This window comes from Thermogutta hypogea (assembly GCF_055386265.1).
On sequence record NZ_AP042425.1, the window covers coordinates 807,402 to 1,038,087 of the forward strand.

Sequence of the window (230,686 nt, forward strand, 5' to 3'; positions counted from 1 at the left end):
TCCGCCTCCTTCGCGGCGCGGACCTTCGGTCTGCGACCGCCGCGCGGCTTGTCCTTGTCGAGGCCCGCCAGGCCCGCCTCCAGGAAGCGGGTCCGCCACGTTCCCACCGTGCGACGCGTGCAGCCGAGTTCGGCGGCAATCTCGTCGTTACGCTTGCCCGCCGCCGCGGCCAGGACGATCTTGGCACGCAACACCACGCGTGCCGGCGTGCTCCGACCCCGCGACCATTTCGTCAGCGTCGTTCGTTCCGCGTCACTCAACTCGATGGCTTTCGCAACTCGCATGGCGTCATCCTCCTCGGTCTGAGAGTGAGACGCCGGCGGCCATGGATAAGTTCCCTCAATTACAAGACACTACACTAGCATGACGGGTGAAATCGCGCTCGATTATCGAAGAGGCATCCTGACGGTGAACACACCCCGGTGTCAAAGTTGGGTGGGCTTCTTGAAGGCTGCCGGCGGAAGGGCGCAGCTCGCGGACACCGTCATCGAGTCGCAGAACGAGTACGCGGCAATCACCGTCGTTCCGCTCGATCAACGACCGCTTGCCGCCTCGGAAAAAATCCTGGTACAAGTGGGCACGACGATCCGCCCCACCGGATGGATCGAGAGAGACGCCGAGATGGAATCCGACGGCGTACCCTTGAGGGGAAAGCAGATCGTCGATACGGGCCGCGCTCCCTGGCGCGTCGCCGCTACGAAAGTCCGTTTGACGGTCAAGAATCCGAACATCAAGAAAGCCGTGTTGCTGGATGTGAACGGTTATCCTTCCCGTTCTATTCCCGTTGAAAGTGTGAACGGCGGCGTGGCCGTGGTATTGCCCGCCGACGCCATGTACCTCGTTTTGTCTCCCTTGAAACCGAGTCGAAGGGGAGAATTGCGTCGCGGTCGATCGTTGCGTGGTAGTATGAGCATCCGTTCCCACATATTCGTTGCATCCCAACTGGAGCCGGTTCCCCATGAAAAAAACATCAGCGACTGGGAATCGCATGTCGAAAGAAGGCATGCCGCGTCGTGGTTTTCTAGCAACCAGCCTGGCGATCGCGACGGCCGGTTGCACCATGTCCAAAAGCCCGGACGCTGCGGAACCGACCGGCTCCGCCGCGGAAGGGGAGTGGATTTCCCTCTTCAACGGCACCAATCTTGACGGCTGGCGGGCCTCAGAGAACACCGCAAGCTGGCAGGTCCGCGACGGCGTCCTCTCCGCCGACGGCCCGAGAAGTCATCTGTTCTACGTCGGCAAGGCGGCGCCGACGCCCTTCCGCAATTTCGATTTCATGGTGGACGTCATAACCGAGAAGAATGCCAACTCGGGAATATTCTTTCACACGGACTTCGTGGAAACCGGCTCGCCTCCTAAGGGATACGAGGTACAAATCAACAATTCGTACCCGATGATCGGCGATAATCCCGAATTCCGTCGAACCGGCGGGTTGTTCGCCATTCGCGATATTTACAAGGCTTGGTTGCCGGATGACGTGTGGTTTCGCGTTCGCGTCTGCGTGATCGGCAAACGCATTCGCGTTTGGGTCAACGACATTCCTACCGTGGATTATGTCGAGCCTGAGGATCCGCCGCGGGCCAGGAATCGCGTGCTTCGCCGCGTGTCCGAGGGCACCATTGCGCTACAGGCCCATGACCCGGGAAGCCGCATGCGATTCCGCAATCCTCGCATCCGGCTGCTGCCCGACGATGCCGATCCCCTGGCCGAACCGCGGGCATCCGAGGAAGGCTACGGTTTGAGACCGGGGTTGATCGATCAGATGGCGGCCCTGGGAGTGCCGATTACCGATTTCCACGTTCACATTCGCGGCGGAATGACGGTGGATAAGGCCGTGGTTCGCCAGGCCGTGACCGGCGTCAACTGCGGCGTCTTGGAGAACGTGGGTCGAGGCTGGCCCATCGACGACAATGACAAATTGAGGTCCTTCCTCGACGGGGCTGCCGGACGGCCGGTTTTCGTGGGCGTGCAGGTCAATGATCGCGATTGGGCCGACGTGTTGGCGCCGGACCTTGTCGCCCGATTGGATTACGTCCTGGCCGACACCATGATCATGCCGATGCCGCACGACGACAGTCCGCCGGTCAAGCTGTGGATTACGGACAACTACACGATCGACGACCCCGACGCCTGGATGGAACGGTACGTCCGGCACAACCTGCGGGTGCTTTCGGAGCCGATCTCGATTTTGGCCAATCCGACTTGGCTGCCGCCCGCGTTGGCGTCCCAATACGATCGTCTTTGGACCGAGGAACGGATGACCAAGATCGTCCGTGCGGCGGTGGATCGCGGAGTGGCCTTGGAGATCAATGCCTCCAGCGGATACCCGCCGCTGAAGTTTCTGCAATTGGCCAAGGAAATGGGGGCCAAGTTTTCTCTCGGCACCAACAACTTCGACGACAAGCCCATCGACATGCACCGATGTTTCGAGATGATCGAGGCTTTGGGTCTTCGCTTTGCGGATATGTTTCTTCCCCGCCCGAAGGCGTGACCGGAGAAACGCCGTCGCCTTGTCCCGAGCTTCGAGACCGGCGGACGGTTCGATTGCTGCGGTTGACTTCCGCCTTTCGGTGGCGAAAAATCCAGGAGCAGAAGGCCTGCGTCGTTCGGTCGGCGCGGAATCGGAAAATGAGCATATTTCTGGTTTTTTACTCGCCGATGCCCTCGGCAAAGCTCGGGTGAAACGAACGATGAACAAGGGCAATGTTCAAGTTTCCCATGCGTGCAGCGTCGATCGTGGGTCGTCCGTTATGGAGCCGGCTCATGAGGATCTTCCCGCCGAATTGATTGAGAAAAGAGAGCGGCTCTTGCAATTGCTGCGGAGCTTTGGAAGCTGCGCCGTGGCGTTTTCCGGCGGTTTGGACAGCGCCGTCTTGGCCAAGGCGGCTTACACGGCCTTGGGGGAGCGGTCGGTAGCGGTGACCGGGGTCAGCGCGAGTCTGGCCGCCGGTGAGCTGGAGGAGTGCCGCCAACTGGCCGCCCGGATCGGCATCCGCCACGTGATTCTGGAAACGGAAGAGCTGAAGGATCCCCGCTATCAGCAGAACCTTGCCGACCGTTGCTACTTTTGCAAGACGGAGTTATTTACGAAGATGGGCGACTGGGCTCGGAAGCTCGGAGTGGCCGTCGTCGTCGATGGTTCGAACCGCGACGATCGAGGGGATCATCGCCCCGGTATGACGGCTGCTCGCGAACGAGGCGTCCGCAGCCCCCTCTCGGAGTGCGACTTGTCCAAGGACGAGATCCGCCTCTTGGCCAAGCATTGGGGCTTGCCGATTTGGGATAAGCCGGCCTCACCGTGCCTGAGCAGTCGCATCGCCTATGGTGAGCAGGTCACTCCGGAACGGCTCGCCATGGTCGAGCGGGCCGAGCGATTCCTGCGTACACGGGGTTTTCACCTCCTGCGGGTGCGGTACCACAAAGGTGACCTCGCCCGAATCGAGGTGCCGGTCGACCAACTTTCCCGATTGTTGGAGCCGACGTTGCGAGACGCTCTTCTCAAGGAGTTGACCGAGGCCGGGTTCAAGTTCGTAACACTCGACCTGATGGGGTTCCGTTCCGGAAGTCTCAATCAATTGGTTCCGGCCGAGAGCCTTCAGATTCTCGAGAAACGCTAACCGCGGGTGCCGATGCGGCTCTGAATGTCCGGGATGCGATCCTCCCAGGCGGATCACAACCGCGCAATCCGGCATGGAGGGTTTGCCGGTCGGGCCGGCTGCGCATAATTAGCGCGACGGAGTCGGCAGCCTGTTTCCGCCGGTCGGATCCCATTGCCACCAGGCAGCGGGTGCCGCGTTGCTTTGTCTCGTTCCCGACGGTTCCACGATTCCGGGCTGAGGGGTTGGGGAAGTCGGAAAGCTCGGCCCGTTGACCGGATTGGCTTGACGAGGCGGCGGGGCGACTTGCCCTCCGCCTGCATCCGCCGCGATCGGCGTCCCATCGCCGTGAGAGTCGGCCGTCGCGTCGGCGGATTGAGCCTGATCCTGCCTGAAGTTGCCTAGGAAATACACCTCCTCGGTCGCGGAGACCTTTCGTTCAGGACGATCGAAGTTGACGAAAGGAATTTCCAGTTTGTCGCCGGCGAGCTGGGTTCCTGAATAAACATCCCCTCGCTGGATAGGGCCTGCTCCGAGAATCCACACGTCTTGCGCCCAACTCTTGGCAAGCACCTGACCGGACTGCCAGAGGGGTCGTCCACTTTCGCGATGATAGGCAAACAGAAGTATTTTGGTAACGGCCGTCTGCTTGGTTCGCTTCACGAACGGAATCTCGGGGATGTTCGAGGGCGCGCCGACCGCTGCAAGACCCGAGGGAAGGTTCGTTTGGGGTACACCGATCAACAGGCTGTGCATGTCGGTTCCCACCGCGCCCGAGCGAACTTCGAGGACATAGTCCGCCTGGTCCTTTTTCTCGGCCAGAATCGCGCCGCCTGCCAGCAATTGTTGACGCAGGGAACTCACCAAGTAGGTCGAGTCCACCACGTCTTTGAGATAAGTCTCATCAAGAAACACCTTCTTGCTTACCAGAGCGCGAAAGTCAATCTGACTTACCGCCTGATCGATCGATGAGGAAATCAGAAGTTGTTCGGTCGCGGTGCGCCGGGTCTCGGTCCACTTGGTGGTGCCGCATCCGGTGCATGCGGCCGTCGCAACCGCTAGGAATACCGCAGCGAGGCATCCCATCGGCCGACGGAATCGAAAGCCTGATCCCATTCTTCCAACCACTCCGAGCCCTTCTTGCCGGGGGTGATCTTTGCTGTGATTTTTCGGGGTCGGAGAGTATAGCGATCGGTGCGCGGCGGCGGAAGCCGTTTTTTCCTGCGGCGCGGACCGGTCGGAGGGAAAATGCAGGCACAGAAAGGCGGCGTGATTTCGAAGCTCAGTCGTCGTCCGGGTCGGCAACGTCGGACGGGAGGGACTCGTCTTCCGAAAACAGCAAAGATTCTTGGGATTGCTTCGTCGGCGGCAAGACCTGCGTCGGTTCCGCCCCAAATACGTCGATCGCCTTTCGGACCAAGGGGTTTTGCATGATGTCGAAAAGCTGCTGTTGCTGAGAGATCGGGCTTGGATTTCGCTCGTCGATGGGCGAGGCTCCCGACATCAGCACGAAGTCCACGGCAGCGCTGCCGCCGAGGATGCGACGCAGGGCCGCTTCGATGCGGGCTTTGTTTTCCGGCCGACTGCAAAAGCCGTAGCTGAATTGAGCCTGCGGACGGAATAGGACTTGCAATCGTCCGGCTTCCGTCCAAACGACACGATCGAATTGCCGGGCCTGCTCCGCCAATAGAACGGGTAGCGATTCCATCGCTCGGTTCCAGATTTCGAGCGCCCGATCAGGGTCCGGCGGAACCGCCGTTTGATGGGGAGCGGCGGCGTGTTCGGACTGGGAGATATGATTAAGGTCCTTCGCATCGCTTGGCGGAGAGGCACGCAATCCCGACGTGGTATCATCCCCACCGATCTGGTGGGATTGTCGCGCGCCCGTGCCCAAGCGAGGGTCCGTGGGCGAGGTTTCGCCGCGGATCGAATCCGGAGCGGGCTTGGACCCTAATGCCGAGCCGGCTCGCGAAAAAGCGCCGCCCGAAGACTCCCCGGAGCGAAGAGAGGCAGCGGTCGGCGACGCTACCCGGGCCACTTGAGGACTGCCAACAGGCTGGGATCGCAGCTCGGTTAAGATTTGGTGCAGATCCTCCATTTCATCCAGCATTACCAGTCGAACAAGCGCCAGTTCCGCCACGATACGATCGTGAGTCACCACGCGCATGCGACTGAGTGCATAATCCAGAATCTGCATGGAGGCCATCAGGCGAGGCAGACCTAGCGAGCGGCCGATCTCGGCAGCTCGTTCGGTCTGACTCGGTCCCACTGTGAGCAGCACGTCACCGGTGCAGCCCAAGCATGCAACCAGGCAATCCCGGTAAAACGCCAGTAATTGCTCCACCAGAAGGGCCGCGTCCGCACCGGCGGCAAGCACGCGATGCAGTTCGGTGAGCGCCGCTCGCGCATCCCGTGCCGCGACCGCCGATACGATGGCTTCGACGGCGTCGGTGCCGGCCAATCCGAGCAAACGGTTGGCATCTTCGAGGGTGAGACGCTCCGAAGCGAACGACAAAAGCTGCTCCAGGAGAGACTGGGCATCACGCATGGAGCCGGACGCTTTGCGCGCCACCAACTCCAAGACGCCGTCATCCACGAGCACATTCTCGGAGTCTGCGATCGCCCGCAGCCGCTCCACGATCTCGGGCGTACGGATCCCGGCAAAATCAAAGCGCTGGCAGCGCGAGAGGATCGTGATGGGAACCTTGTTCGGCTCCGTAGTGCAGAAGATGAACTTGACGTGCTCAGGCGGCTCCTCCAACGTCTTCAATAGGGCGTTGAAGGCCTCCTTCGTCAACATGTGAACTTCATCGATGATGTAGATCTTGTACCGGCTGCGACTGGGCCGAACCGCAATGCTTTGGCGAAGCTGGCGGATTTCCTCGATGCCGCGGTTGCTGGCACCGTCGATTTCCAGGACATCCACGTCTTCCCCATTGGAGATACTGCCGCAAATTTCGCATTGATTGCACGGCTCGGGCGTCGGTCCCTGCACGCAATTGAGGGCCTTGGCGAAGATACGGGCGGTGGACGTCTTGCCCACACCCCGAGCGCCGGTAAAAAGATAGGCGTGCCCGACGCGACCGTGACGAATGGCGTTGGAAAGGGCCGACGCGACGTGCTCTTGGCCCACGAGATCCTGAAAGGATTGCGGCCGGTAGCGCCGCGCCACGACCAGATAATGCGTTGCCCCCGACGGCTGCGCGACGTCCACCTCCGCCCGCGATTCCCTGGTTTCAGGGTCGGATTTGGCTTTGGCTCGACGTGGACTCATGAACTACGTCCACCCGGGAATCCTGGTTCTCTTTCTCGCGGCCGTTCGTTGCGATCGGTCCAAACCAGAGTGCAATCCCGTCCCGAAAGGACGGCCAAAACTCGGCCCACTCTACTGCTCCCTTCGATTCCGGTCGGCGTCCGGCGAGGAGCCCGCCGCACATGGAGATCACCGCTTATGGCTGCTGACTTTCGTCCCTGACCAGGTTCGCGGCTCCCCATTGCAGGGACCCCTCGCCGGGCGTCGGCTCGGCGAAGGGCCGTCGCGTTCTTTCCCTCTTCGCTTTCAATTGTTTTACGCGATCCGAGATGGGCCGTCAAATGGGGTACGAGAGCGATGCCTGGAACCATCGCCCACCGTTCCCAAGGCCGAACGGCGAGGGATGCATCCGGCCCAGGGCGCCCCATGGCGCCAATCGCCGAATAGTTGCGATGGGCGGCTCTTTCCCCTCTGCCGGACGCGTGTTTTGCGACTCCGACCGAAGGCGCATGGGCTATGATTGAGGGAATGCGTCTTTCGTCCATCAAACCGCGGTGCGATTTCATCTGCCAGGAATTCGGAACATGCCTCGCGTATTCGGATGCGTCGTCGGAGCTCGTCCGAACTTCATGAAGATGGCTCCCTTGCTTCGGGCGCTGGAGAAGTATGATGATGTGCGGACCGTGCTCATCCACACGGGGCAGCACTACGATTCTCAGCTCAGCGACGTATTTTTCGAAGATCTCGAGATGCGACGGCCGGACATCCATTTGGGCGTCGGCTCCGGCACGCACGGGCGGCAGACTGCGCTTGTTTTGGAGGCCGTCGAGAAAGTCCTGCTCGAGGCGCATGCCGCGGGAAGTCCTTTTCATCGTCTGATCGTCGTGGGGGATGTGAACTCCACCATGGCGGCGGCCCTGGCCGCGGCCAAATTGCAGGTCCCGGTCGCTCACGTCGAAGCGGGGCTGCGGAGCTTCGATCGCTCCATGCCCGAGGAAATCAATCGTATCGTTACGGACGTTCTTGCCGACTTGCTTTTTGTCTCCGAGCCGTCGGGCGTGGAAAACCTCCGCCGAGAGGGCCGCTCGCCGGAGCAGATCCACCTTGTAGGGAATGTGATGATCGACACGCTTCGTGCGCTGCTGCCGAAAATTCGGCCGCGGGAGACCCTCCAGCGATTGGGCATGGATTTGGGCGAATTCGGCGTCGTCACCCTGCATCGCCCGTCGAACGTCGACCAGCCCGGCACGCTGGCTCCGCTCCTGGAAGTCCTGGCAGAGGTCGGCAAGACGCTGCCCATCTTGTTCCCGATTCACCCTCGCACGCAAACGCGGATTCGGGAGTTCGGGCTGGAGTCGCTGTTGCGACGCGAAGGCGACGGGAAGAGCGGCCTGATCCCGCTTCCCCCGCTGGGGTATCGCGATTTCCTGGCCCTGACCTCGTCCGCCAAAGTGGTCATTACCGATTCGGGAGGCTTGCAGGAAGAGAGCACGGCGCTGGGAATCCCTTGCCTTACGTTACGGCCGAACACGGAGCGGCCTGTTACAGTCGAAGAGGGCACCAGCACGCTGGTTGGGAACGACGCCGCGGCCTTGCGACGGCTTTTGGGCGATGTCCTGAGCGGACGCTATAAACGCGGTCGATGTCCGGAGCTATGGGACGGACGCGCTGCGGAAAGAATCGCCGCCGTTTTGACGGCTTGATGGCCCCTGCCTTATTAGGCGGCTGTGCCGCGCTGGGGATTCCGCTCCGGCTTGAACGGTTCCGGCATGGGCAAATCCAAGATCTGCACCAACAGCATGAGCACGCCGAGCAAGATCGTCAGAATGGGAATCTCTAGATCAAGCTCGAGGTAGCCGGTTTGCCGCAGAACCGAGCAGATCGAAGCCGCGAGGAAAAAAGGCCCTAGCACGACGGAAAGTTTATTAACCCCTCCCACGACGATGGCCAAGATGCCGACGGTCGCCAGACCGAGTGTCCAAATCCAGTCCACGCCCGGGATGATTTCCAAGACGTTCAGAAGCCACGTTACGCCCAAGACGACCACGAGAATCGGTACCACGAATCGCTTTGTCGATGCCACGATCATGAGTCCCCTGCTTCGCAGCCCGGCCGCGTCGCCCGGCAGACTCCCCGATCGGCCGGCCGGACAATGCCGCAACACCTTTCGGAGTCTGGTGGCTTCCGTCAGCGAATAGATGTCTGCCGCCAGCCAAACAAAAAGATATCGCCCTGCGGGGCAAAACGCAACACGCGAGCTTGGATGGGAAGGCCGCGGTTTGATGGAGGCTTCTTCGAGTTGCCGCGGAGCGTCGATTTTCCTATACTTCGATTGTGAAAATAGAGGCCATCGGCAATCCATAAAAGCGGTTTGTTTCCGAGGAGGTCCTGTCCTGTGACGGCGATTCGCGAAATCTTGATGAAAAAAGGGACGCATGTGTACACGGTGGCTCCTGAAGCCACCCTTCAAGATGTTGTGGACGAGCTGGTTCAGCACAACATTGGGGCTGTGCTAGTCTGCCACCGCGATCCCGCAGCCGGCGAAACGCTACTCGGTATCGTGTCGGAGCGCGACGTCTTGCGGCGCTGTGCGCTTTCGGATCGGCCCCTGCGAGAATGGAAGGCCGAAGAGGTCATGAGTCGGAATTTGGTGACCGCTTGCCCGGATGATTGCGTGGGCGACGTACTCAAGGCCATGACGGTCCATCGTATTCGCCACTTGCCCGTTCTTCAGGATGGCAAGCTGGTGGGAATCGTCTCCATCGGCGACTTGGTTAAGTCGCAGTTGGACGAATTGGCGGTGGAGAACCGCTTCATGAAGGACTACATCCAAAGCTGACAGTGAGCGCCATTTTTGTGCGCTGCTCGTACCCCGCGCAGGCATCCGGCGTTAGTGACGGCCCCCTGAATCGCCGCGTTGCCGTCCGCCCTCTGTAGGAGTCACTGTTCCTGCCGGGAGTAGTGCTTGTCGGCAAAGTCCAAATAGCACCGCCAGTCGTATTCCGTAAGATCGTGTTTCCCGGTGCGCACATGGTATCCGATCGTTCCCATAGCGGGGTGATCGGGAGGCGGCATCTCATCGGCAGGCAAACCCTCTTTTCCGAAGAGTTGATAGACCGGAGAGGCGGCTTTGGCAGCCAAGAATTCACCCTTGGGGTCCGCCCATAGGTCCTCGGAAGCGCTGGCCACATACACGGGCCGAGGCGCTATCAGGGCGATCAGCTCATGCTGATCGAAGGGGAGTTCATCCTCGCGGTCCCCGTACTTCTTGAAGTTTTCGCAAAACCAATGAGGAAACACCGTGTTGATGCGTGCCACGGTCTCGCCGAAGCGACGCCGACTGAGGGCCGCGCCGCCGCAACCCGAGTCGTTGGAAATGACGATGGCGAACCTCTCATCCTGCGCACCGGCCCACAAAGCGGTCTTGCCGAGCCGGGAATGCCCCAAAACGGCGACCTTTTGAGCGTCGATATCCGGGTCGGTCTCGAAGTAATCCATAGCTCGGCTCAATCCCCAGGCCCAGGCTCCGATGGAACCCCACTCGTCCGGTGCGGGCCGGGTTTGTCCCGCTTTGTAAAAGAGCGGATGCACTCCGTTTTGAAAACCGTCGTCAAAGTCGGGGTCGATGTCGCCGTAATAGATCGTGGCAAGACCGTAGCCGCGGCTGAGTATCAACTCGACGGGCCAGCGACTGGCGGAGGTGCCGCGCGAAGCCTCCGTGGCCTGGTTGTTCACGACGCCCTTTTCCGGATTATTACGCATCCAACTTTTGGAAAGGGTAATTCCTGGGTCTGTGTGAATCGTATGGTTTCCGAAGAAATTCAATCCCAAAAAGATCGGCACGGGCCGCCGGACCTGTTTGGGCAGGTAGATCAAAACGTCCATTTTCGGGCCGGCTTCCTTCGTCGCGGAGAAATACACGACGACTTCTTTTCGCACGGCCGTCCCGCCCAGCGCGTTTTCATCTGTGGCGCGCACGTGGAACGACAAATCGGCCGGACGCCTGGGGGACCTACCGTACATTTCCCTTTCGAAGAGGGCGAGAAGCTCCGGACGCCGTTTGTTCCTCCAGGTGTCGGCGTCCCGGACGATCGTTCCGTCTTGGCACAGCAAGGGGTCCGGCAGAGTATAGGCGGGAACTCGGCTTTCGTCGTAGTTCACGTCGCTCGGTTCGGCGGATGCCCCCGGCCGTGCCGCGGAGGCGAGGACCGCGATTCCGACCAAAGTCCACAGCAACCCACGTGACTGATCCCGCTTCATGGCAGCATCTCCCTGGACAGGTTTGTGTGCGGATCGCCGCATCAGCGACGGCCGTTGCGCAAGGCGTCGCCGGATTGAACGGCCCTCGTTCTACCCCCCAAGCCGACTTCGGCGCATCGCATCATCCATCGCATCATCAAAACGGCCAAATGCGAGGCGCCAGTGTGACGGTGACCACGGTGTTCAGGATATTCATGGGGATGCCCGCTCGCAAGTAATCCGCGAATCGGTAGTTGCCCGGCCCGTAAACCATCAGATTCGTTTGATACCCCAGCGGCGTGGCGAACGAGGCCGAGGCGGCCATCATGATACTGATAACGAAGGGGATTGGGTTGACGCCGAGGGAGCCGGCCGTGGCCAAGGCAAAGGGGAACATCAGGGCGGCTGCGGCGTTATTGGTGACCATCTCCGTGAGTACCGACGTGATCACGTGGACAAACAGCAGCGAAACCCAAGGATTTCCCCCGGCCAAATCGATGATGGAACCGGCGATCACGGAAGCGGCTCCCGTCTTTTCCAACGCTTGACCGACGCCCAGGGCCGCGCCGATCGTCACCAGAAGTTGCCAATCGATGGCTCGGCGGGCTTCCGTCATGGTGCAGCAACGCAGCAGGATCATCGCCGCGGCGGCCAGCAGGGCGCCCTTGAGCATGGTGATCCGTCCGAGTGCGGCCGTCACGGGTCCGATCTGAATCGTCACGTCGCCCAGGGATTCGCTGAGGGAGACCACCAACACCATGACCGCCAGGACGATCAGCGCGGTAGCGGCCTTCTCGAAGCGAGGCGGGCGAGAATCCTCCAATCGGCTGAGCAGGTAAAAATCCCGGCTGTGCCGGTGCGTTTCCATGAAAGACGGGTGAGCCTCCAAGAGCACGGTATCGCCGCGACGCAGAACGATATCCCCAATTTTTCCGGGCAAACGCTCCCCTTCCCGCGCGACGGCAATCACCACGGCGTTGTACACGGAGCGAAAGCGGCCGTCACGGATAGTCTTGCCAATCAGGGGACAGCGATCGCTGATTACGGCCTCGATCAGGCAGCGTTGCGAGCGAGGGGCATCCAGCTTGAAGACTTGGTTTGTCGCGGGGACCAGCCCGCGAATCTTTTGGAGATCGCGGACCGATTCCACGACGCCGACGAAGACAAGCCTGTCGTTCGCCCGCAGCTTTTCTTTGGGAGACACGGCCGGCAAGACGTTACCGTCCCTATTGATTTCGGCCAGATAAAGCCCCGGCAGGTGGCGCAAGCCCGCCTCTTCGATCGTCTTTCCCACCAGTTGACTACCGGTCTCGACTTCCATTTCGGTAATGTACCGTCTGGGGTCCTCGCGAACGGGGGCGGCCGACTGCCGGTTCGGCAGCAACCAACGATGACTCAACACCACAAAAAGAATCCCGATAACGACGAGGGGAATGCCGACCCAACTGACATCCCAAAGCCCCAAGCCGCGGGGCAGGGGGGCTCCGCCGGTCGCCTGGGCATGATCCGCTGCCCGGATCAAGAGACCGTTCACCACCAAATTGGTACTCGTTCCGATAATGGTGCAAGTACCGCCCAAAATGGCGGCATAACTGAGCGGCAAGAGCACCTTGGAAGGCGTGATCCGGTTCTGCCGCGCCCAGTCGCTGACGGCCGGGATCAGCATGGCCACGACCGGCGTGTTATTGACGAAGGCGCTCAATGTGGCAGTGGGGGCCATGACCCGCAGGATCGCACCGGCGGTGGTCCTTGCTCGACCGAAAATCCGCTCGGCAAGCGCGGCAATCGCTCCGGTTTCCGTCAATCCCGCACCGACCACGAACAACACTGCGATGGTGATCATTCCCTCGTTCGAGAATCCCGATAGGGCCTCGCTGCTGGTGAGCACGCCCGAAAACAGGAGTATGGCCAAGGCGCCCACCAGGACTGCGTCCGGCGGAATCCTCGTCAATGCGAGGACCAAGAAGACTGCCACTAATACGGAAAGAGCGACGATGGCGGCGAAGGTCATTCGGCAAAGTGTCCCGTCAATATCGGCCAGGTTTTCGCGGGTGGGTACTGATTATCAACGTTGTCCGCAGCCGTAGCCGGGGACGAATCGCGGCCGGCGCCCAACGTATTCACAGTGTATTCGTTAGGTAGTTGGATGCACAGCCGAGCGGTCGCGCGGCGAGCGTGGAAAGCCCTCCGCGCTATCATGCGGAGAGCAGCCTTCCACCGCTGGTGTGTGCCGCAGGGGAGCTGTTGTTGTCAAGCTCGCCCTTCCCTGTTGCGGCGACGCACGGTTTGGAGGTCGTGTGCGCAGATGAAAACTATATCATGATGATAAGATTACTTATATTCTAGGCTGCATGCGGTGTCAAGACATGTCCAGTGAAGACTTTCTCTGTGGCGTGTCGAAAAAGTAGCCGGATACGTGGTGCGATGGAACATGCCCGGCATGCCTCCGAACGGCTAAACGTTACAATGGAACTTGCATTGCAGCAATTCTTGGGCCGTGCGGGATGGGATCACATGCATGGGAGACCCGGTCCCGATCGGCACCTGGTTTTTCAGTTCGAACAACACGGGCCTTTCTAGTCGAGATTTGCGAGGATGAACGACAACGCTAAGCCGGTCCCCCCATCGTCGCTGGAGCACCCAGGCAGACTGACCTTTTCCGAAATCTCCGAAATCACGGAAGAGCCGCTGGAATCGCGTCGGGCGGCGGAGGCGGTCGCAAATCCGCCTGAGCCGTTCGAAACCCCGGTCGATATGAAGGCGATTGAAGAGGCCGTGCGAACGATTCTCCGGGCCGTGGGAGAGGACCCCGACCGCGAGGGTCTCCGAGAGACGCCGGCCCGGGTAGCCCGGATGTACGCGGAATTGTTCAAGGGGCTTCGTTCCGATCCGCGCCGCCATTTGCAAAAGGTGTTCACGGAACGCTACGATGAGGTGGTCTTAGTCAAGGACATCAGCTTCGAGAGCACGTGCGAACACCATTTGATGCCCTTCATGGGCAAGGCGCACATCGCTTATCTGCCGGGCGGCAAGGTCGTGGGGTTGAGCAAGCTTGCGCGCGTCGTCGAGGATATCTCACGTCGACCGCAGGTGCAGGAAAGAATGACGGAATCCATAGCCGACCTTTTGGTAGAAGAGCTTCAGGTTCGCGGGGTTGCGGTCGTGGTGGAGGCCGTCCATACCTGCATGACCGTGCGCGGTGTACGAAAGCCCGGCAGCATTTGCGTGACCTCGGCCATGCGAGGCGCATTTCGCAACAATCCTTCCACCCGGGCCGAAGTGATGACCCTGATCTTCGGCAATCACAAATAGGACCGGTTGTCACAAGGGTCGGCGGCGACCGGAATGAGCACCAGTTATTCGGACCAGCAAAGGGCACGCGTGCACGAGGACCTATCCGGTCTCGTGCGGGGTGAGGTCCTGTCCGATCCGGTACAGCTTCATGTCTACGCCGGGGATGGGAGCATCTTCGAAATGCGCCCCCTCTGCGTCGTCCGTCCGCGGTCCGTCGGCGATGTGACGGCCTGTGTGCGATACTGTTACGAGCATCAATTGCCCGTTCATCCCCGTGGCGCGGGTTCCGGTACGGCGGGTGAATCGCTCGGTCCCGGGGTGATCATCGACTTTTCCGTGCACCTGAGACGCGTCCTCGGCATGGAGCAGGGCGGGGAGTGCGTTCGCGTTCAGCCGGGGGTCGTCCTAGAGAGGTTGAATCTTGTCTTGGCTCGGCATGGGCGGTTCCTCGATTGCGATTCCGCTTCCGCCGTGGTGTCTACTGTGGGCGGTGTTATCAGTCGCGACCCGGCCGCCTCACGCGGGGGCCATCTCGGCCGGTTCGGCCGTCGGTTGCAAGAAATAACCATGGTGCTGGGCGACGGCAGCCGAGTGCGTCTGGGACGAGAGGAGATCGCCAAACATCAGGCCGCCGCCGCAAACTCCCGCAAGAGCCGATTGGTTGCGGACGTCGCGACCATTCTCCGGCGACATCAAGACACGCTAAGTTGTGAAAGGGCAAGGGCGCCGTATTTGGGCGGGTACGCCGTGTGGGACGCGCTTCAGGACGGCCGGCTTGACCTGGCACGGCTTGCGGCGGGCGCCGAGGGCACGCTGGGCGTGATCGTCGAAGCCGTTCTAGAAACCGATCCTCTGCCGAAAAGCGCCGCCGTCGCGCTCCTCCTATTCGATTCCTTGGAACGGGCGGCCATGAGCGGAGGGGAGATTCTCCGCTACCAGCCTGCTGTTTGCGAGCTTCTGGATCGGCGGCATCTCAGTTTGGCACGCCAATCGGATCCACGATTGGAGTCCTTGATTTCGGAGCAGGTGGAGGCCGCGATCGTCGTCGAGATTGCCGGGGAATCGGAACGGTTGGTTCGCAACGAACTCCAGGAGCTGGTCGAAGACGTTCGGGAACGGAAAAAGCTCGCCATCGGTTCGCGGCTGGCGTTCGATGAGGCGGACACGGCGGTCTTGCGGCGGCTTTGCAACCCGCACCAGCCGGCTTTCCGCCGCGGCGGTTCGACGCAGCCGATCCCCGTGCTGGATGATTTTGCCATTCCGCCGGCGAACTTGCCTGCCTTCTTGGCCCTGATTCAGAGCGAATTGCGTCGCCGCGGCGTCACGGCGGCCTTGCGCTGCCGATTAGGTTCGGGAAGCGTGATTCTGCGTCCCTTCCTCGATCTCTCAGACCGCCGGGCCGTCGAGGCTCTGCGGGACCTGGCGGACGTTATCGCGGCTGCCGCCGTTGGGTTGGGGGGCGGGTTCGGAAGTTCGGGCGGACTGGGAATCGTTCGGACGCCGCTCTTGCAGAAACACCTGCCCAAGCTGCATCAGCTTTTCGCGGAAATCAAAGGCGTCTTCGATCCGGCTTCGATTCTTAATCCCGGTAAGGTCGTTCAACGGGAATCGACCTGCGATTGGCCACGCCTTATTCGTTCGCCGATAGCAGAGGAGAGGAGGGGAGGGGAGGTCGAAGCTGCCACGCAAGCCTGTCTGTCACGGCCGCCGGGACAGACAAGATCTCCGGATCGGCCGCCCCTCGGCGATTCCTCCGGCGGCTCCGAAACGCAGGGGGCCGCAACACCGGGCGGAGCGACCGCCGAGACCGAGCGGCGGCCGGCTCTCCGACCCACTTCGCCGGGCGAACCGTCAGCCGCCCAGGACTTGCCGTCGCTCCTGGTGGCCCAATTGGATTGGGAACCGAGGCGGTTGATTGCCGACGTGCAGCAATGCAATTACTGCGGCTTTTGCCGCACGCAATCGTCGCTGGAGCGCATGTGCCCGATCTTTCGGATCATGCCCACCGAGGAAGCCTCTCCCCGGGCTAAAGTGCGTATGCTGCAAGGGGTCTTGTCCCAGGTCTTGCCGCTCGAAACCTTAACGGAGCGGACCGCCAAGGACATTGCCGACTTGTGCGTCCACTGCCACATGTGCCGATTGGAGTGTCCCTCCGAAGTGGACGTGCCGCGACTGATGTCGGAGGCCAAGGCAGCCTACGTCGCCGCGCACGGCATTTCCACGTCCGCATGGTTGATGAATCGGATCGATCGCTGGGCGGCTTGGGCCGCGGCGATTCATCCCGTGGTCAATTGGGCGCTGGGTAATCGCCAGGCCCGATGGTTGCTCGAAAGGTTTTGCGGCGTGGCTCACGGACGGAAGCTTCCCCGCATCTATTCGCCGAGTTTCCTCCGCCGGGCGGCCCGACGTCGGCTCAATCACGCGACGGGTCGCAGCGGTCCCAAGGTGGTTTATTTCGTTGACACGTACGCGAATTGGTTCGACCCGGAATTGGCCGAGATGGCGGTCGCCGTCCTGGAACACAACGGAGTGACGGTCTATGTGCCGTCCGACCAAGGACCGGCGGGTACCTCGGCCGTCGCCGCAGGGGAATTGGATTTGGCGCGGCGGCTGGCCCGGAATAACACCATCATCCTCGCGGAGGCAATTCGACAAGGATACCACGTGGTCACGACGGAGCCTGCCGCCGCGGTAACCCTGACCCGGGAATACCCCCAACTGCTCGAGGACGAGGACAGCCGTTTGGTTGCCCGAAATACGAGCGACCTGGGCGATTATCTCTGGCGTCTCCATCTCTCCGGAAGGCTACAGCTCGATTTCAAACCGATTACGCATGCCCTGGGTTATCATCAGCCGTGCCGCCTGCGGGCGTTGGGAAAGGGTGCGCCGGGCGCGAAGCTGATCCAACTCATTCCGGGCTTGATCGTCGTCCGTACTCACGAGGCGTGCTCCGGAATGGCCGGTACCTACGGACTGATGCGCGAGAACTTCCGAACCAGTCTGCGGGCGGGCTGGGGGCTCATCAACATGCTGAGGGACTCGGCGTTGGAATGCGGTGTTACGGAGTGCAGCACCTGCAAGATTCAGATGGAACAGGGCACCACCAAGCCCACGCTTCACCCCATCAAATTGCTTGCCGCGGCCTACGGCCTATTTCCTGGTGGAACGTCTCGTCTGTTCCGCCCCAGCAGGGAACTGACCTTGACGTAATTGCGGGCGTCCCGCCGTCGGAGACGAAAATACCGCCGTCGCCCCAAATGGCACGACGGTCTCCCGATTTCCCTGCCGGTGGGACACGTTTCGCTGTGCCCGCCGTTCGGGGATGACCGGCCGGAAGCGTCTAGGGTTCGCGGCTCCTTGCCCGACAGCTTGGGGAGAATTTCCCCGTCCGCCGGGTTCCTGCCTCGCCGTGACGTACGGTTCGTGCCGGGCGCGATAATGCCGTCACAACAGACGTTCTCGGACCAATCGTAGCACCATCAAAAGGAGCGTGAAGAGTACGATGCAGACGGCGGCGACGAGCATGAGAATCGGCCCCAAGGCGAAGACGGGCAGGGTCCATGCCCAAATCCGGGACCAAAAGAGGATGGTTGCGCCGGCCGCGAGGCAAAGGAACGGACCGAAAGGTATTTCCGTTCGGCCGTGCAGCAGCCAGATCAACAGTCCGGCTGCCAGCGCGGCGAACGGCGACAAGAAGAAGAGAATAATGCCCGGCTGCCAGCCGAGAAACGCCCCCAGCATGGCCATCAGCGTGACATCTCCAAAGCCCATCGCCTCTCGATCCAGAACCATCGAGCCGACAATGCGAATGAGCCAGACCAAAGCCGCGCTGGCCGCCATTCCCACAAGCGCGGAAAGCAGCGACTGCCAAACGTTGCCGCCCCAAATCCAAGCGAACAAGATGAGTGCGGATCCTACGATTCCAAGCACCAATAGGCCGCCCGTGACCCGAGAGCGGAACAGTCTGACCCAAAAATAAATGAACGCCTTGCGCCACCCTTTGCGGCCGTACCAACGGCGAGGCAGGAGCGCGAATATCCAAAGCCACCAACAGAACAACCCGACCAAGGCTCCCCGGCCGTGCGGCTGGCCTCCGAGCGATTTGGGCCAACCAAACGGGGAGCTTAGCGTGAGGAAATCCCCCGCGGCCCCCTGGTTCCCTTGGGAGTGCGAGGAGTTGAGCGGGGCGACGCTTGCCTCCAAGGGCGGCGGGCCCTCGAGGCGGATCCCGTCGAGCATCAACCAATCCGAAGCGACGGGCGGACCGGCGGGCAGATGGGATGCCGGCAGGATGGCCGCCAGAACCAAACCGATCAGAGTGCCCGGGATCGTCACCGCATCCGGGATGATTTGCTCATCCACGTCGATCAGCGATGCCACGAGCATGAAGGCCATGAGAATCGCATGCTTGAAAAAGACACAGTGCAGCGTCGTTGCATCCGGTACGGAGAGGCTTTCTCCCCAGAGTCCGCGAGACTCCACCTCCCACCAATACAATAGAGGGAGTCCGACCGCGCTGACGATTTCCACGACCATCGGCCGAAGCCAAAAACCACGTCCCAGGGCGGCCTCTTTTCTACGTAGAAACCACCAACCCACGATCGGTAGAAAATCCCTCCGCAGCGACGATCGCCCGGGCGCGGCGATCCAGGGGCTGAGCGGGCGCGGCCTCCAAGCCAAGGCGTAGACGGCCCAATTGACGACGGCTCCCAGAGCGGCCCCCAAGAGGCAAAGCAGCCCCGCCCGAACCGGAAATGGCAGTTCCATGAGCCGATCCACGAGGTTTCAATTCCTTTCATCGCTCGATTCGAGCATGCCGAGCAATTCGTCCGCCAACTGTTCCGGCGACCGGCCTTCCGTGTCGACCACGAAATCCGCGGTCTGCCGGTAGATCGGCTCCCGCTGCGCCAGCAATCGAACGATCTCCTCCAGCCCGCCGGCCGCGGTCAGGGCCGGGCGTCGTGCGGCCGTGGTGGCGTCTCCCTGCATTCGGGCGTGAATCGTTTGCGGGCTTGCCGTCAACCAGACCACCTTGCCGGAGGCTTTCATGGCGCGACGATTCTCCTCTCGCAGGGGAGCACCGCCGCCTGTGGCGATCACGACGGTATCCCGACCGCACCATTCCTGCACCGTTTTCGACTCGAGATCACGGAAGGCGGACTCTCCGTCCTGCTCGAAGATTTGCGCGATGGGCTTCCCCGCCGCAAGCTCGATCTGTTCGTCCAAATCGACCCAGGACCACCCCAGTCTCTCTGCCAACAGACGCGCCAGCGTCGTTTTCCCCGTGGCTCGATATCCGATCAGGATCAGGTTCATGACGGCTCCGCAAGTCATTCGATCAATCGGTCGGGCGGTTTGCGCTCAAAATCATGCGTGCGGATGATTGACGGCGAACCCGGTTCGGCGGCGGCAGGGCGACGGTCCGTTCACGTTCCTCGCGCCGGCATCAGGCGGCGGATCTCTTCGTCGGCTACCATTTCGCCGCGGAGGTGGCCCGTTTCAAGACTTCTCGCATGAGTTCCGCCGGGCCGTCTTTTCCCGTGAACAATTTGAACTGCATGCACGCTTGTCGAACGAACATCTCGACGCCGGTGACGACCTTGCAGTTTCTCGCCCGGGCGTCTTTGATCAGCAACGTGTTCTCCGGATTGTAGACGGCGTCGAAAACGAGCATGGAACCGCGGAGATGCTGAGCCTCGAACGGGGTCTCGTCGACGTTGGGATGCATTCCCACGGGCGTGCAATTGGCGAGAACGTCCGGTTGCACGGAATGGCGTTCCTCCCACGGCACGTGCGCGCAGCTCAGTTTTTCCGCCAAGGAGCGAGCCTTTTCTTCATCCCCGTCGCTGAGAACGACCTCGCCTCCCGCGCGAAGGATGCCGAAGGCCACGGCCTTTCCCGCCCCTCCCGCGCCCAGCACGAGGGCCTTTTTCCCCTTGAGCGGGCTGACACCGCCGACGGGGCCGCCCAAGGCGGCCTCGATCGCTTCCAGGGCGGCCCGGCAATCGGTGTTGTATCCGAGGCGTTCTCGATCTTGAAACACGACGGTGTTGGCCGCCCCGACACCCCTCACCACCGAATCGGCCTTGGTCAACTTGGCGAGAACCGCCTCCTTATGGGGAATGGTAACGCTCAACCCCTTGATGTCCCAGACCGGCGCGTCGTCCAAGAATGCAGAAAGCTCTTCACGCGGGACGCGGATAGGGATGTACACTTTCCTCATGCCGAAATGGCGAAAGGCCGTATTGTGAATCAATGGACTGAGGCTGTGTCCGACCGGGTCGGCGATCACGCCGTAGACCTCGGTGGATCGTTCGATGGCATCGTAGCCGTACACATTCTTCATCTGCTCGAAGCTCAGTTGGCCCGGCGCCAGCGCGCGATCTACGTGGAACGTGGCATAAGTGAACGGCGCGCCGAACTTCCCGGCCAGGATACGCGAGGGTATGCCCATGTCTCCCATGCAGAAGGCCACGGTCGGGACGTTCACCTTCAAAAGCAATCGAAACATGCGGGTATTGTCTTGGGGACGATTGGCCATGGTGCAGATTTTGACCACGTCCGCGTCCAAACTCGCCAACCGCGCATGCAGCGATTCCAAGTCTTCCGGCGTCTGCCGAAAGTCGTGGTAACTGATAATCCGCTTGGTGGTCCCATAGCGCGGAATGGACGCCGCGATATCCTCCTCGAGATCGACGTAATCGGCTCCTTCCGCGATCGCGGTACGGAGCAGCAACTGCCGTTCCGCTTCCGTTCCGGGGAATCGCCCGCCGTCGCGTTCCCGTCGGCACGTCATGACGACGGGACACGGCCGGTCTTGAAGCAGTCGCTTGATGTTGACCGGTCCGCGAATGTAATCCAGCCGAATCTCGACAAGTTGAGCGCCTTGTTCGGACAGGTGTCGATGTTCGGCGATGACATGGCGATGGCGACCGCGGGCGATGCTGACGCAAATCATGGAGATGTCGTCCTCGGGGGTGTCGATGATGCAGGGGAAGTTAACGACCCGCGGCAAGTCGCTGCGCGGGGGCGCGGTTGCGGTCGTTGCTTCCCTCTCTCGCTTCTTCCTATCCTTTACACGCGTTTGAAGTGTTTGTCGAGTTCTTCGCGGCTGAAGATCAGGGCGGTCGGGCGTCCATGGGGGCAGTGATGCGCATCGAGCACGCCGCGGCTTTGCGCGAGCAGCGCCGCGATTTCTTCTTCGCTCAGGCGATCGCCGGCCTTGACCGCCGCCCGGCAAGCCATCGAATGCAATATCTTGTCCATCAATTCGGCGCGTCCCGGTCCGCCGTCCTTCGCCGACATCGGCTCCAGTGCCGTGCGCAGCAACTCTCCGGGCGGAACGCGGCCCAGCATGACGGGCCGGCTCAAAATCAAAACGGTGCTGCCCCCGAAAGGCTCGACACGCAGCCCCAATTCCGCCAGAATCTCCGCCGCGTCCAATGCCGCAGCCGCCTCGGAAGGGCTTAAGTCCACGGGTTCCGGTACCAACAGTTGCTGAGATTCCAGCGGCCCTTCCTCCACGCGGCGTCGCAGTTGCTCGTACAAGATCCGTTCATGCAAAGCATGCTGATCGATGACCACCACGCCCTCGTCGCTCTCCGCGATCAGATATCGGTTATGAACCTGAATGGCCTTCGGTTGCCGAGGCGGCCCCCCATGCCCGTCCTCCAGGAAGTGGGAAGCGGCTTCCATCTCACCGTCCGCCGTTGCGTTCGCCGCGAGGTCGGCGGCCTCGTCGTGCGGGCCTACGCCGCTTTGTTGCGTGCCCCGGTCGCCCGACCCGTTTTCCTCCCCGCCCGATATCGGGCCGTGCATCCAGGCACCTAAATCACCGGTCCCGGCCGTTTGAGCGAGCGGTGTCGCCGCCTGTGCCGACGCCGCCCATCCCGGCGCAAGCCACGGGGCGGCGCCTTTCGCCCAGTCCACGACCCGCCGGCGCATTTCGAGAATCTTGTCGCGGTCGTGGGCCTCATGGGGGTCGGCGACGTCGGGCATGGGAACCCGGGTATTCAGGTCGCTGGTCAAGAACCTCGTCCGAAGCGTGCTCAGCAACTGCCCGTACAGCCTGCCGCCGTCCAGGAATCGCACTTCCTGCTTGGTCGGGTGGACGTTCACATCGACCATGTCGGTCGGCATCTCCAAGTAGAGGAAGGCCACCGGCTGCCGTCCCACCGTGAGCAGGCCGCGATATGCCTCGGACAAAGCGTGCTGAAGACTGCGATCCCGAATCGGTCGCCCGTTGATGAAGAGAAATTGTTGGCGCGTGTTCGACCGGGAAAGCTGGGGATGCCCGACGAAACCGTGAATCTTGACGGGGCCGTCTTCGCTTGCCACCTCGATCAAGTAATCTGCCAACTCGCGACCGTACAGCGACGCGATGCGGTCGATCGCCCGCTCCACCGGCGGCAAGGCCCAGACCGTTTTTTCTCCGTGCCGAAGCGTGAAATGGATGTGCGAGTGGGCGAGCGCGATTTTGGCGACCGTTTCCGCCACATGCGCCGCCTCGGTGGCCGTGGAACGTAGGAATCGTCGCCGCACCGGCGTGTTGAAAAACAGGTCGGCAACCTCGATGGTCGTGCCGACGGGCGCACTGCACGGGACGATCGCGCCGCGGACGCCCCCTTGGACGGTCATTTCGTATCCGACCTCGTCGCCCGGAATACGACTGCGAATCACCAGCCGGCTCACTTCGGCGATCGAGGCCAAGGCCTCGCCGCGAAAACCCAAGGTTTGAACGTGGAATAGGTCGTCGGCGTCGGCGATCTTGCTGGTGGCATGGCTGGTCACGGCGAACTCGAGGTCATCCTCCGCGATACCGCAGCCGTTGTCGGTGACGCGAATCAAGTCGATGCCGCCTCGCTCAACGACCACGTCGATCCGGGACGCCCCCGCGTCGATGGAGTTCTCGATCAACTCCTTGACGGCGCTGGCCGGACGCTCGATCACCTCGCCGGCGGCGATCTTATTCACGACGCTTGGAGGCAGACGATGAATTCGGCCCATGCTCGACGGAAATCCGACTTTCTTGCATTGCCCCGACGGATCGCCTTCCGCTCGTCATTTTACGCGCATCTTGCCGTTCGAAGCAGACGAGAGCGGCGGACGGGGCACCCTCACGACAAAGAAAGGACGAAATACGGCTTCAACAAGCTTTTGCTGAATAGTGCCGAGGTTGCGGCCTCAAAGCTGATACTCCTTGATTTTGCGGTACAACGTACGTTCCCCGATACCCAACAGGCGAGCGGCCTCTTCACGGTTGCCGCCGGTCGCACGGAGCGTTTCGGCAATGAACATCCTCTCCAATTCCTCGAGCGGCTTGCCGACGAGATTGGCCAACGAAACTTGGTTCGTCGCGGCGACGGGGGACGAGCGATCGGCCAATTCCTCCGGCAAATCGTCCACGTCCAAGATGCCGTCGAAATCGACCACCGTCATGCTTTCAATCACGTTGCGAAGCTGTCGCACGTTGCCGGGCCAACGGTACGTTTGCAAGATCCGCCGCGCCGCCGCGGAAACCCCGCGAATTTGTTTCCCGTGCTTCTTGGCGAACATACGGACGAAGTGGTCGGTCAAAACGGGGATGTCCTCGGGCCGCTCCGCCAGGCTGGGCAACCGGATCGTCACGACCTTGAGGCGGTGGTAGAGGTCGGCACGAAATCGCCCCGCCTGAACGCACTCCTCCAAGTTCTGATTGGTCGCGGACAGTACCCGGACGTTCACCTTGATCGGGTCGTTGGATCCGACCCGCGTGATTTCCCCGTTTTCCAGCACGCGAAGCAGTTTGATCTGGGTCGCGATGGGCATGTCGCCCACCTCGTCGAGGAAGAGCGTTCCGCCGTGGGCGTACTCGAACTTGCCCACCCGATCGCTGCATGCATCGGTAAAGGAGCCTTTCACGTGGCCGAACAATTCGCTCTCCAAGATGTTCTCGCTCAGAGCGGCGCAATTCAAGGCCACAAAGGGTTTGTTTTTGCGCGGGCTGTTCTGATGGATGGCCTGCGCAACCAGCTCTTTACCCGTCCCGGTCTCTCCCAATATCAAGACGGTGGCGTTGGTTGGGGCGATCCGTTTGAGTTTTTCGATGACCTCGCGCATTTGCGGGCTGTCGCCGACGACGCCCTCGAATCCGAACTTCTCGTCCAACCGTCGATGCAGTTCCAGATTCGTTCGCCGCAGCGCGACATTTTCGGCGGCCTTTTCCGTGACGGCCCGGAGTTGAGCCAGATCGAGAGGCTTTAACAGGTAATTGAACGCCCCCTCGCGCATGGCGGTCACGGCGGATTGGATCGTTCCGTGGCCGGTGATCAAAATCACTTCGGCCTCGGGCTGCTCTTGCTTCGCGAGATTGAGGATGCCCAAGCCGTCGATGTCGTTCATGACCAAATCGGTAATGATGACGTCGAACTCCTTTTCGCGGACGAGCCGTGCTCCCTCCGGTCCGGAAGCGGCGGTGGTACACGCAAAGCCCGCGCGCTCCAAGACTTCAGCCACGGTTTCGGCATGGGCGCGATCGTTGTCGATGATGAGGACTCGGGATGGCGACGGCCGACCGTTGCCGCGTCCCTTTTCGCTTGCGACCATGGCATACCTCCTCTAAGCGGCCGTCGCCCCGTCTTGCCGCTGCTCCAAATCGGCCGACAGCCGCGGCGGCGTCGGGAGCGTGATGCTGACTTGCGTGCCTTTTCCCGGCTCGCTCTGAATGCGCAAGCTCCCCCCGTGGGCTTCGATGATTTTTCTCGCCGTGGGAAGCCCCAAGCCGGTGCCACCTTGCTTCGTGGTAAAAAAAGCCTCGAACGCCCGTTCGATGGTGTCTTGCGACATGCCGCAGCCCGAGTCGATCAGGTCCACCGTCACCCCGTCCGGGCTGGGAAACGTTCGCACGACCAGTTGCCCGCCGTGGGGCATTGCTTGCTGCGCGTTGATCAAAAGATTTAATAGGGCGGACTGAAACGCGTCGCGGTCCAGCAAGACGCTAGGGATGTCGCCCGTCAAGAACTCGATGACCTCCACGCCCGACTCCTTCGCCTTCGGTGCGAAGAACTGCAAGGCGCGACGAACCTCCTCGTTGAGGCCGGCAGGCTGCAAATGGAGCCGGTCCGCCCGGGCAAAACGCAGGAAGTCGTCGAGGATCATCTGAAGACGATCGCATTCCTGCTGAACCATCTTGACCTTGTTCAGGGTTCGGCGTTCCTTCGGCGTCTGCGGCTCCGCGAAATCCTCGGCCAAAAGCTCCATGTTCAGGCGGATCGTGGAGAGCGGGTTCTTGATCTCGTGCGCCAAGGCGCCGGCCAATCGGGCAATTTCGTGATAGCGGTCAAGCAGCTCCCGTTGGGATTGCCGGTCCGACATGTTGCGACGTCCTTCTCTACCGATTTCAGCCCATCCCCGCTTCGATTACGGCGGTCATCCGCTCGGCGAGGCTACAATCCGTTAGTTTATCGCGTTTTCGCGGCGGCGTCAGAATCCGCTGCCGCAACACGCTATCGATTCCGAGTACGGTCGCCGCACTCCGCGGTCGTATTCCGGCCGAAGATTGCTCCTTCAACAAAAATCGCCGCCAAAAGTGCGGCGATGGGACGACGAGCCGATAGCACGACCGGCGTCGGCCGTGCGGCCGACGCCAGGCGATCGCATGACGCGCTCTAAGCCGTGAATTCCCGCGTGAGCCGTGAACGCTCGCGGGATACGACGATTCGAACCGAAGCCTAACGCCGACGGTGGCTCGGACCTTGGCGGCGATGCTGGTGCGAGGGCGGCGGTGGGGCGGCGGGCTCGTCCTGTTGTTCCCCTCCGCCCTGCTTTTGCGTCAATTCGCGGAGCGCGATCTTGCGGCTCAACTTCACCCGATCTTGATCGTCGATGGCGATCACCTTGACCGGCATGGCGTCGCCCACCTTGCAGATGTCGGAGACGCTCGCCACGTATTCATCGGCCAGTTCGCTGATGTGGCACAAGCCGTCTCGACCGGGAAGGATTTCCACAAAGGCTCCGAAATCCTTGATGCTGGTGACGCGTCCGTCATAAATCTTGCCGATCTCGATCGAGGCCGTCAAAGCCTCGACTTGCCTCATGGCGGCTTGGGCGTCTTCCAGCGACGCCGCGGAGATCGTCACGGTACCGTCGTCTTCCACCTCAATGACCGACCGCGTCTTCTCTTGCAAGGTGCGGATGGTCTTGCCTCCCGGCCCGATCAACGCGCCGATCTTGTCAACGCTGATCTTGGTTCGCAGCAGTCGCGGGGCCCAGGGCGAAATGTCGTTCCGCGGTCGCGGAATCACGGCGAGCATCTTGCGAAGGATTTCGATCCGAGCCTCGCGGGCTTGCTTCAACGTGGCCCGGACGATGGCCTCGTTGATGCTCTTGGCCTTCAAGTCGAGCTGGATGCCGGTGATTCCGTTGGGCGTGCCCGCGACCTTGAAGTCCATGTCGCCGAAGTGATCTTCATCGCCGATAATGTCGGTCAACAGGGACCACTGCTCTTCCGACTCTTTGACCAGACCGATGGAGATGCCGGCCACGGGATTGACGATCGGCACGCCGGCGGCCATCAAGCCCAGGGTCGCCCCGCAGACCGTTGCCATGCTACTGGAACCGTTGGATTCCAGGATGTCCGAAATGATGCGGATGGTATAGGGGAACTCCTCCGGACTAGGCAGGACGGCTTCCACGCTCCGCTCGGCCAAGGCGCCGTGCCCGATTTCGCGCCGTCCGGGGCCGCGGATCGGCCGGCATTCTCCCACGCAGAAAGGCGGGAAATAGTAATCCAGCATGAACTTTTTGCTGTATTCGTCGATGATGCCGTCCACCCGCTGCTCGTCCCGAGGCGTTCCCAGGGTGACCGTAATCATCGCCTGCGTTTCGCCCCGCTGGAAGAGCGCCGAGCCGTGCACCCGCGGCAGAACGTCGACCTTGCAGGTGATGGGGCGAATTTCATTCAAGGCCCGGCCGTCGGGGCGAACGCCGCTCAGCAAAAGGTCTCGCATCACGCGGCGTTCCAGCTCGTGCCAAGCCGAGTCAAACTGTTCGACCGTGAACTCCGGTTCCTGCCCTTCGGCGGGCATCATCTCGGTCAAGGCCTGCTCCTTCAAGGCCTCGACGGCCGCCGCACGCTCCAGTTTTCCCGGCGTCGTCTTCGCAACGCGGAACGCGTCGTAGTAGCGTGAACGCAAGGATTCGTAGAGCGGGGCGGGCTTGACCGGCTCGAACGCGACCTTCTTCGGCTGGACTTGCTCGACCAGTCTCTTTTGCAGGGAGATGACCTGCTTGATGAACTCGAAGGCCGCCATGATCGCGTCGCCGACGACCTCCTCCGGCACTTCGCGGCCGAAGCCCTCAATCATCAGGACGCCGGCTTCCGACCCCGAGACGATCAAGTCGAGATCCGCCCGATCGCACATTTCCTCCGTGGGAAAAGGCACCACCAAACCGTCGATCAAAGCCACGCGGACCGATGCCAGCGGACCCTCAAACGGAATCGGCGAGATCATCAGGGCCGTCGCGGATCCGATCATGGCGAGGACGTCCGGGTCATTCTGCCGATCCGCGGCCATCGTCATGGCCTGGACCTGCACCTCGTCACGATAACCTTCCGGGAAGAGCGGCCGAATCGGCCGATCGATAAGACGCGAGATGAGCACTTCGCGTGTGCTGGGGCGTCCTTCCCGCTTGAGGAACCCGCCGGGAAACTTTCCCGCAGCGGCGTACCTCTCTCGGTAATCGCAGCTCAGAGGAAAGAAATCGATTCCCGGCCTAGGCGGCCCGGCGGTCACGGCACATAAAACGACCGTGTCGCCGTATCCCACCAAACAACATCCTGCCGCTTGTTTCCCCAGCTCTCCCGTTTCGATCCACAGGGTCTGGCCGCCGATCTTTTCTTCTACCCGTGTCTTCAACTTCTCTCACCTTTGCAATCCGCGATGCGACGGCGGAAGCAAGGGCGCTGCGGGGACACCATCCGTTGCCAAAGGTCCCGCTCGACCGACGGTTACTTTCGCGGCGCGATAAGCCGCGGCCTCCGCCGGCTTTGCGGTTGCCGGAGCTACTTGCGCAGTTCCAGTTTCTGCACGATCTCGATGTACCGCTCGGGCGCCGTGCGCTTCAAATAGTCCAGCAAGCGGCGCCGTTGGCCCACCATCATGAGCATGCCTCTTCGCCCGGCGAAATCCTTGCGGTGCATCTTCAGATGCTCGGTCAATGACTTGATTCGCGAGGTCAATACGGCAATCTGAACCTCCGGCGAACCAACGTCGTTCGCAGAACGTCGATACTGCTCAATCAACTCCCGCTTTCGTTCCCTGGTGATCGTCATCTGAAACCCGCAAGTGCTGTCGACCGAAAAATCGTTCCTTTGCAACGGTGTCCCACACGCCGATGCCGGGTCCACCGTACCGCACCAACTCATCCACGAACGTCTAACCAACTCGTACAACCATGTTAATGTACTGCAAGGCCCCCCATCTGAAAAGGGTGGCCCAGACCCGATCGGGGATGGCATCAATCCCGACGCGAGAGGTATACCGTAATCGTTCGGTCAGCCCAGAAGGGACTTGGCCCGCGCCACCTCCCGCGTGTAACGGCCGAATTTGTAAAGAAATGTCTTGCGCTTTGTTGCGCTTTTTGCGACTTTTGCAAGCCGGGCGTATTTCCGCGCTAGGGATTCCTTGACTTCCGCCAATCGTGCCAGTTGCCGTTGTTCTGAGTTCATCGTCTTCTCCATGCCGTTTTTCCGTGCTTAAACCCACCAAATCTCATCGCTGATGGAAATACCTCTTCTCCATCGTTCCAGGATTATTCTTCCGCGTCAAGGATCACAGGCACATCGATACGTTTTCCAGCCCGAATTACCGTGAACACGGCTTTGTCGCCGGGCTGTTTGGCGTCGAGGATGCCGAGCAAGTCGTCCACAGATCGCACGGGCGAGCCATCGACCGCCACGATCAAATCGGCGGCGGATCGGTCGATGCTGGTGGACTCGAAGATCAGCGGTCCTTGCCGCTTGCGCGTGCGAACGACTCGGAACCCTTGAAGGCCGGCGCGTTCGGCGGCCCCGCCCGGACGCAAGACCGCGATCAGCAAACCCTGTTCGGTTTGCAAGACCTTATCGATTCCCGCGTCCGCCCGCACGACGCGCCCGTTGCGGATCAGTTGCTCCACGATGCGCCGCACGTTGTTGACGGGGATGGCGAATCCGACGCCGGCGCTCTCCCCGGTCTTACTGGCGATGGCCGTGTTCATGCCGATCATCATCCCACGGCTGTCGATCAAAGGACCGCCCGAGTTTCCCGGGTTGATGGCGGCGTCGATCTGGATCATTTGTTTCAGGGACCGACCCGTCCGGGGATTGGGCAGCGTTCGATTGAGGCTGGAAATGATTCCGGTGGTCAGCGTGCGTTCCAGGCCGAACGGGTTGCCGATGGCGAATACCCGCTGACCGACCTTGAGGTCGGTGGAATCGCCGAAGGCGACGGGGATCAGCTTATCGGCAGGCGCGTCGATCTGAAGAACGGCGACATCGGACGGCGGATCGACGCCCACCAGGCGTGCCTCGTACGACGTGCCGTCGAAGAGCGTCACCGATATGACCCTGGCGGCTTCAATGACGTGGTGATTCGTGACGATGCGTCCCTGCCGATCGATGACGGCGCCGCTGCCTTCGCCTTCCGTGATTACGTCCAAAAGCGGGAAAGCGCTCTCGCGCACTCCGCGGGTGCGGATGTTCACGACGGCCCGGTTGGTCTTCTCGTAGACCGCGATGTTCACCAGTTCATCCGGCGTGTAGCGGCCCGGCGGAGGCAATACGGCGTCCCACGGCGAGGCTTCCGCGACGAACAGGGAGGCATCTTGCGAGCGGGCGGGCGGCACGGGCGGAGCCACCGGTACCAGCGGCACGCCGGCGCCGGATTCAGCAAACAGCAATACGCAGACTCCCGCTGCCGCGAGCAGAAAGCTCCAAGCGAAAATGATCCAAGTCGTGCCTTGCCGCGACATCGTTTCCGCTCCTAGTCCCCGCGCCGAAAGGCCGAGAAAATGCGTTCGCCGGTCGGGTCTCATCGCGTCCTCGAACTCTCTTGTTGTACGCCTCAAGCCGGTCTTTGAAAAGGCGGCGTTCGGAAACGTATTACGGGCGGAGGCGAGAAGAAGCCGGGTTTTCTCTCGAACCTAACAAGGGAGACGCGAGTGCCGCGCCGGGGCGAATCGGTGCCGTGGGGAGACGCCGTTTTTGAGCACATTGCCCGGCGAGTCATCACGCGGCGTTTACTCTACGCATGTCCATTAGCTGTCACCGATGGCACCACAACCTCTTGGGGCTGCGTCGGCGAAACATCAAGATATTGTCTGTTGTCTTGACCTTTTCCGAGGTTGCCGTACACTGCGACTTATGCTTTGTTCGGACTTCCGAACAAGACGGCCCAGGATCAAGGATCGACGACGATTGCTTCTTGATGGAGCGGGGGATTCTCACGGTCGGCCGCTGCCGCCGCTACATGGACGGTTCCCCAGCTCTTCCCGCACCCAAGGTTTGTCGATCCGATCGATGCTTAGGCGGAAGACCGGCGCTGGGGCGACTTGTCGGTAAGCGTTTTCAAGCGGGATAGCTTGGACAGGTGACCAGGGATGGACGAACCTACCTCTTGCAAGACGGCTCGGCGCCGTTTTCTCGCCCGCCCCTCCTATCTCGGCTGGATCCCGCTCCGGTCTGCTTGGAGCGGCCGGAAAACGGTTTCAACCCATCTTCTTTCTTGTTCGAGCGGCCGTAGGATGCGGCCGAAAGGAGGAAAAGACCATGGCCGTCAAATCGCAGGATCAATGCTGGGATCCGGCTACGCGCAAGATCGACAAGGCCGGCAAGCCGCTGATCGGGCTGAACATGGATTATTGTGCGGCCACTCGACAGCGACCCGCCATCGGCTATCTCACGGCCGGCTACTTCGACTGTTTGATGCGGGCGGGAGCCATTCCCGTCGTCGTTCCGCCTCTCTACCAACGTGCCGACGTCGAGCGGGTCTTGGAGGAATTGGACGGCTTCGTCTTGATCGGAGGCGCTGATCTGGACCCGCGCCGCGATCGTTGCCAGCTCCATTCCACTACCCACCTCATGGATCCCCGACGGGAGGATTTCGACCGCATGCTGGGCCGCGCGATCAGCGAACATCGCAAGCCGGTCCTCGGGATCGGGGCGGGCATGCAGCTTCTCAACGTCGTCATGAACGGCACCCTCTCGCTCCATATCCCGGATGATTTCGAGAACGCCATGCCGCATTTCGACCGCAACGACCCGGAGCACCGCCATACGCTGACGGTAAAACCTTCCTCCTTGATCGATCGCGTCTACGGCGAAGGCGAGATTCGCGTAGCCAGTCGCCACCACATGGCGATCCTGGATCTGGCCGAGCCTTTCACGGCGACCGCCTGGGCGCCGGACGGCATCATCGAGGCCTTCGAAAGCTCGGATCCGGATTGGTTCGCGATCGGTGTTCAGTTCCATCCCGAGTGCGAGGCCGCTTCCGCTCTGGATTTCGGCATCTTCGACGAGTTTGTTGCCGGCGTGCGTAAAGATGCGCGGCAACCGATGCGGCTCGTCGCATGATTCGGTGGCCGATCGATTGTCTCAATAGATCGTCCGGAAGATCCGCGATTTCCGGTATCGCACAGAATAACGCCGTGCCGCTGAAGCCCTGGAAAGAGTAGGGCTTCAGCGGTAGAAACGGGCGGCCGGGAACGTGATTCGACGGTCGGCCTTGGCATACGAAAGCCGCCGAAGCCGAGTGGTTGGACGATCCGGTGTTATTTGCGGATCGGCCGATAAACCACACAGACCGGCGCTCCCACTTGCACGGAGCCTTCGGTGGGTTGAAGTTTTCCGGAATCTTGATCGATCGCAAACACCACCACGTTGTCGGTGTCCTGGTTGGCCGCCAGCAGAAAACGTCCTCCCGGCGCGATGGCGAAGTTGCGCGGCACCCGGCCGCCGCTGGGAAAGCGACCGATCTCGCTGAGCTTGCCCGTGGCGGAATCGATCGCGAAAGCCGCGATGCTGTCGTGACCGCGGTTGGAAGCGTAAACAAAGCGCCCCGACGGGTGTACCTCGATTTCCGCCGTCGTATTGCCCCCGTCGAATTCCGGCGGCAGCGTTGAGATGGTTTGCGTCAATCGGAGCGGGACTTCATCCGTGCATTCGAAGACCGAGACCGTGGACGCCAGCTCATTGACCACGTAGAGGAACTTGCCGGAAGGATGGTACGCGCAGTGGCGCGGCCCGGAGCCGGGAGGCACGGCAACGGAAGGGGGATTCCAGGCGGAAAGCCGGCCCGCCGCTTCATCCAGGCGAAATAGCAGGACTTGATCGATTCCCAAATCGGGTACCAACAGGATTTCGCCGCCGGGCGAGAAGAGCGTTTGATGGGCATGCGGGCCTTTTTGCCGGGCTTCGTTCGGGCCGGAACCTTCGTGTTGCACCACGTGGGAGCGGGGCTGTAAGCGGCCTTCGTCGTCCAGCGGCAAGACGCTGGTACTGCCGCTGCCGTAATTCGCCGTGACCACATATCGGCCGCGGGGTGATACCGCCAGATGGCACGGTCCCGCTCCGCCTACGGCTTCCTGATTCAACTCGCGCAGCTCACCCGTGGCATCGTCGATGGCGAAAGCGGTCACGGCTCCCCGATCCGGGCCGTCCGTTTGCCAAAGCTCGCTGACCGCGTAGAGTCGCGGCAGCACCGGATGAAAGGCTAGGAACGACGGATTCCGCACTTCGGCAACCAATCTGGGAGCGGTCAGCGTTCCCCGGGCCGTATCCATCTCGCACGCATAGATGCCTCGGCTTTCTCCTCGGGTGTAGGTTCCGAGATAGACGCGATAGGGCGCATTCTCTTCGGCGCGGCAATCTTGCGCCGAGAAGCCCGCCGACAACAGCACCGATCCTGCCGAGAGGATCATCAGCAACATCCTCCCACGATCCCGTCGAATCGTCATGCTCATGATACTCATGCTGCGCGCTCCCGTTGTTGGCGGTTGGGAAAGAATTGGAAGCATTTACCGGATGCTACGCCAACGTGAAATCGGGCAAAGAGACGATCCGTCCTCCCTCCATCGCTGATTGGTGGGCACAAATGCCGACGCAAGTCCAGTTCGCGGACTGAACCGCGTTGGGCCACGGATCGCGGTCTTGCACCAACGCCGACACGAATTCGTGCACCAAGTGGGGATGGGATCCGCCATGGCCGGCGCCCTGAATGAACGAGCGGTGCTCGGGGTCGTGAATCGCCTGGGTGAAGGCGCGGATCGGTTCGGGCAAGAGGTGGGCGTAATCCGGCGCCCGAATTTTGCTGGGAATCTCCGGCTCGGGACGCTTGGCGGTGTGTAGGATGTGCGGCTCTCCTTCGACCAAGGTCCATTCGAAGCTTTTCTTGCTGCCGTACACGTCGAAGCTCTCGCGGTACTGTCGGGCCGTATCATACAGGAAGCGCCAAATGTGGGCGGCTACGTCGGAATCCTTGATCTTGATGTGGCAGGACTCGATCGCGAAAGGATTGCCCGACTTCTCGCGGATGTCGTCGCGGACTCTTCCCGAGCCGAAACAGGAGACGTATTCGGCGCGGCTATTCATCAGACCCAAACACGGCCCGACGACATGGGTGGCGTAATGCATGGGAATCATGCGTTCCCAATATTCGGGCCAGCCGTCCATATCCTGGGTATGGGAGGCCTGAAGGTACTGGATTTGCCCCAACTCACCTTTTTCGTACATCTCTTTGATGAACAGGAACTCGCGGGAATAGACAACCGTTTCGGCCATCATGTACTTCAAGCCGGTTTCGCGGACCAGCTCCACGATTTTCCGGCAGTCCTCGATGGTGGTGGCCATCGGCACGGTGCACATGACATGTTTGCCCGCTTTGAGCGCTTCCACGGACATCCACGCGTGATCGGGAATGGGGGAATTAATGTGAACGAAGTCCACGTTCGGATCGGCGAGAACGTCCTCGTAGCGGTGATACCGCACGGGCACGCCGAAGGTATCGCCGATCTTCTGAAGTCGCTCGGTGTTGCGTTGACAGATGGCGTACATCTCGGCTTGAGGATGCCGTTGGTAAATCGGGATGAACTCCGCCCCGAAACCGAGACCGATGATCGCCACGCGCACGCCGCTCTTTGCCATGTGAGGATCTCCCGTTCAAGGAATGCCCGGCCGTCACTCGCCTTCACCGTCGTCCCGCGGGCGATGCCGAAGGATTCCGTCGCGCGGTCCGCGATTGCGTTGCTGGTCGCGCCGCCCGCGCAGCGTGACAACGCCAACGGCAGTCCCCTTCCGAGCAGTCGCCGCTCGACTCGATTTCTACTTCCCTTGGGCTGCCGTGCCTAATAGATTAAAGGTTGCGAAGCCCCGCCGCAACGTTGGGAACGTCGCCGGAGATCCTTTCGGCGTCGTTTCGGCGGAGGGCTGGGTTGTCCATCGTCGGCTGTGGCAGCGAAGCGGCAACAGACGTGGTTGGGGGAAACCAGGGCGTATGACGGGACGAACGCGAGGACGGCACGAGGCCGCCCGCCGAGCCGCGGCGGTGCGGGTTTCCCTGTACTTGATGGGAATGATCTTGGCGCTTGCGACGGCCGATTCATTTGCCGTAGGACAGAACTTTCGGCGTGGTGGACAGGAATTCCCCTATCTTCGGCCGGTCGCGCTGCCGCCCGATGCCTCGGCTCCCATCGTCGTCGTCGAGTTCTATCATCACGGCGCGATTCAGAGCGACGGGAAGAACGTGATCGTCGCCACGGGCAATGAATTGGCGCCGATGCGCGTGCTGCAACTTGGGCCTGGGGATTTCTGCCGCCTGGCCTTTCAGACCCTTTCCACCCGGTCGCCTTACGAGATACTTTACGGCGGGCCGGCCTTTCCGGATGATCGGCGCCCCGCTTGGACGGCTCAGGACGGACTGCTGCTGGAGACCCGAGAATTTCGGGACTGCAATCTGAATCAGCTTGATTCGGTCCGCCAGGCCTTCGACGCCGCCAAAAGCATTGGGGCGGACTACGTGACTGGCGTGCAACACGCCGGAAACCCGTTTACACTCAGCCCGGGGCCGTATTTCAGCAAATACTCGGGTTTCCTGAACATCTCTCGCGCCGGTGTTTACGGTTTTTTCACCTCCAGTCAGGATTGCAGTTTCCTTCTGATTGACGGCAAAGTGGTGGCCGAAGCCCCGGGGCGCCATCCGCCGACGCGCTGGGCCACCCCGGATACGCGGCGAGACGTTCGCCTCGAGGCCGGGAGGCATCTTTTCGAGTACTATCACGCCTCTACGACCGAAGCCGGAGTGGCGGTGGCTGCCTGGGAGGTCGACCCCAAAGCGCCCAAACCGGCGGCTCCCGCGGCGATCCCGCCCGAGGTCTTTCGCGCCGGCGCAATCGTTCGTCCCCAAGTCGGCCCGCCTTCCGCGCCGGACCAACGCTTTCTGCCGGATTTCAATTTCCGGATCGTCAGCGACATTCCCTTGCCGGATAACGACGTCCCTTTGGTGGCCGTGGAGTTCGCCGAGACAGGGCCGAGTGCGTTGGCGGGGTCACCTCGCGTGGTCTGGGACTTCGGGGACGGACAGACCGCGGAGGGCGGCAAGGTTGGCCACGTGTTTTTGCGACCGGGAATCTACCCTGTCAAATTGTCCTTGATCCGCGCGGGCCGGCCGTTCGAGATTACGCACCGCATTCAGGTCGAGCGACCGAGGTTGACGCCGCAGGACAAAGGCTTGACCTTGGATGAGGTGATCCCTGTTTTGGAGAGCTACCGACCCGAGAAACTCGACGCCCCCGGCCTGCTTCAATTGGTTTCGGCCTACCTGGCGAAGGCCGATCAGTATCTTCCTCCTCCTCCGCCCAACACCATTTTCGTGGACGAGGAGCAAGCCGCGGCAGCCAAACCGCAAGACGCAAAAACCCTCGCACAGCAGCGAAACAAGTATCAGAAAGCCGCGCTGGACGCCGTGAAGGCTGCTTTTTCGGGGGCGACGGGGGCAGACCGTGACGAAGCCGTTTGGTTGCGATTGGCATCCCTAGGGGAGACTTTGGCACGGGAAGTCTTTGTGGATGCAGCGACGGCGGTCGCAATTCGGCAGGGGGGAATGGCCCGGGTGAGTTCGCCGAGCGCCAAAGCCGAGTGTCTGGTTGCCTTGGCCGACGTGCTACTCAATGACATGGGCGATGCCACGGGCGCGAAGCCCCATTTGGATGAAGCGGAGCGTCTCTTGGCCGGCAACGGAGGCAACGCGGCGGTCAGCCGCACGTATCATCGCGTTCTGGGCGACTACTACGCGGCGACCGGAAATGCCGAGTCTGCGACGGCCGCATACCGCCGGGCGGAGGAGCTTGCCGGCTCGCGAAGGAATGAAATCGAAAGGACCGCCTGGCGCGGCGCACACAGCCGATCCACCGAAGAGTTCTTGCAAAACGGAGAGTGGGAACGCGCCATCCACGAAATCCGTTTGTGGCAAGAAGAGTTTCCCGCCGATATGATCGAGGGCTATCTGCCGCTGTTGACGGCGAAGTACTGGGCCGGCCGCAAACGCCACGACGTCGTGACGGCTTTGGCGGATCGGCTGCTGGTGGTCAATCCCTATTCGCCTTACATGGAAGAACTACTCCTGCTTTCAGCCCGGAGCGACGTCGCACGGGGACAAACCGACCGGGCCGCCGCGACGCTGGATTCGCTCTTGAAAGACTATCCCGGCAGCCCGTTGGTGGGCGAGGCCCGCCAAATGCTGGAAACGCTGCGTCAAAGGCCCGACCGGCCGCGATAAGGGCACCAAGAATCGTCATTAGAAACCGCGGTGGAGGAAGCGAGATGATGCCATCGATGGAGCAGCGCCGAATCATGAATCGAGGCGTCCCGCTCGCCGCACTTTTTGCGTTGGGGGTCTTCCTGCACTTGCAGGGTTTATCGTGGGAGCAAGGCTTGGCGCGCGGGGCCGATCTTACCGTCCGCGTGAGCGGGGACCTGCCGATCCGCGCTTTGGGGGCCGTGCGACGCTGGGATCAGGACGGTAATCCCACACGAGAAGTGGATGCCAAAGCCAAAATCGATTCCCCGGTCATGGACGCCGTGGCCGAGAGAAAAGGGGAGGACGTTTGGCTGCTGCGGAACCTCAAACCCGGCCGGTACGATCTGATACTCTTCGGCGAGGGACGCGTCCGCATAGACGGCTTCGATTTCGCTCCCGTTTTGGAGTTCGATCCGTTCTTCAGGGGCGACAGTAAGGTTGACGAGGATGCGCGGGCTTGGGTGGAAGAGGACATTCGAGCTTCACGGCATTATGAGAATAAAGTCGAGCCGCTCTATTTCGGCGGCGACGACAAGACGATCCGCGTTTTGGTCATGCTGATTCGAGATTTGCCGACCAGCTACGAGGGAGATTTCCCCGGCGCCGCGACGATCCGGCACGAGATTTGGCAGTATTCTTGGGCCTACGGCGGATGGAAAAAAGAGCGACGTACGCGGGTCCTCGATCGCTGTATCCTGCACCGGGATGAATTGCGACAATGGACATGGCTTTGGGATCCGAGCGTGGGGGGGATCGAAATCGGGAAGGAGGCAGTCGAATTGGACTATCAATTGCCGGACGTGCAAAAGCGGTGTCTGAAGGGGCTCTATCCTTACTAGCAACAGCGGCCGGCTGTTTTGCGGGCCGTTGACGGCGATCCCGGGGACAGGAGTCGGGATCGCCTTCTCGTCGAAAAATTGCCAAAACCTTGCGCGGGGACGGTATAATCTGAAGTAACGACCCTGACGGGGCGGGTTTGGTCGTTCGCCGTGCTCGTCGCCGTTCCGTATGTTGATGACCCGAGATTGCATGGCCATTCACGGGGAAACCAGCTTCGAAATGTGCGCATTGGCCAGTCGGCTGGTCACCCAAGCCCATCTGGATGAGGCGAAGGCTGCGCTCGGGACGGGAGCCGATTTCGTGGCCGGGGCGGCCGTTTACGAGGAACGGTTGGCGCAGAAGTTGGTGGAGTTGGGGCGTCTGAACGCCTGGCAGGCCAAGCAACTCCTGGAAGGCCGCACGAAATTCAACCTCGGACCGTACCGAATCATTGATTCGATCGGGCGAGGGGGCATGGGACAGGTCTTCAAGGGAGAGCACACGGTCCTGCATCGGGTGGTGGCGGTCAAGGTGCTACCCCGCCACAAGTCCAGCCCGGAGGCGGTTCAGAACTTTCTCCGTGAGATTCGCGCCCAAGCCATGTTGGACCATCCCAATTTGGTCCGCGCTCTCGACGCCGGGATGGATGGGAACGTGGTCTATTTGGTGACCGAATACGTGCCGGGCAACGATCTGCGGAAGTTGATCCGTCAGTTCGGTCCCCTGCGGATGCACGCGGCGGCTTCGATCATCTCGCAGGCGGCTGCCGGCCTGCATCATGCCCACCAAAAAGGCCTCGTCCATCGCGACGTCAAACCCGGCAACATTCTGGTCACAGGCCAGGGCTTGGCGAAATTGTCCGATCTCGGCTTGGCCGGCCCCGCGGGCCGCGACGCCGTCCACGATCCGCGCTACGGCAGGATCGTGGGGACCGTCGATTATCTTTCGCCGGACCACATCCGCGACCCGCACAACCCCACGCCGGCATGGGATATCTACTCGCTGGGCTGCACTTTGTATTACGTCGTGACCGGGAAGGTCCCTTTTCCGGGAGGCAGTACGGCGGACAAGGTCCGCGCCCATTGCGAGTTGAAGCCGCTGGACCCCCGGCGGCTCAATCCCGAACTCGATGCCGCCTTCGTGGACGTCATGGCGGATATGATGGCCAAGCATCCGAACGACCGAATCGCTTCCGCGTCGGAGGTCATCGCGAGGCTGACACCCTGGGCGGACATCCCCTATCCTTTGGACGAGTCGGCCTGGCTCCGTTCGGCGGCTGATCGCCCCCGGCGAAGGCGCCTGCGCGTGGCCGTTCCCCTCTCCTGGGATAAACTTCACCTTGCCGAGACCAAGCCGAATCTGCCGGCGATCAGCGGAGTTGTTCCGTTGGAAACGGAGACGAACGCCGAGCCGCACACGACCGGTACGCTCATCGAACCGTCGGCCCTCCCGATCGGGTTGTCGCGCACGCTGCGACCGACGGGGGCGAAGGGGGTCGTCGGTCCGATGATCTTCTTCGTCCTGTTACCGGCTCTGCTGATGGCGTTTGTGTTCGTATTCTGGAAGTTCTTTCTGCATCAGCTCTGACCCCAGGGGCGCGGTCGCCCCAGCGCTCGACGCCCGGCGAGCCCGTGCCTGTGGAACGTTGATCGGCCTGCCGCGTGTGTCACCGGGTGGCGGCTCCTCATGCCGATGCCTCTGCGCGTGCCGTGGACAGAACGCCGGCGACATCTTAAGATGGCATTTCCCCCGGGCTTCCGCGGCGAGCTGCAAAGCGCGTCGAGACTCGCCGCTTCGTATGACCTTCCGAAATGATAGGGTTGTGCCGCGGGGCGTCGTGGGCCGGAGCAGACGCGCGATGCACCGTCACCCCGTTTGACTCGTACTGTGCCGGCATGACTTCGTGAGGATTCACAAGACGGCGAGAAGGGACCGCCGAGCTGATGGGTGAGTTTGCGAAAGACTTCCAGCGTCATCTGATCGGTGTGCTCGGCGTGGTGCTGATCGGAGGTGCGGTCTACTACCTGATCGTTCCGCCCTCCAATGAATTTCATCTCATGTTCGAGGCGGCTTGCCGTCGCATGGGCATCCTGTGCGTAATGCTTTGGCTGGCCTTTCCCGAGCTAAAGAAGCTGCCGGCGTGGTTGGCGCTCTCCGTTCCGTTCCTGACGGCAGTCGTGGTTTTTCGGCCTCGGTATGCGCTGGTGTTGGTACCTCTGGTGCTCTTGATTCTGTTTCTCAGGCCGAGAAGCCGAGGGAAAGCGTCGCACAAGGGGTCGGCGAGGCGGCCGCCCGCCGGCGACCGGTCGTGAGAGGGCCCAGGGAGCTTCTCAGCTAGGTGTGTCCAGATAGGGATCCTGCCCCATCTGTCGTTGCATCTTCTTTCGCTCGCGTTCGAAGTGCATGAGGGCTTGGCGATCACGGAAATGCCGGCGTTCGATTCTTCGTTGAGCTTTTCGGAAAAGGTATGCCAATTCGGGGAACAAACGCCGGGACCGCCGCCCTAACGCCGCATAGCGTGCGGCCCGCTTCGGCCCGAGCCCCTTTTCCAAGAGCTCGTCCTCCAAGGACAAAAATTGGCGGAAGGAGCCGGGGTCGCCTTGACGACCGCAACGTCCGCGCAACTGCCAGTCGATGCGGGCGGCATCGTGCATCTCGGTGCAAATCACGTGCAATCCGCCCAGTTCAGCCACCCCCGGCCCCAGGCGGATATCCGTTCCCCGACCGGCCATATTGGTGGAAACCGTCACGCGGCGCATCTTGCCGGCCTCCGCGACGATGGCGGCTTCCTTTTCCACGTGATGCGCGTTCAAGACGTCGTGCTCGATTCCTCGCTGCTTGAGCAGGCGGGACAGGAATTCCGATTTCTCGATGGACCGCGTTCCGATCAATACGGGGCGTCCCAAGGCGTGCATTTCGCACGTCTCATCGACGACCGCCTTCCATTTTTCCGCTTCGGTGCCGAAGATCAGGTCGGGCAAGCGCTTGCGAATGCTGGGACGATTGGTGGGGATGATGATGACCGGGCACTTGTAGATACGGCGCAACTCTCGGCTGGAGTCTCGGCCGGTGCCCGTCATGCCCGCCAAGTGCCGGTAGCGGAGGAAAAAGTCTTGCACGGTGACTCGGGCGGCCTGCCCCGTCGCAACCGTGACCTCCACGCCTTCTTTGGCCTCCACGGCCTGGTGGATTCCGTCCCGCCACTTTCTCCCCTCGGAAAGCCGTCCCGTAAACTCGTCCACAATGACGATTTCCCCATCGCGAACCACGTACTCGCGATCACGGATGAAGTCTCTCGCCACTTTGATCGCGCGTTCCAAGTATTCGTACACATGGAACATACCTACGGCCGCCATGGCTTCGGGTTTGGGGAGTTGCCGCGCCTTGCGTCGTCCCTCGCGAGTCAGCTCCACCGACTTTTTCTCGTGGTCGTATTCGTAGTCCTCATCCTCGAGGAACTGCTCGGCCACGCTAGCCGCCCATTTGTAACACTCCACCGCGATCTGTTCCTCTTCCGTGGGCAGGGCGCTGATGATGAGAGGCGTTCGGGCCTCGTCGATGAGGATGCTGTCGGCCTCGTCCACGAGGGCGAAGAACGGTTCCCGTTGAACGGGTTGTTCTCCGCTTTCCACCCTCTGATCGGTGAGCATGCTGCCGATAAGATCGGTTTGCCCCTCGCGGATCTTGCGAAGGAGCAGCCTGTCTCGCAAGAAGTCGAAACCGAACTCCTTGGCGGTACCGTAGGTGACGTCGGCCGCATACGCTTTGCGCCGAGCCTCTTGCGACATATCCGTTTGGATGACGCCCACGGTCAGCCCCAAAGCCTGGTAGATCGGTCCCATCCATTCGGCGTCACGTTTGGCGAGGTAGTCGTTCACGGTCGCCAGATGGCAGCCTTGCCCGGCCAAGGCGTACAGATACATGGGCAGCGTTGCGGTGAGCGTTTTGCCTTCCCCGGTCTGCATCTCCACGATGGCGTGGTGGAACAGCGCGATTCCCCCCAAGACTTGGACATCGAAATGCCGCATGTTGAGGCGACGCCGACCTGCCTCGCGGACGAGTGCGTATGCCTCCGGGAGCAGACGCCCGAGCGGCTCTCCACTGCGAGCACGATAGCGTAGGGCCAGGCTCCGCTTGCGCAAGTCGGCGTCCGAGAGCGATTGGCATCGCGGTTCCAGTTCCCCGATCCGCGCCACCAACGGCCTCCAGTGGGATATCCACACGTGGGAGGGAATCGGCAGGACGGCGGCAAGATTCGTTCCGGGTGACGGCATGGCGTAATTTGTTTGTAAGGGAGCTACCTCGGGGGCGGGGATATCGTCCCCGGCAGTGCATTTAGGATTATAGGAGACCGGACGGAAACCGGGGATGCGACTTCGGCGACCAACGACGTCGGCCGGAGATTCGCTCGGATAAGTACCGCCGATCGCTATCCATGATGGCATTATTCCCCAGATTCTTGAGCTACATTTCATTAACCAACCATACCTTTTTTCCGGCTTTGCGGGGGCCTGCTCAGCGTGCCGCCCGCATGCCGTTTCCGTTCGCTCCAAGCTGCGTCTTATGGCCATGGAAAACTCGCGACAATTGCGCCAACGGCTCTTCGTCGATCCGGAGGTCCAGGCTGCACTACTCCTCCGGGTAGTCACGTACTGGGTGCTTTGTTTGGCGGCCGTCGCTTTGATGCTGCTGTGCTGGCGCGTCATCGCCGGTCCTCCGCGACCGGTCTTCGCCCATTTGGAGGAGTTGTGGTTCCGGTTCGGGCCTCCGTTCTTTGCGTCTCTCGTGGTATTACCCTTGATCTTGATGGACATCATCCGGTTGAGCAATCGGTTTTCCGGCCCCCTGATTCGGTTGCGCCGCTCGATGCGGGCACTGGCGCGCGGCGAAAGCGTCAACCCATTGCGTTTCCGGCAGGGTGACTTTTGGAAAGACTTCGCGGACGAATTCAACGCCGTTGCCGAGCGGGTCGAGGAATTGGAACGCATCTTGCGGTCAGCCGAAGCCGGCCGTGAAAACTCATCCCGCAATCTCGCCCCGTCGGCCGAGGGAAGTCCGCCTGCATCAAGTTCCGCACGTTCCGGTTCGGCTCGGCCCATCGTGCTGCCGGACTGCGGAGCCGGTTTTGTGCCTCCGAGCTTCGTCGACCAGGGGTAATTTCCTAATTACTCGGCGAAGTGGCCGTCTCCTGCAAATGCAGAACCTGGTGCCGGGCGTCCCAAGGTGTCTTGAGTGATACAGCGAGAGCGTCGCTAGATTGCTACCGTTTCTCAGCGGCGCTATACTCAAGGCAGTCGGATACGTGGCGCGATGGCCCGGCGCTTGCTCGTTTCCGCGGTTCACGGAGGACGATCGGCACGGAGTAGCAGGTCGCTTTCGCCGCCGGCGGCCACGGTCGTGACGGCGGCAAGTTAGGTCTCGGGCTTCGTAGCTCGGCGCTGCAACCGCGATTTGGAAGTTTTTGGTTCATTGGCTTCACTGAAATATGGGAGATGGCATCATGTTGAGTCGTCGAAGCTTCGTCGGTACCTCCGCTGCCATGATGGGGACCCTGGCGGCGCCGCGTTGGCTGGTGGGCATCGGCTCGGCGCAAGAGGCCAAACTGGCTGACGGCGCCCCGCATGCCGAAAAGTTGGGATGGCGACTGGGCTGCCAAGCGTATAGTTTCAATCGCTTCAGCTTCTTCGAAGCCATCAAGAAGAATGCCCAGGTCGGACTGCGCTATATCGAAGCATATCCGGGCCAACGTTTAGCTCCGGAGGGCGACGCCAAATTCGATGAATCGCTCTCTGCGGAAGGACGACGCGAGGTCAAGGCCCGCTTGGCCGACTCGGGGATCAAGTTGGTGAATTACGGCGTCCGCGGACTGGGAACCAATGCCGACGACAACCGCCGCGTCTTCGATTTCGCCAAGGATATGGGCATCGAAACGATCGTGTCGGAGCCGCCCTTCGACGCCTTCGATGCCATCGAGCCGTTGTGCAACGAGTACGAAATCAACGTCGCCCTTCACAATCATCCCAAGCCCTCGATCTATTGGAACCCGGATACCGTGCTTCAAGTGTGCCAAGGCCGCGGCAAACGCATCGGGGCGTGCGCGGATACCGGCCACTGGATGCGATCGGAGATCGTGCCTCTTGAGGCGATTAAGAAGCTCGAGGGACGGATCATCTCCTTCCATTTCAAGGATCTGAATCAATTCGGAAGCGGGGCGCACGACGTCCCGTGGGGGACGGGCAAGGCGGACGTGCCGGCCCTCTTGCGGGAGATTCACCGGCAGGGACTCAAGGCCGTATTCTCCATCGAATACGAGTACAATTGGGAAAACTCGCTGCCCGAAATCGCCGAATGCGTCAAGTTCTTCGATCGCGTCGCGAAGGAGATTTTGGAGAGCTGAACCCGTCTAGATCCGCGGAAAGGCGACCGATTCGGTTGTAGAAGGGCCGGTCTCGGCCGGAATCTCGGAATGATTCCGATCCCGCCGCGCCGCGTTCGTGCGGCGCGGCGGATTATGCATTGGCCAAATTGCGGATTGCCGCCGGCTATGGGTTCAAGATCAATTCCACTTCGGCAATCGAAGCGAAGGGCCGGTTGCGGATTTCCCGGAGCGCGACGACCCGGATGAATCGGGCTTCCCGCGGGGCGGCGAATGTGATTTCCCTCTCCACGGCGCGAGTGTCCCACGATTGCCGGGCGACCGTTTCCCAGGCCTTGCCGTCGTCACTCAACTGGATTTCGCATTCCGCCAATTGTCCGTTGGGATTTCCGTCTTGCCGGGGCACGAGACGCAGGCCTTTGAGCGCGACGGGCCGCTGCAATTCAAGCGTCCAATGATGGGGAAACGGCGAGGGGCTGGGGGTCCAGGCCGTGTGCCACATGGTCTCGGTGTTGCCGTCGATGGCGCAAGCCGGTTCAAAACCCGGTTCGCTACTGTCGGCGGAGGCTTGCGCCCCGAGTTGCTCCAAAACGCCGGGGGTTCGCCACAACCCCTCCCAGGCTACCCGTTCCAACACGACCTCCGGCGAGAATTCCGGCGACGCGGCGTACCGCAGAAGACCGGACAACAGTTGCCGAGCGACAGGCCGTTGTTCCAGGTCCTTCGTCAGGTCGATACTGCACGCCAGCAATCGACCCTCTCCAACGCGAGCTTCCCAAACCAATCCCAATTTGCGGGCATCGCTCCAATCGTCGATCGGCTGCACGATCGGGCGCAGTTCGCGGGGCAGGCCGTCCAGTAACATCGGTTTGCAATGATCCAGCAGTTCTTGCCACTGCCAATCGGCGTGGAAGGCCGTCGGGAAATCCCGCAAAGCCGGGTGCTCGGGTCGGCAGACGATTCCTACCGTGTGAACCGTTTGTGATGGGAATGTGATACGATTCCAGAAGATGGGCTGGAAAGTTCCCAGGGTCTGTCCGGCGATGCGCCCCGGCGGCGCCAGCAAGACGACACGCTTGCCGCTTTCCGCGGCCTGCCAAGCGGTTTCGGGATCGTCACTGAGCACGACGTCGCGCGGAGTCTCGATCGGCGGATTCTTCGGATAGATCCAAATCTTCCAATCGTTCTCGATCGGCGTACCTTCCAGTGTCGCGGTCAACGTCAATTCGTCGGGAGCCGGCAGATCGGCCGTCGGCAGGCGTAGATCGCCGAGCGTCGTCACCCCGCCCGTCGGTACATCCGAAGCGGTCAACGCGCCTTCTACGAGCACGCGATCCCCCTGGTGCAGTCGCCATTTCAGCACGACCTGGTCGAGCGTGCGCGGCCCGTAATGCGCAATATCGAGCCGGCAGTCGAAGGCCTCATCGGTCGTGAATACCCGTTTTTTCATCCTCGCCAGCAGCACCGTGGAATTGCAGAAGCGGCGGTATTCGTCGGGCGTGCAGTACCCTTTGGATTCCCAGAAGGCGTCGAGGACGCCCACGGGAGCGGTTCCCTGACCGGGAAAGTCGTGCAGATCCAATAGTTGGAATCCTGCCATCCCCGGCGTTCTCAGTGCCGTTTCGATTTCCTGCTTGTACAGCGCGACCTGAAATCGGCCGGATGCCGCGAGGAACTCTTCGGCTTGTTCCCACAGTCCTTTCCGCTTGAGGATTTCACGGAAGACCTCCACATTAGAACCGCGGAAGAAACCCGTGTATTTCTCCGGCTCGGAGACGACGTTCGGATAAGCGCACCACTGGCCGATCTCGTGGCTGACGACGGGGATTCCTTGCTTTTGGATGTGTTCCCGGTAGTCGTCCCAGGTCTGCGGCGTCTTGTTCAACTGGAGCGGTCCCCATGCCTGCAAACGCGGCGCATGTTGCACGTGGTACTGATTGGCCGGGATGGAGGGCCAACCGGAACCGGCGGTGTAGGCGTGCCGCGGGTCGCTGCGACGCTGGGTCTCGACCCAACGCGTCAAAAAGGCATCGCGTGCCCGACCGCCCGGCTCATTAGACGCCGCCATCAAGAGCAGCGACGGATGATTTCCGTAATGCTTGCGGATGCGCGCGGCCTCACTGTAGACAAATGCGTCCACAGGGCTTCCATCCCCGAATGCAGCCCAGCACGAGGCTTCGACTTGGTAGTACATTCCCATTTCGTCGGCAGCCTGAAAAGCCGCTTCGGGCGGGCACCACGAATGGAACCGCAGGTGATTGAGGCCGTAGGATTTGGCCGTCGCCAAAATCCGACGCCACGACTCCACGTCCATCGGAGGGTGCCCCTCGCGGGGAAAAATGCAGCATTCCAGCGTTCCGCGGAGAAAGATCGGGCGTCCATTGACGGTGAATTGCGTGCCTTGGACGGCGAGGTCTCGAAAGCCGAACGTGGTGGTTGCCGTGTCCGTGATTTCCGGCCCCGAGTCGCCGTTCGCGGCGAGTGCGGCGGATAGCTCGTACACCGCCGGATCGAATTCATCCCAAGGTCGGGCCGTTTCGCCCAGACGATAGTTGAGCGTGATTTGACCGCCGTCTTCATCCCACAGAACGGGGTACTCTTGTGCGTGGTGCATAGCGCCGCCCACGTCGCCTTTCAGGTCCGCCTGAAGCGTGATCGTTCCGCGGCCGCGGGAACCCGTGCGGTTTCCCAGCGTGATCTTTACCTCCGCCGACTTCGTGCTCCAACTTGGAAAGACCTGGAGTTCTTCGATCCAGACGGGGGCGCGACTGCGGAGTTCCAACTTTCCCACAATGCCGTTCCAATTGCCTTGCGTTTCGTCCGAAATGCTATGGGCGCTGGTTCCCACGGGTATCAGATAACTGTTATCCACGCGAATGGTGAGTCGGTGCCGACCGGGAGTGAGGTGGTCCGAGAGGTCGTGGATATGCGGCGCGGCCAAGGAGTCGGCAGAACCGATCGATCGATCGTCAACCCAAACGTCGGTGCGCCAGTGAGCGCGCTCGAGAAATAGCGTGATGCGGCGGCCGGCCCAACTGTCCGGAATATCAACGTCGCGCTGGTACCAAGCCGGACCCACGTAGTGTCGCGGCGGCGTGAGGAAAAACGGACAAAGAAAATTGTCATCCGAAAAGAACTCCGCGAAGCGCGGATCGTTTTGCAGCTTGAGACCGATACCCGCCAGCCACTTGCTGCCTCGGCCGGGCCGAGAACCATAGCCTTGTCCTTGCAGCATACCGGGCAGTTCGATGCGATCAGGGAGCGATTGGGAATACCAGGCCCCTTGGATGCCCTCGTCCAGCGGGTCGAGGCGAAATCGCCACGTGCCTTGCAAAGGCAGCACTTCCTCGGCAACGACGAGAGCTTCGCTGAGGAGGGTGAGCGCGGCGCATGTGATCAACGTCCAACCTAAACGCCATCCGCGATGTAACATGGCAAGATCCCCCAGAATGTCCGTCGAAAATCCGCCCTTCAACTTGGGATGCCGCCGAATAGTACTACGCGCGCGGCCGTGACGTAGCCTTGCCCTTCAAGAGTTGACGCTCGATCTCCTCCAAGGTACTTCCTTTGGTTTCGGGGAGGAATCGCAGGATCCCGATGAAGCCCGCGACGCAGATCGCCCCGTAGAGCCAAAAAACTCCGTCCGGCCCCAAGGCTCCCAAGAGTAGGGGGAAGGTCAGCGTCAATGCCGTGCACCCCAGCCACAGCGAGAAAACCGCGATGGAGACGCCCACGCCGCGAACGCGATTCGGAAAAATTTCGGAGATGATTACCCAGGTTACCGGTGCCAAGGACATGGCGTAGCAGGCAATGGCGGAGACGACCAGCACCAGCATGTGTATGCCGGTGCTGTGGAAGTGATACCCCAGGCCGAGGACGAAATAGATTCCCGCTAGACCGCCCGCTCCCATCAGCATCAAGGTCCGGCGTCCCCAGCGATCCACCGTGTAGATGGCGACGAACGTGAAAATGAGATTGGTGACGCCGGTAATGACGATGTTCAGCATAACGGCGCTGACGCCGTAGCCCGCCGCTTGGAATACCTCTTGGGCATAGTTGAAAATCACATTGATGCCGCACCACTGTTGAAAGACCGCGAGAAACACTCCGAGTGCGACGATGCGGAGAATCCCCGGCTGGAGCAGCTCGCTTACACGAACACGATTTCCGTCTTGCGACGCCAACGAGTCGCGAATGTCGCGCAGGGCATGGTCGGCGTACGGCTTTCCTCCCACGCGGGCCAGAATCAGCTCGGCGGCCTTTTCCCGCCCCGCCTTGACCAGCCAACGCGGGCTTTCCGGGACGAAGAACATGAGGATGAAAAATGTGGCCGCGGGGATGGTCTCCGCTCCGAACATCCACCGCCAGCCGAACTGTCCGTTCCAAGTGCCGCGGATGAAATCGGCTAATTGAGCTTCCGCAATGTCGGAAGGGACGGGCTGAGCGATCGCCCAATTCGTAATCTGCGCGGCCAGGATGCCGATCACAATGGTGAGTTGATTGATGGAAACGAAAACGCCGCGAACCTCGGCGGGCGATACCTCGGCGATGTACATGGGCGAAAGGTTGGAGGCCAAGCCGATGCCGATCCCGCCCAAGATTCTCGCCGCGTTGAACGAAACATAGCTCTCGGCCAGGGCCGTCCACACGGCGGAGGCGGTGAAGAGTAGTCCCGCCGCGACGAGAAGACGGCGGCGTCCCCAGCGGTCGGCCAGCATTCCGGAGAGCACGGCCCCGACGAGACACCCCGCCAGGGCGCTGCTTTGAGCGAACCCCTGCCAAAAACTCTTCGGTGCGATATGAAAGTAAGGCTCGTAGAAGGGTTTGGCGCCGCCGATTACAACCCAATCGTAGCCGAATAACAGGCCCCCCATGGCCGCCACAAGGCAGACCGACCAGAGGAAGCCCATATCGTAAGCGGTTGGTTTGGGGGCGGAAGTCTGTTGATGATTCATGGCCCTGAGGGCGGATTTCCGCCGGTTCCGGATCGGATGGAATCGGTCGTGGGGCCGGAGCTGAGGTCAATCGGGGGAGTCGACCGGACCGACGGCGTCAGCGGCCTGGCGTAAACGCTGCACGATCTCCTGATGGACCGCCCCGGCATCCACGGAGACGGCGACTTCGAGGTTATTGTGGCGCCATGCCGGAGCGGCGCGGCGATCGAAGACCGTGGCGCCCATGGTCAGTTCGCCCGCCGTCTCCACGTCGCCCGACATCTCCGTAAAACGAAACAGTTCCGGGCAGGCCACCGCCATCAAAGCCAGAGTGTCGTGCAAGTGGATGGTCTCGCGGCCCAGTTCCAGTCGATAGTTGCGAAATTTCGCCGAGAGCAGTTTCCGAAACAAGGCCCCCACTTTGTTGGTTTCCTCGGGAAGTTCGTTCAGAAACCCCAGCCCCAGTGTTAGTTTGTTGCTGGCATCCAAGGGAATCAGGGTCTTGGCGGCGGCGGAAGAGAACACCACGCGAGCGGCGACGGGATCGCAATAGATGTTGAACTCCGCGGCGGGCGTGATGTTTCCGCCCACCTGTACGGCTCCGCCCGCGATCACGATGCGTCCCACCAAGGAGGAAAACTCCGGGTCCCGTTGAATGGCCCGCGCGATGTTCGTCAAGGGACCGAGCGCGATGATCGTAACGGCATGGGGCGCGCTGCGAACCTCGTCCACGATAACCTTCTCGGAAGGATGCGGTGTCCGCAGCTCGGCGACAGGCAGCGCGGCGACCCTTAGATCGTCGGCGGAGTCGGCGAAGCGCCCCTTCACGGGCAGCCCTTGGTCCGGCTCCGAGGCCGCGCCGATGCGGGGAGATCGTTCCGGATCGAAATAGGCAAGCAAGGCTTGGGTGTTGCGGGTGGCGACGGCCGGCGGTACGTTGCCCCCCACTGCCGTTACCGCAAGGACCTCCCAATTCGGTGCAAAAAGGCTGAGACACAAGGCGAGTGCGTCGTCGATACCCGGATCGATGTCTAAAATAATCTTTCTCGCCATGCGGCACCTGGATTGCTTGGGAGTCCTTCCATTCCCATGAACGCTGTTGACGATTGTAAGAATGCCGGTCGCTTGCCGCAATACCTCGAGATTCCTCCTGAGAGCTTCGCCGGTACAATGCGGGCGGGTAGCGGCGGATCGCTTTTTGTCGGACCGCGCCGCGAGCAGCGGACTCCTCGCCGCAACGGAAGGGGCAAAGCGGGAGATGGAAACGTGATTTTTCGCGAAAGGCCCACGTATGCTTCATGACGCATTGAGGCGACTCGAGCAAGGAATCGACCTCACGTTCGAGCAAGCCGCCGCCGTGATCGAGGTCATGATTTCCGGAGCGTGCGAGGAGGAGCTCGCAAGACGCATCCTGGCGGCGATGCACGTGAAGGGCGAAGCGGTGGAGGAGGTGGCGGGTGCGGCTCAAGCCATGCGGAAGCACATGGTCCCAATTCGACCTGAGGCACCGCTGGTCGTCGATATTGTCGGCACGGGAGGGGATGGAGCCGGCACATTCAACATCAGTACGGCCGCCGCCGTCGTCACCGCCGCCGCGGGGATTCCCGTGGCCAAGCACGGCAACCGGCGCATTACCAGCCGCAGCGGGGCCGCCGATGTGCTGGCGCTGCTGGGGGTGGCTGTCAATGCCCCTCCCGCATTCGCCGAAGAGTGCTTGAACGAACTGGGGATCTGCTTTTGTTTCGCGCCGAATTTCCATCCCGCCATGCGGAATGTCGCCGATATCCGCGCGAAGCTGGGCCACCCGACGATCTTCAATCTTCTGGGACCGTTGACCAATCCGGCCGGGGCGGGTATTCAGCTCTTGGGCGTGGGGCGAGAGCACCTGCATCGGATGATGTCCGAGGCACTGTGTCTCTTGGGCACACGACGCTCCGCCGTGGTCTTCGGCAGCAGCGGCTTGGATGAGATCGATCTCAGCGGGTTGACCCGCGTCATCTTGGTGGAAGACGGCCGCACGCGGAATTTCGGCTGGACTTGGGAAGATTTCGGACTCAGCCCCGTGAGCCTGGAGCAACTGCAAGTTGCCGGCCCCGAGGAAAGCGCCGCGCTGATTCTCGATATCCTGTCGGGGCGACCTTCGCCGGCGGCCGATGTCGTGGCCGCCAACGCCGGCGCGGCTTTGTGGTTGGCGGGGAAGAGCGACAAACTGGACGACTGCGTTGAATTGGCGCAGGGGGCCGTGCGTGGAGGCGCCGCGGCCGATTTGCTCAACCGCTGGATCGCGAAGAGTCGGCTTGTGTCGTGATCGGCCGCCGGTCGAACGGAGACCGTCGAAACATTGCGGCCTCGTCGCGTCATGGCGTTCGCCCCTCCGCTCGGTTTACCCGCGATTACGTACTGCTTCACCGGATATTAGGATCAGCTCCGTGGATCGAAAGACGTTTCGGCTGGTGCTCTTGGTTTCGTGCTGCCACGCCTTGGTTCACGTTTATGAACAATCCTTTTCGAGCGTGGAGCAATTGATTGCCGATGCCTTCGGCGTCAGTCAGGCGACGACCGGTCTCTTGGGGACTTCCTTCCGGCTGCCGTTCGGACTGTGTGCCTTGGCCGCCGGTTGGTTGGCCGATCGCTGGGGGCAAAAGGCCATGTTGGTGGTCTATTTGGTGGGTTGCGGGTTGACCAGTCTGTTCTTGTTCTCGGTGGGGAAGACCGCCGCCTTGACGGGCAACATCGCAATCCTCTTCGTCGCTTTGCCGATCTTGGGACTCTTCGCTTCGATCTATCATCCCGCCGGGCTGGCCCTGATCGCCCAACGTACCACTCCCGAGAATCGTCCGTTATCGCTCGGATATCATGGCATCTTGGGGTCTCTGGGGATCGCGGCGGGGCCGCTTTTCGCATCCTGGGTTTTGTATTCGGGCGGCAGTTGGCAGTCGTTCTACCTCGCGCTTTCCGTGCCGGGAATCGTGCTGGCCCTGGTTGTGTTTTTCGGCCTTCGCGATGACGTGCACGCCGTGGAAGCCCGCACGCCGGCTTCCGAGGGGGCGGGCTCGGCCTTGCCGTTAACGAATTCCCACGCCGGTTTCGAGTTGCAAGTTGATGATCGGCACCGGGCGGCGAGGGGGCCCGCGGACGGCGATTCGCTCGGAGCACAGGAGACCGCCCCTCCCTCGCACGCTTCGCTGTCCGAGGAGAAACCCGCCTGGAGCCATTACTTTCTGCTCATCACGGCGACGACGTTGGCGGGATTTGTCTATTCTGCGGTCATGACGTTCCTGCCCCGTTACTTGGACGATTCGGGGTTGTTTCCCCATTTGACCAGGGAAACGGTACGCAACATCCTCAGCGGGGCCGTACTCTTGCTCGGTATGATCGGGCAATATACGGCGGGGCGTTGGGCCACCCCGCGAACCCTGGAACGGATGCTCGCCGGCGTGTTTTGGGCCAGCCTGCCGCTCTTGATCGTGATGGGTGCCGTATCCGGGATTTGGCGGGTATGGGCGGCGGCGGTGTTCATGCCCGTCTTCTTTATGCACCAGCCTCTCTACAACAGCCTGGTGGCCAAATATGTTCCGCAGCGGCGCCGCAGCATGGCCTACGGCTTGAGTTTCACGCTCAGCTTCGGCGGCGGCAGCATCGGCCCCGCCGTCATCGGTTTCCTTCAGGCCGGGTCGGGGCCTTACGGAAACTTGGTCAGTTACGGCGTGTTGGCCATGACGATCGGAGCGGCGGCGGCCATGGTGCGACTATTGGCGAGAAAAGCCGCCGTGACGCAAGGCCGCGGGCATTGACCGGTCGTCCTGCGAAGACGCCCGGCGCGGCGGATCGGCAACATGAACCGGCCGGTCGGGGCTCGAACGGTCATCGGGCGCGGCGGATGCGTTCACGCGATTACGGAGTCGTAGGGCCTGCCGAGCAAGTCGGCCACTTTGCGAAAGAGTTCCGCGTTTCGACCCACGCTCAACGCCCCGTGGTGCGTCGGAGCCAAGGCGAACCAGGCGTCCATCATCCTCGCAGGCGGGAGCGGGAACCGGACGTGCGACATCGTGTTGCCGATGCGCAGAATCGGGGCCTCGATCGCTTCGCCCTCATTGGCGATCATACGCAGTTGCCCGCGGTCATCTTGCGTCACATTGAGCATGGTGACCGGTCCCTTGCGGACGGTGGCCTCCACGCTGACGCCCGCGCCCCATTTGCCGTGATAAAGCCCCATGCCGCGCAGGATCGGTCGCCCGTCGGCGATTCCGATGTGGAACGGGCCGTCGTGACCCAGGATGATGGTCCCGCGATCGTAATCGGCGGCCACGATTTCGCTGTAGCTGCCGCCCACGCCCAAAATGTCGCTGATCTTCATCGCGACGGCCGTCTTCATGTCTCCCTCGCCGCTGCACGGCACGCCTTGGGCGGTCAATAGGGAGTAGCCGAGGATCGCCGCCTCTTGAAGGCGCTCGTATTCGTTGCCCGGCGCCCCGCGGTAGTAATACGTCAGCGCGTCCAATTCGAATTCCGCGACCAGTTTCTCTTCGGCGACCGCAAGGCGGCAAGCGGCATCCAATTGCTCGGGACGCGGCTTCTTGGCCAGCGGGTCGGAGGGCGAGTCCTCGCTGATTTCGAACATGCCCTCGATTTCGGCCAGTTTGCGGCGTTTCTCGGCCTCGGTCACCGTCTCGGCGAGGCGTGCCAAGTCGCACATCTCCAGCACTTCCACGTGCATGCCGGTCTGCGCCGTGATCATGGTGAAATCGCTGTACATATCCAACATGCCGGGATAGGTGTGGCCCAAGAATCCCATTCTGCCGTCCCGCAGCGTGCGGACGACGCCCGCCGAACGAATCCATTCGGCGATCTCGCGCCAGGCGGCGACGGCCTCCGGCCGGGCGGCCGTATTTTCGTCCGCCACGGAAATCTCCGGCGTCCCATCGAGTCCCAAAAGCCCGCTCACCACGCGGAAAGGAATGCCGCAGCGGCGGAAGGCGTTTGCGATTTCCGGCACGCAGCAACTCACGCATTGGGCCAACCATTCGCCGGTGCCGGTCTTGTCGTAGTTCATGGCGGAGGCGGGTTGCAAGTTGAGCACCACCACCGGCCGGCCGCAATCTTGCGCGATGGTGATGTGGGACGCGCTCATGCCGTAGGTCGCCGCATGACAAAAGACGATGTCCACGTCACGCCGTCGGAATTCCTCGGCCACACGCCGCGCCTTGGCCTCGTGGTCCACCATCCCCGCATAGTACACATCGCCCCAAGACTTCATACGCGTCTCGATGAATCGGCCGTAGCCGAGCAACCGCTCCAAAAGTCCCGGGAACTGCTCCCAATAGCGTTCATGCCCGATCGAGTACAAACCTACCCGGGCGCGCTTGCCCTCGCGCAGCCGTGGTAGCGGACCGTCGGCTTGCAAACTTGTTAGGGCACCCCAACCGGCCGCACCGATGCCGGCCCCCGCCGTTCCCAAAAATCCCCGCCGCGTCATTTCACTCATGGTTCATCTCCGCGTTTTGTGGCAAGCCGTATCTTGGCAACGACCGGGACCTGCGCGTCGACCGCGTTTGCTTCCATTGTGTTTACGAGCCGGCACCCCCGCAAGTGAACCGCGTCATGACGGCAAGACGGGAACAAGAACGGAAACGAGGAGCCGGAAAGTCATCCGACTCCTCGTTCCGGTTTGGCATGCAGGTGGACGCGCGGCAGTGACGCGAGATCCTGCCGCCGCGAGTAACCGCCGAAAACTAAATCGTCAGAAGGGGTTCTCGATCAAGGGGTCGCAGTCGCCGATGTTCCATTGGTTTTGCGACAAATCCCCATCCTGGAGACGCCCCTGATTCATGCCGGCGGCATCCGTGTAGGACGAGTCGGAAGCGCCGTCGACCACGCAATCCGGGACCTGAACGTCCCAAGGATGCGCGATGTAGTAGGATTGGTCCAAGGAAATCACGGCCTCGACCACATCGCCCAATTCCGTGATGACGGCATCGCGGACGGCACTCAGTCCGCCCACAATTCCAATCACCAACACGGTGATCAGGAGAATCCATTCGAACGTCAATACACCCTCGTCCGACTTCCACATATTCTTCAGTACAACCCTCACGATCGGTTCCTCCAATATGAGACACGAGACGTACCGGCACACGCGACAGAGATTTGCTCGCACATTTCATGCCGAAGGCCGATAGGAGCGACGGCGAGCCCCCTGCCGCAATCACAAATCCCAACTGGGCAATGAGTTGAGTCGCAATGCAGTTCCCCTTCGCGGTGAAGTCTCGTCGCTGCAAATGTTCCGAGGTTTTAACAAAACACTCTTGCGGATGCCCGGACTGTTGTCCGGCAATAACATCTAAGGGGTTCTAACAAAACCGCTCTTGCCTAGTCTTTGCAATGCTGCTTAACTCTCGGGCCAGCCTGGTTAGCCAACGGAAGTGTCAAGGAGGACATGATGGCGAAGCCGTTGTTGCCCGACGCGCTGTGGGAACGAATCCAGCCACACCTACCGCCCGAACGCCCCAAGCCGAAAGGAGGCCGGCCGCGTGTTCCCGATCGCGCCGCGCTGACGGGGATTCTTTTCGTGCTGAAGACCGGTTGCCCCTGGGAGTATCTTCCGAAGGAATTGGGTTGCGGAAGCGGCATGACGTGCTGGCGGCGACTCCGCGACTGGCATGCAGCCGGTGTGTGGAAGAAGATCTGGAGGCTGCTGCTGGACGAACTGGGGGCGGCCGGTCGCATCGACTGGTCAACATCGGCCATCGACAGTTGCTCCGTGCGGGCGCTTTTTGGGGGGCAAAGACCGGCCCGAATCCCACGGATCGCGGCAAGAATGGCTCGAAGCGCCATCTGATGGTCGACGGCAGCGGCACGCCTCTGGCGATTGCCCACACCGGCGCGAACTGTCACGACTCGGAGATGGCCGTTGCTCTGGTTGATGCCGTTCCTCCGATCAAACAACCTCGCGGCGCGCCGCGCAAGCGGCCCGACGAGGTGCTCGCGGATCGCGCGTATGACGCCGAGGCCAAGATTCGCAAGCCCTTGCGGAAGCGCGGCATTCGGCCGTTGATTGCCCGTCGCAACACCGAACATGGCAGTGGCCTGGGCAAGTTCCGCTACGTCGTCGAAGCCTGCTTCGATTGGCTGTTCAACTGGCGCCGTCTGCGGGTGCGTTACGAGAAACGACCGGATCTTCACGATGCGTTCCTGTTCATCGGTTGTGCCATGATCTGCTGGAACCGGGTCATGGAGTTTTGTTAGAGCCCCTAAATTCGCCCGCTGATTCGTGTCGCCCCATCTCGGGAATCGGCCGGCGCTCTTCCGCGTCCGTTGTCTCCGCTTGGGTCTGCAAGGAACGAGGCCTCGCTTCGCAAGGTGATCGTGGACGGCATGCACTTTGCGTTCGCGGATCGGGCCGTAATTACCCTTCGCGAAATCAAAGCCCCTCGCGCGTCTGATCTTGAGCTAAGTTTGCATACCGGCGGGCGACGATCGCACTTGTACGGCCACAACCTCGGAGCTTTGTCGGTCGCACTGATGCCCGAGCCGGCGCTGCGCGAGGAGCCGGCGTCGCGCCGGGGAATCGCCCAGACGGGCGAGGCGTCATCCTCGCTCGGACGCAATACCGCGAACCATTCCGAGAGCCAAAGTCATGAGCCACCTCTCGCAACTGCTGCTGGAAAAAGAAATCCTTCTGGAAAGCGGGACCAACGAACTGGAGGTCCTCGTTTTCAACGTCGCGGACTACACGTTCGGCATCAACGTGGCCAAGGTCCGGGAGGTCCTTCCGGCGCCGGAGATCACGCAGCTACCCAAAGCGCACCCGTCCATTCGGGGCGTATTCAAGCTGAGGAATCAAGTCATCCCCTGCGTTTCCCTCATGGATCACCTGGGCATTTACTCCGGCGGTGAGCACTGTGAATCGACGGCAATCCTGACCGATCTCAACCAGCAACAAACGGCTTTTCTGGTGGACCGAGTGGAGCGCATCTACCGCCTGAGCTGGGAAAACGTCCTTGCGGTGCCCGGTTTGACGGCTCTGTCTCGCATGCCGGTTACGGCATTGACCCGGTGCGGCGAGCGGCTGATCCTCATGCTCGATTTCGAGATGATTCTCGATGAAGTGACGAACCAGTATTTCCGCACGCATTGCGTGGAAAACGTCGATCAGGTACCGCGCGATCAAGCCCGCATCGTCTTCGTGGAAGACTCTCCGACGGTTCGCGAGGCGGTCGTAAGCACGCTCCGCGAGAGCGGCTACCGGCAGGTGATTTCGTTCGAGAACGGAAAGGAAGCCTGGTCGTGGCTGGAGTCCGAGGTCCGCGCAGGCGATGCGCGTGAGCCGATTTGCGACTTGGTGATTGCGGATGTGGAGATGCCTCAAGTCGACGGCCACCATCTTACCAAGCGGATCAAGTCGGACCCGCGGCTGCGGCACATCCCCGTCTTGCTATATTCCTCGATTATCACCCCGGAAAACCGCAAGAAAGGCGAGGCGGTGGGAGCCGATGAACAAATCGCCAAACCGGATCTTTGCCGCGTCGTTCAATTGGCGGATGAGTTGATCGGCAAGGCCAAACCCGGAGGCGCCGGTACCCCGGAAAGGGAGTACTCCGCGTCAGTTCGCCAGGCACTTGAAGAAGGGCCTCGCGAGGCGAACCCCGCGTCGATCACGGGCCGATCGGTGCCGGCCGGTTCGGTGGAAGAGCCCACGGAATCGAACCCGGGAGTCGGCGCGGTGGTTTCCGAAGCCTTGGAACCGCCCGCGATGCCCACGACGGACGCCCCCGCCTGCCTAGAATCCGCGGGGAGCCTTGATCCGAGCTGCGACAACACGGCAACCGCTGAGGCTGAGAGCGAGGAATGCCCCGTGCCCCCCGGAAAGAATCGGCGGCTATGGCAGACCTTCATCAAGGAGCTGGATGAGCGATGTCGCGCTTTGAACGACCTCATCCGTCCCTTGGACGTCCGGGCCCCGAGTTTTGATGCCTTGGTCGAAATGGCGAGGATACTGCACACCGTCAAATCGGCCTCGATGGTGGTTCCCGTCGAGGAAGTGACTCGGTGCACGCACCTTATCGAGGAGCAGGTGGTCCGGCTGCAACAAGTCGGCGGAAGTGTGCCGAAACAAGGTCTGGAACGCTACGTCGCATGGCTCGAAATGTTGGTCAGTCCACCCGACGGCGACATCGTGGGAGCCCTGCGATCCGGGAAACCCCTGGCCGAGGACCTTGCTCGGATGCTTGCGGGCGACGGGGTTCCGGAAGCGATGGCGACGGCCTAGCTGGCCCGCTTAGTTCAAGTCGAGCACCGTCTTCAGTCAAGCCGAGTGCGCAAGCCGCATTTCGAGTTCGCCCACCTGATAGACGTTTTTTTCTCCGCCGGGTAGACTGGATTCTTCGCCCTCGGCCCGCCGGTGTGCACTACGGTGCGTCGAGACCCGCGGGGTTCCTGCCGACCTGATCGGATCTCGCGACTCATCCGCCGCCGTAACCGCCGAACAAGGGTATGCCTTCCAACGGAGTTTTCTTGCCATGAACATGGACGCCATCGTGTCGCTTTGCCGCCGACGCGGATTTCTATTTCAGTCGAGCGAGATTTACGGCGGTCTCAACGGGTTTTGGGACTACGGGCCCTTGGGGGTCGAGCTGAAGCGGAATATCCGCGAGGCTTGGTGGCGCGACATGGTGACCTCTCACAATGAGCTGGTCGCTCCGCCGGGCGCGCCCTCGCCCTTTGCGATGGTCGGATTGGATTGCACGATCATCATGCACCCGCAGGTCTGGAAGTGTTCCGGCCACTACGACCTGTTTCACGACTACATGGTCGATTGCCGCGAGTCCAAACGGCGCTACCGACACGACCAAGTGCAAGGCCGATGGGTTTCCAAGGATGACCGGCGTATCTTCGTGGCGACGGAATTGGTGGGAGCCGAGGCCGAAGAGGATGTCTTACACAAGGCCCTGAAGTTTTTCGGCCTGCGTGCGAAGGATGCCGAGTCCCTATGTTGGGAAAGCCCGCTGGTTTGTTTGACCACCGTCGATGATTTCAGCCGGGTCTTGGCGCCGGATGCCAAGACGCTGGGAACCCTCACCCCGCCCCGCGAGTTCAACCTGATGTTCAAAACTTACGTCGGGGCCTTGAGCGGCGAAGAGAACACGGCCTTCCTGCGACCGGAGACGGCCCAGGGAATCTTCGTCAATTTCAAGAACGTGCTGGATAGCACTCGGGTCAAGATTCCTTTCGGCATCGCCCAACTTGGTAAGAGCTTCCGCAACGAGATTACCCCGCGCAATTTTACGTTCCGTTCGCGGGAATTCGAGCAAATGGAAATCGAGTTCTTCTGCCGCCCGGAAAGGTCTCGCCTGTGGTACGAATACTGGCGGAATCGCCGTTACCAATGGTACGTGGACCTGGGATTGAGCCGGGAGCGGTTGCGTCTCCGTGACCACGACGCAAGTGAACTGAGCCATTATTCTTGCGGTACGGCTGATGTGGAATACGCATTTCCATTCTTGGCTCCCGGCGACTTCGGAGAATTGGAGGGAATCGCCCATCGCGGCGATTTCGATCTCCGCAGCCACATGGAAGGCAAGCTGGTTCGACAAGGCGATCAGTTAGTGGTGGAGTTGGGGCCGAACGGGCAACCCAAGCACCGCGGCAGCGGTCGCGATCTGAGCTATTTCGATGACGAGACGCGAGAGAAATTCATCCCGCATGTGATCGAGCCGTCGGCGGGGGCGGATCGCGCAGCCTTGGCCTTCTTGTGTGAAGGCTACCAAGAGGATGAAGCTCCCGACGAACACGGGAAGCCCACCAAACGCGTGGTCCTGCGTCTGCATCCGCGTTTGGCGCCGATCAAGGCGGCCGTGTTTCCTTTGGTCAAGAAAGACGGTATGCCCGAGATCGCCCGAGATATCTACGCCGCCCTCAAACCTCTTTGCAATGTCTTTTACGACGAAAAAGGGGCCGTCGGACGCCGCTACCGCCGCCAGGACGAGATCGGCACGCCGTTTTGTATTACCGTGGACAGCCAAACGCTGTCCGATGGCACGGTGACGCTCCGCGACCGCGACACGCTCAAACAGTGGCGGATTCGAACCGACGATTGCCCCGCCGCAATCCTCGGCCTCATCTCGGGTACGACGCAAATTCCCGAGTGAACGCTGCGGGCTGGGCCGGAACGCTCTGCGTACGTTTCGGATCGAAGTAACGTCGTTCCCGCCCTCGGAACGCCGGTGTCCTCCATTCCGCATGGAATGCAACTCTTGGCCTTGCGAATCGGCCGCTCTTTGGAATTACTTACCCACGCTTTTCCCGGCTCGGTTTTGGCAGCGAAAGTCTGCCGGTAACGTTGACTCGGCCGGATGCGACGATGGTGGCGAATCCGTCTCGCTCGCCTCAAAACCCCGGATGCCTAAACCCGTGGCAAATGCTTGACACCCTTCGGTGCCGGCGCTAGACTGACGGGCGACCTGAACAGAAGTCCCGCCCATGCCGTCCGCCCGAGGCGTCGTTCAAGCGTGTTGCGAGCATCCGTTGAAGAGGTATTCCCCATGCTCCGTCGCGTCTTTGCCAAGCAGCGACTTCGGAGGTACGAATCCAAAGCCGATCGAAAAGCCAAGCCTCTGACAGCGGTTGCTCGCCTTGCCGTGCTCCTGCTGGGAATGTGTGCGGGTTGGCTCCCGTGGGACGACTTTGTAGTCTCTTCGGCAAGTGCTCAGGAGCGGCCGGGCCTGCGCGTCGCCACGTTTTACTGTGATGTGACGCCCGCCGTCGGCGGTCAACCTTTGATCTGGCTCGATACTCCCGAAACCATCGAGGATCCGCTCTGGGCGAAGGGGATTGTGCTCGAATCCGACGGAAAGAGGTATGCCGTTTGTGCGTTGGATTGGTGCGGTCTGTGCAACTCGAGTTACGACCTGTTCCGAAATACGTTGGCCGCGGCGTTGGAGACTTCTCCCGAAAACGTCTTCGTGCATACGGTGCACCAGCACACGGCGCCGTATGTGGATGGGAACGCACAGCGGCACATGGCGGCGTACCCTGAATTACCCCTGTATGTGGATTTCGCCTTCCTGCGTCGCTGCGCGGAGAGTGTCGCGGCTGCGGCCAAGCAGAGCCTGTCCCGATGGGAGCCTTGCGACCGGGTGGGAGTCGGCAAGGCACTTGTGGAACAGGCGGCCTCGAGTCGGCGCATCCGCGACGAAAACGGCAACTTGGTGGTCCGTTTCAGCAGCGCCGGCAAAGACCCCAAAATGCGGGAATTGCCTGAGGGAAGAATTGATCCGTACCTTCGCACCATCACTTTGGCGCAAGGAGATCGCCCCATCGTTCGCTTGCACTTCTATGCAACGCATCCGCAGAGCTTCTACGGAGATCGCCGCGTGTCGGGGGATGTGCCCGCAATGGCGCGGGAGCGACTACAAAAAGAGGAAGGCGTGTTCCAGATCTATTTCACGGGCTGCGCGGGGGATGTGACGTTCGGCAAGTACAACGATGGTTCTCGCGAAGCCCGCGACGCCCTCGCCTCTCGTTTGTACGAGGGAATGAAGAAGGCCGTGGAGACCACGCAATTCTCACCCGCCGACCGCTTCGGTTGGTGCTCGCGTCCCGTCGTCTTTTCGCCGCGGAGCGATGCCGGGCAGACGGCGGAGGATCATCAGCGGGTGCTCGCGGATACGCAGCAAAGCCCGTTGAATCGGACCTTGGCGGCCGTCCGCCTGAGTTTCTTCGATCGCCGGGATCAACCGTTTACCGTACAGGGACTGCGGATCGGCCCGGCGGTGGTCTTGATGCTCCCCGGCGAGTCGTTGCTGGAGTTTCAGGAATATGCGATTGCCCTGGCCGGCGACGCGACTTTTGCGGCTGTGGCGGCCTACGGTGATTTGGGAACCGGTTACATTTGTTACGACGCCGCGTTTCAGGAGGGCGGATACGAGCCGACGGCGAGTCGCGTCGCACCCGGTTCGGAGGGCGTTTTGAAGGAAGCCATTCGCGCCGTTATGGAGGCGCTCCAATAGAGCTCTGATAACGCGATGAGAACGGGACCCGCGAAACCGAGAGCATGAGACGCCGACAATCCGAGGGTAGAGCGGCGCTTCGGCAAGAACCTCGCCGCCCCGGATCGTCGGTGGGACATCGGCTCGGACCGAAGTGGTCTTGTGCATCTTTGAGTAACCGGATTGGAACTCGAATACCGAGATCGGGGAGATGGCTTATGAATCGTCGCGCATTTTTGGCGGCAAGCGGTAGTTTGGCGTTAGCGAGCAGCGTAGCCAGGCGTTCCCGCGCGGCCGCGGTCGACAAGCCGGCCCTGCTGGGGGGCAAACCCGTGCGAACCGAGCCGTTTCCCGGCTGGCCGCCGACTTCCGCACCGATGGAACAAGCCGTCGCCCAGGTCGTCCGTTCCGGAAATTGGTATCGCAGTGGAAACGTTGAGGCTTTCGAAGAGCGTTATGCCGAGATGAACTCGGCCAAGTACTGCGTGGCGACTTCCAGCGGGACGACGGCGCTCTTCACTTCGCTGGGCGCGTTGGGCGTGGGACCGGGGGATGAGGTCATCGTGCCGCCTTTCACCTTCATGGCCACGGTGACGGCCGTGTTGCTTCACCACGCGCTGCCGGTGTTCGTCGATTCCGATCCGGAAACCTTCCTCATGGATTCGACCAAGTTGGAGGCCGCGGTGACGGACCGCACCAAGGCCGTCGTGCCCGTGCATATCGGCGGTAATGTGGCGGACCTCGACCGCATCGGCGCCGTCGCTCAAAACCGCAAAATTCCCATCGTGGGCGACGCCTGTCAGGCCCATTTGGCCGAGTGGAAGGGAAAGTCGGCGGGGAGCTGGGGAACGACCGGGTGCTACAGCTTTCAGCTCAGCAAAAACTTATGTTCCGGCGAGGGTGGAGCCGTCATCACCAACGACGAGGCCGCGGCGGACGCCTGCTTTGCCTTTCACAACTGTCTGCGGCGGCGGAGCGGCGCCCGGGGTGAACTGCAATATCGCGGCGGCCGCAACGGGAACTTCCGCATGACGGAGTTTCAGGCCGCGGTCTTGCTGAGCCAACTGCCCGACATCCTGGCCCGGGGTGCGACGCGATCGGACAACGGCGCGTATCTCACGTCGCTGCTGCAAGAGATTCCCGGCATCCGACCGGCCCGAATGTACGAGGGTTGTACCCGCAATGCCTATCATCTCTACATGTTCCGTTATTCGCCCGAGGCCTTCGCCGGTCTGTCTCGCAACGGTTTCGTGAAAGCAATGCGCGCGGAGGGTATTCCGTGCAGTCCGGGTTACGACCCTTTGAACAAAGCGGAGTTCATTCGCGACGCCCTGTCGTCGCCGGCGTACCGCCGCGTGTACGGCGACGCGGAGTTGGCACGTTGGGCGGAACGCTGCGAATGCCCCGAAAACGACCGACTGTGCGCCGAAAGCGTGTGGCTGTATCAAACGACGTTGCTCGCGGAACGCTCGGCCATGGATCAAATAGCGGAAGCCGTACGGAAGATTCACGCCCACGCCGCGGCCCTCGCGTCGGCGTGATACCCGAAAGGAGTCGTTGTTGTCGGCGGGCAAGACCTCGGGCCAAGCCGGCTCGAATGCGGCGCCGGATTACCAAAAGGTTGTCGAAGAGAGCGAGGGAGTGTCATGTCCAAGTCCCATGTTGTTTCCAGGCGCGGATTCTTGACTTCGACATCGGGTGCCGCCGCGGGCTTGATTCTGGCTCAGGGTACCGGTCGTCGCGTTGCCGCATTCGAGGGTGCGGGGGAGAAATTGGCGCTGGAGGGCGGGCCGAAGGCGGTAACGCTCGTTCCCGAAAGCCGGCCGCGCTGGGGGGAACCGGAGTTGCGGCAATTGGAGGAGATGCTCCGCCAAAGTTCCCTCTTTTATTGGGGAGGACCGCAGACGCAACTGTTGACCGAGCGGTTCCAAGAGATTTGTCCGGTCAAGTACGTTCAGACGTGTTCCTCCGGAACGGCGGCCTTGCACATCGCGGTTTCCGCCGCGGGCATCGGGCCGGGTGATGAGGTGATCACGACGCCCATTACGGACATCGGCACCGTCATCGGGGTGATCTATCAACAGGCCGTGCCGGTGTTCGCGGACTTAGGCGCTGATACGTACAATCTCGATCCCGCGGATGTGGAACGCAGGATCACGCCGAAGACCAAGGCGATCATCGCCGTCCATTTGGCGGGCAATCCCTGCGATCTCGATGCCCTCAAAGCCGTCGCCGACCGGCATAACCTGATCTTGATTGAAGATTGTTGCCAAGCTTGGGGAGCAAAGTACCGCGGCCGACCGATCGGAACGGTGGGCCATTTTGCGTGTTTTTCGTTGCAAAACTCCAAGCATGTGACCTGCGGCGACGGGGGCGTGGTGGGGACCAACGACGAACGCTTCGGCCCGCTACTCCAAAAATTCGGCGACAAGGGGGGCGATCGGCGGAAATGGGGCGGGTTTGACGCCTTCGCGACCAACTATCGCATGAGCGAACCTCAGGCGGCTGTGGCGGCGGCCCAGCTCGCACGCTTGGAATCGATCGTTTCCGCTCGATCGCGGTTGGGCAACCTGCTCACGGAACTCATCTCCGGAGCCCCCGGCATCGTGCCGCACGGGGTGCGCCCCGACGACCGCGCGGTTTATTGGTTCTACATGTTCCGTCTCAAAGAGGGCGCGCTCCGTTGTAATCGCTCCCAATTCATCAAGGCGGCCGCCGCGGAAGGGGCCAACTTGATCGGCGGCTACATCGCACAGCCCCTGTATCGAGAGCCGGTGTTCCTGAACCACGGCTTTTTCGCCGGCCGCTGGCCGATCAAGGAGCTGGGACTCACCGACATGGACTTCAGCAAGCACTCCTGCCCAGAGGCGGAAGCGATCCTCACATCGTGCGTGCGCGTGCTGATTAGCGAGAATATGACCGAGGAGTACATTCGGCAACTGGCGGCGGCCATCCGGAAAGTCGCCCGTTATTACGCGGCCTGAGAACCCCTTGCCCGGCGACGAATGCCGGTCGAAGTTGCGGAGAAGCGGCCGGCTTGTCGGCGCAGTGGGAAGGTGGTGTTCGGTCCTGCGGATTTCAACGAAGCGAGGTGGGATCATGGAAAACCAATCTTCCAATCGGAGGCAGTTCTTGGAGACGATCGGAGCGGCGGGAGCGGCCTCGATGCTCGGGGCGGCGGCCTGGGAACACCGGCCGGCCGCTGCGGCCGAAGCGGAGAAGCTCGCCATTGACGGCGGAACGCCGGTCCGCTCCGACACTCTGTCCGCCTCCCCTTACGGGCCGCAATTCTATGACGAAGCGGAAGAGAGCGAGCTGATCGACGTGTTGCGGTCGCGGTCGCCTTTTCGTTGGTGGCACGGCAATTCCAAGGTCCTGGAATTCGAAGAGGCCTATGCCAAGCACATCGGCGCCAAATTCGCTCTCGGCGTAACGTCCGGAACGACGGCCCTGTTCACGGCCATGGCGGCGATGGAGGTGGGGCCGGGCGACGAAGTCATTCTGCCGGCCTGGACTTGGTACGCGGATTACGACGCGGTCGTCTTGGCCGGAGCCTTGCCGATCTTCGCCGAGATCGACGAATCCTTCAACATCGACCCCGAGGACATCGAGGCCAAGATCACGCCGCGGACCAAGGCGATTATCGCATGCCATCTCCAGGGCACGCCGGCCGATCTCGATCCCATCATGGAGATAGCGAAACGTCACAACATTTATGTTTTGGAGGACTGTGCCCAGTGTTGCGGCGGTAAGTACAAGGGAAAGTACGTCGGCTCGATCGGCCACATCGCGATCAACAGCTTCCAGCTCAGTAAAACGATCACGGCGGGCGAAGGCGGAGCGGTCCTGACCAGCGATCCGGTGCTCTTCGAACGCGCCGTCCGTTTCCACGACGTCGGCTCCATCCGCTCTCCCTATAGCGAGGCCCTCAACGGCGGTTTGCTGGCTGCCTTCGCCTCGTGCAACTTTCGCATGAACGAGTTTACGGGAGCGGTGCTCAAGGCCCAATTGACCAAACTGGAAACCATTTGCGATCGCGTCCGCAAGAACAATCGCGTGGTGCGAGAGGGAATCGCGGATCTGCCCGGCATCAAGCTGCGCAAATGGCCGGACGTGGAAGGTGACATCGGCGTCGGTGTATTCCTGGATCTTGGCAATCGGGAAAGGCGGGATCGGTTTCTGCGTGCGTTGCGGGCCGAGGGCATCGCGGCCGGCGGCCCGGCCGGGTCGGTGATCCTGCCGATCGACGGCCGCATCGAGAAGAAGGTTACCGTCCACCCCGCTTGGCCCTCCTTCAATTCGCCGGAGGGCAAGGCCGTGGAATACGGCGCCAAATGCTGCCCGCGGACCATCGACATCATCGGACGTTTTGGAGGCGTGATCATCGACCCGAATTTCGATGAGGACGACTTGCAGGATATCATCAAGGCCGTTCGCAAGGTCTATCCGCGTATCGCCAAATCGTGATTGCGAGGCGGCCTTCGATTCGGCGTCGGCTGATTCGGACAAAGCGTGTTCAGGCACCGTACCGGCGCGGAGGAGCGGCCGCATGTTGGAGCCGGCGGTTCGAAGAATCCGCGGATTTCAAAACAATCTCAAGTCATGAGGAGAATAAAGTATGCGTCGCGAACAACTTCCGGAGACCGCCGCGCTGAATCGGCGCGGCGCTCTGAAACGGATGGCCGGTACCGCCGCAGCCGTGAGTCTGGCTACTTTAAGCTCGTGTAAGAGGTCGGCTGACAAAGGGGCGGAGGTGCCGGTTCCCGATCTCGTGCCCGGCAGCGCTAAGGGGGCGAACGAGAGGATCGGCGTCGGCATTATCGGCTGCGGTCGCCGGAACGGGCAGTTGGCAATCGGCAAAGGCGGCCAGGGAAAGCCGCCCGAGTACGCGAAAATCGTGGCCGTCGCCGATTTCAATGCCAAGCGAGCGGGCCAATGGGCGGAGAAGTACGGTGCCCAGCCTTTTCAGGACTACCGCAAACTGCTGGAACTGAAGGAGGTGGAGGTCGTCGTCTACGCCACGCCCGAGCATTGGCACTATTTGCCTTGCATTCATGCCTGCCAGGCGGGCAAGGATATTTACGGCGAGCAACCGCTCAGCCATACCGTCCGCGAGGGCCAAGTCATGGTCCAGGCGGTGCGCAAGTACGATCGCGTCTTTCAGACGGGCGAGCAGCAGCGATCGCATCCCAAGACGCGCAAGGCCGTGGAAATGATCCTCAACGGCTTCATCGGCAAGGTGCACACGGTGATCGGGTACAACTATCCCAGCCCGTGGGATTACCGATTTGCAGAGGAACCCGTGCCCGCCGAGCTGAATTGGGATGCCTGGTGCGGCCAAAATGAGGTCGTTCCGTTCAACATCAGTGCTTACGTGCCGCGGGTACCGTACAACCGTGAGAACTATCCGGCTGAACCCGCGGAGAAATCGGCCGTCGGTCCCGGCTGGATGTCCCTCCGCCCCTATTCCGGCGGCGAGCTGCTGAACTGGGGCTGCCATGGGCTGAGCATGGTGATGTGGGGGTTGGGCATGGATGACAGCGGCCCTGTTGAAGTTTGGGTGGAGCCCGAGGAAAAGCTGGCCGCGCTCACGTACGAGCAGCCCGAGAACCGCGAACGCGGTGATCAGCTCATGAGTTCGCCGGTCGTCCACTACCGCTTCGCCGACGACGTGATTCTCAAGCTCGAAAGCACCGAGTCCCGATTGGGCGGAGGCGGCACGTTCATCGGCGACAAAGGCAAAATCACCGTCTTCCGCGACGGCTATGAATGCGATCCCCCCGAACTGGATCAGCAACCCTTGCCGTCGGACGCGGTGCGCGTCTATGAGAGCGACAACCACATGCACAACTTCTACGAGTGCGTGAAGTCGCGCAAGGACCCCATTATGAAGGTGGAATACGGTCATCGCGTGGCGACGCTCTGCCACTTGGGGAACATTGCGCGATGGCTGGGACGCCGCTTGAAATGGGATCCCGAAAAGGAAATCTTCCCGGACGACGAGGAAGCCAACGCGTTGTTGGATTGCCCCAAACGGAAGGACTATGAACTGCCCGAGTCCGTTTGAGGGGCGGTTGTCCCAAAACCGCGAGCGACGGGCCGAGGCAACGGTGGCGAAACAGGTTTGAAGTCCGGAAGGAAAGGCTGTCGGGAATGAGAAATCGCGTCATTTCGGGGCTTGTGATCGGTTTGTTGCTACCCCTTCTCGTGGGCTGTCCCCGGGCGGGGAACTCGACCGGTGAAGGCGATCGAGCGTCCGCGGGTTCGGCCGCTTCCGAAGAGGCTTCCAAAGCGGCTCCCGAAGGAACAGACTCGGTTCGGGCGGGGAAAAGAGAGTGGCAGCCGGGGGTGCATCGGCTGGGCGCGGGGCCGCTTCCCGGTACCTCGTCGGTCGTCGTGGTCCATGAGAGGCCGCTGCTTTTCACGCGAGAATTGTCTCAGCAGGTTGAGGGCGGCGGCTCGGCCGAGGGATTGATCGCCAAGCTCGCCGGTATCCTGGAAGCGGGCGGAACGGACCTTTCGCAGCTAGTACGGTTGAACGTGTACGGCGTGTCCCAGGAGGAAGTGGAGACGTTTGTCTCTCAGCTTCCCAAGTTGTTGCCGGACGGGTGCGCGCCGGTTGTAACCGCCGTGGTGACGCCCCACCCCGATCCCATGGAAAAGGTGGCGATCGACGCTATTGCCGCGGTGGTGGGCGAGGCGGACGCGGTCACGGTGAAATCCATCCCACCGCGGCCGGACCACGTGGGGCCGGCGGACTATTCTCTGGCGCCGACCGGCAGGCTGGTGTTCCTCTCCGGCCGGCCGGAAAAGGGCGAGATGGCCGAAGCCGTCCAGGCCTCGATCCAAGGGCAACTCGCGCTGGCCGCCGAGCTGGGTTGCCAACCCGCGGGCATCGTTCAGATCCGGGTTTTTTTGGCCAAGATGGAAGATGTCCCGACTGCGTTCGAAGCAATTCGGGCGGCCTTTTCGGAGGGACCGATCCCTCCCGTCAGCTTTGCCGTTTGGATCGCCTCCGCTCCCGTCGAGATCGAAATGATCGCCTGTCGCCCTAAAGCCGCGGATAACGACGGCGAGGGCACGGAACCGGTCCGCTTCTACAATTCCCCCGATGTCAAGCCGTCGCCCAATTTCAGCCGTGCGGCGGTGGTGAATAGTCCCACGCTGATTTTCACGGCAGGGTTTCTCGCCCGAGAAGATGGGAACGGGACGCGACAGACGCGAGACGTCTTCTCTCAATTGACCGAGGCGTTGGGATCGGCCGGTAGCGATCTCCGTCACGGAGCAAAGGCCCATTACTTCGTATCCGACGACGACGCATCGAAGGCCGTGGACGTACTGCGTAAGGAATACCTTGATCCGGCGCGACCGCCGGCTGCTTCCAAGGCGATGGTCCACGGCCTGGGCAGATCGGGACGCGGCGTTTGCATCGATTGGATCGGGGTCCCCGGCGATACTTGAGGCTTCGGGTTTGCGTGCCGTCACGAAAAGAGTCAAACGCCGCCGGGCTGAGCATGGCCCCGGCGGCGTGTTGTCGTTTGTGAACATCTCATCCCACACGTTGTCCGGCTGAAACACCTCGTCGCAGTCTTCGCATGTCGGTTTTTTCGAAAAGACCGGTTGAGACAGGTTAGAGAAGCCTGTTTTGCCACGGCGAGGGCTTATTTTTGCCTTTGGAACGGGATGTGCAGCCGTCCTTAGTCCCGTTGCCCCATGCCGGCCGCAGGCTCACTCGATGGCCGCGCCGATCGCGCGGCGGCTGAACTCGGCATGTTCGTCGCGGCCGGCGAGAGCCGCCTGCGGACGAGTACGGGCGGCGCGGGTGTTAGCGAAAAAGGATGGGCTTCGATCGCGGAACGGCCCCAGGCTATTGCGGAGATTGATGACAATGCAGCCGATTCGTTCTCGAAAGTACCGGCGACACAGCCGGCGCGGGATGTTGAGCTTTGAGTGGATCCTCTTGATTTCGATTCTGGTGATCGGCATCATTGGCGGATTGGCGGCGGTGCGTAATGCGTTGCTGAGCGAATTGAACGACTTGGCGCAGGCCGTGGAGGCCATCAATGTTTGCGGCACTTCCGATCCCTCCGCTTGCCCGTCCGACGATCCGTGGTGGACGCCGCCGGGACCGTGAGCGTTCGGTTCGGCTTACTCCGGGAGTCGGGGGCCTACGAGTCGCGTCCGGATGCCCTGTGACGGAGAGGTGACGGTCGATGGCGGGTGACATCCACCGGCACGAATCCCCACGTCCGACCGACGCTCCCCAAAGAGAGCCTCGTACGCCGCCCGAGGAGGGCGGAGTCCTACGGCGTCTCGCGGCCGCCGTCGTGGTGGCGACGGCGCTCGTCCTCTGCGTCATCGCGCATGGTTACTGGCTGCCGCTGGCGGCGGAGCCCCTTCTTGCCCGCCCGATCCCGCCGGGCTTCGCCCCGTCGGCGATTTGGATCCATAGCGGCGACGGCTATTCCCTGCCCGGCCAAGATACGCTGAACCTTCTGGCGGATCTTCAGCAGCGTCATTCGGCGGATATCCTCGTCACCGTGGGGCGCCGCAGCAGGGTCGTAGAGATCGGCGCGTTGCCGCCGATGGATGAACTCATCCGCCGGGCAGCTTCGCGTCGCGGTATTCCGGCGGATCGCGTGGTCGGAGTGCCGTATCAAGGGGCGCAGCTTTGGGACGCCGCCGACTGGATTCAGCGTTATTTGAAACAACATCCGCAGGCCCAAGTGCTGTTTCTGTGTGAGGCTTTCGCCGGCGCTTCGGTGGAGCACGTGTTCGATTCGGCCTTCGATGCCGATTGTCGCGGCCGAGTGGCGGTGTTGGGGGTTCCCGATCGGCGATTCGACGCAGCGCAGTGGTGGCGGACGCGTGCCGGCGTCAAGGCCTTGATGAACGGGTATTTGTTCGGGGTGCACGGCTTGGTGCAGCCGCATCCGCCCGACCCTCCCGAGCTTACGGTGGAACAACTTATGGAGCGCTTCGCTCGACCCGACGGAGGGGTACCGTGATACGGTCGAGAAGGATCGGTTGCGGAATCACCTCGGTGTTGTTGGTGACGTTGCTGTTTCTTGTAATGCAGCCGCCGGTCCTGCGGTCCGCGGCCCGCTTTTTGGATGTGGGCGGCCCGCCGCATCCCGCCGACTATGCCATGGTCTTGGGCGGCGGCATCGAGACCCGGCCTTTCGCGGCCGCCGCGTTGCTGCGTCACGGTTGGGTCCGGGGCATCCTGATTTCCGAGTTGCCGCTCTGGGAAGACCGCGACGATGCGATTGTTCCGCCGGAACACGACGTTACGCGGAAGATTCTGACGATCCTCGGCGTGCCGGACGATGCCGTCATTCTGCTCCGCGGCGACCATGCCTCGACGTTTGACGAGATCGTATCACTGCGGGATTTCCTCCGCGATCACCCCGAGGCTACCGTTCTTGTCGTGACCGACGCCCTTCATACCCGGCGAACGGCGTGGAGCGTGCGCCGAGCCTTGGGGCCCGACGCGAAGCGCGTAGGATTCGTCTCCGCGGTGGGCGACGGATTCGATACCCACGATTGGTGGGTCTATCCGGAGGGGTTTTACTTCGTGTTGAGCGAATACCTCAAACTCGCGTTCTACCTGGTTCGCTACAGGGATCGCTGGACGTTTGCCGCCGCCGGGGCCGTCGTCCTGGGAATCGTCGCCTGGGTTCTAGTCTTAACGGTCCGTCGCCTCCGCCGCTCCTCGGCCTGGAAGACGCACGGCTGAGGATACTCTTGCCCGGACAAACTCAGGCCTTGTGTCCCCCGATCCTTGGCGCCTTGTTACGCCGGCAGGTCTTCTCCGGTCGCCTGCTCGAAAATCAACATGCCAGTGTTTACGGGATCGCCCTCTGTGATAGAATATGGGTGGTGACCGCGTATTAGCATGGAGGGGTTGCTGACTGGTAGGTGATAGCCACCCGAAGCAGGGGTGAAAACAGGCAACGCAGGGAGAAATCGCCATGTCGTCGCAAGTGCATATGTCGCAAGTCGGACGGAGAATTCGGGTCTTGTTGGCGGACGATCATGGTATGGTCCGAGTCGGGCTGAAGGCCATGCTGGTGGGAACGGAGATCGACATCGTGGCCGAGGTCGAGAGCGGCGAGGATGCCGTTCGCTACGCTTTGGAGAACGATATCGACGTCGTGTTGCTGGATGTTCGTATGCCCAACGGTGACGGATTGTACGCCTTGGGACGCATCAAGTTGGAGAGGCAGAGCCTACCCATCCTCATGCTTTCCACGTTCGATAACCCGACCTATGTGGCTCGGTCGGTCGCCTTGGGGGCCAACGGCTACCTTCTGAAGAGCTGTTCGCGCGATGAGCTGGTGAACGCGATTCGCGCCGCGGCGAACGGCGAAAACGTGTGGACCCGAGAGGAGCTGCGCCGCGTCACCGGGGCCTTGGCCACGCCGCGATTGGGCACGGAGGTGGATGTTCCACTGACGCACCGCGAGAGCGAGGTCCTCAAGCAATTGGCCCTGGGGCTGACGAACAAGGAAATCGCCACGCAACTGAACATCAGCTATGAGACCGTCAAGGAACACGTCCAGCACATCTTGCGAAAAATCGGCGTCGCGGATCGCACGCAAGCGGCCGTCTGGGCGGTGCGGAACAAACTGGTTTGACGCCGTCCTCCCGATTCTTCGTAACACCCCGTAAACCCGGAATCTTCCGCATCGACGGCATCTGGTTGGGCTGCCGTCTTCTCGGAGGGACGAGGTCTCCAACCCGGGCCGACTTGTCGGTCCGCTCATCTCCGCGCCCTGTATGCCATACTTGAGTAACCCGCCGGAGGCGAAAGGATATCATCCTTTGCCTTGTTTCCGGAGACGCCGTTCCTGCCCGGAACTCGCGCGGCGTATGGCTCGGCGGCCATGCGGCGGCAACCTCGAATCAAACAGGGCCCACGGTGAGTACCTCTTACGAAGTTTCGAACGACACTACGCTCCAAGCCGCGGTCGGACTGCCGCCGGGGCAAACCACGGCCGAATCCCGGCCGGAAAGCAGCCATCCGAGCCGATCGGAGAAATCGTGGTGCGGAGAGCCTGGTGAGGTGTCCCATCTTCCCGGGCAACGGCAAGACGAGACACGGATCCCTCCCCCCGTTCCCGTCGTCGAAATCTTGGGCCTGCCCATTGCGCGGTTGACGTTTGCAGAAACCGTCGCCATCGTGGAGCAACTGATCGACCTGGGCAGGCCGAGCTACTTTATCACCGCCAATCTGCACTACGCCAGGTTGTGTCGGCGGAATTGGGAGCTGGCCGACGTCAACCGCCGCGCAGCATTCTTGGTTGCGGACGGGATGCCGCTGGTCTGGTGGTCGCGTTGGCGAGGAACGCCTTTGCCGGAACGGGTGACGGGGGCGGACTTGGTGTGGGCGCTATCGGATTTGGCGGCGCGGCGTCGGTACCGCCTCTTCCTTCTCGGCGGGCGACCGGGGGTGGCGGATCGGGCTGCCGAAGTGCTTTGCGGTCGATTTCCCGGGCTGTCCATTTGCGGGACGGCCGCTCCCCAGCTCGATCACCTCAGCCATGACGAAGAACAAAGATTGCTGGAAACCATCGCCCAAAGCGGGGCGCAACTAATCTTTGCGGCACTCGGCCAACCCAAGGGAGAACTGTGGTTGGCCCGTCATCACGGCCGATGGGGCAATGCCGTGGCCGTACAAATCGGCGCGTCGTTGGACTTCATCGCGGGCACCCTTCGCCGCGCACCGCCGGTTTGGCAAAAGTTAGGCCTGGAGTGGGCCTATCGCCTCATCACGGAACCGCGACGGCTGCTGCCTCGTTACGCTGCCGACGCCGGGTTTCTGCTTGGTGCGATATTGGAATCCTTTTTCCGCAGGGGGAGTTGATCGCTTTGGGACGTAACCGCTATGGTTGCGGCCGCGGCCACCAGAACGGCGGTTTACCCGGCAGCGATCGACAGAAACCTTTTCACGGGGCGGTTGTTCCGTGCGTAAGCCGCACGACGTTCAAACCGTCAGCAGCGATTTCCACGGGGACTAGCCAACGAGCCGTACCCATGCGGCATAGGCCGCTGTTGCCCGTCTCGCAATAAAAATACGTGCATCGCACCTCGACGGTCCCGGCGTCCCGCAGGTCCTCCGCGTTCAAGCTCACGCGAAGCGGCAATTCCGCCGACTCCACCCGAAAACTGCGGGTGACGGTCGGACGGTCATCATTTGTCGCGCCTTGCGGACGCACCATCACCCGAATCTCCGGCGCGAAACCCGGATTCAGCTTCATGCCGACCGGCAGTTGGGGAATCAACTCGAGGGTTACTTCACCAATTCTTAGGCGGTGGAGTTCTTCCTGTTGCGTCGCCGCGTCATCCCATGACTCGTCCGCCGGTTCGTCCGACTCCGGGGGAGTCAATCCCTGAATCGGCAGCGTCCTCAAGATCGGCTTTGCCCCCAGTTCGATCACGCGAATGGCGTGATTGTTGGTGTCGGCGACGAAAAGCCGCCCTTTGGCCGCGGCAATTCCGCCCGGTTCGTTGAAACGCGGCGGTTGATCGGAGTTTCCGGCTTCGGCGTCCCCGAGGAGCGTCACCGTTTCACCGCTCACGGCGTGGATGCGCTTGATTTTGTTATTGTACGTGTCGGCGACGTAGAGGTAGCCGTCGAGATAGGCTACTCCGAGCGGATGTTGTAGGAGCACCTGCTCACGCGGCCCGTCGCGATCTCCGAAGGTGAAAAGGCGGGCGTAGGAAAGCCACGCCGTACCCACGATGGTGCGGACGTCCTCGTTCGTCCTCAAGGGAATGCTGCGTATGGAACTCCCTTCGCTGTCCGCGACGAACAAAAAGCTCCCGTCCGATGCCAGTCCGCTCGGCTGTGCGAACGAGGCGAAGCCCATGCGGTATGCGGCCGGCGGCAGACGCCTTCCGTCCACGATATCCTCGACGGCATTGCCCGCGTAAACCCCAATCCGCCCATCTTTCAGATTCATACGCCAGATTTGATGGCAACCCGCCATGGCGACATAAAGAAAATCGTCGGCCAGATAAAGGTCCCAGGGGCTGCTGAGGTCGATGTTCTTGGCGGGCCTTGGATCGATGACGGGAGCCTGACGCAATTGGCGGCCCGTCCCGGCGATGGTCGTCACGCTCCGCTCGGCGAGGTCGATGCGCCGGATGGCATGATTCTCCGTGTCGGCCACGTAGATCACATTTCCACGCACGGCCATCCCTTGCGGCTGGGAAAACCGGGCCTCGTCGAAGCCGCCGTCTCTCAATCCCGGCTTCCCGCTACCGATGACGGCCTGAAGCGCGCCGTCCATGCCCGCCACGATGATCCGGTTGTGGCTGCTGTCGGCGATGAACAGACGCCCTGATTCCTCGTCCACGGCGACTTTGCCGGGAAATCGGAGCGGAGTTCGAGGCGCGCGGCGTGCCGCGGTGTCGAATCGAACGGGCGTGCGATCCAGGAGGTTCTGCTTTTCATAGAAGGGCATCGCACGGGAAATCAATTCGTCCAAGGCTTCGAACGTGGTTTCGCCGCTGGCGGCCCAGACTGCGTAACCCTGCGGATCGATCAACACCAGAGTGGGCCACGCATTCACGCCGAACGTTCGCCATATCCGCATGTCGCGATCATTGACGACCGGGTGTTCGATACCGTAACGCAGGATGGCCTCGGTGATATTATCCGCGTCGCGCTCGGTTTCGAATTTCGCCGAGTGGATGCCGATTACCACCAGCTCTCGCGGGTATTTTTGCTCGAGCTTTTTCAGCTCGGGCAGGACATGCATGCAATTGATGCAGCAGTACGTCCAAAAATCGAGCAGCACGAACTTGCCGCGGAGCTGTTGCCACGAAATCGGACCGCCGCTATTCAGCCAGACCGAATCTTCGGGCAAGGGAGGAACGGGCTTTCTTATCGGAAAGGGAGGACGCATGGGAGCATTCTCAGCCATCGCAGCGGCGCCGAGGCTCCCCAGCAGCAATATCGCCGCCGCGGCCGCCCACGAACGCCGTCGGATTTCAAACAACAGGAACATCGCGAACTCCGGCCCAGTTCTAGGTCGTCGCAAATTCTTTCGCCCCAACACGAGCACGAGCCCGACGCGAGGGTTCATGGGGTAGCCGACTGCGATCGTAGCGATCGGGACGACCGAACGCACAGACCGTCTCGCGTCGCCATTGCTTCTGCGGCTCGATGTTGCACTAGCATGGTACGGGCGGTGACAACGACAAGGCAAGGGATTTCCGAATGCCTCGCTTGAGAAAACCGCGGGGCCCACCGCAAGACATGCGCGCGCAACAATCGGAAGCCCCGGGCCGAGAGTTCCCCGGACGGACTCTTTGGCGGCCGCGGATCGCGACGAAGGAGCACGGCATTTCAGAGGGAGCGGTGAAAAGGAGCATGTGCCGGTTGCAGCTCGCCGCACGGCAGACCACGATCGTTCAACCGGAAGGCTCGGCCGTACCCGATGTGCGAGACGCCGACCGAAAGTTATGCCACGGTTGTTGCCACCGCGGTGGACGAATCATGCGGTACGCCGATCTACGAACGGTTTCGCCCTCGCCCCGAGCTTCCTCCGCGATGGCGACGATTTTCCATGTTTTTCTGGATAACGTGTGCAACCGTCTCGGCCCAAGTAGGCACGGCCTTGTGCACGGACTTGCCCTCGCCCTCGCTCGTCGCGTCGCGTTCTTCGGGGGACTCCTCTTCGGATTCGGCGGCGCTTGGAGCTTCGCGCGAACGCCGCCGTCGCGTCCGCTGGGAGCCTCTCTCGGGGGACTCAATCGGCTCGTCCGCAGGAACTATATCCGCCTCGCGCGCGGCCGACGACGTTTCGGCATCGTCTTCGTCGTCATCTTCGGCCGCGGCTTCCGCGACGATCGACGGCAACTCGGCCTCGAACGGCTCCGAGGCGATGGTAATCGGCGTCTTGCGCCGTCGTCGTCGGCGCTTGCGTTTCGGGCGGTCCTCCTGCGACACGGTGTCCGTGGTAATCGTATCGGCCGCGACGGCGGCGTCCTGGTCCACGAATTCTCCTACCGCCGCTTCCAAAGGGGCCAATTGCGATTCCACCTCTTGCGGAACCCCAGGCGGGAAAACCACGGTATCTTCCGGCTCCAACCCGGCCACCGGAATCGGCTCGACGGCAATCACCTTCTCTTCCACTGCGGAGATGTCCGCGTCGGGGAGCGTAATCGCCACCATTTCCGCCTCGGGGAGTGCAGGCGGTTCCACGGTTCGGCAAACCGGATCGAGCACCGCGGAGATCGCTTTCGGCCGTTGCGGCGGTCCGGCATGCGCTCGCCGAGGCTCGGTTTTGCGGGATGCAGGCTCGTCCTTGCCGATGGCGGCGGCATCGACGGCTGTGGGCGGGGCCGCAGGCTGCGGCGGGGTCAAACCCAATTCGGCAGTGACGGCCTCCCAATCGCCGCCCTTGCGTTCCCGCTTCCAATCAACGCGAAGGGGGATTCCGATACTCCGGATCGAATCACCGGTCGTCGCGGCCGGCTGCGGCATCGTCAGCGGCTCGGAAGCCGGCTTCTCGTCCAGGGACGCCTCGGACCGCGGGCTTGCGCCGGGCGTGCCTTCCGGCGATGGCATGGAAGACGTGGATGAATGTGGTTCCTCCTCCCGGGGAGTGATTCCCAGCAGGGAAGCCAACTCCTGCCAACGGTCGGGTCGCGGTTGATCGTTCGCCATGACATGATCCTCGTAATGGTCGGCTCGCGGTGCGATCTCTTGTGATACGGCATGACGATGCCACGGGGGTTCACATTGATCCGGTTCGGCTTTGCCGCCAAAAGTCGTTGCCTTGCGCGAACCGCGCATCGCGCCGCCATTCCGACCAATATACGGCGGAAAACGATCCAAGCGAAGTGCCCTGGGTGGGAAGGGGTGGGGAACGACGCCGGCCATGGGAGGCTATTGGTGGATCCAATCGAGCCAGGCGGCGGCGAAGGGGACGAAAATGAAGAGCGGCCCCCAGGCGGCTAAGGCGGGGCTGATCGTCTCGTTGGCTCCCAAGTACTCCCAGGCCAAGACCACCGTGGTGAAGACGATCACGATGGCCAATCCCAGCCCCAACGCGAGGAACACATTGCGTTGCTCCCGCCGCAAGAGCAAGGGTAGCCCGAGAAACAGCAGCGTCAAGTCGCGTATCGGCTGGACGAAACGGCTATGGATGCGAACCCGGACATCAGCGCCCAGGTCCAGGCTCGGGTTGTGCAAACCGCGGATCAGCGTCGCCGTCGACGAATACTCCAACCAGACCCGGTCCCCGGCGAGTTGATCGTAATCGAGGTCGGTCACGACGAAACACTGGTCACTCCGCAGCCATGCGGCGTCCTTCGGCGTAATGATGACCGTCTTGCCTTTCAGTTCCAGCGAGGGTTGCGAGGCCAGATCGGTCGGCCGAATCACTTTGTCCAGTAAGAAACCGCCCGGGCGATTCGCCTGCGGAGGCGAATAATAGGCATTCTCGGCTTGTAGTTGTCCGCCGTAGGCATCCAGTTCCGGCGGCAGCAACAGGCTCGGTTCGGAGATGCGACGATCTTTCCGAAAGCCGGCCTTTCCGCGAAAGAGTATCTCCGTTTGGTTATCGTACCGCGGTTGGATCGGCTTGCCGTTTTGGCCGAAGGGGTCCTTGCTGGTCCGGGCCAGGGCATCACAGAGTTGAGGCAGGACGATCTCTCGCAGCAGCACGCCCATAAGGATGGCGATCACGGCGCCCACCAGGATCGGGCCGACCACGCGGAGCCGGGAGATGCCTGCCGCCAACAGGGCCGTCAATTCGTTGTGCCGTTGAAGCCAGGCCACGGTAAACAATGCCGAGCTCAGGACGAGTAGACCCAGAATGCGTTCCAAAAATGCCAGGGAGTGCGGCCCGTAGAAAGCGATCGCCAACCGCAACAATCCCCCGGCCTGCGATGCCCCGCGCGAAAACTCGTCCATGTTCGTGAAGAAATCGAAGACGACGAAAACAAACGTGAGGCTGAGGTAGGCCAAGAAGAAGGATTGGAGAAAGTGGAAAAAGATGTATCGATCGATGATCTTCATGAAGGTGGAACTCGTGAGCCGACTGGGGGGAACGGGCGGCGGCGTGTCTTGATCCCTCGCTTTTCCAGCCTTCTTAGGCGAGACCAGGCCTATCCTGCCGGATTCGTCGCGCGGCCCGTCCGAGCGCCGCGATACCCTGCCTCAACCCTTCAGGTGACGGCATGGCATAACTGATCCGGAGGCAGTTTTTCGGTACGCCGTTGCCTTCGTCGGGAAAACAACATTCCCCGGGCAGAAATAGGACTCCTTCGCGCACGCAGGCTTGAAAGAAGTCTCCCTCGATGCCGGTGTCGTATTCCGGCGGCAACCGAACCCACACGTACAGGCCGCCTGCCGGTTTGACGTACTCGATGGGCAAGGCCGGCCGCAGCGACTCCTCCAAGGCGGCCGCGGTAAGCTCGATCTTCTCGCGATATCGGCTGCGGAGTTTCTCTACGTGGGAATCGAACGTCCCGTTTTCGATGGCGGTGAATACCAGCATCTGATTGAATTGGGGCGAGCCGAAATCGAGATGGCCCTTCAACGCCAGTACCGGTGGGAGCAAATCCGCGGGCAAGAGGCCCCAACCTACGCGTATTCCCGGCGAGAACGACTTGGAAAACGTGCCTATCAGCACAACGCAATCGCCGTCGTCATGGGAACGCAGGGAGGGCGGTCTCGCATCGCCGCATTGCAGGTCGCGATACGCGGCATCTTCCAGAATGCGAATCTTTTGCTTGCGGGACCATCGCTTCACGATGTCCACGAGTTTCGCTCGTCGAGACTCCGCCAGGGTACTGCCGGTCGGATTGTCGCAGTAGGACGCGACGTAGACCGCCTTTACACGATCCAGCTCACCCCGCCGCTCCAACCATGCCAGTCGCTCTTCCAAAGCCTCCGGGACTAAGCCCTCCGAATCGGTCGCCACGCCGATGGCGCGGCCGCGAAGATTTTGAATGATCCCCAAGAAGACGAAATAGGTGGGCGATCCGCACAATACGATGTCGCCGGGGTCGAGCAGGGAGTCCAAAATCAGGTAGAGCAACTGATTGCTTCCCGCCGTGATCACCACCTGCTCCATCGAAGCGGCCAGTTCTGCTGATGATCGCCCCTCCGCGGCGGCCAGTCGATCCACAATGGCCCGGCGTAGCGGGGGATAGCCGATGGTGGATCCGTATTGCAGCGAGGACAAAGCCGCGTCGCGCCGAGAGAGCAGGGAGTCTACCGACTTGGCCACCTCCTCGACGGGCAAGGAATCGTGCTCTACGAATCCCGCGGCCAACGAGATGACATCGGGGTGCGCCAGGGCCTGGGCCATCAATACGTTGGCGATGGGCGGTCCGCCCGCGGCCGCAGCTCGGCGGCTGAAGGTCACACCAGGAACGGCACCCTTGCCGGAGCGGGATTGGGATTGTTTGGGCATACGCATGAGCAGGTCGGCTCGTCCCATGGTCAGCGAAAAAAAGGTCGAAGACGGGACACGGGGTAGGCCGCGCCGAAATCGAGGTGCGACTCCGGGCGGCACCGCGCAATCAACCCGGCCGATCGGTCCGGACAGCGGGCCGGCCGAAACTCCGAATCCGGTGAACATTTTCAAAATGAACGCCGATGCGCCTCAATCGTAAACGGTTTCGCGATTGCTCCGCAATGGAGTTTCGGGCGCGTCGGGGGAAAAGTCGACCAGAGGCGACCGGGATTGGGGCACGACCGTAAATCCGGCCGTGGCGCAACAGCAACGGAGACATCCGTCCGGCGAAGTGTCGGTGATCGGCTCACCCGGCGCAGCCCGCCGAGCCGGCGCCCTCTAAGGAGACGAGTTGCAGCCCGCCGGCCATGTGGGCCAGGCTGGTGTTGGAGAGGTAGTGATGCACCTGATTGTGAACGGAGTGCAGCAAGTCTCCCAACATGCAGTCACCGCCTCGGCAAAGAGGCTCGCCTAAAAGACAGTCCGGAGTGGGCAAGGGGCCTTCCACCGCCTCGTAGATTTCGGCGAGGGAAATCGTCTCGGGTGCCCGCAGTAGTTCGAAACCCCCGTGGGGTCCGCGAACCGAGCGAATGACCCCCGCCTTTACCAGCCGCTGCATAACCTTGGCCAGGTGATGAGCCGACGCCCTCAATCGCCCCGCCAACTCTTCGTTCGACCAACGTCGCCGGGTCTGAGCCATCAGTCCCATGGCGTGCAGGGCGAGCGAAGCCGCCTCCGAGATACGTAACATGCCGGCCATCATCATCTCCCCGACGGCAAATCCCATCCCGTATCGAAAAAAGTATTAACCACTCCAGTTTACCGAATTATAGAATCCCGGGATTGAAAGGGAAGCAGGAACGCCGAATGAATGAGCCGTGGGGCCTCCCGATTCGCGGCTCATCATAGGCTACCGCGGATGTTGGCCGGCCCAGACAATCAATCGCCGTCCCCGGGATGCCTTTCTGCCTGAATCGCGCGGAGTTTGTAGAGCAGCGTCCTTCTGCAGATGCCGAGCTTTCGAGCCGCCAAGGTACGGTTGCCGCCGCATTCTTCAAGGGTCGCCAGGATGGCCGCCCTTTCCACCATGTCCAAGCGACCCGTTTGCGGATCTTCACACCCCTCCACGGTCCGCCGAATTTGCGGCGGCAAGTGCTCGGGCAGGATCACGTCGCCGCGGGCCAAAAGGCAAGCCCGTTGCACCGCGTTGCGCAACTCCCGGACATTTCCGGGCCAAGGATGTGCCAGCAAGGCGCCGGCGGCCTGTGGTGAGAAGCGAACGGGCCTCCCCGCGAACTGTTCCGCGAAGTACCGCGCGAGCGGTAGAATGTCTTCGTGCCTCTCCTGAAGCGCTGGGACGCGCAGCTCAAAGACGTTGAGCCGGTAAAATAAGTCCTCGCGAAATCGTCCTTCCGTTACCGCCTCGGTCAAGTCGCGATGAGTTGCCGCGATCAGGCGGAAATCCACCCGTACCGGCTGATCACTGCCGATGGGCGTGATCTCACCATTTTCCAGCACTCGCAACAACTTTGCTTGAAGATGCAGCGGAAGCTCTCCGATCTCGTCGAGAAAAAGCGTCCCTCCGTGAGCTGCCCGAAAGTAACCCTTGCGGTCGGTTTGTGCCCCCGTGAATGCTCCTTTCACGTGACCGAAGAGTTCACTCTCGATGAGCGTCTCCGGCAGTCCCGCGCAGTTTGCCGCAACGAACGGTCCCTCAGACCTGCGGCTCCAACGACAGATCAAACGGGCGATGACGTCTTTTCCCGAGCCGCTTGGACCGAGAATCAGCACCGGGGCATCGGTGGGTGCGACCAGCGCCGCGGTTTCCAGGACGCGACGAAAGGCGGGATCGGCAAAAATAATGTCGGCGGGCAGGGGCGGCAATTCGGCGACCGCGTCCGCCTTGTCGGGGCTTTCCCCGAGGTGATCCAGGATCGCGGTTTTCAGCTCTTCTAAATCGACGGGTTTGGTGAGGTAGTCGCAGGCCCCGCTTTTCACGGCGGCCACGGCTTCCCGAACGTCCGCGTAGGCTGTGATCAAGAGGACGGGCAGTTCGGGCCTCATTTCACGAATTTGCCCGAGGGCCTGCAAACCGGAGATTCCGGGCAAGCGGACGTCGAGCAGAACCAGATCGGGCGATTGGCGGGAGGCGATTGCCACCGCTTCCTCGCCCGACCCCGCCTCGATCACCGCAAAGCCCAATTGCCGAACCGATTCCGCGAACAGTTGCCGTTGCGAAGGTTCGTCATCCACCACCAAGACGGTTTTGCCGTGTCGTGACGATGCGGCGGAGGTTTCCATCGCCGGTCTCGTTTCTGTTCCAAATCCTCGTCTCATGCCGCGGTTTCGCCGCCTTCGGGATCGCTTGTCGGGCGTGGCTTCATTTTCGAGTCGGGAATGACCAAACGGAAGACGGCTCCCCCGCCTTCACGGGGACGATACTCTACGCGCCAGCCATGTGTGTCGGCAATACGCCGGACAATGGCCAGCCCCAACCCCGTGCCCTCGGATGTCGTGTAATAGGGCGTGAAAAGCCGGGCGCGCGCTTCCTCGGGAACGCCGGGACCTCGATCCCGTACTTCGATCACCTTGAGGTGGGGCGATTCTTGAACCGCCCGCAACTCAATGGTGCCTCCGCTGGGGGAATAACGCAAGGCATTGTGCAGCAGATTGAATAGTGCCTGGCGCAAGAGGTTCGGATCGGCGGCCACCCATGGGGTTTCCGCCCGGGCGTCCAGTCGAAGGCCGCGGGAAGCGGCATCGGCATCCAGCAGGGAGATCAATTCTCCGAACAGCGTCTCCAAATCGACGGCTTGCGGTCGCGCGTGGTAAGGCCGGGCAAAACTGAGAAACTGGTTGAATCGGGCGGTGATGCGATCGCACTCCTCCATGATGATCCGGGCTTGCGAAGCGACGGTGGAAGGGCTCACCCCGTTTTCCGCCAGTCGCTGGGCCCAACCCCGGATCGATCCGAGCGGATTGCGGGTTTCGTGGGCCAAGCCCGCCGCGGCGTGGCTCAGTTCCTCCCAATGTCGGCTCTGCAAATCGGCCAAGCGCTTGCGGTGGCTCAGGGTCAGGACCCTTAAGCCCAGGAACCAACCGCCCCACAGCAGGGCGCAGACCCCGACTCCGGCCGCGATCAGGCCCCAACGCAAACGGACCATGCGGGCCGCTTGCGCGTCGAAGGCCGTTCGATCCAACAGGATGACGCATTGGAACCGCCCGCCGTTGACGAAGACGCTGTCGGCGGGAGCGGTGGGCGGCCCCCATCGCCCGCGGCCGTAACCTCGCCCCGGACCGAAGGGGCCCCCTCCCGTCGCGGATAGGGGCGGAACGTCGATTTCTCTCCGCGAGAGAAATCCTTGCTCCGACCAGGCCTCCTCGCCTTGTACCGTCGCTGGGATCGTCTCCCCCGCGTGAATGACCTCTCGGCCTGATTCGTCGAGGATCGAGACTCCCAAGACGTCCTGCGACGCAACCAATTCTTCCAGAAACGTTGCGATTTGCTGGTCGAAATACGCCCCCAAGCGACGGTGTGAGCGGAGATTTCCGGAGATGGCGCGTTGGACGGACTCGGCCTGCCTGCGGAGCACCGACTCGGCGGCGTGCCGGTCTTTCCGCAACTCCCCGCATTGCCAGACCGCAATCCCGGTCGCCAGGGTCGCGCAGAGCAACGCGGCTACGGTATTCAGCGAAATCATCAGGGGGCGGCTAGCCCGCGGGCCGATCAAGCTCATATTGCGTCTCGCTCCGGACGGATTGGCACACTTCTCGCCTCGACAACGATTGTCTCATACGAAGGGCGAATTGCCAAACTTGACGCACAACTCCGCCTCGGAATACGAATTCGGATTGGAATAGGAAAAGGGCCGTGGCGACTTGCCGTCACGACCCATTCCTTTCCGATTTGGTTATTTAGCGTCGGCCGAACTACCTGCCCGGCTCCGTTAGTGTTCCTTGTGGGGAGCGGAGCTTGGCGACCGAATCACGGCTTTACCAGGGTCGCCGGGCCCCAGGGCCGAACGCCGGGCCGAACCTTTGAGGAGGCCCGAAGCCGCCTGCTGCCGGCCCGTAACCCATGCCGCGTCCCCGGCCTCGTCCGTAACCGGGACCAAAGCCCGGTCCCACCGGTCCGCGGCCCGAGGCAGGCCCCATGCCCAATCCGGGGCCGCCCCACGGACATAGACCCGGCTGCCAAGCCGGTGCCGTTCCCGGAATCGGCCGCAACGACTGCAACTTCGTTTGAAGTTCCGCCAAGCGGGCCGGGTCGGCGTTGGGCTTGGCTCGCTCCGCCAGCCACTCCGACATTACGGCATGCCACTCCGCACGCTGCGCCAACCAATCACTCGCGGCAACTTGCGGCCCCGCTGCCGTGTTTTCCTGCCCAACCGCCGCATGGCAGAGGCCGAACACCATCAGAAAGACCACACCAACACCCAATCCAACGGATCGAAACCTCATCGCAGTTCCTCCTTCTTTCAGAATGGATCGCTGGGGCTACCAGGGCGGCCGTCCCTTCCAATAGCACGTTCGTCGACGCACGAGTCTTGATTTGCAATCGCCGTGCCAAACGGCAAAATACCGCGGTCAAGGGACTGCGAGCGAATATCTCGGAAGGCCACGGTACGAGAGTACGGGGCACTCGCGGCGGCACTAGTGTGATGAAAACGGTGGAAATGGCGGGGTTTAGGCGCGGAAAGGCCCGCCGTAAGCCGCTTTCGCGCTGAGAGGCAGCGGGCGCGCTGAAGGACGCGTTACCCTTCCGGGCAGCGACCGCGCGCAAGAATTGCACACTCCTTCGCCCTGGGCGTGAAAGAATGTCTCGCGCGGCGGTGGTCGCGCTCAGGTGCCCGGCTGCCGTGACGCGAAACGGAGGAGCATTTTCTCGGTGAGCACGGCATCGACCGGGGTATCGTGCGGCGTCCGCGGCAGGTCATCCACCACTTGACACTCGAAGGCCAAGCCGAGCTTGAAGGCATCCGGGCGAAGGCTGAGCAAGAATCGATCGTAGTAACCCTTACCTTGCCCCAGGCGATTGCCGTGGCGATCGAATGCCAAGCCTGGAATCAACGCCAAATCTATTTCCTCGGGGCGACCCTGTCTTTGGACGTCGTTCCGCAAATCCGGCGGCGGTTCTGGAATGCCTAACGTGCCGGGCACCAATTCTTCCAAGCTTTTGAGCCGAAATAGTCGCAAATCCAGGCCCTGGCAATACGGGATGAGAACCACTTTCTCCAAAGAAAGGAGCTGAGGCACGAGATCCCGTGTTGCGACTTCGGAGCCCACGCTCACATACGTCATGACGGTTCGCGCTCGGAGTAACTCCGGCAATTGCAACAGGCGAGTCCGAATGAGCGAGGAAGCCGCGTCGCGCAAGGCAAAGGCCCGGCGCCGATCCCGCATCCGGCGGCGAAGATCTTGTTTTCGTTCGCGAATTGCGTCATTGTTGTCATGCGGCATCGTCATCAGTCTGTCGATCAATCGGCCGGAGCCGGACTCGCCGGGGCGAATAGAAACCAAGGGGAATCTGCCGTATTTAGGATCGGGTACGCGCCCATCGCGTCGATTGTAACGTGGCTCCGTCTGAAGACAACGGCGGACTTGCGAGGCGGCGCCGTTTGCGTTGTACCGGGCTCACGTGAATCCCCCAATGACGCCGGGAGAAATCATCCGTCGGTACGTGCTTGAAAGCGCGGGCCCGAGGATCGCTTTCCAGCCGAGGAAGTGCGATGAAGAAAACGCGGTGCGAAGGCGGGCCGCACCCGATCAACACCCACATCAACGCGAACGGCTTCACGGCTCGCGGCATGATCGTTGCGTTTACAGGTAGTTGAGGAGGCTCAGTTGATAGATCTGGGCCGAGGCCTTGAGGGCGGCCTGCAACGCCGCCTGCCTGCCCGTGAACTCGGAGACCACTTCCACCAAATCCGCCTCGTAATCATTCGAAAGCACCTGGCGGAGTTGCGTGTCTTCGTCCTCAAGACGGGTTTTCAGAATTTCATGCGCCTGTTGCTTGGTACCGAGTTCGGCGCGGACGAAGTTCATCGAAACGTCCGCTTGATCCAACATCTCGATGGCGCGTTGAACTTCGCGGACGTCATTGCGGTCGAGCGCCGCCGCCAGCCGGATCAGCGCTGTGAACAGGCCCTCGGTCTCGAGAGGATTGACATCGCGGCCGGTCAAATACGACGGCGATCCTCCGGTCAATGTCGGCGGTTGACCGGGATCGGTCAAATCCACGACGCCGCTGCCGTCGTTCCCATCCGTGGGGTCGAGGACTACCTCGAAAGTTTGGCCGGCGGTGGGATGTTCTTGAAACAGCTCGATGATGCGATTGGCGGTGGTGACTCCCGGTTGAATCCTGAAGCGAAGAACCCGATTCGCGGCATCAAAGGAAAAACTCTCGGGATCGGCCCCGGCGTCCTCGAAGACGACTTGGAAGCCGTTGCCCTCCGAGGTGGGCCGTCGCGTGCGAAAGATCAGGTCGCTATTAAGGCCGGCAGAAGTCGCTTCCGCTACGGCAATGGAGCCTGGGCTTGAGACGGTTGCCGACTCCGACCCTTCGGGTATCAATCCCAAGTCGATTGCGGCCCGACTCATTGAGGTTCGGGAAACGGTTAGCGTCCCCGGTCCGATGCTGTCGTCAACAAGCTCGATGCCGTTCCCGAATCGAGATAGTCTCGCGATCAACCACGGGTCGCCGCCGGGAGATCGAGGCGGATTGTCGGGATGGTTATTGATTCGATCGAGGATGTCCTGAACGGTCATCGCTCCCTGCACGTCGATCTCTAATGTCACACCGTCCGCGCGTTGGATCAGGAAGTCGATGCCGCCGGAGCTCCCGCCCGAAGTAGTCGTCTCTCCCAGTTTCACCAGGCCGGAACCGTCATTCAGCCATTCGTCTTCGTTCAGAAGTTCCAGCGAGAAGTGATCCCGTGCGCCCGGGGAGGCCGCGAAAAGATCGACCACCGTCTTGGCCGTGGTGTAACCCGGGGCGATCCCGACGGCGATTTCCTTGTTGGTTTCGTCAAAGGTCAAGATTTCGGAACCGGGGGGCAAGCCCGAATCGTAGAAGCGAAGTTGGTAACCGTTCCACTCCGGTCCCGGCTCCCGGGCCGTGAGTTTGAGGGCGTTGTTCAGCCCCGGCGAATTCCAAACGGCGACCGCCTTTTGTCCTTCGCTTTGATAATCGTCGACGCCTCGACCGTAGTTCAAATCGCGGAGAAAAACGCTTCCGGTGAAGGAACGTATTCCCAACTGCCCGGCGGTACTGCCGCCGTTTTCGCCGATCGCGAAGTCACTCCCGCTGATCTGCGAGCGGACGTTGATTCCGGTGCCGTTGGCCGCGATTTCGGCCAGCACGCCGGCGCCGGACGTATTGAGGCGATTGAGCAGATCTTGGACGGTGACGACATCGGCCAAAGAAATGGTGTAGGTTTGCCCGCCGTTGACGACTTGGATTCCCGACTCCAGGTCCAGGTCTTGTCCGCTGCCGCCCTGAGTGATGCCCGCCCACTGGCCGGGATCGGTAGGCATTACCAACCCCTGGCCCGGATAGGCGTCGCGGTCGGTAGGGTCGAGCGAAGCGCGAAAGGGAAGCAGACCCGCGTCATTGGCCCGATTGATGGCATCGACCACATGGCCCGCCTGGGTGTGCCCCTCGTCGATGCGGATCACAATTTCACCGGCGCCGGCGTCGTACGTTGCGACCTCGTCGCCCCAATGGATGGTCGGATCATCTTCGAGCCGAATCCGCACGCCGTTCCACGCCTCGCCGTGATGCACGGCCTGAACTACGAAATCGTTGTCCGTGCCGGGAAAACGAATGACGGCTCGGGCGAAGGTTCCGAGCGTGTCGGCCAGCCGCGTGGTGGGCACGAGCTGCGGATCCAGGTCTTCACCGACGATCGGCCCCGTCCCCACGCCGATGGGCGTGAGGATTCCAAGTTGGCGCGCCGTGACCCCCTGGCCTACTTCCCGTACGGACAAATCTCCCGTGGCGGAGGCGAGACTCAGGATCAATCCCCGCTGCCCGACCTCCACATTGAGCGGGATGCCCGTCGCCTGCCGTTTGATCATCAACGCCACGTCGCCGATGGTGTGAGCGCGGCTGAGATCGACGGTCACCGTCTTCGTACCGTCGGAGATCGCGATACTGCCCAGCGAGACGCCGTCGCCGTTATGAAGCTGCGACAAAGGAGTGTCGAATGTCAGCGCCGGATTGAGGTCCGCGGTGCCCAATATCTCCGCGGAAAGCGCCCCGAACACGCGGCTGCCCGGGATATTGGTGTCGAAAAGCAGATCGACGTCGGAATAGCTTTGCAGTACCGTTTCGTTGCCTTCGTAGCGAATCAGCCCGTTGCCCACGGTGGAGAAGGGGCGCACTTCCGTTTGACTTCCCGAAAAGAGATAGCGTCCCCGAAAGTTTTGGTTGCCTGCATCCACCAATTGCTGAAGCGCGTAACGAACTTGTTGAGCCGCCGCCGCCCGCTGCTCTTGCGTGCTGGTCGTGCCCAAGACGCCGAGCGCGGTGCCGCGCGCTTCGGCGACGATTTGCGAGACGCGGCTGAGGGCTGCGTCCGAGGCATCCAAGAAAGATTGACTGGTGGCCAGATTGGTTTTGACCTGCGCCTTCTGTTCCAACAATCGCTGAAGGGAGATGACGCGCAGCGATGCGATCGGCTTTTCGCTGGGAAACTCGTATTGGTAGCCCGTGCTCATCTGCACTTGCAACCGATAGAGTTCCCGCTGGCTGTACTGCACCTGTTGCATCAGCCGTTGCCGGATGAATTGGTCGGTTACGCGCGTGGTGGGAACGCCGCTGATGGCACCCATACCGGTTCCTGCGAGCCGCTAGTTCATTCTTGCGATTCTTTTCGGCGGATTACGGAGGAAGCAGGTAAATCGCCTTGCTGATTCCATATCCCTGCCGCCGATGATGCCTTCCGTGGAAGCTCCGTTACGTCGATACATAGAAGACCTAAATATTCACTAGAATATCCAGCAAGTCTGTAAGTGTTTTGATGAATCGGGCGGAGGCCTGAAATTGTCGTTGGAACATGATCATGCGGATGGCCTCTTCATCCAGATTGACGCCGCTGATCGCCAGCTTTTGCCCTCGAAGCGTACTTTCGAAGGTCCTGGCCGATTCGGCTTCCGCCGTGGTCACCGCGGCGCCCTGCGTGACCTCGGCGATCATGGAGTCGTACATGGCCGCGATGCTGACGCCGCCGAAGCCCGTCAAAGGTTGGTCCATGAAGGCCGCTAGGCTGACGGCGTTTTGCGTGTCGGCGCCGATTCCGCCGCGGCTTGCCGCAAAGGTTTTCGGATCGGCGGCCACGACCGTATTGACGGCGATGTCGCGTGCGTTCTGGCCGACGAAAAAGGTGTTCAGCCCCAAGGCCGCGAGGATCCCGCTGGTATCATCGGCGAAGGCGAACTCGGTATCCGAGGCGGTCGTGCGAATGCGGAGCTTTCCCGTGGAAAGGATCGTCGCCTGCAAGCCGTCGATGGCGCTGATTTGCGCGGCCAAATCCTCCAACGTGGTATCGTCGTCTTGGACTCCCGTGAGATGGACCCGAATGGAATGAGCTTGGGTGACGCCGCTATTGGTATTGCGGACCAAGAGATCAAAGCTGCCGTTGACGGGAGTGAAAGGCAGTCCCGCCGCGTCCAACGGGACGTCGCGTTCAAAAACGGCGGATCCGCTCGTCAGGTCTTGATATCCCGATAGTCCCTGACCGCTCGCATAGATCTTGTTGAATTCGAAGATGAGCGCGGATGCGACTTCGTTCAAGCGATCCAGGAATCCGCCGAGGACGTCGTCGCGGGACCGGATCAGGCCGTGCAGTTCGCCGCCGGTCGTCTCCAGATTGGAGTCCGTCTCCGCCAAGTGGACCTCGGATACCGCAATCCCGCGGTTGGTGGTGTGCGCAACCTGCACTTCTCGTCGTGTGCCTTCATAGACCAAGAAAAGGCCGCCCGAGTAGACCGCCACGCCGCTACTCGGCTGCTCCTCGACGCGAATGTCGATCAAGCTCGCGAGTTCCTCGAGTGCCTGATGGCGGCGGTCGCGCAGGCCGACGGCGTCGCTCTGCGAAGCACTGCCGCCCTCCATTTCGGAGATTCGAATGTTGAGCTGTTGGATCTCGGAAGTGAGTCGATTGATGCGCTCGGCGACGTTTTCCACCCGTTTGTCGAAGTCCGCGCGAATGGTATTGATGCGCTCATATAAACGCTTGATATTTTGAGTCAGGGTGCGCGCCTGCAAGACGACTTGATTGCGGTTGGCGGCGCTTTCCGGCTGATTGAGGACCTCGGAAATGGCTGAAAAGAACCGCGTAAAGTCGCTGCTCAAGTCCGTATCATTTAGTTCTCGGATCAGGCCCTCCAATTGCTGGTACGCTTGTTCCTGAACCTCGGCGGAGGATCGGTCGCTCACGGATCCTCGGAGTCGCTCCTCCAGAAATTGATCGATCTTTTGGACGATCGCCGAGACTTCGACGCCCAGGCCGAGGGTGAATCCGCCGAACTTGTACGAGGCGGCCGGTTTGAGAATGACCTCCTCGCGAACATAGCCCGGCGTTTCCGCATTGGCGATATTCTGCCCGATCACCTGCAGAGCGATTTGGTCCGCTCGCAGGGTGTTGTTGGCCATGCGGATGGAGCTGAAAATGGACATAACGCAACCTGAAGGTGGGTGTTCGCGGCTTGGCTAGCGCGAGATACTCGTCCTCCTAGACCTCCTGATCGACCAAAGCACCGCAGCTTTCCAAGCATTGGCGTGGCTCGCCCTTATCATATGTCGGCTTGATCCGGCCGCCGGTTGCGATAATCTCTAGCAATTGCGAAAGATGTATCACCGCGCGCTGGGTCAGCATCCAGTTCGTCAGGGCTTGGATTTGAAGGAGTCGGGCCCGACCGGCCGCCTCCATCAGTTGCCTGCGTTGCGCCGTGCCGGGGCGGCCGACGGCCGTCGCCAGCTCGCGAATGCCGCGGCAAGGCAAGCCTTCGCGCTGTGCTTGCTCCAGCAATGCTTCCCGCTTTGCCACGAAGGATTGCAGTCGCTCGACGATGCGGCCCTCCTCCTCCGTGGTTCGGGCGAGGCTTTCCATGTCCGCGGCCGCAAGGGCGCGCCGCTTGCGTTCCAGGACGTCCAACGAATGCCGTTGCAGGTCGGAAAGCTCGTTCAGCAATGACGCCAATTGTGTATCCCAAGTACTCGACATGCACCTTTTCCTTGCGATGCGGCTCGATTCAGGATGAAGCCGGATGCTCGCGGTTGGAATGCAATCGTTCCCAAACGCGAACGCCGCCCTGTATTAGCGTCCCTTGGTGCGAAGCTGGAACAGTTCATACATGGGCTTCGCGAGTTGATCGCCGGTCGCGTCGGCGAGTTTTTCCGATAACACGGTGTCCAACTGTTGTTGGAAAATCTCCTCCGCCGTTCCACCGTGAAAGTACGGAGTTTTATGCACCGATTTTCGCATTTCTTTCAGCATCATGCCGAACAACGTCTGCCCGACGAAGGATTGAAATGCCTTGCGGACCTCCTCGGCATCTTCCGGATCGGCCGGGACGGCGTCCGAGTCCTTGATCCCGTCGTTCCATCGGGAGAACGCTCCGTCTTCCGATCGGGCGGCTGCTTGGGACCCCGGTACGGCCGCGGATCGCGCCGCAAGTATCGCCGCGAAGCCACCGTCGTTCGCCGGAGGGTTTGGTGATGCGGAGCCGATGCGGCCCGGCATGGTGACGCCGGGGTGTTGAACCGCACGAATGGAAGTCATCGAACGCAACCTCCCGACTAAATTCAAGACTTTCGGCCAACCAGGATGATCCGGCTACTGGAGTATGAGTTGCGCACGGAGTTTGCCGTTACGCTCTAAGCCCTTGATGATGGTAATGATGTCTTGCGGCGGCGTATTCAGGGCGTTGAGCGCATCCACAAGCGATTTCAGAGTGGGGTTTTGCGGCTGCTGGGAGTCCACGGCCACGAATTGCGTAAGGGCTCCGCCGCCGGCCTGAATGACCATGTTCTTATGCGTGACTACCACCGGGCCGATTTCCACGTCACCGCCGATCAAGATGGTGCCCGAGCGTTCATTGATGACTACTCTCGGGCCGAGTGGGACGTTCATCAGAGGTAATTCCAGCAATTGCGATACGAATAGCACGGGGTCTTCGGCGTATTGACGCGGAACGAGCACCTCGATATTGACCTGGTTGACGGCCTTGGCCACGGGCACGCCGCCGGTCTGCACGCTCATTTGGCTATTGATGAGCTCCGCGGTCTCTTGGGCAACTTGAAAGTCGGCATAGGCCGGCTCCAGGACCAAAGTCACTCGCCCGTCCTTGACGAAGGGGTTGAAGAAGTCGGCCTCGAACCGGCAGCCCCCGTGAATGCGTCCGGTCGTGCTCATGTCCGCGGAATCCAAGGTGATGGGGCCTTCCGCCAGGGCGTAGACCCGTTGGTCCTGCGGATTGGGGCCGACAAGGGGGGTAAGAAAGAGCGTCCCGCCGGCCAAACTCTTTGCGGAGCCGACGGAGTGCACCGTGCAGTCGACCTTGTCTCCTTGGCGAGCGCCGGCCGCGGGTACGACGGCCGTTACCATCACCAAGGCGACGTTCTTGGCGTCTTTCAACTCTCCCAGCCCGTTCTTACCGAGAGGATTTCCCATCATCTCGAGCGCTACGCCCATGCTGCGGATGGTCGGGAGAAAGCTGCCGCCGTCGCCGGTCCCTTTCAACCCCACAACCAGCCCCAGCCCGTGCAGCGTGTTCTCTTCCTGGCCTTTGACGCGGCAAATCGTTTTCAACGGTACCGCGGCAAGGCTTTCCCGTGCACCGCTCAGGAAGCCCAAAACAACGGCGGTGATTATCCATGCACTGATGAGGGATGGGCGTCGATCGAATCCCATGCACGCGGGGCCGCCATCTCTCGCGGCGATGGGAGGCGTGATTCTATCTTGGAAGCGACTCATCGATCCGTTCTTTCTTGTCGGCTCTTTGTAAACGCGACGGCGTCCCAACGTCCGGTACCGGTCGCTCAAAAGGGTTGATGCTCGTCCAGCCATTTCAACAGCCAACCGCGGCGATACCCGTCCCGAACGTGTCCGCCCTCGCGCTTGACCACGCGGAGATTGGCAACGTTCTCGCTCAAGATGGTGTTATCCGGGAGGATCGCTTGCGGGTCGATCGTGCCGGTGACGTAGATTTCCCAGCTCTCGTTGTTGACAAGGATAGCGCGGCGGCCTTCGATCACCAGCGTGCCGTTCGGTCGAATGTCCACGATCTCGCACGCCACGCGAAGCTTCATCGCTTCGCGGCTGGAAAGCTCGGATTCGGCGCGATACTTGTTCTCCATTTGCGCGGCGATTTTGGGATCTCCGGCCGATTGGGGATCGGGTATCAGGCTCCAACCCTTGAGAAGAATCCAGTCGGAGAGGACGAATTTGCCGTCCGCCTTCTTGCGGCGGTCCATGTTGCCCTCCGCGATGACCTGAGTCTTCTCATCGACCAACACCGTGATCAGGTCGTGCAGGCGGAGCGTTCTGGGCTGCTGGGGCGGCTGGAAGGTCCACGAAAAACGGCTCAAGGTGGGAGGCGGCGCGCCTTCGGCCGACAGCAGGCTGCTTGTTTGGGCGGCGACATCGTCGATGGAAAGTGACAGCGCCGCCGCAATCACCATGCCGACCGCCGACTGCCGCACGAGTCGGGAAAGGCGATCTCGACGCCGCGGCTGACTTACTGGCAACATGGGCATGAGTTGTTTCTCGCTTTCGGTCTTCATGGATTCGGCCGGCATGGAGCGTTACGACGGAGGAATGCGGCGTGCGGCGTGCCGAGCACGAGCCGGCGCTGACTAATCCCGCGTCCGGATGCTTCCGGCGAGGACCTCGACCTCTCGAAATCCGATGACTCTGGCCATGATCGGTTTTCCTCGCACTTCCAAGGCGTCCACGGGGATCCACTGTCCGCGCGCGGCGTCGTCCTTAGCGCGAGCGCTGGTGCGAATAACGATGCCGGGCGCCCGCGTGTACACCGTGACGACGTCGTTGCGCCGCACAAGAATCGGATCGCGGAGGAGGGCTTCATCCAGGATGCGACCGGCGGAAACGCTGACGGTCAGTTGCTTGCCGATGGCGTCCTCGAGGGAACGCAAGGGGCTACCCTCGCTCCCCGTCGCGGCTTCGCAACTCAGGCTCACGTCGGCCGGCGTCAAGATCGAATCGCGGGCCAGCGGCCGGGACGCCACGACCACGGCCTGTTTCGGGCGAACTTGCGCATCGATCGGGAATCGTGCCGTCTCTCCGGCGGCGGTGACGGAGACGAAGAATTTCCTCTGATCCACGCCCACGGCCAAATCAGACTCCACGTCCACGCGAGCGTCGGGCGTACTCAACCAGCGTGCCTGGCGATCATCGAGCCGAACCTGCACTTCCCAAGCGTATTCAGCGGCTTGCGTGCGCGTCAGGTACGCTCGCACGGCCGCGGCGGCGTTTTCCTCGGCGCGGCGCCGCGTCGTGCCGCTGATCATCTCGCCCGGTTTGACCGCCCGATTCGGCGCGGAGGTTAAACCGATCGTCGCGGCGCCCGTCCAAACATGCGGCCGAAGATCGATACCGCGGAGAGCCAAGACGTCTCGGATTTCCTGACGCGAGATGAAACGCTGCTCGCCGATAGGCGGGGCGGGAAAGAGCGGGATGCCCGCCAGTGCCGCGTCGGCGCCCGGGTCCGAACCGCGAATCTCGCACACATCGCCGAGAGTGACGACGGCGCGGTCGCAGATCGCATTGGGACGCAAAGACAATTCCGCGGCGGAACCGATGCCTCCGAGTATCCAAATCCACGCGAACGCCGTGCAAACGACGCACAGTAGGATGCCGTCGCCCGGGGTTCGCGTGATCCTGCCGAGTCGCTGGGCCGTCATCAGTACCTCCTCATGTTGGCAACCAGTTGCATCATTTGGTCACCGACTTGGACGGCTTGGGAGTTCATCTCGAATGCCCGCTGCGTGGTAATCAGGTCGATCAGTTCCCGTACCGGCTCGACATTGGACGCCTCCAGGGCATTCTGGCGCAGCAGGCCGCGTCCCTCTTGTCCCGGTGTGCCTGCCGAAGGCGCACCCGAGGCATCGGTCTGGGCGAAGAGGTTTTCGCCCAGCTTCAGCAATCCTTCCGGATTGATGAAAGTGACCAGTTCGATGTCGCCGACGGGGGTGAGTTGCGGGTTCTGGGGCTGTTGTACGAAGACCCGGCCCTCGGGAGTGATGGAGATTGCGGTTGCGTCTTCGGGAATGACGATGGGAGGCTCCAGCAAACGGCCGGTGTGTGCCGAGCCTAACACGAGGTTTCCGTTAGCATTGATGGAAAAGTTCCCCGCCCGAGTGTAGTAAATCTGTCCGGAGGGATCCAACACCTGGAAGAAGCCGGGGCCTTCGATGGCGACGTCGAGTTGATTGGAAGTCTGCTGAAAGGCGCCCTGCCGAAAGTCGGTTTGGATACTGGACAGCCGAGAGCCTAATCCGATCGAGATACCCGTGGGGGTGAATTGTCCCGAGCTGTCCTCGGCCCCCGGAAAGACCTCGTGGCGATAAAACAGGTCCTCGAAGTTCGTCCGCCCGCGCTTGAAGCCGGTCGTTTCGATGTTCGCCAAGTTGTTGGCGATGACGTCCAGCTTCTTTTCCATGGCCGTCATGCCGGTGGCGGCTGAATAAAGGGTTTGAACGCTCATCGTTCCTCCGTCCTCACTTGCTCCGTGAAATGGCCTTGGCGAACGGCTCGACCTCTGCGTCGGTGACGCCGCGAGGAGGCAGCATCAGGCCGTCTTCAGTACTCGGTTGAACAGCCCGGCCAACATTTGATCCTGGGTTTGCAGCATATTGATGTTCGCTTCCAGTAGGCGCGAGGTTTCGAGCAGAGCGACCATTTCATTGGTCGGTTGTACGGCGGACATCTCCAAATAGCCCTGGGCGATTCGGCGCTCCGGCAGCGGGACAGGCTCGGCTTCCTCGTGGACGCGAAATAGATTCTCGCCGGCGGGAACCAGGTCGCCGGCCGATCGCGGTCGAACCACGGCGAGGTTCTGCACCAGCCCGGCCTGCCGCACGACGCCTTGTGGAGAGACTTCCCACGGCCCCAGGTCGCGCGGGTTGAGCAGGATCTTTTGCTCGGTGTCGCTCAGCACGTAGTAGCGTTCGCCGCCGAATTCCGTCACCAATTCGCCTTGCTCCGTGAGCCCGAAGCTCCCGGACCGCGTCAAGTACGTCTCGTCACCCTTCTGGACGAGAAAGAATCCGTCTCCTCGGATGGCGAAATCCGTTGGGCTGCCCGTTTCCTTGAGCGGGCCGGGGATCAACTCCGTTTTGGTCATGGGCACGATGACTCCACCGGGCAAATCGTCCGGGCCCCCACTTCCCGGCAGTTCGTAACCGCGGGCGACAGACTCGGTGTAACGAGCCTGAAAGACCGCCAACTGCCGCTTGAAGCCGATCGTATCCACGTTCGCCAGGTTGTTAGCGATGACCTCCATACGGCGGTTTTGGGCATGAGCCCCTTCGGCGGAGATGTACAACCCGAACGGCATGATGCGGACTGCTCCGAGAAACCCGTGGCGTTGGTAAAATCTGCCGGTCGTGCAGGATATTCCGGTCGATGGCGCGATCTTCATAAGCAAGCACCATGCCGAACGGTCGAACTCCGTTCAGGCAGACTCCATTCGTGGCCGTAAATTGAAGTGAGGAAATGAGTTACGGTGTGAATGGAAAACCGAAGGATGGGATGCCAGAGGTTAAGAAGTCGCCTCGCCCCGGGTCGTGCTCGGCGAAAATGGCCGCCCGTGAAGGAAAATCGGCAAGATCTGCCGGTAACCATGGGCGCCGTTCGATGCGGGCTGAGGTGGGAAACCCATTAGGGGGGAAGGTCGGGACGACGCCTTGGGCCGAGGAAGGCCCGGTTGTGCGTGAAGTCGGGCCCAATAGGCGAGTAGGGGGAGGCTACTGAGGCGCGGCGTGGTTAAGCGCTCTTGTCGCCCGATGCTTCAGAATGTCGAGCCGCGGCAAGGACCTCGTCCGCGCCTTGGCACAGACATATGGCGGCTGCGCGGCGTCCCAATTCCTCGGGACATTCCGGACGCCCGATGACGGAGGCTTCCAATTGCCGGACGCCGTCCACGGAAAGCACGCGGCCCCGCAAAAACAAGTGGCCGCCGACTCGGCACGCGCAAACGGCGACCGGGGCCAAACAGCCCCCGCCCAATTCCCTCAGGAAGGCCCGTTCTGCGTTGGTTGCCGCACGGGTTTCCGGATCGTCGAGAGGGGCTAATAGCTCTTGCACCTCGAGATCGTCGACTCGGGCCTCGATTGCCAGGGCGCCTTGGCCGGCAGCGGGCAGAAGATATTGAGGGAGAAGGGGGGAATGGGAGACGTCTGTCAAACCGAGCCTGACGAGGCCTGCCTCCGCCAGGATCAATGCGTCCAACTCTCCGCTCTCCAGCTTTCTAAGACGTGTTTGAACATTTCCGCGAATCGGGCGGATGTTGAGGTCCGGGCGGATATGCAGCAATTGCGAGATTCGGCGCCGACTGCCCGTGCCCACTACCGCATGCGGGGCCAATTGCTCCAGGGATCGGCCCTCGCGGGTAATCAATACATCGCCCGCGGGACCCCGAGTCGGAACGGCGGCGAGGATGAGCCCCGGAACGGGGACGGTCGGCAGGTCTTTCATGCTGTGAACGGCGATGTCCACCGCGGTCGCCAATAAAGCGTCTTGGATCGCCTTGGTGAAGACCCCCACCGCTCCCAGAGCGTCTACCGACTGCCGGTTCCATTGATCGCCGTGCGTCAAAATGGGCACGACTTCGACGGTAGCTCCCGCCTCGCGCAAACGATCCGCCACGTGATCCGCTTGCCTGCGCGCCAGTGCACTTCCCCGGGTCCCGATCCGAAACGTCCGCACAAGGCTTCCTTTCGTTTGGTGTTCGAATCGTCCAAGACGCGTTTCTCTCAAACAGCTGGAGGCGAATACTTATGCCGTCTGCGGAACTTCGGGCGGCCGACCGATATTGGGGCTCAGCGACTGCGGAGGGGCGACCACGCCGCAGCTTACGATGAACTGGATCGCCTGATCGATCGAGATATCGAGATCGATCGTGTCCTTCTTGGGGACGTTGACGGTAAATCCGGTCATGGGCGCCGGCGAGGTCGGAATAAAGACGGCCAGGACCGGCTCGTTGGCGGCCGTTCGGATCTCGCTCAGGCTTTCCCCTGTTACCAGGCCCATGGACCAAATGCCTTTGCGAGGATACTCGACCGCCACCACGCGGCTGAATTCCATTTGCCTTTGAGCCAAGAGAAAGTCACTGACCTGCTTCACGGAGCCATAGATACTCTTAACGAGGGGAAATGAAAAGAATGCGGATTCGACCGTCCCCCAGACCATGCGTCCCACCCGGGCTGCAACGAACTTGCCCAGCAGATACAACACGAGAATCAGGACCGCCACCAAAAAGGGTAAGATGATGTGCGGCTTCAGGTAGCGGAGCTGGATGTATTTCTGGTAACATTCCCGTGCTTCCGTGGGAATTTCATCTTCGCCGAGCTCGGAAACCAGATATTCGACGACCGGTTTGGGGATATACTTACCCCCTCGAACTCGTGTATACGTCTTCCCATCGAGGATGAGTTCCGGCTGGCGTCGGAGTTCGGCCGGAATTGCCGACACCGGCTTGATGTCGGCAATGTACAGCAGGATCAGATCGCGGGTCCCGTCCGTGAGCGGCCGAAAAATATAAAGGTTGATCGTCGTCACGATCCAAATGAGGATCACGAACGTGAGCAGCGGCGGCAGGATCGTCGCCAGACCGCGCCAGACGGCGATCCGGAACGGATCGAGCGCGCTGGGGCGTCGCGTTTTTTTGCCCTTTCGCTGAGGCGAGGCGACCGGTTTGCCGTCTTGCGACGAGGGTATTGAAACCGGTTGCTGATCCGGGCGTCCCACAGGCGGCGGGCCCTCAGACATATCACTTTTCCTCCGTCTCCTTCGCTTCCTCATCCTATCCCTGATGAAACGCTTGCGCCGCGCGGCAAGCGCCGATGGTGTGTGGAATGGGATTCATGTAAGTTTAGATCATGGCGAGCGGATGGGGTAGCTTGGCCGCACGCCCATGTCGGACGTTCGTGTACCATCCTGCGATTCGCTTGGCGGCCCATCCAAGTCGCACCCCCTATCGTTCAATATCCCAGCAGCCGAAGGAGGGGGCTAGACAATCCTGCTGTAGTCACCCTGGGCCCTTGCCACCACGGTTACCGCGACTTCCGCGGCGCCTGCCTTGCGGAGGATTTTAGCGGCTTCGTGGCAGGTGGCCCCTGTCGTCAGAACGTCGTCCACGAGAAGGACTTTCCGCTTTTCCCAATAGTTACTCGGCCCGCCCCGAGTTATTTGTCTTTTTGCCGTGAATTGCCGAAGCGAGCCGAGCAGCGTTTCGGCCAAGCGCCGCGTCCAACCCACTCGGACGGCGAAGGCGCCGCGGACATTGCGGAACCGGGCATTGCGTTTTAGGCCGCGCTGGCGTCGTGTCTTGCGAACCCTTTGCAGAAGTCCTGTTCGGCATGGGATTCCAAGAAATCGGGCGATCTCGAGGGCGATCCATTCCGGACCGCAGATCCCGCGGGCGGCCATCTGAGAGCGGTGCAGCGGAATCGGAATTACGAGATCGCAGTTCAGCTCCCTCAGTTGCTCGCCGCGAACCAAGCAGAGCAGGCGGGCCAGCGCCGCGCACAGGTCGTTGCCGTCGGGCATTTTTGATTTCAGTACGGCCTCCGCCATCGCCTCCGAATACGGTGCCAAGGCGATGACGCGGCCGAAAGCGAAGTTTTCCTTCCGGCACCAATTGCAGTCCGTCTCCGTAGGATGCTGATCCGCGAACCCGCCGCACCGGGGACAGGCTCTCAAATCCGGGCTCGTCAGGCCGGCGATGCAGTCGTCGCACAGCATGACCGGCTTGGACGACGTTGTGCTTTGCGGCACGACGGCCTCCGTAACCGCCCAACGACCTGATGCGGGATCCAATCTTCGCAGGTCGTGCCGGCATATCTCACAGACCGGCGGAAAAATGAGGTCGACAAAGGCCGCGATCGAAACACGTTCGGATTGACCCGACGCTCGGAGATTCACGGATCAAAACTCGCCTTCTCTCTTGACCGACAAACGCTCACGTGTTCGCAACCCGCTCACGAACGCGCATCACCCGTCGGGGTGCGGGGATATCGTCGCAGCCGCAGAACGCGGCTCAGGATCCAGTCGAATGCGCCGTCGGGCAAAAGCCTCCGCGCCACGGTAAAGGCCTGGGCACTGCTCGGTATTGCGTAGCGTCGCCGCGGGCGTTTCGATTGGACGGCTCTCAATACGGTTCGGGCCACCACTTCCGGGCCGGGCGCGGTGCGGTAGGCGTCCACGACGGCTTCTCGAAACCCCTTCTTCGCCGGATGATAATCCGCCGGGTCGTTGCACGCATCCAAGAGGTCGAGCGCCACGGCGTCAAAGTCGGTCTTGACGGCTCCCGGTTCCACTACGACGACCCGAATGCCAAGTGGGGCCGTCTCCAACCGCAGGGCGTCGGAGATCGCCTCCACGGCGTGCTTGGTCGCGGAATACCAGCCTGCAAAGGGGAGTGCCAGTTTTCCCACGACCGATGAAATATTGACGATGGTGGGCGACTCACCATGCCGCAGCAGCGGAAGAGCGGCTCGCGTGACGCAGCCCAGGCCGAAAACGTTCACCTCGAATTGTCGCCGGACGTCCCCATCGGAGGCCCCCTCGATGGTACCGTACAGTCCGAATCCGGCATTGTTGACGAGGACGTCGAGTCTTCCCGCGACTTCCGCAATCCGCGCAGCAGCCTCGGCGACCGCTTGGGGGTCGGTCACGTCCAGCGCAAGCGGCACGACGGCGTCCGAGCGAAGCTCTTCCAGCTTTTCGGCACGGCGTGCCGAGGCGAAAACGCGGTACCCGGCATGGGCCAAATACTGTGTGACGGCCCTGCCGATGCCGCTCGACGCACCCGTTACCCATGCAATCCTCGTCATCGTGACGTTTTCCGTGGAAAAGATGGTCGCCGTCGGAACCGCATTGCGACAGGAGTTGCCGTCCGACAGAAGTCAGCGCAATCACGCCGCTGCCCGTCGAGAATTTTATCAACGGTTCTTCGCCCGCCGACCCAATTGCATCGAACCGAGAAGCGTCCGGCGTTTTTAGTAGTGGGAATGTTTGTTCATTCTACGAATGATCTGACTTGAAGAACAGATGCCGCGTTTCAAGATGCCGTCGGCGGCCGGAGGGACTCAGCGAGCGAGAGGGAATTGAGGATCGCGATTCGGATTTTCGCCCTTGAGGATAGCGGAATACCCAATGCGGCGCGTGCGCGACCCGCCGACATCGTTATCTCTCGCATGATGGAGCGGCTCGAGTCGTGGACGGATCCCGCGAGGGCGTCCTAGACTTCTCGCCTGCCGCCTGCGACAATTGCTTCTGCAAAAGGGCGGGGGCGTCTTTCCGCAACTAGGGGCCGGTATTTTGATGCCAGGGATGCGAAACAGAGATCTTTAGGTCACTCGTGGAGCGGATGTTTCACAGGAGGAGGTTTTCCATGTTGCGGTATTTCGCGGTAGTGGTCGGTTTGGCGGCGATCAGTATGCTGAGCCTGGGGTGCGGAAGGCAGGCGGAAAAACAGCCGGCCGGCAGCGGGGCCCCGTCGCAAGTTTCGTCTCCGGAGCAAACGACCGCGCCGAATGTTCCGCCGCCTCCACCGCCGGGGAGAGAGGGTGCAGCGGACTCGCAGCCCATGAATGCCGCGCCCGATTTACCCCCCGCCGCCCCGACGGCGAGTTCAGTTACGGGAGATCCCGCCTCGCCTTCGCAAAGCTCAGGCGAGAGCGACGGCAATGAAGAGGTTCGGCCGGGACGCGTGGCCGGGGCGCTATTCCGTGCCCTGAGATCCTCCGTGCCGATCCCCGGGAACTTGGGCGGCGCCAGCGATGCAGCCTCGCAAAATGGCGAAGAGGCGCCGCGTTTTCGGCCGTAGCAAGACCTCGCTTACCGTTGCTCACCGTTTTCAAACCCGAATTCGGACGCATGGAGCGGACGCGTTTCGGCCCACTACGTTTGGCATTATCGAAGCGTGACGCGCCCGTGCAAAGCTCCTGGGCGGGCCGGCACGGTCCGTTAGTCTTTCGACTAATCGGCGAACTACGTTACCGCTCATCAAGAGCCTGAGTCGCAGCGGATTTCGTCGATCGCGAACTCCACGCCGGATTGGGTCGAGGGGTCCAGCCGGAGCGAGGTAATCAATCCTCGCCAACGCCGGGAGTCTCTCACTCCCAATACGTAATCGTGGAACTGCCCGTCGCCGATGATCTTGAAGCGGACGCTGTTGGCCTCGCTCTGCGGTGAGTTCGCCGTTCCCCAGAACAACTGCCCCAAATCGTCGCGGTCGGATTTCATGCGAATCACGATTTTGCCGATGGCATCCGCTTCGAGTTCAACGGCGGGGCTTGAGAGAATGGGATCGCCGCCGGTTGTTTTACCGATCAAGGCGCCGCCTTCCACCCGGGCTTGAATTTGGGAGTTGGGCATCCAGCCCTCCAACTCACCTACGGTGTCGAAAGTCCACCGCGTCTTCAACGGGGTCGGCGGCAAGTCGTACGGCCCGCGGCCGAGGTCTGCCGGAACAAGGGCGGGTGGCCACGGACCGGGCGGGCAGAATGCGCCACGCAATTCCTCCAAATCGCGAAAACCTCGCTCCGCGCAGGGTTCGATGTAGCTTCCTTCGCCCCATTCGTTCCACGGCCCGATCGCGATGATCCGCTTGCCGGTTTGATCGGCATACCGCCGGGCTTCGCGGCACAACTCGCCGAAAGCCTCGGGCGTGCGATCCGTAATCACCAGCGAGCGCGTACCGTGCCAAGGCCGCGCATCCCAACCGGTATCGAGGATCGGCATGTACAGAAGGCCGGAGGCGCGGGCGTCCGCTTGCTGCCAGAGTTCCGGCGATGTCTTGACGACGTCGGCGAAGGGGAATTGGTTCGATCCGGCGTTTTGAGCCGCGATTTGGAATCCGTGATACGATGTGAATGCCTCGTAGCCCTCCGCCTTCAGTCGGCGGCACGCGGCTTCGCTGTCGTGGGAGCTCATGGCCACGAAATAGATCCCCGGCAGGCCCGCCCCGCGGGCCATTTGCTGCGACATGGCGTAAAGTTTGGCCGCTTCCTCACTGCCGCCCACATCGTTGCGAATGTTGCCCGGCGACCAAATGAACACCGCGGGCCGCCCGTCGATGCGGTAGTACTCAGCCATGCCGAAGTAATGGTCGATCCAATACTGCGTTACCTGGCGCCAATCCTCCACGGAGTGCGTATTGGGGGGATTGTGGTTCGCCCACATGACGGCCCATTGGAGGTACGGACGAAATGGCGACTTCATGTACGCATTGTGAAGCCAATGTTCCAAATGGCGGTTGCCCTGGCACCAGTACCAATCCACCATGAAGAACTTGACCCCGTGCTCCACGGCCCACTTGATCTGCCAGTCGGCGCATTCGGGATCGGCTTCGTCGTACCATCCCAATACCGGCTTTCGCATGGGGTAGCCGAGGATCGGCAGCCACCGCGACATCGAATCCCAACCGGGAAAGTAGAATACGCCGATGTCGTAGGGACAATCGACCGGTTGAGGCGGGGGAATATCGTTCCCCATTGGTACCGGCGGTGACTCCGTGAACGGAATCGTCGCCGACGCGACCATCGGCGCGTGGTTGGCCGCACGCAGCTCGACCTTCGCCTCCACGGTCACTGCGTCCTCGCATTCGATCGTCCAAGAAAAGGTCTTAGGAAGCAGATGACCGAGCCGAGCGACACGCTGTTCGTTCGTTCCCACGATGCGGCAATTGCTCGGTAGCTTCAGGGCGGCGACTACATCGCGGGCCACCTCGCCGCCGAGATTTCGCAGCAAGAGCGAAACTTCGATCGGGCGATGGACGCGATTCACACCGGCCGTTGAACCGAAGAACGCGACCTCGATGTCCGCCGGACTGCGGGGGGCGTCGCCGATCTCGACGGATTCGACGGTCACCGCGGCGTCTGCCGCATCCGTCGGTTGCACTCCCAAAAGAAGGACGCGCCCGGACCAGGTGGGGATCTGGTCGGCCTCGATATGATAGGAGTGCATCTTCCCGTCGGCTCTGATGGGAAACGTGAGCGATTCCATCCCAAAGCGGGCGTCGGAGACGGCAAAAAGGCGTCCTGCGTTCCCTTTGTCGACCGCCATGCGGATGGAAACGTAAGCGTTTTCATCCGCGGGAACGGCCGGCGTCGGAGCCAGAACCACGGGTGACTTTCCTACAGAGCGAAGGTGCAGCCCGTCGGAAGCCGCACCCACGATTTGGACATCCTGCCACGCGATCCAGTTTTCCGCGCGGGCCGGAATTCGCCGGCTCGCCGCCGAAGAAACGCTCGGCAACGGTTGCTCGGCCACGCGAATCCATTCGATCGAGAAACTCCCGGCGGCGGGCGGGTCGAGTCGTAGCCGGATAATCTTTTTCGCCGCGTGCCAAAACGGATAGACCCGGTAGACGTGGAACTCTCCGTCGGAGAAGGCGTCGAAGCGGCACACCTTCTCTTCGCTGAAACCGCCGAATCGGCCTTCCAACGTTTCGGTCCAAAAGAGCTGCCCGGCTCCTCCACCAGCCGTTTTCATGCGGAATTCGACGTATTGAAGAGGCGCGGCCGGGATTTCGAAAACCGGACTGAACAGGATCGGATCATCTCCGACCGTCTCGCCTTCCAAGACACCGCCATGAACTTGGAGGTTCCGCAGATGCCCTCCGCCGGCCCAGCCCTGGAGGTCACCGGGACGGTCGAAACGCCATTCCAACAGAATCTGATCGGCCTGCGCCGTCAATCCACAGAAAAGCGCGAACACCGCCGAAGCCAGTATCCAGTTGCCTAAGCCGCCAACCCCAAGTTCCGAGATGAATCGCCGTGCGGGCATACCGGCCTCCCTCTGTAACGGTTTGACGAAGCTCTCTGCGGATTTCCGACCGGCCGACCTCTTCGCGCTCTGGGCGGCGCTGGTTGCCGTTCGTTACCGGATGGTTTACTCCGGCAAGCTCGGTGATGCAAGCATGTCGGCAGCGACAGGTGTTAAAGCGAAGTTCAGTTCGGGGCCGGCTACCGGATGCGACTGGGCGAGGGCCGCTGCGACCCGGGTCGATTCCGAATGCCAATGATTATTCGGGCGGTATAGACCAAGCCTCTTTGCAAGTCCCAAGATTCTCGCGATGTCGGTACAATGATCTCACCGCAGCGTCGCAGCGGATGCCGTGGGACTTGCCGGGGTCGGCGGCGAATTCGTTGCGTGGGATTCTGGGCGTGGTGCCGGAGGCTGGCGAACCTACAGCCTAAAGCAACGCCGCGCGAAACGAAGGAATGCTGAGACCGGTTCTGCTCGCGTGGTCCGGCCGCCTGTTCGTTAGCCCCTTCCGGAGAAAGTCGCATGAAACCCCTGCCAATCGCGGTGACCGTAACGTTACTAGGCATTCTGTCTTGGTCAAGCATTCTCGAAGGCGAAGCCAATGCCGAGCCGCCGACATCGTCGCCCAACTTCGGCGTCGGCTTGGCGACCCGATATCCGGGCGATCGGGGTATCGACCGAGACCCTCGCGTGCTTTTGGCGGAGGACTTCGAGAACATTACGGTGGAGGATCTTGCACTTCGGTGGGAGAGTGTCTCGAACAAGGCCGGCCGCGTCCTCTCGCTGGCTGAGGACTCCCCGGCGGGAAGCGGCGGGAAAACATCGCTGGAAATGACAGCCTTGTTGGGCGAAAACACGGGCGGTCACCTTTACCGCCGTTTTCGACCGGTGGACAGAATATTCGCCCGGTTCTATGTCAAATTCGCCCTGGACTGCCCGTATATCCATCATTTTGTGCACGTGGGTGGATACAATCCGGCGACACCCTATCCGCAAGGCGGCGCCGGCGAACGCCCTCGTGGTGATGAGCGCGTGACGGTGGGCATCGAGCCGTACGGCGACTATGGTCGGTATCCGCCGCCCGGCTTGTGGAATTTCTATTGTTATTGGCCGGAGATGAAGATTTCGGCCGACGGTCGGTATTGGGGCAACGGTCTGAAGCCCGACCGACCGCAATTGGTTCCGCGAGGGCGCTGGCAGTGCGTCGAGTTGATGGTCTCGCTCAACTCCGCTCCCGAGAAACGAGACGGCGAATTGGCTTTGTGGCTGGACGGTCAGCCGGTCGCCCATTTCCGCGAGGGAGTACCCCGCAGTGCATGGACGGGCATGGGTTTCACACTGAAGGAAGAGGGCGAACCATTCGAGGGCTTTCGATGGCGGACGGACCCGTCGCTGAAGCTCAACTTCTTCTGGCTGCTCTTGTACGTCACGGAAAACGCCGCGAGGCAAAACAAGGTACCGAATCCGAATCCCGTGACCAAGATTTGGTTCGACAATATCGTCGTGGCGGAAGACTATATCGGCCCTGTCGCCCGACTCGAGGAGTGAAGTCGCGGCCTGCCGGCGGCATTACCCGAGGGGTTCGCGGCCGCCGGATTCCCCGGTTTCCTTCGCCCCCCCGGCCAGGTCCGGCATTGCCGCAAGGCGAGAGGCCAACTCGCGGTATGTTTGCTCCGGCGCGATCTCCTTGGAAACCATGATTTGCACCACCGTGCAGCCGGATCGGTGATAGTGTTCGATCAATGGTAGCGTCTCGCGGTGGTACCAATCGAGCTTCCGTGCCACGGCGTCGGGGGTATCGTCGGTGCGATCCGCGCGGTCGCCCCCTCGATCGCTCCGCAGACGCTCCCGAATCGTCTCGGCATCAGCCGTCAATTCGACGATCAGGTGGGCATCGAAATAGCGATGGACCAGCTCGGCCTGCTGGAGGTTGCGTGGCAATCCATTGAGGACGACGCCGCCCGCAACACCGCCGGGAGCCTGCGGTGCTCCCGCTGCAAAGTGCTTCAGAACCCGCTCCGCGATCCAAAGTTCGTCAGCCCGAAGCAAACGGTGCGCTTGCAGAATGCGGCATAAGGCGGAGCGTTCCTGGGGCGTGAAGAGGGGGGGCGAATCCGAACCGCCGGCGGCCCGCCGCAGCTCTTCGCCGAAGTCCAGGTGTCGCCATCGCAGTCCCTGAAGACCGCGGCTCTCCACGAGACGGCCCAGCGGGGTTTTGCCCGCGCCGGTGGGACCGAACAGAATCACGGCCGGCACGCGAAGCACGGATTCACGCGCCAATGTATGGGTAGTTCCCGGCATCTCGGCGGGTATTCCGGCGGGGCTCTCAATTACATTCGGAACGAACCGGAATTGTCGGCTGAATACGGGGAGGAAAACGACGATGCCTGCGATTCGTAGGCGGCGCCGGGTACGGTCGATCCGGTGGAGGACTGCGGGATGGAAGTCCGCGGCACATACGATTTTGTGCTACCCGGTCGATACTCGCCTGCAGGGTAGTCCGGCGCAGTACCGGGGACGAAATTTCCGCCCGTTGCCCCAGGCAGCGTATTGCGGTAACCTCCGGTCTGTGTGTCGGGCGAAGTGTAGGCGGGCACTCCTGCCGGCAGGTAGCCGGTGTTCCCGGGCTGATATTGAGAGCTGCCGGCCGGCGTCTCGCTGAAGCCGGGCTGATAACCCGTCTGCCCCGGGGCATACCCCGTCACTCCCGGTTGATATCCGGTCTGACCGACGCCACCGGCGGTTCCCTGGTTGTTGTAGAGATGGGCGTAGCGGTCGCCTACGAGGGCGGCTGGGTCGGAGGCTGGTAACCCGACGCTGGAACTTGCGGTCGGTTGGGTTCCCGCCGTCGGTACGCCGCTTGCCGTCCCGTCCATGGAAGCGACGCCCGGGCCCGAGTTGATACTGCCGGTTCCACTCAAACTATACCGGGCGGCACCGACATCGTAACGAGCTTGCGGAACCGTGTTCCCAGCCCTGTCTGACCCCATTGCGGACGTATTTGCCACGGGATAAGCACCGCCCGGGTCCAAGGCGGAGGTGCTTGGATAGGGTTGCGTCTGGTATCCGGGGTTTCCCGTGGCCTGCGGTGTCCGGGGAGTAGTTGTCGTGGCGGGATAGCTGTTGGCGTCGTAGCCGGCCTGCACTCCCGGGTAGGACGTTCCGGTACTCGGATACGGGCTGCTCGTGCTGATATCCGTGGACGATGGATTGCTGCTCGTCGCGGCGTAGGCGGTTGCGGGCGATCGCGTGGTAGGCAACTCGCTCGGAGTGGCAAATGCGGAAGGCTTTTGTGGATAAGGCTTGGCCTCGGAATCCGCCTTGTTCCATTTGAACGGGTTGACCTGCGACAGGGAAAAGCCGCCCGGCTTGGTGGAAGAGCAACCTAGCACGGCGACCAAGCAACAGACGGTCAGCAGCCCGCCGAGCCCATGTCCTTTCATGTTTGGCATCCTTGCACGAGTGTGACGGCCGCGGCTCCGCCTGCGGCCTTTGCTATGGCCTATCTCACCGGCTGACGATCGTACATCGGTGAGGATTCGGCCTTTTTCTGTACCGGATCCTCGTACGGACGTCAAGTCCAAACCGGTTCGCACGCGAATACGGAACGAGCATTTAGTAATCGCAAGATCTCAAAAAACACGGAGTGCTTTTGTCACCACAACTGAGGCAACCACGGTTTGCGCCGAATCCTCTCGGGCTCGCTCAGGGGATGCTCGTAGCCCGGCGGGCGGCTGCCTACGATTTCCTGGCCGACATTCGTATCCGGATACGGGTCGTACCGTTCGGCGGCCTGCCGCTGAACTTCCACCGGCCCCGGGTTATTCCATTGCGGCTTTTCCCAGCTCCGACACCCGACGAGCGGGGTTAGAACGAAAAGAGCGATCATGCCCGCCATCCAAACGGTGCGAGAGCGGCGCGTTTTGCGAACGGCGGCCATGCTGGATCTCTTTCTTTCCTAACCAGGTTTCGTGGCAAGGGGGCTCTTGATACGTCACGCATGCCCGGCATCGCGACCGCTCGGAACACCACTTGCCGGAGGGGCATGCCGCGCTGGTCCGCACGCTGTGCCTCCAAAAACCTGCGTAGGGTACCGCGAGCGGCGAGAAGAATCCAGATCGGAAACCGGAATCCCGTCTGCGGACGTTTTGTTCGGCGGAAGCAAGCTCGGAAGGATCAGGGCACGGGCCATCGACGAATTCCGCGCATCCTCTGGCGGTGGGAAGCCGCGCAACATCACGCGTTGATTAATCTTATTCTGCGCTGGCGGGTTTGGGTGATGTGTAGCGAAATAAACCAAACGGTACACCAACGTGTCCTGGCAAGACGCATGTTTGGCAGTCGTTTCAGCGTATCGGCCCAGGCGCGAGCGGAAATATGGGTAAGCCCGGGGTTTTTGGTTTGGGGTGTGAGATGTTAAACGGGATTGGAACCGATATTGCAACGAGGGACGCAGTGGGTGGTGACGGAATCCGGGTGGCGCACAATGGCATGACTTGCGAGAAAATAGCGGACTGATCGGGCAAGCTGCGGGCTTTCGGCAAAGGGTTTCCCATGCCGATCCGAATTTGTGTAATTATTCCCGCCATCCCGGCAACTACAAGGGGGCGAATTCTCGAGGAGGCCGAGTTCGCACAGGGCTTCCGCGGCTCGCGCCGAAAACAGTTTGGCGTCTCGTCGGGATGCCCCAACTCAGGCGAGGAGCAGCAATCATTCCTGGTTTTCTCGAATTTTCCGAAGCGATAGTTGCAAAAAAGGATCGTTCGTGGTATCCTGTTGCAAAACGACAGTTGCCACTGGAAGAAATGGCAAAAACACGAACTCTTTCAGCGCTTCCTACGTCTGAATACCAAGGCGGATAACCGCTTCCTGAGAGGCTTTCTGTTAGGGGAAGGTTGGATCATGGCTAGCGCCGTTCAGTCGGCTAAGTATCGCATACCCGCAATGGCGGAGCTATGCCGCCAGCTAACCGGTTTCGCCCCGCGCGACAAAAAGATCAAGCAAATCGCTCGGGCAGAGGAACTGCTCGCGGAAATCGATCCCGCCCGTTGGTACACGTACCGGCAGGTGTGCTTCAAGATTACCCGGTTCCGTCCGGATTCGAGCGACGACGTGCGTTTTACGGGAACGGACCTCCAGCACGACCTGATTCAATTGATCGAAGACTTGGCCGAAACGGTTCCGCTCGCTCCGGAAGACGTCAATGAGCGCATCTACACCGTTGACGAGCTGGCCAAGGAGTTCAACGTAGCGACGAAGACCGTGGCGAGGTGGCGCCGCACCGGGTTGGTCAGCAGACGCTTCTTGATTGACGGCCGCCACCGTGTCGGCTTCCTGGAAAGTACGGTGCGACGTTTTCGGGAAAAGGAGGCCAAGCGTGTGGAAAAGGCCACGCAATTCAGCCAACTCACGCCCGAGGAGAAAGAGGAAATCATCGATCGCGCGCGGCGCCTCGCGGAGGCAGGGGCCTGCCGACCGGAGGTCACACGGCGTTTGGCCGCGAGAACAGGAAGAAGTATGGAAACCATCCGATACATTTTGCGGCAATTCGACCAGAAGAATCCGCGGTCGGCCATTTTCCCGGAAGCTCAGAGCCCGCTTTCTGAGGACCTGAAGCGGAGAATCTACCGCGATCATCGCGCGGGCGAGTCCTTAAACGTTATTGCGAAACGGTACTGCATCACGCGATCGCGCGCGGTCGCAGTGATTGATGAGATGGCCGCGCGGCGGATCCGGGAGCTTCCCCTGGATTACATTCCCAGTGAGGAGTTCGAACGCGTGACTCCGGCCCGCGAGCGAGAGATTCTCGGGCCCCCGCCGCCCTCGGAACACGCGCCGCGGGCCGGGCGGCTGCCCGCCGGATTGCCGCCGTACCTTGCGAGCCTGTACGAAGTCCCACTGTTGACTCAGGCCCAGGAGATTCACCTTTTCCGCAAGATGAATTACCTCAAGTACAAGGCTTCCAAACTCCGCGAAAAGCTGGAGCAAGGATTGAAATCGCGGAAGAGGCCCGACCGCGGCCTAATGGCCGAGATCGATCGCCTTTACGAGGAGGCCGTAAAGACCAAGAACGAGATCATCTCTGCCAACTTGCGTCTCGTGGTGTCGATTGCCAAAAAGCATGTCGGCCCGGCCGAGAACTTTTTCGAGCTGGTAAGTGATGGGAACATGTCACTGATTCGGGCTGTGGAGAAGTTCGATTATTCGCGCGGCAACAAATTCAGTACGTATGCCAGTTGGGCCATCATGAAGAATTTCGCCCGCACGATCCCTGACGAGCATCGCTATCGTGATCGATTCCGCACGGCCCAGAGCGAGCTCTTCAACGTTACCGAAGACGAACGCAGCGACCAAGTGGAACTCGAGTCGGCCCAAATGCAGCGCGAGACGCAAGTACGAAACATCTTGCAGCGCCTGGACGAGCGCGAACGCCAGATTATTGTGCGGCGCTTCGGCTTGGATGACTCCGAGGAACCGTTGACTCTGAAAAAGGTCGGTGCGGAACTGGGTGTCACCAAGGAGAGGGTAAGGCAGCTCGAATCGAGGGCCTTGACCAAGCTGCGGAAATTGGCCGCCGAGGAAAAGCTCGATTGGCCGGACGGCGATTGAGACTCCGCCGTTGATATCCGGTCGATTCGCCTCGGGCAGCCCGGCAAAGATTGTGTCCGACTGCGTCCTACGGTCGGGATTGAAATCTTACCCGGTGGATTCCCTCTCTCGAATGTTGACATTCGAGCGATCCACCGTTGTCGGGGGCGGCCTCGAGGGATGGCATGGCCCTTCCTCCTGCGGCTTCGCGAGGGATGCTCCTTAGCGACGCGAATGCGCACGGGTACCCTCGTGGTCGCCCCGGCGGTTCTCTTTCGCGCGCTCTCCTAAATTCGAGGCGTAGCCCGTCAGGTCGTCATGTCGAAGAGGCCCATGGAACCGGTTTGGCTGGCAGCCTGATCGAAATTCACGGAACAACGCAGGGTGTGACTGCAATGGTTGCGACTCGCACGTACCATGGCCCCGCCCTTGCCGTGTCTTCGCATGCTCCGGGAATTCCAGCATGTCCAACCATGGCGAACGGACGCCATGTCAGGCCCCTATGCATTGGATGGTAGGGGCAGTTAAAGCAGAACCCTGGAGCCAAAATGGAGGCCTCACCGTGTGGATTGACCGCGGAAAAACCGATTTGTAGACTTGCCGATAGCCTGCAATTCGGCCTTTCCGGAAAGATTCCTCTTCGCCGACTCCCGGAATCGGTTCGGTAGTTGCGGTCGAGCCCGGCTTGATCGTGGGGCATGGAAGAGCGGGGCTCGTGTTGCTAAATCGTAACGCCGCGTGCGATGCATTGCTGACCTGCGCCCGTAGCTCAAGGGATAGAGCAGCGGATTTCTAATCCGCCGGTTGGGGGTTCGAATCCCTCCGGGCGTACCTTTCCATACCCGCCGCGAACCGCACTCCCCAGGTTTTAGAACCTGTCCGAGCCGCGACAAGTGCCCATTCTTACCCGCGATCTGTTCATATTCCAACCCGTGACGGATCGATACGCCGAGCCGCGACCGCCAGGGAGCGGCGTTTCCTTGTCGCGATGCCGATTTTTCGGGGCCAGTGGGTTGGCTCTGATTCGGCCGGCTCAATGAAGTCAACGGCTCGGCCGGAATGCCCGACAATCCTGCGACGTGGCGTAGGCTGCGGGAGATGTCAGGCGGCCGATGGAAAACGGGCGGGGGAAAGTGTCGTCGAGCCGGAATTCCTCGGGCCGCTGGAATGGGTCGCAACACCGGGGCCTGCGTCATGGCCGTGGTGCGTCTTCCTCGAAGCCCGATGATAATGGACCTGCGAAATGCCTACGGGCTAAGAGGGAAATCACAAAACCGCCGAACTTTAAGGAGAAGCTACGGCCGACAAGGGCCACAATTTCGGCGACCACACCCAATCCGCACCGTTCCCGACGGCGAACGGATCCGCAAACCAGCAGCAGTGCGGCTACGGATGTTCAGAGCCGCAAGCCCGGTCTCCGGAGGAGAGTACCCGATCGAGAGGCCTTGCGGGCGATCACCCCGGCGGGGTGAGGATGCTGTAAGCCATGCCTACTCCAGGCTAAGTAGCGGCGGAGGGATTCGAACCCCCGACACGCGGATTATGATTCCGCTGCTCTAACCAGCTGAGCTACACCGCCACAACTTTCTACATCGCCGCAATTCGCTGGATCGCCCGAGCTTCCCACTTCGGCAGGCTGCACGTGCCGCAAAAGGGGAATCGCACGCGATTCTCGGCGCCCCCACGTTAGCTGGGACGAATTCCCGCAAACCCCTTCGCAAGTATTTTATCACTAAGCGAATGAGAGGGCTATCCGCTATTCGTGCGGGCTGTCCCGGGCTATGTCAAAGCTAGCCGTCCCGCCCACAGGCATCTTTCAGGCCGGTCCGAACGGTTACCGCGCCGCGTTCTGGACAACGCGGTTGAACTCTCCGTGTTAGGATGTAAGACCACCGAAACGAAGCGTTTTGGCCTAAGTCGGCGTCTACTCCCAACTTTAATGTAGCCTACAATCGTTTTTGCCGAGCGACAAGAGGGCTGTGCCGGTCAGAGGGCAAACTGCGTTCGGCCGCGGGTTGCGGCTTTTTTGCCCGAACGTACTCCCTCAGGTCGAAATCGAACCCCGGAAGGTGGTGAATTTCGGCCGGCTTGGCGTTACAATGAGTTGCGAAATCAACCATGCCGCGCAAGAGGCTATTCAGCGCGGTACATTGGGTCGGCGAGGCTTTCGGGGCGGTCTGCGGTTTCGGGAAGGGGCGACCGAGCGACCGGTGACGTCCCGGCAAACCTTGTCCCGGTGGGAGAAAAAATGGGCTTTTCCGGTCGGGAAACTACGGCCGCATCGGCCGTCGGAAATCTTTGAGACTGTTCATGGCGTACACGCGGTGGTATCCCTTTGCCGTGGTCTCGTTCTGGTTGGCCGCCATGACGTGGCTGGTCACCACAAAGGTCATGCCTGTATTCTTGGTGGGCTCCCCCCCAGCTACGAAGCGATCCTCAACGCGCAGCGCGAGGAGACGGTCGTTGGATGGCATGTCCGTTGGCGCGACCGATCCATCGGTTGGGCGGTCTCGGAAACGATTCCGGTCGAGGAGGATTTGACCGAAGTTCGGCATCTTTTGCACTTCGATGAGCTTCCGCTCGGCGAGATGTTTCCGGGGATATGGACCCTTTTCGCCGATCGTGCTCAGACGAAACCGCGGCTGGCGTTGGAGTTCGAGACCGTGATGTTGTTCGATCCGTTGAAACGGCTCTCGTCGTTTCAAACGCGCGTGCGAACGCCGTCCTTGCCCGATGCCTTGGTGATCATTCGCGGGAGCGTGGAAAAAGATACGCTGCACTTGAATCTTCAGGCGGGCAATTTCAATTACGATACGGACCTGGGCTTTCGATCGGACGTACTGGTAAGCGATTCGTTCTCGCCGCAGAGCGTGTTGCCCGGCTTGCGCGACGGCCAGCAATGGACCGTCGAAGTCTATAGTCCGTTCAATCTACCCAATCAGGTCGTGCAGCGCCGCCCCCTCGAGGTGATTTCCGCGAAAGTGGAAGGGCGGCAGCCGATCGTTCACGAGGGCAAAACGGTATTGGCCTGGGTAGTGGTGTACCGAAGCGATCCGGGCGCGAACGGCGGTTCGCAGAACAAGCCGCCTCGGGGCCGAGTTTGGGTTGCTCCCGACGGCATGGTGCTCCGTCAGGAAGCCAGGTTGATGGACAGTACGATCGTACTGTCGCGGCTGCCGCGGAGCCAAGCCCGACGGCTGGCAGATCAGGCGGAGGAAATCCGCAGAGCGCGTACCGGCTTTTTTCAGAACACGGACGGGCCCACGCCATGATTGATTTTTATGATGTGACACGCCGTTACGGAACGAAAACGGCCGTCTCACACTTGGATTTGCACATACCCGCGGCACAGTTATTCGCCTTCTTGGGACCGAACGGGGCCGGCAAGACGACTTCGATTCGAATGCTGGTGGGCCTGTTGCGGCCCAGCGAGGGACAGGTGTGCGTGTGCGGCTACGACACCGTCAAGCAGAGTCGCGAAGCCGCGCGGCAGGTGGGGTATGTCCCCGATCAACCGTTCCTGTACGACAAGCTTTCGGGACGCGAGTTCTTGGAGTTTGTGGGCCGCCTGCGCGGGATGCCGTCGAACCTTCTCCGCGATCGGATCGAGCGCGAGGCCGCCAGGTTCGAGTTGTCCGGTTTTCTCGACGAATGGACGGAGAGCTATTCTCACGGCATGCGGCAGCGCGTGGTCTTTGCATCGGCGGTGCTGCACGATCCGCCCGTTTTGGTCGTCGATGAACCGATGGTCGGCTTGGATCCGAAGAATGCCCGACTGGCGAAAGACTTGCTGCGCGAAAGAGTGGCGCAAGGAGGCGTGGTCTTCATGTCCACGCACACCCTCAGCATTGCCGAGGAAATCGGCGACAGAATCGGCATCATTCACCAGGGAAGGCTGATCTTCTTCGGGTCCGTGGCCGAGTTGAGGGCCTTGAAAGAGGGAGATCATCGCTCGTTGGAGCAGATTTTCTTGGAACTGACCAACGGCGACGGAGAGGCGATTTCGTCCAACGGCACAGTATCGGCTCTTTCGAACGGCGATCTCGGCCGCGATTCGGCGACGCATCGGGCGCCGGTCGGCGGATCCTAACTCCGAAAAGGCGTGCAGCACGGCATGGTACCACGTTTGGAAGGCCTCACGAATCAGCGATGAAGTACGAACGGCTCTCTAGCGAAACGATCAAGGACGGCCCGGCCGCGGACTCCATCGGCTCTTGGGAGCTGCCGTCTCCGGCGGAGGAGGCGAGAATCTTCGGGGCGGTGAAACGGCAAGCGGTGCGGACGGTTGTGCTTCAAACATTGAGCCGTGCGTGGTTTCGCGTTTGGCTCGTCGTCGGTTTGGGTTCCTTGTTGTGGCTGGGACTTTTCGCGCTGTTTCGGGAAGGGTTCCACTTCTTGATTTTCGCCATCCCCTACACCGACTTAGTACAGCAAACAATCCACTACATTTTTGGGACGTTCTTTTTGACGCTGGGGCTGATGCTGATTCTCTCGTCGGCCATCATGCTGCACGGTTCGCTATTCCGCGGGAGGGACACGCAGTTTCTGCTGACGTTGCCCGTTCATCCCGAACGCGTATTCTTGGACAAGTATATGGATGCCGTCTTTCTCAGCAGTTGGGCGTTCGTGCTCTTGGGCAGCCCTCTGCTGTTGGCTTACGCGGTGGAGGTTCGCGCTCCTTGGTACCACTATTGGCTGTTGCTGCCGTACCTTGTGAGTTTTGTCTACATACCGACGGCGATCGGCGGCCTCGTCTCGCTGTTGGTGGCAATGTTCTTCCCGCGATCCAAGACGCTCCTATGGACGGTCGGGATCATTGCAGGCGTCCTAGGCGCTGTCGCGGTGGGGCGATGGGTTCTCAGTCTTCCGCACGCTACGAATGCCTTCAGTCTGGAGTGGCTTCAGCGGACGCTGGATCGATTGAGCATCACGCAATTCCGATTCTTGCCCAGTTGGTGGTTGTCCAGCGGTGTGCTGGCGTCGGCGGACCGAAACTGGCAAGACGGCGTGCTCTTCCTCTCGGTCTTGCTGGCCAATGCGCTGTTTTTGAACTACGTGATAGGACGGTTCGCGGGGGCGTTTTATCGCGAGGCCTATTGGCGCGTGGCCTCCGGACCGGGTAATCGCAAAATCGGAAGAAGGAGCTGGATCGACGCCCTCATCCTGCACCTCTTGCCCGGCCTGTCCGACCCGGTTCGCCAGCTCGTGCTCAAGGACGTGCGTCTCTTTCGTCGTGACCCCGTTCAGTGGACGCAGATTCTGATCTTCATCGGGCTGCTGGTGTTCTATTTCGTGAATATCCGGCGATTGTACGACGAACAATTTTTCGTGGCCTGGGTCAACATTATCAGTTTCTTGAATCTCGCCGTGATCGTGCTGTTGTTGTCGACGTTTACCACCCGGTTCATCTTCCCGCTGATCAGCTTGGAAGGCCCTCGCTTTTGGGTATTGGGCTTGATGCCGATCCCACGCACCACCATCGTCTGGAGTAAGTTGTGGTTTGCGTTATCGCTGTGCTTGGTGCCGACGTGCGCTTTGGTCGCGATCAGCGACCTGATGCTGGGAGTATCGCCGGCCGTCCACTTACATCACCAGTACGCCACAGTTTTGTCCGCCGTGGGGTTGTGCTCCATCGCCGTGGGCTTGGGGGCTCGATTTCCGATGTTCAAGGTCGCTTCTCCCACACAGATCGCGGCCGGTTTCGGAGGCACCGTGAATTTGATCTTGAGCACCGCCTACAACGTCGTGATCATCGGCTTGGCGGGGCTGCCGATCCACGTGCGGGGCATTTTGGAGAACACCATCCTCTTGCCGACGGTCACGGCCAACGTCCCGATCAACCGGTTTACCGAGACCTGGCTTGCAACGGGACCGGCTTGGGCGGCCGTAGTTGCCGTTTTCGCCACCAGCATCTGCTTGGCCCTGGGGCTGCGATTCTTCAGGCAGCTCGAGGAACCGATCGTCTCGCCCGCGACTCGCATCTTCGGCAACCGTGTCGCGGACGGTCGAGATTCGTAGAGAAGCCTCCCGGCGTGCCGCCGGCCGTGCTCAACGGCCGTGCTCAAGCGTCAAGAATGGCTGCCAATTTACGACTTCTCGGCCCGCCGACGCGGGCGCAGTAGGAGATCGGGTAAACGCGAGGCATCCGTAGAAGTCGGAAGCCTGCTACTTCCCTCGCTGTCAGCCGGCCAGCTTGGCAAGACGGTTCATGGGGAGAATGACCGGCTCCGGTTCGGAGATCGTGTAACTCATTAGGTAGGCGTCTTCCGGGGTGTCCTGGTAGAAATTTCTCAGGACCGAGGTGGCGCGAAACCCGAGGGAGCGGAAGAACAGTTGAGCCGGTAGGTTCGTCTCGCGAACCTCCAGCGTGATGCGATTTCGCTTTTGCAACGACAGCTTGTTGATCAGCTTCTGAACCAAGTAGCGGCCGACTCCGCGCCGCCGCCACTCCGGGCTGACGGCCAAGTTGAGCAACCGTATCTTGCTCTTCGCCATCTCGTAGATCATGTAGCCGACGACTTTGTCGTCCACCTCGGCCACCAATCCCACGCAGTTCCGCTGTCGGACGCAAGCCACAAATTCCGCTTCGGTCCAGGGGAACTCGAAACTGGCGTTTTCGATGCCCAACACCTCGGGCATGTGCCGTTGCAGCATCCAGCGAACGAGGCAATTCGGCAGGAGGGAGATTCCGGGGCTCATGGCAAACCTTCCTTGTCGGCCAGAGTCGAACTTGAAAGAACAGCTCTGCAACAACCGTGTTACTCAACCGTTCACGGCCCACCGACGGTGTCGATCGACCGGGATACAGGTTAGCAGAATCGCCGGGGTTCGCCAAGACGGGAAATACCGAGCATGTCGCGGCCTCGCGAAGTGGGCGGCGAAGCAACCTCATCAGGCTGATTGGTCTGCTTTGCGGCCTGCGGTGATCGCGCCGCCGAACGGCGCAGGGCCTACCGGTCCATGCAATCGGAATAGCTTATCGCCGATCCCCCCGTGATGGTTGTCAGTTCGCCAGGAAATCGTGGATGTGGGCCGAATCTCGCGTAAACGGCGGGCCGATACGTCCCTTGGGAGGCCGCCGAGACGGGGCGGTCCGGTCGATGACGGGGAATGCGGTTGGGGTTTGCTCTCGGCCGAGAAAAACTTTCGGGATTCGCACGCGAGGTCGCAGCATGATTTCTGCCGCTGCTTCAAAGGCCGGTCACGGTTCCGCAACCAAGCGAGACCTCGTGCTTGCGGGACCGGAGTACGAGTCGGTGCTCATGGATCTCGAGCGGCGTCAAGATGAAGCTTTGGCGATGCTGGCCGACCTCGAGGCGAGGATCGGCCAAGCCCTGCGTGTTTGGGCTGCGACCGGGCAAGGCTCGGCCGAGAGCTGCGGGCTAGCCCAGTGAACGACGGAAAAGGCCTCGCGGACGCGGCGTTCGCCGATGCCGAATGGCGTTGTCGGATGGAACGTTCACGCGACACGAGCGGCGACGGAAAGTTCGATCCAGGGCATCGCTCTGCTCGCCCTCTCGCGGGCTGATCCACGCGGTATCGACGCCCAACGAAGCGGTATCGCCGCGGTTCGTTCGCCTCGGAAACAACGGCCCTGTCGGCCTGCCGAGGGCCTTTGGGCCGTGTAACGGCGGACCAGGGAGAGTGAGCTAGACGCTGCGGCGGAATGTGAATGCCGTCGAGGCTCGTTGCGCCGAGATCCGCGATCGCAAAGTAAGCCGTGCGCGGAGAGGGAAAGGGTTGAGCCCGATCGGCGCGAGGCTTCCGAGGCTTCCCAAGATTTTTTCGACCGACGTAAAGAGTCCCCCTTTGCCGCGCCGATGGGAACAGGTACATTGGGGTCATGCGTTGTGAGTAACGCATCCACACCGGCGGCTACGTGTCGCGAAGAGGAAGAGTTGGTCGGGCGAAATCAGTCAAGCCGCGGGCCTTGCCAAGCCAACACCCAGCCGTATAATGAAGTTTGCCTCGAACGAAGGCGAAACGGTGGGTTGACGGCGAAAAGCGAATCCGCTAAATTAAAGATTCGCCCGTCGGTTGAGCGGTCAAAACGTGGGGTATCGGGCTCCTCGGAAGTCGAGCTTGGTACCTAGGGTTTTGGGCGCGATCGGGGTGAAAAGCGACCCTTGGTCGGTCGTCGATCTTTGACAACTTGGTTGTGGTCTTGTGTGGCATCTGAATGCCGAGCGCGTAAGGCTACTGGTTCCCGGCCGCTTCGGTCGGGTATCGGTAGGCGAATCGTTGCTAAGCTTGGCGAGTCGAATCGACCCCAAAGGTCGAAGCGTTCGATTCATGCGGCCAAGCTACTAAGGGCATGCGGTGGATGTCTTGGCGTCAGGAGGCGATGAAGGGCGTGGAAGACTGCGAAAAGCCTGGGGAAGCTGTCAAACAAGCGTTGATCCCGGGATTCCCGAATGATCACGAACTGAATCCATAGGTTCGTGAGGCAATACCCGGTGAACTGAAACATCTCAGTAACCGGAGGAAAAGAAAGAAAACTCGATTCCCTCAGTAGCGGCGAGCGAAAGGGGAGTAGCCCAAACCGCGGGGATTTTCCCTGCGGGGTTGTAGGGCCTCAATATGGGAGAACGAGACCGGCTAGTTGAACCGCTCTGGAAAGGCGGGCCACAGAGGGTGACAGCCCCGTAAACGAAAGCGGAGTCTCGTCCCAGAGGTACCTGAGTAGGTCGGGGCACGTGAAACCCCGACTGAATCCACGGGGACCATCCCGTAAGGCTAAATACTACCTGACGACCGATAGTGGACAAGTAGGGCGACTGAAAGATGGAAAGAACCCCCGTTAGGGGAGTGCAAGGAGAACCTGAAACCGTATGCCTACAAGCGGTCGAAGCATCGTTCGGCGTGGCAACACGTCGATGATGTGACGGCGTGCCTTTTGCATAATGATCCGGCGAGTTATCGTCGACGGCTTGGTTAAGGCCTTCCGGGCTGAAGCCGTAGGGAAACCGAGTCTGAATAGGGCGCATTGTCGTCGGCGATAGACGCGAAACTGCGTGAACTACCCATGAGCAGGGTGAAGCGCGGGTTACACCGCGTGGAGGCCCGAACCCACTTGGGTTGAAAACCGAGGGGATGACTTGTGGGGAGGAGTGAAAGTCTCATCAAACGCAGAGATAGCTCGTTCTCTCCGAAATAGCTTGAGGGCTAGCCTCGAGTTCACTACGCATCGGGGGTAGAGAGACTGAATTGGCTTGGGGGCCTTCGCCGGCTACCCTGCCGAACCAAACTCCGAATACCGGTGCGACTATCTCGGGAGTCAGTCCGCGGGGGATAAGCTCCGCGGTCGAGAGGGAAACAACCCGGACCACCAGCTAAGGTCCCGAAGCAAGGCTCAGTCACAAAGGAAGTGGGATTGCCGAGACAGCCAGGATGTTGGCTTAGAAGCAGCCACCATTTAAAAAGTGCGTAATAGCTTACTGGTCGAGCAATCCTGCGCCGAAAATGAACGGGAGTAAGTCTTGCACCGAAGCTGTGGACTGTGCTTCGCACAGTGGTAGGAGAGCGCTGTAGAGCAGATACGGGCCGTTTCGCGAGGAGCGGTGGAGGGCTCTACAGGTGATTATGCCGGAATGAGTAACGATAAAGCAGGTGAGAATCCTGCTCGCCGAAAGCCTAAGGTTTCCCGGGGAAGGTAATTCCGCCCGGGGTTAGCCGGTTCCTTAGTCGAGGCCGAAAGGCGTAGACGATGGACAGCAGGTCAACATTCCTGCGCTACCGCGTGGGAGCGATGGAGGGACGGCGTCTGGAAGGTCGAGGGACGGATAGAAATGTCCCTTGCACGGCGGAGAGGCGGTCGTAGGCAAATCCGCGACCGCAAGCCTCGATGTCAGGCCAACGGCGATAACGTTCCGGATGAGATCGGATAGACGTCCAAGAAAAACTTCTAAGCGATGAACACGCGGTAACCGTACTAAAACTGACACAGGTAGGCGAGACGAGTAGTCTAAGGCGCTCGAGATAACGCTGGTTAAGGAACTCTGCAAAATGACCCCGTAACTTCGGGATAAGGGGTGCCCCTGCGGGTGAATAGCTTGCGGGGGTCACAGTAAATCGGCTCTGGCGACTGTTTATCAAAAACACAGGACTCTGCTCAACTCGAAAGAGGATGTATAGAGTCTGACGCCTGCCCGGTGCCGGTAGGTTAAGGAAGCGGGTTAGCCGCAAGGCGAAGCTCGCGACCGAAGCCCCGGTAAACGGCGGCCGTAACTATGACGGTCCTAAGGTAGCGAAGTTCCTTGGCGGGTAAGTTCCGTCCTGCATGAATGGCGTAACGACCGGAGCACTGTCTCAACCAGCGACTCGGTGAAATTGTAGCTGTGGTGAAGATGCCACATACCCGCGGCTAGACGGAAAGACCCCGTGAACCTTTACTGTAGGCTGATATGGGGCTGTGGTGTATCTTGTGTAGGATAGGTGGGAGGCTGTGAAGCCGGGACGCCAGTTTCGGTGGAGCCGTCCTTGAAATACCACCCTGGGTGCACTTTAGTTCTAACTCCGATTCCCGTCATCCGGGCGGAGGACAGTGTCAGCTGGGCAGTTTGACTGGGGCGGTCTCCTCCAAAATATTAACGGAGGAGTCCAAAGGTACCCTCAGCCTGGTCGGCAATCAGGCGTCGAGCGCAAAGGTAGAGAGGGTGCTTGACTGCGAGACCGATAGGTCGAGCAGATACGAAAGTAGGGCTTAGTGATCCGGTGATTCCGAATGGAAGGGTCATCGCTCATCAGATAAAAGGTACTCTGGGGATAACAGGCTTATCGCGCCCGAGCGTCCATAGCGGCGGCGCGGTTTGGCACCTCGATGTCGGCTCATCGCATCCTGGGGGTGAAGAAGCTCCCAAGGGTTTGGCTGTTCGCCAATGAAAGCGGTACGTGAGCTGGGTTCAGACCGTCGTGAGACAGGTCGGTCCCTATCTACCGTGGGCGCACGAGACTTGAGGAGGGTCCTCCTTAGTACGAGAGGATTTGGAGGGACGCACCTCTGGTGTACCAGTTGTCGCGCTAGCGGCACGGCTGGATAGCTATGTGCGGAAAGGATAAACGCTGAAAGCATATAAGCGTGAAGCCCTCTCCAAGATTAGGTCTCGTAAGGCTTTGCCGAAAGCCCCCTGGAAGACTACCAGGTTGATAGGCCGGATGTGTAAGCGCTGCAAAGCGTTGAGCTAACCGGTTACTAACGGGCGAAAGCTTGGCCGCATGTATCCAACGCTTCGGCCGCTCGGCCGGATTCCACACAGACCATACCAGTTGTTTATGTTCCGGCGAGATTCGGCTCAAACACGGATCTCCGCCTGTATACTGCGATTAGATTCGTCGAATATCGCAAGGATCCTATTTGTGGCAGTTATAAAGCGTTAGGTAGTTTGTAATTTCCGTATAGTGTCGTATAAGCCCGGCGCCGGCCTAGCGGTCGGCGACGGGAATTCCCGGTGACCATATCCGGAAGGAAACACCCGTTCCCATTCCGAACACGGCCGTTAAGCTTCCGGAGCCGATGGTAGTACCAAAAGTGCGAGAGTAGGTGTCGCCGGGTTCAATTCATCGCCCCTCATGCCGTTCTCGGCTGAGGGGTCTTTTTTTGCGCCGACGTAAACCCAGCGAGGTCTCACCGCGCCGACGGCGTCGTTGGAATTCGGTAGCTAGGGGGCAACGGATTGACTTGAGGTCGGTGGGACTTTTGTAAACTCGGTCGCGCGTCGCATGCTGTGGAGAATCTGGCAGCACAGTGCTGTCGGCCCCCGATTGTAAACCGTCGCGGTTCAGGGTAGACTACGGATTCGGTCGTTAGCTTTCGTTTTGGCCTTTCGCAAGGGGGATGAAGATGTTGCGAGGAATTCTGATGGTGTTGACCGTGGCGACCATTTCGATGACTTTGGTGCTGGGCTGCGCCCCGCCGAAGGATGGGGGGCCCGCGCCGGCTCCGGCAAGCACCACCGGAAATTGATGGGCGACCGTCAGACGCCTTCCCGATTCGCCGAACAGCTCGTGCGATCGCTTCAGCAAGTATCGAGTGCGACGCACGTCCGACGAGGGTAGGAACCTCGAGAGATTCATCGGAGCAATCAGGTAGTCGCAAGGCGGTTTCCTTAAGTGTTTCAGGGGAATAAGCGATCCGCGCCCGTTCAACATGGGCGCGGTTTTTTTTGGAAACCGCCGGAAGAATCTTTCGGTGTTCGGCCGGGTGTTGACGGGCGACGCGGAAGCCTTCAGAATACCCAGTGCCCGGAAGCGGATCGGAGCGGCGCGTTGACGAGGGCAAAGCTTGCGATCCGCATCACATGGGCGGTATTCAATCCCTTGGTTTCTTGGGAGGTGCAGCATGGCGAGTAGATTGTTGCGGTGGAGCGTTGTCGGGGCTTTTGCGGCTGTGGGTTTCGGATTGGGCTTGATCTGGAATCGTGTGGCGCTGGACCGCAACGCCGTCGCAGCGCCGTCCGAGATGAAGGTCGTATTCCAGAGTCATGCCGCTTCGGACAAGACGGCGGGAAAAGTCACCCGGATCGGGCAGGTCATCGGCCTGCGTCCGGAAAAGAAGGACTACTACATCGAATTGCACGCCAACACCTGGCCTTCGATCCTCAAACGGATTCGCGAATCCAATATCCGCAACTATTCGATCTACCTGGCGGAGCTGGAAGGCAAGTTGTATCTTTTCAGCTACTTTGAATATGTAGGTGATGATTTCGAAGGGGATATGGCCAAGATCGCAGCCGACCCGGAGACGCAACGTTGGTGGAAGGAGACGGATCCCTGCCAGATTCGGTTGCCCGGCACGCCGGAAGGAAAATGGTGGATGCCGATCCCGGAAGTCTTCCACACCGACTGACCGTCGGAAATAGGTCGCAGCCCACTCCGAACAGCGACGGCACAATCCATGAATGTCCTTTTGACGGGGGCAAGCGGCTTGATCGGCAGTGCGGTTGCAGCGGCGCTGCAAGCGCGAGGCGATGCCGTGCGATATCTGGTTCGCCGCGAACCGGTATCCGGCGATCGTGAGTTTCGCTGGAATCCGGAAAGCAAGTGGGTGGACCGCGATGCCTTCGAAGGCGTGGATGCCGTAATTCATCTTGCGGGACGGAGCGTGGCATCGGGACGCTGGAACAAAGCCGTCAAGAGAAGCATTCGGGACAGTCGGGTTCTGGGCACGCAAGCGATCGTCGCTGCGATGCAGGACGCCCAACACCGTCCGAGAGTTTTCTTGTCCGCGTCGGCGATCGGGTACTATGGGGACCAGGGCGACGAATGGGTCGACGAAACCTCACCGCCCGGAAAAGGTTTTCTTTGCGAGGTCTGCGAGGCCTGGGAATCGGCCGCAGTTTCGGCCGAGTCGGCGGGTATTCGCGTGGTGCGAATGCGGTTCGGTCATGTTCTCTCCACCGCCGGCGGGGCCTTGGGAAAGTTGTTGCCGGTTTTTCGCCTGGGCTTGGGTGGACCCTTGGCCGACGGCCGCGCCTGGTGGAGTTGGATTAGCCGTCCGGATCTCGTTCGGGCAATCTTATTCCTTCTCGATCGCGAAGACTTGTCAGGCGCTTTCAATATGACGGCTCCTGAGCCGGTCACGAATCGGGAAATGACCCGGGCGTTGGGCAAAGTCCTCGGCCGTCCCGCCGTGTTGCCGGTTCCCCGGTTTGCATTGCGATTGGTGTTCGGCGAGATGGCCGACGCAGTCTTATTGAGCGGCTGCCGTGTGAAGCCGATGCGTTTAACGGCGGCCGGTTTCGCTTTCGAGGACACCGAAATAGCCGTTTGCTTACACCGACTAATCTCGCAGAAGCTTTGAGCGGGGCGTCCCTCGCAGTGCGGACTATGGTTTTGCCCGGCCGAAAAGTTCAACCGCCCCGGCGGCGCCGGCTCGGGCAAGCCATGCTCAATGGATGAGAAAAATGGGCGGAAAGGGACAGGACGGGCTTGTAAGCCGGGTTCTGTTCTCGAAGCCATGCTTCGAGCGACGGCCATTTCTCTAGGAGGACGGTTGCCCGTCCCCTCCAGCGGTCTACCCGGGGGTTCGGCCGGGATCTACCGCGGCCCGAAATCGGGCCTCACCCCCTGCTTGACCTTGCTCCCGGTGGGGTTTGCCGAGCCAGGTCGGTCACCCGACCTGCTGGTGAGCTCTTACCTCACCGTTTCACCCTTACCGAGGAGTACCTCGGCGGTCTGTTTTCTGTGGCACTTTCCCTAGCCTTTCGGCCGGTGGGTGTTACCCACCACCGTGATCCCGGGGAGCCCGGACTTTCCTCCCGCCAATCGACATTGGCCGGCGGCCGTCCAGCCCGCTCGGCTCCCTTCCCGCCGCGTTACATTATATCTGAAACACAGGTTGGTTTGACGTCCCAATCGCCGTTGGTTTCACAAGGACCAACTGAGAGGGTGCATGGATCGTCCCAAAAAGTGGTATATCGCGTCTTCAAAGTCCGCCGTTACGTGCGGAATCGTGCGGGATCGTAGGAAACTTCTTTCCTTGCCAGGTGTCGCGCTCCACAAGGCGCCGTTCCAACAGGCGCAAGGTTCCGTTCTTGTCCCGGCACCATTCGGGGGCGACGAGGAATTGGTCGGTAGTTTCGGCCGTCAACCGCTCCACGACGCAATGCGGGGAGAGCAGCTCCAAGCAATCGATCAGCGTTTCGACGTAGGCGTCTTGGCTCAAAGGGCGGTACATCCCCGCCTCGTACAGACGGGCCAGCGCGGTGTCCTTGGAGACGTAGGTGTTGTGAAATTTCACGCCGGAAATCGGCAATTCGGAGAGGGCACGCATCGTCGCGCGATTGTCTTCGGGGCCTTCGCCCGGCAATCCCAGCATCACATGCACACAGACGGACAGGCCGCGGGCGTGGCTGCGCAATACCGCGTCTCGAAATTCCGCGAATCCGTGGCCGCGGTTGATACGCCGCAGCGTACCGTCATTGGAGCTTTGCAAGCCGATTTCCAGCGAAAACCACGTCCGGCGGGCCACGTTTTGCAGCAGTTCCAAGATTGCGTCGGGGAGACAATCGGGACGAGTGCCCACGGCCAGGCCCACGATTTCCGGCATCTGCATCACGTCATGGAAAAGCGTTTCCAGCCATTCGGGATCGGCGTACGTATTCGTGCCGGCCTGAAAATAAGCGATGAAGCGGTCGGCCTTCCGCTGCCGCTTGAGCTTTTCGATTCCCTGACGCAATTGGGCCGTGACGTCGTCGTGCCCATCGCGTCGTCGTGCCGGGCTGAAGCTCGCCACGTTGCAAAACGTGCAACCGAAACGACTGAGCGTGCCATCCGCGTTGGGGCAGCCGAAACCGGCATCAAGCGGAATTTTCCACACAGGCCCGCCGAAGGTTTGTCGATAAAAGAAACTCAAATTGTAGTATCGTTTGCCCTCGGCTCGCCATGCGGGGGCGGGAACCGCGGGAGACTGTAGTGCTTGAACGACGTGCCGATTCATTGACGTTGCAAAGAATCCGATCTAGGATGAAAGCGGGTTGAGAATTTTACGGAGTGGGCAGAAAAGGGCGCTTTTCGGAAACAGGGAAGCTCATCTATGTACGGCCAACTGATACCTCTTGGAGGTGGGGATCCGATCCCGTTGTTAAAAAAACGAATTCTCGTGGGGCGGCGCGAGAGCTGCGACGTCGTCTTGCGTTTTTCCAATGTCTCGGCTCAGCACTGTGAGCTGTTCGTGGTATCCGGATATTGGTATGTCCGGGACTTGAATAGTACCAACGGCGTCAAGGTCAACGGGGCACGCGTGCGGGAGCGGCGGTTGGACCCCGGTTGCATTTTAGCCATTGCTAAGCATCAATACGAGGTTCGGTACTCGCCTGTCGAGCTGGGCGCAGTCGGGCCGCCGCCTCCCGAAGTCTTGGAGACCGACATTTTCTCCCGCTCGCTGTTGGAACGGGCGGGGTTGGTGCGGACCAAGCCTTCCGAAGAGTCGCTCCCCTCGACGGAAGTCGCGAGCAACGGCGACGGCAAGGACCAGGATGTCGAACGCTACGATATCTTGGAGTCGGCCAAGGTACCGCAGCGACGAAAGCCCTTGCCATAGTTACGCAAGAAAGACGCAAGAAAGCGGTACAGGTTCGCCGCCGTAGCGGGTCCGCCGAAGTTGGGGGGGAAATGCCAGCCTGGAAAGGTCGTCTTCGATCGGCGTGCTTTTGTGGTGGGAGGGCATGAGGCAGTCAACAAGGAGCAGCCGCCCGGGCGCATGAGCAAGCACCGAAAAGTTCGAGTTGATTTTCGGCGGAAGAGCAAGGGCGATACCCGAGACAAGGATCTCACCCGGCGGTACGCGGCGGATGATTCGGTCCTGGAAGATGCGACCTCTTCGCAAGAGGCGAAATCGCGAAAGGGCGCCGTCACCCGCAAAGGCACGGTGATCGCCCAAGATTCGACTCAGAGCGTTGATTCCGGCTCGCCATTTTCCGTTTTCCTCGAACCCTCTACTCAGGACGTCGTCCGCGGACGAGTCACGGCCGTTCAGGGCTTGATTTGTTTGGTGGAGGACGAAGCGTCTCGAAGCTACCGCTGCGTGGTTCGGCAAGTGTTGAAGAAACTGCTCACGCGGCAGCGGAGCGCCGTCGTGACGGGCGATTTGGTCCTCTTCCGCGCCGTCGGCGACAAGGACGGCGTCATTGAGTCGGTGCTGCCCCGGCGAGGCGTCTTATCGAGGGAATACCGCGGTCGCGAGCACGTCATCATCAGTAACGTGGATCAGGTGCTGATCGTCGGAAGCGCCGCCCAACCGCGACTAAAACCCCACTTGATCGACCGTTTTCTCGTCTCGGCCGAAAAATCGAACATTCGACCCGTCATATGCATCAACAAGATCGATCTGGTCGATCCGGCGGAATTGCAGCCGTTGGTCGGACTGTATAGCCAATTGGGCTATCGTGTCCTGCTGTTAAGCGCGGAGACCGGTTTCGGGCTGGATCGCCTGAGTCGGCTTCTGCAAGGCCGAGTCAGCGTATTGACGGGACAAAGCGGGGTGGGAAAGTCGTCGCTCCTCAACGCGATCGACCCCGACTTGAATTTGCCCGTCGGCGAAGTGAGCGACGAGAACGAAAAAGGGCGTCACACGACGACGACGGCCCGCATCTTTCGCTTCCGCTTCGGCGGTTATGTGGCGGATACCCCGGGATTGCGGCAATTTCAGTGCTGGGATCTGACTCGCGAGGAGACCTCGAACTACTTCGTTGAGATGCGGCCGTACCTAAGCCGTTGCCGTTTTCCCGATTGCTTGCATCTGGACGAAGCCGACTGTAGCGTGAAGAATGCGGTGGCGGACGGCTGGATCGATGAGCGTCGTTACGAGAGCTATCGTCACCTTGTTTGGGAGGAGGCGCTGGAGACGCCTTTCGATGAAGAATGACGGGCCGTTGCCGAGCCTCGCGCGAAACGGGACGCTGGTGAAGGAAGCCGCATTGGACGGTTTGGTCTGAAGCGATGGGCAAAACGGGAGGAACATCAATCGCGTGTCGAGCCGCGAAACGAAATTGAGCCAAGAAGAGTTACCGGAAGCCGCAGTCCTAGCGGGCGTATTGCTGCCGCAGCGAAATGTCGAAGAATCGCCGCTGGAGGAGTTGGGCGGGTTAGCCGAGGCGGCCGGGCTTCGCGTTGTCGGCAGGCTTATCCAGAAGCGTGAAGCCCCGGACGCTGCAACCTATGTCGGCAGGGGAAAAGCCGAGGAATTGCGGCAATTGGTTCGCAGTCGTGCCGCCGATTTGGTTGTGTTCGATAACGATCTTTCACCCGCCCAGGCCCGCAATCTGGAGAAGGAACTGCACGTCCGTGTCTTGGACCGGACGGAGTTGATCTTGGACATCTTTGCCACAAGGGCGCGGACCCACGAAGCGCAGCTAGCCGTGGAATTGGCCCAGTTGGAGTACGCCATGCCGCGGCTGAAGCGTATGTGGACGCACTTGGAGCGGCAAACGAAAGGGGGCGTGGGTCTTCGCGGTCCCGGCGAGAAACAATTGGAATTGGATCGGCGTTTGACGGCCCGTCGAATTCACGAACTCAAAAAGGAATTGGATCTCATACACCGACGAAAGCAGCGCGAGGTCGTCGCCCGCAGACGGCATAAGACCGTCTCGTTGGTGGGCTACACCAACGCCGGCAAGAGCACGTTGATGAACGCCCTGACCGGGGCGGACGTTTACGTGGAAGACGCCTTATTCGCGACGTTGGACACCCGCACTCGCAGGTGGCAACTCCCCGGTTGGGGGCCCATCCTACTGAGCGATACGGTGGGCTTCATCCGTGATTTGCCGCACCATCTGATCGCGAGCTTCCGGGCGACGTTGGAGGAAGCTCGGCAGGCCGACCTTTTGCTTCACGTGGCGGACGGCAGCAGTCCCGCCGTTTTGCATCAGATATCCGCCGCACACAAGGTCCTCTCGGAGATCGGCCTGCAAACCAAAGATTCTTTGCTGGTGATCAACAAGGTTGACAAGGTTGAGGATCGGGCGAGGCTGCACGCGTTGACCCAGCGTTACCCCCATGCCATCCCCATCAGCGCCCGAACGGGGGAAGGCCTGGATCGATTGAGCCTCACCGTTTCGGAATCACTGGCTCGGCGGTTTTGGGAGCTCGAGATCGAGACGCTCGTCGAGAACGGCCGTTTGTCGGCCTTTCTATCTCGTCACGGCGAAGTTTTCTCGCACCACTACGGTAACGACGGGCGGACCGTCATTCATTGCCGTCTTCCGGAAGAGTTTACGGGCGTTCTTCCCCAACTGGGAGCTATTCGACTGCGTCGCCGAGTGAATGGTGAAACCATGCCGTTGGAAGCGGGCCTGGACGAGTCCGACAGTCACGTTCCCGAAACGGAATGTTGGTAGGGAAGCATGATGCTGATCGGCTCTAGTGTCGTTGGAGCAGGTCGTCGCCACCGGCTCGTCACCTTCCCGGTACTCAACTGCCGTGACGGGTTGGCTGTCTGCGCATTCAGCAGGCATCGCTGCTTGTATTGAAGGCTGCCTGTTTTGCGTGCATCTGTGGCCGGTGGCGGAAAGGCGACTTGTCGTTGTCCCTGTGGATGGGAGCGATTCGTCTCAATCCGCAGACTCGATTTCGACGGCGTTGCTCGACTCGACTAGGCACTTTTCTTGAAACTGCGGGAGTTTGGGAACGAATTTTCCGGAGATTGCCCGGCCCAGCTTCGCTACGCAGAGTTTGTTGACGCTGGTCTGCAAGCGGTGGGCCTCGTCAATCAGATTCTCGTGGAGGCTCTTGGGTACGCGAATTGTCATTACGACCAGAGATTCGGCGACGGCCTTCTTGCCCTCTTGGGTGCGGCGCAATGCCGCCCACATCTCGTGGAGACGCGCATAGGACTCGGACTCGGTGTAGCGTTCCATTTCCTCGGGTGAGCTGAAAGCCCGCGCGACAAGGCCGTTCCTTCCCAGTACAAGGCGGAAAAATTGTGCCCAATCGATCCCTTTCAGTAGCAAATCGGCGGCTTCTCGCTCGAGCTGAGTGCAAAGGCGAGCAAAGCGTTCTTCGTCCAGTCTCGGTGTGTCCAAATTGCTACACTCCATTGCGGTTGCTCCTTTGTTTGCGACCCAGTTCACTACCACTGGAATCAATCCGTTTCGAGCTATCCGATCCCGCCCCATGAGGGTAATCGGGGTGCCTTTACGTCAATAATCGGGACCGGTCAAGGATCGGCCAGGTTAATGAGAAAATGATTTTTGCAATGCGGGTTTGGTGCGATGTGTCGCGCGATCGGGTCAAACTGTGGCGAAAAACGAATAAGCTCGATGAGAACTGTGGCGAGTGGCAGGAGTAGCCGTCGCGCGGTTTGCTTTTCCGAAAACAGATGCCGCAGCTTGGCAGGGCGGTGCTGCAAGTGCTTTCAATGATATTACTTGCGGCATTCGTCCGATTTGCAAAGTGTCCATCGGGCGGCGCGCGATGTTGTGGTCGCGCGCCCCGAGACGGTATCTGCTTGCGGGTGGAATCCGACATCTGAGTCGGTTACCGGCCTTGCCGTGCCGTGGAATACTGTACAGCATTCCACTCTGAAGGGTGGATTTTCAGCCAGGCAGTGCCCAGGCTCAAATTGTTCAATTGAGGTGAGCTCTTTTGGGCTTTCCTACCTTGCGGCAGGCGGCTTGGACTGGCAAGTTCAGCGGAAGTTGTCAAAAGGACTTCTAGGAGAGAGCCGCGATGTTCTATCGAATTGGGGCACGGAGAGCCGCATCCCGTCAGAAATAGGGGGTTTGACTTTCAGAAGTGGCATGGCTCAATCACGGGGCTTGTGGTTTTCCGAGGCTGCTGCGGAATCTGGCGGCAGGCGGAAGAACGGCTTAAGCTGGTTAGGCGAAATTGCTCGAAGGCCAACCACTCTTCGCGGTATCTGGTCGGAGGTATGGTTTCTAACCGGAGGGTTCCGCTTTGACAAATCCCAAGAAGCGATGGCACCCAGCTCAAGAGAGCGATGAATTGGTCTTTGCCGTGTGCGAAAGGTTCCTTGCGCACTTAGGGAAACAGTATGCTTCCGAGGACGAGGAGAAACGCGAGAACCGGCAGCGTGGAGCGGCCGCTGCGGTTGCCGATTGGGTGAAACGGACTTACGCCCGAGATGACCTGACACGGGAGAGGATCTATCCTCTCTTTTGGGAGGCGATGCGCCGTCAATACCTTCTATTGTGTCCCCCGCGTGACCGGTTTCTTAGCCGCAAGATCGTGGAGCGGTTCGCCTTGGAAGGGTGTCGCGCGGAAGAGGATGCCGTGCAAGTGGTCAACGTACGCGGCGCGGATGCCCCGCATCACGTCAGCTCTGCGGCCGCCGACGTGATTTACGAGTTGGTTCACCGCTTGAAGGGCAAGCGTGAAAAGGTCCACATCGCGTTGGGGGCCGGCTTTTCGTCCATGATGGTGGCACGGCGGCTGGCACAGCGCGTGTATTCGGACCTGGATTGCCCGCCTTTGGTGCTGCACGCGCTTTCGGCGGGAGGCTTTCTCGCCGACCAACCTTACAAGGCGCCCGTGACCTATTTCGGCTATTTCACGGAAGTTTTGCCCAAAGTCGAATATGTGGGGCTGTTCTCGGAGACATTGGTCTCATCGCATGAATTCGATCGGGTTCGGTCGAATCCCAGCGTCCGCCGATCCTTCGCGATGGCAGAGGAGGTGGACATCGTGATGACGTCCTTCGCGGCCGCGAAGGACCCGCACGGGATGTTGGGTCAATTCTTGCACGCGCTCTTGGAGGACGGCGCGGTGACGCAGCAGGACATCGATCGGATGAAGCGAATCGGCTGGGTCGGGGACGTACAGTTTCGCCCATATTCCGCCCGGTCGCCGATCTTCGACGAATGTCCGGTGCGTGTGGTGACCCTGTTTGAAATCGCGGACTTGGTTCGGTTGGCCAACACGCCGGACAAGTACGTGGTCTTAATCGCCGGCCCGTGCAGCGAGTGCGGCATGCTAAAGACCGAAGCCCTGGTGCCGCTGATCCGGAACCCCGACCTGCGATTGTGGACGCACTTGGTGACCGATTTGGGAACGGCCCATGCGCTGCTTTCGGACAACGGGCAAGGTTGACGGCATCCCGCGGCGCGATTTGCAAACGGGATGGCATCAAGCGTCCGTGAGCAGCGACAGGAGTTCTTGGATTTGCCGGATTTTTCCGGTACCGTCATCCTCCGTCGAGGACGGACAAGCCAGGAGGTCCTTGAATCGACGCACGGCAGCTCCCAATACGATGTCGGGTATGGCGCCCGGTAATCGCGATCGTAACGTTCCCCATTGCGACTTGAAGCGAGCGAACGATTCGGGCCCCTCCTGCCACGCCAGAATGGCGTGCTCCGTGGCGATCCTCCAAAGACGCAGGGCTACGGGATCGGACGCGGCTGCGCCGGAGTCCTCGGCGGCCGATGCGCGATCGGAGAAATGGGGCGGAATGCCGGCGAGGGAAATATCCCGCGAATTTCTGGTTTGCGAGGCAGGCGGCGAGGGAACGGACGGACCGAACTCGGTCGCGTCATCTTGCGGCGAACGAACCGCGCGATCCGAATCGCCATCACCAAGGAGGGGTGAAGCTGTGGTAACTTCGAGTCGATCGGCGCTGCTTTTACTCTTAGGAGTGCTTGCGGAAAACACGATTTCTTCCAGACAAAGTCGCCCCAAGGCCTGCAAGCTCGGGGGATCATCGCACTTCGGTAAATCATCTCGCCGAAACAGGGCTTTTAGTAAGTACCAGCGAGAGCCGTTGAGCACGTACGCGATGAACTTTGTCCAGGGATGCGGGCCGGCCGGCGGCTCTGCGGGCGAACGGGAGAAGTCCACGACCGTTGCCCCTTTCTCGCGTTTGATGCGCTCCAGTTCGATGGGCGGCCCGTAGAACGGTTGGATCCGGAACGGTCGTTGCGCGGACGGACTGAGGCCGGTGGTGAACGAGATACCGGAGCGAAACGGGACGGGCAGCAGGCTTAAGAGCCCGGCGATGATGCGCTGGTAGCGCTCGGACCCGGTGAGGAGGACGGGGCCGTTGTGCGTGAGCAATTGCTCCAGCACCTCCAAAAGAAAACGCGGTCCCACCAAGGCCGCCGCGTATTCGATGCCTGCAACGTCGACCGGCGAAGCCTTTCCGAGCAGACGGATGGCGGGTAGCACGGGCGGTAGGGAATCGGAGACGTTCAGGCAGCCGCCGGCGATGGCGGCCGTCAGAATGGCGAACGGGTTGGCCGCGAATCGGCGAAAAATGGCTTCGTCGAGGACTACGAACTGCGTGTACCAGCGGACGGCGCCGCGACGGCTGTATTCGGCCCCGTGAGCAAAGGTTCGAGCGACCGCTACTCGATTCGAGGGTAAGCGGAAGCTGCTAACTACGGTGCTCCGGCGCAAAGCGTCCGGGACGGAATCGTGCGACGGCCCCCAGCGGGTCAAGGCACGCCGTTCATCGTCGGTCAAGTCGGCGCTTGCGGCGGCCAGGTGATAGCCCTGCGCGTGACTCGATGCCTGCGAAGTGAAAACGGCTTGATCCACCCAGTCCATCGTCTCGTGCGCTGCGAATTCCCAGCGAATAGGTGCGGTAATCGGCGAAGACGTCAGATACGCATACGTTCTAGCATCCAGAGAAAAGGCTCGACGATACCGTGCGGTTCGATTCTCAAAGGCACATGCTCTCGGACTCCGTCGGCGGTCACGCGCCAAGCACAAGAGCCCGCCACGGCCGAGGCGAAAATGCCGGTCAATGGGAAGCGCTCGTGAATCAATCGCAACAGCCCCGCGGCATGAGTCCGGGCGAACTCTTCCGGGTTTTCCAGGCACTCTTCGCACTGATCGGCTTTGGTAAAGACCAAAGCGAACGGTTTACGGTTCCATCCCAGTTTGGAATGGCCTGCCGATTCGCTCAAACAACTCGCCAATTTCATGGCGAAGAACTCATCTTGCCGGTTGCCGTTGCGGATGCGCACCGAGTCCACCAATAGCATGACGGAGGAGCATCGCTTGAGCAGGGAACGAATGACGTGATAGGTGTTCGGGTGTTCGGCCTCTTGGAGAATGGCCTCGCCGGCCATGTCCGGCAGGATGAGATCGGAGGCCATGCGGCGTCGACGGCGACGCAATTGGCAGTGCACCCAATGCCACCGATCCGGTTCGTTCGGGGTCTTGCCGGGAAAACGTCCCTTGGCCAAGGCGGCCACGGTGGCCTGTTGCACGGCGATGGAGAAAGCCCCGCGTGCCAAGAGCTGGACTCGCCGGGGCTGGCGCGAAAGCATGTCGATCAACATGCCGAGATAGACGGTTTTCCCTACCCCGCTGGGGCCTAAGATCAGCGCGATACGGGGTTCGACTTTGTTCGCCAGCAGTTGATGGGCCAGCGCCATCGGCGCGCTGCACAGGCGGCAATACTCGGCGTCGAAGTGGTTCTGTTCGCCGCAGATGTAGCAGGCGAGCGGCACGGCGTACTCGGCCAGACGGTACGACTCCAGGGGTAAGACGGCGCTCTTAATCATCTCACATCCTCCAAGCAGGCGGCGGCCGGGTTTTCCCGCGGGGTGTGCGAAGCGTCTTCCGGGCAGTAGCGGAGTGTGATGTCCGCGACGCCCAGCGCGCAACGAAAACCGATGTTCCGCTTTCGAGCCAAGGGATTCTCTCCGCCGGCGAATCCGCTGGAAGCCTGGTGATCGAAATAGGTGTCGAAAGCGCCTCCCCGAATACTCTTCATCGGGCCGGGTAGAACGATCCGGGCGTCCTCCTCTTCCCATGGTTGGTAGTCGCTATGCGTCCATTCCCAAACATTGCCGATCAACTGATAGATGCCGTTGACGGCCGCGCCGCCCGGGCAGTCGGTCACCGGCACCGTGCCGCCGCGCTGCGATCCCCACAATACGGCGCGGGAGTAGTCCATGGCATCGCCCCAGGGAAAACGTCGCTGCATGCGGGTACCGTCGGGCAAGGTGACGGGCCAAGCCGCGGCCCTCATCCACTCGGCGTCCGTGGGCAGGCGTTTCCCTACCCAGCGGGCGAAGGCCCTCGCCTCGTACCAGTTGATCCCTGTCACCGGGTGATCCTCCGTGCCGGGCGGGTAGGTGCCGTTTTCCCAGTACTTTGGGCCGGGTCGCCCCGACCGATCCACGAAATCCAGAACGGCCGGCAGGATGGCAGCGTCCCACAACGATGCCTGCTCGTATCCGCCTGCTTTCACGAATGCCGCGAACTGTGCGTTGGTGACCGGATAGCGATCCAAAAAATACCTTCGCACGCGGACGATCTGCTCTCGGGCGGGTGCCTCGTCGTTCGGTGTTTCGGGACTTTCCTTGCCCAACGCCGGAGCCGCGACGGCCTCGATTTCGTCCCAATCGGCCGGTGCTCGCGAGAGGGAGACTTCGCCGTCCGGTACCAAGGCCATGGTTTGTTCCCACTGGGCAAAGGCCGCCTCGAATACTTCGCGGCTGAGCGTTCCGGCGACCTGAGGCCTGAGAATCAAGGCGAAACGCCCCTGGTTGAGCAACTGGCGGGCCAGGGAATCGGGATCATCGAGGGCATCCGATGACGCCTGGGGCGTTTTTCCGGAGTCTAGAGGCCGGAACGGCTTCGGAGCGTTATCTTGCCGACCGCGTCTCCAAAGCCCGTACCCCATTGCAAACACCGCATTGCCCAGCCGAACGGGAAAATCCCATAACAGCCCGCGGGCCCATGCGGAGGGACCGACGAGGAAGTTCCCGAAGTACGAGCGTCGCTTTGACAGGAAACCGTCCACGTTACCCGAAGTCGAGATAGAACTCATATCTCACGCTAATCCGAAAAGAGGGTGCGCCTACGGTGTTCGACGGTGACACCATCAACTACACCATCAACGCGGCTATTCGCTCGGCGGGTCGGCGCCCTGCTTCGGGGAAAACCCAGAACAGCTCAGCGGCTCTCCCGCCGTTAGTTTGAGACGAGCTACCTTCAATCTTCATTCGCGGCCGGAACGGCGTCTTCTGGAAAAGTCACGTTGCAACAGTTCGAATTGCTGGGAGACGGAATCCAAAGCGGCGTCTTCCGTCCCGGTCTTGTTCAAGGGTTCGATATCTTCGTAACCGACCACCCGGGGTTGAACACCGTCCCCTCGAACATCTCCTTGGTAACCCCCCGGCGTCTCCAATTGATGGTCGAGCAAGACTTCCATCAATCTCCGCAGACGCTTCAGCTCGGCCCACCACGTCGCTCGCTCTTCGGCCATTTGGCGGCGTTGCTCGCCGAGCATCTCCAGCAATTCCGCAGCCCGGTGGCGCACGAATTCCAGCTCGGTTTCCAAGCTGGTGCGCTCTTGTTCGGCGGTCGTCAATTGGGTCTGCAAATTTCGGACTTGTTCCTCGAGTGCAGCAGCCCTTTCGTGTTCCGAGGCGGCGGCGGAAGCGCCTACGGCTTGGATACGCTCTTCCAATCGGGCGATTGCGTCATGCAAAAGGCTCTGCGTTTCGGCCGATGTCGAGTCGGAGTCGGGACGCGACTCCAGTTTTTCCCGAATGGCGGCCAGGGTCTCCATCAGTGCTGCCGGCAGCGCGGCGGAGTGCGGAGACTGGGCATCGAGCCACTCCCGTCGCAGCTCTTGGAAACGCGCGAGCAGTTCCGCCGTTAGGGACTCCTTGAAGTCCCCGGAGACGGAATCCAGCCTCTCCAAGACGGCAGTTAATTGTTCTCGGAGTTGAAGCCCCCACTGGGCGTCGGATCCTGGGGCCGACTCGTGTGCCTCTTGAAGGCTTCTCGCTTGCGCTTCCCATTCCTTGCGAGCCGTTGCCAGATCTGCCAATTGGCGGGCAAGGGCCTCCTCTTGGCGACGGATTTCTTCCTGCCGTTCCTCAATCCAGCGGCGTTCTCTTTGTAGGGACTCGATCAGAGATTGTTGGTGCGCGGCCTCTTGCCGCCGCCTCACGTTCTCCGCCTCTTCGGTCTCCAACCATCGTTGCAGGGCGTTTTCCAGCCGTTCGAACGTCTCCAGTACGGCGGCGTTCAGTTCATCCTCGCCGCCGAGGAGTTCATTCAGCCAGTGCTGAATGTCCGCGGCTTCGGAGGTCATGAGGCTGGATGGCCCGCCCATGGGATCGCTCGCTTAGGCTCTGTTACGATCGAGGTGCCCGACAGGCTCTCGAAGTCGCCGTAACGTTGACGAGAATCAGGGGATGATGCGATCACCCGACGGTGAATAGCCGCCGTCTTCGCGCCGTGCAGCCGCGACGCGCTCGCTATTTCCGCTAAGAAACTCTACGTCGCGAATGCCGGGAACGCAAATTCTTCTTTCGCGGCCGAAAAGTACGCGCTCGGACGGCACTTCCACGACGTGTCCCGCATTGGATGCCCGGCTCCAATCCAGGCGTCTTGCGGAGGCATTTTTCCAGCCGGAGCTGCCCGTTCGAAGAGGCGAAGAGTCCTTGGTAAGGGGTTGCCCATGTTTGCTAGCCCCCCCGAAGATGGAAAAGCGATCGTCTTTTCCCCAAGGGATTCGGGGCTACAATTGCTCATTGCGAGCCACCTTAGGGGAGGGCGTCACGCGGAGTCGGGACTAATCCGCGATGATGACGGCCGTCGGGAGAGTATTCTTTTCGCCCCACGGGGCGCAACCGGAGTACAATTCGGTTTTGCAACCGCAAACAACGATCACAAGCTAGGGTACAAAATTCATTCTTCGGAGGTTTTTCGATGGTCTCGAGACGGGTGGTGATTGTGGGTGGGGTTGCCGGCGGTGCGTCCTGTGCCGCGAGACTTCGCCGTTTGGACGAAAACGCGGAGATTTTCGTCTTTGAACGCGGAGGATTCGTTTCGTTTGCGAATTGCGGGCTGCCCTACTTCATCGGTGGGGTGATTACCCCTCAGCAGCGGTTGCTCGTCGCCACGCCCGAGCGATTTCGAGACTACTTCAATATCGAAGTACGCGTGAACCACGAGGTGGAACGGATCGATCGGGAAAACAGGCTGGTTCACGTGCGAAATCGCCAAAGCGGGGCACGTTTTACTCGGCCTTATGACGCCTTGGTGCTTTCGCCGGGGGCCAAACCGATGGTTCCGGAAGTGCCCGGTGTTGATCTCCCCGGAGTGTTTACGTTGCGGCTGCTGGAGGATGCGGGCGACATTTACCGCTGGATGGAAGGGAAAAAAGTCCTTCGCGCGGTCGTGGTAGGCGGCGGTTACATCGGTCTGGAAATGACGGAGAACCTCGTCCGCCGGGGGATTTCGACGGTCTTGCTGGAGGCGGCCGACCAGTTGATGGTGAGCGTGGATCCCGAGATGACGGCACCCATCCACTCCGTCTTGTCCGCCCACGATGTCATGGTTCGCCTGAACTCGCCTCTGCGTGCCATCGAGGAGACCGGGAACGGACTCCAGGTGACGGCGGGGGACGGGGAGAAGTTTCCTTGCCAGCTTGTGATCTTGGCGACCGGGGTGCGTCCGGAGGTGACCTTGGCGGCCGAGGCGGGGCTGGAAATAGGCGAGCTGGGCGGCATTCGCGTGGACGAGCAAATGCGAACCACGCGCGATCCGGCGATTTGGGCCGTGGGAGACGCCGTGGAAGTGCCGGACGTTGTGACGGGCGGATTCACCCGAGTCCCCCTTGCCGGTCCGGCCTCGCGCCAGGCGCGCGTGGCGGCGGAGGCGATTTGCGGCCGGGCCAGCCGGTTTCGCGGCGTACAGGGCACGGCCGCCGTGGCGGTTTTCGAGTTGGCCATCGCCCAGACGGGAGCCAACGAGAAGACGCTCAAGCGTCACGGGGTTCCCTACGCCGTCAGCTACACGCATTCAGCCGACCATGCGACGTACTATCCCGGCGCCGAGCCCATGACCATCAAACTGTTGTTCTCGCCCGACTCGGGCAGGATTTTAGGAGCCCAGGCCGTGGGCGGACGCGGCGTGGACAAACGGATCGACGTCATTGCGTCCTTTATCCAAAAAGGCGGAACGGTGTACGATCTGGAAGAGGCGGAACTTTGCTACGCCCCGCAGTTCGGGAGTGCGCGGGATCCGGTCAATATCGCGGGCTTCGTGGCGGGCAACATCCTCCGCAAGGACGTCGTTCCTGCTTATTGGAGCGAATGGGATGCCGTTTCCTCCGATCAACGTCCGCTGCTCATCGACGTCCGGACTCCGGGGGAACACGCCGCCGGTGCGCCGCCGGGAGCGGTCAATATCCCGCTCGGAGAGATCCGCGGGCGACTCCACGAGTTGCCGAGGGATCGCGAGATTTGGGTGCATTGCGGCGTGGGGCAACGCTCGTATTATGCCTATCGCATTTTGACCCAGCGGGGCTTTCGCGTGCGTAACCTCTCCGGCGGTTATAAGTCTTGGTTAGCCCGCAAGACCGTTAATCGCGGCAATGGCTAGCGTCATCGGGCGCCGGCCATCATGGGGAACAATTCCCGGATCATCGTGATCGCCGCCGGTCCTACGAGGACCACGAACAGCCCGGGGAAGATGAATAGCACGAGCGGGAAGATCAGCTTGACGGCGGTCTTTTGAGCCCGTTCTTCCGCTAGTTGACGGCGGCGCGTACGCATGGAATCGCTCTGGACGCGGAGGGCTTGCGCGATGCTAGAGCCGAATTTCTCGGCTTGAATGATCACTGCCGCCAGGCTGCGAACGTCGGAGACGCCGCAACGAGCACCCATCTCGTGAAGGACTTCCGATCGGGGACGGCCCATCTGAAGCTGGAGGTTGGCCAGAGCGAACTCCTTGGCGATGACGGGGTGGGACGTGCCCAATTCCTCCGTCACTTTACGCATTGCCTGGTCCAACCCCAAGCCGGCCTCCACGCAGACGACCATCAGGTCGAGGGCGTCGGGGAGGCTGAGGAAGATGGCCTCCTTGCGGCGCTTGGCTAAGTACCAGAGGACGATTTCGGGGAGATAGAAGAGCATGCCGCCGAAAAAGGTCGCGGAGACCAAGGAGCTTTGGCGAACGCCCCAGAGGCCGAGGAACACGGCCGCGCCCAAGGCCAAACCGCCCACCAACCCGGCGAATTTCAGGCCGAGGTAGATTTGCACGGCCGAATCGCCGAGGAAGCCGGCTTCGGCCAACTTCTGTTTCAGTTTACTCTTCTCGATTTCGGATTTGGGTTCGAGCGGCTTGGCCAGGGCGGGCGTAGCCTTTTCCAAGGCCCGCGTCAAACCGTCGCGCTTCTTGATGGCTGCGGATTCGCCGGGTACCCGACGCGTTTGCGGCCGAGCCAGCTCTTGAAGACGCTCCACGGTCCGCGGCTTGCGCGCCGCCAAGGTCTCCAGTAGCAAAAAACTCAAAATGGCAAACATGCCGAATGCCGCGAATGGCACCAGCTTCGACCAGTCGAGACTCTGGGAGAGGGCAAGGAATTGTGCGTTCGCGACGAAATCGATCATGGGGAAAGGTTCTCACACTTTGATATTGACGATCTTGCGAATGAAGAATGCCCCGAGAATCTGCATGATGATCGCGCCGACCAGCATCTTTTTGCCCAGCGGGTCCGTGAACAGCATCATGACGTAGTCGGGGTTGAGTTGATACACGGCGAGGAAAATCACGACCGGCAACGCCATCAATACGATTCCGGACAACCGGCCCTCACCCGTGAGTGCTTGGACCTGGCCCCAGATCTGAAATCGTTCCCGGATGAGGCTGCCGATCTTTTCCAAGACCTCGGCCAAATCGCCCCCCGTCTGCCGCTGAAGGACCACGGCCATCGTGAAGAATCGCAAGTCCAGATTGGGAATCCGGTCGGCAAGGTCGCGCAACGACTGTTCGAGCGGCATCCCGAGGTTTTGTTCTTCAAAAACATGGCCGAACTCTTTGCCTAGGGGCGGACCGACTTCCGTCGAAACCATATTGAATCCCGCCGCCAAACTCTGACCGGACCGCAGGGAACGGGCGAGCATTTCGAGGGCGTCGGGCAGTTGTGCTCCGAAGGCCCGCAATCGCCGTTTGCGCCGCCACAGAACCCACATCAAAGGCAGCGATGCGGCCGTGCCTCCCAGCAAGGGAAGCAGCAAGACCGGAGCTTGGAGAAACAGGCCCAGGGCCAAGCCGCCGCCCGCTAAGGCGGCCGAAATTACCACCAATTGAGCGGGCGGTAGTTGCACGTCCGCCTGTTCCATCAAGCGTTGGAGGCTGGGCATTCGCTTCACGATGGCCTCCGCCAAACTGCCTTTGTTTTCCAGCGGTTTGGCCAAGAGACTTTGTTGCTTGCGCAATTCTTCCTTGCTCTTGGCCGTCTGTACGCCGGCGTACACCTGGAGACGGTTCTCCAGCCGGTCATCGGATCGGCGGGTGAAGAGCATGGCCACGGCGGCGACGAGAGCCGCCGTTCCGACGAACGCGGCGAGTGCGATTAGCAGGGGACTCATCGTGTGCCCATTCCTCTCGTTTTTTTATGCTGGGGGCCTTGCCCCGGTCGGCCGCCCTGGATTCACGCCTCCAACATCACGCGCTGACGGAAGATGTTCGCCGGCAATCGGATGCCGCGAGCTTCCAGTCGCGGCATGAAGGTCGGCCGGATACCGGTCGAAATGAATTTCCCGTAGCTGCGACCCGATTCGTCGATCCCTTCCTGCTCATAGCGGAAGATGTCTTGCATCACGACGGTATCCTGCTCCATGCCCACGACTTCGGTGATATGGGTGATGCGCCGCACGCCGCCTTGGAGACGATTGGCTTGAATGATCAGGTTGACGGCGCTGGCGATCTGTGTTCGCATCGCCTTGAGAGGCAGCTCGAAACCGGCCATCATGATCATCGTTTCCATGCGCGCGATCGCGTCGCGAGGGGCGTTGGCATGGAGTGTGGTCATCGAGCCTTCGTGGCCGGTGTTCATGGCCTGAAGCATGTCGAGGGTCTCAGGCCCGCGGCACTCACCGATGATGATGCGTTCGGGACGCATACGCAGGGCGTTGCGCACCAAATCGGTTGCTGTAATCGCTCCTTTTCCTTCGATGTTGGCGGGCCGCGTCTCCAGCCGCACGACGTGCTCCTGTTGGAGCTGCAATTCGGCGGCGTCTTCGATGGTGACGATGCGCTCGTTGTTGGGAATGAAGCTGGACAATGTGTTCAAGAGCGTAGTCTTACCGGAACCGGTACCGCCGGAGATGACGACGTTCAAGCGCGCTTTGATGGCCCCCTCCAGTAACATGACCATTTCGGGAGTGAAGGCCTTGAGATTGAGCAGGTCTTCGAGCTTGAGCGGGTTCCTGCCGAATCGGCGAATGGAGACGGCCGGGCCGTCCAATGCAAGCGGCGGAATGATCGCGTTGAAACGGGAGCCGTCCGGCATGCGAGCGTCGACCATGGGGCAGGTTTCGTCCACGCGACGCCCGACCTTGGAAATAATCCGGTCGATGATTTGAAGCAAGTGCTCGTTGTCGCGAAAAGTGACGGTCGTCTTTTCGAGTTTTCCGCGACGTTCCACGTAAACGTTTTTTGGGCCGTTGATGAGGATGTCGCTGACCGCCGGGTCCTTGAGCAGGGCCTCCAGCGGCCCCAGGCCGAAAGTCTCGTCGAGCACCTCGTCGATCAGCCGTTCGCGCTCGCTGCGGTTGAGCATCGTGTTTTCGCTGTCGCATAGATGCTCAACGACCAAGCGGATCTCGCGACGGAGAACGTCGCCCGCCAGTTGGCCGACCTTCGACAGGTCCAGTTTGTCGACCAGCTTGCCGTGAATCCGCTGCTTCAATTCCTCGAAAGACGGCTCTTTGGAGTCGGCGACGCGGGACAAGCCTCCGAGCGGGCGAGCAGTTGGAAATTGTGCCATCCTGGATATGCTCCCAATACGACAATAACACCAGTCAGGGATGCAATAACTGTTTCGTTCCCCCCAATCGGCGGCCGACGGCGCTTATGAGGGGGTATGCGTACAAAAGGCGGAAACACGGCGACGGTACCTCGGTCCGTCGCGCCGGTGCGCCTACTCTCACTATGAAGCGTAGCTTATGCCGAGAATCGATAACTGACGAATCGGACCAATTTCCCCACAGCGGCCTAATTGGGCTTTGTCCGCGGGGCGTGACAGCGATTGGGAGTCTGGAGGACGACGACTTGGCGCCGCGAAAGCGTGGCAAGTGTGCTCCCCACGCCGGGTGGAGGGGATGTCAAGTGCGGTTGCGCGCGGTCATGTCCCCAAGTGACGTTTTTCGCGGCGCATGTCGCGAAAAGCCGGGAGGAATCTCGTCGGCCGTACGATAGTAATGCGTTTTCGGTCGAACAGGCGACGCGTAATCAGAGATGTGTAATCTTTCTTGAGACACAATCCCGAAATTGGAGTGACGAGTCTTTTGGTGTGGTCGAAATGATTGCGCCCGCGACGCAGCGGCGTGTCTTGGTCAGCGTATTTTCCAAAGCAGCCGTTTGATTGACCGACATCTTTGGCCGAAACTACAATGAGAATAAGACGGTGAATCCGGCATTTGAGGCTCAAGTTCGCGACTTCTTGACAACGAACAACTCTTATCTCCGCTCTCTTCGCAAAAAAACGAATCATCGTCATGATAGTTTCCCTTCGCACGGCCTGACGGATCGGAGGGGGACGCCGACAGCCGAGAGTTTTATGAGCAATACGGGGCCTTAAGCCGTATTGATTCCGAATCATGTCCCAGTCCACGCCGCCATCGCGAGACATAGCCGGCTCCGCCGTCAACGGCGGTTCCGTCCGGCACCGATTGGACGATCAGCCCACGGTGATTACCGGCAGTGATCAGGTTGCCGCGGGCAGCACGGCCGAGCTGGGCGTTGAGATCGTGGCTCCCAAACTGACGCCGGGAGCCATGATCGGCCCGTACGAATTGTTGGATCAGATCGGCGGCGGGGGGATGGGCCGCGTTTTTCGCGCATTCGAGGCCTCCGTGGGACGGACGGTCGCCCTGAAGCTCCTCTCCCCGAATCAGGCCGCGGATCCGCAGACGTTGGCCCGGTTTCAGAACGAGGCTCGGGCCGCGGGGCGGCTCAATCACCCCAACATCGTTCAAGTCTTTTCCGCGGGGGAAGTCCAGGGCATTCCCTTTATCGCGCTGGAGTTCATAGAAGGGAAGAATGTTCGAGCCTTGGTGGAGGAAAGCGGCGGTCTCGCCGTCGGAGAGGCCGTCCGTTACGCCATTCAGGTCGCCGAAGCCCTGGAACACGCTTGGTCGCGCGGGGTCGTACATCGGGATGTGAAACCCTCGAACATCCTGGTGTTGCCGGACGGTCGTGTGAAGCTGATCGACTTCGGCCTGGCGCGGATGCACGAAGGGACCGGACGGTCCCGCGATCTTACCAGCTCCGGCATGACGCTGGGGACGTTCGACTACATCGCGCCGGAACAGGCGCGGGATCCCAGACTGGCGGACATCCGCAGTGATATCTACTCGCTTGGGTGTACGCTCTTCTTCATGCTGACGGGGCGTCCTCCCTTTCCGACGGGTACCGTCTTGCAGAAGCTATTGCAGCACCAGGCCGAGGAGCCGCCGGACATTCGAAAGTTCCGCAAGGACGTGCCGGAGACGCTGGTGCGGGTGCTGCGCAAGATGATGGCCAAGTCGCCGCGGCATCGTTACCAAACCGCCTCGCAGCTCATCCAGGGGCTCAGTGAAGTCTTGGCCGAGATCAGCCAGCATTACGCGGCGGGGCGACTATGGGGACCGCCCGAATCGCAAGCGCAGCGTGCGTGGCGGAAACACCTGCCTTGGTTGGTCCCCGTCATGCTTTTCTTCTTAGGAACCATCGCATTGGATTGGTGGTGGTCGCCGGCAACACTTCAGGGGCTGCCGGGGGGAGAGATCTACGACTTGCCTTTACAGCCGGACCGCGAGCGATTGCCGCGTCCTTCGCCGCTCGAATCTGAGACGCCTTCCGATGCCGCCCAACGGCAATTGCCGGGCACCGTCGCCGCCGGGTCGGTCACGGTCGATCCGTCTCGATCGCGCGGTGACGGCCTGACGTCGCAGCTTGAATCCGCCGCCCGGTTGGATGTGCCGTCGGGCTTGGCGTCGGGAGAAGCGGCGTTGTCCGGGCGAGAGAACGATACATCTTGGGAGATGGCCAACCGGCTCGGCAGCTTGTCGGCGGATTGGCCTGCTTCGACCGTGCCGCGAGACAGGCCGTTCGGACCTTCGGAGGGGCTTGGTTCGCCGCCGATAGCTCCCGATCCGGCGGCGGCCGGGCCGTGGGCGTCCTTGCCGGGGACATGGCGTCGAGATGCGTCGGCAAACGGTGCGAACTCCGCGCTCGCATTGCCCGGCACGTCACCGCCCCCGTCGAACGCCGCAACAGGGTCCGGTCTCGGTACGGCGTCCGGCGAACGTACGGGAGAACCGCTTTCCGCAGCCGGCGGCGTAACAGGGTTCCCCGGTTCCCGCCCGTCGGCTGCCGGGCCTGCTCGAGGCGTTTTGATGGTGGACCCCAAGGGGCAATCGGTAGGGCGGTTTCCCACATTAGGGGCCGCGTTGGCTGCGGCGCAGGCGGGCGACGAGATTCGCCTCGACTTTGACGGGCCATTGGAAGTGGAACCGTGCGACGTCCGGGGGCGAAGCCTGACCATCGCCGCCGCCGAAGGGCGTCGACCCGAGCTGATGCTGCGTCCGGCTCTGGGTACGCTCTCTCAGCGACAAAAGACCTTTTTTGCGGCCGCAGGCGCCACGCTGACCTTTCGGGAGGTCGCCCTTCGCGCGGAAAACGTGTCTTCCGTTTGGCCGGACGGCTGGTCCGTCATGCATTTGGACTTCGGCTCTCAAATCATTTTGGAACGCTGTTTAGTGACGGTAGCCGAAAAGAATTGGAGCAACCAGGATCGGGCGACCGCCGCCCGCATTTTTGAGGTGCGAAGCGATCCGCAGTCTTACGTCCTCTTGACCGGGGGCTTGCCGTCTCCGGATCTTGCCGCGAGGCCGGTGGCGATCGCTTTGAACGATTGCGTGCTGCGAGGGGAAACGGGGGTGGTTTGGGTCGGTGCCGGGCAGCCGTTGTCCGTGTCGCTCAGGAATTGTATGACGAGCACCGTCGGACGGCTGTTGGATGCCGTCGGCAGCGACATGCCGTTGGCGAAGGAATCGGTGATTCGATTGACGGCCGAAAACGTGACGTGTGCGGTTCGGTCCGGGGTGGTGCGAGTGATTCCCGGCGAATATCGGCCGCACGTGCCGCAAGTCGAGATCGATGCCCGGGCTTCCATTTGGGTCGGTCCGCCGCAAGGAATTCTGGTCGAACACTTGGGAATGAGCGCGGAAGAGGCCTTGGGAAGATTTCGCTGGCGGGGGGACCGCAATTTCTACGAGCGGTTTACCGTTTTCTGGAGTATTGCGCCCAGCGCGGGGACGGAAATGCTTCGATTGCCGTTCGAGGCGTGGAAAAACTACTGGCGGTGGGAGAATGAGACTTCCCCGGCCTGGGGAGCCATTCCTTGGAGTCGGCCCTTGCCGGACCGCAGTCCGCCCCATGAGCACACCCCACGCGACTATGCTCTCATGGACCCGTTGATCGACGATGCCGCCATCGGTTTGGCGGGCCAGGTGGGTTGCCTTATCGATCGCCTGCCGACCGTGAACTCGGAAACGGCGCCATAGCGACCGTGAAACGTCAGGCCGAGGATGAACTGGCACTCGCGGCAAACCGGGGCCCGCTTCGATTCATGGATTTCTCTTGTCGCTGGTCGCAAGGCGAAGGCACCGCGGGCTGATCGGTAATCTGCGACGGTCCCTCTTGCGATCGGCGGAGCCGGTCTTTGCGCCGTCTATGGGAATTCGAGAGCGACTGCGGAGTCCGTAGCGGCGGAGTCCGCTTCGTCCAAGGCGGTCGTCCATTCCTGGCGACTGGAAAGATAGTATCCGACTCCGATTGCCGCGATGATCAGCGTAATTACCCGATAAACGAGCATGGTTAGAAGCCCCTGACCCGGCGGAATCGTTGCCCCCGAAGCCAGGGGAATGGTGGCATAAAGACGATCCAGCACAAACTCGGACGGGCCGATGGATACCGGCAGCACCTGGGCGGATGCGCTGACCGGGACCATGACGAAGTGGTAACTCAACGAATGGACACGTGGGAACATGGTGCAAGAGATGAGGAAGATCGAACAGGCATTCAGCAGGTGGACGGGAAACGTCATCAAGATGGATGCCGTGATCAAGGGCAGGTTGTGGCGATAGCGACGAATCGCTTCGGCCAATCTTGCTATTCCTTTGCCGATCAGAGGCGTGCGCTCCAGCAATCGGAGGAAGGCACCGTCGGTTGCGTCAGGCGCCCAGAGCACGATCAGGCCGACCGTCATGGCTGCGGAAACGGCGATGACCGCCGCCGACACGGTCTGAACGATCGCCTGCGGTTGCCGGTGGAATCCGGTCAAGAGAATGGCGATACCTGCCGTCAGAAAGAGGACGTAGAGACCGAGGATCCGGTCCAGGAGGACGGAGGCTACGCTCTCGGGCCGGTGACCGGGGAATCGTCTCGCGACGAGGATCGCCTTGGCCATGTCTCCGCCCACAATTCCCATTGGGGCGAGATTCAATAGAAATCCCACGAAGCTCAGACGCAAGGATTCGCCGAAACGAATGGGCGTTCCCAAAGCGCGGATCAGCAGCCACCAACGGACGAAAGTGATCAACACGGCCCCGAACGACGCCGCCATGGCCGCCGGCAGCAGGTACCAACGATCCCCCGCGTAATGGAGGAGCTGCCGCAATAGCAACGGATTGAAGCCGTGCTCGTCGCGAAAAAGCCCTTCGCCCTTGTGCACGGCGTCCCACACAAGGTAAGTCAGGATTCCGATCGAGATTGCCGCCTTGAGGAAGGCGATCGTCCATTTGCGGATGCGCTTCATAGGGTATTGCAACGCTTGGGATTGCCCGGCGATCGCCTGAGAGTCGGAGCGGGGGAATTCCCTCGTTTTTGAAGTGCGACGGTGCCGGCTCGCGGCCGGTGAAATCACTTCCCTCCGCCGCAATCGTCCGCCATTTCGCGACGTACCGTCTGCAAATCCGAATCCACCATCATTTGTACCAGGCCCGTGAACGAGACTTCCGGTTGCCAACCAAGGACGCGGCGGGCTTTGGATGCGTCCCCCCGCAGCGTACAGACTTCGGCCGGGCGGATCAGTTTGGGGTCGATTTCAACGTATTCCCGCCAATCCAGTCCGACGTACGAGAATGCAGTCTCGACCAATTCTCGGACCGAATGCTTCTCGCCGGTGGCGACCACGTAATCGTCGGGCTTATCTTGCTGAAGCATCAACCACATGGCGCGGACGTAGTCGCCGGCAAAGCCCCAATCTCGCATGGCGTCCAAATTCCCCAGGGACAATTTGTCTTGTAGCCCCAACTTGATTCGGGCCACCGCGTCCGTGACTTTTCGAGTGACGAATTCCTTGCCTCGACGCGGGGATTCGTGATTGAAGAGGATTCCGGAACAGGCGAAGATGCCGAAGCTTTCGCGGTAATTGACCGTGATCCAGTGGCCGTAAACCTTCGCCACACCATACGGGCTGCGGGGCCAGAACCGCGTGTTCTCGTTTTGCGGTTCCTCACGGACGTCGCCGAACATCTCGCTGGAGCTGGCTTGGTAGAAACGTATGCCCGGGTCCACCTGGCGAATCGCCTCCAGCATTCGCGTAACTCCCAGGGCCGTGAACTCGCCGGTCAACAGCGGTTGCTCCCAACTGGTGGGAACGAAACTCATGGCCGCCAAATTGTAGACTTCGTGGGGACGAATCGCGTCCAAAAGCCGTACGATCGAGAGCTGGTCCAGCAGGTCGGCCTGGTGGAGCGTGACCAGCGCGCGGATATGCCGGATTCGATCGAATCCTTCGGTGCTCGAACGGCGAACCATCCCGTGGACTTCGTATCCTTTTTCGACAAGAAACTCGGCAAGGTACGATCCGTCCTGACCGGTAATTCCAGTGATCAACGCTTTCTTGGACATTGCCCGATGCTCCCTAATCGTGGCGCGAGTCCCTGCCCGTACTCGCGGCGGCGATATCCGATATCCGGTGCGTCTTGGGGCGCGCTTTGTCACCGCTGGAAAAGTCTATCTTACCAAAGAACCAGAACTTGTGACGGTGTCAGGCCGAGCATAGAATGCGTTTGGAGCAAGAATCTCATCGTCGGCGGGGATTGCGCCCGCAAAGGCGTTCCATTCGGTACAATCCGCCCTCCGTGAGGGGACCGTGTAAAGTCATATTTCCGGCGGGATTGCGGGGGCTCGCAATTCCGGATTCCGCGGCGGCAGGAACGGCGGCCGAAGCTGGGAGCAAACACGCGATGAGCGAGGGATTGGGCTTAGCGGCTGTTCAGGCGGTCACCCGAAAGGTGATCGCCAACGTGGAGCAGGCCCTGATCGGCAAGCGGCAGCAGATCGTTTTCGCGCTGGCGGCCGCCCTCTCGGAGGGGCACGTATTGTTGGAGGATGTGCCCGGCGTGGCCAAGACGATGTTAGCCCGGGCCTTGGCCCAGAGCTTGGGGGTTACCTTCAACCGCATTCAATGCACTCCCGACCTCTTGCCCAGCGACATCCTGGGAACCTCGATCTTTCATCCGAAAACAGGCGAGTTCGTGTTCCGTCGCGGGCCGATCTTTTGCCAGGTTCTGTTGGCGGACGAAATCAACCGGGCTACGCCGCGAACACAGTCGGCCCTTTTGGAGGCCATGGCGGAGGGGCGCGTGAGCATCGACGGCGCGACGTATCGCTTGGATCCGCCCTTCTTGGTGATCGCCACGCAAAACCCCATCGAGCACGAGGGGACGTTTCCACTCCCGGAAGCGCAGCTCGACCGATTCTTGCTCCGCTTCTCCCTCGGCTATCCTCAGATGGAGGAGGAAATCCAGTTGCTTGGGCGGCTCCAATTGGAACACCCAATCGACAAGATTCGGCCGGTCATCTCCGCGGCCGACCTTTTGAATGCTCAACAGGCGGTACGGCGGGTGCACGTGGAGGATCGCGTGAAGCAGTACATCGTGGAATTGGTGCATGCCACGCGGGAGCATCAAGACGTACGGTTGGGGGGCAGTCCGCGTGCCGGAATTGCGCTATTTCGCACGAGTCAAGCCGTGGCCGCCATGCTGGGACGCGGTTTTGTGTTGCCCGACGATGTCAAACGCATCTTTCACGCCGTTGTCGGCCATCGCATCATTTTGAGGCCGGAAAGCCGCCTGCGCCGCGTATCCGTGGAGGACGTTTTGAACGAAGTGCTGGATGCCGTCCCGGTGCCGATAGTGGAGCCGCCCTCCGCGAAGACGGTCGGATCGTCTTAGCGGGCCGACTCGCGCGGACCGCGCCAAACCAAGGCGGGCAGTCGAACGCCTTCCGAATCGACCGAGAGCTTCGCTCGCGGGAAGAGAAAATGTGAATTCCGCACCTCCGTCGAGAATACGAGCTTCGTGGGAACCTGCCGGGCGACTGGCGACCGACAAGGTCATCGTCCGTTGGGCCGTGGCGGCGGCGATCCTGCTGCTCGTTGCCTTGATACTCGGCTCCGCTCCGTTGGCTGCGGCCACCTATCTCCTCCTGGCGACGGCACTGGCGGTGCGGCTGCTGGTGCGGTACTGGGCGACGCAAGTGTCCGCTTCGCGGGAATGCAACCGCGTCGATGTCCGCATCGGCGACAAGGTGGCCTTCAACGTCGAGTTGCACAATCGCGGACGCCTGTCCGTGCCTTGGCTGATGGTGGAAGATCTGATCCCGGCTGCCGATCTCCACGGTGCGCCGCCGCGGTTGCGGCTTCTCGGACGAAACATGGCGTTCTTGCGTCTGCCCAAAGGCGGCAAAAAGCGACTCTTCTACCAGATCGAATGCATGCGGCGAGGATTCTATCGCATTGGGCCGCTCCTTGCCGAAACCGGTGATCCGTTCGGATTACAGCGCAGGTACCGCACGTTGGCACCGCCGCAATATCTATTGGTGTACCCGAGAGTGGTTTCCCTGGAAGGATACGACATCGCCGCCAAGCGTCCCTTGGGAGAGATGCGTCTGGCCTATCAACTTTTCGAGGACCCTACCAGGATCGCCGGCATTCGCCCTTACCAACCCGGTGATCCCCCGCGGCGCATTCATTGGGCGGCGACCGCGCGCACCGGGCAATTTCAAAGCAAGGTGTATGAACCCTCCGCCTTGGCCGGCGCCACGCTACTTGTCGACTTGTCGCCGAGCGGCTATCCGGCCGGCCAGGCCTACGCGCGGTCGGAGCTGGCTGTTTCGGCGGCGGCTTCCCTGGCTCATGCTTTGTACTTGATGAACGAACCGTTCGGGCTGATCTGCAACGGTCGCGATGCTGTGGAACGCGCCAGAGAGGAAGGCTGGGACCCGGATCCTCACCAGCGTTGGGCGACGATGCGTGTCCGAACGCCGGTCTCACCGGGACGGGCCGCGGCGCCGTTGATTTTGCCCCCACAGCGCGGCCCTCAGCAATTTCAGCACGCGCTGGAGGTCTTGGCCCGGGTGGAATTGTATGAGGGATTGAGTTTTTCCGACTTGATTCAAGAGGCGATGCCCCGCATTCCCTTGGAGACGACCGCCGTGGCGTTCATCGGGATGCTGACCGCGGAGACGGCTTCAGCCTTGGAAGGAGTGCGGCGTCGCGGGGTTCAGGTCGTTGCGATTTTCAACCATCCCTCCGAGGTGGATTTCGCCGTTGCTGCCGCCCGACTCGCTGATTTGGGGATCGAGACGCGTCACCTTCCTTCGGACGAGCATCTGCCGACGTTTTGCAGTCAGTATGTTTATCGCTGAGCTTACGGACGGCGGTGAGTTGCTTGCGGCCCGTGGGGCTTGGAAGAACCATGTCATCGGAACGCCGAACCGCCGTTGATTTTCTTGCCCTCATCGTGAATCCCGTGTTGGTCATGATGATGGTTGGCAGCCTTGCTTTCTTGCTTCAAGAATCGTTCTACCGCGGCGATTTTCCGATGCGTCTCCGTTGGGTCAGCGGCCTCTTTGTTTTCGCCGCCGTGCTGATCGCGTGGATCACCATCGAGATGGGGCGGACTCGGGCGGGTTTGTACCTTAGCCCTCTTCTAATCCTCGGCGTGATCGCTCTCAATCGTTTCGTGGAATCGCATGTCTGGGGCATCCCCGCCTTGACCAGCGTCTTTCATGTGATTGTGGTCGTGTCGGTGTGGCTGGTCTGTCACCACGTCATGCTGGATTGTCTCCTCTTGGACGAGGGTGCCGCCCTCCCGAGCGGGAGAGGCTTGTTGGATGAATGGTCGCAAAAAACCGAGTCAACAGAGTCGGCCGGGAGAGGAAACGGTTCGCGTGGGGAATTCGATGCGACTGCGTCGGGCACGTCTGCGAGCCATACGATCAGTATATTTATGGACCGCATCTATCCGGATCGACCGCAGGGACCGCCCGGTCGCACCGTATTGTACGTCCTGCTCGGAGGATTGCTCGTGATCGCTGCGGCCGGCCTGAACGGCCCCGCTCAGGGGACGGTAATCTACGCGGCTAGTTACGTCGTGGCCGGCTTGGGTTTGTTGATGACCACCCATTTGCTCCAATTGCGGCTCTATTTGCGACGGCGAGGTATCGCAATGCCGGACGATGCCGTCCGCGGTTGGGTCACCGTGGGCAGCGCGATCGTCGTGGGAGCGGTGCTGCTTGCATGGCTCTTGCCGAAACCTGCCGTGCCGACCTGGAGCTGGGGCGTCTACCTCACGTCTCCCTTACGCAAGGCATCGTCATGGGCGGCGCGGACCGTGGAACCTGCCGACACGCCGGATCGAGAGGGAGCTACCGCCGCCCCGCCTCCTTCGTCGCAAAAGGCTGCCGCTGAACCAAGTTCCGGTGAAGGCCGGGACGCCGAACAACCGTCGGACGTCGGCAAGGGGAACGGCGGGAGCAAACGCGAGGGTGATCCGTCGGCAGCATCGGGCGGAACTAAGCAGCATCACGACAACAACCAAACCGGGGCGAAGCACGATGACGAGAGACCGCCGAAAGAGGCAGCGAACGCGGAGGTTGCAAAACGAGACGGAAACTCCCAAACACCGTCCCACGAATCATCGTCCGCGGATTCCGGTAGTTCGCGGAGCGGCGGGCGGCCTCCTTCGGAGCGTTCGGAGGATTCCGCGAAGAACGGCGAAGCCGGGGAAGCTCAGCACCGCGAGGGAAAGTCTCACGAGCCTTCGGGAGATGCACAAGATAATCGCAATGAATCTTTCGGGCAGGGAAGTGAGCGGTCTCTGACGGAGTCCGGATCGGAGACTCATCGGTCTCGGGAGACGAAACCGGCTTGGCGTTTGGACTTGACCCAAGTCTCCTCAAGTCTGGCGTGGTTGTTTCGCCTGCTCGTGTCTCTAGGTTTTCTGCTGGTGGTGGCGTGGCTGGCTTGGCGATATCGGCACGAGATTTGGGAGGTCTTGCGACAGTGGTGGGAGCAGCTCGCACGTCTACTGGAATCGGTTTTCGGACGGAGGCGGACCCCGAACACGGAAGAGCCGCCGCAGGTTCTCACGTCACCGAAAGTGCCGCCCTTCGCGAGCTTCCAGGATCCGTTTGCCTCAGGAGCGGCCGCCCGGCAATCTCCCGTCTGGCTTGTTGTATACTCTTTCGATGCGCTCCAAGCCTGGGGTGAAGAATTGGGGGTGCCGCGCGATCCGGACGAGACTCCGAAAGAGTACGCCCGACGATTGCGAGCCTCCGACCTTGCAGGGCCTGCCGATTTCAACCGCTTGTGCGAACTTTATAACCTGGTGGCATACGCCGGGCGAAGCGGCACGATTACCTTATCGGCCGAAGACCGGCACGCCCTGGCCGCCGCCTGGCGATACATGAGTCGCCGCGTCCAAGAGGCAACAACCGCCGGCCGCCCAGCGACCGCCGATTGAACGCCGTCATCTGGGTGCGTGACATAGCGCCGAACGTTACCGCAAATTGCCGGGCCTCGCTTCGGCTGCGGCGACGGCATCCTGCGCCAAAATCTCGATAGAGATGATTTCCACCACCAGATCGACTTCATCCTTGTCGGAGATTTCACCCGCGTCATGCGTGATGAAGACATCGATCGACTGGCGGCGCGGTTTTCCCTCCGTCACCGTCTGGAGCATATCCAACCAATACCCGTCGCTGATTTGGCGCGGCTCGACATTAGGAAGCTTACGGCGATAGAAGCCGGCGACGATGCTCGGTCTTCCGAAGCCCTCGGCTCGCAGGTAGTGAATTCGCATGGGATCGAATCGGATGGAGCCCAACTCTTGTCGGAGCTGGGCATTGGGCCAGTCCAGGTGGTATTCCGCGACGAGGCTCCCGTTAGGAAAGACCTCCAGTACCCGCTTTTGAGCAAACTGTTCGGCGGCGGCGGGGTCCTTCGAGGCGGCCTGCTTAGCGGCTTTGAAGAAATAATCCCCCAACGAGCGCGCGACGTGTTCCGAGAAGAGCATCCATCGCACTTTCGGCGGCAATTGCGAGGCGGTCCCAGGGGTCCAAGGCTGGCCGGGTGCGCCCGGATATTCCCCCGGCGGTCCGCTCGTGCCCGGATAACCGGCTTCGCCCGGCGGCTGAGCGCCGGGACGCATCGGGGGCCGACGGCCCGGTGCCGGCCGGATCGGCCGAGCCGGAACGTTTGCTTTGGGCGGTTCTTCCCGCGGCAGGAGCTTGAGCGAGACCAGCAGCCCCGGATCGACAAACAGGTTGGCCCCCATCCCTAATTCCATGAGCGGTTCCGGGCCTTCCTCGGAGTGGGCCTTGAGAAACTGAAAGACCCGGGCGCGGACGGAGTCCATGGGCAAAGTCGCAGCCAATAGGACCTCGCGAGGGTTTTCCCTCAGCGACTTGGCGGACGCGATCCGAGTTTCCACGAATCCCAGGCCCTCGTCCGTCCAAATGCGGGGCGCGAGTTTCAGGGCCAAATCTCGAGGTAGGCCTGCGATGCGCAAATTGCGCTCACGGGGTTGGATGCGAATTCCCGCTGCTTGGCCGGCGCCGGGAGGACCGTAGCCGGGTTGCGTTGGGTAGCCTTCCATTTCGTACCCGCCGGGCGGCGTGCCGGGAGGGGCGTATCCCGGCGGGGGCTGCGACCCGCTTTCGTATCCCGGCGGCGGACCGCTACCCGGATAACCCGGCGGCATGCTCCCTCCGGGAGACCCTGGAGGATATGGCGAACCTCCGGGGACGGTGCTGCCAAGAATCCCCGAAAGCGACACGGGACCTTGTCCCTGGGCACCGGTTGCGGCGCCCACAAGTCCCGCCAATCCCGCCAATCCGGTGGCATCTTCGGCCCCCATGACCGCAGCTAACACGGCGGATGTGAACTCGGTGACGATGTCCACCACCATTGCCACCGCAGGGTCCTTGGTATCACCTTTTTCGGCGAAGACCAAAAGCACCGGCAAGTTCTCCGGCACCGGTTTCATCAGGAACGGTACGAAGAGCTGACGATCGGTTTGTCGGGCCTGAGGACTAAGAACGTGCGACGCAAGTTGGATGCGAATGCGCTCGGGCATCTTGTCCTGGAGCAGATCAAAGGTGAGTTTTTGGATCTCCAAGCCCGTCATTTTCGGTTTTCGGGGGCCTGACGCGCCGGTCGGTGGACCGTAGGGCGATCCGCCGTAGGGCGAGCCGGGCGGCGCACCCTCGGAGCCATATTCCGAGCCATAATCGGTTTGCACGGATTCGGGCGATGACCCGTAATCCGTGGGCGGCTCCGAGCCCGGCGGACCGTAGGGCGTGGATCCATATCCCGGCGGCGGACCTGTCGGGCCGTAACCGGGAGGCGGACTGCCGGAACCGTAGCCGGGTGGGGGACCGGCCGGTCCATAGCCGGGCGGCATCCCGCTGCCATACGGCGACGCCGGTGAGCCTGCGGCAGCCGGGGTTCCCGGCGCCGATCCCTGCGCCCCTTGCATGCGAGGAGGATCACAGAGAAGCTTCACGACGAGCTTTTCATACTCGGCGCTTTGCAAACGATCGACGGCTCCCTTGACGGTGGTCTCGACCGCCAGATGGTCGTCAATCACCTCAATTTTTGCTTCCAGCAGATCGTTGATCGTCGCCAATGCAGGCTGGACGCCGGTTTCACCGATTTGGACCAGGCCTTCCACGCAGGTCTTTAACAGTTTTGACTCGAACTCCGGATTCTTGTTGGCTTGCGCGGCCGGTGCAGTACCCCCGGAAGGTCCCCCGCCGGGAGAGCCATAAGGGCTTCCGGATCCGTAAGGACTCCCCGAACCTGGGCTGCCATAGGGAGGTTCCGATCCCGGGCTACCGTACGGACCTGCCGACCCCGGGCTACCGTAGGGTGAGCCCGATCCATAGGGGCTGCCGGAGCCGGGGCTGCCATAGGGTGATCCGGATCCGTACGGCCCGGGACTGGCTGAAGGTGCTCCCGCCGCCTGGGCGGATTCCGGCTGTTCGATCAAAGCCGCAAGAATGGGAACCGTTTCTTCCGCCGGCCTTTGATTGGCCGTAGTCGCGGTGACGAGGTGACTAACCGCGTCGAAAAGGCGTGCCTCCTGTTTCTCCCGGGCCTTTTTGAAATGCTCTTCGGTCCACTGAGCGAAGTCCTCGGGAAACTCCGGCTCCGCGGGCTTTTCCGGTTTTTGTTCCGCGGCCGTTTGGGGCGGCGCTGCGGGAGGCGGCGTAACGGGCGGCGGTGTCGGTGGTCCGCTGCTCGCTCCCGCGGACGATGTGTCACTGCTCTTGGAGCAGCCCGCTACGCAGATAAGGACCAACGTGCACCACGCCACGAGGCATCCGACGATTCCCGACGCCTTCCATTTACCAAGGGAAGAAACCATATCGCCACCTCCTCTCCCGGCGACGCGAGGCGATACCACTTTGCCGATCCCCAGCTCCGAAACGAGAGAATATCCCGATAAGCGTCCGTCCCGTAATGCGATGCTAACGTCCCGGCCGTCGCCGTGTCCGTGACATCGCACGACGTATCCCTGCCCTTGCACGACGGTATTTTAGCAAATCACGGCGGACAATCCCAGTATTTTTCGATCGGCCTGGAGCCGTTTGTTGGTTCGGTAGCGGCAAGCATATCGAGGCTTGGGGGCAAGTTAGAAAACCCTCTCGCTGTTGGGATTTGAAGTTGTTGGTTGTTGAAGCCGTCGTGTGATCCCTCGCCCGTTTTGCCTATTCGGCTCAAATTATGCTCTGGTCATGTTCTGCCCGTATTTGCTATACTGGGGCCGCGCAGAAACCGCGCCCTAATTCGACGCCGTTTCGCGGTGGCAATGCTGGGCAAAACTCGCTACAGGGAGGTGGTGAGTGACGGTCGAATCTTTGCGATTTCTCCACTCGGCGGACCTGCACTTGGAGCTTCCGATTCAAGAGATCGTGGAAGCTCCCCCGTCGATCGTGCAGCGCATTTCGTCATTGTCTTCTCGCCTCCTTCAGCGACTGATCGAGATTGCGGTATCGGAAGAAGTGCAATTCGTCTTGCTCGCGGGCGACGTCATGGATTGGCGGCGTGCGGGGCCGGCGCTCTGCGAGGAGTGGATCGCCTTCTGCGAAACGTTGGCCGAACAGGGGATTCCCGTCATCCAGGCGGCGAGTGCTGCGGAGCGTGCGAGGCCCATGCCCGCCTCGCTTGTGTCTCAAGGGGTCGTTTTGCTATCGGGTGAACGCCCGCGGACGACGGATTGGGCCCTGGCAAACGGAACGCGAGTGGTTTTCGTCGATTGGCCGGAGGACGCAGCAGGCCCCGAGTCGGATGCCTTCCTGACTTCCGGCAGGGAGGCCGATTACGTGATCGCGGTGCGCCATCGGGCGGGCAGGGAAGGGTTGCCGAGCTTGGTCCCGCTCGATTATTGGGCGCTCGGCGGAGGGCACAAGCGGGCGACCGATACTTCCGGCACGGTGACGCTTCACGATCCCGGCGCGCCGATTGCCCGCCGACCCAACGAAGATGCAACCTCATCCGTCACGGTGGTGACTTTGCACCAGGGCGGCGCGTGCGATTTGCAGTTCAGGAATACCGGCCTCCTACGCTGGGAAAGCGTTCCCTTATTGCTGACCGAAACGTGTTCGGAGGCGGAGTTCCTTTCCCATGCGGTTCAAGAGTGGGAGGCACGGCGGCAGGCCGGTTCGGCCGAGCACCTGCTCCGGTTCCAGGTTTGCGGCGATCCGATTCGCATGATCGCTTGGCGGCGAGCCGGCATCTTGGACCGGGTGTTGGGCGAGCTGAGGGCTAGATGCGAACGGGAGAATGGCGGACCTTGGCCGCTGGGAATCGATCTTGATCCTTGGGAGGAATGGCCCGCGGAGTGGCTGAACGAAGACTCCTTCCGCGGCGAGTTGCTGCGAGAGGCTCTCGGACAAGCACGCGCATTGTGCGAGGAAATTCGGGGTGAGGTCCGCGAATTCCCGGAGGCATGGCGGACTGACCTACAATCGGCCGCGGATTGCGATGACACGCAAAAACTGGGACGTTTAACCGCCGTCACCGTCTTGGAACGGCTCGGCGCGGAGGATCCATCGTGATTATCCGCGAATTACGGATCGAATCGTTCGGCGTCTTGCGAGACGTCGCGTTCCAGGGGCTGGGACCGGGCGTTCAAGTCGTATACGGGCAGAACGAGGCGGGCAAGACGACGCTGCTGGAGTTCATCCGTGGGATTGTGTTCGGATTCGAACCTCGCGCTCGATACGCTTGCGACGGCGAGCAGATCCTCTCCGGTCGCATGGCCTGCGAAGTCCGAGGCAATCCTTTGCTTCTCAGTCGGCGGTTTTCCCCGGCGGAAGGGGAAGCCTGCGAGATCCGTTGGAACGAACAAGGGCTTTCCGAGGACGATTTTCGGGAACTGCTGCGCGGCTTTGACGAGAGCGTTTTTTGTTCGGTCTTCGCCATCACGTTGGATGAATTGGCACGTTTGCGAACCTTGGATGAGGCTCAAACGGCCGATCAATTCTACGATCTGAGTTTGGGGCTGGACCGGGCGGCTTTAGGGCGACTTTTCACCGAAATCCGCAATCGGCGTGCCGAGCTGTTGGATCCCGTCACGCAATCGGGCGAGTTACCGCGTCTCGCGGCCGAACGTCGGCGACTCGGGCAAGAGCTGGAGAACGCAGCGCAAGCTACGGAAGAATATGCGCGGCTGCGTCTGGCGCGGGATGAATTGCTGCGGGCCAAGGCGGCGGAGGAGGCTGCCGCCGAGGAATTGTCTCGCCGATTGGAGACGCTGCGGAAGCTCGACGCGTTGGCGCCGCAGCGCGAGCGTATTCGGGAATTACAGTCTCTCATCGCGGCCGACGCATCGTCGGAGATCGTCCTAAAAGATTGCCTGACGAAGGTCCGGCAAGAGCGGAAAAGGTTGCTGGAACTCCGTAGTCGCATCCGCACCCTGTCGGAACGTTATCGGGAACTGGAGCGTGCGTTCCGTGAAATCTCACCCCGAGCCGCCTTGCTTGCCATCGCGCCGGCGGTGGAGGGCATGCGGCTGAACCTGCCGACCATCCACCAATGGCTGGAGGAGGCCGAGACATGCCGCCGCGCAATGGCTGCGTCGGCCGAAAAACGGCGCGCCATCGAAGCCGAGCTGTTTTCCGAATTCCATTCCGGCGATGCCTCCGGCCGGGGGCGGGCTGCGGGGGCAGATTCGGGCGAATCCCTTTCCACCACGGCTCACGGGGAGCTGAACTCGGCGTTGTTGCGGCGTGCCGACCGTGCTTGGCGAGAAGTTCGCGGCTCGCTCGTTCGGCATCGTGAAGCGAAACGGCGTCTCCAAACGCTACGGGCGGAGCAGGAGAAGATCGCCGCCGGCTTGCGCGACCGGTCGGGCGGCCTCGGCCCGGGAGAAATAACGCTCGAAATTCAACGCCTGGGCGATCGTCTCGCCAAGCTGCGACGGCTGGAGCAGATTCGCGCCCGGGTGCGGGAGACCGAGGAGCACTGCGAGTCGGCTCGGTGCGCGGTGCTCAAACACCTTCCCGAGGAATTGACGCTTCAACAAAACACCGCCCTGGGGATTATTTTTGTGGCCGGGTTGTCGCTGGCCTTGGCAACCGGATTGGGCGTTATCGGCGTGCCGGGTTTCAGCGGCGTGAGCTGGATCTGGGGGCTGCTTGGCGGAGCGGCGGCGGCAACGGTCCCCGCCGTGCGATCGCGGCTGCTGACGCAGGCCGGGAAAGTGCGTTCCGAAGCCATGCGCCGCCTGGAGACGGCGGAAGGCGAACTGCGCAACCTGAAATCGGACCAGGCACGGCTGGAAGCGGAATTGGATTCCCTGCCCGAACTGCCGAACGAGTCCGCCGCGAGCATCGAAAAGCGTCTCCGAGAGCTTCAGGATTTGCGGGTGGGGTTGGACGAGCAGCGTGCCGCGGAGCAGGCCGTCGCGGAATGTGTACGGATGCGACGCGCGGTTTGCCGACGGCTTCGCCGCGCGGTGCGCAAATGGAAGGAATTGTGGAGAAACGCCGGTTTTGCCCAGAGCCCGCCGCCGCTCCGCTGGCCGCTTTGGCGACGCCGGATCAAGGAAGTCCTGGAGTTGGACAAGAGAAATGCGCAGCGCGCGAAGCGATTGCAATCCTTGGTCGAGCGCTTGGCCGCCGTGTCATCGCGGCTTGAGGATCTGGCGCGCGACGCGGCCGTTTCTCTGCCCGACGGTTCACCGGAGAACAAAATCCGTTACCTGCTGGACCAAGTTGAAAAGGAATCCGAGGCACGGAGCGAACGCCGAAAGATTCGCCGTGCCCTGTCTTCGGTCCGGCGAGAATTGAGAAAGTACCGGTCGATTCGGGCAAAGAGCCGGATTCGGCTGAAGCAACTCTACCAGCGCGTCGGCGTAGACGGCTATTCTCAGTTGAAGGCGAAAATCGAAATTGAAGAGCGGCAAGCGTCCTACAGAGAGGAGCTGCATCGACTGGAGGCTTTGTGGCAATCGACGGTGGAGGGCATTCACGCTCAGGAACTGCGAGATCCGGCATCACTTTCGGCGGCGGAGGTGAAACAGGCCGTCCGGAAGCTGGAGGCTGAATTAGAGATGCGACGCGGCCGCTTGTCGGAGCTGCTTCAGCGTCTTGGGCGCGTATCCGCCCAAATCGAGAACTTGGCGGGCGATCGGTCGGCCCAGTTTCGGGCCATGGAGTTGGCGAGCGTGGAATCGCAAACAAGCCGCGCCGCCCGCGATTGGTGGAAATTGTCTCTCGGGCAGAAGGTCCTGGAGCGGGTACGGCTGCGCTATGAAAACGAGCGCCAGCCGATGCTTCTCCGGGAAGCCTCGGAGTATTGGCAACGGATGACGGACGGCCGTTTTCGTCGCGTTTGGACGCCTCTTGCGCAACGCGTGCTTCTGGCGGAGGATCGCGACGGACGCAACTACAGTCTGGATCAGCTCTCGCGAGGCACACGCGAACAATTGTTCTTGTGCTTGCGTTTGGCCTTGGCTTCGCATTTCGGTCGGCGAATCGAACCGATTCCGCTGGTTTTGGATGACGTGCTGGTGAACTTCGATCAGGTCCGCGCCGAATCCGCCTGCCAGACCCTGATGGCCTTTGCGGGCGAAAGTCGACAGGTCTTACTCTTCACGTGCCACGATCACGTGGCCGGGCTTTTCGCGGCGGCGGGAGCGGCCGTATTTCGACTGGAGGATCGCCGCGCGGAGGGCACCTCGGATATCCAGACCCCGGTAGAGCAAAAATATCGGATTGCGGTCCCGGAGCCGAGCGTCGCCGATACACAGTCGCGAAGGAAACGGTCCGGGAAAAATCGGCCGGCGAATCTTACGGTTGATCAAGCGCGGAAAGAAACGGAAGACCTGGCCGACTCGCGGACGGCGGAGGAAGAGAGCGGGCGGTCCGAGTTACCGCGGGAAGACCTCGTCTCGGAGCAGACGGAAGAGTGGTTTGCGGTTCCCGAGCCTTATCCGGTCGTCGAGGCGTCGGGTTCGAAGGAACCTCAACCCAACCGACGATCCTCGCGCGCCCCCGGCCGTAAGAATCGAGCGGCGTGAAAAAAAGGGCTTGAGCCGATTTCACGCCGGAACCGAAAGCGATACCTAAGAGTTGGAGGCAACGGAAACGGCGGAGTCCGTGCTCCAAACGACGCCGCTTTGGTCGGAGGCCTCGGCCCTTCCGATGATCCACGATTCCACGCCCGCGGCGGCGAGTTGGCTGCGGATGCTCGCGGCGAAGAACGGGCTGACGACGAGAATCATACCGATGCCCAAATTGAAAACTTGCTCCATCTCCGTGTCGTCGATTTCGCCCAGCTTTTGGATCCAAGAAAAAATCGGCGGTACCGGCCAGGCGTCGCGGTCAAGGACGATTCGGATTCCCGGCGGTACGATCCGGGCAAGGTTTTCTCGAATGCCCCCGCCTGTGATATGAGCGATCCCGTGGACGACGGTTTTTACCGCGTAATGTCGCAGGACTCCGCGAATGGGTTTGACGTAAATGCGAGTCGGCGTCAATAACGCCTCGCCGACCGTCATTCCCAATTCTTCGACCCGGTCCTCCACCGATAGCCCGGCGATCTCGAATACCACCTTGCGTGCCAGACTATAGCCGTTGGAGTGAAGGCCGGTGGAGGCCAAACCGATGACGGTATCGTCGGCCGCGATGGCCCTTCCGTCGATAATGTCCTTGCTCTCGACGACGCCCACGCAAAAGCCGGCGAGGTCGAAATCGCCCGGCTGGTAGATGTCCGGGAGAATCGCGGTCTCGCCCCCCAGCAGCGCGCACTGGGCATCGCGGCACCCGGCGACGATTCCCTCCAGTAGTTCGGCCAAGAGAGGCGGATCATCCTTGGGCATTGCCACGTAATCGAGAAAGAACAACGGCTCGGCGCCGCAACACAAGGCATCATTTACGGACATGGCTACCAAATCGATGCCGACCGTGCGATGAACCCCCATTGCCGAGGCCACTTTCAATTTCGTGCCGACGCCGTCCGTGCAAGCCACCAACACGGGATCGACGTAATTGCGGGCGAACAACGGTCCCGGGAAATCCAGGCGGCAGAGGCCCGCGAAGCCCTGCGGCAGGTCGATGACGCGAGCGCATTTGGTCTTAGCCAACAACCCGGGAATTCGAGCCATCGCCTGGCGGTAGAGATCGAGATCCACCCCTGCCGATTTGTAGGTTGCTTTTGCCATAGCCGAGACCGATGTCTCCGGAGTTTTCGGTACGGTCCTGCGAGATACTACGCCATGGAACAAACGCCCGACAAGCGACGGAAACGATCCCGGGAAGGAACTCCGTCGGGCGGCCGTGCATTATCCGAGCAGGAGCACGAAGTACCACGGCATTATGCAACACTTTTAGTATAGCACAAAGCACAATGGCGGTATTGTACACTTGTGGTATGGCGCCGCTTGACAACACTGTAATCGGCACTGTAATCGGCCGAGACTTGCTTAAGATCACGGGCGAGTCGAGCCCCGAGAGAGGGTTGAGATAAGGTGCGGAAAGAGACGGACGCTCCGTGTTAGGTGGGGTGATCACGGTTGCTTATTGACACCGGTATCCCGGTCGTTCAAACTGAAATCGATTGAGCGGGCGGCGACGCTGAAGGCAGCGAAGGGCCTCGAGACGAACCTATTGGGGACAAGCAACGTACTACGTTGGTCCGCAAAGTGACGGTCGTGGTCCGCCCGCGGCGGGCGTGAGCCGGCCTTCCAGATGCCTACCTGAGATTTGCCCCCTCTGCGGAGCCTTTCCCGGCAGCTTCGGAGTTTTCCTTAGGTGCCACAGGGCCGGCGTTTGTGTCGCCGGACGTTATTAGGAATGCGGCGTCAGATTCTTCAACAGACGAGGAGGACCGACATGAAGACGACGTTATTGGTGGCGGCATCGGCGGTGGGGATCGTGGCGGTTTGCGTGAGCGGATTCGCCGCCGAGATTCCGCCGGCCCCCAAGGCATCGACTTTCGCGCCCGCCCAAGATTTGGTCGCGGCGCTGGACTCGTACATCGAACGAATCGGCGAGGCCCTGGCCGACGCGGACGAATATACGGATTTGCAGTCGCGCGTCGTCAAGGATGCCGAGACGGTTTCCGTGCTGGCCCTCGTTTTGGGCTTGCACGACGAGGATAACGCCTATAAGGGGGCCGCTAGCGAGCTGATCAAGACCTCGCAAGCCGTGGCACAGGCGGCCGATTATGCGGCCGCCAAAGCCGCCTTCGAGCAGTTGCAGGCCGCTAAATCGGCCAAGGGCGGTGAGGTGACGGGCTGGGTGCGCGTCGCCTCCCTGAAGGCCTTGATGGAGCAAGTGCCGTTAGTCAATTCCCGACTCAAACGCAGTCTCCGCCGCTTCGACCGCCAGGCCGAGAGCATTGCTGTGGATGCAGCGGTTCTCGCCGCCATCGCGCAGGGTAGCATGGCCAACTTGGAGGAAACCATTCAGCCCAGCAACTCCGAGAAGTGGTTCGCCTACTGCGAACAGATGCGGGACGCGGCGGCGGCGGTCAACAAGGCGGCTCGGGCGAAAGATCAAGCCGGTGCCACCGCTGCTGAAGCGGCTCTGGCCAAGAGCTGCGACGATTGTCACGCCGTCTTCCATCCGGAGGGTGTAGGCAAAACGGAATGATGGCCCAGCCGAATGACGGCCGGATACAGTACGAGGGATGGCCGAGTTCCGACGAAAATGCGCGGAGGCGCTGAGCTTCCGCGCATTTCGTTTTTGTTGGGCGGCGGCGAAACATTGCGAGCAAGACCGGTTTTTGTGATCCTCGCGGCGACCGGCTTGCATCTCGAAGATCCGCCCCAAGGTCTCGTTCTCCAACAATGGACGCCCATGCCCTCTTTTGCACGATCATTGGGATGAAGGCCGATGAGCCACCGTCATGAGAAAAGGGCGCTTCCGTGAACTTGGGCCGAAGAATCCTGCTGTACTTTACCGCGTTTGCATGCGGTTGGGTCATGATGGGGCTGGAGATTCTGGGCGGCCGAATTCTCTCTCCGGACTTCGGAAGCGGCGTCTACGTGTGGGGCAGCGTGATCGGCGTGTTTCTGCTTTCTCTCAGTGTGGGGTACCTCGTCGGGGGGCGGTTGTCTTCGCGATTTCCGTCCATGGTTGGATTAGCCGTGACGGTGATCCTTGCCGCGGCGTCCGTCGTGCCGGTGGGCTTGTGGTATCCCCAAATCAGCGGTTGGTTCGCTGATCTGGGGCTGAACGAACGCTGGGGAGCCTTGCTGGCCGCCGGGGCCATGTTTTTTTTGCCGAGCGTCTTCCTGGGTATGGTCTCGCCCTATTGCATTCGCCTCCTGACCCAAAGCGTGGAGCGTGTGGGAGCCGACGCCGGGACACTTTACGCGGTATCTACGGTGGGTAGCTTTCTTGGCTGCATTCATACCGCCTTTTATCTCATCACTTGGCTGGGTATCCACGCGATCCTGTGGCTGGCGTGCGGTGTTCTCGTATTGGTAGCGGTTCTTCTTGCGGCGGGATGGAGCGTATGCTCCGCGGCGAAGCCGACCGCCGCGGCATCGACGAGAAGTTAGGATGGTGTCTGCGGAAGCAAGGCCGCCGCCGAGAAATCCGAAAGGTAATTGCGTGCTGCGAGGGCTTTCGATGTTGAATCGAGTCGTGACGTCGGTAGGACTGCCGTCGCAAGACGATGCTTCGGGCAGCAATAGCCGGGTACTTGGAAGAGGCGGCGGCGTCCGGTTCGTTGTCGGTGCGATTCTGATCTGGTCGCTTGCCTCCCCCTCGTCGAATCCTTTGTTCGGGAGCCAGCCAAGGGAAGTAATCCTGTTGGAAACGGAGTCGCCTTATCACTACGTGAGGGTGGTGGAATCGGGCGGAATTCGCCGCTTACAGTTCCGGCGATCCGGGCAGGACTTCGAGGAATCCGCCATCAATCCACGGAATCCGCTCGATTTTCCGCTGCATTACTACGAACTGATGATGGCAGGCTTTGCGCATCAGCCCAACCCGAAGCGAATCCTTTTTGTCGGGCTGGGAGGAGGTACGCTCCCTCGCGCCATTCGCCACTATTACCCGACGACGCAAATCGACATCATCGAACTCGATCCGGTTGTGGTCGATGCGGCGAAGCGATTCTTCGGCTTTGCCGAAGATGAGAGAACCAAGGTTTACGTGCGCGATGCCCGGGTTCAAATCCGTCAATTGGTTCGTGAAGGACGCAAGTACGACCTGGTCTTTCTCGACGCCTTCCGCGGGGGTTACATTCCCTATCACCTAACTACGAAGGAATTCCTGGAGTTGGTACGAAGTTTGCTTGAGCCTAACGGCGTGGTCGTCAGCAATCTCCAACCGGGCTTCGTTTCGTACCATTACCAGCGGCGGACGATGGCGAGCGTCTTCAGCAATCAATGGGCCTACGGATCCTTTGGGAATGTGATCGTGGTGAATAGCATGGAGCGATCGCCGCCGAGCCGAACGGAACTGATGCAACGCGCGGAGAAGCTCCAGGAGGAGCATCAATTCAATGTTTTTTTGCCCGGCGTCATTCAGCGGATGCAAAGCGAACTCGACTACGACAAGACCGGGCCGATTCTGACGGATGATTTCGCGCCCACGGACGTCCTGCGATCCATTCCCCAGGAATAAGCCCGGCGGGAGTCTTGCCCGGCGTTGCGGCCTCGGCCATGATAATGGGAAAGCATGATCTATTCACATGGTCGTGCTGAGAGGCCGGCTCGGAAAAGTCCGCTCCGCCGAATGCTGTTGAGCGGCCCGGTGGGACGCGACCACGCGGACGTGGTGGAATTGGCAGACACGCAAGACTTAGGATCTTGTCCCGCAAGGGGTGAGGGTTCGAGTCCCTCCGTCCGCATTGCTTCAGCCTACGAATTCTCGCCAAGTTCCGCATTCACGCGGCGAATAGCTTCTCGAATCACGTGGTACCGGCGCGGTGCAGGCTTATGGCCGGCACCTTTCGGTCGGAGATCGTCCCGTCAGCGTATCGGGGAGGCGGATCCCGAAAAAGGGATTGAAACCTCTGGGGCGGCGCCGGTGTAAACCGAAAGGCAGTAGCCCGCCTTGAGCCGGAACCGGAATCGGTCTCTCTCGCCCCTTTGGGTTATGAGGTTGTGGGTGTCAAGACGGCCGGTTGCGGCCTTCCCTCCCGCGGTACAAATCCGGAGGCCATGATCGTGGATGCAGCGATTCGCGCGGAACACTTGACCAAGGTTTTCGGCGGCGTGGTGATCGCGGTCAACGATCTGTGCCTCACCGTGCCCAAGGGGGCCGTCTTCGGCTTTCTCGGCCCGAACGGGGCAGGCAAGACCACGACGCTGCGATTGCTGTTGGGGCTGCACCGTCCTTCTGCCGGCCGCGCGTTCGTGTTCGGGCGTCCATGCGGGATCGGCGCCGCCGACGTTCGTGGAATGATCGGATTCCTTCCCACCAATCCCAAGTTTCCCCCGCATCTGAAGCCGTTCGAATACTTGAATTTGGTGGGCAAGCTCCACCGTATCCCTGCCGAAGTTCGCATGCCGCGGATTTCCTCGCTGATTCGGGCGGTGGGGTTGTTGTCCGTGACGGACCAGCGCATCGGAACGCTTTCGACGGGCGAAACCACCCGACTGGGCATCGCCGCATCTTTGCTGGCCGACCCGCCGTTGTTGTTGTGGGACGAGCCGACGGCCGGCTTGGATCCGGCGGCACGACGCTTTGCCTTGGATTTGATCCAGGAATTGCGACAAGATCGAACGGTCGTGGTGGCGACGCATATCTTGGCGGACATCGACCGGGTCTGCGATCACGTGGGTGTGATGCACGAAGGCCGGATGATCTTTTGCGGCACCATGCAAGAGATGAAACGCCGCCTGCGGCACGACGGCATCACGTTGGAGTTGGCAGGGTCCGCGGAGGCTCTGCGAAAGGCGGCTGAGACGCTGGCGGAACGATGCCCCGTGGATCACCTCTGGCTGAGCGAGAACGTGGTGAGCGTGGCCATCGCGGAGGGATGCAGGCGTGCGGCCGTGTTGGCGGAAATCCTCCAATTGTTGGACCATGCGGGGGTCGATTTGCAAGCGATCCAATCGGGTCACGGCGACACGGAAAGTGCCTATCTTAACCTACTGCAAGAGGATTTGTCGCATGGCTTTGCCCGATTTCAAGACTCTCCCCGCCCGACTCATGCCGATCGCGGCGGTACTTCAGTTTGAATTGCAATCGCTGTTGAAGAGTTGGTTGGTCCGGCTTTGGCTGATCGCCGCTGCGCTGTTGGCCTTGTTGACCATCATGGTTGGATGGTCCGTTCTGCCGGATGCCATCCTGATTTCGGTGCTACTAGCCGCATTCTTGGTGTTTCCTTGGTTTCTCGTCATCATTGTGGTGGGGGTAAACGCTTCGACGGCGGGGCGATTAGACGCCGCCGCCGACGGAATTCTGAGCCGTCCCATCACGCGCTGGGAGTTCCTGACGGGGATCTGGGCGGCCAGACTGTTGATTGTTTGGGCGGTGTCCCTCGCCGTCCTCGTACCGGGCGTCATCGCAATTGTGGCGGGTGATCGGCCCCAGGTCGTTGAGACCCAGCCCGTCACTCTCTTCGGCCTTACCGCGGCAGTCGCCGTCGTGCTCGTCGTCTTGGCATTCCTGGTCACCGTGGGCGTTTTGCTGGGAACGCTCTTCAAAAACGCCTGGCTGGCGATGATCGTGCTCCTGTTCGTGTGGTATCCGATCAACGCGATCCTGATGACTTTTCACTTAGCTGAGTTCTCGCCCATCAGTCTCGATCAGGCCATGCCGAGCATTCTGCGCAAGAATTGGTCGGAAGCCGAGGAATCCAAATCGGAGACGGCCGGGCCGCTTCAGGCGGAGGTACAGCGTCAAGCGGAGGAGTTCATTCGCAGTCTTACGGGGACGGCGCGTCCGGAACGGCAACCTAAAGGCCCCGAATTCTACCGGCACGATGACAAGTACGAAGACCTCTCGGTCGCCAAGGTGATCGTCAGCTATGGCGGACTGACGATGTTGTTGTGGGGCTTGACCATGCTCATCTTTTACTTCCGCGACTTATGATCACGGGAGAGTCCGCACGCCGGTCTCTTTCCGATGAAACCCTTTTCTTTGCTCGCGTGTAAATACTATCGGAGTCGCATCGGCGATATCGGAACGTCGCGAGGTGAGCGGGTTTTCCCGTTCCACCGAAGGACCGTCTCGTCGGAACTCGGATTGGGAGAGCTGCCATGCAAGCCGGACTTGCCGGGAGAAATCTGTTTCGTGTCATGATTTGTGCGGCGATGGCCGTCGGCTGCCTGATCGGCAGAGCGGAACGGCCGTCCGCGGCGGAGTGGGCCGCCGAGCTTTGCCAATGGGTACCGGCCGACGCCGTCGCGGCATTGATTGTCCCGCAGCCCGCCGAGTTGCTGCGAAAACTGAATGAGACGTCGGCGATCCAAGAGGCGGCAGGTAGCGCGCGTCTCGCGGAACTATTGGAGCGTAATCAGCAGTTGCGGCAATTGCGGGCGGTGGTAGCCCTTTTGGAAGGCCAACTGCAATCCGATTGGAAAACGATATTGGGGGACATGACATCCGGCGGTTTGGTGCTGGCGGTGTTGCCCGACAACCGAGTTGTCGTGATCCTCGAGGCGCGAGATGCCGACGCTCTGGGCAAGGTGAACGACTTCGTATTGAACTTGGCGCGTTTGGACCCCGCTAATAACGCCAGGCGGGAGGCCGTTCGTGAAGCCGAGTATCGCGGCGTGCGAGGTTGGTCCCTTTCGCGGGAGGAATCGCATGCCATCATCGATCGTCACCTGGTGATGTGCAACAGCGCCGAGTTGCTACGGCGGATTATCGATCAGGCCCAAGACGGCGGCGAGAGTTTGGCGAGCAGTTCCCAATTCAAGAACGCCATGGCTTCCCTGCCGGCGAGCGACATCGGCATTTTTGTAGACTTTCGGGTGTTTCGCGGTTTGCCCCAGGTACAAGAGGGTTTGCGGCAAGCCCGGTCGCCGCTGCCCGTGTTGTTTTTGGCCGGCTTGACGGAAGCCTTGGGCGGAGCCGACTGGCTGGCGCTGGGATTGTCTTACGCGGATGAAAAAGTGCAGTTCGCTCTTCGTTCGGGCGGCGATACCGCCCTGGCAAGCGACTTTGGTTTCGCGACGCCGACCTCTCCGGGGGAAGGTGCTTTCCCGAACCTGGAGGTTCCGGGAAGAATTATGGCTCTCACCATGTATCGCGATCTTCACGACTTTTATGCGCGAAAGAATGAATTGTTTCCCGAAAGAACCTCGGGACTCATCTTCTTCGAGAATATGATGGGGATCTTCTTCACCGGCCGGAACTTTACGGATGAGGTATTGACCGAACTTCATCCTCACATTCGGATCGTTGTCGCACAACAGCAATTCACGCCGGAGACCGGTGTACCGGAAGTCCAAATCCCCGCCTTTGCCTTGGTGTTTCGAATGAGAAACCCCCAAAGGTTCGGGCCGATCGTCGAGGAAGGCTGGCAAAAGGCCCTGGGATTGATCAATTTTGTGCGCGGGCAGGATGCTCAGCCGGGTCTGATTCTGGATCGCGTGGAGTATCAAGGTGTCAAGTATACCGTTTCTTATTTTTCGACCGTCGACGAAGATCTGTCCCAGCCTTTGCCGATGCGTTTCAATTTTCGGCCCGTGGTCATTACTCAAGGCGACAATCTGATCTTGGCCTCGACCGAAGGGTTGGGGAGATCCATCATGGATGCCATTCGGGCATCCGCGGACTCCGATCGGCCGTTGCCGGGTGTGACCGCTCTCATGGAGGCGGACATGGCGGCGGTCGCTCAGGTGATCGAGGTCAATCGGGAGGCCCTGATTCGGCAAAACATGATCGAGAAGGGAAGGAATCGCGAAGAGGCGGTGAAGGAATGGGAGCAGTTGAAACGCGCAGTCGAACTCTTCGGCAAATCGGTCGTTAAAGTCGGCGTTCATGATGGTCGGCCGGCCCTTGACGCTGAGATGAGCGTCAAATGGTCCACCCTAGATCAGTTTTTGCCTTCCAAATAGGCCTGAATGCCGGCGGTACAGGGCTCGACGTAACATGGGCGGAGCTACGATGCGGAGACCGCACTATGACGTCTCATCTCGGGGAGTTGCATGACCGTGAGATGCCGAACGTCGGCACGTTTCCGGCGTCGTCGGACGATTGGCAGGTTTATCCCCAGCCGCTGGACCGACGCGATGTCGCACACCTATTGCGACGTGTTGCCGCCAATCCTAGTGCCGAAGAGCTTGACGGCTTCGCCGGTCAAACGCCCGATGCCGTCTTCCAAGTTTTAGCGGGGGAGTCGTCACGCTACCACGAATTCGAAGCGGATTTGCGTCCGCTGGAAGAAGCTGCCGTGCGGTCCAGCGCCGCGGATGCGTATCGCACCTGGTTCATGCGGCGGTTGGTTCTTTCACCCTGTCCGCTTCGAGAGTGGATGACCGTTTTCTGGCTGGAGTACTTCGGACTGGGAATTGACCGGGTCGGCGACCTCGCGCTATTCGACGATGTGGTACGTTCCATGCGTCGTTTGGCACTGGGAGATTTCCATGAATTGCTGAGTGCGGTCCTCCTGCATCCGGCGTTTCTGTTGAATGTGCGGGCGCCCGCGAACTACCGTTCGGATCCGAACGAGCGGGTGGGCGCGGCAATTTTACGGACCTGTTTGGGATATTGCGAGCAGGATTTCTCGGTCCAGGCTCGGGAGCTGGCAAGGGCTTTTTCCGGCCGCTTCATCAATCGCGGGCGACTGCGGGTATCGACGTTTGAACGCGACACGGGGGAAAAGGCCATCCTGGGGCGGTGCAAGGCGTACGAGGCCGAAGATATCCCGCGATTGGTCGGCGAGGATGCTCGCACGGTCTCTTGGACGGCGCGGCGGCTTTATCGCTGGTTCAGCGGTGACACGCGGATGCCGGGCGACGATTTTTTGACGCCGCCGGCCGAGCAACTGCGGCAAACCGGCTCCGTAGCTCAAACGGTGCGGATGATCCTGGCTTCGCGTTGGTTCTTTTCCGACACCGTGCGTCGCCAAAAGCTGAGACGCCCCTTGGAGTTCACGGCCGCGATATTGCGGGCGTTGAAGGGGAGGGTCACTCTGCGTACCGTTACCGAACTGACGGCGATGGGGCAAGACATCCTCCAGCCGACGACGTTGGACGGTTGGCCGGATGCCGGCAACTATTTGTCCCCTCCGGCGTTGATTCAGAGGATGAACCTGGTCGCCAAGCTGGTCGGCGCGGATGAGAACTTCGGCGGTGGACTGGCGCGTTGGGCGGTCGAGACCTGGGGCGATCATTTGCCGAACGCTTTGACCGATGTGATGACGGATCGGGTGATACCGGCGGATATCAGCGCGCGGTGGGAGGAGTTGTGTGATCGGTACGCCGCGTCGTCCGGGCGGAGAGAGCAAGTCGCCGCTTCCATGATCTACCTGTTGGCCGTCTCTCCGGTGTTTCAGACGGCTTGAGCTGCATGCGCGGGTGGGAATCCGTCGCCGTGCTGCGACGGCGGCAAGGAGCGGAATATGCAAACACTATCGCGTCGAACTCTTCTGCAAAGCGGACTGGCGACAGCCGCGGTGCTTGGCGGCGATATGCCCGGATTTCTCCGGCGGGCTTTGGCCGACGAAAAGCTGTCCCCATCCATCGACGATACCATCGTCGTTGCCATCCAACTGGCCGGAGGAAATGATGGGTTGAACACGGTCGTGCCCTACGAGAACGATGTCTACCAAAGGAGTCGCCCCACGCTGGCCTTAAAGAAAAAGGATGTGATTCCGCTGCAACAAGGGGTGGGCATTCCGACCCGCATGAGGGGCATCTTTGACGCGATGGAACAAGGCAGCGTGGCCGTGGTTCATGCAGTAGGATATCCCAATCCGAACGGTGATCACAATCGGGCCATGGAGATTTGGCAGACCGCCGAACCGGACAATCCGCATCCGGAAACGGGCTGGTTGGGGCGTGCGGCCGACCATCTTGTGCAATCGCCGACCGCCGGGGCCTCTCCCATTCCGGCGGCGAGCCCCAGCGTCTTCATCAGCGAAATCGCAACGCCGTTGACGGTGATGGGGCGAGCGTCGGTGTGTGTGAAAGCTGCTAACCCGGCAAGCCTAACGCTGGATGCCTCCTTCGGTCGTCCTTCGATCCGGGAGGGCAACCGTGAAGGCGCTGCCGGGTCCTCCGAATCGCTCGTTAGCGACGCCATTGCCGCATCGCTTCGGACGGCGGAGCGAATTGCCGAAGTTGCCCAGGAAGCCAAATCGGGGAAGATATCCTACCCAAGCACGTTGTTCGCTCGCCGGCTTGAATGGACGGCGCGGCTCATACGGGCCGAACTTGGTATCCGTATCTTCTGCACGGAGATGGGTGGAAGCGGACCGGGCAGCTTCGATACGCACTCCCTTCAGGCCAACAACCACGGGGAATTACTGGGGGAGTTTTCGGACGCCTTGGCGGCCTTCGTCGCGGATCTGGCCCGCGATCGAACATTGGAGCGAGTGATCGTTTACACCTACTCCGAGTTCGGCCGAACGATTCGCGAAAACGGACGACGCGGCACGGATCACGGCTCCGCGGGGCCGATCTTTCTGGCGGGCGGAGGCCTGCGGCAAAACGTCTTTGGAGAGCATCCCGATTTGACGGAGATGGAAAACGGCGGGGTCAAGCACGCCGTCGATTTTCGGCGGCTTTATGCCACGATCTTGGAGCGAAGACTTGGCATCCCGTCGCTCCCCGTCTTGGGGGCGTCCTTTGAGCCGCTGCCCATTTTCGCGTAGCTGTTTCCCATCTCTAGCGTGGGTGCGGCCAGATTTGGGATCTTCTCGAAGGGGACGGGCCGGCTCTGCCCCCGAATGAAGTCCGTTCTCAGGACTGCAACAGGCAGCATGGTGCTGCGGAAGCATGAGGAGCTGTGCGGCGAATGGGATAGGTGAAATATTTGCGGAGGTTGTGATTGCTATGTGCCATTGGGCGGTTTGGGTCGATAGGGTGGAATCTTTTCCTGGATGTGCCCAGCCAGGTGATCCGGCACGGCGGACGACGGCGGGACGGTATACTAACATGAAACCGGATCCCGTGTTCGTCGTTTCTTGTCGGCCCAAGCCATGCCCGGAATGTACCCCCCAGAGTTTAAAGAACGCGTTCGCCAGGCCGTTGATATCGTGGACTTGGTGGAGCGTTATCTTCCCTTGAGACGGCAAGGCCGCGGATTTGTGGCCCTCTGTCCGTGGCATGATGACCATCGTCCCAGTCTTCAGGTCAATCCGGAGAGACAGGTTTTTCGCTGCTTTGTCTGTAACGTCGGGGGGGACGTCTTCAGTTTTGTCATGAAGATGGAGGGCGTGGAGTTTCCGGAGGCGGTTGAGATGCTGGCGGAAATGGCCGGCATATCCTTGCCGCAAACGGATCGCGGTGTGCAAGGCGGCTCGGGCGAGCAGAAGCAAGATCTGTTTCGCGTGATGGCGTGGGCCGAGGAGCAATATCACCGCTGTTTTCTTGACATGTCCGAGGCCGAAGCCGCACGCAAATACATCCTTGGGCGGGGACTGTCTCGCGACAGCGTCGTTCGTTTTCGACTCGGCTATTCACCGCCGCAAGCCGATTGGTTGCTTCGCCGCGCGCGCCGTGACGGCATCGACCCGGAATCCCTGGTCAAAGTCGGCATCTTGCTCCAAAGTACGGGCCGGGAGTGGTTCGATCGCTTTCGCGGCCGCGTGCTATTCGCCATTCACGACCCGCAGGGGCGGAGCGTGGGACTTGGTGGAAGGCTCTTACCCGATGGTGCTACAACCTCGCCCGCCAAGTACATCAACTCGCCGGATACGCCGCTTTTCAGCAAGAGCCGACTCCTTTACGGCCTGGACTTGGCCAAAGAGGCGATTCGAAAAACGGGAACCGCGCTGATCATGGAGGGTTACACGGACGTCATTGCGGCCCACCAATTCGGCTTTGCCAATGCCGTGGCCGTTTTGGGGACGGCGCTGGGCGACTCGCACCTGCGGTTGTTGCAACGGTTTGCGGATCGCGTGGTGTTGGTACTGGACGGCGATGCGGCGGGGCGACGGCGCGCGGCGCAGGTGTTGGAGCTGTTCGTCGCCCGACAATTCGACATGCGCGTTCTGACCTTGCCGGATAACCTGGACCCCTGCGATTTTCTCTGCGAGCGAGGGGCGGAGGCCTTTGCGGAGGCCCTCGAACGCCATGCGTTGGACGCTCTGGATCACGCCGTGGCCGAGGCGACGCGCGACGTGGACTTAGAACGCGATGTCGCCGGTGCGACGCGAGCGGCGGAAAGCGTCTTGGCGGTCATCGCCAAGGCACCCCTGCGGGCGGGAGAAACCAGTGCGCAGCAGCAAGCTCGGGAGTGGAAAATCGTCGCGCGGCTGGCTGCCATGACGAGGATCCACGAAGACTTGTTGAGGCGGCGGCTGGCGGAAATGAGAGCGGCCGCCGATCGGAGAACCGCGCGAACTCTCGCCGCGAAATCGCCCGAAAAGGAGGACGCGCTCGATGCTTGGGAACGGACCTGCTTGGAGGTCATGCTGTCATCACCGCAAGCAGCGCAACGAGTGTTTGAGACGTTCACGGCCTCGGATTTTCGCTCGGAGGCGGCGCGGGCCGTTTTCGAGACCGCTCGAGACCTGCAATTTTCCGGAATTCCGCCCACTTGGGAAAAATTGCTCTTGGCAATCGACGACCCAAAGCGCAAAAATCTACTAGTCGTGTTGGATGAGGAAGCCAGGCGGAAACTCATCGCCGGGCAGCCGGTGGAAGACCTGATTCGGGACCTGTTGAAATCGTTTTACGAGCGGGAGGCTTTTCGCCGCCGCGGAGACTTGCACGGCGTGTTACGCCAAGGAGGTTTGCAGCCGGAGAAAGAACTCGAATTGCTGATGCGGATAGTGGAACAAGAACGAAATCGCCAAAAGTTCACCGATCCCACGGAAGGGTGAGGATTTTGGCGTCGGGAAAGAGGGTTCCCGCAACTTAGTTTTCCCGCAACTTCCCCTCGATTCCCGATTCGTTTGGCTCTCGACGCGCTGGGATGCGCGAAAGGAGACGACCCGTGAAGCACGGCGACAAGGAATTGTGCGCTCTGATTGCCCAAGGAAGGGCTCAAGGTTATCTCACCTACGATCAAGTTACCGCTTATCTCCCGGACCAGGAAAACAACGCCGATCGGTTGGATCGCCTGGTCACCGCGTTGGAAGAGGCCGGCATCGAGCTGGTCCGCGGGCGACCGCCCGTGGCGAAGGTTTCGGCTCCGAACGAGTCCGGCTCGCGTCAAGAGGACGCGCTGCTGAAAGACCCCATCTTGCAAGACTTGCTGCCCGGCGAAAAGGCTCGCTGGAGCAGCGATCCGATTCGCCTGTACCTCAGCCAAATGTCCCAGGTGCCGTTGCTCAGCCGTGAGCAGGAGGTGGCGTTGGCGAAGCGGATCGAGGTGGCCCGGAAGCGGTTCCGGCGTTCCGTCATCGGTTGCTACTTGGTGCTGAAGAACGCCGTGCAGATCCTGGAGCAGGTGCAACAAGGGCATCTCTCGTTTGATCGCACGCTGAAGGTCTCGTTGACGGATCAATTGACCAAGGAGCAGATTCTCGCGCGAATGCCGCACAATCTTCCCACCTTGCGTGCGTTGATGGCGGCCAATGAGCGCGACTTCAACCGCCTCATCAACCGGCGTACCCCCGTGGCGCTGAAGGCTCGCATCCGGAAACGCTTTCTGGCGCGTCGCGCCAAGATGCTGATTCTGGTGGAAGAGTTGGGCCTTCGCACCAGGCGCGTCAGGTCGATGATGAAGCAGATGCGTGACATCCACACGCGCATGGGCGAGATCCGCGCTCGGCTTCGCGATTTGAAAACCGCGGCCGGCGGCGTCGGAGAGCGCGAACGTCTGCGGCGGGAACTCCGCGATCTGATGGTGAGCACTCAGGAAAGCCCACGCAGTTTGGGCTTGCGATGCCGCAAAATGGAGGCTCAATTCCGAGACTACGAGGAAGCCAAACGCGAATTGGCGGCCGGCAATCTTCGCTTGGTGGTCTCCGTGGCCAAGAAGTACCGCAATCGCGGTCTGAGCTTTCTCGATCTGATCCAAGAAGGCAACACGGGATTGATGCGGGCGGTCGATAAGTTCGAGTACCGCCGCGGCTTCAAGTTTTCGACCTACGCCACTTGGTGGATACGCCAGGCCATTACGCGGGCGATCGCCGATCAGGCTCGTACCATTCGGATCCCGACGCACATCTTGGACCTGATCGGCACGTTGAAGAACGTTTCGCGGCGCATGGCCTACGAGCTGGGGCGGGAGCCGACCATCGAGGAGTTGGGCCGGGCGGTCCAGTTGCCGCCTGAGGAGACGGAGCGTATCTTGGAGTTAGTCCGACAGCCCGGCAGCCTGGACCGTCCTATCGGCGAGGACGAAGACGGGACGCTGAGCGAGTTGGTCCCCGATCGCAATCCCGACAAGCCGGAGCACGCGGCCCATCGTGAACTTCTACGGCAACGCATCGAAACCCTGCTCAAGACGCTCACGTACCGCGAGCGCGAAATCATTCGCCTCCGTTACGGCTTGGGGGACGGGTACAGTTACACCCTCGAGGAGGTGGGACGCATCTTCAAGGTCACGCGCGAACGCGTACGTCAAATCGAAGCCAAGGCGATGCAGAAATTGCAGCACCCGGTGCGGACGCGACAACTGTCCGCCTTCGTCGATGGTGCCGCCGGCTGATCGCTCTCCGGCGGCGGTGATACGCAGCCGTACCCCGGGCTGCCCGATTGGGCGGCCCTTTTTTTATTCTTGAAAGGATCGAGGAGGCTCTTTCGCTCATGACATCACAAACCGAAAAACATCCCGATACGTTGCGTCGCCTGCATGCACTACATCAGCTCTTGGAGGAACTCCGCGGTAGAATGATGAAGGGGCAGCGTTTGGCACAGGCCTATGCACGGCAAGTTCAAGAGGCCGAGCAAGCCCTAGAATCGGCTCGCAAATCGCATCAAGACTTGCGAATGGCCGGCCATAGCAAGCAAATGGAATATGATCAAAAGCTGGCCGACATCCAGCGGCGAAAGTCGCAGTTATTGCAGGCCAAGGATAACCGCGAATACCAAATCCTCAAGGATCAGATCGCGGCGGACGAAATGGCCTCTTCCGTTTTGGCCGACGAGGCCTTGGAGCTGATGGATCGGGCCGAGGCCGCCGCGCGAAGCGTCACCGAATGGGAGGAAAAGGTAGCGGCCGTCAAGCGGCAGGCCGAGCAATGGACCCAGGAATTCGCGCGGCAGGAACCGTCCATACGAGCCGAAATCGAACGGATTGAAAAGGAGTTGCGGGGCGTGGAATCGCAACTTTCCGGCGACATTCGCGAAATGTACCAGCGGGCGGTCCGCACGAAGGGCAGCAGCGCCTTGGCTCCGGTTCGAGGCGAGTTCTGCGGCGGCTGCAATCAACACGTTCCACTCAATATGCGAAGCCAACTGAAGTTGGGAGAACAGGTCTGGTGCCGGTCTTGCGGCCGGCTGCTTTTCTACGCCGACGATGAGTAGGAACAGTACGTACGCCGCTTCCGGATTCGGAACTTCGTTCAGGCGGTTTTTCCGCCGACGACGGCGCGAACGAATACCTACCAGTAAGATCGATAGGCCGGACGGACATCGCGATCATAGTAGGGCCGCCGGCGAGTGGAACGCCAGGTTCGCCGCCTCCGATAGGATCGGTCGTAGAATCCGCTGAGCCATCTCATGCTTTGCACAAAGAGGATCAGCAATCCGACCAGCCCCAAAAGGGTTTCCATGCCCACACCTGAGGAAGCCGCGGGCGGCTGCTGCGAGGACGTGGGTGGGTTTGCGGCCGGTACTGCGGTTTCGACGGAGCCGGCGGTTTGGCGGGACGTCGGCGGATGATCGGCCGAGGTCTCCGTAGGCGGGATGGCCGTGGGGCGGGAAACAGAAGACGGCTCCGCCCCGCTTCGCTCCGGCGTGGAGTACCCCGTCTGACCGGAACGATAGTCCGATCCAGCGTAGGACGTTGAGCTTGTCGATCCGGAAGTTGCTTTGTTTCCCAATCCTGACGATTCGTAATTGCCGCCCGTGGGACGCGACGAGGCGTAGGGCGACTTGGCTTCGCCGTATCGGGAAGTTCCGCCCTTGTTCTCGGAATAGGGATCATCCCGCTCTTCGTGGTCGCGTTTCTCGGCGGAGCCGAGACCGTAAGCCGATGCCGAGGAGGTATAGGTATACGGCGAATTGCTCCGTGCGGCATCGCGTCCGTAGTCAGCCTCGGATTTGTTACCGTAGCCGCTCCCACCGTATCCGTTCTTCTCGCTCCCGACGCCTGAACCCGGCCGTTCCGCATCGGTCCGTTCATAGGAGCCGCCTCCACTCTTCGGGTAACCGTCAGAGTAGGGATAGTCGCTTCCGGCGGCCGTGGAGTAAGATTTGGGCGAAGACTCCTCGCGCGCGGTGGCGCCTCCGTGCCCCGCGTTTTCTTCCCCGGACCCCGAGGTCGGGAACCCCCGCGAGTCTTGCGACGAGTAGGCGGAAGAGCGGCTGGTCATCGAACCGTGGGCGGAATCCCGGCCGCCATATCCCGCATCGTTTTTGTACGCTTCGCCATACCCGTCGTAGCCGTCGTTCCAGCGTTGGTGGCCGGCGGAGTCATATTCGGAACGGTTGATCGTCGTGTTGGATGACCCGCCGGAATAACCGCTTGTGCCGTAGCTGGGTATGGGCCGACCGTCGGACGCGGATTGGGATCCGGAATCAGGAATCCGCGTTGAGAAACTCTCCGATCGTCGATCGGAATACGAATTCCGTGATTCGTTGCCGCCGATGCTGGCGGTCACTCCGGAGGAGGAAGTTCGTTGGGGTTCATTTCCTTCGCGATCGTAATCCCAAGTGCGATCCGCGAGATCGCTGGAATAGGATTTCTCATCCGCCCCATTCTCCTTTCTTGGACCTTGGGCCGCGTATCCCCCGGCCGAGCCGGAATTGTTGGAGGGCGATGGATGCGAGGACGAGTATCTTCCGGATCCGTCGGCCCTTGCGTTCGCAAAACTACTACCGGAAGAAGACGGCCCATATTGCGAAGAGTCGGCGTTTCCGCTTGCTCCGTAACCCTGGAAACCATACTGCGTGGTCGAGGTCTCTCGGCCGTATCCTCCGGAACCGTATGAATTGGAGGCATAGGCGGAGCCGGACGTCGTGGTTCCGGCTGAGGGCGAGTTGCCCGCATATCCGCCGCCGTTCCGTGCCGAGTCGCCGAAACTACTCATTCCGCCGTCATTGGTGCCACCCCTGGAAGAGGTGTTATCCCACGAAGACGGTGCATTGCCGTATGCGAACGACGATGCTGCGGGCGAGCTATTGCCGGGCTCGCTTGCGGCGGACTGGTAGCCGCGACCGCGTGGGTCGGCGGATCCTGCGGACACGGCCTTCCCATAACCGCTCGTTCCATTGCCGTAGGAATTGGAGCCGCCTTCGTCGTTCCCTAAGCCCGAGCGCCAATCGGCGCTACCCATTCCGGAGGAAGAACTCGCGAGAGAGCTTGCGGCGGATGGGCTACCCGAACCGTCCCTCCCAGGGGCGTTCCCCCAAGCCCCACTCCCATTTGCGCCGGACGATCCCAAGTTGCTCGCGTAAGAACTGCTCGCGTAAGAAGAAGGGGAATTGGAGGCCGAGCCGGCTGTGCCGTAGTTTGCCTTCCCACTGCCCGGCAAGCTGGAAGCTGCGACGGCCGTCAAGGGAATCGATCCGGAGTCGACGGCAGTACCTGCAATTTGGGAGGACGTAGAGTTCGTGCCCAATCGTTCGAGCGGCGGAGTCCCCGCGACGGCGGAATTGGGCGTTGCGACCGTCAATACGGACGCATCAAGCGGCGGCGGACCGGCTGCAAGCAGTTGCGGCGACATGCCTTGGGGGATCGGTAAACGGTAAAAAGGCTCCTTCAAGGGCGCTAAGAACTCGCGGACTCGCCCGCAATACGACCCCATGGTTTCGGATCCCCCGGATCCGAAGAGCACGCCTGCCAGTTCACCTCGGGAATTGAAGATCGGGCCGCCCGAATCGCCCTGCCGAGCGGCGGCGCGAAGCTCCACGAGTTCCCGTGGGAGATTGAGCGTAGGGGCCAGGTACTGGGTGCAAATACCTTTTACGGTTCGGTACGCCCCTTGCCCGTAGCCCGCAATGGCCAACCACTCACCGGGCCGGGGTGCCTCTTGGGCGATGGCAACCGGTGTGGCACGCGGCCGCCAAATCGCTAGCGCCGCCAGGTCCCAATCACGATCGGTCCGCAGGACCGTGGCGGGGGACGCGAAACCGTCGGGAAAAAGAACGAGGATGGCGCCGCGGGCGTCTCGTACGACGTGCCAATTCGTGATCACCAAACCGTGGGTATCACTGACCGCGACCAACGTTCCCGTTCCCAGGGAGGCGCCCTTTAAGTCTAGGGCGATGATTCGTGCAACCGCGGGATGGGGCGGCTCCGGCGGCGCAGTCACGCTCCATGGCCAAGCGACGACGATGCCGAACAGACTCGTCGTCCACGCCAAGAACGCAATCGCCCTTGGTATCATTCGTGTTCTGCGTCGTCGAAAACGCACAGGGCGGACATCCCGATCACGCTGCGTCGAAATGCGTTCGAAACGATCCTATCGGATATGGCATCGAGCCGCCGGTCCCGTCTACGCCGGTATCGGTGACGGCTGCGGCGGTGGGCTAAAAGCGAGAAAACACGCCGGCAAGCGACGGACGCGACTGCCAGTCGGCATGGGAGACCTTGCGAGGCAAACGCGAGTTTGTCGCCTAATGCGTGTCAACCGAGCCTGTATGCCGCCGAAAACAACACGTCAAGGGGTGCAATCCTTGCGGCATCCATGCTCCTCCACGGCCGTGAGCGGAGGACGAGAGATTCCTTTCGTGGCGGGAGAGGCGTATGCTGCCTCTTCATCTAGTTTTCGACCATCGAAGGCGATCAGTCGAAAATTCCCGGGTGCGATGTCACAATGGGAACCGCCGAAAATCCTTCGACGAGCGTCTTGATCCGTGCTTTCGGCATATGCCGACCACGAGGCACGCACGGCGGAGCGAGGCTTGACCTTCAGGAACGGCCGGGACGCCATCCGGTGCCAGGGGATCTGTGGGCGAGAATGAATCGCGCCGGCCTTTGCTTTGGTGCGGGATAAGTCGTCAGCAAGCGTGCCTTGCTTTGCCGAGGCGTGCGGGCCCGAGAAGGGACGGACCAACCGAAAACGAAACGGCCGCAAGCCGGAAATGGACTCGCGACCGTTTCGTGAAGGAGGTGGAAGCTTGAAGATGCTTTGCGACTTTTCGCACTTCGGCGAGAGGCGGTTGGTTGGGCCGGTGGAGGCGGCCGTCGTCAACGCTTCGAGAACTGTGTGCCTCGCCGTGCGCCACGTAGCCCGTATTTCTTACGTTCCTTCTTTCGCGCATCAAAGGTCAAGAGGCCGGCATCCCGGAGGGGTTTTGCCAATTCCGAGTCGAGCTTGGCGAGCGCCCGGGCGATTCCCAAACCGGCGGCGTCCGCCTGTCCGGAAATTCCGCCGCCCCGGACGCGAATAATGACATCGCACTGGTCGCGCCGCCCGGCGATTTCTAGGGGGCGCACGACGGCTCGTTGGCATAATTCGACGGGAAAGTATTCCTCGAGGGGACGATCGTTGACGACGATCCTGCCTTCGCCTGGGCGAATACGGACCCGCGCGACCGCCGTCGCTTTTCGACGGCCGGTTCCCACGAAGTCATTGGCGCCGCTGCCTGGGATCAATTTCGATGCCATAGTCCGCCGCTTATCCCGTTCATGCCTTATCGAGGGACGCACACTTCGCAAAAACAACTATTCTTGTATCAACATCCTTGCCGGTAAAGCCGCAAATCGCGAATGTCTTCACAACTTACCGCGGGGGAGCGATAGCGTTCTCTCGGAGCGTCGATGGATCGCCCTTATGAATTTCGCCCGATGAGCGGGCGTCCCAAACCACCGGTTCCCTTGCGGCCAAGTTCCAAAGGCTCAGGTTGCTGTGCTTGGTGAGGATGTTCCGGCCCGACGTACACCTTGAGCTTGTTCAACATCTTGCGGGCGAGCCGGTTCTTCGGCAGCATCCGACGCACGGCCTCCGTCAAAATCGTCGCAGGATCCTTCTGCCGCCGCTCTTCCGCAGTTTCAGACCGCAAACCCGAGTAACCTGTGTACCAAGTGTAACGCTTCTGCTGCCATTTCTTGCCCGTGAACACCAACTTCTCGACGTTGGTGACGATTACGAAATCGCCGGTATCCACGTGCGGCGTATAGGTCGGACGATGCTTGCCCATCAAGATCATGGCAATATCGGATGCCAAGCGTCCCACTACTTTGTTCTCGGCGTCCACTACAAACCACTTCGGCCGCACGAAAGCAGGTTTGGCCAAATAGGTTTTGATCAGGGCCGGTTTTCTTTTCATTGCAGTAGCTCGACAGACGGGCAAACGGCTTGTCGGTGAAACGGAAAACGTTACACTTGGACTTTCGTTGAGGGAATATCCAATCTCGCCGGATGGGGGCGAACCCTCCCGGATTCGTGTGGAAATTCCAATTTAGAAAATAACGCCCCGTAACACAAGTGGGGCAGGGCCAACCGTGAGCGGTCCGGCTAACCAGGGCAACGCGGCGACGAACAATCAGGGAATCGCGAGCCGAGAGGCGTTCCGAGCTCGGCAATCGCGGCCGATCGCGGCGCCGCCCTGGAATAAGCCCTTGGTTCCCGTTTGTTTCGCCCTAATACTGGGAATTCTTTTCGACACGGTCATCGCGCCAAACATCCGTTTGCCCTCAGCCGCGCAGTTTTGGAACTGCCCGCTAGGTTTCTACGCATTATTGGGGGCCTTTGGTGCATTATTGTGGGGAATTCTTTTTCGGTTGGGGCGGCTTCATGCGGCTGGATTTTCGCTCTGGTTTTCGATCATTTTATTGGGGGCGGCTCTCCATTACCGTCACGCGCACCTTTTCCAGATCGATGAGATCGGATGCTACGCTCTTCGGGATGACCGCCCGCTCGGCGCTAGTGAGGTGGATAGGGCTGCCGGGCATCCCCGCGAGCCCTTGGACATTGTCGAGGATCACGCTGCCGCGCCGATTTGCCTGGAGGCGGTCATCACGGCCCTCCCGGAGCTTATTCCGTCGCGGGAGCTTGGCAAGCCTTCGTCCCCATCTCGGTGGGGGAACCAACCCAATACGATACTTCGGGCGAGAGTGCAGTGCGTTCGGGACGGCACAGTGTGGCGCTCGGCGTCGGGGCGGATTTACGTGTATGTTACCGGGATGACGCCGGGGCTGTTGCCGGGAGATCAGATTCGCTTAACGGGACACATCGCCCTACCGCGGGAGCCTGCCAATCCGGGAGAGTTCGATCTCCGCGGACATCGGCGCGCGGATCGTGTGCTTGCGGAAGTCTACGGCACGTTCGCCGAGGGCGTCCATGTGGTTCGGCGGGGCGCTGCCTGGGATCCGCGGCGGTGCCTGGCCTTGGTTCGCGTGGCGGCGGCGGAGGCTTTGGATCGCCATATTTCGCCGCCGCAAGCGGCATTGGCCAAGGCACTACTCCTGGGTATTCGCCGCGAAGTGGATGACGCGTTCGAGGAGCAATTGCTAAGAACGGGGACGATCCACTTGCTGGCCATTTCGGGGCTCCACGTCGGGATCTTTGCAGGAGTCGTCGTTTTCGCGCTACGTTGGTTGCCCGTTCGGCCCCGCGTGAGGTTTTCCACGGCACTTCTCGCCGTGGCAGCCTACCTTGCCGTCAGCGGCGGTCAGCCCCCGACCGTCAGGGCGGCGATCGTGCTGGGCACCTATTTCCTAGTGTAGTGTCTTGTAATTGAGGGAACTTATCTATGGCCGCAGGCGTCTCACTCTTAGACCGAGGAGGATGACGCCATGCGAGTTGCGAAAGCCATCGAGTTGAGTGACGCGGAACGAACGACGCTGACGAAATGGTCGCGGGGTCGGAGCACGCCGGCACGCGTGGTGTTGCGTGCCAAGATCGTCCTGGCCGCGGCGGCGGGCAAGCGTAACGACGAGATTGCCGCCGAACTCGGCTGCACGCGTCGCACGGTGGGAACGTGGCGGACCCGCTTCCTGGAGGCGGGTCTGGCGGGCCTCGACAAGGACAAGCCGCGCGGCGGTCGCAGACCGAAGGTCCGCGCCGCCAAGGAGGCGGAGATCCTCCGCAAGACAACGCAGGAGAAGCCCGCCAACGCCACGCACTGGTCGACCCGCTCGATGGCGAAGGCCGTGGGGGTGAGCAAGGCGACTGTGCATCGCATTTGGCGTGACCACGGCTTGAAGCCGCACTTGGTGAAGACCTTCAAGGTCTCCAACGATCCGCGGTTTGTCGAAAAGGTCGTGGACCTCGTAGGCCTGTACCTCAACCCGCCCGAACACGCCTTGGTGCTCTCCTGCGACGAGAAGAGCCAGATTCAGGCGCTCGATCGCACGCAGAAAAGTTTGCCGCTGTATCCCGGCCGGTTGGGTACGCTGACGCACGACTACAAACGCCACGGGACGACGACGCTGTTTGCGGCCATCGAGGTGGCTGAAGGCAAGGTCATCGCCGAGTGCATGCCGCGACATCGCCATCAGGAATGGTTGAAGTTTCTCAAGAAGATCGATGCGGAGACGCCGCCCGAACTCGACTTGCATTTGATCGTGGACAACTACGCCACGCACAAGCATCCGAAGGTGCAGCGGTGGCTGGCACGGCACCAACGCTTTCACATCCACTTCACGCCGACGAGTAGTTCCTGGCTGAATCTGGTCGAACGCTGGTTTCGCGACATCACGGATCGCCGCATTCGCCGCGGCGTCTTCAAGAGCGTTCGGCAGTTGGAACGGGCGATCTATGAATACATTGCCGATCACAATGCCAATCCCAAGGGCTTCACGTGGACGGCCAAGGCCGAGGCGATCCTCGCCAAAGTCCGTCGCGCCCGCGCCGCACTGGATAAGGCCCCATCTGAGTGAGACACTACACTAGGAAGAGCGATTCTGCGGCGCTCCTCGGGTTGGAATTCATTGGCTTTGGCCGGGGCCGTCGTGCTTGCTTACAATCCCGATGATTTATTCCGAGTCGGCCCGCAACTGTCCTTTCTTAGCGCGGCGGTCCTAATCGTGTTCGCGCCGAGAATTCTATGGGACGAATCCGCGGATCCCCTTGAACGGTTGATTCTCGAGTCCCGGCCGGCTTGGCAACGGTTTTTGATCGCGGCGGGGAAACGGGCCATGCAGTCCTTCGCGATCGGCGCCATCTTGTCCACGGTCACGTTACCGCTGGTGATGGCCCGTTTTCACGTCGCGGCGCCGATGGGAATGTTCCTCACGCCGTTATTGCTGGTGCCTTTGTCGGTGGTACTTGTTGCCGGGTTTTTGCTCATGCTGATCGGTCCGTGGTACGGCCCGATCGGTTGGCTATGCGGCGCGGTATGCGATGCGACGCTGCGTTTGATCCGGCTCTTGATCGATCTCGGCGATGCCATCCCGTACGGCTCGCTGAGGCTTCCCGGGCTTCCCGATTGGTGGCTGATCGGGCTTTACGTGATTCTCGGTGCGGGGGCCTTTGTGGCGCATCCCCGCGTGGGCAGGGGGATCGTCGCGGCCTTGGTAGCGTGGGGGCTGCTGCTCTTCTCCTGCGAGTTCGTATCGCTGCGTAAATATCGCGGATATTTGGAGTGCACGGTATTGTCCGTCGGACACGGGGCCGCCATTCCCATGCATCTGCCCGACGGTCGGACGTTGCTTTACGACGCGGGCAAACTCTTGGGCGATCGAAGAGCCGCTCAGACGGTCGCCAATTATTTGTGGCATCGAGGAATTACCCACATCGACGCCATCGTGCTTTCGCACGCCGATATGGATCATTACAACGCCGTTCCCATGCTGATGGAGTACTTTTCGATCGGTACCATCTACGTCGAGCCTCACATGATTCGATCGAGTGAACCGCACGTGCGGGAGTTGCTCGCGCTGGTTCGCCGAAAGGACATTCCGCTAAGGACGTTGGTCGAAGGTTGGGAAGCTCGGCCGGCGAAGGGAGTTCTTATCTCGGTGTTGCATCCGCCCGCGGATTGGCTTGAAACGGAAGACAATGCGCGCAGCTTGGTCCTGCGGCTGCAATTCGGCGGAGAATCGCTGCTATTGACAGGCGACCTGGACGGTCGTGGGGTGGAACGGCTTATCGAACATCCGGAGGCCGCGTGCTTGCTGCTGATCGCACCGCATCACGGGAGCAAGAACGGCAATCCGCCGTCGCTTGCGGAGCGTTTACGCCCCCGAATCGTGGTGATGAGCAACGCGCGGCCGCCCGCGCGAAGCGTTGCCGAAAGCTATCGCGCGATTGGTTCCCGAATTTACGAAACGCGACGGGACGGCGCGGTCCGGATTATTATGCGCGGCGGCGAAACGGAAATCCGGCCGTTCCATCGCAGCGTTGATTCCCATTGAGGCGGGGCGCACCCGTGCTTGCCGTGAGCTTGCCGCGGTCTTGGCTTGGCAATAGCGAACGCCAGGCTCTTTTTCTCGGCAAAGTGCGATCCGTCGGAGTTCTTGTCTTGAAGCGGCGGGATTCTTCAGCGGTGCGCCGGCCGGATTGCGGACGCCTTCACTGGATCAACTGGGCCTCCACCTTGGCTACCTCACGATTTGCGAATTCATCGGTGAGGAACCATTCCTGGTATAGTCTTTCGATCTGGCGCAGATAGGTATCCACCTGAGACTTTTGCAGGGTCGGCTTCACATCCTTGGGACGCAGTTCGTCGGGGATGGGCGGGCGAATGCGGTCGGCCGGCGGTTGATAGCCCGGATTGTAAACCAACAACGGCAGCGTCTCGGCCGGCAGCAGATGGCGCCACAAGAATGCCTGCATGGCGTCCTCGCAGGGAACCGCCCGGCGAACGATTTCTTGCTCCCCGACTTTGGCCGTGCCGATAACCTGTACGTTCACCGGAGCATCCATCGCAGCGAGGGTCGTCTTGACGCCCAATTGCACCACTTCCTTGCCGGCGGGCAGTGTCGCGCCGGGAGATTCCAGCCCTTCGGGAAGCCCCTTGAGGCTGAGGGCGATCGGGCCGTCGAACCCGTCTTTGCGAACGGCGTAAACCGTCAACGCGATCGAGCCGTTGCTACGCACGATCACGCGCGAGGGGACGACGCGGAGTTCAAAATCGGGACGCGGCGGGCTGATCCGCAAACGATAGGCGAATTCCTTGCCGAATTGGCGTCGGGTGTCGCCCAGATGAACGTAGTACTTGCCGTCGGCGGGAAGTTTGACCATGAGATACGAATCGGCATGATCCGTATTCAGGCCGGATGCCGCGTCGAAGTGATCATCGTTCATGGCCAATACCTTGCCGTCGCTCGTCGTCACCTTGAGGAAAGAGTCGAGCGGGGACCCCAAACGTCGCGCCATGACTTCCGCCACGACGGTCTCGCCGGCACGGCCTTCGATTTCGAACACGTCCCAGTCGCCAGGCTTGTCGATGCGTCCGTTGACGATGATCGGCAAGGTGACTTGCCGGGGGCTTGTCACCGCGTCGTTGTTCTCTTGGTCGAGGCATTCCGGCAAGGTATCCAGCGCGAAGGGCACGGGATTGGAAACGTAAGGGCCTTTGGATGCCGTGAGCAGATGGATTCCGGGAGCCGCATCCGGGGGCGGCGGAGAAATCGCGGCATCGTCCAAGTTCCAACCGCTCATTTCCAGCGTGACGGGCTCGCCCGCGCGACCGCCTAACGGGAAGATGTCGGTGAGGTAGGGAAGCTAGCCGATGGTGACGCGATAGACGAAGCTCTCTCGGCCGCGGAAGAGGGCATCGGTGATGCTCAGCACATACTCGCGGTCCTCAGGAACCTCGAAGTAGATTACCGGGTCGGGATGAAACCGGAAGTCGTCGGCGAACGCCAGCTCGCGACCGTCGGCATCGCACAGCCGAACGATGGGCTGGAACCAGCCCGGCACGGCGTAGGCTACGTAGGGGATCAATTCTCTCGCCTTCACCGAGATCACCAGGCGTTGGCCTTTGGCGGCCAAGAAACGGTACCGATTGACTTCCCCCGCCGCCACTTGACCGTTCATCGTGCAGGGCAATGTGATCTGCAACTCTTCTTCCTCGGGAGGCCTTTTTCGCTGGGCTTGCCACTCCTTGCCGAGCACCTGCTTTTGGGATGTCTTCATGGGCTTGCGGGCGACTTCAGGGACCTGATCCACGAAGAATGGCAAAGGATTGGAGATACCGCGCCGGGTGACGACTCGGATTTCTCGCCGGCCCGGCTTGGCGTTGGGGTCGATCGTGACTTCGACGAATACCAACTCCGTATGGGCTTGCACGGCGGGGAAGCGTTCATCTTCGGCAAAGACCCTTTCGATCCGCTCGATGAGCTTCTGCTTCGCCGCCTCTTGTTAAGATAGGGCCCCTCCGCCGTTGGAAGCAGTACTGACCAATTCCGGCAAAGCTGCCGGGCCGATGGGCGCCGGAAATTCCCACCAAGTCATTTTGGCGACCATGCCTTCGTCCAACACGGTTTCCTTCTTCTTCAGCTCGGCTAATTGCTGGCGCAGCAAAGCCATTTCCTGGTTGTTGTACACCGGGTAGTAGTCGACCAACCGAGCGGAGACGCCTTCCCCGCTGATGACAACGTCGGAGGGATACAGCAGCGCCTGGCCGCCGAGCCGTACCGGAAAGGTCGTGCCTTGTTGCCCGCCGGCCGGATACACGTAACCGATGTATTGGTTTTGCGCGACGGCCGAAGAGGCGAACGTCGCAACGAACGCAAGCCATCCCGCAGCAAGTCGCTGGAAAGCCTTCATGGAATCTCTCCCCAAGGCCGATGGTCAACGTCAGCCGCCGTCCGGCGGTTGTGATCCGCCGGATCGACTTGGAAAGGCGTGGCGTAGGTCGTCATTCCGGGACCGGATCCGCCGTTCATCACAGCAATTCATCCAGCAACCCGGCCGATTTCATTCCTTCCTTTTCAGCATCCAGCACGCGAGCCTCGAAACCCATCGGGTGCGGCAGGATCGCGCCGGAATCGATCCCCGCCAGGAGGTAGAACGTTCCCAGCAGGTCCGCCGGGTAGACCGGCCGCTCGGCGACGTTCTCGCCTTTCTCGTCGGACTTGCCGAGCACGCGACCGCCCGCAAAGCCGCCTCCCGCCACCAGGACGGTAAAGACGTTTCCGAAATGATGCCGTCCGCCGTTCCAGGGCGGTTCCCACGATACTTTCGGCGTGCGACCGAATTCACCCGTGCACCACACGAGCGTCGTTTCCAGCAGGCCGCGGTCCTGCAAGTCCTGGAGGAGCGTGGCCAACCCTTGATCCAGTTGAGGGCATTGGCGCCGCATGGTGGTGAAGTGATTGGAGTGCGTGTCCCATCCGCCGGGAAAGCTGATGGTCACGTAGGGCACGCCGGCCTCCACCATCCGCCGCGCGGCCAGGCATTCCTGTCCGAACGTGTTCCGTCCATAACGGTCCCTCAACTCGGCCGGTTCGTTGCTCAGGTCGAACACATCTCTCCCAGGCCCCAGGATCAAGCCGTAGGCCTTTTCTCGCGCGGCCTCTGCGGCGGCGATATCGGCTGCGTCGGCCAGCCCGTGGCCGAGCAGGTTGACTTTGTCGAGGAGTTCACGGCGTGCCTTTTGACGCTGATCGGTCACGCCGCGATTGACGATGCCTTGGACTTCGAACCGTTCGGCATTGGGGTCGCCGCCCGTGGCAAAGGGCTTGTAGGCCGGCCCGAGGAATCCCTCCTCGGAGAATCGCCCGGCCGCTTGCAGCATCACGATGTACGGCGGGAGAAGCCCTTTGTATTGCTCGCGCTTGAAATAGGCGAATACCGCGCCCACGCTCGGATATGCGAGGCGATCCCCCGGCTTGTGGCCGGTCTGCATCAAGTAGGCCGCCGTTTCGTGCCCGTTATTGCCGTGCGTCATGCTGCGGATGAGGGAAAACTTGTCGGCTTGCTTGGCCAAGTAAGGAAACAGCGAGCTAAGCTGAATCCCTGCGACGTTGGTGGGGATCACCTTGTCGAATTGGCCCAAGTAGTCGTAGCCGGTGCCGGGCTTCGGATCCCAGGTGTCGTTGTGGGACATCCCGCCCCAAAGAAAGATCTGGATGACCGACTTGATGCCCTTTTTGGTTTTGGCCTTTTCCTTGGCCGCTTGATCGTGGGCCGCCTTTTCATCGGCGGCTTGTTGCGCGGGATTGGCTTGGGGTTCAGCCGCGAAAACGAGGTGGTTCAACTTCTGGAATTGGGTTGCAGCGAAGACGCCCGCCGCTCCCCACGCACCGCTTTGCAGTGCCTGTCGTCGTGAAAGCACCAAGCGATTCTTCAGTTCGTGACGCTGAGCCATGAGTCGGGTCCTCCCCAAAACGCAACGGCAAACGGGAATAACGGCACCGGGCCGGTGACATGCCGATGACGGAAAAAGGTCAATGTCGCAAGAGGAATTCGGGACTGTTCATCAAAGCCCAGGCCAGATCGATCCACGCGTCCCGGCCTTTGGCGACGCCGAGTTTGATATACTCATCCACGGCCTCGATTTCCTCTTGTGTTGGAAACCGCGACAGAATCGTCAGGTAGAGCCGCTCGGTGATTTCCTTGGTGCTGCCGCCGGCGGCGATCAGCGCCCCCAATTTCGGGCCGTTTTGCAACTTGTTTTGAATTTGGCCGGAATTGAGCATGTACAGCCATTGGGGCGACGCCAATTCGTTGACGCGCTCATTTTCCATGCCGGTTGCTCTGGCGGAGCGGCCGAACAAAGTCAGAAACGAGCTGGAAATGCTGCCGTCGGCGATGGTCACCGCTCGCATGTCCTTGGGGATGTACGTGAACGGCTCCGGGACGGCGCTGGTGTAAAGGTCCGAGCCGCCTGTGATCTGATCCAAGGCGTCGGCCAGGACCTCGGCCTCCACGCGGCGCATGATGTAAGAGCCGAAGTTGGCCATGCCCTCAGGGCCTTGATAGTGCGGAATGGGGGAAAGCTGGTACGTGGTGGAGGTGAAAATCAGACGCTTGATATGTTTCAAATCGTAGCCGTTGGAGGTCAATTCCTGCTCCAGATAGGCCAGAAGTTCGGGATTGACGGGAAGGTTGTCGTCGCGAATGTCATCCGGTTCGTGAATGATCCCGCGGCCCATGGCCCAGGCCCAAGTCCGGTTCACAATCGTCTTGGCGAACCACGGGTTATCGGGGCGAATGAGCCAATCGGCGAAGACTTCTCGCGGGTCGCGGTCCGGGGGAAGCGTGGTCCGGGTGCCGTCGGGGAACACGACCTCTTGCGGGCCGGCCTCTGCGACCGGCTCCGGCAACGTCTGTGCGATGGTATTCGTGGCCGTCACTGCGGCAGCGACCGAATCCAGGCCCGCGGCCGTGTCGCCGGGAATCGCCGTCGAGTTCAAGGGATCCCAAAAGACGATTTCCTCCTTCCATTCGCTGGTCGGCTTGAAGCCTACCTGGGAAAAGAATTTGGCCAGGTTGGCACGGCGTTCCTCCGGCCAAAAATCGATGCGGGTGCCCATGAACGTGAGAGCCGCCGCGGATGCAATCCCTTCCGGCGTTCTCTCCGAAATGGCTCGGTAGAAGTTGACGGGGCCGACGCGGAAGTTGCTGCCGCTGGAGGTCAATAATTCTCGCGCAAAACGGTCGTAGGGTTTGTTGCGAACCAGCGACTCCCATATCCAACGATGGTAGGCCTGCGCGGCATTGGGCCACAGCTTCACCGGAAACTCGGCCTTGACCCGCAGAATGTCGCTCCATCGCATGGCCCAGTAATCGGCGTGGCGGACGTCTTCGAGGAGCCGATCGATCAAGGCCGACCGTTTGTTCTTGTCGCTGCTTTCGATAAAGGCCTTGGCTTCCTCCGCGGTGGGCAACTCACCGATCAAGTCGAGGTAAGCTCGACGGACGAACACGGCGTCGGAACATAAGACCGGCTGGATACCCAAGGATTGGAGCTTCGCGAAAACGAGTTCGTCGATGCGGTTCGCCGGGGTTGGAGGCTCCGGGCTTTCCATCAGCGCGGCAATACGTCGCGACGCGGATAAACGGTAGAGTTGAATTCGGGTCTGATCGACCATCGCGGCCTTTTGATCGGCCGCTTGCTTCGCGGCGACGTATTCCGCGCGACGTTTGTCGGCCTCCTCTTTCAGGGGCGGTACCAATGCCTCGGCCTCTTGTGCCGCCTTTTCATCCGCTTCGAAAGTCTGTTTGGCCTCGGCGATACGGTTCTTGAGGTTTTCCAATTCGTCTTCGGCGGCCTTCTTGCGTGCTTCCGCCTGCGATAAGCGTTGAGCCGCGGCGGCGGCCTTCGCGGCGGCGGCTTCCATCGCCTTGGCGGCCGGGTCCAACGCGGCTTTGGCTTCATTGGCCGCCTTCCGTTTCGCGGCGGCATCTTCCGCGGTCTGCTTCGCGACCGCTTGCAGTTGAATCCATTCCTCGGCTGCGTCACGAATTTCCTGCGGCACGTCGCCTTCGGCGGGCGGTTCCGTCTTTGCCGCCGCCATGATAGCGTCGGCGAGCCTTCTCTTTTCTTCCGCCGTCTTGGCCGCCTCTTGCGCGGCTGCCTCGGCCGCCTGGACCGCCGCGGATGCGGTTTCCAATTGTTTCGCAAGGTTGGCCAGGGTGGATTCAGCCAGAGCCTTCTGCTGAATTGGGCGGGACAGCTTCTGCACGAGGGCATCCACCCGCTTTTGAGCTTCAAGTTGGGCCGCCTGGGCCTCACTCACGGCGGCCTTGGCCTGATCCGCCGCCCGGCGTTCGGCCTCCGCCTCGGCGGCAGCCGTCTTCTTTTCGTCCTCCGATTTCGCGGCGTCTTCCGCGACTTGTTTCGCGACCTGCGCGGCCTCTTGAGCAGCTTTCTCCGCTTGAGCGGCGGCCTCCGTCGCGGATGCGACACGATTCACGGCAGCCGCCAACGCTTCGTCCAGCGGTTTCTTTTCGGCCTCCAACTGCGCGATTTGGGCCGCTGCCGACTCTCGTTGCTTTTCAAAGCTCTGTTGTAGCTGCTGCAAACGAGTCAGGGCCATCTTGGCCGAGTCGGCCGCCCGACGCAGGGCACCGGCTCGATCGGCGGCTTGTTTCGCCGCAGTCTCGTGTTTGTCGGCGGCCTCCGCGGCGACCTTGGCCGCAGCCTCCGCCTCCCTCGCCGCTTTCTCAGCGGCGGTGTAGGCGTCTTGCAGGGGTTGAGCGACCGCCCGCGCCTCGGCGAGGGCTTGATCCAACGGGGGTTTGGCCTCCGCGGCTTCGGCGAGTTCCTTGACGGCGGCCGCCAGGTTCTCTTCGGCGCGTTGCAGCTCCTGAGCTCCCGGCTCGCCGGACAATTCCTTGGCTTCCGTGGCCCGGCGTCGCTTTTCGTTGGCGGTCTTGCTCGCCGCGGCGAATGCAGCGTCGGCTTTTTGCATCGCTTCGCGTAAGGGCACGAGGGCGGCCTCCGCCTCACGAGCCGCTTGGACCGCTGCGTCATAGGCCGCTTTGGCTTGAGCCACTTCGTCCGCAGGAGGGGCGGCCTCTTCCGCCGAGGCCTTCACGACGAAACAGGAACCGGCAATGAAGCACAGCATTACCGGAATAGCTGCGACGGACCAGGAGGCATTGCGGTTCATCGTGGTTCACCTCTCAGGGCTGCGAAACGGACGTGCCGCGAGCCAGACTGCGATCAGACGCCAATCGGCCGCGCCTAAAACCGGGCGCAGCCCGCGAAACTCCCTGCGACGTACGTAACGAATCAACGGCGTCTCGCTTGCCGTGCGGGGAGACGGCGCGAAGGCGGAGCGACCAACAAAAGCTTCGACTTGTCGTCATGCGGATCGACGACCGATTTCAGGTAGGTCGAGCGGCGGGAAATCTTCCTATGGATAGTCCAACCGGACGGTCAGGCTACGCCCAAATAACCAAATCGCCGGCACGGCGGTCTATTGAGAGCCTTGCGGTTTGTTTCGTAGCGACTTCGCCGCGGATGCACCCCGCGACGAGGTGGGGCGACGGACGGCCGCTTGTCTCGACGTCCGTGGGTCGTTGCCGCATGGGCGGCTGGAACGACTTACATTATGGTACGCCTGCAATGGCCTTGCAACAGTTGCAACTAGCAATTTCCGGATTGTCGCCTACCCGGGCATTATTTTACCTTTTCCACTCCGTTGGCCGCGTCGCGGCGGTGCGTGACGATCGACGGGGTTTCGCGGTGTTGATGGGCGGAGGTGCCATCCCTGCCGCAGGAGACCGCAAACGTTGCCTTTTATTCCCACGTCATCGCTTCGGGGCGGTCAAAAGGGGGCGGTCAACGGGCAAGTTGTCATATCCAAGGCCGTCGGCATGGAAGCTGTCCTCTGCCTGCCTCCGACCCGTTCTTGCTGTGTCTGTCACGCATTTTATCCATGTATTGCATTTTCACATTGACGCCTTTTGGTAAAACGGCTACGATCAATCGCCCAGTGATTACGTGGGCAAAATATGTCCGCTGGTCTGCCGGTCGGGGTACGATCTGCGACTCGATAAGCTAATTTCCTACAAGAGCCGATACATTACTCATAGCTTTAATAGGCGGCATCGTTGATGCGATCGTCGTCAACGCGTCACCTGATGCTCATGGAACCGAGCACCCTCCGCGGGTAAGGGAATGCCATGCGATTCTTCAGCGATAAATCGGCTTGGCGTAACGCTTTGTGGATAGTCTCTTGCCTGTTTGTCACCTCCGGTTGCACCTCCACTCACGCGGATCGGGGTGCCCTGCTGGGGGGGCTTCTGGGGGCGGGCACCGGTGCGGTGGTGGGTAACGCCGTGGGAAGCACCGCGGCGGGAGCGGCGTTGGGGGCCGGTGTGGGAGCGATTGCCGGGGCCGCCATCGGTGATAGCTTGGACGAGATCGAGGCGCGAAACCGCGCGGCGATTGCACAGCAACTGGGACGAGAACTTCGACCGGGCCAAGTAACTTACGACGACGTCATTGCCATGACCAGGGCCGGCGTCGCGGAAGAGCTGATCGTGACTCACATCCGAAACAACGGCATGGTCTATCCGCCGGGGGTGGATGAGATTATTCGCTTGCAGCAAGAGGGCGTCAGCACCGCCGTCATCAAGGCCATGCAAGAACCGCCGCGACGTCCCCCGGCCTCCACGCCCTCTACCGTGGTCATTCGAGAACCGGCGCCGGTCGTTGTTCACGAATACCACGATTATTGGTGGGGACCGCCCGTTTATCGCCGGTATCACTATCACCGACCTCCGCCGCCCGGTGTCAGTTTCGGTGTGACGATTCGGGATTGAGGCCCGCATGAGGCGGGAATGCGGTCAAGATTTCGACCGGGTCGGTCGCCGAGATTCCGACCGCTTTACGGCCGATGCGTCTTCCGGGCGACGTCACTTTTGCGGGCCATCGTTTTTTCCGCGCTCGGCCTCTTCCATCTCACGTATCGTGACGTCGCTCTCCATGGAGCGTCGCGGATCTTTCTTGCCTTCGCCCGGAGAGGGCGGAATGATCTGCTTGATGACCACGTCGTCGAATTCCACGGTGCCGGCCCCCAAGTAGGCATACAACATCACGCGACCCCATTGCGGCGTGTATTGCGTGTGGCGTGGGGTAAAATCCTCGGTGTGCACGTTCCAGGTGCCGGTGGGGCCTTTCAGATTTTGCTGGCTGCGGTAGCATTCTCGCATTTGATCCCAGTTGATCGCGGAGGCCGAACCGGGCCGGCGGCCGGTCCCCGGCGCACCTCGAGAGGGAGTCGCACGAGGCGCGGGCGCGGCCGGGTTACGACGCTCGCCGGGAGAGGCCGGCGCACTTCCCGTCCGCGCATATTCACTCGGCATCTCGTCGTAGCATTTGATGAACACCTTGGGACTGGGGCCGGTGGTTCGCCAGCGACACTGAAAGCGATACGTAGCGCCTTCCTGGACCTGGAACGGCAGGCTGTAATACATCACGCCGGTGGAATCCCCCACATCCGCGCCGAAGGTAAAGCGGATGACATGGTTTTTCGGATCCGTGGAATCGACCGCCCAAGCGACCAGTCGCCCGAGCGGTTGACGATCTTGCCCGCCCGTCGGTTCCCAGCCCACGGGGACACCGCCGACCGCCCTTTCAAAGTCGCCTCCCAAAATCAAATTGGGGTTTTTGTTCCAGTTCTCCTCGGCGATAGGGTCGGCCGGCCGCTCTCCCGAAGCCGGACGTTCGTACAATGCGTTCAGCATCTCTTCAACGTAGAGATGGGGAATCTCCGAGACGGAATTGGTGCGGGCCGACTTTTCATAGATTACCCGAGGGTTCCGAGCGTCCGAAAAGTCCGCGCACTTGATGACCAGATCGTAGATTTCTCCCGACGTGCCGGGAACGCGTTCCACGGAGCCCCAAATGGCAATGTCGGCTTGAAAATCCTCACGCACGATTTTTGCCATGTCTTCCAGCGAGGTCGCCGCCGATATCCGAAGTGCGTTCATTTCGCAAAAGTCTCGGACGTCGGCCATGGTCTCGGGAATGATGAAACCGCCTTCCCTTTTGAGCTTTTGCCACAACATGTCGCCCACGATTCGGCCGTAACGCCCCTGATCGAATTTCGACTCGAAATCGAACGGTACGACGACTTTTTGGGCCGACACGAAAGGCGCTGTGCCGAAGAAGGCAATTGCCGTCAAAACGATTGTCAGCATCGAGGTACGGAACATGGCAAGCTCATCGGCTATGAGTGTGAAGGGCTATCGGTACGATGGGCGACGAATCGCTCGGTATGCGGTTTCCTCTTTTCAGCCAGCCGCCTTCGGCAACGCGGATTCGCGGCCTCGCTGACCCGTTAGGCTGACCCGTTAGTTCGACGGTTGTGAAGCCGTTGCGGTGCCGGCTCCGTGCATCAAGCGGCGATAGTAGCCGCGCACCAGGTCCTCCCAGCCCGGCGGCGTGGGATCTTGGACGCTACCCAGAATTTCCTTTTGGACATCGGTGGGAAGGTTGACGCTGGCGTCCTGCTTGACCTCGAATTCGCCGCCGACGTACTGCTTCTGCGATTGGAGCGATTCGAGGACGACCTCGCGCTTCCGCAAGGCGTTCTGATAACGTCCCGCGAGCAGATCGCGTTCCACCTCGGCCATGAGATCAATCAGCCGCTGCATATCGGTGCGGTGATAGTTCATGACTTGCATTTGAGCATCGATCGCCTCGGCCTTGTTGCGCAATTCGGCCTGTTTTCCGGCCAAACGCTGTAGTTCTCGGGGACCGTGTCCGGGAGGAGTGGGGCCTTCCAAGCCTTGCCCTCCTTGGCCGCTCTCCTTGCCTCCTCCCGTGGCTCCGCCGGTCGGATCCTTGCTATGATCCTTGATTTGCCCTTGCATGTACGGGTCGGCGGTCAGTCGACTCGGAGTCTTGCGTCCGCCTTTCCCAACCGCTTCATCACTGACGAACTCGCCGCTGGACTTTCCGCTGCGTCCCTCTCCCGATCGCCCTCCGATTTCGCTCGTGTTGGGGAGGCGATTTCCCGTGACGCCCTTGGCGCTCATGTTCGAGATCGGACCATCCGCCGCGTCCCAGCCGGCTCCTTTGTCCAGAGAGTCCGCCGCGCTGGAGGAAACATCTTCCATCTCGTCGAAAAGGTCCTCTTCCTCTTCCATGAGTTCGCCGATCAGATCCTCCAGTTGGCCGGGCAATTCCGCCATCGGGGCTTCCTTATCGGCATCGCTGAGGGACTCTTCCTGGCTCCAACGTTCCCGATCAGGCGTATCGGGCAACCATTTCTCCAGATTACTCGTGATTTCCTCCGCCATTTCGTAGCCCAACTGTTCCAAGGGCACGGCGATATCGACGGACTTTTTGAGCAGTGCGTCCTCAGCCATTTTCAATTCGGTCTGGATCTCCACCAACTCTTGGCACATGCTTGCCGAGGAAAAATCCTGTTCCGGCAACTTGCTGAGATCGCTGTGGGCTTCGGCCATGAAACGCGACCAGTCGTCCTGCACTTGGGCCAATTCCTTGAGCTTTTGCTCGTCCTCTTCCGTGAAGTCCTCCACCGGCTTTTTCGCCAGCTCCTCCGAGGCTTCAATCACCTTCTTTTGCTGTTCCAAGAATTCTTGCAACTTGCTCTGAATCTCTTCGAGCTTTTTCTGCACGTCGTTCGGCAGATCGCCCCCGGGACGCTTTGGAGCCTCGGCCAGCAGCTCCGCCTGAGCTTGTCGCGCCAAGTCCAACATCTTGCGCAGCGTCTCGATGATTCGGTCTTGCAGCGTAGTCAATTCCCCGTAAAGCTGGGCTTCACCGCCGCCTGTTCGCAGCAAAGCGTCACTTGTTTGGACTGCCGCCAGCATTTCATTGACGGCCAAGTTGTTGAGCACGCGCTTGATGGCGAGTCGCTCCGCCGAGTCGGTGTCTTGAATCGTGGTCGTGATCTCTTGCGTGCCCGACTGGACGGCGACCTGTTTGGCGCGCACCTCTTGGAGCGCGGCGACCACGGCTTGGGGATCCGGTGCCGCGGCCGCTTGCAGCGTACCGATCGTCGCCCGAGCACGTATCTGCGTCTCCAATATTCGAAACACGGCCGAACGCAGACTTTCCAGGTCCTTCAGGGCCGCCGCCGTCTTTTCTTCACCCGCGATGATTTTGATTGCATGCCACGGCCCTACCGACACTTGGGGGCGGAGGTCCAATCCCCACTTGGCCAGGTTGCGTTTATCGGCCGCGACCGCGCGAATTAAGACGGTCTGGCCGGGTTGAAATCTCTCCGGCTGCAAGACGAAGGAATGGTCCGCGACGACGGTGGTAGTGCCCTCGAATGCCGTCCACGCGTGCAGTCGCACCAAATCCCTTTCGTCTTGCGGCGACGAAGCGTTCGCCGACGTCCCGCCCTCCGCCGGGGACGCACCACTGTCGGATTGCTCTTGGACTTTCATTTCCAATCGAATCTCCCCGACGGCGTAGTCGTCCGTGGCGCGGACCTTAACGGCGATGGTTTCACCCGGCGAAGCGGCGACTTGCCGATTCGGCTTGAGGATCTCAACGGTGGGAGGCCGGTCGGGAATAACGGTGACTCGGTTGGTTCGCGGATTCGGGTCGGTCAGCCCTGAACCGTTTTGCAAGGCCACGGTGAAGTTGCCGTCTTTGAGCATGGGGATTTTGACGAGGAAAGCGCGGCCGCCGTCCTCGACGCTTCCCACGAGGACTTGACCGTCCACGATCACCCGGCCGCCGGATACGACGGCACTCGGCAGTACTCGCAAAACGGCTTCGCTGTATTGCGGCGCCCGCAGGTCGAGTGTGCGTTGCCGATACGTGTCGGAGGGACGTCCCATGTAGGCCGGATAGTTGTAGGTGACCTCCACCTCTTGCGGCGCCGGGACCTCGGTAATTCCGACGCGATAGATCGAAGACTGGGTGTCCCCGATTTCCAGGCGGTATTGCAATGGTTTGAGCACCGCCGGAATGGCGCACACGTATTCCTCGCCTTCTTTCTCGGCGGCCATGGGAATCTTCTGTTCCGGCTCTCCCTCCGCCGACACGAAGAGAAAACCGGGGTACGGTCCGCGGCCGGGCACCGCAACCTTGGCCGTAACCTTGACCGTCGAGCCGGCGAAGACCTCGCAATTCCCCGGTTCCACCGACAAGATGCGAATGCGTCCCACCGACGGCACGAATTGCCAGGGCTGAAGCAGTCGGCTGGCCGCGGAACTCCAGTTCGGCAAAAGTAGGCCCAACACGATGCTGATTAGAATCAGCGTGACCAGCACGCCGCTCCATTCCAGGAAGTCGCGCGAAGTCTGCATGCAGTGCCGGAATCGTTCCCACCGCGTGCGGCGAAAAGGCGTTTCCTCCAAACGGATTCCGTTGACCCGCGAAACGGCCTGATTCACGGCTGCCAGACAAAAAGCGGGGTTGTCCTGGCGGGTGTCATGAGCGAGTTGAAGAATATTAATCAGGCTGCTTTGTAACTCGGGAAACTCCAGCTCGACCCGGCGGGCGGTCGCCTCCAATGTGCGATGACCGCGCGAGGCGCGGCGGACCGCCCAAACCAGCGCGCCGAGGCTCACAGCGCCCCAACAGAGAAACGCCCCCAGCAGGATCGACTGCGGAAAACGGAAGACGGCATCCGCCAACATGAAGATCAGAAACAGGCCGAGAGACAGCGAGGCGGCCGCCGCCAGACTGCTCAGCAAGGTGAAAATCCACCACTGCTGGCGAAGAGCATCCAATCTACGAACCACGCTTTCGGCGGCGGGCGACATGGCATTCCCTTTCTGTTCCGGAGAAGGGCAAGATTAGGACGGGGCGCCGTCACCAGGCTCTAGCGTCTATTGTCTCCCAATCCTAGGGGGGCAGTCAATGGATTTTGTCCGGACTTCGTCCCGGCAAGGAGCGCAACCGGGAGGCTAATCCCGGCCTGCTTGTACGATGTAGAGCTGCGGCTGGGCCGAGAAGGCATAAGCTCCGTCCGGCGTTTGCGCGACCTCCAACGGAGTGCCCTGGATGTCGCGGATTTCCGGCTCTCCGAACTTGGGGGGAAGGCGCAAACGCATCGGCTGTGCCAGCTCGGGAGTCAACTCCGCTCGGATGGCCCCTTCATCCCATCGGATGGAAACCGCTACCTTGCCGCGAGCGAGCAGGCCCTCCACGCTGCCCGATCGCCAAGCATCCGGCAAGGCGGGCAACAGGGAGATTTCGCCGCCGTGGGATTGTAAGAGCATTTCGGCAATGCCCATCGTGCCGCCGAAATTGCCGTCGATCTGAAACGGCGGGCAACTGTCGAACATGTTGGGCAGGGTGCTTTCCGTAATCAGATCGCCAAAAAGTCTATGCGCGCGGTTTCCGTCCGCGAATCGCGCCCAAAGACTAATTTTCCAGGCCTTGCTCCAACCGGTTCCGCCATCGCCGCGGAATTCCAGTGATCGGCGAGCGGCGCGGAACAACTCCGGCGAGCCTTGGAGAGTGATTTCCTCGCCCGGAAAAACGCCCCAAAGGTGGGAAACGTGCCGGTGTTTGTTGTTGGGGTCATCTTTGTCTTCGAGCCATTCTTGGAGTTGCCCGTGTCGGCCGATTTGATTCGGAGCAATGCGGGCATGCGATTCCAAGAGACGTTTTCGGAATTCGGGGTCCACGTCGAGGATATCGGCGGCCTTTGCGGTCGACGCGAACAAATAACGAATAATCTGGTGGTCCATGGTCGGGCCCATGACTAGGCCGCCTTGTTCCGGCGAGTTGGACGGGCCGGAAATCAGCCAATGCTCGGGGGAGCGGGGGTCCTCGATCAGATAGTGCAGGAAAAACTCGCAAGCCCCCTTCATCAGCGGATAGGCCCGCCGAGCCAAGAATTCACGATCCTGGGTGAACTCATAGTGCCACCACAGATGCTGGCACAACCAGGCTCCGCCGGTCGGCCAAATGCCGTGATTCGCCGCGTTGATCGGGGCGGTTCCCCGCCAAAGATCGAAGTTGTGATGCAGCACCCAGCCGGGGGCGCTGTAGTGGACCTCGGCGGTCCGGGCCCCGGAGATTGTCAAATCCTCAAGGGCGGCGAATAGCGGTTCCGAGCACTCCGACAGATTGCAAACTTCGGCGGGCCAATAGTTCATTTCCAAGTTGATGTTCGTCGTGTATTTGGAGTCCCACGGCGGCCTGAGGCTCTCGTTCCAAATTCCTTGGAGGTTCGCGGGCTGGCTGCCGGGGCGACTGGCCGAGATGAGCAAATAGCGTCCGAATTGGAAATACAAAGCGGCCAGTTGCGGATCCGCCTGCCTGGTGAAATCCCGTATACGCTGGTCGGTGGGCCGCTCGGCGGCATCGGTCTGGGGCAACGAAAAACGTACTCGATCGAACAAACTCCGGTAATCCTCCAAGTGTCGCGTCAGAAGCTGATCGTACGACCGTGAGGCTGCTTTCTCCAGGATTTCGTTGCAACGGGCGGAGGGGTCGCCGCTGACGTCGCCGAAGGCGCGATAGTTCGTAGCCGCCGTCAACAACAGCGTGACGGCGTCGGCCCCGGTTACCCGAACCGCTGCACCATCGACGACCGCAGTGCCGCCTTCGGACCGGATAAGCACCTGAGCCTCGAAACGGATGACGCTTGGCAGACGTTCGTCCGTGGCTGCGTTGAAGTAATCCGCCGGCTTGCCGCTCAAAACGATGCGATTACCGGCGGCCCGAATCTCGTGCCGGGCGTGAGGCGTGGTGAGCGATGCCGCGAACGCGACGGAACCGGGCTTGTCGCCCGCGATGCGGACCACGATGACTTGGTCCGGGTAACTGGCGAAGACGGTTCGGGTAAAGGAAACGTCACCGACGCGGTAAGCGGTTACCGCCAAAGCGGAACAAAGGTCCAGCTCTCGGCGATACGACGCGACTTCAATGTCATCTCCAAAATCCAGGTAAAGGTCGCAACATGGTTGATGCGGCATCTGACGGAGCGGGATGCTCATGAAATGTTCTGCCGCCAAGGCGGTGGCCTCCGCTTGCTTCCCCTCGAAGAGCAAACGTCGAATCTCGGGGAGGTATTCCACGGCACCCGGGTGCGAGTAATCGTGCGGCGAACCGACCCAAACGGTGTCCTCGTTCACCTGGATCCGTTCCCGGTCAGGCTTGCCGAAGACCATGGCCCCCAAACGGCCGTTCCCGATCGGCAAGGCCTCGGTCCACTTTTCGGCCGGTCGCTCGTACCAAAGGCGAAACGATTCGGCCGCTTGGACCGTTGCGAGATCAAGGTGGGCGATGCCGAGCATTCCGGCAACGGCACATAAGAAAACCGTTGTTGCGGCCGCGAATCGGAGGATGAATCGTTGCATGGGAGGCCTTTTGCCGATGGCTAGCGGTCGAAGATGGGCCTTCCGTAATACCCGTAATGAGGGTCGGCCCTTTAGCTCGGGAACGCAACAGACTCGCGCACGCTCCTTACTCTTGGCTAGAGCATAAACCGCCGGCTTTCCGGGATGGAAGCTTGCTGCAAGTAGCCGGGAGGGAAGCTTGCTGCAGATGGAAGCCCGCTGCGTGCGGCCTCTTGCGGGAAACGCACAATGAAAAACGGCCGGGCGTCGTTCACCACCCGGCCGTTTCTCAAGTACCCCCTAGGGGAGTCGAACCCCTGTTTTCGGACTGAGAATCCGACGTCCTGGGCCACTAGACGAAGGGGGCGTGGCATGTTCTTGAATTGATTGGAAAGCTGCTACGTGACGCCTCCGGTTTGACGCCATGAACCACTCAATCTCGTCAACCTCGTAGATCAGCCCCACTTCAGACCGCGTGGAAGCACACGACCAACTGTGCGCACCCAACGGAACGTGACGCGGCGAATCGAACCGCTAACCGTGCGACCCATTCCACGACGCTGACGGGCACTGAGCGACGCCGTCCGCTAACCGCATCATCGCTAACTCTATACATTATGGGGTTGGATGTTTTCCCGTCAATCCACCCCTCGGCCGACATGCCCCAAGTCTTGCAGGCCCCAGGAAAAAACGCTTAGCCAAACTTCGGGTATTCCTGGGTTCGATCCCTCGAGCACAGCCGAAGTCGCGGCCCGAAGAGCCGGTTGCGTTGCGCACCGAGCCGGGGCTGAACCGCCGGGTGCCCGGCATTGTGTCAACCGGCAACCTCGGCTAAACTGATGAAGTGATCGGGGCGTGGCGCAGCCTGGATTAGCGCGCTTGCTTGGGGTGCAAGAGGTCACCGGTTCAAATCCGGTCGCCCCGATTTTTACGGCTTTATAAGTCGGCTTTATACGTCGTCAATCTTGCGACTTCGCCGTGGGGCCGATCGCAAGTCCGTCCCGCTTGTCGGCACGACGCTCCGTCGGTTGTTGGAACCGCGGCGAAATTCTTCAGCGCCGGGGAGCGGCGCCGCTGATGCCGCGTATCTTCGCGCGGCGCCCGGCATGTATCTTCGCAACGGGGCGGTCCGACCGGGGCGTATCTTTGCCGGGCCGGGTCGGCATGTTTGCACCCCAAGATGCCTCGCTACTGAATCTCGCGATGGTACTCTTGCAAGCTTTTCACGGAGCCGTGTCCTTTTCGGCACGCTTGGATGCCTTTGGCGGCGGCGACGGCGGCGGCCAGCGTGGTGATGTACGGCACCTTGCAGCGGATGGCCGTTTGCCGAATGTAGGCGTCATCCGTTGTACCGGCCTTGCCGCGCGGTGTGTTGATGACTAGTTGGATGCGCCCGTCGATGATGGCATCGACGATGTTCGGACGGCCCTCGTAAATTTTTGCGATCGGTTCACTTTCGATGCCGACCTCCGAGAGGAACCGGTGCGTGCCCGCCGTGGCCTTGATCTTGAACCCCAGCTCGGCAAATCTTCTCGCCACCTCGCGCGCCGCGGGTTTGTCGCGGTCGGCGACGGTAAGCAGGACGGTCCCTTCCAGCGGCAGCGGCGTGCCGGTCCCTTCCTGAGCCTTGTAATAGGCCAGGCCAAAAGAGTCCGCCATGCCGAGCACCTCGCCGGTGCTGCGCATTTCCGGCCCAAGGACGGGATCGACCTCGTGGTACATGTTGAATGGGAAGACGGCCTCCTTGACCCCAAAGTGGGAAAAGGTTTTGCGGGTCAGGCCGAAATCCGAGAGCTTCTTACCCAACATGAGCTGCATGGCAATACGCGCCATGGGAATGTTGCACACCTTGGAGACCAGGGGCACGGTGCGGCTGGCTCGAGGGTTGGCCTCCAGGATATAGACCGTGTCGTTGCAGATTGCGTATTGGATATTCATCAACCCGACTACATTCAGCTCGATCGCGATCTTGCGGTTGTATTGGTAGATCGTGTCGATGTGCTTGGGCGGCAGGCTGATGGGCGGTATGACACAGGCGGAATCACCGGAGTGGATGCCGGCCAATTCGATATGCTCCATGATGGCGGGTACGAACGCGTCTTCGCCGTCGGCGATGGCGTCCGCCTCCACTTCGACGGCGTTTTCCAGGAACTTGTCGATCAAAATGGGCCGTTTGGGGGAGACTTCGACCGCGCGTTGGACGTAGCGGCGGAGCATCTGCTCATCGTAGACCACTTCCATAGCCCGGCCGCCCAGCACGAAGGACGGGCGAACCATGAGGGGATAGCCGATCTGCTTCGCGATCTCCAAGGCCTCTTCCAGGCTGCCGGCCATCCCCGACTCGGGTTGTGGGATGCCCAGCTTCCGCATGACCTGCCGAAAGCGATCGCGATCCTCGGCCAGTTCGATCATTTCCGGCGACGTGCCGAGGATTTTCACGCCCGCTTCGGCGAGTTCCGCGGCGATGTTCAGGGGAGTCTGGCCGCCGAATTGAACTACCACGCCCTCGGGTTTTTCCTTTTGATAGATGGCGAGCACATCCTCGACCGTCAGCGGTTCGAAATACAGCTTGGTCGAGGTGTCGTAATCGGTGGAAACGGTCTCGGGGTTGCAGTTGACCATAATCGATTCGACGCCTTCGTCGCGCAAGGCGAACGCGGCGTGAACGCAGCAATAGTCGAACTCGATCCCTTGTCCGATGCGGTTCGGGCCGCCGCCGAGGATCATCACTTTGCGGTTGGGTGAGGTTTCGGTTGCGTCGGGGGCGTTGTACGTGGAGTAATAATACGCGGCATTTTCCACACCGCTGACCGGCACCGCGTGCCAGCCGTGCACTACGCCCAGCCGGAGCCGTTGCTCGCGGATGTCCTTTTCCTCACAATTCAGGAGTTGGGCGAGGTACTGATCGGCGAAGCCGTCCTTTTTGGCTCGGGCCAGCAGGTCATCCGGAACGGCCGTCCCTCGATATCGAAGAATCTCCTCTTCTAATTCCACCAGTTCCTTCATTTGACGAATGAACCACGGTTTGATGTGCGTCAGCTCATGCAGCTTTTGAACGTCCGCACCCTTGCGCAGCGCCTCGTACATGATGAACTGGCGTTCGGAGGACGGTTCGACCAGCATGGTCAGCAGTTCATCGAGAGAGCGTTGGTGGAAATCTTTTGCGAATCCCAGGCCGTAACGGCCGATCTCCAGCGAGCGAACGGCCTTTTGCAGGGCTTCCTTGTAAGTTTTGCCCAGGCTCATCACTTCACCGACGGCCTTCATTTGAGTACCGAGCTTATCCCGCAACCCCTCGAACTTCTCGAAGGCCCACCGCGCGAACTTCACAACCACGTAGTCTCCGGAAGGGGTATAGCGATCCAAGGTGCCGTCGCGCCAATACGGGATCTCGTCGAGAGTCAACCCTCCCGCCAGCAGCGCCGAGACGAAGGCGATAGGAAAGCCCGTCGCCTTGGAAGCCAGGGCCGAAGAGCGTGAAGTGCGAGGGTTGATTTCGATGACGACGACGCGGCCGGTCTTGGGGTCATGGGCGAACTGGATATTCGTGCCGCCGATCACGCCGATCGCCTCGACGATGTCGTAGGAGTGTTTTTGCAGTCGGCGTTGCAGTTGCTCGTCGATCGTCAGCATGGGGGCGGTGCAGAACGAGTCCCCTGTGTGGACTCCCATGGCGTCAACGTTCTCGATAAAACAGACCGTGACGCGCTGATTCTTCGCGTCTCGCACCACCTCCAGCTCCAACTCCTCCCAGCCCTCCACCGATTCCTCGATGAGGATTTGGCCGACCATGCTGGCTGCCAGTCCGCGTGCGGCCACGGCAAGGAACTCCTCCATGTTGTAGACCAGGCCGCCGCCGGTGCCGCCGAGAGTGTAGGCGGGGCGGATGACGCACGGCAGCCCTATCTCGCCGGCAACTTCTTCCGCCTCTTTCAGGCTGCTCGCGATGCGGCTGCGAGGCATTTCGATGCCCAAGCGATTCATGGTCTCTTTGAACGCTTGGCGATCCTCGCCGCGTTGGATGGCGTCTAGATTAACGCCGATGACCTTGACTCCGTATTTCTCCAATACGCCGGCGCGGGCGAGCTCGGACGACAAATTCAATCCCGTTTGGCCGCCCAAATTCGGTAGCAATGCATCCGGACGTTCCTTTTCGATAATCTCCGTCAACGAAGTCACGTTGAGCGGCTCGACATAGGTCACGTCCGCCATTCCGGGATCGGTCATAATCGTGGCGGGATTGGAATTGACCAAGATGATTCGGTACCCGAGGCTGCGAAGCGCTTTGCAGGCCTGCGTACCGGAGTAGTCGAATTCACAAGCTTGGCCGATTACGATGGGGCCGGAACCGATGATCAAGACCTTGTCGATGTCGTCTCGTCGCGGCACGGTGGTATTTTCCTTGCTTGTAATGGACGGTTCGGTAGGACGCCAGGTAGAGCCGTTTGGATTCCAGCGATTCGCGGGGCGTTTTGGTGCTTTCGCGCGCGGGGGGAACGGCACGCGCGAATCCGGCGCGATTCCCTCTATCGCAACGCAAAAACCACCGCGTGTCAATTGGTCCCACAAGGAGCGGCCTTGTCCGGCTCCGCAGGGGCGGACAATCCGCGCACCGGCGTCGTGAAAAGAGGGACGACGATGTGGCTCGCCGAATGACGGATTCGCGATTCCGACTGCAAGCGGTTTCTTCCTGTTGGATGTGGTGAATTAGCTGGGGATCAGGTTCTTGACACGGCATAAGGTTCTTATGAAACTGAACGCAGTCCATATCGGTGATCTCGGCGAGGCGAGACCGGACTTGCATCGCGATTCGTTCGCAATCGCAGCGCCAAGGGAATCGCCAAATCAAATGGTCCCTGACTTGGGAGGAAGCCGACGTGAGTCATCGCCGTTTCCTTGGGCGTCGTTCCTTTTTGAAGTTTTCCGCTGCGGTCGCAACGGGGGGGCCGGTCTTGATTCCGCGCGCCGTTTTGGGAACGGCGGAAACCCCCGCCGCCAATGAACGGATCGGGATCGGTGGGATCGGAATCGGCCGGCGCGGCCTGCAAGTTTTTGCGGAAGTCCCCAGCCTCGGTCGCATCGTGGCCGTCGCAGACGTCAATCTGCCTCGGGCGGAAGAAACGGCGGGCAAATTCCAGGGTGTGGCCTATAAGGATTACCGCGAGCTTTTGGATCGCAAGGATATCGATGCGGTCATTACCGCTACGCCCGATCATTGGCGGGCGTTGGTCTGCATTCATGCCTGCCAGGCGGGTAAGGACATTTACGCCGAAAAGCCGATGTCGCTGACGATCCACGAAGGCCGCAAGATGGTCGAGGCGGTGCGGAAATACGGCCGGGTCTTCCAGACCGGGAGTCAGCAGCGGTCGATGGCGGCCAATCGGCTGGGCTGCGAATTGGTTCGCAACGGGCGGATCGGCAAAGTCCATACCGTGATCGCCGCCAATTACCCCAGTCCCTGGGAGTGCGCCTTGCCCGCGCAGCCGGTACCGGCCGGATTGGATTGGGACATGTGGTGCGGTCCCGCGGAGGTCGTTCCCTATCACATCGATTTGTATACGCCTCGGGCCAAGCCGGGATGGATTTCGTTTCGCCCTTATTCGGGCGGAGAGATCACGGGTTGGGGATCGCACGGCTTCGATCAGATTCAGTGGGCGTTGGGAATGGACGAGACGGGGCCGGTGGAGATTTGGACGGACGGCGCCCCATTCACGCCCCCGACGTACTCGGAACCGGAAAGCCGCGAGCGGGGCGACAGGCTGTGTGCCTCGCCCAAGGTCTCCTTCCGTTATGCTAACGGCGTCACCGTGCATCTCGACAACGGACCGGGCGGCGGCGCCATTTTCATCGGCGACAAGGGAAAGCTGGTCTTGGACCGTGGGAAGTTCACTACGGAACCCGCGGAGCTTGGAAAACCGCCCTACGACGATTTCACCGTCCGTTTGTATCGCAGCGACGATCACATGCGGAACTGGCTGGATTGCATTCGCTCGCGGGAGAAGCCGGTGGCGGATGTCGAAGTCGGGCATCGATCGGCCACGATCTGCCATCTGTGTAACATTGCCCGCTGGGTCAATCGCAAGCTTCGCTGGGATCCCGATTCCGAGCGATTCGTGGATGACGACGAAGCCAACGGACATTTGGACCGAGTCCGCCGAGCCCCCTATCAACTTCCGGAGACGGTGTAAGCCGGCGACCGGATCCCAATCCGCGAACGTTCACCGCAGCCGTCGGGTCGATTCCACGGAGTGCGACGCGTGAAGCTTGTCTTGGCCGTCATTCAACCCCCGAAATTGGAAAGCGTCCGGGGTGCTCTGGATCGGATTGAGGTCGGCCGGTTGACGATTACGGATGCCCAGGGATTCGCGCGAGGCTCCCCCTTGGGTCGTGATGAGTCGTCGCGTCGCCGCGACGGCAGAGTATTGCGGAAATCACTGCTCGAAATCGTCGTAAATGACGACTTCGCGGAGAGGACCATCAGTACGATCGCGCAGGTGGCGAAGACGGGCCGAACCGGCCATCCGGAGGATGGCAAGATCTTCGTGGTGGCGGTCGAACAGACCATTCGCATCAGCGACGGTGCGGTCGGTCCTGGGGCGGTCTAGACGGTTTGTTTGCGAAGTCCGACGTCCTGCATCCAGGATCGATGGTTGGCCGGACACAGGGAGGCGGATCGCATCTTTGAGCCGACGGAAGCGGCGGAGCTTCCTTGGACCGCTCGTCGGATTCGATCAATCCGAAGAATCGGCCGCTTGAACCGATCGGATCGGCGGCGAAGCGATGTAGCGTTCCTCTTCGGCGGCCTCGATGAAGACTTCGTTCAGGTCCGTGCCATCGACGGATCTTCTCAGAAGTAGATAGATCATGGTCGTTGCCGCCCAGAAAAAAGAGAACAGGAACGAAACGGCGACGGATTGCACGAGGTATTGCCAACTTCGAATGGCTCCCGCGCCGAACCTGCCGAGCAGGCCCAAGTCCTCACTGCCTTGCGTCAGGCTTCGGATTCGTCCATCCGATAAACCGGCCATGGCGGCGGCGTTGGTGAGCGAGATGAGGCTCTCCGCCAAGGCTGAGACGATGACCCACGCCAGCCAACCCAGGAATGCCGCGACGATCACCAAGAATGCCAGCGGCAAGGGACGCCGATAAACGTAGGAGAAGGCGGTGCCCACCGCTCCGAAGCCGTCTTGTCCGTCAACGCTGATGGACGCCGACAATAACGGCCAACCGAACATCAGTCCTACCAGGGTTAACGTTGCACCGAGGCCGATCGCCAAAGCCAGCGGCCAGAGCAGCCCGGCCAGAGCCAGGCCGACCTCGGAACTCAGCAGCAACATGCCTCCCAGCGTCAAAAGCCCCCACAACAACAAGACGGCCAAGACCAAGCTCAGGGGCGCCAAGAAGTTGTGAAGCCAATGGGAGGCGGCAAACCGCCACAAATCCCGCCACGCCGGTCGATCTCCCCCTGCAAGCTCGAGCGCGGCATGTCGCGTCAGCATGGAGCCGAACAAGGCCCAGACCGCAACGATCCACGTTCCGTGAAGGGCGAGTCGAATCCGATCAAGCCAGGAAAGCTCCGCGGCGCAGAAAAGCGCCGCGAAGGGAGCGCTAATGCGTCTCCAAGTGCCGATCATCGGGTCTTCCAAGCGATCGATGCCCGGCATGACTCCCCAGGATGACTTGATGCGCCAGGCTTGCGGCACCAGGTTTTCCAAAAGGGATTTGGAATCCGCAAGCCCCGCGACGGCCCCGGCCGGCGGAGGTTCGTCCACGGAAAGAACTCCCACTGGGAAGGGAGAGCCCGTGCGGTCCAGCCCGCGCTCGGACGCCCGCGTGTTATGGGGCTCCCCATTTGCATGCTCTCTTGGAGTCCGCGAGGTGGGGGAAAAGATACGAGCTGTGGGACGCACGGGCATAACGGCGTCGATGATGCCCCATCCCAGATAGGTCAAGATAACGCCGATGAGGGCAGTGCCCAGATTCCCGGGAGTGATGGCGATCCACAGGCAGTTCCAAAGACGTAGCCAGGGAAATACTTCCAGCCAGCGAACTTCGTTGACCGTCTGTGAATTGCCCATGAGTTCAGTCCCTTGCCCCCATGCGAGTGAAAGCGACGCACCCGTAACCTTTCGGGGTCAAGCTGTGGCGATCGGAGTCTGGGATAACACGTTTGTAGGATACCTAGGCGGTTGGAAAGCGGCAAGTTGGCGCAGATTCCTGTGAAAACCGTTTCTATCCCTGCCCGCAAGGGATTGCAGGCAAGAAGGGACGGAGTCGCGACTCGGTTTTACAGGGCACGCGCGACGTTACCGGCTGCGAGAACTCGCCTTGGCCTCGTCTTGCGGATTCGGTACAACCTCCTCGATTGCGTTCTTGAAGAGCGGGGCGATGCAACTGCCGTGGTGGCACATTCCCAATGCCCGGATGGTTTCGGTGGCCGATCATGAGCAAGTGGCGGACTCTCTGCGCTGTCGTCTGTACGGTCGGACCGATATCGGTCCTCGCCGTTACGGCTCCCGGATGCAGTTTCTGGAAAGGGTTTGAACCGTTCAAGACTTCCGCGAAGAATTCGCAAGCAGGTTTGCCGCCCGGGGTCGTCATTCCTCGGGAACGCCTTAAGGGATGGCAGGATTCCGTGAAAAAAGCCCGCACCCCGGAGGAACGCGCTGCGCTGGCTTCTCAGCTACGAGCTGAGTTTAACGCCGAGCAGGATCCCTTTATGCGGCGAGAGATTCTGCGGCTGGTTTCCAAGCTCGATATCTCCCTCGCGGCGGAGATGGCGAGGTCGGCCGCCGAGGATCCCGCGGAATCCGTACGTTTGGAGGCATGCGGGGTGCTCGGAAAGGCGGGCGGGGCCGAATCGGCGGCAGTCCTAGCGGATGTGTTGAGACGCGAAACCTCGGCGGACGTCAAACAGGCCGCCATCAAAGCCTTGGGAAACGCCAAGGAGGCGAGTGCCGTCCCCGTCCTTGCCGAGTTCTTGAATGAGCGCGATCCCGCGACGCAGTACCTGGCCATGCAATCGCTTCGTGAAGTGACAGGGAAGGATTTCGGCAATGATGTCCGCCGTTGGGAAGCATACGTCCGCGGCGAGATTCCCGCGGATGCACCATCGGCTTCAATAGCGAGCAAGGTGAAGGACGCGATTTTCTGAACCACGGAGCCGGAATCGCGGCAGCTTGATCGTCAGCCGGGATACCCGGAAGCCGGAACAAGCCCCGCTTCACGGCTATGCGAGCTTGGAAACCGCTCCGCGGTCACCGCCGCGCTGACGAGTTCGTGGGGGGGCCGGCCGAGCGCCGTACAACGTGGCGGTTGGCAAAGCGTGTCCGCGGGTCGGCGAGCGGCGCGCATTCGCCCCCTCGGTTTGATTGCCAAAAGTGGGTGGGTCGGCTAGAATCGTACAGCTATCGCCCGAAGAATGCTGCTGCTTGCGTTGCCCGGCCAAGGTCTACCGGCGAACACCCGCATCCCCTTGCAAGTCCCATCGCGATGCCAGAAAACTCCAAGAATCCAATAAATCTTGCGGAGAAAAAAGCCCCCGACGAAAAGAAACCGAACCCCGACGCCCCCGAAAGTTTTCGCTTTACCGAGCAATTCCGCTCCCTCTTGGAGGGAGGCGTGCGATTGCACGATCAATTGGAGGCGGCGGCCATCCTTATCCTCGTGAACGGTCCCGGGGATTGGGCGCGTTTGCGCTCGATCGTCGGCCAACGGCGCGTGATCATCGCATCCGAACGATTGGCATACTTGGCCGGAGCGGCCGAGGTGGGGTTTTCAAGCGTAGCCGTCAATTTGCCGCACTCCTCGCCGTATGAACGCATTACCGAGGCGCTCCTCGAGTCGGTGACGGAGGAACTGTTGACCCGCGGTCAGCGAGTGATCGCTCTCTACGGACTGTTCGAACCCTCCAGCGTGGATTCGCTGAGCGTGATTCGCCTGTCCGACCATCTGGCGAGACTGACGACCCGGGACCTGCGAGAACTGAATACGGCGATCCCGATTGAAACGCTCAAGCTGGTGATCAATCTAGCGGTGGAGATCGGCCAGGAGGGGCGCGAAGGCAAACCCGTCGGGGCGATTTTCGTCGTCGGCGATTCCCGCAAAGTCTTGTCTCACACGCGGCCTCTGGGATTCGATCCCGTTCGCGGCTATAGCAAGCACGAGAAGAATCTCTTTGACGCCCGTGTCCGCGAGGGCGTCAAGGAGATCGCGCAACTTGACGGGGCCTGCATTATTTCGGAAGACGGGACAATTCTCGCGGCGTGCCGCCACATCGACTGCTCCGCTTCGGATATCGTCCTATCGAAAGGTTTGGGTGCCCGCCATTGGGCCGCCGCCGCTATTACCCGCAAGACCAAGGCCGTCGCCGTTTGCGTGAGTGAATCGAGCGGCACCGTAAGGGTGTTCTTGAACGGGGAATGCCGCTTCCGAATCGAGCCGCAGATGCGGCGACCCTTGCTTTGGCGTGAGAGTACTCACGACTGAGGGGTTCGTGCGGCCGCCGTTTCCCGCACGGGCCGCGTTACGGCGGGGTGTCATATCGGCCGTCAATACGGGGGCTTCCTTTCGCCGCCGTAAGACATTCCCTATTCATTGCGGATAAGCCAACGGGACGGCCGCCGGGACTTGTGGAGCAACAGGCTCCGGAAATGCTTCGCGCAACCGGGTCATCAGCTCTTCCGTGGGGCGCTCGATGACGAGGTCCAGCTCGAATCGTGCATGCGGTTCCGCGGCACGCAATACACGCTGCGGACGGATCCATAGGTAGCTCTTCACGCCGCCGCGAGAGCCTTCCTCCGGCACCACATAAAGAAACAATCCCGGATCGTTGGTGGGCCGATGACAAAACCCGAATTGAGCGGCCAAATATTGGATCAGCCGATTGGCATTGCCCGTCGTCCCACGAAAGGTGATTCTTTGAACCTCCTGCCGGGGATTGAAGTAGTAGGTCACCGCTCCTGCCAAGTCATCCTCCCGCGTGCCGGTAAGCAGCGGCACACGGTAACCCTGCAATTGGATACCCGCCGTTGCCGCCGTCACTCGAGGCCAGCGTTGGACCAGATAGTCGGGCCGCATATCGAAGCGAAACACCTCGGCAAAGTCCGTCGTGGGAATCACATATTCGGGCGTAGGCTCCTCTGGACCGGCGGGGGGGGTGTCTTGAGGGGAGCTTTGCAGCGCAGGCAGAAATGCCGTGAGGGATTCTCCGGATAGGACGCCGGCCAACAAGTCTCCGAGCTTGCGAGAACCGGGCAACAAGGCCAACGGCGACATCACAAGTAATATACCGACCAGTGCCAGAACAAAACGGTTGAGGACGGGGCTGGGCGGTGGCGGCGGAGGCGGGGGCTGTTTATCGTCTTTGTCGGCCATGGATGCACCCGTGACGGAGCGAAAGCAATTCGCGGCTTCCACGCGAGTTGGAGGGATTTGTCGGCTGGATCGACCCATCACGCCGATCCTGCCGCGCTTTCCAGGAAAAACCGTGGTGCGTAATAATCTTCGACCGCAGTTGGGCGTGCGATGGAGGAGGATGCCCGGAATCCGCAAAACGGGTACGGTCGTTAGGAGGTCGAATGCAAAACGCAATTCCGGTCGGCTGTGGACGGCCTACATTTCCGCACAATCGGATTCGTCGCGGCAATCGGTATAAGGCGCAAACTGGAAAAGGGCGTCAGGCTGACCCGTTTCGCCGAAAGATTGCCGACGGGTTGCCGCAGTCGTTGCCGCAGTATAGGCGGCGAAGCCGGCCGACTCAGAGGGCCCGCGTCTGGCGGGTGGTGGGCATTGTAACGCTACCATCTCGGCCAGAGCCACCACGGAAGACCCGGCAGCCGTCCTAATCCGAACGGATTCCGCCAGGAATCGAAGGGCAGCGTCCAAGGGCCTTGAGGATTACCCCATGGGCCGTATGGAGTTGCGCCCGGCCGGAATGGAAACTCCCATTCTTCATAAGGCCTGAGGAATTCGCCCAGCCCCCAAGTCCTCACCACATGGAGGTGATCGTAGCTTTCAGCACCCCGAATGGTCGATCGCGTGTGGCGATACCCGCTGACGATGTAGTTGGGTGCGGTCGGTGACGAGATGGAGGCTTCCGGCTGAAATTGCGCTACCCGCTCGCCCTGGGGAGAATGGCTGTAGTACGACGGCTGGAAAACCCAGCTTTGTGCCGCCGCGACCGAGTTCAAAGCCCATGCCCAAAACGTGACCGCCACGCACAGACGGAGCTGCCCTTTGGAGATACCTGTCGCCCGGCAACGCGCTGTGAAGGCGCGGAGAGGTGAGCGGCCTTCAGCCCGTTGGAAGGCGCCCTCCCAAAGTTTGGAGATAGTTCGGTCGAATCCAGTTTGCATTTCAACCCGGTCCGGCGAAAGCCCGGTGCAAGTTAAGAGCAATGGTTCTCACGGATGCCACTACCCGGCGGGCCGCGGCGAGACCTTTCCCGGCCGCAGAGCTCTCGAGCGGATCGTGCCGTTTATCGAGACACAATACCGCTTCCCAATTCCAGACTAATTAGACGGCCGCGCTTTGCAAAGGAAAAACCACGGCCCGGGATTGGGGAAGAGAATGAGCGAAATCGGCGATCGTACGCCGTGCCGGGCGGCGCGAAAAGATAGAGAGATGGTAGGCTCCGCGGTGCGGCGGCGTTCTAGGGCGAAGGTTGTTCGACCATCAGTTCTTCGCGTGCCGGATCGTACACGTAGCGGTGGCCCGGCGGCAGTTGCGGCAGTCGGATTCCATTTGCCTCGATGATCTCCCGCCAAAACTCCTCGTGCGACTGCGGTGCGCGGCCGTTCGCGGCCTTGAAGAGCTGCATGGCCTGCGGCACTTGGATGCGGAAGGCCACCATTTCCTGGCTGCGGAAATACACATAGACGGGCGTCGTGAGAAAGCCGGGTTGGCCCAAGGTCCGGCCTTTCTGCCCCACTCCGACCTCGGCCGGCACTGCCACTACCGTAGGTTCGGTCGGGACAGGTTGCGGTACCATCCCCGGCGACGGCTGCGTCTGCATCACTTCGTCCGGCGATGCGATGCCGGGCGGCATTGCGACGGGTCTGCGGGGTGTTTCCGGAACGGGCGGCGGCGCGGGCGTCGTCGGTCGTTCCGGCTGAGAAGCACCGGCGCCGGCGGCCCCGGCTTCGCTGTTCTTCACGCGAAAGGCTTCATTGTCAGCCGTACCGCAGCCGATCAGCAGGAGCGCGAGCCAACCGGCTATCCAGGCTTGACTCAATCGCCTCATGGTACGTCTCCTTGAAAGCTTGCCTTTCGATCCCGGCCATGAACCATGAACGAATCCGCCGCCTACCCGAATGGGATCCTAAGCACCGTCGCGTTTCGTAGCCCCGGATCGCTGGGAGCGCCGTGCGGAACGCAAGATCAGCGCTTGATTCCCGGCGAGCGACGCCGACTTCAACGGGGCCTTGGGTCGGGGCGTCAAGGCGAACTCGCTCTGGGTGATCTGTTCCAACGCCTTTCTCGCCGTCAAATCATAGTGTAACGGTGTGACGGAGATTTTTCCCTGGGCCAAGGCCAACAGATCCGTTCCGGGGGCATCCCGCCGCGGGGGTGGCTCACCCGTCGCCCAATAATAGGTTCGACCCCACGGGTCCGACCGTTTTTCGTAATTGCCGCCGTACCGCCCCACGTCCATGGCGACCACACGGACCTCAGGCGAATCCTTGATCGCGGCTTGGAGCGGGATATTGACGTTGAAAAGCCGAGCATCGATATCGTGCCAGTGAGTTGCAATGTGTTGGATGATCTGCACGGCGTGCGCGGCGGCACGCTCGAAGGGAGGGTTTTCGTCGAACTCCAGCGATACCGCCACGCTCAGAATACCGAAGAAGGCCCCTTCCACGGCGGCGGCCACGGTGCCGGAATATAGGACATTGATGCCCGCGTTCAAGCCGCCGTTGATCCCGCTGACCACCATGTCAGGCGGGCGCGGGCAGAGTTCGTTGACGCCCAGCTTGACGCAATCGGCGGGGCTGCCTTCGACGGCGTAACCGAAGGGACGGTCCCCTTGATACACCTCTTTTACAATCAACGGTCGCAAATAAGTGATCGCGTGCCCGACGCCGCTCTGCTCCGTGGCGGGGGCGACCACCAAAACGTCTCCCACGGCGTCGAGGGCCTGTTTCAAAGCCGCCAGCCCCGGGGCGTAGATGCCGTCATCATTCGTCAACAAGATAAGCACGTACCGCTTTCCTCCGTGTGTGAAATGGCGAATCCCCGCTTGCGCTCACTATACCATCTCCCATCGGAACCGACAATTTCCAAGGGGATCGCGATGGGGGCTTGCGGCGTGTGATTTCGCCGACGGACGGCACGAACCGCCGAACAAATCTGCGGACCTAACGGTTCAATCCCGCCAGGACGGCTCGCGCCCAATCTTCGATCAGGGGTGAGAGGTAGCGAGTCGGTTGCCTGCGCTCGAAACGGATGCGGACCTCGGCTTCGCGATTGCCCTGGGAGGCCGCCAACTGGCGGTCGAGCGTCTCCAGAATTGCGCGGGTTTGCTTGCGTCCCTGGTCGTAGGCTTGGGCGGCCTCGCTCCCCAGCGATCCAACGGCGTCGTCCAAGCCTTGCAGATCGATCGGTAGCGGACGCTCACGCTCTTCGGCGGTACCGTCGATGAACTCGCGCATCTGTCCCAACCAGAAGAAGGTCCGAGCCAAGTCCAAGTCCGTAGTTGGGTACGCGGCCTCGCTCCGCTGAGGCCAATGATTGACAAAGGCTCGCATCTCGCCCAGGGCGCCTCGGTAGTCTCGCCGGAAAACCTTGATCCATGCGAGCAGCAGATACGGGAGCGGTTCGGCCGGATGGCTGACCTTGAGCGGCTCCAAATAGCGGACGGCTTCCGGCATTTGCCGATTCTTGACGAGGAGCAAGCCGTACAGCAGGAACGGTTCCGGTTCCGATCCGGTTCCCTTGGACGCGTTGCGAAATGCCTCGTCGGCGATTTGCAAGTTTACGTCCTGCATGGTGATCATCGCTCCCAGCACGCGGATCGCGGTCTTCGCCTCCTCGCTCAAGCGCGGCGGGCGATTGTCCGGAAGAAAGAGCTTGACGGTTTGAGAAGTTCCGGCCGGGACGGTTTGCGGCAATACCTTGTTTAAGAAGCCCAAGAGTTCCGTGGGGTCCAGCTTCCCATCGCGATTTTCGTCTCCGTCGCCTTGGTAAGCCGATGCCGTCGCCCGGCCGAAGGACGTGGCGGTGCCATCCGCCGCGATCGAGGCGGATTCCCCGGCCGAGGCACCCGCCACGGCGGTGACCGTACGAAACGCCGCCATGCCGGGCGGCCCTTGGACCGACTCCAGCGCCTCCGCAGCGGAAACGATGTTCGCGACTCCGTTGGGTGCCGCGGGGGAGGCGTCCAGCAGCAAGAGCTTCCGCGCGGCGGGAGAACCCTCCAGGGTATCCGCCAACCATTGAATTCCAATGCCCGTCGCCGAAGGATCGTTGAGATCCGTGTTTTTCGCCGCCAAGAATACCTGACCTTGCGAATCACGAACCGCCGTACCCGCGTAATAGACCACCACATCGCCGTCGGAAGGGATATTCTTCAAGAAGCTCTCGACCGCTTGCTCCAGGCGAATGCGGCTTGGATTGGCGAGGCTCAGAAGTTGGTTTCTAGGAACGGCGTATCGATTCCGCAGAGTTTTCTCGAGTGTTTCGGCCGTCGCGGAGACGGCGGAGGAGGCGGGAAGTCGTTGGTCGTCGTACTCTCCGACACACACAATCACGGCCCAACGCTTGGGATTTTCCGGTCGAATCGCCTCAATTTTGAGGGCACGGATCGACACTCCTCCCGGCGTGTCGTGCGTGATGTCCACACGGTCGCCCGCACGCAGGTCTTCCAGTTGGACGGGCTCTCCGAACAGAGTGATCTCGCAGTCGGAGCCGATCAGAATCTGAAGGGGCTGATTGTCTTCGTCGCGAATGATTTCGAGGCTGCCGGCGGCATAATGCACCTGCCGAATCACGCCCGCCAGACCGAGGGTTCGGTAGGCGTCGACCCGAGATATTTCTACGTCGTGGGCGACGCTTACCCGGTCGCCCGGTCGCAAATCCGCCGGCTTCAAGATCCGGCTTTGCAATTCCGCGCGTCCGTTGAGCGTGACGACGCAATCGCCGATGTAGGGGAGATTGATCAGGCTCGCATCGTTGCTCGAACGGAACACCAGACGGCCGGCCTTGGTATCGACGTCCGCCAACACGCCTTCCGTGGTGACGGTTCGCCGGATCGACAGCCGGACGGCCGAGCGATCCTCGTCTTTCCCGCGGAACAAGACCTCGGCGCGATCTCCGGGTTGAATATCGCTCAGCATCACGGTCCGGCCGTCCAATTCTGCGCGCCCGTTGAATTCAATCGGCGTGGTCTGGCCCACTCGGATGACAAGCGGAGGCGTGTCGGGGTCGACGGTGAGAGTGATCTGCGCGTCGGCGAGAGAGACGGCCGTGATTTGCCCGACGGCGCGTTCCGGGCGCACCACCTGCAATCGCTGCACGAAACGTCCATCGGTTTGCGAGGCTTGGATCGTAATCTCGTCTCCCGGCTGCAAGTCTCGCATCAAGGCTTTGGCGTCGTTGATGAACACCTCATCGACGGGCCGGATGGAGACCTCCTTCGGCGTTCCGTCGGGAGTCTCCACAACGATCAGGCGCTCGTCCAGAAAGACCCGGCGAACGACGCCGCGCAGGGATTCGGGGGCCTGAGCTTGCGGAACGGGTTTCGAGCCCTCGGGCAGCAGCATCAGGAGGCTGATCAGAAGCGAGCATACGACGGCGGCCGCCGCGGTGATCCGCAGATATTTCTTGTTTTTCGCCGCCCGAAGTTCTTCCGGAGACGGGCCCGTCGATTCCTCCGGCGGCAAGGCGGGGGGAGCGGCGGACCGAGTCGTCAACATTCGCAGAGCCTCGCGTGCCGACCCCAAACGCCGGGCCTGCTCTTTGATCACCAGACGATCCACGGTCTCGGCCAAATCCTCCGGGACGCCTTCCAGCACGCGGCGAATCGGCGGCAGGCGCTGGTCGGGAGAACTATGCCACATCATCCAGGCGATTTGGCGGTCCCTGCCGAACGCGCTCAGCCCTGGAAATAGCAGCGAAAAATCCGGTCCGCAGAGCAGTTCGTATGCGGTGAATCCGAGGGAATATAGGTCGCCGGCCGGTCCGACCTGGCCGAACTGAGCACTGATCAGCTCCGGCGCCATGTACTTGGTCGTGCCTTTGAGCAAACTGCCGCCTTCGTCGGTGGCGCGGCGGGCGAGGCCGAAGTCGCCCAACTTCACTCGTCCTTGGTTGTCCAAAAGCAGGTTGCTGGGCTTGATGTCGCCGTGGATGATCCCATTGCCGTGCAGAAAGTCCAAGGCTTGCAAGCTGCCGATCAGGATTTCCCGCAGAAAATCCACATCGATCGGGCCGGTCTCGGCGCTTTGCTGAAGATTGCCGCGCATCAGCTCCAGGACCAGCCAACCGCGACTGCGGACGACATCGTAGATCGTAATGATGTGGGGATGCTGGAGCGAAGCGAGCAATTGCGACTCGCGCCAATACCGCTCCAATTGCTTCGGGGATTGGAGGTACTGGGCATGGATTTCCTTGATCGCCACGTCCCGCCCCAGCTCTTGGTCTCGGGCACGAAAAACTTGCGCGAAGTCCCCGCTGCCGATCCTTTCGATGATTTGATATCGCGACGCCGAAGCCATGCTCATCCTCTTAATGTCACCGGAATCCGTAGCGATGCGAACTTTACGAAAGGTGGCGGCAATTCAGTCGGTCCGCGACCGGGCCCTGCCTGAACGCTTCCGTACCCGGCGCCCGGGACGGCTCTCGCCGCAGCCTTCGCGTTCATTCTCGCAGCAAAATCCGTAATTGCTCCTCCAGTTTGCGATCGCGCGCGGCGCTGCCCGTCAGGCCTTCGTACGGCGCGCGATCGCGATGGGCGTACAGCAGGAGCAGGACCCGCCGATACAGCTCTTTTTCGCGCTTCAGATCGCCGCTGTTACGGGCCCGCTGGGCTTCCCGCAGGAGAATCTGGTAGTCGGCGGGCGGCGTTTCCGGGTTGAGGCTGGGAATGTATTCATCAATCAGCACCCGGCGCGCCGCGTTGCTGGTCGCGGAATCACCGCCATCGCCGGAGTCGGGTTCCATGAATACCAGGACCAGCGACACAATCATACTGCTACACAAAACGACAAAAAGGAGTAGCGGGTTCGCGGATCGTTGACGCGATGACTGATCTTGCGTCTGGGATTCCTGCAAATGCAGGGTGGGCAAACTTCCGTCGGCCGCGAGCGTCCAAGTCGGCTCCGCCGGTTCGGACAGAATCTTCATGACGGCCTTCTTGCGCGGGGGCTCGGGCGTTGCCGCCGCGGCCTGCGGCCTTGTCGCCCCGGAGCCGGTCGGCTTGCCGCGAATGCCGCCGGTTGGGGGGACGTCCGGCGCGGAGCCTGCCGCCTCCGGCTTCCGGTCCTTTTCGCGGGCGGCCTCGGACGTCGTCGCGGATTTGGCTGAAGGCCCCACCGCTTTAGAACGATCGGGCGAAGCGGCAGTCCGAGACTCCTTTTTAACCGCCGCCGGTGGGTCGGCGACTTTTGGCGGCGGGGGCGGGAATGGAAGATCCTGACCGGAATCGTCCACCGGTTTCCAGCGGCTGGAAGTGGCTGGCTTCACACTGCCGCGCGGGGCTGCCGGATGCTCCGTCCCGGACGCCTTGGAGGGCGTTGCCGCCTCTTCCCTCGAGGGGGCGGCCGTTGGAGGGACGGCGAGCGGGGCCCGGCTCGTCACGTCCGGATCGGCCGGTTGATTCTTCGTCGTCTCGGGTTCGGCGTGGAACCGGTGGTGGCACCACGGGCAACCCACTACGCCGCCCACGGCGGCGGGACTGACCGTCATTTCGGTTCGGCAAAGAGGGCATCGAATCTTAATGGGCATTTCCTAAGCCCCGCATTTCCCGCCTCTGACGGGTCGGAATCGGTTGAGGCTCGCGGTGCCGAGCGATCGAAACTCCACCGCGATCCACGGCCCTTTCCGCGGTGAATCGGCCTCGCCTCCGGCGGCGATCTCGCGGTACCGTCGTTTTCGGTTCGTCATTCGCTTCTTCCCGAGGTCGCGCGCCCGCGGCTTGTTCAAAGTGCCAGTCCGAAATCGAGGTAGTTGAGCAGGAAGGGACCGATCAAAATCAGGACCGCCGCCGCCATAACCAATATACCCGGTAAGAGCATATTCACACCCGCTTCCCCCGCAATCATTTCGGCCCGTTGCGAACGCTTGATCCGAAGGACGTCGGCCTGCGTTCGAAAAATCGATGCCAATGGGGTACCCAGCGTTTCGCCTTGAAGGATCGACCCGATAATACTGGTGATTTCGTCGTCGGCCAGGCGGTCCTTCATGGCGGCGAAGGCCTCGAAGCGAGTCTTGCCCAATTGCATATCGGCCAGCACCCTGCCGAATTCTTCGGAAACCGGATGTCCGCGGTATTCATCGACGGCCTGGGCCAGAGCGTTGAGGAACGTGGAGCCGGCCTCCATCAACAGGGTGAGCAGGTCTAGGAGAAAGGGCAATCGACGTTTGATTTCCCGCAATCGTCGAGCCGCCCGGGAGGCCAAACGGAGCCGTAGAAACCAGACGGTCAACAGCGATGTGGCGACGGCGGGCAGTAGCCCGCCCAAGCCCACCGCACGCACAAAGAAATACGTGTACACCGGCAGCAGGAAGAAGCCGATCATCTCTAACTTACCGAGATACTCCTCGGCCAGCCAGAACCTCGACAAACCCGCGGCATGGATGTGACGTTGTATTTCCGGCAAGGCCTCGCGAAAAGCCGCGCGATTGAACCGTCCCAGAAGCTGAAGTACCGGTTGGAACGAACGGTAGAACCAATCGCTGCGCCGCAATTCGTTGATTCGGCTGATGTCGTATCGCCACTCCGCGCCCTGGGGCAGGTCTTCCGTTTGCAAGACCAGCCATACCCACCGCGCAATAAGGGCGGCAGCCGCACCCCACATCAGGCAGGCCGCGGCCAAAAGGTAGCTATTACTTTGTTGAAAGCCTTGCCAATCCGTCATGTTTCCATCCCGCGCTGCGACGACGGCATCCCTGTTGGAGTTCGCCTAAATATCAGGCCGTAACAAGGCTCGCGCCCAAATGTAGGCAATAACGTTAAGGATGGCGGCCGCGGCCAAAAGCAAGTGCCCCAGCGGCTGAACGAATAGGGCCGTCGTGTTCGCCGGGTCCATGAAATAAAAGGCGACGAGGAACAGCAGAGGTGCCAGCGCCATGTACACCGCGGACTTTCTGGCCTGCGCGGTTTCCGACAGGACCTTGCGCTCCAAGCGTTGCAGTTCGAGCACCGAAGCGGCGATCCTCTCCACGGTTTCGCTGAGCCGCCCGCCGTGCTCGTGCCCGGCTAGAACGGCGGCTGCGAACAAGGAAAAGTTCTCGCTTTTCAATCGCTCCTTGGCCTCCGTAAGAGTCCGATCGAGGGGCTTTCCCAAGTTGTATTCGGCGACGATTTGACGGAATTCGGCGTTGATCGGCTTGGGGCACTGGGCCGCCAGAATCTCCAGCGATTGAGCCAGCGACAGACCCGCGCGGACGGCGTTCGAAAGCGTCACCATGGCGTCCGCCAATTGATCCTCCACCTTGCGTCGGTAGCTTTCCGCCAGACGCCGCAACAGATACCAGGGAGCGGCCAGGAGGAACACGGCACTGACCGCACCGAAGATCAAGCTGTTCAGCCCGAGACTGAAACCGAAAAAGACCAGAACGATGCCGAGAAGCCAGATTTGCAGCCAGCGTCTCAAATTCCGGGGCGACGCCCGGAGACGGCGGAGTTTCTCCCCGATATCGTCTTCCATCTTGGAAAAGAAGGCGTCGATCCAATCCCGTGAGGCGTAGACCATCACGGTGACGGCCGCGCCCGTCGCCGTGCATCCCAGGATCAAGTCGGTAGCGTCATTCATGGACCGTTGTACGAGCCTGTTTGCTGTTTTCGCCTTATCCCCCGCGGCATGGCCCCGTAGCGTTTTTTTGTAGCGCGGAGCGGCGCCTTGAGGAGGCCTCGCCTCCTTGCGTCGTTTCACCGCCCGGACTCTTGGAAAGCCAAGTCGGCGGGGCTTTTGCGATTCTCGCCTTCCCTGCGGTGGGCCGCCGCATGCTTTTCCGATTCGCCCATTTGTTCGTACAGAAACTCCAAGTCGAGCAGTTCCTTGGCCACCAGCGATTCCACGAAGGTGGGGAGGTACCCGGTCGGCATCAAGGAACGGCCGTTGCGGAAGTTGAAAATGTCGTGGATGACGACGTCCTTCGTCTCGGGGTCCACGCCCACCACTTCGGATATCTCCGTGACGGCACGACGCCCGCCCGGCAAACGCGAGATATGCACGATCAAATCCACCGCGGACGCGATTTGCCTGTGAATGGAGTAGATCGGTAGGTCGGCGGCCATGAGGACGAGGACTTCCAAGCGTTCGATTACCTCCCGGGCATTGTTGGCATGTACCGTCGTAAGCGACCCGTCATGTCCGGTGTTCATGGCTTGAACCATGTCCAGCGCCTCCGGGCCGCGGCATTCCCCGACGATGATGCGATCGGGCCGCATCCGCAACGCATTGCGGACCAAATCGCGAATGGTGTAGGCGCCGGCGCCCTCCACGTTGGCGGGTTTGGCTTCCAGCGGGACCACATGTTCCTGGTGTAATCGAAGCTCGATCGTATCTTCGATGGTGACGATGCGTTCCCTGAAGGGAATGAAGCCGCTCAGGATGTTTAGCAGCGTCGTCTTGCCCGCGCCCGTTCCGCCGCTCACCAGGATGTTCTTTCGGTCGATGACGGCCGCCCTCAAGAATGTGGCCGCCGCCCGGCTAATGGAGCCGAATTCGACCAGATCGTCCATGGTCATCCGCTGAAGCGGGAATTTTCGGATGGTGAGGCAAGGCCCCTTGACGGCCAAAGGCGGAATGACCGCGTTGACCCGAGAACCGTCCGGCAGCCGGGCGTCGACGAGGGGCTGACTCTTGTCGATGCGGCGGCCGACTTGGGCGACGATCCGCTCGATGATGGCTTCCGTCACCTTGTCGGAAATGAAACGGCGCCCCGATTTTTCGATCACGCCGTTGCGTTCGATGTAAATCTGATCTTTCCCGACCACCATGATTTCGGTGACCGCGTCTGCGCGGAGAAGGTCCTGTAGGGGACCGAATCCGAAAATGGTATCCTTCAAGTCCTTCTTCAAGGTTCGCAGAATGAGGTACTTCCGCAATTCGCGATGAAGATGGGGGCGGACCAAGTGAAAGACCTCATTGAATCGTTCCTCCACGCGTTGAACTTTCTCGGTCGTATCCCGGCATTGCTCCAGGCCGAGGCGATCCTCCATGAACCGCATGATGCCCATCAATTCGGTTTCGCGCTCGGGGACCAAGGTGGCGGGCACATCGAATTCGTTGAGCGTGATCCCCATCATTTCGCTCAAGGTTTGCGAACCGGACTCCATGACCAAACGGTTGATAATGTGATCCCGCAAGACCAAGCCGGTGATCTCTTCCAGGATAGGTTCGTTTTCGTCCTCGAAAACGCGGAGCTCTCGGCAAATGTCGTCGATATTGTTCTCTAGCAAAAGGGTGCTCTCGGGGTCGCCGGCGCGGCCGGTTTCGAACTCGTAGAGGTCCAGGCGTTCCAATAGTTTGCGGTGGATGCGCAGTTCCAAGTCGGCAATCAGGCCGCGAAGGTGAGCCTCCAGCTCTTGCCGCGATAGGACGGCCGCCTTTTCCGCCTCGAAGCTGAGCGTGAAGGGCCAAATGCGGACCTTGGCGCCCGGCGAGAAATGGACCGTCTGCCCGCCCAGCACCTCCTCGTCGGCGACCAAACAGCTATTCAGCCCGACGTTTTCCAATTGCAGGCGACCGTCCTCGAGAAGCCGCACGACGGCGTGCCGCCGCGAGACCAACGGACTGGCCAAGACCACGTCGTTGGCCTCATCTCGACCGAGGGAGACCTCGTTGCCGGGGACTTCGATCATCGTGCGGCGGCTGTCGTTGACCCGGTTATACCAAACTTTCATGTTTCGTCCTCGGACGCGATTCTTGGCGTCGCCCTTTCCGCGGCACCCGCGGGGGCGAAGCGGCACCGGCGGCGACTAATTGGCGGACTTTTGCCGGGCGTGGAGAATGACGCCCACCTGCCGGAAATTCGTGGCCTCCAACATCTTCCAGAGCTGCTCCGCCTTCGGCTCCAAACGGCCGCCGACGAGCCGCACGCCGATGGTGAGTACGTTTTCCTGGGATTGCGGCAACTGATAGGCCCGATGGATATCGAGATTGCTCAGGCGATTGCCGATCGCCAGGATTCTGAATTGGCCCACGATCCGCGGCGATCCCGGCGGCAACGACTGTGCGCCGGTCGGAGGCGGCAGGAGATTTTGCGGCGCATCCGGCGATTCTTCTTCTCCGGATGCGGAGGCCTCGGCCGGAGTCGGGGCCGAAATGATGAACGATACCGTGTCCCCCGGTTCCAAAAGCGAGGTCACGATCGTTCGAGTGTCGATCGGGATGAACATGGCGATCTCTTCCTCACTGCCGGCCGGTTGCCCGCCGAAGACCAATTTCGGCGGAGGCGGACGCAGGTCGTCGACCAGCAGGATGGAGCCGCCGGGAACGGGACGGGTCGTCCTCATCCCTACCACGGTGGCACGATCATCGGGATAGACGAACGCAAAACCTTTGAGTCGTCGAGCCGTAGCGGCAGGCAAGGGGACCGGCACTAGGTCTTCGGCGGCGAGAATTTGACCGGCTTCCACGTTGCGATCCGCGGCAATACCGAAAAAAGCGACGGTCTCGATGCTGCCGGTGGCGCGGGTCACGTATGCCCAATTGAAAAGGGCCGCAGCAATCCCAATCCCTAAGCCTAAGATCAACCCGTTAAAGCCCTTCATGCGATGGTTCCGTGGACGAAGACTCTTGTGACCTGCGGGGCGATCGTACCGTGATCATCCCGGCCCTCGAAGGTGTCCGATAACCGGCCTTGAAAGCAACCCACTTCATTGTAACTTGCCGCGAAAGCGGGGCGAAACCGCGCCGCACGTCCCGCCGCGAACGGCCGAGCCTTGCCGCCGCGTCGCCGTGGCAGGGAGGAATCTTGCGACCCGCCGTCATTCCCCCTCGCGAGGCTCTTCCGCCGGTCGCTCGTGCATCAGGAATCCGCGCGTCCTGCCGGCGTCGTCTTGTAACGCAACGTACAAGAACTCATTCCAGGCGGAACCCTCGGCGCGATCACCTCGTCGATAGTGCCGCACGGCTTCCGCGTTTCGAATCTGCCACTTTGCGTCGGCGGACCACCCGCGGTTTTCCAGCCAGGTATCAAAGTGAGCCATCCAAGCGGATTTGTTGACCTGCTCTCCGTGGAACGCCTGCAACATCGTTCCATCGCCAAAACGGATGGTGAATCCCGGTGCCGCCCCGGACGGTAGAGGAACCTCAGGGACGGCATGCCTTCCGGCGGGCTGGGAGCCGCTTACGGCCAAGGCGATCCGCCAAAGGTCACCGTCCACGGGTACGAGAAAACCCCACGCGACGATGCGGATATCCTTGATACTCTGCGATTGGGCCTCATCCGTGCCGGCGGTCGAAGCGAAGCCTTGAGGCCCGCACGTCTCGGGCGAAGCAATCGTTTCATCCGAACGCGTGCCCAGCCAGATGGGAAGGGATTGATTGAGGCGATAGACGGCCGTCCCCGATTTGTCGGCCAAGACCGGCGTGCGCTGGATCACATGGCGGAGAACGGACAACTCCTTTTCGTTAGGGGAGTCCGCCGGGAACGTAGCCTGCCGTGCAGCCTGTAGCATTCGCCGGGCCAAATCCGCCGCGACCTCTTCCTCCGGCCCGGAGGCGGTGTACAGCGTGGTCGTCCAGTCGGCGTCCACCCATTCCACGGCAATCCGGAATTCGCTGTCGGGAGAGTTGGTCGCGGTGACGGGAAGAGGCTCCGGCTTGTGCCACCAGCGCAAGATCTGCGAGGTGCAGACGAGTGCGGCCGCAATGATGAGGAACGAGACCAGGAGGCGAGAAGTCCACGCCGCAATTCGGGCGGCCACGACGGTCCAACCGAGCATATGCTCGGTGGAAGCTGATTTTCGGGAGTTGCGGACACCTGCCTCGGTTTTCATGGGTCCTCCGAGAGATGCACTCGCGGGGATTCGGGGAGCATCGCCGCGAGAAACGGGGAGCATCATCGGCCGTGGTTCTGAAGGATGGCCAAGAAGGCATCCAGCGTATCGATTTTTCGCTGCAAGTCGGCG

Annotated in this window: 162 protein-coding genes, 5 tRNA genes, 2 rRNA genes and 2 other RNA genes (2 of these 171 only partly in view); 75 read left to right on the forward strand and 96 right to left on the reverse strand. The window is 61.1% G+C overall.

Translation table 11 applies throughout. The features are described 5' to 3' along the window. Positions 1-284: the beginning of an IS630 family transposase gene (locus ACZ5B4_RS02710; RefSeq protein ID WP_464911496.1), read on the reverse strand. 802 nt of this gene lie to the left of the window's left edge; only the first 284 of its 1,086 coding nucleotides appear in the window; its start codon is at positions 282-284; its stop codon lies beyond the left edge, outside the window. A 79-nt stretch (positions 285-363) separates the two neighbouring features. On the opposite strand from ACZ5B4_RS02710, the gene ACZ5B4_RS02715 reads away from it, so the two are divergent. The 3 genes from ACZ5B4_RS02715 to larE all read left to right on the forward strand — a co-directional run bounded on the left by ACZ5B4_RS02715 (position 364) and on the right by larE (position 3,617). Beyond that, complete coding sequence (locus ACZ5B4_RS02715; protein ID WP_464912908.1) at positions 364-1,146, forward strand: hypothetical protein; 783 nt, start codon at positions 364-366, stop codon at positions 1,144-1,146. Further along, a complete protein-coding gene (locus ACZ5B4_RS02720; RefSeq protein WP_464912909.1) occupies positions 1,061-2,491 on the forward strand; it encodes a 3-keto-alpha-glucoside-1,2-lyase-like domain-containing protein in 1,431 nt (476 codons plus the stop codon). Before ACZ5B4_RS02715 ends, ACZ5B4_RS02720 begins: the two co-directional genes overlap by 86 nt. A 199-nt stretch (positions 2,492-2,690) precedes the next feature. Next, positions 2,691-3,617 (forward strand): ATP-dependent sacrificial sulfur transferase LarE, encoded by a 927-nt coding sequence (gene larE / locus ACZ5B4_RS02725; RefSeq protein WP_464912910.1) that lies wholly within the window; start codon positions 2,691-2,693, stop codon positions 3,615-3,617. Positions 3,618-3,725: 108 nt separating this feature from the next. On the opposite strand, the gene ACZ5B4_RS02730 is transcribed toward larE, so the two are convergent. The 3 genes from ACZ5B4_RS02730 to ffs form a co-directional block, all read right to left on the reverse strand. Beyond that, positions 3,726-4,712, reverse strand: a complete 987-nt coding sequence (locus ACZ5B4_RS02730; RefSeq protein WP_464912911.1) for a DUF6655 family protein — start codon at positions 4,710-4,712, stop codon at positions 3,726-3,728. A gap of 166 nt (positions 4,713-4,878) precedes the next feature. Then, positions 4,879-6,870 carry a DNA polymerase III subunit gamma/tau gene (gene dnaX / locus ACZ5B4_RS02735; RefSeq protein WP_464912912.1) on the reverse strand — a complete coding sequence of 664 codons (1,992 nt, stop codon included), beginning with the start codon at positions 6,868-6,870 and terminating at the stop codon, positions 4,879-4,881. Between the two features lie 139 nt (positions 6,871-7,009). Next, positions 7,010-7,108: signal recognition particle sRNA small type (gene ffs / locus ACZ5B4_RS02740), an RNA gene on the reverse strand. Between the two features lie 325 nt (positions 7,109-7,433). Between ffs and wecB the strand changes: the two genes are divergently transcribed. After that, entirely contained in the window at positions 7,434-8,552 is a 1,119-nt protein-coding gene (gene wecB, locus ACZ5B4_RS02745; RefSeq protein ID WP_464912913.1) for a non-hydrolyzing UDP-N-acetylglucosamine 2-epimerase, read from the forward strand. 14 nt (positions 8,553-8,566) lie between these two features. Here wecB and ACZ5B4_RS02750 read toward each other — a convergent pair whose 3' ends face one another. Next, a complete protein-coding gene (locus tag ACZ5B4_RS02750; RefSeq protein WP_464912914.1) occupies positions 8,567-8,938 on the reverse strand; it encodes a hypothetical protein in 372 nt (123 codons plus the stop codon). Between the two features lie 306 nt (positions 8,939-9,244). Here ACZ5B4_RS02750 and ACZ5B4_RS02755 point away from each other — a divergent pair, with 306 nt between their 5' ends. Next, complete coding sequence (locus ACZ5B4_RS02755; RefSeq protein WP_464912915.1) at positions 9,245-9,688, forward strand: CBS domain-containing protein; 444 nt, start codon at positions 9,245-9,247, stop codon at positions 9,686-9,688. Between the two features lie 101 nt (positions 9,689-9,789). Here the strand turns inward: ACZ5B4_RS02755 and ACZ5B4_RS02760 are convergent, their stop codons facing one another. Then, positions 9,790-11,109 carry a glucuronyl esterase domain-containing protein gene (locus tag ACZ5B4_RS02760; RefSeq protein WP_464912916.1) on the reverse strand — a complete coding sequence of 440 codons (1,320 nt, stop codon included), beginning with the start codon at positions 11,107-11,109 and terminating at the stop codon, positions 9,790-9,792. Positions 11,110-11,245: 136 nt separating this feature from the next. Beyond that, positions 11,246-13,099, reverse strand: a complete 1,854-nt coding sequence (locus tag ACZ5B4_RS02765; protein WP_464912917.1) for an SLC13 family permease — start codon at positions 13,097-13,099, stop codon at positions 11,246-11,248. Positions 13,100-13,842: 743 nt separating this feature from the next. On the opposite strand from ACZ5B4_RS02765, the gene folE reads away from it, so the two are divergent. Further along, complete coding sequence (gene folE / locus ACZ5B4_RS02770; RefSeq protein ID WP_464913988.1) at positions 13,843-14,400, forward strand: GTP cyclohydrolase I FolE; 558 nt, start codon at positions 13,843-13,845, stop codon at positions 14,398-14,400. A gap of 33 nt (positions 14,401-14,433) precedes the next feature. Next, positions 14,434-17,592, forward strand: coding sequence for an FAD-linked oxidase C-terminal domain-containing protein (locus ACZ5B4_RS02775; protein ID WP_464912918.1), 3,159 nt, complete (start codon positions 14,434-14,436; stop codon positions 17,590-17,592). A gap of 234 nt (positions 17,593-17,826) precedes the next feature. Here the strand turns inward: ACZ5B4_RS02775 and ACZ5B4_RS02780 are convergent, their stop codons facing one another. The 10 genes from ACZ5B4_RS02780 to ACZ5B4_RS02825 all read right to left on the reverse strand — a co-directional run bounded on the left by ACZ5B4_RS02780 (position 17,827) and on the right by ACZ5B4_RS02825 (position 30,372). Continuing rightward, entirely contained in the window at positions 17,827-19,149 is a 1,323-nt protein-coding gene (locus ACZ5B4_RS02780) for a prepilin peptidase (RefSeq protein ID WP_464912919.1), read from the reverse strand. An 18-nt stretch (positions 19,150-19,167) separates the two neighbouring features. After that, positions 19,168-19,698 (reverse strand): shikimate kinase, encoded by a 531-nt coding sequence (locus tag ACZ5B4_RS02785; RefSeq protein ID WP_464912920.1) that lies wholly within the window; start codon positions 19,696-19,698, stop codon positions 19,168-19,170. A gap of 154 nt (positions 19,699-19,852) precedes the next feature. Next, positions 19,853-21,340 carry a shikimate dehydrogenase gene (gene aroE / locus ACZ5B4_RS02790; RefSeq protein ID WP_464912921.1) on the reverse strand — a complete coding sequence of 496 codons (1,488 nt, stop codon included), beginning with the start codon at positions 21,338-21,340 and terminating at the stop codon, positions 19,853-19,855. A 116-nt stretch (positions 21,341-21,456) separates the two neighbouring features. Further along, on the reverse strand, positions 21,457-23,388 hold the full coding sequence (mutL, locus tag ACZ5B4_RS02795) for a DNA mismatch repair endonuclease MutL (RefSeq protein WP_464912922.1): 1,932 nt from the start codon (positions 23,386-23,388) through the stop codon (positions 21,457-21,459). Positions 23,389-23,565: 177 nt separating this feature from the next. Next, positions 23,566-24,966, reverse strand: a complete 1,401-nt coding sequence (locus tag ACZ5B4_RS02800) for a sigma-54-dependent transcriptional regulator (RefSeq protein WP_464912923.1) — start codon at positions 24,964-24,966, stop codon at positions 23,566-23,568. Positions 24,967-24,978: 12 nt separating this feature from the next. Continuing rightward, positions 24,979-25,734: a sensor histidine kinase gene (locus ACZ5B4_RS02805; protein WP_464912924.1), complete on the reverse strand. Its 756-nt coding sequence runs from the start codon at positions 25,732-25,734 to the stop codon at positions 24,979-24,981. A gap of 356 nt (positions 25,735-26,090) precedes the next feature. Beyond that, positions 26,091-28,277: a polyribonucleotide nucleotidyltransferase gene (gene pnp, locus ACZ5B4_RS02810; protein WP_464912925.1), complete on the reverse strand. Its 2,187-nt coding sequence runs from the start codon at positions 28,275-28,277 to the stop codon at positions 26,091-26,093. 146 nt (positions 28,278-28,423) lie between these two features. Then, entirely contained in the window at positions 28,424-28,693 is a 270-nt protein-coding gene (gene rpsO, locus ACZ5B4_RS02815) for a 30S ribosomal protein S15 (RefSeq protein WP_464912926.1), read from the reverse strand. A 222-nt stretch (positions 28,694-28,915) separates the two neighbouring features. Then, positions 28,916-29,089 carry a hypothetical protein gene (locus ACZ5B4_RS02820; protein WP_464912927.1) on the reverse strand — a complete coding sequence of 58 codons (174 nt, stop codon included), beginning with the start codon at positions 29,087-29,089 and terminating at the stop codon, positions 28,916-28,918. A gap of 83 nt (positions 29,090-29,172) precedes the next feature. After that, a complete protein-coding gene (locus ACZ5B4_RS02825) occupies positions 29,173-30,372 on the reverse strand; it encodes a S1C family serine protease (protein WP_464912928.1) in 1,200 nt (399 codons plus the stop codon). A gap of 796 nt (positions 30,373-31,168) precedes the next feature. On the opposite strand from ACZ5B4_RS02825, the gene ACZ5B4_RS02830 reads away from it, so the two are divergent. Beyond that, positions 31,169-31,972, forward strand: a complete 804-nt coding sequence (locus tag ACZ5B4_RS02830) for a gamma-glutamyl-gamma-aminobutyrate hydrolase family protein (RefSeq protein WP_464912929.1) — start codon at positions 31,169-31,171, stop codon at positions 31,970-31,972. 197 nt (positions 31,973-32,169) lie between these two features. Here ACZ5B4_RS02830 and ACZ5B4_RS02835 read toward each other — a convergent pair whose 3' ends face one another. Together ACZ5B4_RS02835 and ACZ5B4_RS02840 are read right to left on the reverse strand one after the other, a co-directional pair. Beyond that, positions 32,170-33,369, reverse strand: a complete 1,200-nt coding sequence (locus tag ACZ5B4_RS02835; RefSeq protein ID WP_464912930.1) for a lactonase family protein — start codon at positions 33,367-33,369, stop codon at positions 32,170-32,172. Between the two features lie 55 nt (positions 33,370-33,424). Beyond that, positions 33,425-34,540 carry a Gfo/Idh/MocA family protein gene (locus tag ACZ5B4_RS02840; protein WP_464912931.1) on the reverse strand — a complete coding sequence of 372 codons (1,116 nt, stop codon included), beginning with the start codon at positions 34,538-34,540 and terminating at the stop codon, positions 33,425-33,427. A 349-nt stretch (positions 34,541-34,889) separates the two neighbouring features. Between ACZ5B4_RS02840 and ACZ5B4_RS02845 the strand changes: the two genes are divergently transcribed. The 4 genes from ACZ5B4_RS02845 to ACZ5B4_RS02860 all read left to right on the forward strand — a co-directional run bounded on the left by ACZ5B4_RS02845 (position 34,890) and on the right by ACZ5B4_RS02860 (position 40,321). Beyond that, positions 34,890-37,169: a PKD domain-containing protein gene (locus tag ACZ5B4_RS02845; protein ID WP_464912932.1), complete on the forward strand. Its 2,280-nt coding sequence runs from the start codon at positions 34,890-34,892 to the stop codon at positions 37,167-37,169. 44 nt (positions 37,170-37,213) lie between these two features. Beyond that, positions 37,214-38,029, forward strand: coding sequence for a hypothetical protein (locus ACZ5B4_RS02850; protein WP_464912933.1), 816 nt, complete (start codon positions 37,214-37,216; stop codon positions 38,027-38,029). A 190-nt stretch (positions 38,030-38,219) separates the two neighbouring features. Further along, positions 38,220-39,596: a serine/threonine-protein kinase gene (locus tag ACZ5B4_RS02855; RefSeq protein WP_464912934.1), complete on the forward strand. Its 1,377-nt coding sequence runs from the start codon at positions 38,220-38,222 to the stop codon at positions 39,594-39,596. A 356-nt stretch (positions 39,597-39,952) separates the two neighbouring features. Continuing rightward, positions 39,953-40,321, forward strand: coding sequence for a hypothetical protein (locus ACZ5B4_RS02860; RefSeq protein WP_464912935.1), 369 nt, complete (start codon positions 39,953-39,955; stop codon positions 40,319-40,321). Positions 40,322-40,339: 18 nt separating this feature from the next. Here ACZ5B4_RS02860 and ACZ5B4_RS02865 read toward each other — a convergent pair whose 3' ends face one another. Next, positions 40,340-42,283, reverse strand: coding sequence for a preprotein translocase subunit SecA (locus ACZ5B4_RS02865; RefSeq protein ID WP_464912936.1), 1,944 nt, complete (start codon positions 42,281-42,283; stop codon positions 40,340-40,342). 289 nt (positions 42,284-42,572) lie between these two features. Between ACZ5B4_RS02865 and ACZ5B4_RS02870 the strand changes: the two genes are divergently transcribed. Together ACZ5B4_RS02870 and ACZ5B4_RS02875 are read left to right on the forward strand one after the other, a co-directional pair. Next, positions 42,573-43,166: a hypothetical protein gene (locus ACZ5B4_RS02870; RefSeq protein ID WP_464912937.1), complete on the forward strand. Its 594-nt coding sequence runs from the start codon at positions 42,573-42,575 to the stop codon at positions 43,164-43,166. 343 nt (positions 43,167-43,509) lie between these two features. After that, positions 43,510-44,406 carry a sugar phosphate isomerase/epimerase family protein gene (locus ACZ5B4_RS02875; RefSeq protein WP_464912938.1) on the forward strand — a complete coding sequence of 299 codons (897 nt, stop codon included), beginning with the start codon at positions 43,510-43,512 and terminating at the stop codon, positions 44,404-44,406. A gap of 145 nt (positions 44,407-44,551) precedes the next feature. Here the strand turns inward: ACZ5B4_RS02875 and ACZ5B4_RS02880 are convergent, their stop codons facing one another. The 3 genes from ACZ5B4_RS02880 to ACZ5B4_RS02890 all read right to left on the reverse strand — a co-directional run bounded on the left by ACZ5B4_RS02880 (position 44,552) and on the right by ACZ5B4_RS02890 (position 50,372). After that, the gene (locus ACZ5B4_RS02880; protein WP_464912939.1) at positions 44,552-47,818 is read right to left on the reverse strand and encodes a discoidin domain-containing protein; all 3,267 of its coding nucleotides are present in this window, start codon (positions 47,816-47,818) and stop codon (positions 44,552-44,554) included. A 64-nt stretch (positions 47,819-47,882) separates the two neighbouring features. Further along, positions 47,883-49,340 carry a sugar porter family MFS transporter gene (locus ACZ5B4_RS02885; RefSeq protein ID WP_464912940.1) on the reverse strand — a complete coding sequence of 486 codons (1,458 nt, stop codon included), beginning with the start codon at positions 49,338-49,340 and terminating at the stop codon, positions 47,883-47,885. Positions 49,341-49,406: 66 nt separating this feature from the next. Continuing rightward, a complete protein-coding gene (locus tag ACZ5B4_RS02890) occupies positions 49,407-50,372 on the reverse strand; it encodes a nucleoside hydrolase (RefSeq protein ID WP_464912941.1) in 966 nt (321 codons plus the stop codon). Between the two features lie 238 nt (positions 50,373-50,610). Here ACZ5B4_RS02890 and trpD point away from each other — a divergent pair, with 238 nt between their 5' ends. Both trpD and ACZ5B4_RS02900 read left to right on the forward strand, forming a co-directional pair. Beyond that, positions 50,611-51,627, forward strand: a complete 1,017-nt coding sequence (trpD, locus tag ACZ5B4_RS02895) for an anthranilate phosphoribosyltransferase (protein ID WP_464912942.1) — start codon at positions 50,611-50,613, stop codon at positions 51,625-51,627. Positions 51,628-51,748: 121 nt separating this feature from the next. Then, positions 51,749-53,113 carry an MFS transporter gene (locus ACZ5B4_RS02900; RefSeq protein ID WP_464912943.1) on the forward strand — a complete coding sequence of 455 codons (1,365 nt, stop codon included), beginning with the start codon at positions 51,749-51,751 and terminating at the stop codon, positions 53,111-53,113. A gap of 92 nt (positions 53,114-53,205) precedes the next feature. On the opposite strand, the gene ACZ5B4_RS02905 is transcribed toward ACZ5B4_RS02900, so the two are convergent. Together ACZ5B4_RS02905 and ACZ5B4_RS02910 are read right to left on the reverse strand one after the other, a co-directional pair. Then, a complete protein-coding gene (locus tag ACZ5B4_RS02905; protein ID WP_464912944.1) occupies positions 53,206-54,804 on the reverse strand; it encodes a twin-arginine translocation signal domain-containing protein in 1,599 nt (532 codons plus the stop codon). Positions 54,805-55,059: 255 nt separating this feature from the next. Next, positions 55,060-55,413, reverse strand: coding sequence for a hypothetical protein (locus ACZ5B4_RS02910; protein WP_464912945.1), 354 nt, complete (start codon positions 55,411-55,413; stop codon positions 55,060-55,062). A gap of 345 nt (positions 55,414-55,758) precedes the next feature. Here ACZ5B4_RS02910 and ACZ5B4_RS02915 point away from each other — a divergent pair. The 14 genes from ACZ5B4_RS02915 to ACZ5B4_RS02980 all read left to right on the forward strand — a co-directional run bounded on the left by ACZ5B4_RS02915 (position 55,759) and on the right by ACZ5B4_RS02980 (position 74,174). Then, positions 55,759-56,564, forward strand: a protein-coding gene (locus ACZ5B4_RS02915; protein WP_464913989.1) for an IS5 family transposase whose coding sequence is annotated in 2 segments (ribosomal slippage) — positions 55,759-56,104 and positions 56,104-56,564 — 807 coding nt in all. Because the reading frame shifts where the segments join, the coding sequence is not laid out codon by codon here. A gap of 391 nt (positions 56,565-56,955) precedes the next feature. After that, positions 56,956-58,587, forward strand: a complete 1,632-nt coding sequence (locus tag ACZ5B4_RS02920) for a chemotaxis protein (protein ID WP_464912946.1) — start codon at positions 56,956-56,958, stop codon at positions 58,585-58,587. 256 nt (positions 58,588-58,843) lie between these two features. After that, complete coding sequence (locus tag ACZ5B4_RS02925; protein WP_464913990.1) at positions 58,844-60,466, forward strand: glycine--tRNA ligase; 1,623 nt, start codon at positions 58,844-58,846, stop codon at positions 60,464-60,466. Positions 60,467-60,859: 393 nt separating this feature from the next. Continuing rightward, on the forward strand, positions 60,860-62,326 hold the full coding sequence (locus ACZ5B4_RS02930; RefSeq protein ID WP_464912947.1) for a hypothetical protein: 1,467 nt from the start codon (positions 60,860-60,862) through the stop codon (positions 62,324-62,326). Between the two features lie 197 nt (positions 62,327-62,523). Beyond that, the gene (locus tag ACZ5B4_RS02935) at positions 62,524-63,846 is read left to right on the forward strand and encodes a DegT/DnrJ/EryC1/StrS family aminotransferase (RefSeq protein ID WP_464912948.1); all 1,323 of its coding nucleotides are present in this window, start codon (positions 62,524-62,526) and stop codon (positions 63,844-63,846) included. Positions 63,847-63,951: 105 nt separating this feature from the next. Further along, entirely contained in the window at positions 63,952-65,289 is a 1,338-nt protein-coding gene (locus tag ACZ5B4_RS02940; protein WP_464912949.1) for a DegT/DnrJ/EryC1/StrS family aminotransferase, read from the forward strand. Positions 65,290-65,404: 115 nt separating this feature from the next. Further along, positions 65,405-66,772, forward strand: a complete 1,368-nt coding sequence (locus ACZ5B4_RS02945) for a DegT/DnrJ/EryC1/StrS family aminotransferase (protein ID WP_464912950.1) — start codon at positions 65,405-65,407, stop codon at positions 66,770-66,772. Between the two features lie 151 nt (positions 66,773-66,923). Then, the gene (locus ACZ5B4_RS02950) at positions 66,924-68,372 is read left to right on the forward strand and encodes a Gfo/Idh/MocA family protein (protein ID WP_464912951.1); all 1,449 of its coding nucleotides are present in this window, start codon (positions 66,924-66,926) and stop codon (positions 68,370-68,372) included. An 86-nt stretch (positions 68,373-68,458) separates the two neighbouring features. Further along, positions 68,459-69,766: a Rid family hydrolase gene (locus tag ACZ5B4_RS02955; RefSeq protein WP_464912952.1), complete on the forward strand. Its 1,308-nt coding sequence runs from the start codon at positions 68,459-68,461 to the stop codon at positions 69,764-69,766. 427 nt (positions 69,767-70,193) lie between these two features. Next, on the forward strand, positions 70,194-70,439 hold the full coding sequence (locus ACZ5B4_RS02960; RefSeq protein ID WP_464912953.1) for a hypothetical protein: 246 nt from the start codon (positions 70,194-70,196) through the stop codon (positions 70,437-70,439). A 79-nt stretch (positions 70,440-70,518) separates the two neighbouring features. Continuing rightward, positions 70,519-71,313: a hypothetical protein gene (locus ACZ5B4_RS02965; RefSeq protein WP_464912954.1), complete on the forward strand. Its 795-nt coding sequence runs from the start codon at positions 70,519-70,521 to the stop codon at positions 71,311-71,313. Next, positions 71,310-72,044: a YdcF family protein gene (locus ACZ5B4_RS02970; RefSeq protein ID WP_464912955.1), complete on the forward strand. Its 735-nt coding sequence runs from the start codon at positions 71,310-71,312 to the stop codon at positions 72,042-72,044. The genes ACZ5B4_RS02965 and ACZ5B4_RS02970 overlap by 4 nt, the downstream gene beginning before the upstream one ends. Positions 72,045-72,279: 235 nt before the next feature. Beyond that, entirely contained in the window at positions 72,280-72,945 is a 666-nt protein-coding gene (locus ACZ5B4_RS02975; protein ID WP_464912956.1) for a response regulator, read from the forward strand. A 428-nt stretch (positions 72,946-73,373) separates the two neighbouring features. Continuing rightward, complete coding sequence (locus ACZ5B4_RS02980; protein WP_464912957.1) at positions 73,374-74,174, forward strand: WecB/TagA/CpsF family glycosyltransferase; 801 nt, start codon at positions 73,374-73,376, stop codon at positions 74,172-74,174. Positions 74,175-74,256: 82 nt separating this feature from the next. Here ACZ5B4_RS02980 and ACZ5B4_RS02985 read toward each other — a convergent pair whose 3' ends face one another. The 22 genes from ACZ5B4_RS02985 to ACZ5B4_RS03090 form a co-directional block, all read right to left on the reverse strand. Next, positions 74,257-76,323, reverse strand: coding sequence for a thioredoxin-like domain-containing protein (locus ACZ5B4_RS02985; protein ID WP_464912958.1), 2,067 nt, complete (start codon positions 76,321-76,323; stop codon positions 74,257-74,259). A gap of 506 nt (positions 76,324-76,829) precedes the next feature. Further along, positions 76,830-77,987 carry a hypothetical protein gene (locus ACZ5B4_RS02990; RefSeq protein WP_464912959.1) on the reverse strand — a complete coding sequence of 386 codons (1,158 nt, stop codon included), beginning with the start codon at positions 77,985-77,987 and terminating at the stop codon, positions 76,830-76,832. 222 nt (positions 77,988-78,209) lie between these two features. After that, complete coding sequence (locus ACZ5B4_RS02995) at positions 78,210-79,343, reverse strand: LptF/LptG family permease (RefSeq protein WP_464912960.1); 1,134 nt, start codon at positions 79,341-79,343, stop codon at positions 78,210-78,212. A gap of 73 nt (positions 79,344-79,416) precedes the next feature. Beyond that, positions 79,417-80,751 (reverse strand): aminotransferase-like domain-containing protein, encoded by a 1,335-nt coding sequence (locus tag ACZ5B4_RS03000; protein ID WP_464912961.1) that lies wholly within the window; start codon positions 80,749-80,751, stop codon positions 79,417-79,419. Between the two features lie 343 nt (positions 80,752-81,094). Beyond that, positions 81,095-81,538, reverse strand: coding sequence for an RrF2 family transcriptional regulator (locus ACZ5B4_RS03005; RefSeq protein ID WP_464912962.1), 444 nt, complete (start codon positions 81,536-81,538; stop codon positions 81,095-81,097). 188 nt (positions 81,539-81,726) lie between these two features. Further along, positions 81,727-83,088 (reverse strand): sigma-54-dependent transcriptional regulator, encoded by a 1,362-nt coding sequence (locus tag ACZ5B4_RS03010; protein ID WP_464912963.1) that lies wholly within the window; start codon positions 83,086-83,088, stop codon positions 81,727-81,729. A 32-nt stretch (positions 83,089-83,120) separates the two neighbouring features. Further along, the gene (locus tag ACZ5B4_RS03015) at positions 83,121-84,524 is read right to left on the reverse strand and encodes a sensor histidine kinase (RefSeq protein ID WP_464912964.1); all 1,404 of its coding nucleotides are present in this window, start codon (positions 84,522-84,524) and stop codon (positions 83,121-83,123) included. 256 nt (positions 84,525-84,780) lie between these two features. Next, positions 84,781-85,248 (reverse strand): hypothetical protein, encoded by a 468-nt coding sequence (locus tag ACZ5B4_RS03020; RefSeq protein WP_464912965.1) that lies wholly within the window; start codon positions 85,246-85,248, stop codon positions 84,781-84,783. Between the two features lie 381 nt (positions 85,249-85,629). Next, a complete protein-coding gene (locus ACZ5B4_RS03025) occupies positions 85,630-86,307 on the reverse strand; it encodes a 5-formyltetrahydrofolate cyclo-ligase (protein WP_464912966.1) in 678 nt (225 codons plus the stop codon). A 300-nt stretch (positions 86,308-86,607) separates the two neighbouring features. Beyond that, entirely contained in the window at positions 86,608-89,622 is a 3,015-nt protein-coding gene (locus ACZ5B4_RS03030) for a flagellin N-terminal helical domain-containing protein (RefSeq protein ID WP_464912967.1), read from the reverse strand. Between the two features lie 145 nt (positions 89,623-89,767). Continuing rightward, on the reverse strand, positions 89,768-91,468 hold the full coding sequence (flgK, locus tag ACZ5B4_RS03035; protein ID WP_464912968.1) for a flagellar hook-associated protein FlgK: 1,701 nt from the start codon (positions 91,466-91,468) through the stop codon (positions 89,768-89,770). A gap of 55 nt (positions 91,469-91,523) precedes the next feature. Further along, positions 91,524-92,015 carry a flagellar export chaperone FlgN gene (gene flgN / locus ACZ5B4_RS03040; RefSeq protein ID WP_464912969.1) on the reverse strand — a complete coding sequence of 164 codons (492 nt, stop codon included), beginning with the start codon at positions 92,013-92,015 and terminating at the stop codon, positions 91,524-91,526. 93 nt (positions 92,016-92,108) lie between these two features. Continuing rightward, positions 92,109-92,573, reverse strand: a complete 465-nt coding sequence (locus tag ACZ5B4_RS03045; protein WP_464912970.1) for a rod-binding protein — start codon at positions 92,571-92,573, stop codon at positions 92,109-92,111. A gap of 54 nt (positions 92,574-92,627) precedes the next feature. After that, complete coding sequence (locus ACZ5B4_RS03050) at positions 92,628-93,767, reverse strand: flagellar basal body P-ring protein FlgI (RefSeq protein WP_464912971.1); 1,140 nt, start codon at positions 93,765-93,767, stop codon at positions 92,628-92,630. Between the two features lie 65 nt (positions 93,768-93,832). Continuing rightward, positions 93,833-94,549: a flagellar basal body L-ring protein FlgH gene (locus tag ACZ5B4_RS03055; RefSeq protein WP_464912972.1), complete on the reverse strand. Its 717-nt coding sequence runs from the start codon at positions 94,547-94,549 to the stop codon at positions 93,833-93,835. Between the two features lie 99 nt (positions 94,550-94,648). Beyond that, the gene (gene flgA, locus ACZ5B4_RS03060; RefSeq protein WP_464912973.1) at positions 94,649-95,716 is read right to left on the reverse strand and encodes a flagellar basal body P-ring formation chaperone FlgA; all 1,068 of its coding nucleotides are present in this window, start codon (positions 95,714-95,716) and stop codon (positions 94,649-94,651) included. Further along, positions 95,716-96,519 carry a flagellar basal-body rod protein FlgG gene (flgG, locus tag ACZ5B4_RS03065; protein ID WP_464912974.1) on the reverse strand — a complete coding sequence of 268 codons (804 nt, stop codon included), beginning with the start codon at positions 96,517-96,519 and terminating at the stop codon, positions 95,716-95,718. The genes flgA and flgG overlap by 1 nt, the downstream gene beginning before the upstream one ends. An 84-nt stretch (positions 96,520-96,603) precedes the next feature. After that, the gene (locus ACZ5B4_RS03070) at positions 96,604-97,371 is read right to left on the reverse strand and encodes a flagellar hook-basal body protein (RefSeq protein WP_464912975.1); all 768 of its coding nucleotides are present in this window, start codon (positions 97,369-97,371) and stop codon (positions 96,604-96,606) included. 428 nt (positions 97,372-97,799) lie between these two features. Then, complete coding sequence (hemC, locus tag ACZ5B4_RS03075) at positions 97,800-98,741, reverse strand: hydroxymethylbilane synthase (protein ID WP_464912976.1); 942 nt, start codon at positions 98,739-98,741, stop codon at positions 97,800-97,802. A 69-nt stretch (positions 98,742-98,810) separates the two neighbouring features. After that, positions 98,811-99,803: a DUF502 domain-containing protein gene (locus ACZ5B4_RS03080; RefSeq protein WP_464912977.1), complete on the reverse strand. Its 993-nt coding sequence runs from the start codon at positions 99,801-99,803 to the stop codon at positions 98,811-98,813. A 240-nt stretch (positions 99,804-100,043) separates the two neighbouring features. Further along, complete coding sequence (locus ACZ5B4_RS03085; protein WP_464912978.1) at positions 100,044-100,811, reverse strand: ComF family protein; 768 nt, start codon at positions 100,809-100,811, stop codon at positions 100,044-100,046. A 203-nt stretch (positions 100,812-101,014) separates the two neighbouring features. Beyond that, positions 101,015-101,869 (reverse strand): SDR family NAD(P)-dependent oxidoreductase, encoded by an 855-nt coding sequence (locus tag ACZ5B4_RS03090; protein WP_464912979.1) that lies wholly within the window; start codon positions 101,867-101,869, stop codon positions 101,015-101,017. A 560-nt stretch (positions 101,870-102,429) separates the two neighbouring features. Between ACZ5B4_RS03090 and ACZ5B4_RS03095 the strand changes: the two genes are divergently transcribed. After that, entirely contained in the window at positions 102,430-102,864 is a 435-nt protein-coding gene (locus ACZ5B4_RS03095) for a hypothetical protein (protein ID WP_464912980.1), read from the forward strand. Positions 102,865-103,043: 179 nt separating this feature from the next. On the opposite strand, the gene ACZ5B4_RS03100 is transcribed toward ACZ5B4_RS03095, so the two are convergent. Next, complete coding sequence (locus tag ACZ5B4_RS03100; protein ID WP_464912981.1) at positions 103,044-105,827, reverse strand: glycoside hydrolase family 99-like domain-containing protein; 2,784 nt, start codon at positions 105,825-105,827, stop codon at positions 103,044-103,046. A gap of 504 nt (positions 105,828-106,331) precedes the next feature. On the opposite strand from ACZ5B4_RS03100, the gene ACZ5B4_RS03105 reads away from it, so the two are divergent. Continuing rightward, the gene (locus tag ACZ5B4_RS03105; protein WP_464912982.1) at positions 106,332-107,357 is read left to right on the forward strand and encodes a hypothetical protein; all 1,026 of its coding nucleotides are present in this window, start codon (positions 106,332-106,334) and stop codon (positions 107,355-107,357) included. Between the two features lie 21 nt (positions 107,358-107,378). On the opposite strand, the gene ACZ5B4_RS03110 is transcribed toward ACZ5B4_RS03105, so the two are convergent. From ACZ5B4_RS03110 to ACZ5B4_RS03120, 3 genes are all read right to left on the reverse strand, one after another. Then, a complete protein-coding gene (locus ACZ5B4_RS03110) occupies positions 107,379-108,110 on the reverse strand; it encodes an adenylate kinase family protein (protein WP_464912983.1) in 732 nt (243 codons plus the stop codon). Between the two features lie 29 nt (positions 108,111-108,139). Further along, positions 108,140-109,252 (reverse strand): hypothetical protein, encoded by a 1,113-nt coding sequence (locus ACZ5B4_RS03115; RefSeq protein ID WP_464912984.1) that lies wholly within the window; start codon positions 109,250-109,252, stop codon positions 108,140-108,142. 212 nt (positions 109,253-109,464) lie between these two features. After that, positions 109,465-109,749 (reverse strand): hypothetical protein, encoded by a 285-nt coding sequence (locus ACZ5B4_RS03120; RefSeq protein ID WP_464912985.1) that lies wholly within the window; start codon positions 109,747-109,749, stop codon positions 109,465-109,467. Between the two features lie 962 nt (positions 109,750-110,711). Between ACZ5B4_RS03120 and ACZ5B4_RS03125 the strand changes: the two genes are divergently transcribed. Beyond that, the gene (locus ACZ5B4_RS03125; RefSeq protein ID WP_464912986.1) at positions 110,712-112,418 is read left to right on the forward strand and encodes a sigma-70 family RNA polymerase sigma factor; all 1,707 of its coding nucleotides are present in this window, start codon (positions 110,712-110,714) and stop codon (positions 112,416-112,418) included. Between the two features lie 737 nt (positions 112,419-113,155). Then, a tRNA-Arg gene (locus tag ACZ5B4_RS03130) sits at positions 113,156-113,228 on the forward strand. Positions 113,229-113,902: 674 nt separating this feature from the next. Here ACZ5B4_RS03130 and ACZ5B4_RS03135 read toward each other — a convergent pair. Continuing rightward, positions 113,903-113,976, reverse strand: a tRNA-Met gene (locus ACZ5B4_RS03135). A 691-nt stretch (positions 113,977-114,667) separates the two neighbouring features. Beyond that, a complete protein-coding gene (locus tag ACZ5B4_RS03140; RefSeq protein ID WP_464912987.1) occupies positions 114,668-114,790 on the reverse strand; it encodes a hypothetical protein in 123 nt (40 codons plus the stop codon). A gap of 144 nt (positions 114,791-114,934) precedes the next feature. On the opposite strand from ACZ5B4_RS03140, the gene ACZ5B4_RS03145 reads away from it, so the two are divergent. The 3 genes from ACZ5B4_RS03145 to ACZ5B4_RS03155 are packed head-to-tail and all read left to right on the forward strand — an operon-like array spanning position 114,935 to position 118,415. Beyond that, a complete protein-coding gene (locus ACZ5B4_RS03145) occupies positions 114,935-115,669 on the forward strand; it encodes a hypothetical protein (RefSeq protein WP_464912988.1) in 735 nt (244 codons plus the stop codon). After that, positions 115,666-116,487 (forward strand): ABC transporter ATP-binding protein, encoded by an 822-nt coding sequence (locus tag ACZ5B4_RS03150; protein ID WP_464912989.1) that lies wholly within the window; start codon positions 115,666-115,668, stop codon positions 116,485-116,487. Before ACZ5B4_RS03145 ends, ACZ5B4_RS03150 begins: the two co-directional genes overlap by 4 nt. A gap of 59 nt (positions 116,488-116,546) precedes the next feature. Beyond that, on the forward strand, positions 116,547-118,415 hold the full coding sequence (locus ACZ5B4_RS03155) for a putative ABC transporter permease subunit (protein WP_464912990.1): 1,869 nt from the start codon (positions 116,547-116,549) through the stop codon (positions 118,413-118,415). 162 nt (positions 118,416-118,577) lie between these two features. On the opposite strand, the gene rimI is transcribed toward ACZ5B4_RS03155, so the two are convergent. Continuing rightward, positions 118,578-119,096, reverse strand: coding sequence for a ribosomal protein S18-alanine N-acetyltransferase (rimI, locus tag ACZ5B4_RS03160; RefSeq protein WP_464912991.1), 519 nt, complete (start codon positions 119,094-119,096; stop codon positions 118,578-118,580). A 473-nt stretch (positions 119,097-119,569) separates the two neighbouring features. On the opposite strand from rimI, the gene ACZ5B4_RS03165 reads away from it, so the two are divergent. From ACZ5B4_RS03165 to rrf, 3 genes are all read left to right on the forward strand, one after another. After that, a complete protein-coding gene (locus tag ACZ5B4_RS03165) occupies positions 119,570-119,791 on the forward strand; it encodes a hypothetical protein (protein ID WP_464912992.1) in 222 nt (73 codons plus the stop codon). Between the two features lie 902 nt (positions 119,792-120,693). After that, positions 120,694-123,611: ribosomal RNA gene (locus ACZ5B4_RS03170) — 23S ribosomal RNA — on the forward strand. Positions 123,612-123,840: 229 nt separating this feature from the next. Further along, a 5S ribosomal RNA gene (gene rrf / locus ACZ5B4_RS03175) occupies positions 123,841-123,948 on the forward strand. 251 nt (positions 123,949-124,199) lie between these two features. Here the strand turns inward: rrf and ACZ5B4_RS03180 are convergent. Continuing rightward, positions 124,200-124,469: a hypothetical protein gene (locus ACZ5B4_RS03180; RefSeq protein ID WP_464912993.1), complete on the reverse strand. Its 270-nt coding sequence runs from the start codon at positions 124,467-124,469 to the stop codon at positions 124,200-124,202. Between the two features lie 265 nt (positions 124,470-124,734). Between ACZ5B4_RS03180 and ACZ5B4_RS03185 the strand changes: the two genes are divergently transcribed. After that, positions 124,735-125,241: an L-rhamnose mutarotase gene (locus ACZ5B4_RS03185; RefSeq protein WP_464912994.1), complete on the forward strand. Its 507-nt coding sequence runs from the start codon at positions 124,735-124,737 to the stop codon at positions 125,239-125,241. Between the two features lie 48 nt (positions 125,242-125,289). Then, positions 125,290-126,195 (forward strand): TIGR01777 family oxidoreductase, encoded by a 906-nt coding sequence (locus ACZ5B4_RS03190; protein ID WP_464912995.1) that lies wholly within the window; start codon positions 125,290-125,292, stop codon positions 126,193-126,195. 115 nt (positions 126,196-126,310) lie between these two features. Here the strand turns inward: ACZ5B4_RS03190 and rnpB are convergent. Next, an RNA gene (gene rnpB, locus ACZ5B4_RS03195) (RNase P RNA component class A) lies at positions 126,311-126,692 on the reverse strand. A 127-nt stretch (positions 126,693-126,819) separates the two neighbouring features. Then, positions 126,820-127,833, reverse strand: coding sequence for a tRNA modification radical SAM protein MnmL/YtqA (gene mnmL, locus ACZ5B4_RS03200; protein WP_464912996.1), 1,014 nt, complete (start codon positions 127,831-127,833; stop codon positions 126,820-126,822). A 96-nt stretch (positions 127,834-127,929) separates the two neighbouring features. Here mnmL and ACZ5B4_RS03205 point away from each other — a divergent pair, with 96 nt between their 5' ends. From ACZ5B4_RS03205 to hflX, 3 genes are all read left to right on the forward strand, one after another. Then, on the forward strand, positions 127,930-128,436 hold the full coding sequence (locus ACZ5B4_RS03205; protein ID WP_464912997.1) for an FHA domain-containing protein: 507 nt from the start codon (positions 127,930-127,932) through the stop codon (positions 128,434-128,436). Between the two features lie 159 nt (positions 128,437-128,595). Beyond that, complete coding sequence (rsgA, locus tag ACZ5B4_RS03210; RefSeq protein ID WP_464912998.1) at positions 128,596-129,759, forward strand: ribosome small subunit-dependent GTPase A; 1,164 nt, start codon at positions 128,596-128,598, stop codon at positions 129,757-129,759. Positions 129,760-129,862: 103 nt separating this feature from the next. Further along, entirely contained in the window at positions 129,863-131,230 is a 1,368-nt protein-coding gene (gene hflX / locus ACZ5B4_RS03215; protein WP_464912999.1) for a GTPase HflX, read from the forward strand. Positions 131,231-131,443: 213 nt separating this feature from the next. Here the strand turns inward: hflX and ACZ5B4_RS03220 are convergent, their stop codons facing one another. Further along, positions 131,444-131,929 carry a hypothetical protein gene (locus tag ACZ5B4_RS03220; protein WP_464913000.1) on the reverse strand — a complete coding sequence of 162 codons (486 nt, stop codon included), beginning with the start codon at positions 131,927-131,929 and terminating at the stop codon, positions 131,444-131,446. A gap of 859 nt (positions 131,930-132,788) precedes the next feature. Here ACZ5B4_RS03220 and ACZ5B4_RS03225 point away from each other — a divergent pair. After that, on the forward strand, positions 132,789-133,940 hold the full coding sequence (locus ACZ5B4_RS03225; protein WP_464913001.1) for a sugar-binding transcriptional regulator: 1,152 nt from the start codon (positions 132,789-132,791) through the stop codon (positions 133,938-133,940). A gap of 36 nt (positions 133,941-133,976) precedes the next feature. On the opposite strand, the gene ACZ5B4_RS03230 is transcribed toward ACZ5B4_RS03225, so the two are convergent. The 4 genes from ACZ5B4_RS03230 to ACZ5B4_RS03245 form a co-directional block, all read right to left on the reverse strand. Continuing rightward, positions 133,977-135,392, reverse strand: a complete 1,416-nt coding sequence (locus ACZ5B4_RS03230) for a GAP1-N2 domain-containing protein (protein WP_464913002.1) — start codon at positions 135,390-135,392, stop codon at positions 133,977-133,979. 53 nt (positions 135,393-135,445) lie between these two features. Further along, positions 135,446-136,357: a TRAFAC clade GTPase domain-containing protein gene (locus ACZ5B4_RS03235; protein WP_464913003.1), complete on the reverse strand. Its 912-nt coding sequence runs from the start codon at positions 136,355-136,357 to the stop codon at positions 135,446-135,448. Then, on the reverse strand, positions 136,354-137,631 hold the full coding sequence (locus ACZ5B4_RS03240) for a formylglycine-generating enzyme family protein (RefSeq protein ID WP_464913004.1): 1,278 nt from the start codon (positions 137,629-137,631) through the stop codon (positions 136,354-136,356). Before ACZ5B4_RS03240 ends, ACZ5B4_RS03235 begins: the two co-directional genes overlap by 4 nt. 171 nt (positions 137,632-137,802) lie before the next feature. Further along, complete coding sequence (locus ACZ5B4_RS03245) at positions 137,803-138,927, reverse strand: hypothetical protein (protein WP_464913005.1); 1,125 nt, start codon at positions 138,925-138,927, stop codon at positions 137,803-137,805. Between the two features lie 599 nt (positions 138,928-139,526). Between ACZ5B4_RS03245 and ACZ5B4_RS03250 the strand changes: the two genes are divergently transcribed. Then, entirely contained in the window at positions 139,527-141,203 is a 1,677-nt protein-coding gene (locus tag ACZ5B4_RS03250) for an FAD-dependent oxidoreductase (protein ID WP_464913006.1), read from the forward strand. 2 nt (positions 141,204-141,205) lie between these two features. Here the strand turns inward: ACZ5B4_RS03250 and ACZ5B4_RS03255 are convergent, their stop codons facing one another. The 4 genes from ACZ5B4_RS03255 to ACZ5B4_RS03270 all read right to left on the reverse strand — a co-directional run bounded on the left by ACZ5B4_RS03255 (position 141,206) and on the right by ACZ5B4_RS03270 (position 145,326). Beyond that, positions 141,206-142,213, reverse strand: a complete 1,008-nt coding sequence (locus ACZ5B4_RS03255; RefSeq protein ID WP_464913007.1) for a type II secretion system F family protein — start codon at positions 142,211-142,213, stop codon at positions 141,206-141,208. A gap of 12 nt (positions 142,214-142,225) precedes the next feature. Further along, entirely contained in the window at positions 142,226-143,194 is a 969-nt protein-coding gene (locus ACZ5B4_RS03260) for a type II secretion system F family protein (RefSeq protein WP_464913008.1), read from the reverse strand. Between the two features lie 62 nt (positions 143,195-143,256). Further along, the gene (locus ACZ5B4_RS03265) at positions 143,257-144,594 is read right to left on the reverse strand and encodes a CpaF family protein (protein ID WP_464913009.1); all 1,338 of its coding nucleotides are present in this window, start codon (positions 144,592-144,594) and stop codon (positions 143,257-143,259) included. Positions 144,595-144,951: 357 nt separating this feature from the next. Next, a complete protein-coding gene (locus ACZ5B4_RS03270) occupies positions 144,952-145,326 on the reverse strand; it encodes a hypothetical protein (RefSeq protein ID WP_464913010.1) in 375 nt (124 codons plus the stop codon). 100 nt (positions 145,327-145,426) lie between these two features. Between ACZ5B4_RS03270 and ACZ5B4_RS03275 the strand changes: the two genes are divergently transcribed. Continuing rightward, positions 145,427-148,375, forward strand: coding sequence for a serine/threonine-protein kinase (locus ACZ5B4_RS03275; protein WP_464913011.1), 2,949 nt, complete (start codon positions 145,427-145,429; stop codon positions 148,373-148,375). Positions 148,376-148,542: 167 nt separating this feature from the next. Here ACZ5B4_RS03275 and ACZ5B4_RS03280 read toward each other — a convergent pair whose 3' ends face one another. Further along, positions 148,543-149,628 (reverse strand): lysylphosphatidylglycerol synthase transmembrane domain-containing protein, encoded by a 1,086-nt coding sequence (locus ACZ5B4_RS03280; RefSeq protein WP_464913012.1) that lies wholly within the window; start codon positions 149,626-149,628, stop codon positions 148,543-148,545. Between the two features lie 104 nt (positions 149,629-149,732). Further along, positions 149,733-150,725 (reverse strand): GDP-mannose 4,6-dehydratase, encoded by a 993-nt coding sequence (gene gmd, locus ACZ5B4_RS03285; protein WP_464913013.1) that lies wholly within the window; start codon positions 150,723-150,725, stop codon positions 149,733-149,735. A gap of 338 nt (positions 150,726-151,063) precedes the next feature. Here gmd and ACZ5B4_RS03290 point away from each other — a divergent pair, with 338 nt between their 5' ends. The 3 genes from ACZ5B4_RS03290 (at position 151,064) to ACZ5B4_RS03300 (ending at position 155,626) form a co-directional block, all read left to right on the forward strand. Beyond that, entirely contained in the window at positions 151,064-152,053 is a 990-nt protein-coding gene (locus tag ACZ5B4_RS03290; RefSeq protein ID WP_464913014.1) for an AAA family ATPase, read from the forward strand. Between the two features lie 91 nt (positions 152,054-152,144). Next, entirely contained in the window at positions 152,145-153,527 is a 1,383-nt protein-coding gene (locus ACZ5B4_RS03295) for a DUF58 domain-containing protein (protein ID WP_464913015.1), read from the forward strand. Between the two features lie 50 nt (positions 153,528-153,577). Further along, the gene (locus ACZ5B4_RS03300) at positions 153,578-155,626 is read left to right on the forward strand and encodes a DUF4129 domain-containing protein (protein WP_464913016.1); all 2,049 of its coding nucleotides are present in this window, start codon (positions 153,578-153,580) and stop codon (positions 155,624-155,626) included. Between the two features lie 36 nt (positions 155,627-155,662). Here ACZ5B4_RS03300 and ACZ5B4_RS03305 read toward each other — a convergent pair whose 3' ends face one another. Beyond that, on the reverse strand, positions 155,663-158,533 hold the full coding sequence (locus ACZ5B4_RS03305; protein ID WP_464913017.1) for a hypothetical protein: 2,871 nt from the start codon (positions 158,531-158,533) through the stop codon (positions 155,663-155,665). Positions 158,534-159,011: 478 nt separating this feature from the next. Between ACZ5B4_RS03305 and ACZ5B4_RS03310 the strand changes: the two genes are divergently transcribed. Then, positions 159,012-160,226, forward strand: coding sequence for a metallophosphoesterase family protein (locus ACZ5B4_RS03310; protein ID WP_464913018.1), 1,215 nt, complete (start codon positions 159,012-159,014; stop codon positions 160,224-160,226). Further along, positions 160,223-163,693: an AAA family ATPase gene (locus tag ACZ5B4_RS03315; protein ID WP_464913019.1), complete on the forward strand. Its 3,471-nt coding sequence runs from the start codon at positions 160,223-160,225 to the stop codon at positions 163,691-163,693. Before ACZ5B4_RS03310 ends, ACZ5B4_RS03315 begins: the two co-directional genes overlap by 4 nt. A gap of 45 nt (positions 163,694-163,738) precedes the next feature. On the opposite strand, the gene purM is transcribed toward ACZ5B4_RS03315, so the two are convergent. Beyond that, positions 163,739-164,836, reverse strand: coding sequence for a phosphoribosylformylglycinamidine cyclo-ligase (gene purM / locus ACZ5B4_RS03320; protein WP_464913020.1), 1,098 nt, complete (start codon positions 164,834-164,836; stop codon positions 163,739-163,741). A gap of 670 nt (positions 164,837-165,506) precedes the next feature. On the opposite strand from purM, the gene ACZ5B4_RS03325 reads away from it, so the two are divergent. The 12 genes from ACZ5B4_RS03325 (at position 165,507) to ACZ5B4_RS03380 (ending at position 180,172) form a co-directional block, all read left to right on the forward strand. Next, on the forward strand, positions 165,507-166,268 hold the full coding sequence (locus ACZ5B4_RS03325) for a hypothetical protein (protein ID WP_464913021.1): 762 nt from the start codon (positions 165,507-165,509) through the stop codon (positions 166,266-166,268). A gap of 275 nt (positions 166,269-166,543) precedes the next feature. Then, positions 166,544-167,182 carry a fused MFS/spermidine synthase gene (locus tag ACZ5B4_RS03330; RefSeq protein WP_464913022.1) on the forward strand — a complete coding sequence of 213 codons (639 nt, stop codon included), beginning with the start codon at positions 166,544-166,546 and terminating at the stop codon, positions 167,180-167,182. Between the two features lie 70 nt (positions 167,183-167,252). Beyond that, positions 167,253-168,254, forward strand: coding sequence for a spermidine synthase (locus ACZ5B4_RS03335; RefSeq protein ID WP_464913023.1), 1,002 nt, complete (start codon positions 167,253-167,255; stop codon positions 168,252-168,254). Positions 168,255-168,398: 144 nt separating this feature from the next. Next, a tRNA-Leu gene (locus ACZ5B4_RS03340) sits at positions 168,399-168,480 on the forward strand. Positions 168,481-168,793: 313 nt separating this feature from the next. Next, entirely contained in the window at positions 168,794-169,816 is a 1,023-nt protein-coding gene (locus tag ACZ5B4_RS03345; RefSeq protein ID WP_464913024.1) for an ABC transporter ATP-binding protein, read from the forward strand. Further along, a complete protein-coding gene (locus tag ACZ5B4_RS03350; RefSeq protein WP_464913025.1) occupies positions 169,749-170,672 on the forward strand; it encodes an ABC transporter permease subunit in 924 nt (307 codons plus the stop codon). Before ACZ5B4_RS03345 ends, ACZ5B4_RS03350 begins: the two co-directional genes overlap by 68 nt. Before the next feature lie 167 nt (positions 170,673-170,839). Beyond that, a complete protein-coding gene (locus tag ACZ5B4_RS03355; protein WP_464913026.1) occupies positions 170,840-172,645 on the forward strand; it encodes a DUF3352 domain-containing protein in 1,806 nt (601 codons plus the stop codon). A gap of 65 nt (positions 172,646-172,710) precedes the next feature. Then, on the forward strand, positions 172,711-174,093 hold the full coding sequence (locus tag ACZ5B4_RS03360; protein ID WP_464913027.1) for a DUF1800 family protein: 1,383 nt from the start codon (positions 172,711-172,713) through the stop codon (positions 174,091-174,093). Positions 174,094-174,150: 57 nt separating this feature from the next. Next, positions 174,151-175,404 carry a DUF1501 domain-containing protein gene (locus ACZ5B4_RS03365; RefSeq protein ID WP_464913028.1) on the forward strand — a complete coding sequence of 418 codons (1,254 nt, stop codon included), beginning with the start codon at positions 174,151-174,153 and terminating at the stop codon, positions 175,402-175,404. A 336-nt stretch (positions 175,405-175,740) separates the two neighbouring features. Continuing rightward, positions 175,741-177,579 carry a DNA primase gene (dnaG, locus tag ACZ5B4_RS03370; protein WP_464913029.1) on the forward strand — a complete coding sequence of 613 codons (1,839 nt, stop codon included), beginning with the start codon at positions 175,741-175,743 and terminating at the stop codon, positions 177,577-177,579. Positions 177,580-177,692: 113 nt separating this feature from the next. Further along, positions 177,693-179,354, forward strand: a complete 1,662-nt coding sequence (locus tag ACZ5B4_RS03375; protein ID WP_464913030.1) for a sigma-70 family RNA polymerase sigma factor — start codon at positions 177,693-177,695, stop codon at positions 179,352-179,354. 98 nt (positions 179,355-179,452) lie between these two features. After that, a complete protein-coding gene (locus ACZ5B4_RS03380) occupies positions 179,453-180,172 on the forward strand; it encodes a zinc ribbon domain-containing protein (RefSeq protein ID WP_464913031.1) in 720 nt (239 codons plus the stop codon). A 77-nt stretch (positions 180,173-180,249) separates the two neighbouring features. Here ACZ5B4_RS03380 and ACZ5B4_RS03385 read toward each other — a convergent pair whose 3' ends face one another. The 3 genes from ACZ5B4_RS03385 to rplM all read right to left on the reverse strand — a co-directional run bounded on the left by ACZ5B4_RS03385 (position 180,250) and on the right by rplM (position 185,083). Further along, the gene (locus ACZ5B4_RS03385) at positions 180,250-183,174 is read right to left on the reverse strand and encodes a S1 family peptidase (protein ID WP_464913032.1); all 2,925 of its coding nucleotides are present in this window, start codon (positions 183,172-183,174) and stop codon (positions 180,250-180,252) included. Positions 183,175-184,001: 827 nt separating this feature from the next. Beyond that, entirely contained in the window at positions 184,002-184,421 is a 420-nt protein-coding gene (gene rpsI, locus ACZ5B4_RS03390) for a 30S ribosomal protein S9 (RefSeq protein WP_464913033.1), read from the reverse strand. A gap of 164 nt (positions 184,422-184,585) precedes the next feature. After that, the gene (rplM, locus tag ACZ5B4_RS03395; protein ID WP_464913034.1) at positions 184,586-185,083 is read right to left on the reverse strand and encodes a 50S ribosomal protein L13; all 498 of its coding nucleotides are present in this window, start codon (positions 185,081-185,083) and stop codon (positions 184,586-184,588) included. 175 nt (positions 185,084-185,258) lie between these two features. On the opposite strand from rplM, the gene ACZ5B4_RS03400 reads away from it, so the two are divergent. From ACZ5B4_RS03400 to ACZ5B4_RS03410, 3 genes are all read left to right on the forward strand, one after another. Then, complete coding sequence (locus tag ACZ5B4_RS03400; RefSeq protein ID WP_464913035.1) at positions 185,259-186,482, forward strand: ComEC/Rec2 family competence protein; 1,224 nt, start codon at positions 185,259-185,261, stop codon at positions 186,480-186,482. 69 nt (positions 186,483-186,551) lie between these two features. Continuing rightward, positions 186,552-187,637, forward strand: a complete 1,086-nt coding sequence (locus ACZ5B4_RS03405) for an IS630 family transposase (protein WP_464911496.1) — start codon at positions 186,552-186,554, stop codon at positions 187,635-187,637. A 21-nt stretch (positions 187,638-187,658) separates the two neighbouring features. Next, entirely contained in the window at positions 187,659-189,113 is a 1,455-nt protein-coding gene (locus ACZ5B4_RS03410; protein WP_464913991.1) for a ComEC/Rec2 family competence protein, read from the forward strand. A gap of 157 nt (positions 189,114-189,270) precedes the next feature. Here ACZ5B4_RS03410 and ACZ5B4_RS03415 read toward each other — a convergent pair whose 3' ends face one another. The 5 genes from ACZ5B4_RS03415 to ACZ5B4_RS03435 all read right to left on the reverse strand — a co-directional run bounded on the left by ACZ5B4_RS03415 (position 189,271) and on the right by ACZ5B4_RS03435 (position 196,265). Beyond that, positions 189,271-190,362: a PPC domain-containing protein gene (locus ACZ5B4_RS03415; RefSeq protein ID WP_464913036.1), complete on the reverse strand. Its 1,092-nt coding sequence runs from the start codon at positions 190,360-190,362 to the stop codon at positions 189,271-189,273. A 63-nt stretch (positions 190,363-190,425) separates the two neighbouring features. After that, a complete protein-coding gene (locus ACZ5B4_RS03420; protein WP_464913037.1) occupies positions 190,426-190,992 on the reverse strand; it encodes a hypothetical protein in 567 nt (188 codons plus the stop codon). 72 nt (positions 190,993-191,064) lie between these two features. Further along, positions 191,065-191,472 (reverse strand): hypothetical protein, encoded by a 408-nt coding sequence (locus ACZ5B4_RS03425; RefSeq protein WP_464913038.1) that lies wholly within the window; start codon positions 191,470-191,472, stop codon positions 191,065-191,067. A 118-nt stretch (positions 191,473-191,590) separates the two neighbouring features. Further along, a complete protein-coding gene (locus ACZ5B4_RS03430; protein WP_464913039.1) occupies positions 191,591-193,015 on the reverse strand; it encodes a DUF1501 domain-containing protein in 1,425 nt (474 codons plus the stop codon). 79 nt (positions 193,016-193,094) lie between these two features. Next, entirely contained in the window at positions 193,095-196,265 is a 3,171-nt protein-coding gene (locus tag ACZ5B4_RS03435) for a DUF1553 domain-containing protein (protein WP_464913040.1), read from the reverse strand. Positions 196,266-197,283: 1,018 nt separating this feature from the next. Here ACZ5B4_RS03435 and ACZ5B4_RS03440 point away from each other — a divergent pair. Continuing rightward, positions 197,284-197,925, forward strand: coding sequence for a glycine zipper domain-containing protein (locus ACZ5B4_RS03440; protein ID WP_464913041.1), 642 nt, complete (start codon positions 197,284-197,286; stop codon positions 197,923-197,925). 93 nt (positions 197,926-198,018) lie between these two features. Here ACZ5B4_RS03440 and ACZ5B4_RS03445 read toward each other — a convergent pair whose 3' ends face one another. From ACZ5B4_RS03445 to ACZ5B4_RS03460, 4 genes are all read right to left on the reverse strand, one after another. Next, a complete protein-coding gene (locus ACZ5B4_RS03445) occupies positions 198,019-199,320 on the reverse strand; it encodes a hypothetical protein (protein WP_464913042.1) in 1,302 nt (433 codons plus the stop codon). Positions 199,321-199,458: 138 nt separating this feature from the next. Then, positions 199,459-202,857, reverse strand: a complete 3,399-nt coding sequence (locus tag ACZ5B4_RS03450) for a hypothetical protein (RefSeq protein ID WP_464913043.1) — start codon at positions 202,855-202,857, stop codon at positions 199,459-199,461. A 144-nt stretch (positions 202,858-203,001) separates the two neighbouring features. Beyond that, positions 203,002-205,407, reverse strand: a complete 2,406-nt coding sequence (locus tag ACZ5B4_RS03455) for a glycoside hydrolase family 95 protein (protein ID WP_464913044.1) — start codon at positions 205,405-205,407, stop codon at positions 203,002-203,004. Between the two features lie 273 nt (positions 205,408-205,680). Next, positions 205,681-205,753 (reverse strand) — tRNA-Glu (locus ACZ5B4_RS03460). A 482-nt stretch (positions 205,754-206,235) separates the two neighbouring features. On the opposite strand from ACZ5B4_RS03460, the gene ACZ5B4_RS03465 reads away from it, so the two are divergent. After that, a tRNA-Pro gene (locus ACZ5B4_RS03465) sits at positions 206,236-206,311 on the forward strand. A 263-nt stretch (positions 206,312-206,574) separates the two neighbouring features. Here ACZ5B4_RS03465 and carB read toward each other — a convergent pair. Continuing rightward, entirely contained in the window at positions 206,575-209,775 is a 3,201-nt protein-coding gene (carB, locus tag ACZ5B4_RS03470; RefSeq protein WP_464913045.1) for a carbamoyl-phosphate synthase large subunit, read from the reverse strand. Between the two features lie 488 nt (positions 209,776-210,263). Here carB and ACZ5B4_RS03475 point away from each other — a divergent pair, with 488 nt between their 5' ends. Beyond that, positions 210,264-211,574, forward strand: a complete 1,311-nt coding sequence (locus ACZ5B4_RS03475) for a Gfo/Idh/MocA family protein (RefSeq protein WP_464913046.1) — start codon at positions 210,264-210,266, stop codon at positions 211,572-211,574. A gap of 69 nt (positions 211,575-211,643) precedes the next feature. Continuing rightward, the gene (locus ACZ5B4_RS03480) at positions 211,644-211,991 is read left to right on the forward strand and encodes a P-II family nitrogen regulator (protein WP_464913047.1); all 348 of its coding nucleotides are present in this window, start codon (positions 211,644-211,646) and stop codon (positions 211,989-211,991) included. A gap of 126 nt (positions 211,992-212,117) precedes the next feature. Here the strand turns inward: ACZ5B4_RS03480 and ACZ5B4_RS03485 are convergent, their stop codons facing one another. After that, positions 212,118-213,464: a hypothetical protein gene (locus ACZ5B4_RS03485; protein ID WP_464913048.1), complete on the reverse strand. Its 1,347-nt coding sequence runs from the start codon at positions 213,462-213,464 to the stop codon at positions 212,118-212,120. Between the two features lie 310 nt (positions 213,465-213,774). On the opposite strand from ACZ5B4_RS03485, the gene ACZ5B4_RS03490 reads away from it, so the two are divergent. The 3 genes from ACZ5B4_RS03490 (at position 213,775) to ACZ5B4_RS03500 (ending at position 215,874) form a co-directional block, all read left to right on the forward strand. Continuing rightward, positions 213,775-213,930 carry a hypothetical protein gene (locus tag ACZ5B4_RS03490; RefSeq protein WP_464913049.1) on the forward strand — a complete coding sequence of 52 codons (156 nt, stop codon included), beginning with the start codon at positions 213,775-213,777 and terminating at the stop codon, positions 213,928-213,930. A gap of 91 nt (positions 213,931-214,021) precedes the next feature. Continuing rightward, positions 214,022-214,540: a HEAT repeat domain-containing protein gene (locus tag ACZ5B4_RS03495; RefSeq protein ID WP_464913050.1), complete on the forward strand. Its 519-nt coding sequence runs from the start codon at positions 214,022-214,024 to the stop codon at positions 214,538-214,540. A 362-nt stretch (positions 214,541-214,902) separates the two neighbouring features. Further along, entirely contained in the window at positions 214,903-215,874 is a 972-nt protein-coding gene (locus tag ACZ5B4_RS03500) for a DNA integrity scanning protein DisA nucleotide-binding domain protein (protein WP_464913992.1), read from the forward strand. A 105-nt stretch (positions 215,875-215,979) separates the two neighbouring features. Here the strand turns inward: ACZ5B4_RS03500 and ACZ5B4_RS03505 are convergent, their stop codons facing one another. The 12 genes from ACZ5B4_RS03505 to ACZ5B4_RS03560 all read right to left on the reverse strand — a co-directional run. After that, positions 215,980-216,840, reverse strand: coding sequence for a DUF6690 family protein (locus ACZ5B4_RS03505; RefSeq protein ID WP_464913051.1), 861 nt, complete (start codon positions 216,838-216,840; stop codon positions 215,980-215,982). A gap of 344 nt (positions 216,841-217,184) precedes the next feature. Continuing rightward, positions 217,185-217,742 (reverse strand): hypothetical protein, encoded by a 558-nt coding sequence (locus ACZ5B4_RS03510; RefSeq protein ID WP_464913052.1) that lies wholly within the window; start codon positions 217,740-217,742, stop codon positions 217,185-217,187. A 296-nt stretch (positions 217,743-218,038) separates the two neighbouring features. Then, on the reverse strand, positions 218,039-218,629 hold the full coding sequence (locus ACZ5B4_RS03515; RefSeq protein WP_464913053.1) for a hypothetical protein: 591 nt from the start codon (positions 218,627-218,629) through the stop codon (positions 218,039-218,041). Between the two features lie 78 nt (positions 218,630-218,707). Further along, entirely contained in the window at positions 218,708-219,586 is an 879-nt protein-coding gene (surE, locus tag ACZ5B4_RS03520; RefSeq protein WP_464913054.1) for a 5'/3'-nucleotidase SurE, read from the reverse strand. Positions 219,587-219,743: 157 nt separating this feature from the next. Then, positions 219,744-223,100 (reverse strand): protein kinase domain-containing protein, encoded by a 3,357-nt coding sequence (locus tag ACZ5B4_RS03525; protein ID WP_464913055.1) that lies wholly within the window; start codon positions 223,098-223,100, stop codon positions 219,744-219,746. A gap of 142 nt (positions 223,101-223,242) precedes the next feature. Continuing rightward, a complete protein-coding gene (locus ACZ5B4_RS03530) occupies positions 223,243-223,728 on the reverse strand; it encodes a hypothetical protein (RefSeq protein WP_464913056.1) in 486 nt (161 codons plus the stop codon). 794 nt (positions 223,729-224,522) lie between these two features. Beyond that, complete coding sequence (locus ACZ5B4_RS03535; protein ID WP_464913057.1) at positions 224,523-225,461, reverse strand: type II secretion system F family protein; 939 nt, start codon at positions 225,459-225,461, stop codon at positions 224,523-224,525. Between the two features lie 45 nt (positions 225,462-225,506). Next, on the reverse strand, positions 225,507-226,358 hold the full coding sequence (locus ACZ5B4_RS03540; protein ID WP_464913058.1) for a type II secretion system F family protein: 852 nt from the start codon (positions 226,356-226,358) through the stop codon (positions 225,507-225,509). 116 nt (positions 226,359-226,474) lie between these two features. After that, on the reverse strand, positions 226,475-228,454 hold the full coding sequence (locus ACZ5B4_RS03545) for an ATPase, T2SS/T4P/T4SS family (protein WP_464913059.1): 1,980 nt from the start codon (positions 228,452-228,454) through the stop codon (positions 226,475-226,477). A gap of 75 nt (positions 228,455-228,529) precedes the next feature. Then, positions 228,530-229,324, reverse strand: a complete 795-nt coding sequence (locus tag ACZ5B4_RS03550; protein ID WP_464913060.1) for a CpaB family protein — start codon at positions 229,322-229,324, stop codon at positions 228,530-228,532. Between the two features lie 216 nt (positions 229,325-229,540). Then, positions 229,541-230,554 carry a hypothetical protein gene (locus ACZ5B4_RS03555; protein ID WP_464913061.1) on the reverse strand — a complete coding sequence of 338 codons (1,014 nt, stop codon included), beginning with the start codon at positions 230,552-230,554 and terminating at the stop codon, positions 229,541-229,543. Positions 230,555-230,616: 62 nt separating this feature from the next. Next, positions 230,617-230,686 carry the 3' end of a hypothetical protein gene (locus tag ACZ5B4_RS03560; RefSeq protein ID WP_464913062.1) on the reverse strand. It continues 1,019 nt past the right edge of the window, so 70 of the gene's 1,089 nt are visible here — the last part of the coding sequence; its start codon lies beyond the right edge, outside the window; its stop codon occupies positions 230,617-230,619.

Coding starts and splice junctions, on each gene's coding strand:
- mnmL (WP_464912996.1), bottom strand. CDS start 127,833: ATGAATCGGCACGTCGTTCAAGCACTACAGTCTCCCGCGGTTCCCGCC.
- ACZ5B4_RS02840 (WP_464912931.1), bottom strand. CDS start 34,540: ATGGCAAAGAGCGGCGTGCGCGTGGCGATCATCGGTCTCGGTTTCGGG.
- ACZ5B4_RS02885 (WP_464912940.1), bottom strand. CDS start 49,340: ATGAATCATCAACAGACTTCCGCCCCCAAACCAACCGCTTACGATATG.
- ACZ5B4_RS03380 (WP_464913031.1), top strand. CDS start 179,453: ATGACATCACAAACCGAAAAACATCCCGATACGTTGCGTCGCCTGCAT.
- ACZ5B4_RS03350 (WP_464913025.1), top strand. CDS start 169,749: ATGGCTTTGCCCGATTTCAAGACTCTCCCCGCCCGACTCATGCCGATC.
- ACZ5B4_RS02920 (WP_464912946.1), top strand. CDS start 56,956: ATGAGCCACCTCTCGCAACTGCTGCTGGAAAAAGAAATCCTTCTGGAA.
- ACZ5B4_RS03265 (WP_464913009.1), bottom strand. CDS start 144,594: ATGGCACAATTTCCAACTGCTCGCCCGCTCGGAGGCTTGTCCCGCGTC.
- ACZ5B4_RS03335 (WP_464913023.1), top strand. CDS start 167,253: ATGTTGAATCGAGTCGTGACGTCGGTAGGACTGCCGTCGCAAGACGAT.
- dnaX (WP_464912912.1), bottom strand. CDS start 6,870: ATGAGTCCACGTCGAGCCAAAGCCAAATCCGACCCTGAAACCAGGGAA.
- ACZ5B4_RS03095 (WP_464912980.1), top strand. CDS start 102,430: ATGTTGCGGTATTTCGCGGTAGTGGTCGGTTTGGCGGCGATCAGTATG.
- ACZ5B4_RS03080 (WP_464912977.1), bottom strand. CDS start 99,803: ATGTCTGAGGGCCCGCCGCCTGTGGGACGCCCGGATCAGCAACCGGTT.
- ACZ5B4_RS02975 (WP_464912956.1), top strand. CDS start 72,280: ATGTCGTCGCAAGTGCATATGTCGCAAGTCGGACGGAGAATTCGGGTC.
- wecB (WP_464912913.1), top strand. CDS start 7,434: ATGCCTCGCGTATTCGGATGCGTCGTCGGAGCTCGTCCGAACTTCATG.
- ACZ5B4_RS03290 (WP_464913014.1), top strand. CDS start 151,064: ATGAGCGAGGGATTGGGCTTAGCGGCTGTTCAGGCGGTCACCCGAAAG.
- ACZ5B4_RS02845 (WP_464912932.1), top strand. CDS start 34,890: ATGACGGGACGAACGCGAGGACGGCACGAGGCCGCCCGCCGAGCCGCG.
- folE (WP_464913988.1), top strand. CDS start 13,843: ATGAAGGCGATTGAAGAGGCCGTGCGAACGATTCTCCGGGCCGTGGGA.
- mutL (WP_464912922.1), bottom strand. CDS start 23,388: ATGGGCCGAATTCATCGTCTGCCTCCAAGCGTCGTGAATAAGATCGCC.
- ACZ5B4_RS02855 (WP_464912934.1), top strand. CDS start 38,220: ATGGCCATTCACGGGGAAACCAGCTTCGAAATGTGCGCATTGGCCAGT.
- ACZ5B4_RS03155 (WP_464912990.1), top strand. CDS start 116,547: ATGAAGTACGAACGGCTCTCTAGCGAAACGATCAAGGACGGCCCGGCC.
- ACZ5B4_RS03050 (WP_464912971.1), bottom strand. CDS start 93,767: ATGAGTCGCTTCCAAGATAGAATCACGCCTCCCATCGCCGCGAGAGAT.
- ACZ5B4_RS03090 (WP_464912979.1), bottom strand. CDS start 101,869: ATGACGAGGATTGCATGGGTAACGGGTGCGTCGAGCGGCATCGGCAGG.
- ACZ5B4_RS03180 (WP_464912993.1), bottom strand. CDS start 124,469: ATGAATCTCTCGAGGTTCCTACCCTCGTCGGACGTGCGTCGCACTCGA.
- ACZ5B4_RS02760 (WP_464912916.1), bottom strand. CDS start 11,109: ATGAAGCGGGATCAGTCACGTGGGTTGCTGTGGACTTTGGTCGGAATC.
- ACZ5B4_RS03270 (WP_464913010.1), bottom strand. CDS start 145,326: ATGACGATGATTCGTTTTTTTGCGAAGAGAGCGGAGATAAGAGTTGTT.
- ACZ5B4_RS02955 (WP_464912952.1), top strand. CDS start 68,459: ATGAGAAATCGCGTCATTTCGGGGCTTGTGATCGGTTTGTTGCTACCC.
- ACZ5B4_RS03125 (WP_464912986.1), top strand. CDS start 110,712: ATGGCTAGCGCCGTTCAGTCGGCTAAGTATCGCATACCCGCAATGGCG.
- ACZ5B4_RS02985 (WP_464912958.1), bottom strand. CDS start 76,323: ATGTTCCTGTTGTTTGAAATCCGACGGCGTTCGTGGGCGGCCGCGGCG.
- ACZ5B4_RS03020 (WP_464912965.1), bottom strand. CDS start 85,248: ATGAGGTTTCGATCCGTTGGATTGGGTGTTGGTGTGGTCTTTCTGATG.
- ACZ5B4_RS02935 (WP_464912948.1), top strand. CDS start 62,524: ATGAATCGTCGCGCATTTTTGGCGGCAAGCGGTAGTTTGGCGTTAGCG.
- ACZ5B4_RS03280 (WP_464913012.1), bottom strand. CDS start 149,628: ATGAAGCGCATCCGCAAATGGACGATCGCCTTCCTCAAGGCGGCAATC.
- ACZ5B4_RS02850 (WP_464912933.1), top strand. CDS start 37,214: ATGATGCCATCGATGGAGCAGCGCCGAATCATGAATCGAGGCGTCCCG.
- ACZ5B4_RS03535 (WP_464913057.1), bottom strand. CDS start 225,461: ATGACGGATTGGCAAGGCTTTCAACAAAGTAATAGCTACCTTTTGGCC.
- ACZ5B4_RS03405 (WP_464911496.1), top strand. CDS start 186,552: ATGCGAGTTGCGAAAGCCATCGAGTTGAGTGACGCGGAACGAACGACG.
- ACZ5B4_RS03445 (WP_464913042.1), bottom strand. CDS start 199,320: ATGTTCCGTACCTCGATGCTGACAATCGTTTTGACGGCAATTGCCTTC.
- ACZ5B4_RS02925 (WP_464913990.1), top strand. CDS start 58,844: ATGGACGCCATCGTGTCGCTTTGCCGCCGACGCGGATTTCTATTTCAG.
- ACZ5B4_RS02945 (WP_464912950.1), top strand. CDS start 65,405: ATGGAAAACCAATCTTCCAATCGGAGGCAGTTCTTGGAGACGATCGGA.
- ACZ5B4_RS02830 (WP_464912929.1), top strand. CDS start 31,169: ATGGCCGTCAAATCGCAGGATCAATGCTGGGATCCGGCTACGCGCAAG.
- ACZ5B4_RS02875 (WP_464912938.1), top strand. CDS start 43,510: ATGTTGAGTCGTCGAAGCTTCGTCGGTACCTCCGCTGCCATGATGGGG.
- ACZ5B4_RS03230 (WP_464913002.1), bottom strand. CDS start 135,392: ATGGACTGGGTGGATCAAGCCGTTTTCACTTCGCAGGCATCGAGTCAC.
- ACZ5B4_RS03010 (WP_464912963.1), bottom strand. CDS start 83,088: ATGGAAACCTCCGCCGCATCGTCACGACACGGCAAAACCGTCTTGGTG.
- ACZ5B4_RS03030 (WP_464912967.1), bottom strand. CDS start 89,622: ATGGGTGCCATCAGCGGCGTTCCCACCACGCGCGTAACCGACCAATTC.
- ACZ5B4_RS02995 (WP_464912960.1), bottom strand. CDS start 79,343: ATGAAGATCATCGATCGATACATCTTTTTCCACTTTCTCCAATCCTTC.
- rpsO (WP_464912926.1), bottom strand. CDS start 28,693: ATGACGATCACCAGGGAACGAAAGCGGGAGTTGATTGAGCAGTATCGA.
- ACZ5B4_RS03435 (WP_464913040.1), bottom strand. CDS start 196,265: ATGAACCGCAATGCCTCCTGGTCCGTCGCAGCTATTCCGGTAATGCTG.
- ACZ5B4_RS02890 (WP_464912941.1), bottom strand. CDS start 50,372: ATGGCGAGAAAGATTATTTTAGACATCGATCCGGGTATCGACGACGCA.
- ACZ5B4_RS03165 (WP_464912992.1), top strand. CDS start 119,570: ATGATTTCTGCCGCTGCTTCAAAGGCCGGTCACGGTTCCGCAACCAAG.
- ACZ5B4_RS03120 (WP_464912985.1), bottom strand. CDS start 109,749: ATGGCCGCCGTTCGCAAAACGCGCCGCTCTCGCACCGTTTGGATGGCG.
- ACZ5B4_RS02805 (WP_464912924.1), bottom strand. CDS start 25,734: ATGTCGGACCGGCAATCCCAACGGGAGCTGCTTGACCGCTATCACGAA.
- ACZ5B4_RS03185 (WP_464912994.1), top strand. CDS start 124,735: ATGGCGAGTAGATTGTTGCGGTGGAGCGTTGTCGGGGCTTTTGCGGCT.
- ACZ5B4_RS02870 (WP_464912937.1), top strand. CDS start 42,573: ATGGCCATGGAAAACTCGCGACAATTGCGCCAACGGCTCTTCGTCGAT.
- ACZ5B4_RS02990 (WP_464912959.1), bottom strand. CDS start 77,987: ATGGCGAACGATCAACCGCGACCCGACCGTTGGCAGGAGTTGGCTTCC.
- ACZ5B4_RS02965 (WP_464912954.1), top strand. CDS start 70,519: ATGGCGGGTGACATCCACCGGCACGAATCCCCACGTCCGACCGACGCT.
- ACZ5B4_RS03530 (WP_464913056.1), bottom strand. CDS start 223,728: ATGAAGATTCTGTCCGAACCGGCGGAGCCGACTTGGACGCTCGCGGCC.
- ACZ5B4_RS02865 (WP_464912936.1), bottom strand. CDS start 42,283: ATGCCGTCACCCGGAACGAATCTTGCCGCCGTCCTGCCGATTCCCTCC.
- aroE (WP_464912921.1), bottom strand. CDS start 21,340: ATGATTTGCGTCAGCATCGCCCGCGGTCGCCATCGCCATGTCATCGCC.
- ACZ5B4_RS02940 (WP_464912949.1), top strand. CDS start 63,952: ATGTCCAAGTCCCATGTTGTTTCCAGGCGCGGATTCTTGACTTCGACA.
- ACZ5B4_RS02800 (WP_464912923.1), bottom strand. CDS start 24,966: ATGGTCGCAAGCGAAAAGGGACGCGGCAACGGTCGGCCGTCGCCATCC.
- ACZ5B4_RS03205 (WP_464912997.1), top strand. CDS start 127,930: ATGTACGGCCAACTGATACCTCTTGGAGGTGGGGATCCGATCCCGTTG.
- ACZ5B4_RS02730 (WP_464912911.1), bottom strand. CDS start 4,712: ATGGGATCAGGCTTTCGATTCCGTCGGCCGATGGGATGCCTCGCTGCG.
- ACZ5B4_RS03555 (WP_464913061.1), bottom strand. CDS start 230,554: ATGAAAACCGAGGCAGGTGTCCGCAACTCCCGAAAATCAGCTTCCACC.
- ACZ5B4_RS03150 (WP_464912989.1), top strand. CDS start 115,666: ATGATTGATTTTTATGATGTGACACGCCGTTACGGAACGAAAACGGCC.
- ACZ5B4_RS03525 (WP_464913055.1), bottom strand. CDS start 223,100: ATGGCTTCGGCGTCGCGATATCAAATCATCGAAAGGATCGGCAGCGGG.
- rimI (WP_464912991.1), bottom strand. CDS start 119,096: ATGAGCCCCGGAATCTCCCTCCTGCCGAATTGCCTCGTTCGCTGGATG.
- ACZ5B4_RS03140 (WP_464912987.1), bottom strand. CDS start 114,790: ATGACCTTTGTGGTGACCAGCCACGTCATGGCGGCCAACCAGAACGAG.
- ACZ5B4_RS03365 (WP_464913028.1), top strand. CDS start 174,151: ATGCAAACACTATCGCGTCGAACTCTTCTGCAAAGCGGACTGGCGACA.
- ACZ5B4_RS03415 (WP_464913036.1), bottom strand. CDS start 190,362: ATGAGCGGTTGGAACTTGGACGATGCCGCGATTTCTCCGCCGCCCCCG.
- ACZ5B4_RS03440 (WP_464913041.1), top strand. CDS start 197,284: ATGCGATTCTTCAGCGATAAATCGGCTTGGCGTAACGCTTTGTGGATA.
- rplM (WP_464913034.1), bottom strand. CDS start 185,083: ATGAAAAGAAAACCGGCCCTGATCAAAACCTATTTGGCCAAACCTGCT.
- ACZ5B4_RS03055 (WP_464912972.1), bottom strand. CDS start 94,549: ATGCCCATGTTGCCAGTAAGTCAGCCGCGGCGTCGAGATCGCCTTTCC.
- ACZ5B4_RS03100 (WP_464912981.1), bottom strand. CDS start 105,827: ATGCCCGCACGGCGATTCATCTCGGAACTTGGGGTTGGCGGCTTAGGC.
- dnaG (WP_464913029.1), top strand. CDS start 175,741: ATGTACCCCCCAGAGTTTAAAGAACGCGTTCGCCAGGCCGTTGATATC.
- ACZ5B4_RS03115 (WP_464912984.1), bottom strand. CDS start 109,252: ATGAAAGGACATGGGCTCGGCGGGCTGCTGACCGTCTGTTGCTTGGTC.
- ACZ5B4_RS03245 (WP_464913005.1), bottom strand. CDS start 138,927: ATGGGCGGGCCATCCAGCCTCATGACCTCCGAAGCCGCGGACATTCAG.
- ACZ5B4_RS03425 (WP_464913038.1), bottom strand. CDS start 191,472: ATGAAGGCTTTCCAGCGACTTGCTGCGGGATGGCTTGCGTTCGTTGCG.
- gmd (WP_464913013.1), bottom strand. CDS start 150,725: ATGTCCAAGAAAGCGTTGATCACTGGAATTACCGGTCAGGACGGATCG.
- ACZ5B4_RS02720 (WP_464912909.1), top strand. CDS start 1,061: ATGTCCAAAAGCCCGGACGCTGCGGAACCGACCGGCTCCGCCGCGGAA.
- ACZ5B4_RS03515 (WP_464913053.1), bottom strand. CDS start 218,629: ATGAGGCGATTGAGTCAAGCCTGGATAGCCGGTTGGCTCGCGCTCCTG.
- ACZ5B4_RS03485 (WP_464913048.1), bottom strand. CDS start 213,464: ATGGGCAATTCACAGACGGTCAACGAAGTTCGCTGGCTGGAAGTATTT.
- ACZ5B4_RS03275 (WP_464913011.1), top strand. CDS start 145,427: ATGTCCCAGTCCACGCCGCCATCGCGAGACATAGCCGGCTCCGCCGTC.
- ACZ5B4_RS03345 (WP_464913024.1), top strand. CDS start 168,794: ATGATCGTGGATGCAGCGATTCGCGCGGAACACTTGACCAAGGTTTTC.
- ACZ5B4_RS02715 (WP_464912908.1), top strand. CDS start 364: ATGACGGGTGAAATCGCGCTCGATTATCGAAGAGGCATCCTGACGGTG.
- ACZ5B4_RS02880 (WP_464912939.1), bottom strand. CDS start 47,818: ATGTTACATCGCGGATGGCGTTTAGGTTGGACGTTGATCACATGCGCC.
- ACZ5B4_RS02765 (WP_464912917.1), bottom strand. CDS start 13,099: ATGACCTTCGCCGCCATCGTCGCTCTTTCCGTATTAGTGGCAGTCTTC.
- ACZ5B4_RS02960 (WP_464912953.1), top strand. CDS start 70,194: ATGCAGCCGATTCGTTCTCGAAAGTACCGGCGACACAGCCGGCGCGGG.
- ACZ5B4_RS03540 (WP_464913058.1), bottom strand. CDS start 226,358: ATGAATGACGCTACCGACTTGATCCTGGGATGCACGGCGACGGGCGCG.
- ACZ5B4_RS03300 (WP_464913016.1), top strand. CDS start 153,578: ATGTCATCGGAACGCCGAACCGCCGTTGATTTTCTTGCCCTCATCGTG.
- ACZ5B4_RS03255 (WP_464913007.1), bottom strand. CDS start 142,213: ATGATCGATTTCGTCGCGAACGCACAATTCCTTGCCCTCTCCCAGAGT.
- ACZ5B4_RS03260 (WP_464913008.1), bottom strand. CDS start 143,194: ATGAGTCCCCTGCTAATCGCACTCGCCGCGTTCGTCGGAACGGCGGCT.
- trpD (WP_464912942.1), top strand. CDS start 50,611: ATGCTTCATGACGCATTGAGGCGACTCGAGCAAGGAATCGACCTCACG.
- ACZ5B4_RS03360 (WP_464913027.1), top strand. CDS start 172,711: ATGACGTCTCATCTCGGGGAGTTGCATGACCGTGAGATGCCGAACGTC.
- ACZ5B4_RS03105 (WP_464912982.1), top strand. CDS start 106,332: ATGAAACCCCTGCCAATCGCGGTGACCGTAACGTTACTAGGCATTCTG.
- ACZ5B4_RS03325 (WP_464913021.1), top strand. CDS start 165,507: ATGAAGACGACGTTATTGGTGGCGGCATCGGCGGTGGGGATCGTGGCG.
- ACZ5B4_RS02785 (WP_464912920.1), bottom strand. CDS start 19,698: ATGAACCTGATCCTGATCGGATATCGAGCCACGGGGAAAACGACGCTG.
- ACZ5B4_RS03355 (WP_464913026.1), top strand. CDS start 170,840: ATGCAAGCCGGACTTGCCGGGAGAAATCTGTTTCGTGTCATGATTTGT.
- larE (WP_464912910.1), top strand. CDS start 2,691: ATGAACAAGGGCAATGTTCAAGTTTCCCATGCGTGCAGCGTCGATCGT.
- ACZ5B4_RS03505 (WP_464913051.1), bottom strand. CDS start 216,840: ATGGGTCGATCCAGCCGACAAATCCCTCCAACTCGCGTGGAAGCCGCG.
- ACZ5B4_RS03220 (WP_464913000.1), bottom strand. CDS start 131,929: ATGGAGTGTAGCAATTTGGACACACCGAGACTGGACGAAGAACGCTTT.
- ACZ5B4_RS02930 (WP_464912947.1), top strand. CDS start 60,860: ATGCTCCGTCGCGTCTTTGCCAAGCAGCGACTTCGGAGGTACGAATCC.
- ACZ5B4_RS03045 (WP_464912970.1), bottom strand. CDS start 92,573: ATGACTTCCATTCGTGCGGTTCAACACCCCGGCGTCACCATGCCGGGC.
- flgG (WP_464912974.1), bottom strand. CDS start 96,519: ATGAGCGTTCAAACCCTTTATTCAGCCGCCACCGGCATGACGGCCATG.
- ACZ5B4_RS03550 (WP_464913060.1), bottom strand. CDS start 229,324: ATGAAGGGCTTTAACGGGTTGATCTTAGGCTTAGGGATTGGGATTGCT.
- flgK (WP_464912968.1), bottom strand. CDS start 91,468: ATGTCCATTTTCAGCTCCATCCGCATGGCCAACAACACCCTGCGAGCG.
- flgA (WP_464912973.1), bottom strand. CDS start 95,716: ATGACGGCCCAGCGACTCGGCAGGATCACGCGAACCCCGGGCGACGGC.
- ACZ5B4_RS03190 (WP_464912995.1), top strand. CDS start 125,290: ATGAATGTCCTTTTGACGGGGGCAAGCGGCTTGATCGGCAGTGCGGTT.
- ACZ5B4_RS03110 (WP_464912983.1), bottom strand. CDS start 108,110: ATGCCGGGAACTACCCATACATTGGCGCGTGAATCCGTGCTTCGCGTG.
- ACZ5B4_RS02950 (WP_464912951.1), top strand. CDS start 66,924: ATGCGTCGCGAACAACTTCCGGAGACCGCCGCGCTGAATCGGCGCGGC.
- ACZ5B4_RS02860 (WP_464912935.1), top strand. CDS start 39,953: ATGGGTGAGTTTGCGAAAGACTTCCAGCGTCATCTGATCGGTGTGCTC.
- ACZ5B4_RS02820 (WP_464912927.1), bottom strand. CDS start 29,089: ATGAACTCAGAACAACGGCAACTGGCACGATTGGCGGAAGTCAAGGAA.
- ACZ5B4_RS03510 (WP_464913052.1), bottom strand. CDS start 217,742: ATGCAAACTGGATTCGACCGAACTATCTCCAAACTTTGGGAGGGCGCC.
- ACZ5B4_RS03545 (WP_464913059.1), bottom strand. CDS start 228,454: ATGAAAGTTTGGTATAACCGGGTCAACGACAGCCGCCGCACGATGATC.
- ACZ5B4_RS03490 (WP_464913049.1), top strand. CDS start 213,775: ATGCAACTGCCGTGGTGGCACATTCCCAATGCCCGGATGGTTTCGGTG.
- rsgA (WP_464912998.1), top strand. CDS start 128,596: ATGAGCAAGCACCGAAAAGTTCGAGTTGATTTTCGGCGGAAGAGCAAG.
- ACZ5B4_RS02825 (WP_464912928.1), bottom strand. CDS start 30,372: ATGTCGCGGCAAGGCACGACTTGGATCATTTTCGCTTGGAGCTTTCTG.
- ACZ5B4_RS03000 (WP_464912961.1), bottom strand. CDS start 80,751: ATGCGTATGCCCAAACAATCCCAATCCCGCTCCGGCAAGGGTGCCGTT.
- ACZ5B4_RS02750 (WP_464912914.1), bottom strand. CDS start 8,938: ATGATCGTGGCATCGACAAAGCGATTCGTGGTACCGATTCTCGTGGTC.
- ACZ5B4_RS03450 (WP_464913043.1), bottom strand. CDS start 202,857: ATGTCGCCCGCCGCCGAAAGCGTGGTTCGTAGATTGGATGCTCTTCGC.
- ACZ5B4_RS02780 (WP_464912919.1), bottom strand. CDS start 19,149: ATGGAACTGCCATTTCCGGTTCGGGCGGGGCTGCTTTGCCTCTTGGGG.
- ACZ5B4_RS03240 (WP_464913004.1), bottom strand. CDS start 137,631: ATGAGTTCTATCTCGACTTCGGGTAACGTGGACGGTTTCCTGTCAAAG.
- ACZ5B4_RS03250 (WP_464913006.1), top strand. CDS start 139,527: ATGGTCTCGAGACGGGTGGTGATTGTGGGTGGGGTTGCCGGCGGTGCG.
- ACZ5B4_RS03305 (WP_464913017.1), bottom strand. CDS start 158,533: ATGGTTTCTTCCCTTGGTAAATGGAAGGCGTCGGGAATCGTCGGATGC.
- purM (WP_464913020.1), bottom strand. CDS start 164,836: ATGGCAAAAGCAACCTACAAATCGGCAGGGGTGGATCTCGATCTCTAC.
- ACZ5B4_RS02775 (WP_464912918.1), top strand. CDS start 14,434: ATGAGCACCAGTTATTCGGACCAGCAAAGGGCACGCGTGCACGAGGAC.
- rpsI (WP_464913033.1), bottom strand. CDS start 184,421: ATGGCATCGAAATTGATCCCAGGCAGCGGCGCCAATGACTTCGTGGGA.
- ACZ5B4_RS02835 (WP_464912930.1), bottom strand. CDS start 33,369: ATGAGTATCATGAGCATGACGATTCGACGGGATCGTGGGAGGATGTTG.
- ACZ5B4_RS02905 (WP_464912944.1), bottom strand. CDS start 54,804: ATGAGTGAAATGACGCGGCGGGGATTTTTGGGAACGGCGGGGGCCGGC.
- ACZ5B4_RS03430 (WP_464913039.1), bottom strand. CDS start 193,015: ATGGCTCAGCGTCACGAACTGAAGAATCGCTTGGTGCTTTCACGACGA.
- ACZ5B4_RS03235 (WP_464913003.1), bottom strand. CDS start 136,357: ATGATTAAGAGCGCCGTCTTACCCCTGGAGTCGTACCGTCTGGCCGAG.
- ACZ5B4_RS03005 (WP_464912962.1), bottom strand. CDS start 81,538: ATGTTACGTATCTCGGAGGCGGCTTCGCTCGCCCTGCACGCCATGGGA.
- ACZ5B4_RS03015 (WP_464912964.1), bottom strand. CDS start 84,524: ATGAGCTTGATCGGCCCGCGGGCTAGCCGCCCCCTGATGATTTCGCTG.
- ACZ5B4_RS03070 (WP_464912975.1), bottom strand. CDS start 97,371: ATGCCGTTCGGGTTGTACATCTCCGCCGAAGGGGCTCATGCCCAAAAC.
- ACZ5B4_RS03455 (WP_464913044.1), bottom strand. CDS start 205,407: ATGCAACGATTCATCCTCCGATTCGCGGCCGCAACAACGGTTTTCTTA.
- flgN (WP_464912969.1), bottom strand. CDS start 92,015: ATGTCGAGTACTTGGGATACACAATTGGCGTCATTGCTGAACGAGCTT.